The organism is Rufibacter sp. JT20002 (assembly GCF_056491185.1).
The window spans coordinates 57,672-288,357 of the sequence record NZ_JBSZJY010000001.1; the positions used below are offsets into that span (position 1 = coordinate 57,672).

181 protein-coding genes and 2 tRNA genes (2 of these 183 only partly in view) are annotated in these 230,686 nt (G+C 49.5%); 75 read left to right on the plus strand and 108 right to left on the minus strand.

Annotation, left to right across the window (positions count from 1 at the left end; translation table 11 throughout):
* Positions 1-1,745, minus strand: the 5' portion of a protein-coding gene (locus ACW9SV_RS00245; RefSeq protein WP_479554722.1) for a M14 family metallopeptidase. Its footprint begins 802 nt before the window's first position; 1,745 of the gene's 2,547 nt are visible here — the first part of the coding sequence; it begins with the start codon at positions 1,743-1,745; the stop codon falls past the left edge of the window.
* Positions 1,746-2,112: 367 nt separating this feature from the next.
* Here ACW9SV_RS00245 and ACW9SV_RS00250 point away from each other — a divergent pair, with 367 nt between their 5' ends.
* The 10 genes from ACW9SV_RS00250 to ACW9SV_RS00295 all read left to right on the plus strand — a co-directional run bounded on the left by ACW9SV_RS00250 (position 2,113) and on the right by ACW9SV_RS00295 (position 13,488).
* The gene (locus ACW9SV_RS00250) at positions 2,113-2,925 is read left to right on the plus strand and encodes a hypothetical protein (protein WP_479554723.1); all 813 of its coding nucleotides are present in this window, start codon (positions 2,113-2,115) and stop codon (positions 2,923-2,925) included.
* A gap of 179 nt (positions 2,926-3,104) precedes the next feature.
* Positions 3,105-4,262 (plus strand): AraC family transcriptional regulator, encoded by a 1,158-nt coding sequence (locus tag ACW9SV_RS00255; RefSeq protein ID WP_479554724.1) that lies wholly within the window; start codon positions 3,105-3,107, stop codon positions 4,260-4,262.
* Positions 4,263-4,337: 75 nt separating this feature from the next.
* Entirely contained in the window at positions 4,338-5,546 is a 1,209-nt protein-coding gene (locus ACW9SV_RS00260; protein WP_479554725.1) for an acyltransferase family protein, read from the plus strand.
* A gap of 60 nt (positions 5,547-5,606) precedes the next feature.
* The gene (locus tag ACW9SV_RS00265; protein WP_479554726.1) at positions 5,607-7,481 is read left to right on the plus strand and encodes a CocE/NonD family hydrolase; all 1,875 of its coding nucleotides are present in this window, start codon (positions 5,607-5,609) and stop codon (positions 7,479-7,481) included.
* A gap of 221 nt (positions 7,482-7,702) precedes the next feature.
* Positions 7,703-8,431, plus strand: a complete 729-nt coding sequence (locus ACW9SV_RS00270; protein ID WP_479554727.1) for a hypothetical protein — start codon at positions 7,703-7,705, stop codon at positions 8,429-8,431.
* Positions 8,432-8,821: 390 nt separating this feature from the next.
* Entirely contained in the window at positions 8,822-9,361 is a 540-nt protein-coding gene (locus ACW9SV_RS00275) for a hypothetical protein (RefSeq protein WP_479554728.1), read from the plus strand.
* Positions 9,362-9,464: 103 nt separating this feature from the next.
* Positions 9,465-10,406: a hypothetical protein gene (locus ACW9SV_RS00280; protein WP_479554729.1), complete on the plus strand. Its 942-nt coding sequence runs from the start codon at positions 9,465-9,467 to the stop codon at positions 10,404-10,406.
* A gap of 20 nt (positions 10,407-10,426) precedes the next feature.
* On the plus strand, positions 10,427-11,101 hold the full coding sequence (locus ACW9SV_RS00285; protein WP_479554730.1) for a response regulator transcription factor: 675 nt from the start codon (positions 10,427-10,429) through the stop codon (positions 11,099-11,101).
* 95 nt (positions 11,102-11,196) lie between these two features.
* Complete coding sequence (locus ACW9SV_RS00290) at positions 11,197-12,513, plus strand: sensor histidine kinase (RefSeq protein WP_479554731.1); 1,317 nt, start codon at positions 11,197-11,199, stop codon at positions 12,511-12,513.
* 111 nt (positions 12,514-12,624) lie between these two features.
* Positions 12,625-13,488 carry an NAD(P)-dependent oxidoreductase gene (locus tag ACW9SV_RS00295; RefSeq protein WP_479554732.1) on the plus strand — a complete coding sequence of 288 codons (864 nt, stop codon included), beginning with the start codon at positions 12,625-12,627 and terminating at the stop codon, positions 13,486-13,488.
* Between the two features lie 52 nt (positions 13,489-13,540).
* On the opposite strand, the gene ACW9SV_RS00300 is transcribed toward ACW9SV_RS00295, so the two are convergent.
* Positions 13,541-14,734 carry a PDZ domain-containing protein gene (locus tag ACW9SV_RS00300; RefSeq protein WP_479554733.1) on the minus strand — a complete coding sequence of 398 codons (1,194 nt, stop codon included), beginning with the start codon at positions 14,732-14,734 and terminating at the stop codon, positions 13,541-13,543.
* Between the two features lie 464 nt (positions 14,735-15,198).
* Between ACW9SV_RS00300 and ACW9SV_RS00305 the strand changes: the two genes are divergently transcribed.
* The 5 genes from ACW9SV_RS00305 to ACW9SV_RS00325 all read left to right on the plus strand — a co-directional run bounded on the left by ACW9SV_RS00305 (position 15,199) and on the right by ACW9SV_RS00325 (position 19,610).
* Positions 15,199-15,696, plus strand: coding sequence for a hypothetical protein (locus ACW9SV_RS00305; protein WP_479554734.1), 498 nt, complete (start codon positions 15,199-15,201; stop codon positions 15,694-15,696).
* A 36-nt stretch (positions 15,697-15,732) separates the two neighbouring features.
* Positions 15,733-16,146 carry a DUF2721 domain-containing protein gene (locus tag ACW9SV_RS00310; RefSeq protein WP_479554735.1) on the plus strand — a complete coding sequence of 138 codons (414 nt, stop codon included), beginning with the start codon at positions 15,733-15,735 and terminating at the stop codon, positions 16,144-16,146.
* Positions 16,147-16,579: 433 nt separating this feature from the next.
* On the plus strand, positions 16,580-17,812 hold the full coding sequence (locus ACW9SV_RS00315; RefSeq protein ID WP_479554736.1) for an S-adenosylmethionine:tRNA ribosyltransferase-isomerase: 1,233 nt from the start codon (positions 16,580-16,582) through the stop codon (positions 17,810-17,812).
* A 138-nt stretch (positions 17,813-17,950) separates the two neighbouring features.
* Positions 17,951-18,412, plus strand: a complete 462-nt coding sequence (locus tag ACW9SV_RS00320) for a DUF898 family protein (RefSeq protein ID WP_479554737.1) — start codon at positions 17,951-17,953, stop codon at positions 18,410-18,412.
* 112 nt (positions 18,413-18,524) lie between these two features.
* Positions 18,525-19,610, plus strand: coding sequence for a M48 family metallopeptidase (locus ACW9SV_RS00325; RefSeq protein WP_479554738.1), 1,086 nt, complete (start codon positions 18,525-18,527; stop codon positions 19,608-19,610).
* A gap of 210 nt (positions 19,611-19,820) precedes the next feature.
* Here the strand turns inward: ACW9SV_RS00325 and ACW9SV_RS00330 are convergent, their stop codons facing one another.
* The 4 genes from ACW9SV_RS00330 to ACW9SV_RS00345 all read right to left on the minus strand — a co-directional run bounded on the left by ACW9SV_RS00330 (position 19,821) and on the right by ACW9SV_RS00345 (position 29,185).
* Positions 19,821-21,155: a RagB/SusD family nutrient uptake outer membrane protein gene (locus ACW9SV_RS00330; RefSeq protein WP_479554739.1), complete on the minus strand. Its 1,335-nt coding sequence runs from the start codon at positions 21,153-21,155 to the stop codon at positions 19,821-19,823.
* Between the two features lie 32 nt (positions 21,156-21,187).
* Entirely contained in the window at positions 21,188-24,253 is a 3,066-nt protein-coding gene (locus ACW9SV_RS00335; protein ID WP_479554740.1) for a SusC/RagA family TonB-linked outer membrane protein, read from the minus strand.
* A gap of 461 nt (positions 24,254-24,714) precedes the next feature.
* Positions 24,715-26,133: a RagB/SusD family nutrient uptake outer membrane protein gene (locus ACW9SV_RS00340; protein WP_479554741.1), complete on the minus strand. Its 1,419-nt coding sequence runs from the start codon at positions 26,131-26,133 to the stop codon at positions 24,715-24,717.
* Positions 26,134-26,164: 31 nt separating this feature from the next.
* Positions 26,165-29,185, minus strand: coding sequence for a SusC/RagA family TonB-linked outer membrane protein (locus ACW9SV_RS00345; RefSeq protein ID WP_479554742.1), 3,021 nt, complete (start codon positions 29,183-29,185; stop codon positions 26,165-26,167).
* Between the two features lie 383 nt (positions 29,186-29,568).
* Between ACW9SV_RS00345 and ACW9SV_RS00350 the strand changes: the two genes are divergently transcribed.
* Positions 29,569-30,441 (plus strand): DUF2911 domain-containing protein, encoded by an 873-nt coding sequence (locus tag ACW9SV_RS00350; protein ID WP_479554743.1) that lies wholly within the window; start codon positions 29,569-29,571, stop codon positions 30,439-30,441.
* 101 nt (positions 30,442-30,542) lie between these two features.
* On the opposite strand, the gene ACW9SV_RS00355 is transcribed toward ACW9SV_RS00350, so the two are convergent.
* The 4 genes from ACW9SV_RS00355 to ACW9SV_RS00370 form a co-directional block, all read right to left on the minus strand.
* A complete protein-coding gene (locus ACW9SV_RS00355; RefSeq protein ID WP_479554744.1) occupies positions 30,543-31,127 on the minus strand; it encodes a nitroreductase family protein in 585 nt (194 codons plus the stop codon).
* A 36-nt stretch (positions 31,128-31,163) separates the two neighbouring features.
* Positions 31,164-32,852 (minus strand): sodium:solute symporter family protein, encoded by a 1,689-nt coding sequence (locus ACW9SV_RS00360; RefSeq protein WP_479554745.1) that lies wholly within the window; start codon positions 32,850-32,852, stop codon positions 31,164-31,166.
* Complete coding sequence (locus ACW9SV_RS00365; RefSeq protein WP_479554746.1) at positions 32,849-32,974, minus strand: hypothetical protein; 126 nt, start codon at positions 32,972-32,974, stop codon at positions 32,849-32,851. The genes ACW9SV_RS00360 and ACW9SV_RS00365 overlap by 4 nt, the downstream gene beginning before the upstream one ends.
* Positions 32,975-33,140: 166 nt before the next feature.
* Positions 33,141-35,633, minus strand: coding sequence for a PIG-L family deacetylase (locus ACW9SV_RS00370; RefSeq protein ID WP_479554747.1), 2,493 nt, complete (start codon positions 35,631-35,633; stop codon positions 33,141-33,143).
* Positions 35,634-36,007: 374 nt separating this feature from the next.
* Between ACW9SV_RS00370 and ACW9SV_RS00375 the strand changes: the two genes are divergently transcribed.
* Positions 36,008-36,298 carry a hypothetical protein gene (locus tag ACW9SV_RS00375; protein ID WP_479554748.1) on the plus strand — a complete coding sequence of 97 codons (291 nt, stop codon included), beginning with the start codon at positions 36,008-36,010 and terminating at the stop codon, positions 36,296-36,298.
* 111 nt (positions 36,299-36,409) lie between these two features.
* Here the strand turns inward: ACW9SV_RS00375 and ACW9SV_RS00380 are convergent, their stop codons facing one another.
* Positions 36,410-37,084, minus strand: a complete 675-nt coding sequence (locus tag ACW9SV_RS00380) for a hypothetical protein (protein WP_479554749.1) — start codon at positions 37,082-37,084, stop codon at positions 36,410-36,412.
* A gap of 259 nt (positions 37,085-37,343) precedes the next feature.
* On the minus strand, positions 37,344-38,189 hold the full coding sequence (locus ACW9SV_RS00385; RefSeq protein ID WP_479554750.1) for an OmpA/MotB family protein: 846 nt from the start codon (positions 38,187-38,189) through the stop codon (positions 37,344-37,346).
* A gap of 354 nt (positions 38,190-38,543) precedes the next feature.
* Between ACW9SV_RS00385 and ACW9SV_RS00390 the strand changes: the two genes are divergently transcribed.
* The 3 genes from ACW9SV_RS00390 to ACW9SV_RS00400 all read left to right on the plus strand — a co-directional run bounded on the left by ACW9SV_RS00390 (position 38,544) and on the right by ACW9SV_RS00400 (position 41,410).
* Entirely contained in the window at positions 38,544-38,765 is a 222-nt protein-coding gene (locus tag ACW9SV_RS00390) for a CDGSH iron-sulfur domain-containing protein (RefSeq protein WP_479554751.1), read from the plus strand.
* A gap of 109 nt (positions 38,766-38,874) precedes the next feature.
* Entirely contained in the window at positions 38,875-40,353 is a 1,479-nt protein-coding gene (locus tag ACW9SV_RS00395) for an APC family permease (RefSeq protein WP_479554752.1), read from the plus strand.
* Positions 40,354-40,852: 499 nt separating this feature from the next.
* Positions 40,853-41,410 (plus strand): porin family protein, encoded by a 558-nt coding sequence (locus tag ACW9SV_RS00400; RefSeq protein ID WP_479554753.1) that lies wholly within the window; start codon positions 40,853-40,855, stop codon positions 41,408-41,410.
* Positions 41,411-41,432: 22 nt separating this feature from the next.
* Here ACW9SV_RS00400 and ACW9SV_RS00405 read toward each other — a convergent pair whose 3' ends face one another.
* Positions 41,433-41,585 carry a hypothetical protein gene (locus ACW9SV_RS00405; protein ID WP_479554754.1) on the minus strand — a complete coding sequence of 51 codons (153 nt, stop codon included), beginning with the start codon at positions 41,583-41,585 and terminating at the stop codon, positions 41,433-41,435.
* A gap of 193 nt (positions 41,586-41,778) precedes the next feature.
* On the opposite strand from ACW9SV_RS00405, the gene ACW9SV_RS00410 reads away from it, so the two are divergent.
* From ACW9SV_RS00410 to ACW9SV_RS00425, 4 genes are all read left to right on the plus strand, one after another.
* Complete coding sequence (locus tag ACW9SV_RS00410) at positions 41,779-42,303, plus strand: GNAT family N-acetyltransferase (protein WP_479554755.1); 525 nt, start codon at positions 41,779-41,781, stop codon at positions 42,301-42,303.
* A 71-nt stretch (positions 42,304-42,374) separates the two neighbouring features.
* Positions 42,375-43,415 carry a zinc dependent phospholipase C family protein gene (locus ACW9SV_RS00415; protein WP_479554756.1) on the plus strand — a complete coding sequence of 347 codons (1,041 nt, stop codon included), beginning with the start codon at positions 42,375-42,377 and terminating at the stop codon, positions 43,413-43,415.
* Positions 43,416-43,523: 108 nt separating this feature from the next.
* Positions 43,524-44,138: a deoxynucleoside kinase gene (locus ACW9SV_RS00420; protein ID WP_479554757.1), complete on the plus strand. Its 615-nt coding sequence runs from the start codon at positions 43,524-43,526 to the stop codon at positions 44,136-44,138.
* A gap of 237 nt (positions 44,139-44,375) precedes the next feature.
* On the plus strand, positions 44,376-45,065 hold the full coding sequence (locus ACW9SV_RS00425; RefSeq protein ID WP_479554758.1) for a DUF6565 domain-containing protein: 690 nt from the start codon (positions 44,376-44,378) through the stop codon (positions 45,063-45,065).
* Positions 45,066-45,096: 31 nt separating this feature from the next.
* On the opposite strand, the gene ACW9SV_RS00430 is transcribed toward ACW9SV_RS00425, so the two are convergent.
* The 5 genes from ACW9SV_RS00430 to ACW9SV_RS00450 form a co-directional block, all read right to left on the minus strand.
* Positions 45,097-45,513: a hypothetical protein gene (locus ACW9SV_RS00430; protein WP_479554759.1), complete on the minus strand. Its 417-nt coding sequence runs from the start codon at positions 45,511-45,513 to the stop codon at positions 45,097-45,099.
* A 110-nt stretch (positions 45,514-45,623) separates the two neighbouring features.
* On the minus strand, positions 45,624-46,991 hold the full coding sequence (locus ACW9SV_RS00435) for a peptidoglycan DD-metalloendopeptidase family protein (RefSeq protein WP_479554760.1): 1,368 nt from the start codon (positions 46,989-46,991) through the stop codon (positions 45,624-45,626).
* Positions 46,992-47,091: 100 nt separating this feature from the next.
* Complete coding sequence (locus tag ACW9SV_RS00440; RefSeq protein ID WP_479554761.1) at positions 47,092-47,349, minus strand: hypothetical protein; 258 nt, start codon at positions 47,347-47,349, stop codon at positions 47,092-47,094.
* A gap of 36 nt (positions 47,350-47,385) precedes the next feature.
* Complete coding sequence (locus ACW9SV_RS00445) at positions 47,386-47,808, minus strand: hypothetical protein (protein ID WP_479554762.1); 423 nt, start codon at positions 47,806-47,808, stop codon at positions 47,386-47,388.
* A 150-nt stretch (positions 47,809-47,958) separates the two neighbouring features.
* Positions 47,959-48,783, minus strand: coding sequence for an MOSC domain-containing protein (locus ACW9SV_RS00450; protein WP_479554763.1), 825 nt, complete (start codon positions 48,781-48,783; stop codon positions 47,959-47,961).
* Between the two features lie 527 nt (positions 48,784-49,310).
* Between ACW9SV_RS00450 and xseA the strand changes: the two genes are divergently transcribed.
* The 3 genes from xseA (at position 49,311) to ACW9SV_RS00465 (ending at position 52,191) form a co-directional block, all read left to right on the plus strand.
* Entirely contained in the window at positions 49,311-50,891 is a 1,581-nt protein-coding gene (xseA, locus tag ACW9SV_RS00455; RefSeq protein ID WP_479554764.1) for an exodeoxyribonuclease VII large subunit, read from the plus strand.
* Between the two features lie 123 nt (positions 50,892-51,014).
* On the plus strand, positions 51,015-51,227 hold the full coding sequence (xseB, locus tag ACW9SV_RS00460) for an exodeoxyribonuclease VII small subunit (protein ID WP_479554765.1): 213 nt from the start codon (positions 51,015-51,017) through the stop codon (positions 51,225-51,227).
* Between the two features lie 97 nt (positions 51,228-51,324).
* Positions 51,325-52,191 (plus strand): sulfurtransferase, encoded by an 867-nt coding sequence (locus ACW9SV_RS00465; RefSeq protein WP_479554766.1) that lies wholly within the window; start codon positions 51,325-51,327, stop codon positions 52,189-52,191.
* 138 nt (positions 52,192-52,329) lie between these two features.
* On the opposite strand, the gene ACW9SV_RS00470 is transcribed toward ACW9SV_RS00465, so the two are convergent.
* Positions 52,330-53,550: a S8 family peptidase gene (locus ACW9SV_RS00470; RefSeq protein WP_479554767.1), complete on the minus strand. Its 1,221-nt coding sequence runs from the start codon at positions 53,548-53,550 to the stop codon at positions 52,330-52,332.
* A gap of 285 nt (positions 53,551-53,835) precedes the next feature.
* On the opposite strand from ACW9SV_RS00470, the gene ACW9SV_RS00475 reads away from it, so the two are divergent.
* A complete protein-coding gene (locus ACW9SV_RS00475; protein ID WP_479554768.1) occupies positions 53,836-54,597 on the plus strand; it encodes a peptidylprolyl isomerase in 762 nt (253 codons plus the stop codon).
* A gap of 94 nt (positions 54,598-54,691) precedes the next feature.
* On the opposite strand, the gene ACW9SV_RS00480 is transcribed toward ACW9SV_RS00475, so the two are convergent.
* The 4 genes from ACW9SV_RS00480 to ACW9SV_RS00495 form a co-directional block, all read right to left on the minus strand.
* Positions 54,692-56,782 carry a M13 family metallopeptidase gene (locus ACW9SV_RS00480; protein ID WP_479554769.1) on the minus strand — a complete coding sequence of 697 codons (2,091 nt, stop codon included), beginning with the start codon at positions 56,780-56,782 and terminating at the stop codon, positions 54,692-54,694.
* A gap of 247 nt (positions 56,783-57,029) precedes the next feature.
* Positions 57,030-57,956: a YihY/virulence factor BrkB family protein gene (locus ACW9SV_RS00485; protein ID WP_479554770.1), complete on the minus strand. Its 927-nt coding sequence runs from the start codon at positions 57,954-57,956 to the stop codon at positions 57,030-57,032.
* A 71-nt stretch (positions 57,957-58,027) separates the two neighbouring features.
* Positions 58,028-59,071, minus strand: coding sequence for a hypothetical protein (locus tag ACW9SV_RS00490; RefSeq protein WP_479554771.1), 1,044 nt, complete (start codon positions 59,069-59,071; stop codon positions 58,028-58,030).
* A 1-nt stretch (position 59,072) separates the two neighbouring features.
* On the minus strand, positions 59,073-59,429 hold the full coding sequence (locus ACW9SV_RS00495) for an MGMT family protein (RefSeq protein ID WP_479554772.1): 357 nt from the start codon (positions 59,427-59,429) through the stop codon (positions 59,073-59,075).
* Between the two features lie 514 nt (positions 59,430-59,943).
* Here ACW9SV_RS00495 and ACW9SV_RS00500 point away from each other — a divergent pair.
* The 4 genes from ACW9SV_RS00500 to nudC all read left to right on the plus strand — a co-directional run bounded on the left by ACW9SV_RS00500 (position 59,944) and on the right by nudC (position 66,518).
* Positions 59,944-61,050 carry an efflux RND transporter periplasmic adaptor subunit gene (locus tag ACW9SV_RS00500; protein ID WP_479554773.1) on the plus strand — a complete coding sequence of 369 codons (1,107 nt, stop codon included), beginning with the start codon at positions 59,944-59,946 and terminating at the stop codon, positions 61,048-61,050.
* An 18-nt stretch (positions 61,051-61,068) separates the two neighbouring features.
* The gene (locus tag ACW9SV_RS00505; protein ID WP_479554774.1) at positions 61,069-64,170 is read left to right on the plus strand and encodes an efflux RND transporter permease subunit; all 3,102 of its coding nucleotides are present in this window, start codon (positions 61,069-61,071) and stop codon (positions 64,168-64,170) included.
* 24 nt (positions 64,171-64,194) lie between these two features.
* On the plus strand, positions 64,195-65,514 hold the full coding sequence (locus tag ACW9SV_RS00510; protein ID WP_479554775.1) for a TolC family protein: 1,320 nt from the start codon (positions 64,195-64,197) through the stop codon (positions 65,512-65,514).
* An 89-nt stretch (positions 65,515-65,603) separates the two neighbouring features.
* On the plus strand, positions 65,604-66,518 hold the full coding sequence (nudC, locus tag ACW9SV_RS00515) for an NAD(+) diphosphatase (protein ID WP_479554776.1): 915 nt from the start codon (positions 65,604-65,606) through the stop codon (positions 66,516-66,518).
* A gap of 148 nt (positions 66,519-66,666) precedes the next feature.
* Here nudC and ACW9SV_RS00520 read toward each other — a convergent pair whose 3' ends face one another.
* The 8 genes from ACW9SV_RS00520 to ACW9SV_RS00555 form a co-directional block, all read right to left on the minus strand.
* Complete coding sequence (locus ACW9SV_RS00520) at positions 66,667-67,188, minus strand: acyl-CoA thioesterase (RefSeq protein ID WP_479554777.1); 522 nt, start codon at positions 67,186-67,188, stop codon at positions 66,667-66,669.
* Positions 67,189-67,232: 44 nt separating this feature from the next.
* On the minus strand, positions 67,233-67,844 hold the full coding sequence (locus ACW9SV_RS00525; RefSeq protein ID WP_479554778.1) for a TetR/AcrR family transcriptional regulator: 612 nt from the start codon (positions 67,842-67,844) through the stop codon (positions 67,233-67,235).
* Positions 67,845-68,039: 195 nt separating this feature from the next.
* Positions 68,040-68,948, minus strand: a complete 909-nt coding sequence (locus tag ACW9SV_RS00530) for a DUF4249 domain-containing protein (protein ID WP_479554779.1) — start codon at positions 68,946-68,948, stop codon at positions 68,040-68,042.
* A gap of 6 nt (positions 68,949-68,954) precedes the next feature.
* On the minus strand, positions 68,955-71,603 hold the full coding sequence (locus ACW9SV_RS00535; RefSeq protein ID WP_479554780.1) for a carboxypeptidase-like regulatory domain-containing protein: 2,649 nt from the start codon (positions 71,601-71,603) through the stop codon (positions 68,955-68,957).
* A 30-nt stretch (positions 71,604-71,633) separates the two neighbouring features.
* Positions 71,634-72,635: a FecR domain-containing protein gene (locus tag ACW9SV_RS00540; protein ID WP_479554781.1), complete on the minus strand. Its 1,002-nt coding sequence runs from the start codon at positions 72,633-72,635 to the stop codon at positions 71,634-71,636.
* A 43-nt stretch (positions 72,636-72,678) separates the two neighbouring features.
* Entirely contained in the window at positions 72,679-73,194 is a 516-nt protein-coding gene (locus tag ACW9SV_RS00545; RefSeq protein ID WP_479554782.1) for a hypothetical protein, read from the minus strand.
* A 55-nt stretch (positions 73,195-73,249) separates the two neighbouring features.
* Positions 73,250-73,798, minus strand: coding sequence for an RNA polymerase sigma-70 factor (locus tag ACW9SV_RS00550; RefSeq protein ID WP_479554783.1), 549 nt, complete (start codon positions 73,796-73,798; stop codon positions 73,250-73,252).
* 347 nt (positions 73,799-74,145) lie between these two features.
* Positions 74,146-74,919 (minus strand): DUF2490 domain-containing protein, encoded by a 774-nt coding sequence (locus ACW9SV_RS00555; protein ID WP_479554784.1) that lies wholly within the window; start codon positions 74,917-74,919, stop codon positions 74,146-74,148.
* A 26-nt stretch (positions 74,920-74,945) separates the two neighbouring features.
* Here ACW9SV_RS00555 and ACW9SV_RS00560 point away from each other — a divergent pair, with 26 nt between their 5' ends.
* Positions 74,946-75,146, plus strand: a complete 201-nt coding sequence (locus ACW9SV_RS00560; protein WP_479554785.1) for a hypothetical protein — start codon at positions 74,946-74,948, stop codon at positions 75,144-75,146.
* On the opposite strand, the gene ACW9SV_RS00565 is transcribed toward ACW9SV_RS00560, so the two are convergent.
* From ACW9SV_RS00565 to ACW9SV_RS00580, 4 genes are all read right to left on the minus strand, one after another.
* Positions 75,135-78,011: a TonB-dependent receptor gene (locus tag ACW9SV_RS00565; protein WP_479554786.1), complete on the minus strand. Its 2,877-nt coding sequence runs from the start codon at positions 78,009-78,011 to the stop codon at positions 75,135-75,137. The two genes, ACW9SV_RS00560 and ACW9SV_RS00565, sit on opposite strands and share 12 nt — an antisense overlap.
* A 449-nt stretch (positions 78,012-78,460) precedes the next feature.
* Positions 78,461-78,531, minus strand: a tRNA-Cys gene (locus ACW9SV_RS00570).
* A 246-nt stretch (positions 78,532-78,777) separates the two neighbouring features.
* Positions 78,778-80,139: a chromate efflux transporter gene (gene chrA, locus ACW9SV_RS00575; RefSeq protein ID WP_479554787.1), complete on the minus strand. Its 1,362-nt coding sequence runs from the start codon at positions 80,137-80,139 to the stop codon at positions 78,778-78,780.
* Between the two features lie 59 nt (positions 80,140-80,198).
* Positions 80,199-81,065 (minus strand): chromate resistance protein ChrB domain-containing protein, encoded by an 867-nt coding sequence (locus tag ACW9SV_RS00580; RefSeq protein ID WP_479554788.1) that lies wholly within the window; start codon positions 81,063-81,065, stop codon positions 80,199-80,201.
* A 391-nt stretch (positions 81,066-81,456) separates the two neighbouring features.
* Here ACW9SV_RS00580 and ACW9SV_RS00585 point away from each other — a divergent pair, with 391 nt between their 5' ends.
* The 4 genes from ACW9SV_RS00585 (at position 81,457) to ACW9SV_RS00600 (ending at position 88,212) form a co-directional block, all read left to right on the plus strand.
* On the plus strand, positions 81,457-82,881 hold the full coding sequence (locus tag ACW9SV_RS00585) for an FAD/NAD(P)-binding protein (RefSeq protein ID WP_479554789.1): 1,425 nt from the start codon (positions 81,457-81,459) through the stop codon (positions 82,879-82,881).
* Between the two features lie 463 nt (positions 82,882-83,344).
* The gene (locus ACW9SV_RS00590) at positions 83,345-83,743 is read left to right on the plus strand and encodes a BlaI/MecI/CopY family transcriptional regulator (protein WP_479554790.1); all 399 of its coding nucleotides are present in this window, start codon (positions 83,345-83,347) and stop codon (positions 83,741-83,743) included.
* Between the two features lie 17 nt (positions 83,744-83,760).
* Entirely contained in the window at positions 83,761-85,623 is a 1,863-nt protein-coding gene (locus ACW9SV_RS00595; RefSeq protein ID WP_479554791.1) for a M56 family metallopeptidase, read from the plus strand.
* Between the two features lie 129 nt (positions 85,624-85,752).
* A complete protein-coding gene (locus tag ACW9SV_RS00600) occupies positions 85,753-88,212 on the plus strand; it encodes an outer membrane beta-barrel protein (RefSeq protein ID WP_479554792.1) in 2,460 nt (819 codons plus the stop codon).
* A gap of 128 nt (positions 88,213-88,340) precedes the next feature.
* Here the strand turns inward: ACW9SV_RS00600 and ACW9SV_RS00605 are convergent, their stop codons facing one another.
* The 12 genes from ACW9SV_RS00605 to ACW9SV_RS00660 all read right to left on the minus strand — a co-directional run bounded on the left by ACW9SV_RS00605 (position 88,341) and on the right by ACW9SV_RS00660 (position 112,002).
* A complete protein-coding gene (locus ACW9SV_RS00605) occupies positions 88,341-91,316 on the minus strand; it encodes an FAD-binding and (Fe-S)-binding domain-containing protein (protein ID WP_479554793.1) in 2,976 nt (991 codons plus the stop codon).
* A gap of 180 nt (positions 91,317-91,496) precedes the next feature.
* The gene (locus tag ACW9SV_RS00610; protein WP_479554794.1) at positions 91,497-92,654 is read right to left on the minus strand and encodes a class I SAM-dependent methyltransferase; all 1,158 of its coding nucleotides are present in this window, start codon (positions 92,652-92,654) and stop codon (positions 91,497-91,499) included.
* 417 nt (positions 92,655-93,071) lie between these two features.
* Positions 93,072-95,441 (minus strand): TonB-dependent receptor, encoded by a 2,370-nt coding sequence (locus ACW9SV_RS00615; protein WP_479554795.1) that lies wholly within the window; start codon positions 95,439-95,441, stop codon positions 93,072-93,074.
* Positions 95,442-95,675: 234 nt separating this feature from the next.
* On the minus strand, positions 95,676-96,962 hold the full coding sequence (locus ACW9SV_RS00620) for an MFS transporter (RefSeq protein ID WP_479554796.1): 1,287 nt from the start codon (positions 96,960-96,962) through the stop codon (positions 95,676-95,678).
* 177 nt (positions 96,963-97,139) lie between these two features.
* Positions 97,140-98,195, minus strand: coding sequence for a sugar phosphate isomerase/epimerase family protein (locus tag ACW9SV_RS00625; RefSeq protein WP_479554797.1), 1,056 nt, complete (start codon positions 98,193-98,195; stop codon positions 97,140-97,142).
* A 15-nt stretch (positions 98,196-98,210) separates the two neighbouring features.
* Entirely contained in the window at positions 98,211-99,371 is a 1,161-nt protein-coding gene (locus tag ACW9SV_RS00630) for a Gfo/Idh/MocA family protein (protein WP_479554798.1), read from the minus strand.
* A 74-nt stretch (positions 99,372-99,445) separates the two neighbouring features.
* Positions 99,446-102,967 (minus strand): ThuA domain-containing protein, encoded by a 3,522-nt coding sequence (locus ACW9SV_RS00635; protein ID WP_479554799.1) that lies wholly within the window; start codon positions 102,965-102,967, stop codon positions 99,446-99,448.
* A gap of 137 nt (positions 102,968-103,104) precedes the next feature.
* Entirely contained in the window at positions 103,105-103,785 is a 681-nt protein-coding gene (locus ACW9SV_RS00640; protein ID WP_479556500.1) for a 3-keto-disaccharide hydrolase, read from the minus strand.
* A 147-nt stretch (positions 103,786-103,932) separates the two neighbouring features.
* The gene (locus ACW9SV_RS00645; RefSeq protein WP_479554800.1) at positions 103,933-105,915 is read right to left on the minus strand and encodes a c-type cytochrome; all 1,983 of its coding nucleotides are present in this window, start codon (positions 105,913-105,915) and stop codon (positions 103,933-103,935) included.
* A 46-nt stretch (positions 105,916-105,961) separates the two neighbouring features.
* On the minus strand, positions 105,962-107,806 hold the full coding sequence (locus ACW9SV_RS00650; RefSeq protein ID WP_479554801.1) for a 3-keto-alpha-glucoside-1,2-lyase-like domain-containing protein: 1,845 nt from the start codon (positions 107,804-107,806) through the stop codon (positions 105,962-105,964).
* A 320-nt stretch (positions 107,807-108,126) separates the two neighbouring features.
* A complete protein-coding gene (gene galA, locus ACW9SV_RS00655) occupies positions 108,127-111,009 on the minus strand; it encodes a beta-galactosidase GalA (protein WP_479554802.1) in 2,883 nt (960 codons plus the stop codon).
* Between the two features lie 597 nt (positions 111,010-111,606).
* On the minus strand, positions 111,607-112,002 hold the full coding sequence (locus ACW9SV_RS00660; RefSeq protein WP_479554803.1) for a hypothetical protein: 396 nt from the start codon (positions 112,000-112,002) through the stop codon (positions 111,607-111,609).
* Between the two features lie 281 nt (positions 112,003-112,283).
* Between ACW9SV_RS00660 and ACW9SV_RS00665 the strand changes: the two genes are divergently transcribed.
* Complete coding sequence (locus ACW9SV_RS00665) at positions 112,284-113,639, plus strand: serine hydrolase domain-containing protein (RefSeq protein WP_479554804.1); 1,356 nt, start codon at positions 112,284-112,286, stop codon at positions 113,637-113,639.
* Positions 113,640-113,826: 187 nt separating this feature from the next.
* On the opposite strand, the gene ACW9SV_RS00670 is transcribed toward ACW9SV_RS00665, so the two are convergent.
* On the minus strand, positions 113,827-114,069 hold the full coding sequence (locus tag ACW9SV_RS00670) for a hypothetical protein (RefSeq protein WP_479554805.1): 243 nt from the start codon (positions 114,067-114,069) through the stop codon (positions 113,827-113,829).
* 405 nt (positions 114,070-114,474) lie between these two features.
* Here ACW9SV_RS00670 and ACW9SV_RS00675 point away from each other — a divergent pair, with 405 nt between their 5' ends.
* Positions 114,475-114,780 (plus strand): hypothetical protein, encoded by a 306-nt coding sequence (locus ACW9SV_RS00675; protein WP_479554806.1) that lies wholly within the window; start codon positions 114,475-114,477, stop codon positions 114,778-114,780.
* Positions 114,781-114,786: 6 nt separating this feature from the next.
* On the opposite strand, the gene ACW9SV_RS00680 is transcribed toward ACW9SV_RS00675, so the two are convergent.
* The 8 genes from ACW9SV_RS00680 to ACW9SV_RS00715 all read right to left on the minus strand — a co-directional run bounded on the left by ACW9SV_RS00680 (position 114,787) and on the right by ACW9SV_RS00715 (position 124,482).
* A complete protein-coding gene (locus tag ACW9SV_RS00680; RefSeq protein ID WP_479554807.1) occupies positions 114,787-114,981 on the minus strand; it encodes a hypothetical protein in 195 nt (64 codons plus the stop codon).
* Positions 114,982-115,308: 327 nt separating this feature from the next.
* Entirely contained in the window at positions 115,309-116,148 is an 840-nt protein-coding gene (locus ACW9SV_RS00685; RefSeq protein WP_479554808.1) for an alpha/beta fold hydrolase, read from the minus strand.
* A 212-nt stretch (positions 116,149-116,360) separates the two neighbouring features.
* On the minus strand, positions 116,361-118,763 hold the full coding sequence (locus ACW9SV_RS00690; protein ID WP_479556501.1) for a DUF4982 domain-containing protein: 2,403 nt from the start codon (positions 118,761-118,763) through the stop codon (positions 116,361-116,363).
* A 200-nt stretch (positions 118,764-118,963) separates the two neighbouring features.
* Positions 118,964-120,004, minus strand: coding sequence for a glycoside hydrolase family 53 protein (locus tag ACW9SV_RS00695; protein ID WP_479554809.1), 1,041 nt, complete (start codon positions 120,002-120,004; stop codon positions 118,964-118,966).
* Between the two features lie 553 nt (positions 120,005-120,557).
* A complete protein-coding gene (locus ACW9SV_RS00700; protein ID WP_479554810.1) occupies positions 120,558-121,118 on the minus strand; it encodes a sugar O-acetyltransferase in 561 nt (186 codons plus the stop codon).
* 504 nt (positions 121,119-121,622) lie between these two features.
* Complete coding sequence (locus tag ACW9SV_RS00705; RefSeq protein WP_479554811.1) at positions 121,623-122,936, minus strand: hemolysin family protein; 1,314 nt, start codon at positions 122,934-122,936, stop codon at positions 121,623-121,625.
* 140 nt (positions 122,937-123,076) lie between these two features.
* A complete protein-coding gene (locus ACW9SV_RS00710; protein WP_479554812.1) occupies positions 123,077-123,631 on the minus strand; it encodes a GNAT family N-acetyltransferase in 555 nt (184 codons plus the stop codon).
* A 473-nt stretch (positions 123,632-124,104) separates the two neighbouring features.
* Positions 124,105-124,482, minus strand: coding sequence for a winged helix-turn-helix transcriptional regulator (locus ACW9SV_RS00715; RefSeq protein WP_479554813.1), 378 nt, complete (start codon positions 124,480-124,482; stop codon positions 124,105-124,107).
* Between the two features lie 109 nt (positions 124,483-124,591).
* Between ACW9SV_RS00715 and ACW9SV_RS00720 the strand changes: the two genes are divergently transcribed.
* Positions 124,592-124,993: a DoxX family protein gene (locus ACW9SV_RS00720; protein ID WP_479554814.1), complete on the plus strand. Its 402-nt coding sequence runs from the start codon at positions 124,592-124,594 to the stop codon at positions 124,991-124,993.
* Positions 124,994-125,093: 100 nt separating this feature from the next.
* On the plus strand, positions 125,094-125,675 hold the full coding sequence (locus tag ACW9SV_RS00725) for an NADPH-dependent FMN reductase (RefSeq protein WP_479554815.1): 582 nt from the start codon (positions 125,094-125,096) through the stop codon (positions 125,673-125,675).
* Positions 125,676-125,889: 214 nt separating this feature from the next.
* On the opposite strand, the gene ACW9SV_RS00730 is transcribed toward ACW9SV_RS00725, so the two are convergent.
* Both ACW9SV_RS00730 and ACW9SV_RS00735 read right to left on the minus strand, forming a co-directional pair.
* Positions 125,890-126,213 (minus strand): nuclear transport factor 2 family protein, encoded by a 324-nt coding sequence (locus tag ACW9SV_RS00730; RefSeq protein WP_479554816.1) that lies wholly within the window; start codon positions 126,211-126,213, stop codon positions 125,890-125,892.
* A 20-nt stretch (positions 126,214-126,233) separates the two neighbouring features.
* The gene (locus ACW9SV_RS00735) at positions 126,234-127,028 is read right to left on the minus strand and encodes an SDR family oxidoreductase (RefSeq protein WP_479554817.1); all 795 of its coding nucleotides are present in this window, start codon (positions 127,026-127,028) and stop codon (positions 126,234-126,236) included.
* A 124-nt stretch (positions 127,029-127,152) separates the two neighbouring features.
* Between ACW9SV_RS00735 and ACW9SV_RS00740 the strand changes: the two genes are divergently transcribed.
* Complete coding sequence (locus ACW9SV_RS00740; RefSeq protein ID WP_479554818.1) at positions 127,153-127,524, plus strand: winged helix-turn-helix transcriptional regulator; 372 nt, start codon at positions 127,153-127,155, stop codon at positions 127,522-127,524.
* Between the two features lie 207 nt (positions 127,525-127,731).
* Positions 127,732-128,646, plus strand: coding sequence for a hypothetical protein (locus ACW9SV_RS00745; protein ID WP_479554819.1), 915 nt, complete (start codon positions 127,732-127,734; stop codon positions 128,644-128,646).
* A gap of 388 nt (positions 128,647-129,034) precedes the next feature.
* Here ACW9SV_RS00745 and ACW9SV_RS00750 read toward each other — a convergent pair whose 3' ends face one another.
* Entirely contained in the window at positions 129,035-129,979 is a 945-nt protein-coding gene (locus ACW9SV_RS00750; RefSeq protein WP_479554820.1) for a helix-turn-helix domain-containing protein, read from the minus strand.
* Between the two features lie 93 nt (positions 129,980-130,072).
* Positions 130,073-130,531, minus strand: a complete 459-nt coding sequence (locus ACW9SV_RS00755) for a nuclear transport factor 2 family protein (protein ID WP_479554821.1) — start codon at positions 130,529-130,531, stop codon at positions 130,073-130,075.
* A 656-nt stretch (positions 130,532-131,187) separates the two neighbouring features.
* Between ACW9SV_RS00755 and ACW9SV_RS00760 the strand changes: the two genes are divergently transcribed.
* Both ACW9SV_RS00760 and ACW9SV_RS00765 read left to right on the plus strand, forming a co-directional pair.
* Positions 131,188-131,670 carry an RNA polymerase sigma factor gene (locus ACW9SV_RS00760; RefSeq protein WP_479554822.1) on the plus strand — a complete coding sequence of 161 codons (483 nt, stop codon included), beginning with the start codon at positions 131,188-131,190 and terminating at the stop codon, positions 131,668-131,670.
* Position 131,671: 1 nt separating this feature from the next.
* The gene (locus ACW9SV_RS00765) at positions 131,672-132,298 is read left to right on the plus strand and encodes a hypothetical protein (RefSeq protein WP_479554823.1); all 627 of its coding nucleotides are present in this window, start codon (positions 131,672-131,674) and stop codon (positions 132,296-132,298) included.
* A 988-nt stretch (positions 132,299-133,286) separates the two neighbouring features.
* On the opposite strand, the gene ACW9SV_RS00770 is transcribed toward ACW9SV_RS00765, so the two are convergent.
* The 7 genes from ACW9SV_RS00770 to mltG all read right to left on the minus strand — a co-directional run bounded on the left by ACW9SV_RS00770 (position 133,287) and on the right by mltG (position 138,172).
* Complete coding sequence (locus tag ACW9SV_RS00770; RefSeq protein WP_479554824.1) at positions 133,287-133,454, minus strand: hypothetical protein; 168 nt, start codon at positions 133,452-133,454, stop codon at positions 133,287-133,289.
* Positions 133,426-134,229 carry a helix-turn-helix domain-containing protein gene (locus ACW9SV_RS00775; protein WP_479554825.1) on the minus strand — a complete coding sequence of 268 codons (804 nt, stop codon included), beginning with the start codon at positions 134,227-134,229 and terminating at the stop codon, positions 133,426-133,428. Before ACW9SV_RS00775 ends, ACW9SV_RS00770 begins: the two co-directional genes overlap by 29 nt.
* A 373-nt stretch (positions 134,230-134,602) precedes the next feature.
* Positions 134,603-134,687: transfer RNA gene (locus tag ACW9SV_RS00780), tRNA-Ser, on the minus strand.
* 218 nt (positions 134,688-134,905) lie between these two features.
* Positions 134,906-135,829 carry a YihY/virulence factor BrkB family protein gene (locus ACW9SV_RS00785; protein ID WP_479554826.1) on the minus strand — a complete coding sequence of 308 codons (924 nt, stop codon included), beginning with the start codon at positions 135,827-135,829 and terminating at the stop codon, positions 134,906-134,908.
* 2 nt (positions 135,830-135,831) lie between these two features.
* On the minus strand, positions 135,832-136,245 hold the full coding sequence (locus ACW9SV_RS00790) for an acyl-CoA thioesterase (RefSeq protein ID WP_479554827.1): 414 nt from the start codon (positions 136,243-136,245) through the stop codon (positions 135,832-135,834).
* 114 nt (positions 136,246-136,359) lie between these two features.
* Entirely contained in the window at positions 136,360-137,007 is a 648-nt protein-coding gene (locus ACW9SV_RS00795; protein WP_479554828.1) for a DUF6624 domain-containing protein, read from the minus strand.
* Positions 137,008-137,083: 76 nt separating this feature from the next.
* Positions 137,084-138,172, minus strand: coding sequence for an endolytic transglycosylase MltG (gene mltG / locus ACW9SV_RS00800; protein WP_479554829.1), 1,089 nt, complete (start codon positions 138,170-138,172; stop codon positions 137,084-137,086).
* 344 nt (positions 138,173-138,516) lie between these two features.
* Between mltG and ACW9SV_RS00805 the strand changes: the two genes are divergently transcribed.
* From ACW9SV_RS00805 to ACW9SV_RS00815, 3 genes are all read left to right on the plus strand, one after another.
* Positions 138,517-139,146 carry an L-threonylcarbamoyladenylate synthase gene (locus ACW9SV_RS00805; protein ID WP_479554830.1) on the plus strand — a complete coding sequence of 210 codons (630 nt, stop codon included), beginning with the start codon at positions 138,517-138,519 and terminating at the stop codon, positions 139,144-139,146.
* Positions 139,147-139,920: 774 nt separating this feature from the next.
* Positions 139,921-143,136 carry a SusC/RagA family TonB-linked outer membrane protein gene (locus tag ACW9SV_RS00810; protein WP_479554831.1) on the plus strand — a complete coding sequence of 1,072 codons (3,216 nt, stop codon included), beginning with the start codon at positions 139,921-139,923 and terminating at the stop codon, positions 143,134-143,136.
* Between the two features lie 11 nt (positions 143,137-143,147).
* Positions 143,148-144,587, plus strand: a complete 1,440-nt coding sequence (locus tag ACW9SV_RS00815) for a SusD/RagB family nutrient-binding outer membrane lipoprotein (protein WP_479554832.1) — start codon at positions 143,148-143,150, stop codon at positions 144,585-144,587.
* Positions 144,588-144,777: 190 nt separating this feature from the next.
* Here the strand turns inward: ACW9SV_RS00815 and ACW9SV_RS00820 are convergent, their stop codons facing one another.
* Together ACW9SV_RS00820 and ACW9SV_RS00825 are read right to left on the minus strand one after the other, a co-directional pair.
* The gene (locus ACW9SV_RS00820) at positions 144,778-145,713 is read right to left on the minus strand and encodes a lysophospholipid acyltransferase family protein (RefSeq protein ID WP_479554833.1); all 936 of its coding nucleotides are present in this window, start codon (positions 145,711-145,713) and stop codon (positions 144,778-144,780) included.
* Between the two features lie 227 nt (positions 145,714-145,940).
* Positions 145,941-146,954, minus strand: a complete 1,014-nt coding sequence (locus ACW9SV_RS00825) for an LLM class flavin-dependent oxidoreductase (protein WP_479554834.1) — start codon at positions 146,952-146,954, stop codon at positions 145,941-145,943.
* 491 nt (positions 146,955-147,445) lie between these two features.
* On the opposite strand from ACW9SV_RS00825, the gene ACW9SV_RS00830 reads away from it, so the two are divergent.
* The 6 genes from ACW9SV_RS00830 (at position 147,446) to ACW9SV_RS00855 (ending at position 155,469) form a co-directional block, all read left to right on the plus strand.
* Entirely contained in the window at positions 147,446-148,063 is a 618-nt protein-coding gene (locus ACW9SV_RS00830; RefSeq protein ID WP_479554835.1) for a WbqC family protein, read from the plus strand.
* Positions 148,064-148,158: 95 nt separating this feature from the next.
* Positions 148,159-150,756, plus strand: a complete 2,598-nt coding sequence (locus ACW9SV_RS00835; protein WP_479554836.1) for an ATP-dependent Clp protease ATP-binding subunit — start codon at positions 148,159-148,161, stop codon at positions 150,754-150,756.
* 146 nt (positions 150,757-150,902) lie between these two features.
* Positions 150,903-152,516 (plus strand): acyl-CoA carboxylase subunit beta, encoded by a 1,614-nt coding sequence (locus ACW9SV_RS00840; RefSeq protein WP_479554837.1) that lies wholly within the window; start codon positions 150,903-150,905, stop codon positions 152,514-152,516.
* Positions 152,517-152,708: 192 nt separating this feature from the next.
* A complete protein-coding gene (locus tag ACW9SV_RS00845; RefSeq protein ID WP_479554838.1) occupies positions 152,709-153,779 on the plus strand; it encodes a M42 family metallopeptidase in 1,071 nt (356 codons plus the stop codon).
* Between the two features lie 235 nt (positions 153,780-154,014).
* Complete coding sequence (locus tag ACW9SV_RS00850; RefSeq protein ID WP_479554839.1) at positions 154,015-154,560, plus strand: GNAT family N-acetyltransferase; 546 nt, start codon at positions 154,015-154,017, stop codon at positions 154,558-154,560.
* 159 nt (positions 154,561-154,719) lie between these two features.
* The gene (locus tag ACW9SV_RS00855) at positions 154,720-155,469 is read left to right on the plus strand and encodes a helical backbone metal receptor (protein ID WP_479554840.1); all 750 of its coding nucleotides are present in this window, start codon (positions 154,720-154,722) and stop codon (positions 155,467-155,469) included.
* Between the two features lie 100 nt (positions 155,470-155,569).
* Here the strand turns inward: ACW9SV_RS00855 and ACW9SV_RS00860 are convergent, their stop codons facing one another.
* The 4 genes from ACW9SV_RS00860 to ACW9SV_RS00875 form a co-directional block, all read right to left on the minus strand.
* Positions 155,570-156,121, minus strand: coding sequence for a DUF4142 domain-containing protein (locus tag ACW9SV_RS00860; RefSeq protein WP_479554841.1), 552 nt, complete (start codon positions 156,119-156,121; stop codon positions 155,570-155,572).
* Between the two features lie 376 nt (positions 156,122-156,497).
* On the minus strand, positions 156,498-157,739 hold the full coding sequence (locus ACW9SV_RS00865) for a 3-phosphoshikimate 1-carboxyvinyltransferase (protein WP_479554842.1): 1,242 nt from the start codon (positions 157,737-157,739) through the stop codon (positions 156,498-156,500).
* Positions 157,736-158,776, minus strand: a complete 1,041-nt coding sequence (gene aroB / locus ACW9SV_RS00870) for a 3-dehydroquinate synthase (RefSeq protein WP_479554843.1) — start codon at positions 158,774-158,776, stop codon at positions 157,736-157,738. Before aroB ends, ACW9SV_RS00865 begins: the two co-directional genes overlap by 4 nt.
* Positions 158,777-159,029: 253 nt before the next feature.
* Positions 159,030-160,181 carry a chorismate mutase gene (locus ACW9SV_RS00875; protein ID WP_479554844.1) on the minus strand — a complete coding sequence of 384 codons (1,152 nt, stop codon included), beginning with the start codon at positions 160,179-160,181 and terminating at the stop codon, positions 159,030-159,032.
* 69 nt (positions 160,182-160,250) lie between these two features.
* Here ACW9SV_RS00875 and ACW9SV_RS00880 point away from each other — a divergent pair, with 69 nt between their 5' ends.
* Positions 160,251-161,432 carry a proline dehydrogenase family protein gene (locus ACW9SV_RS00880; protein WP_479554845.1) on the plus strand — a complete coding sequence of 394 codons (1,182 nt, stop codon included), beginning with the start codon at positions 160,251-160,253 and terminating at the stop codon, positions 161,430-161,432.
* A gap of 153 nt (positions 161,433-161,585) precedes the next feature.
* Here the strand turns inward: ACW9SV_RS00880 and ACW9SV_RS00885 are convergent, their stop codons facing one another.
* Positions 161,586-161,834 (minus strand): hypothetical protein, encoded by a 249-nt coding sequence (locus ACW9SV_RS00885; protein WP_479554846.1) that lies wholly within the window; start codon positions 161,832-161,834, stop codon positions 161,586-161,588.
* Positions 161,835-161,973: 139 nt separating this feature from the next.
* Here ACW9SV_RS00885 and ACW9SV_RS00890 point away from each other — a divergent pair, with 139 nt between their 5' ends.
* The 3 genes from ACW9SV_RS00890 (at position 161,974) to ACW9SV_RS00900 (ending at position 164,474) form a co-directional block, all read left to right on the plus strand.
* Positions 161,974-162,555 carry an RNA polymerase sigma factor gene (locus ACW9SV_RS00890; RefSeq protein WP_479554847.1) on the plus strand — a complete coding sequence of 194 codons (582 nt, stop codon included), beginning with the start codon at positions 161,974-161,976 and terminating at the stop codon, positions 162,553-162,555.
* 49 nt (positions 162,556-162,604) lie between these two features.
* Positions 162,605-163,720 (plus strand): trypsin-like peptidase domain-containing protein, encoded by a 1,116-nt coding sequence (locus tag ACW9SV_RS00895; protein WP_479554848.1) that lies wholly within the window; start codon positions 162,605-162,607, stop codon positions 163,718-163,720.
* A gap of 211 nt (positions 163,721-163,931) precedes the next feature.
* Positions 163,932-164,474 (plus strand): hypothetical protein, encoded by a 543-nt coding sequence (locus ACW9SV_RS00900; RefSeq protein ID WP_479554849.1) that lies wholly within the window; start codon positions 163,932-163,934, stop codon positions 164,472-164,474.
* Between the two features lie 190 nt (positions 164,475-164,664).
* Here ACW9SV_RS00900 and ACW9SV_RS00905 read toward each other — a convergent pair whose 3' ends face one another.
* Entirely contained in the window at positions 164,665-165,504 is an 840-nt protein-coding gene (locus tag ACW9SV_RS00905) for an energy transducer TonB (protein ID WP_479554850.1), read from the minus strand.
* Positions 165,505-165,848: 344 nt separating this feature from the next.
* Between ACW9SV_RS00905 and ACW9SV_RS00910 the strand changes: the two genes are divergently transcribed.
* Positions 165,849-167,957 carry a carboxy terminal-processing peptidase gene (locus tag ACW9SV_RS00910; protein WP_479554851.1) on the plus strand — a complete coding sequence of 703 codons (2,109 nt, stop codon included), beginning with the start codon at positions 165,849-165,851 and terminating at the stop codon, positions 167,955-167,957.
* Between the two features lie 83 nt (positions 167,958-168,040).
* On the opposite strand, the gene ACW9SV_RS00915 is transcribed toward ACW9SV_RS00910, so the two are convergent.
* From ACW9SV_RS00915 to ACW9SV_RS00930, 4 genes are all read right to left on the minus strand, one after another.
* The gene (locus tag ACW9SV_RS00915; protein ID WP_479554852.1) at positions 168,041-169,204 is read right to left on the minus strand and encodes a trans-sulfuration enzyme family protein; all 1,164 of its coding nucleotides are present in this window, start codon (positions 169,202-169,204) and stop codon (positions 168,041-168,043) included.
* A gap of 134 nt (positions 169,205-169,338) precedes the next feature.
* Positions 169,339-170,244, minus strand: a complete 906-nt coding sequence (locus ACW9SV_RS00920; protein ID WP_479554853.1) for a PorP/SprF family type IX secretion system membrane protein — start codon at positions 170,242-170,244, stop codon at positions 169,339-169,341.
* Between the two features lie 466 nt (positions 170,245-170,710).
* The gene (gene ggt / locus ACW9SV_RS00925; RefSeq protein WP_479554854.1) at positions 170,711-172,426 is read right to left on the minus strand and encodes a gamma-glutamyltransferase; all 1,716 of its coding nucleotides are present in this window, start codon (positions 172,424-172,426) and stop codon (positions 170,711-170,713) included.
* Positions 172,427-172,558: 132 nt separating this feature from the next.
* Entirely contained in the window at positions 172,559-175,276 is a 2,718-nt protein-coding gene (locus ACW9SV_RS00930) for an Ig-like domain-containing protein (RefSeq protein ID WP_479554855.1), read from the minus strand.
* A 1,022-nt stretch (positions 175,277-176,298) separates the two neighbouring features.
* Here ACW9SV_RS00930 and ACW9SV_RS00935 point away from each other — a divergent pair.
* The gene (locus ACW9SV_RS00935) at positions 176,299-177,336 is read left to right on the plus strand and encodes a hypothetical protein (protein ID WP_479554856.1); all 1,038 of its coding nucleotides are present in this window, start codon (positions 176,299-176,301) and stop codon (positions 177,334-177,336) included.
* 145 nt (positions 177,337-177,481) lie between these two features.
* On the opposite strand, the gene ACW9SV_RS00940 is transcribed toward ACW9SV_RS00935, so the two are convergent.
* Positions 177,482-177,949, minus strand: coding sequence for a hypothetical protein (locus ACW9SV_RS00940; protein ID WP_479554857.1), 468 nt, complete (start codon positions 177,947-177,949; stop codon positions 177,482-177,484).
* A gap of 145 nt (positions 177,950-178,094) precedes the next feature.
* Positions 178,095-179,078, minus strand: a complete 984-nt coding sequence (locus ACW9SV_RS00945; RefSeq protein WP_479554858.1) for an SDR family oxidoreductase — start codon at positions 179,076-179,078, stop codon at positions 178,095-178,097.
* Positions 179,079-179,325: 247 nt separating this feature from the next.
* Here ACW9SV_RS00945 and ACW9SV_RS00950 point away from each other — a divergent pair, with 247 nt between their 5' ends.
* Positions 179,326-180,321: an aldo/keto reductase gene (locus tag ACW9SV_RS00950; protein WP_479554859.1), complete on the plus strand. Its 996-nt coding sequence runs from the start codon at positions 179,326-179,328 to the stop codon at positions 180,319-180,321.
* A 226-nt stretch (positions 180,322-180,547) separates the two neighbouring features.
* Positions 180,548-182,074: a lysine--tRNA ligase gene (gene lysS, locus ACW9SV_RS00955; protein WP_479554860.1), complete on the plus strand. Its 1,527-nt coding sequence runs from the start codon at positions 180,548-180,550 to the stop codon at positions 182,072-182,074.
* Between the two features lie 752 nt (positions 182,075-182,826).
* Here the strand turns inward: lysS and ACW9SV_RS00960 are convergent.
* Positions 182,827-183,360 (minus strand): YtxH domain-containing protein, encoded by a 534-nt coding sequence (locus tag ACW9SV_RS00960; protein WP_479554861.1) that lies wholly within the window; start codon positions 183,358-183,360, stop codon positions 182,827-182,829.
* A gap of 119 nt (positions 183,361-183,479) precedes the next feature.
* Entirely contained in the window at positions 183,480-183,767 is a 288-nt protein-coding gene (locus ACW9SV_RS00965; RefSeq protein WP_479554862.1) for a hypothetical protein, read from the minus strand.
* Positions 183,768-184,023: 256 nt separating this feature from the next.
* Between ACW9SV_RS00965 and ACW9SV_RS00970 the strand changes: the two genes are divergently transcribed.
* The 3 genes from ACW9SV_RS00970 to ACW9SV_RS00980 all read left to right on the plus strand — a co-directional run bounded on the left by ACW9SV_RS00970 (position 184,024) and on the right by ACW9SV_RS00980 (position 186,350).
* On the plus strand, positions 184,024-184,272 hold the full coding sequence (locus ACW9SV_RS00970; RefSeq protein ID WP_479554863.1) for a Kazal-type serine protease inhibitor domain-containing protein: 249 nt from the start codon (positions 184,024-184,026) through the stop codon (positions 184,270-184,272).
* A gap of 3 nt (positions 184,273-184,275) precedes the next feature.
* Positions 184,276-184,644, plus strand: coding sequence for a cupin domain-containing protein (locus ACW9SV_RS00975; RefSeq protein ID WP_479554864.1), 369 nt, complete (start codon positions 184,276-184,278; stop codon positions 184,642-184,644).
* Positions 184,645-184,799: 155 nt separating this feature from the next.
* Complete coding sequence (locus ACW9SV_RS00980; RefSeq protein WP_479554865.1) at positions 184,800-186,350, plus strand: M28 family metallopeptidase; 1,551 nt, start codon at positions 184,800-184,802, stop codon at positions 186,348-186,350.
* A 152-nt stretch (positions 186,351-186,502) separates the two neighbouring features.
* On the opposite strand, the gene recN is transcribed toward ACW9SV_RS00980, so the two are convergent.
* Complete coding sequence (gene recN / locus ACW9SV_RS00985; RefSeq protein WP_479554866.1) at positions 186,503-188,161, minus strand: DNA repair protein RecN; 1,659 nt, start codon at positions 188,159-188,161, stop codon at positions 186,503-186,505.
* A 495-nt stretch (positions 188,162-188,656) separates the two neighbouring features.
* Here recN and ACW9SV_RS00990 point away from each other — a divergent pair, with 495 nt between their 5' ends.
* A complete protein-coding gene (locus ACW9SV_RS00990; RefSeq protein ID WP_479554867.1) occupies positions 188,657-191,104 on the plus strand; it encodes a TonB-dependent receptor in 2,448 nt (815 codons plus the stop codon).
* Positions 191,105-191,301: 197 nt separating this feature from the next.
* On the opposite strand, the gene porD is transcribed toward ACW9SV_RS00990, so the two are convergent.
* The 6 genes from porD to ACW9SV_RS01020 all read right to left on the minus strand — a co-directional run bounded on the left by porD (position 191,302) and on the right by ACW9SV_RS01020 (position 196,381).
* Complete coding sequence (porD, locus tag ACW9SV_RS00995) at positions 191,302-192,210, minus strand: type IX secretion system protein PorD (protein ID WP_479554868.1); 909 nt, start codon at positions 192,208-192,210, stop codon at positions 191,302-191,304.
* Positions 192,192-192,833 (minus strand): phosphopantothenoylcysteine decarboxylase domain-containing protein, encoded by a 642-nt coding sequence (locus ACW9SV_RS01000; protein ID WP_479554869.1) that lies wholly within the window; start codon positions 192,831-192,833, stop codon positions 192,192-192,194. Before ACW9SV_RS01000 ends, porD begins: the two co-directional genes overlap by 19 nt.
* Positions 192,834-192,846: 13 nt before the next feature.
* Positions 192,847-193,407 (minus strand): flavoprotein, encoded by a 561-nt coding sequence (locus ACW9SV_RS01005; protein WP_479554870.1) that lies wholly within the window; start codon positions 193,405-193,407, stop codon positions 192,847-192,849.
* Between the two features lie 14 nt (positions 193,408-193,421).
* The gene (locus ACW9SV_RS01010; RefSeq protein ID WP_479554871.1) at positions 193,422-193,751 is read right to left on the minus strand and encodes a DNA-directed RNA polymerase subunit omega; all 330 of its coding nucleotides are present in this window, start codon (positions 193,749-193,751) and stop codon (positions 193,422-193,424) included.
* A gap of 27 nt (positions 193,752-193,778) precedes the next feature.
* Positions 193,779-194,633 (minus strand): outer membrane protein assembly factor BamD, encoded by an 855-nt coding sequence (locus ACW9SV_RS01015; RefSeq protein ID WP_479554872.1) that lies wholly within the window; start codon positions 194,631-194,633, stop codon positions 193,779-193,781.
* Between the two features lie 77 nt (positions 194,634-194,710).
* Entirely contained in the window at positions 194,711-196,381 is a 1,671-nt protein-coding gene (locus ACW9SV_RS01020) for an OstA-like protein (protein ID WP_479554873.1), read from the minus strand.
* A 49-nt stretch (positions 196,382-196,430) separates the two neighbouring features.
* Between ACW9SV_RS01020 and tilS the strand changes: the two genes are divergently transcribed.
* Together tilS and mdh are read left to right on the plus strand one after the other, a co-directional pair.
* Positions 196,431-197,759, plus strand: a complete 1,329-nt coding sequence (gene tilS, locus ACW9SV_RS01025) for a tRNA lysidine(34) synthetase TilS (RefSeq protein ID WP_479554874.1) — start codon at positions 196,431-196,433, stop codon at positions 197,757-197,759.
* A gap of 253 nt (positions 197,760-198,012) precedes the next feature.
* A complete protein-coding gene (gene mdh / locus ACW9SV_RS01030; protein ID WP_123125031.1) occupies positions 198,013-198,951 on the plus strand; it encodes a malate dehydrogenase in 939 nt (312 codons plus the stop codon).
* Positions 198,952-199,047: 96 nt separating this feature from the next.
* Here the strand turns inward: mdh and ACW9SV_RS01035 are convergent, their stop codons facing one another.
* Positions 199,048-200,337 (minus strand): metal-dependent hydrolase family protein, encoded by a 1,290-nt coding sequence (locus ACW9SV_RS01035; protein ID WP_479554875.1) that lies wholly within the window; start codon positions 200,335-200,337, stop codon positions 199,048-199,050.
* A 194-nt stretch (positions 200,338-200,531) separates the two neighbouring features.
* Here ACW9SV_RS01035 and ACW9SV_RS01040 point away from each other — a divergent pair, with 194 nt between their 5' ends.
* Together ACW9SV_RS01040 and ACW9SV_RS01045 are read left to right on the plus strand one after the other, a co-directional pair.
* Positions 200,532-200,963, plus strand: a complete 432-nt coding sequence (locus ACW9SV_RS01040; RefSeq protein ID WP_479554876.1) for an NfeD family protein — start codon at positions 200,532-200,534, stop codon at positions 200,961-200,963.
* 43 nt (positions 200,964-201,006) lie between these two features.
* The gene (locus ACW9SV_RS01045; RefSeq protein WP_479554877.1) at positions 201,007-201,954 is read left to right on the plus strand and encodes an SPFH domain-containing protein; all 948 of its coding nucleotides are present in this window, start codon (positions 201,007-201,009) and stop codon (positions 201,952-201,954) included.
* 58 nt (positions 201,955-202,012) lie between these two features.
* Here ACW9SV_RS01045 and ACW9SV_RS01050 read toward each other — a convergent pair whose 3' ends face one another.
* The 6 genes from ACW9SV_RS01050 to ACW9SV_RS01075 form a co-directional block, all read right to left on the minus strand.
* Positions 202,013-202,930 (minus strand): rhomboid family intramembrane serine protease, encoded by a 918-nt coding sequence (locus tag ACW9SV_RS01050; protein ID WP_479554878.1) that lies wholly within the window; start codon positions 202,928-202,930, stop codon positions 202,013-202,015.
* A 3-nt stretch (positions 202,931-202,933) separates the two neighbouring features.
* Positions 202,934-203,713: a rhomboid family intramembrane serine protease gene (locus ACW9SV_RS01055; RefSeq protein ID WP_479554879.1), complete on the minus strand. Its 780-nt coding sequence runs from the start codon at positions 203,711-203,713 to the stop codon at positions 202,934-202,936.
* Positions 203,714-203,922: 209 nt separating this feature from the next.
* Positions 203,923-205,779: a DNA mismatch repair endonuclease MutL gene (gene mutL / locus ACW9SV_RS01060; RefSeq protein ID WP_479554880.1), complete on the minus strand. Its 1,857-nt coding sequence runs from the start codon at positions 205,777-205,779 to the stop codon at positions 203,923-203,925.
* Between the two features lie 840 nt (positions 205,780-206,619).
* Positions 206,620-207,339, minus strand: a complete 720-nt coding sequence (locus tag ACW9SV_RS01065; RefSeq protein WP_479554881.1) for a hypothetical protein — start codon at positions 207,337-207,339, stop codon at positions 206,620-206,622.
* A 100-nt stretch (positions 207,340-207,439) separates the two neighbouring features.
* The gene (locus ACW9SV_RS01070) at positions 207,440-207,784 is read right to left on the minus strand and encodes a hypothetical protein (RefSeq protein WP_479554882.1); all 345 of its coding nucleotides are present in this window, start codon (positions 207,782-207,784) and stop codon (positions 207,440-207,442) included.
* Between the two features lie 56 nt (positions 207,785-207,840).
* On the minus strand, positions 207,841-208,452 hold the full coding sequence (locus ACW9SV_RS01075) for a hypothetical protein (RefSeq protein ID WP_479554883.1): 612 nt from the start codon (positions 208,450-208,452) through the stop codon (positions 207,841-207,843).
* 303 nt (positions 208,453-208,755) lie between these two features.
* Between ACW9SV_RS01075 and ACW9SV_RS01080 the strand changes: the two genes are divergently transcribed.
* The 3 genes from ACW9SV_RS01080 to ACW9SV_RS01090 all read left to right on the plus strand — a co-directional run bounded on the left by ACW9SV_RS01080 (position 208,756) and on the right by ACW9SV_RS01090 (position 212,049).
* Complete coding sequence (locus ACW9SV_RS01080) at positions 208,756-210,294, plus strand: sigma 54-interacting transcriptional regulator (protein WP_479554884.1); 1,539 nt, start codon at positions 208,756-208,758, stop codon at positions 210,292-210,294.
* Positions 210,295-210,681: 387 nt separating this feature from the next.
* On the plus strand, positions 210,682-211,197 hold the full coding sequence (locus ACW9SV_RS01085) for a hypothetical protein (RefSeq protein ID WP_479554885.1): 516 nt from the start codon (positions 210,682-210,684) through the stop codon (positions 211,195-211,197).
* 81 nt (positions 211,198-211,278) lie between these two features.
* Positions 211,279-212,049 carry an N-formylglutamate amidohydrolase gene (locus tag ACW9SV_RS01090; protein WP_479554886.1) on the plus strand — a complete coding sequence of 257 codons (771 nt, stop codon included), beginning with the start codon at positions 211,279-211,281 and terminating at the stop codon, positions 212,047-212,049.
* A gap of 31 nt (positions 212,050-212,080) precedes the next feature.
* Here ACW9SV_RS01090 and ACW9SV_RS01095 read toward each other — a convergent pair whose 3' ends face one another.
* The 11 genes from ACW9SV_RS01095 to ACW9SV_RS01145 form a co-directional block, all read right to left on the minus strand.
* Positions 212,081-213,757 (minus strand): hypothetical protein, encoded by a 1,677-nt coding sequence (locus ACW9SV_RS01095; protein ID WP_479554887.1) that lies wholly within the window; start codon positions 213,755-213,757, stop codon positions 212,081-212,083.
* Between the two features lie 3 nt (positions 213,758-213,760).
* Positions 213,761-215,716, minus strand: coding sequence for an McrB family protein (locus ACW9SV_RS01100; RefSeq protein ID WP_479554888.1), 1,956 nt, complete (start codon positions 215,714-215,716; stop codon positions 213,761-213,763).
* Positions 215,713-216,999 (minus strand): DNA methyltransferase, encoded by a 1,287-nt coding sequence (locus tag ACW9SV_RS01105; protein ID WP_479554889.1) that lies wholly within the window; start codon positions 216,997-216,999, stop codon positions 215,713-215,715. Before ACW9SV_RS01105 ends, ACW9SV_RS01100 begins: the two co-directional genes overlap by 4 nt.
* Positions 216,990-218,384 (minus strand): hypothetical protein, encoded by a 1,395-nt coding sequence (locus tag ACW9SV_RS01110; RefSeq protein ID WP_479554890.1) that lies wholly within the window; start codon positions 218,382-218,384, stop codon positions 216,990-216,992. The genes ACW9SV_RS01105 and ACW9SV_RS01110 overlap by 10 nt, the downstream gene beginning before the upstream one ends.
* The gene (locus ACW9SV_RS01115; RefSeq protein WP_479554891.1) at positions 218,381-218,683 is read right to left on the minus strand and encodes a helix-turn-helix domain-containing protein; all 303 of its coding nucleotides are present in this window, start codon (positions 218,681-218,683) and stop codon (positions 218,381-218,383) included. Before ACW9SV_RS01115 ends, ACW9SV_RS01110 begins: the two co-directional genes overlap by 4 nt.
* Before the next feature lie 215 nt (positions 218,684-218,898).
* Complete coding sequence (locus ACW9SV_RS01120; protein WP_479554892.1) at positions 218,899-219,711, minus strand: PD-(D/E)XK nuclease family protein; 813 nt, start codon at positions 219,709-219,711, stop codon at positions 218,899-218,901.
* A gap of 144 nt (positions 219,712-219,855) precedes the next feature.
* Positions 219,856-221,685, minus strand: coding sequence for a DUF2779 domain-containing protein (locus ACW9SV_RS01125; protein ID WP_479554893.1), 1,830 nt, complete (start codon positions 221,683-221,685; stop codon positions 219,856-219,858).
* Between the two features lie 81 nt (positions 221,686-221,766).
* Positions 221,767-222,717, minus strand: a complete 951-nt coding sequence (locus tag ACW9SV_RS01130) for an ADP-ribosylglycohydrolase family protein (RefSeq protein ID WP_479554894.1) — start codon at positions 222,715-222,717, stop codon at positions 221,767-221,769.
* 285 nt (positions 222,718-223,002) lie between these two features.
* Entirely contained in the window at positions 223,003-226,347 is a 3,345-nt protein-coding gene (locus tag ACW9SV_RS01135) for an AAA domain-containing protein (RefSeq protein ID WP_479554895.1), read from the minus strand.
* 264 nt (positions 226,348-226,611) lie between these two features.
* Positions 226,612-227,295 carry a hypothetical protein gene (locus tag ACW9SV_RS01140; RefSeq protein ID WP_479554896.1) on the minus strand — a complete coding sequence of 228 codons (684 nt, stop codon included), beginning with the start codon at positions 227,293-227,295 and terminating at the stop codon, positions 226,612-226,614.
* 143 nt (positions 227,296-227,438) lie between these two features.
* Positions 227,439-228,920 carry a sigma 54-interacting transcriptional regulator gene (locus tag ACW9SV_RS01145; protein WP_479554897.1) on the minus strand — a complete coding sequence of 494 codons (1,482 nt, stop codon included), beginning with the start codon at positions 228,918-228,920 and terminating at the stop codon, positions 227,439-227,441.
* Between the two features lie 314 nt (positions 228,921-229,234).
* Between ACW9SV_RS01145 and ACW9SV_RS01150 the strand changes: the two genes are divergently transcribed.
* Together ACW9SV_RS01150 and ACW9SV_RS01155 are read left to right on the plus strand one after the other, a co-directional pair.
* A complete protein-coding gene (locus tag ACW9SV_RS01150; RefSeq protein WP_479554898.1) occupies positions 229,235-229,840 on the plus strand; it encodes a 3'-5' exonuclease in 606 nt (201 codons plus the stop codon).
* 123 nt (positions 229,841-229,963) lie between these two features.
* A protein-coding gene (locus tag ACW9SV_RS01155) for a hypothetical protein (RefSeq protein ID WP_479554899.1) crosses the window boundary here: on the plus strand, positions 229,964-230,686 show its 5' portion. Its footprint extends 174 nt past the window's final position; only the first 723 of its 897 coding nucleotides appear in the window; it begins with the start codon at positions 229,964-229,966; its stop codon lies beyond the right edge, outside the window.

A 230,686-nucleotide genomic window follows, 5' to 3' on the forward strand; every position in this document is an offset into this window, starting at 1 on the left:
CCCAGCGAATCGGCGGCCCGGGTCACGATCTGGTCAAACTTAGGACCTAATCCTTCATTGCCGGTGCGGGTGATGATAAGAGTACCCGGGGCGTATTTCACGTTGTTCTGCTCAAAAGGCACTTCAGAATACCGCACCCTTACTTTCGACTTCAGCAAAGAGGCCAGGAATTTCAGGTCCTGCATGCTATTCCAAGGGGCAAGGTACGCGTACGCCGTTGGGGCGGCGGTATTGGCAACTGCGGCGCTAGCGGCTGGTTTGGCATCGTTCATGGCAATACGACCAGTAAACGCAGCCCCTTTTAAGCCATAGGCGTACGGCAGAGACCAGGCGGTGATGTCATAGGTCACTGAGTCTTCTAAGCGGGCAGACGGCTCAAAAAGGACGTTCAGAAGGGTAGATTTTGGCTGATAGGCACTGATCACCAAGTCACCGCCCTCGTACTTCACTGATTCTGTTTTACCGGTCTGGTAGTTGAATCCTTTGCTGCTGCCAGAACCTTTGGCAAAACCATAGCGGATCTGCTGGCGGTCCAGGTACTCGGTTAATTCTCTGATGCGGCTTTCTTCGCCTTTTACCTTGAACACGTAGCTCCGGTACTGGCCAAATGGTTTTGACTGGGCATCGGTGTAAAATCTCTTGAACTCCTTCACCACCTGGTCCACCTTGTCTGAGATAGCCTCTACGGTGGCCAAACTGGCGGCATGGTGGTGGGCAATCCGTTGACTTAAGGTTAGGCTGTCGCCATCAGATTTCTGAATGACTACACCAGCACGTCCAGATCCGCCTTGCTCATAGGTCATGGCAATAGCGCCCTGGTAAGTAGGCCAGGTATCGCCGTAGCTGGGGTAGAATAAGTCAAAGCTCTCGCGGGTGAAGTACAGCCAGTTGTTTTTGTCAAAGTACTTGCGGTTGTAATCGCCAATGATGCCCTGGAACTCGCGCTGCCACGGAGTGATGGCATCGTGGTACGGTTTGGCGGAGGGGGCAAAGTAATATGGGTTGTCCACGGCCTGCTCATGGAAATCGGCGTGTAGCTGCGGCATCCATTGGTTGTACACCACGGCCCGTTGCTTGGATTCAATCTGCGTCTGCCAGGCCCAGTCGCGGTTCAGGTCAAAGTAATAGTGGTTCGGACGTCCGCCGGGCCACGGCTCCTGGTGCTCCCATGCCCAAGGGGAAGCATTAGGGACCTGGTTACGTGCGCGGTTGTACCATTGGGTGTAACGCTCACGGCCATCTGGGTTCACGCAAGGATCTATCATCACCACGGTGTTCTCCAGCCATTTCTGGGTTTGGGCATTGTTAGGGTCCAATAAGTCATACAGTACCTGCAAAACCGCCTCAGAAGAAACAGACTCATTTCCGTGGATATTGTAGCTGAGCCACACAATGGCAGGTTGCTTTCCGCCGGTAGGTTGGCCGCTCATTAGGCCGGTGCTCTTGAGGTTATTGGTCCTGATTTCTTCTAACCGCTGCATGTTAGCCGGAGAGGAAATGGTAGCCAGCAGCAAAGGGCGCTTCTCATAGGTATGGCCGTACGTCTGCACCTGCATCTTGCTGGGGCTCTGGGCGGCCAGGTAGCGGACATAGTCTACCAAACGGCCATGATAGGTGAATTGCTCGCCCAGTTTGTAGCCAAGAAATTGCTCCGGGGTCTGCAGAGGTGTTTGGGCATGCACAACAGACATCCCACACAAAAGCATGGCCCAGCAGAGCGCATGCCTTAATAAAAGTTTCAACATAATGGTTGGATTGAGTTGTCTTAACCCATAGGTTAAGCATTATCCAAAGGTGAAAAAAAATGCCGAAAAGTTAAGGTACTCCAAAAGCGTTTTAAGCAGCCTTTTTCAGAAAAGAACCTAAAACAGGTTTCGCTTTACCCTCTCATATTAAAGACAGCAAAAAACCTCTCCTATTGGGCAACCTCTTCAAATTCTGATCCTTTAAGTTAGCAGGCAGACAGATGTAGTAACAGATAATATAACTAAAAAAAGTTTTACCAGGATTAGGGGTAAACAGAAACCTCTGTGTCTATACTCTTGAAAATGCATGAAGCGCTTTGCATCTCTAGTTTACATTCCAGAAATTCTTAATCCATTTATCGCTACAATGAAATTCCCCAAATTACTTTCCATCCTGTTTGCCTGCTCTTTGTTTGTTTTAGGCTCTTGTACTGATGACGAGGATTCTAACCCAATTGAGGGCACTAAGACCTGTAAACCGGTTAAAATCACCGATGAAGAAGGAATAACGGCCGTTACCTACAACAATGATAGAATTGCCTCCTTCACAAACGAGGAATTTGGCGACGTGACGGTTCAATACCATACTTCCGGAAACAAATCTGGCAAACCTTCTAAAATGATCTTCGGGGACGGAGAAGAAGGAGAAGGCAGCCTCCAATACCTGTATGATGAGCAAGGTAAATTGGTAGGCAGTGTGCTTACCGGAGCAGAATTGGGTGGTGCCGGCCAATTAGCCGAATTTGAATATTCTAATAATCGGATTTCTAAAATATCCCGCTACTTTATGGTTCCGGCCGAAGAAGAAGGCGGAGAGCCTGAGCTTTACTCTATGGGCTATACTACCTATCAGTATGACTCTAAAGGAAACGTGAACCTGGCCCGTGAGTTTGCAGACATAGAAGACACCACTCCTGAGTATACCATTGAGTACACCCATGACTCAAAACAAACTCCAGTATCGGCTTTTGAAGCGCTGTTTGTAGGATTACCTGACTTGACGCCTCCCGGTGCGAACAACGTGTTAACTGAAATTCGCAAAAAAGGCAGCAACGTAGACAAAGAACTTTCTTACTCTTTCGTGTATGTCTTCAATGAAAACGGGTACCCCACCAAAACAACCCAAACAAACCAGAAAGGTGATGTTTCAGTGACCAACATTGAATACAGCTGCCAATAGAACCGTTTCATCTTGTAACACAAAAGGCCCGGAATTCCGGGCCTTTTTTCGTTTTTAGCTTTAAATCACCAAACTAATCACAGAATAAAGTCTGCTCCTGATAAAATCAGCCTCCAAAAGAGCAAGCGATACCCTATCCAAGTTCTTTTGTTAGCCATCGCCGTTTTGTACCTTTAAGTATGGCAAATGAATTCCTGCGCTTTGATTTGTACACCGCCCTCCTGCTGGCCGGGACCATTCAGGGGGTGTTCTTAGCGGGTTTGTTCTTTTCCAAAACCCCGCACCGGCAACCGTACCTTCATGTCCTGTTGGGCGCCTGGACGCTGGCGGTAACCTGTGCCTTGCTGGAGATTTTCCTGTGCTACTCAGGGTTGATGTTTCACTCCTTGGCCCTCGTTGATTTTTCCGAGCCCACCAATTTTGCATTAGGTCCTTTGACGTATCTGCTTTTGCGCAGTTTCTCGGGGAAGCGGTGGCACGTGCGGCTTTGGTGGCACCTAATACCTTTCGGGTTTTACACGCTGTACCACATTCCTTTTCTGCTTCAACCGCAAGAACTAAAATACCAGGCCTATCTGCATGCCTATTTCCCTGATGCGTACCAACCCAACCAGGTTACGCCCACCTTCAACATAGATCCGCTTTCTCTTATCCAATGGGTGAATGAATTGACCATTCTGCACATTTTGGGGTATGTGGTGCTTTCCTTTTTGTTCATGCGGAAACAGACACAGCAACATTCGGCTCCGTACACCCTTTGGGCCAAACTGCTTCTTTTCTTTTTCGCAGGGCTGACTGGTTTATTCATTTTGGTGAAGTTGGTGTTTCAGGAAGACTTGGGGGACCATTTCATGGCGGTGCTGCTAACGGGACAATTGTTCTTCTTCAGTTACAAAATTCTGGGAAGCTCTTCTTTCTTCCAGCCTGTCACCCAACCCGAGCCTGTTCCCCAGGTAAAATATGAGAAGTCTACCCTGTCCCAGGAGACGAAAGAGGTTTTGTTAACCAAATTGAAAGCCGCTGAGGAACAGAAGTTTTACACCCAGGTGTCGGCTTCGCTTCCTTCGTTGGCTAAGCAACTGCACACCACTCCGCACTACCTATCCCAAGTGTTGAATGAATCACTGGGTAAAAGCTTCTTTGAGTACCTGGCCGAACTGCGGGTGCACGAGGCGAAAAGCATTTTACTGGAACAGCCAAACTTGAAAGTGGAGGAAGTGGCCGAGGTTACCGGATATCTTTCCAAATCTGCGTTTATGGCTGCTTTTAAGAAAAACACCGGTCAAACTCCGGGTCAGTTCCGTAAAAACGGGCTTTCCCTTAGTACTACTTTATAAGGTAGCACTCTGTACCTATAAAAACATTCTCCTTCTGCTGCCTTTCCTGGTCACCTTTACCTCAAAAAAAAGACCATGGAAAATCAACTTACCCTCAGACGCTATGAATTTGACTGGCTGCGCGTACTGGCCTTTAGCCTGCTCATTTTCTATCACACTGGTATGTTCTTCGTGCCTTGGGAGTGGCACCTCAAAAATAACGAGATAAGCGAGGCACTCTTACTGCCCATGCGATTCCTGAGCCAGTGGCGCATGTCTTTAATCTTCCTGGTTTCAGGGGTCGGAGTCTACTTCGCGCTGGGGTACAGACCGGCAAAAACCTTTGTCAAGGACCGGTTCAAAAGAATACTGCTTCCGCTTCTCATCGGGATGCTAGTAGTGGTGCCGCCTCAGGTTTACTTTGAACGGGTGACGCAGGGATATGAGGGCAGTTACTTGCAGTTCTTCCCCTCGGTTTTTGAAGCAGTCCCTTACCCCGAGGGCAACTTCAGCTGGCACCACCTCTGGTACTTGACCTACGTGCTTTGTTATAGCTTGATTCTGCTGCCCCTGTTGCTTTATCTGCGCAGGTCTAGCATGAAGGTAAACTCAATAAAGCCGTGGGCGGTGATGTTCTTGCCGGGCCTTTGGTTTAGCTTGGGAGCAGTGTTGCTGAACCAACGGTTTCCGGCTACCAATGCTTTAGTGGATGATTGGGCCAATCACTTCCTATACGTCTCCATGTTTCTCTTAGGCTTTCTGCTGATGAAGCTTCCGGCGTTGCAAAGCCAGATCAGGCACGTACGGTACTACAGCCTAGTGTTGGCAATGGGGGCTTTCCTGCTGTTGGTACTCCCTTTTCAGGGGAAAGAATATGAGGAATTCACCTTCACTGAGCAGGTCCTTTACCAGGCAGTTAGATCCTTTAACCGTTGGTTTTGGCTATTAGCCATTCTGGGTTTGGCCATGCAGCACCTGAATATCAAAAGCAAATACTTGCAACAAGCCAATGAAATGGTGTACCCCTTCTACATTCTGCATCAGACGGTGATTGTTGCCTTGGGCTTTTATCTGCAGAACGCAGATCTGCCAATTGGCCCCAAATTCTGGCTTATGGCCTTGGGCACTTTCGTGATCTGTTTCTTAACCATCAAATACGTGATTATGCCCCTTAACTGGTTACGCGTTCCTTTTGGATTATCGCCCAAAAAACCAGCCAAGGTCCTCACCACTTCGCCTGAAAAGCACCCAGCCATGGATGAACTCCCTGTTCAAAGAGCTATTCTGGAACAGGGGCCACGTTGAATTTGGCCTCTGCCGGGGAATTCTCTAATTTCCCGTTCCAACCTTACCAAACAAACAAATATGAAAGTAAACCTCTGGCAATGGCTTCTGCTGGTTCTGTGGTGGTCATCGCTTGCCGCCTCTGCCCAAACCCTCTCAGATTCGGCCTACATTCGGGAAAACTATACCAAAACCGAGCACCAGGTTGCCATGCGCGATGGCACCAAGCTGTACACCATTGTGTATGCCCCCAAAGACAAAGGCCAGAAATACCCCATCATGCTGAACCGCACGCCTTACTCCATTGGTCCGTACGGCGAGGGCAAGTACAAAACCAACATCGGACCGTCTTCTGACATGCTGCGCGAGGGCTACATTTTCGCATACCAGGATGTGCGCGGCAAGTACATGAGTGAAGGTGAGTTTGTGAACATGGCGCCTCTGAAAGCCAAAAAAGGTAAAAACGACTGGGACGAAAGCACCGATACCTATGACGCCATTGCCTGGCTGGTGAAGAACGTGCCCAATAACAACGGCCGCGTGGGCCAATGGGGCATCTCCTACCCTGGGTACTACACCTCGGTGGGTCTGGTAGGCAGCCATCCGGCCTTAAAAGCCTCTTCCCCGCAAGCCCCCGTGACCGATTGGTTCTGGGACGATTTCCATCACCATGGGGCATTCTTTTTACCACACGCGTTCAACTTCCTGGCCTCCTTTGGGCAACCCCGTCCGCAGCCCTCTCCTACAGGAGCGCCACGATTCAACCACGGCACGCCTGACGGCTATAACTTCTTTCTACACATGGGTCCGCTGCCCAATGCCAATGCCCAGTACCTGAAAAACAATGTCACCTTCTGGAACGACATCGTGCAGCACCCTAACTATGATGCATTCTGGCAGGCCATGAACATCAGACCACACTTGAAGAACATCAAGCCTGCAGTGATGGTGGTAGGTGGCTGGTTTGACGCCGAAAACCTATTTGGTGCCCTTGAAACCTACAAGACCATTGAGAAAAACAACCCGAACACCTACAACACCATTGTAATGGGTCCCTGGTTTCATGGGGGTTGGGCCCGCTCCACTGGTGAGCACCTGGGAAAAGTCTCTTTCCGCCAGAATACTTCTGAGTTTTACCGCCCGAACATAGAAGCCAAATTCTTCCGCCATTACCTGAAGGAGAACGGCAAAGGAAAGCCGTCTTTGCCTGAAGCCTACATGTTCAACACCGGCGCCAACCAGTGGCGCGAGTTTGCCGCTTGGCCGCCTAAAAACACGCAGGAGCGTCTGCTGTACTTTGGGGCGAACGGGAAGCTAAGCTTTGAGAAACCAGCCGCCAGTGGAACAGGCTTTGACGAGTTCATCAGTGACCCAGACAAACCAGTACCATTCTCTGAGGAAACTACCGTGGGCATGACCCGCGAGTACATGACCGATGACCAACGGTTCGCCGGCCGCCGTCCGGATGTGTTGGTGTACCAAACCGATGTGTTAACCGAGGACATCACCCTGGCGGGCGAAATCCTTTCCGCGCTGAACATCTCCACCACCGGCACCGATGCCGATTGGGTAGTGAAACTGATTGACGTGTACCCTGACACTGCCCGCCAGAATGCGCATAACCCAGAATCGGTGAAAATGGGCGGATACCAGCAAATGGTGCGTAGCGAGGTGTTGCGCGGCCGTTTTAGAAACAGCTACGAAAAGCCCGAGCCGTTTACGCCCAACCAGGTGACTGCCGTGAATGTCCCCCTGCAGGATGTGCTGCACACCTTCAAAAAAGGACACCGCATCATGGTACAGGTACAGAGCACCTGGTTCCCGTTGGTAGACCGTAATCCGCAGAAGTTTGTGCCCAACATCTACGAGGCCAAAGCCGAGGATTTCCAGAAAGCCACCCACCGGGTGTACCACAATGCCCAGCAACCATCTTACTTAAAGGTGAAAGTTCTTTAGTATTTCTTCATCTTTCATGCACAGCAAGGCCGCTCTTCTCCAGGAGCGGCCTTGCTGTTTTTGGCAGTTCTTCTGAAAACAGGCCTAAATGGGCTAGATAAGCCCTTCAGAAAAAAATTGAAAATAATTTTACATGAAGCCCTTTCTTCATCTTCTCTTCATCTTGACAAGATAGTTTTGACCCAGTAATCATTTAAAACCAACCAAAACGACCTACCAACATGAAGAAATTAACCTTCTTAGCCGCCGCTTTCTTACTTGCAGGAACTTCCTTCGCCCAGACCACTTCTACCACCCTTGACCAGCAAACCAAAGCGAAAGCCACCCACGGCTCCGCAGTGAGCACCGCTGCCAAAACCTCGGTATCTGGAGAGATCACCACCGATGCTTCTGGCAAAGGCGAGGCCGTGCGTGAAGTAGCCAAGGCCAAGGCAGACAAAACCAAGGAAAAGAAAGAAGAAACCAGCAAAGCCTTGAAAGAAGAAGTAGCCTCCCAAAAAGAAGCTGCTAAAGCCAGAAAAGAGGAAGCCAAAGCCCAGAAGGAGGAAACCCAGGAGGCATCAGCCCAGGCAAAAGCAGACTTAAAAGCCAGAGCTAAAGCCCGGAAAGAGGAAACTGAGGAAACCGCTTCTCAAACCGATGCTGAAGTAAAGGTGAAAACCAAGGCCGAAGTAGAAGCTTCTAAACAGAACCAGGAAGCCCACGGGGAAGCGGTGAGTACCCTTGCCAAAGAAACCATTGCCACTGGAAAAGAAAAAGGCCAATTGGTGAAAGCAACTGCCTCAGAAAAACACCAGAGAGCAGGCAGGATTGAAACCGAAACTGGGGTAGCCGCCAAGGCCAATGCTTCTGCCGCCCGCCGTACCAAAGTAACCACCGGGCTTTCTACCAAAGGGGTGAAACCAGTAAAGGTAAATGCCGCCGCTGGCCTCAAAGTAGGCAAAAACTAACCCAATCCAATTTCTATCTCAGCTGCCTCTGTGTAGGCAGGGGCAGCTGTTCTTTTCCTCATCTAACACAACTAACACCATGAAACTATTCATTAGTATCTGCTTCGTATTCAACGGCGTGCTGGCTTCCTCAGCCCCTGCTTACGGCTACGCAAAACGTAGCCTTCCCTCTGATACCATTACCAAAACTATACAGTAGCTTTAGATTTTATAGAAGAGGCCTATTCATGCTGATGCTTTTGGCCTCTTTTTTGTAAAATACACAGAAACGATCTCCTGAAAAATCAAGGCTCAATTGAAAAATTAGGTTTAGAGAGCGAAATATTCATCTTCTCTTCATCTTTCAATTGTAGCTTTGAGGTATAATCATCCGGAATGCGCTTAACCCTTATGAAAATACATCAAGTATCCGCCACAGTATTCCTTTTCATTGCTTCCGCATTGGCCCAACCCGCCCTTGCCGAAGACAAGAACTCAGGGACCGGTAACGAGCCCGCCTCAAAAACAACCATGGGCTTAGCTGTGACTCAAAAAGCCGAAACGTTTTCTGAAGTGGTGTCTTCAGAAACGACTGCCACCGGGTCTATCCTGCCAGAAAACAAGGACTTACCAGACCAGGAAAAACCTCGCAAGGCTAAAAAAGGGCAGACTGAAGACGAACCAAAAAAAGGAAAACAGGAGGTAAAAGAGGTGGCTACCGCAAAACGGCAAGAAAAACCCGAGAAAGTTTCTGGTAATGGTGAATCAGGCAACGACCTATTGAATGCCCGCAGTTCAGCCGGTCGGCCGCAGAGCGCAGCCCGGCCTGGGCGTGGGGCAGCTGGCAGTGCCGTGAAAGTGGCGGGCAACGCTGCAAAGGCCGCCAAAGCCGTGAAACCGGTGAAAGTAGGTGGCGTAGGCGTGGGCCGTATCAAAGTTGGCAAAAACTAAGAAGGTCTGCTGCCGCAAAAATTATCCTATTCAAATATGTAGCCCCGGCTTCCGTTTAAGCAAACGGCTGGCCACCATTTGCTAACTTTATCTACCTACTCAGATGAAAAACATCGTTGGATTCTGTTTCCTGCTATGCCTTTGGGCTACCTCTCTTGCCGCGGCGGCGAAGAAAGTTCCCCGTCAATCAGAACCATCCGCCGCACTAGCCCAGGACACGGCTTCTAAAAAAGGTTGGTGGACTGTGGGGTTAGAAACAGCCAATAACGCTTCTTTCTTCGGGCGCAACACGGCCACCCAATACCCATACGTGGCAGCCTCGCTTACCTATACCCACAACTCTGGGTTGTTTATCTCGGCCATGTCTTACCAGTTGTTCAACACCGAGGATTTCATGGACGAAACCGATGTGTCTGCCGGGTACAGCTTCAAAGTGGGCGAACGGTTCGATGGAATGGTGAGCTATTCCCGCTTCTTTTTCGGCCCTAACACCCCACTGGTAAAGTCAGTGACCTCAAACGCGGTGACAGCCTCCGGAACCCTAGACTGGAAATACCTTTTAACGGGTCTTACCGGCAGCTATATCTTTGGAGGGAGCAGTGACCTGTTCACCGTGTTGGACAACTCACGTTATATTCCCTTGCAGAACCTTTGGGGTGGGAAAAACCCGGTGGGCATTGATCCTAAGTTCAGCATCATTGCCGGTACCCAGGAGTTCGCCGAAACTCATACCGTGGAGACCCAAAACAAGAAAAAAGGCTTGGGCACCGTTTTAGACCCCTTAAACCCAATTGGCAATGGGAACGGAAACGGCAATGGCAATGGCAACGGAAATGGAGGAAATGGCACCACCACTACTACCACCACTACCTCTACCACCAAGTTTAGGGTCCTCAACTATTCTATCACGGTGCCGGTGGTGTTCAGCTTATACAACGTTGACATTGAACCCGCTTACCGGTTTGCCTTGCCGGTCAACCGCCTGGAGGGCGATGAGTCCAAAGCACAATCTTTTGTCTCCTTAAACTTAAGCTATACTTTTTAACCGCTACTTAACCCTCACCTATGCACATCCTGATTGTAGAAGACGAAACCAGTCTGGCTACTGAGCTGATGCACTTCCTGGCGCAGGAACACTATATCTGTGATTGGGCCTCTAACGGGCGGGAAGCCTCTGAGAAGATTGCCGTTAACCGGTATGACTTCATCTTGTTGGATCTGGGCCTTCCAGACTACGAAGGGATGGACCTGCTCAAAGAGATCAAGGACGTAGACCATGACCCAGCCGTCATCATTTTAACGGCCCGCGGTGCCTTGGAAGACCGGATCAAAGGACTAGGTTTGGGAGCTGATGACTACCTGCCCAAACCCTTCTCTTTGCTGGAACTGCAGGCTCGTATGCAGGCGGTGCTGCGCCGCAAGTTCAAGTTGAAATCTTCCTCAGTGACGTTTCACGGGTACGAGATTGACAGCAGCGCACGCAAAGTTACGTTCGGGTCGCATGAAATTGTGCTCACCAAAAAGGAGTTTGACATCCTGCATTACCTGCTGCTCCATAAAAACCGCATTTTAACGCGCTTGCAACTCACAGAGCACATCTGGGGCAATATTCTGGAAGATGACTATGACTCCAATTACATTGATGTGCACATCAAAAACCTCCGAAAAAAATTGTCGGCTTTCGCCTCAACAGATTGGTTGGAAACCGTACGAGGCGTGGGGTACCGTTTAACGATCTAATGGGAAGATGTGGGGAGTTGAGGAGGTGAAATTTGGTTCATCTGCAAATTCCCGCATCTTCTACACTTCAAATTTTAAAACCTACAAACGGGTACATGCGGCTTCAGTCTAAACTAGCCCTCTTCAGTGCTGCCTCCAAAATCTTCATCCTGCTGCTGTTAGTGGTAGGACTTCCGCTGTTGGTGAACAAGGTAGCCTTGCTCAACGCCGATGAGCGCCTCATGCAGAAAGAGGAAAGGATGTACCAGATCATTGAAGAACAGGGCATTGAAACCTTTATCACCAGTGAAACCGGGGCTTACGGAAGTTATAACCTCTTCCGGGAAGAATTTATTTCCCTGGAAGAAATCTCCTCGGGCAAAGTGGTGAACAGCATAGAGAACAGCCTCCGCAAGGTAGACAACGAGATTGTCAACTACCGGGTGCTGTCTTCCACGTTTGACTTAGGCGGCAAACGCTACTTGCTGGAGATTGGCCGGTCTTTGGCCACCATTGAACACAACAGCAAAACCCTGCAAACGTACGCGCTGTACTTTCTGGCAGCCGTGGTTTTATTGACTGCTTTCACCGACTTAGCTTTCAGTAAAATCCTCCTGCGTCCGCTCACGCTTATTGTCAAACGCCTGCAACGGGTAGAGCACCCCAGCACGTTCACACCCAAGAAACTGCAGACTTCCACCGATGACTTCCTGTACCTGAACAACACCATCAACGCCATGATGGGCCAGATACAGGAGGCGTTCCAGAAGGAGAAAGAGTTTATCGGGAACGTGTCGCATGAGTTGCTCACACCGGTCTCCATTCTGCAGAACCGCCTGGAAAACTTATTGGCTGACCCGGATACCCCCGAGGGCATGCTGGAGAAGTTGGTAGACAACCTCAGAACCCTGCATCGGCTTAAAAACATCATCCAGGCCTTGTTGCTTATCTCCCGCATTGAGAACGAGCAATACCTGCGCAATGAGAGCGTGGATATCCCGCTTTTAGCCCGTGAGGTAGCCGAGGAAATTGAGGAACGGGCTCAAGCCCGGGAGGTGGATCTGAAGGTGGAGATCAATGGGGATTATACCTTAGCCAAAGCAAACCAATCGCTGCTGTTTACCATGCTCTTCAACGTGGTGAACAACGCCATCAAATACAATAAACCCGAAGGCACGATCCTCATCAAAGGGCAACCGCACCAAAAGGGCTACGAACTCTCCGTCACTGATTCTGGGGTTGGCATCGCCGAGGACCAGTTGCCTCATATTTTCAGTCGGTTCAAACGGCTTCATGCCCCGGACGGTGAAAGCCACGGCCTGGGACTGACCATTGTGAAAACCATCGCTAATTTCCATGGCATTGAGTTGGTGGTGGATTCTGCCGTAGGCCAAGGAACCTCTTTCACCTTCAGATTTCCTAAGGGAGAATAACCTCTTTTGGGCTTCTTTTAGGAAAAAGGCCCTTAAACCCAGATTAGGTAACACCCCTTGCACGGCCCGTGCGTAAATCCTTACTTTCGTGCAAACCTAAAAGAGCAACACATGAACGTAGGATTTATAGGATTGGGCATTATGGGCAGCCGTATGGCCGCTAACCTGCAAAAGGCCGGCCACTCTTTGGTGGTGTACAACCGCACTCCGGAGAAGGCAGAGGAATTGGTAGCCAACGGAGCCATTCTGGCCAGTACCCCCGAAGAAGTAGGAAAACAATGCCGGGTAGTGTTTACCATGCTGGCCACACCAGAATCGGTGGAGGAGGCAGCCTTGGGGCAGCACGGCTTCCTGAAAGAACTGCCCGGCAACTCGCTTTGGATTGATTCCAGCACCGTGAACCCTTCTTTTAGCTTACGCATGGCGCAAGCCGCCCTCAAAATGGGGCACCGCTTCCTGGATGCTCCCGTATCGGGTTCGCTGAAACCCGCCGAGACCGGTCAACTGGTATTTCTGGTGGGCGGCGAGGCGAAAGATGTGGAAGAGGTACACCCCTTGCTGGACACCATGGGAAAATCTGTTTTGCACATCGGGCCGCACGGCCAGGGCGCCAGCATGAAGATGGTGAACAACATGCTCTTTGGGCAGATCATGGCCGCTTTCTCTGAGGCCTTGCGCTTGGGTACCTCTTTGGGCATAACCGAAGAAATGCTGTGCCAGACCCTGATGAACGGCCCGGGCGGCGCCCCTTTCCTTAAACTGAAAGAACAGAAAATCCTCAACAGAGACTTCTCGGCTGAATTCCCGCTGGAGTGGATGCACAAAGACCTGCATCTGGCCGGCGTTACGGCGTATGAGCAAGGCATTGCCCTCCCCACTCTGCATACCGTGAAAGAACTTTTTGGGCTGGCCAAGCAGGCCGGATTGGCGCAGGAAGACTTCTCAGCGTTGTATCAGTTTGTGAATCCTAAGTAAAACTTCCCGTTTCAGGCCTGGTTGCTTGAAAGCAGGCCTGAAGCGGTAAAAGTCAGATTAGATCCTGCAGTTGGAGGGTGGTGTCAAAGGATTTGTGCTGCCGGCTCACTTTCAGCATCAGCCTCCGGCGGGGGTAATTCTGGAACAGCTCCAAGATTTCGCCCAAGGTCTTGTCAATGCATTTTTCCCCGTTAATGCTCAGGATGGCGTCACCGGTTTGCAGCCCGGCCTTCTCTGCCGGAGAGTTGGGCAACACCTGCGCAATGGTGTAGAAATTGAACCCGGGAATGGGACTCAGTAGCTCTAAGCCGCTCAGGTTGTAATAAAAAGGTTTCTTGAATTTCTGGTTGGGCTTCAGCAGCATCCTGGAGTTGTTGTAGTCAAATACTACATTGAAGCGTTGCAGCACATCGGCGCCCAGGTTCCCGTTGCGGTTGTTAAGCCCCAGCGCATACCTAATAGACATGGTGTCTGGGAAACAGGCCGGTGGCCTCTCCAGCACGTATTCGCCTAGTTCCAGCGCTTCCAAACGGGCTATTTCCCCGTGGATGTCTCCGTTCAAGCCTCGGCCCAGGTAAGCCTCAATCCGCTTCTCGGGTATCTTCGCGTCTGGCAAGGTGGGCGGGTACAGCAGCATGGACGTACTCATGCCACTATCCACGATCAGGCGCAAGGGGTGCTTAGAACCGTCTGGGAAACGGGCCTGTACGTTCACATAGGGCTTGGCCGCCTCCATCTCCAGCGGCACCACAGTGTATTTGCTTTCTTTCTTTGCGGGGAAGGTACCAGGCTTATACAGGGTCATCATCTTGTTCTGGTAATCAATCTCCACCACAAAGTTTTTGAACAGTGGGTATCCGATGATGCCGTGCACCTCCATGCCCAGCCTTGACGAGAGATTGAAGATGTTCTCCTCCAGCATGAGCACCTTTTGGTTTGTGGCCTCCACCCCGTAAAAATTGATGTTGTTGCCCGATGAAAGCATGGCCTGAATACCAGCGCCCCTACCCAATCCGCGCAGGTACAGTTTCTCTACATTGTTGAGGGTGATGGTATCAAATTGACCTATTTCCATGAGCAGGGTCCGATCTACCCCCGTATCCACCACAAAATTGAGCGGATTGGAATTGTTGATTTTCACCTGAATGATGACCAGGTTATGGACCAACGTGAAAGGCACCCGCACCCGCTTGCGATTGTACTGAAATTTCAATCCGTCCTCTTCCGTCACTAATTCTTGCCCCAAAAGTAAAAACGGAGACAAAAACAGCGAGCAGAACAGAAAAAGGACTGAAAATCCCTTCATAAATGGCATCTGCAGCAGGGCACCCATACTTTGCTTGTTCAATTTCGATTAAGTTAAGCAAAATAATCAGGAAAGTAAACTTCTTATAAGCCTATGCCTTTCTATAAATTATTATACTTACTCACCTCATAAAAGGTGCTGCTGAAAGACTGATATTTTTACTATTTGCCTCTACATTCTTCGCCATAAAAGCAGGTTGGTGATCTTCTCTGCTTGATCCTGCGTACTAGTTTTTAAGGACAATGGAAAGGCAGGCTGTGCCTGTACAAAGGCTAGACGGTGTTTAGGGGCTCCCTTTTAGAAAATAGCCCTAAACCGCATTGGTTCTTTTCCTAACTTGCCCCGGTTCTGGCATGGGCTTTTACGGTCTTGCCGGTACCCATCTCAACCTTTAGTTTCTTTACATGAGCGATTCTCTTTACCAACAGTTACTGGATCAGGTATTTGGCCCGGAAGCGACCGACCTTAAAACCGAAATCACTCCGTTGTACCGCGAACTGGAAACCGCTTTGAAAGAGGCGCGCCCGGGCCGTAAAAGCCAGGAAGAGGTGAGTTTCCGGTTTGAGCGTCTCCGGTTAGGCCTGGGAATCTCGTTGCTGCAGTTACTTACCGATTTAGGCGGAGACGAAGACAGCGCGCAGGTGCGTGACCTGCTGCAGGTCGCCCTTCAAGCCAGTTCCGTTCAGGGAATTGACAAGGTGATCCAGAACAAGAGCCACTTGTTTGAAGAACTTTACACCGACTTGTTTGTCAACGCCGATGCCGAGGAAGTGCTAGCCTTGTTTGAGGAAACCCTTAATGCCTCTTCAAAGGAAGAAACCGATGACCTGATTGACCGGGCCCTAGAGGTGGCGGATAACCTGGAGTTCCAGTCAGACGAGGATGACTCCCCGGAAGAATAACCTGCGCGGCTTCCGGCCTTTGTTTAACTTTCTGCTATGGAAATCACGCTCACCACCCCGGCCCTCCTGTTCCCGGCTCTATCCTTGCTGCTGCTGGCCTTTACCAACCGGTTCTTGTCGTTGGCAAAGCTGATCAGGGATCTGAAACCCATTTACAAGGCTAGCCACAGCCACCTGGTGTACGGGCAGATCCAGAACTTGAGAACCCGGCTGGTCCTCATCCGGAACATGCAGGCTTTTGGCATTGCCAGTATGTTTTCTTGCGTGCTATGCATGTTCATGATCTATGCTGGTTGGCAAACGGCCGGCAAAATCGTGTTTGGGGTAAGTCTGGTTTTGCTGATGTTGTCTATGGCCCTTTCGCTTTGGGAAATCCAGATATCAGTGAAAGCCTTGGAATTAGAATTGAGTGACCTGGAGCAGGACGAGACCATCGCCCCAATTGACTAGGCGTAAAAGGTTCATTCTTTTTAGCACAAATTCCTACAATTACGCTTAAAACGTAATTTCTTCCTGCTTCGCTTTATCAAACCTGTCCTCTTACTTACATGCCATGAACATTGGCTGATTTCTTGTACTCTACCCCGAAAACCTGGCTACCGGGGCAATACTCTCCTTCAACTGATGCCTTTATCCCGCATCTACCACCCACTAGGAAAAGCATTTTTATAAACACTTGTAGTCAAGGGTAAAAGCATAAACAAACCTACATTAACCTGGTTGTAGGAATCACGGGAGACAGTTGGGAAGGATTTCCTGCTTACACTTCTTTACGTTAGCCCCTACCCTAGTTAAAAGGTCAATTCATCCGCATGAAATTGCGTTATAATTATTGATGCTAAGCTCTGGGTTATACCTTTGTTCTTTATTGTGATTGACGTTCATGCCTATTCATCATCCTAGACAAATCTCTATTTTAGATTATACCTATACCTTACCCGAGGATAGAATTGCCCAGTTCCCGTTGGAGAACCGAGACCAATCTAAGCTTCTCTTGTACAGGAACGGCCGCATCACAGATGCACAATTCAAAGATTTACCCTCGGCGCTGCCGCCTAATTCCCTCCTGGTCTTTAATGACACCAAAGTAGTGCAGGCGCGTCTGCGGTTCCAGAAACCTACGGGCGGAATGATTGAGCTATTCTGCTTGGAGCCTTTGGAACCGGTGCGGGAAGTGCAACTGGCCATGCAGCAATCCTATTCCGTTATCTGGAAATGCTTAGTTGGCAACAACAAACGCTGGCGCGAGGGCCGCCTGGAGATGCCTTTGGGGCCTCTGCCTTCTGACGGGTTTCTCTGGGCCGAGCGCCTGGCCCCCGCTGAGGAAGGCTTTGCCATCCATTTTACCTGGTCGCCGGGCAATAGAACTTTTGCTGAGATTCTGGAGATTGCCGGTCTGTTACCGTTGCCTCCTTACATGAACCGCGATGTGCAAGAAGCGGATCAGGACCGGTACCAAACCGTGTATGCCTCAGAAGCAGGTGCGGTGGCAGCTCCTACGGCTGGTTTGCACTTTACCCCCGAGGTCCTGGAGCAGGTTACCGCCAAGGGCCATCAGCGGGCCTTTGTCACCCTGCACGTGGGAGCCGGCACCTTTAAACCCGTGAAAGCTGAACTCATGGAGTACCACTACATGCACGGCGAGCAACTGTCGGTGAGCAGGGCATTTGTGGAGCAGTTGCTGTACCACGGACCGCATCCGGTGATTGCAGTGGGCACTACCTCTATGCGCACGCTGGAGAGCCTTTACTGGTTGGGCACGGGCCTCTCTTTAGGTATTCTCCCCGGCGAGAGCGATGAACTGTTGGTGCCCCAGTGGTTCCCCTATGAGGTACGCACCACCCTTTCGGTTCAGGAAGCCCTGGAAGCGCTCTTATACCACCTGGACAGCCACAAACTCACCCATCTGCACGCCACTACCCGCATTCTTATAGCACCCGGCTATCAGTTTAAAATCTGCACAGGGCTGGTGACTAACTTCCACCAGCCGCAAAGCACCCTGTTGTTGCTTGTCTCTGCTTTGATTGGGCCCACGTGGCAGAAGGTGTACAAGCATGCTCTGGCCAATGGCTACCGATTTCTGAGTTACGGAGACAGTTCCCTGCTGCTGCCGTAGGACCTCTATTCTATTTCAAGGAGGTTTTTGTAAAATCCTCCTTGAAATAGAATAATTTATACCCTCTCATTTGATTTATGCCCTTAGAGTTGTAGTTTAAGAAGAACATTCTACCCCTATCCAAACTACAAACCCTTTATGGCATCTTATTACTCATCAGACAAGAACCTGGACATCGAGTTTCAGGGCAGAGGCGGTCAGCTTTTTGAAATCCAGTTGGCCAACTGGGTCCTTACGGCTATCACCTTCGGGATCTATTATCCTTTGGCCAAAGCCAATTTGTTGCGCTACACTTACGGCAAGACAAAGCTCTCTGGCACCTCCTTTATCTTTCACGGCACAGGCAAGGAGATGTTCCTTGGGTACATCAAAGCCTTAGCGTTGGTTTTCGCCTTTTACGGCACATTCTTGTACGCTGTCTTTTCAGAGAATTTTGAATTGATTTCTTACGTCTACCTGGCGGGCTTTCTGGCTATTATCTTGCTTCTTCCGGTTGCCATCCATGGCCGCATGCGGTACCGCATGTCCAGAACCTCGTGGCGGGGCATCCACTTTGGGTACCGCGGATACGGTTCATCATCAACAACACCGATTTATTAGGAGATTTTGACCCCGATTCTCTGCTTCAGACCGAAACCGAATACAAAGATGCCGTGTATGAAGACATCTCTGACATGCTGGATGTAGGATGGGTATAATAGCAACACAAACTATGCTTGAATACACCGGAACGTATTACGACGGGCATACCTCCGAAGGCAAATTGGTCAAAGTACTGGTAGAGCCAGAAGGGTTGGCGCTACATCCTCTCTCAGAGGCAGAACCCAACCAACCCCTTTTCTGGCCTGCGCAGCAGATTAGGCCCCACGCCTACCGGGAAAAAGACAAGACGGTTCTGCAGTTTGGGGATTTCCCTTTTCAGTCTTTGGAGGTGATTTCGCCTACTTTTGCCGAAACCATCAAGGAAGCGTACCCCACTGCGGTTTTCCATAGAAATGCCCTTCCGGCACCCAAGGGAGGCATGTCGGTGCTGGTATTATTAGGCCTTGGGTTTCTGGCTTTGGTGGTTGCCCTCTACATCTATGCGCTGCCCGCCGGCGCTGAAATGATTGCCCAGGAAATACCACAATCAACGGAGGTGCGCCTGGGTCAGAAACTGTACAAGCAAATGGTTACGGAGGAAAAGATTGATTCTGCCCGTACGGTTTATGCCAACCAGTTTTTAAAACAGCTTAAAGTTGAAACCACTTACCCCCTGCACTTAACGGTGGTAGAATCAAAAACCGTGAACGCCTTCGCCCTCCCCGGTGGGCATATGGTGGTGTACACCGGTCTTTTAGATAAGTTGGAAAGCCCTGAGGAGTTTGCCGCCCTGCTTGGTCATGAGTCGGCTCATATTCAGGAACGGCACTCGCTTCGGGCCCTGGCGCGAAATCTTTCGCATTACTTGTTTCTCTCTGTCATTTTCAGTGACATTACCGGCATTGCGGCCATCGTTCTTGAAAATGCAGACAAACTGAAGTCCTTGGAATACAGCCGAAGCCTTGAGCAACAAGCCGATGAGGAGGGCTTCCAATTATTGAAGGCCAACAAAATAGACCCCAAGGGGATGCACCGCCTGTTTGAACGACTGCAATCAACTGACTCTAACCTGGGCTCAATGCCAAGCCTTCTCAGCACCCACCCTCTAACCCAGGACAGAATCAATCAGGTACAGAGGTTGATAAAGATGCACCCCTACCCCATTGCACCTGCTCCTGCTTTGGAGAATCTTTGGGAGAAATTAGAGACAAAGTAATCTTTAGAGTATTTTAACAAAAAGGCACCTTGTAAACCAAGGTGCCTTTTTGTTGTGGAATAGTGTTTAGGGTTGATACCTTAGAGTTTGCTGGCCTTTGATGTTTAGATTTGACTCTTTCGCAAACTCTTATTTAGCTATTGCTTGATAACCACTCAAACAAAAAGAGGAGGCCAAAACCTCCTCTTTTTGTTTGAGTGGATGGAACTCTTAGCCTTCAAAGTACCCTGGGTTCTGACTAAGGTTAGGGTTTGCGTCTCTTTCTCTTTGCGGGATAGGAAACACCAGGTTGTTTGCGCTATACGGCTCACCATCAATGGTGCCTTTGGTGCGTTTAATGTCATGCAGAAGCTGGCCCTCAAAGATGAGCTCCAACTTACGTTCCTGCAGGACCTGAGCGATAGTTACCGCAGTTACTGGCTCTAAACCGGCCCGCTCTCTGATGGTGTTGATGTCTTCCACAGCAGAAACTCCGCCTATGTTCGTACCGGTTCTCAGGCTTGCTTCTGCCCGGGTCAGGTACATTTCTGCCAGGCGCAGAATTGGAATCACCGCGAACTGCTCATCAAACTTATTTGTGTATTCATTCTCGTAGATGCTCAGACGCTCATCTCCCGCTTCATATTGGTTTATGAGCTGGTCTTGGATCTCAATATCGCCTCTTTGTAGTGGAGAGTAATAAGTATTCAACTCATTAATCCCATCCTGAGAAGTTACCTGAATAGCGAAGATATCTTCGGAGCTGTTACCCGTATTGTTGAAAGCCTGCGCATAGGTATCGGTGAGTCTGTATCTGCTTGATTTGATGACCCTATCAGCGGCCTGACCAGCTTCCAAAAACTTCTCCTGCTGCAGGTACACGCGTGAAAGCATTCCGGCGGCGGCCCACTTGGTAGCGAAGAAACCATTGGTGGCTGGTAGCAAGGTCTCAGCCTCGGTCAAGTCTTTTACCACTTGGGCATAAACCTCGGCCACCGAGTTTCTGCTTACATAAGACTCCTCGGTGATGACACCGGTAGGCGTTAAAATCAAAGGCACCCCTGGATTAGTAGCCGGATTGCCGTCGACCCAAGCCTTGCCGTAGAGTTTAACCAATTCAAAGTACATAGTGGCTCTCAGGAATTTGGCTTCTCCCTCTACCCTCGCTTTTTTAGCTTGGTCTACCTTGTCCAGGTTTGCTAGTACACTGTTAGTGATGTTGATGACCCGGTAGCTGTCTAGCCAGGTATTGGCAATAAAGCTGTTGTTTTCCAGGATAGCCTTTTCATACACCTCACCCGGCTGCTGGAAAGTACCCACAAACGCGATATCACCGTCAGTAGCCAACAGGTCAGACAAAAACTGAATGTCTCCGCCGTACACGTCTGCATCGCCAGCGGCATCATAAGCGCCTACCAAGGCAGCTTCTACGTCAGAAGACGTAGCCAGGGCCTGACCAGCTTCTACTGACTGCTGAGGAGCTATGTCTAATTTGTCATCACAACTCAGGAGAAATCCAGCAAAGCCTAAGATGACAACGTATGATTTTATATATCTTCTTTTCATGACTTGTTCTTTAATGTGATTGGGTGCCTTTTTTAGAAACCAATGTTAACCCCAAAGGTGAAGGTTTTTGCCTGTGGAGCACCATAGAAATCATTTCCTTGGGAGATGTTACCAGCTAGGTAGTCTGTGTTCACTTCTGGGTCCCAACCTTCATAGTCAGTGAAAGTCAATACGTTCAACCCAATGGCAAACACTCTAACTTTCTCCAATTTGAACTTTTGGGTGAAGGTGGTAGGCAAGGTATACCCCAGGGTCAAGTTTTTCAGACGAACATAAGATCCATCAGACAGGTAGCGGGAAGAAGCATCGGTTCCGTTGGCATATCCTAAGTATGCTCTTGGCACGTCGGTGATATCACCAGGCTTCTGCCATCTATTCAACTGATCTTTGGTTTGGTTGTCATACCAGCTGGCGCTGGCACTCATGTACACCCCAGCACCGTTGTAGATATCGTTTCCAACCACACCTTGGAAAAGCACGCTTAAATCAAATCCCTTGAAAGAGAAATTGTTGGTTAAACCTACTACATAGTCAGGGTTAGGATCCCCAATTACTACTCTTTGGGCGGCACCGTAGTCATTGGTGGTTCCGCGGTTAAGGGTACCGTCTGTGTTAGGGGTGTTCAGGTAATAGAGGGCATCTCCGTTCTCAGGGTCAACACCGGCATACTCCACGCCAAAGAAAACCCCAATAGGTTGTCCTTCCACGGCCCGGTTCAGGTAACCTCCTTCAATGATCTGGCCTTGCAAGTCGGTGATCTTGTTGCGGTTTCTGGAGAAGTTGAAGTTGGTAGACCATTTGAAAGCCCCTACTAAGTTGTCTGAGTTCAGGCTGAACTCAAATCCTTTGTTTTCCAGTTTACCTACGTTCTTTAGCTGGGTTCTATAACCACTAGTGCCCGGCACGTTCACGTTCAGCAACAGGTCATCGGTTTTCTTGATGTAATAGTCAATCTCCCCTGAAAGTCTGCCGTTCCAGAAGCCGTACTCTAATCCTACGTTTAATTGAGCAGTTTCTTCCCATTTCAAGTCTGGGTTTTCAATCTGAGTTGGTCTCTGTCCGGGAGTCCCACCATAACCAGCATCTCCAGAATATAAGCCCAAGGAGGCAGCGTTGGCAATTTCAGCGTTCCCGGTGATACCGTAGCTACCTCTTAGTTTCAGGTAGTTGATCAGGCTAGAGTTAGCCAGGAAAGATTCCTCACTTATGATCCAGCCCAAAGAAGCAGCTGGGAAGAAGCCGTACTTGCTATCATTACCAAAGCGCGATGATCCATCTACCCGGCCACTCAAGCCCAACAGGTAACGATCCATGAATTTATAGTTTACCCGGGTAAAGTAAGACAAGAAGGAATAGTCTGTTCCAGAGGATCTACCTTCGGTGATGTCTGCCGCACTGGCAATGGTTCTGTAGGCATTACTTGGGAACTGCTGTCCCTCCACGTAATTTTCTGTCTGGTTGGCTTCCTGATAGCTCATCCCCACCACGGCGTCCACTGTATGTACCTCAGCAAAGCTGGTGTTATAATTGAAGAAGTTATTGGTGTTGTAGTTGGCAATCTGGGTATTGGCATTCACCCCGATACCATTAGGAGTACCTGTATTTCTAGCAGTTAACTTTCCATAGTAGGCGTTTTCGTTCTGGTTTAACAAATCCAGGCCAAATTCAGACCGGAAAGTTAAGCCATTGAAGATCTTATAGCTGGCGTACACATTGGTGAAATTCCGGAATACGGTTGTCAGGAAGTCAGCGTCAATGGCGTTCAGCAAGGGATTGTAGTACACCGGATAGTTGGTGTTAGGACGACCAGTAGCCGGATCCAAGGCACCACTCACTAAACCTGTTCTTGGGTCAATAGCTGGTGTAATGGGTGGCAAGGCCACAATCTGCATGGGCGTACTGAAGGCGTTGTCATTGCTTAGGCGGAAGTTTCTGGAACGGGTCAAACTGAAGTTCATGCCCACTGCCAGTTTTTCGGTAGCCTGATGGTCCAGGTTGATCCGACCGCTCATCTTCTCAAAACGGTTCCCAACCAGAATCCCCTCCTGGTTGCTATGCGATAAACCAGTGAAGAACCTGGTTTTCTCGGTACCGCCGGCCACACTCACGTCTACCTGATTCACAGAAGCATCTTGGAAAACCTCATCCTGCCAATCTGTGTTGTAGGTTAACGGATCTGTGGCGCCAGCTGCATAGCGCTGTAGACGGGTTTCGTTAAACTCCACCCAATAAGGTTCTCCCTCACGCTCCTCAGAGTTAGCTGCAGCCTCTCTTAAAAGCTCCACATACTCAGCTGAATTCAGAAATTCGCGTTTACGGGTTGGTTTGCTGAAACCAGTGAAGTAACTCACATTGATTTTAGTGCCACCAGTGTTACCTCTTTTGGTAGTGATTAACACTACTCCGTTGGCTGCTCTTGAACCATAGATGGCCGCGGCAGCCGCATCCTTCAACACCTCAATGGAAGCTATGTCATTAGGGTTCAAGTCAGCCAACGGGTTGGTAGGAGCACCGTTAGCGTTAGGAACGCTGGTGGTCAAAGGCACCCCGTCTAATACATACAAAGGCTCGTTACCGGCACTTACAGAAGAAGAACCCCGCACCCTAACCTTGATTCCCTGACCTAATTTACCGTTTTGCTGCTCCACCAACACTCCTGAGGTTCTCCCTTGAAGAGCGTTCTCAAAGCTTGGGGTGGGCGTATTTTGAATAGCTTCTGATTTGATGGAGGCAATGGAACCTGTTACCTCACGTTTCTCCTGGCTACCGTACCCTACCACCACTACTTCTTCAATAGTTTCAGCATCTACGGCCAACCGCACATCTACGGTGCTTCTGGTACCAACAACCTCCTCGCGAGGAGTGAACCCGATAAAGGTGAAGACCAGGGTTGGTGCACCCGTCACGCTAATCTGGTAGCGCCCATCCACATCGGTACTGGCGCCAATGGTTGTTCCCTTCACAACCACACTGACACCCGGTAAGGCCGAACCATCTGCTGCCGAGACTACTCGCCCAGAGATAGTTCTATTTTGCGCCAATGCACTAAAACCCAGCACATTGAGCAAAAACAAGAACAAGAGTACATGTTGTTTCATTTGGTTTGTTTGTTTGAAAGTTTGGGAATATTACCTCAAAGTAGGGCTTTATCAACAATAAACAAACAAACCAAATTGATAAGCTTACACGTCAATAGTTATAAAAATGTTAACAAAATATAAGATCAATAATGAATTAGTATAACTATTTATCATAATTAACATTTCCTTAATGTTAGATTGGGTTTTACTAAAATATCCTCAACTAATTATTTTTTATTCTTCTTGTAAAAATTTAATCTGGAAAATTCTAAACACGCCCAGAAAGGTTTAAAAAGTTCTCTTCCTTTTTAGGTGTAGGTAACATATCTAAATCTTAAGCCCCTTCTGTTTCATCTTCATTGAAAAGGTAAATACCGACCTAAAAGGACCTACCCCAAATAAGCATTTCGGGGCTGCTTTAGGGAAAGCAGCCCCGAAATGGCAATCAATTACAATGCAAGAACAAGGGAAACCAGGTCCTAGATATAGGCATCGTTCTGCTGCAGGTTAGGATTGGCATTCATTTCCCGCAAAGGGATGGGTAGCACCAGTTCTCCGGCGTTGTAGGGCAGATCGCCTACATTTTGACGGAGTCGCTTAATGTCATGAATTAGATGCCCTTCAAATGCCAGTTCCAGGGTCCGCTCTCGCAGAATATCCTCTAGGGAAACGGATGCCAAAGTCGGGATATCTGCCCGGCTGCGGATTGTATTTATGTCTTCCAGAGGAGTAGCACCCAAGGCAGTACCTAAGCGCTGATTGGCCTCTGCCCTAATCAGGTACATCTCTGCCAAACGGATAATGGGCACGTTGGCTGAGTAAACGTCATATTTCCCATTCCGGACTACCTCATCATCATCCAGGTACAGGATTTCGGCACGCTCGTCTCCATCTTCATACTCGGCTACAAAAGAAGTTGCCACTTCAATTTCAGCCCGCTGACTAGCGGAGTAGAAAGTTGCCAACCCCGTATTTGACTGCCCGGCATTGCTTTGCACGGTCTGCTGAATGGCGAAGATGTCTTCTGAGGTGTTCTGTGAGTTATTGAACTCATTGGAGAAATCCTCTACAAGAGAATATCCCCCTTCCTGGATCACCCGATTCGCTTCTTCGGCAGCCTTGGTCAGGTAAGGACCCCCAGCTGGGTTACCCGGCTCTCCGGCTTGCTGCAGGTAAATTCTGGCTAGTACCGCGCTGGCAGAATAGGTATTGGCGGCGGCCTCATCCTCTTTCTGGTCATCAAGACTGGCCCTATCAGGTAATAGATCCCGCGCCCGGGTGAGATCTTCAATGGCTTGGGCATAGACTTCCTCCACGGTATTACGGGGCACGTTGTTGGCATTGCTCAACACAGTGGTAGGTTCCAGCACAATAGGTACCCCAAGCTGGGTATTCTGTTGCCCTGGCTCATACGGCAATCCGTAGAAGCGAACCAGATCAAAATACACCATTCCCCTGATAAAGAGGGCCTCTCCTAATACCTCATCTCTTTGGTCTTCGTCTACAACCCCTACGGCTTTGATGACATTGTTTACTACGTTTATGGCGTCGTATGCCCGAATCCAGGTACCAGACACCACGGTGTTATCAGTGGTGATCGCTTTCTGGAACATCTGGCGGTATTGCAGGAAGGTACCACCCCAGATCAGGTTTCCGGTACTGCCCAGCAATTCACTCATCAGGTTCAAATCACCGGAGTAAAGAGGGGCAGTCTGCAGCCGCTCATAGGCACCTGTCAAAGCGCTCTGTACCCCCTGTGACGTAGAAAGAGCATTTCCTGCATCAATGGATTGCTGGGGGTCTACATCAAGTTCATCGTCACAACTGGTATTTCCCAGCAATAGACACAGGCTAAAGGCTAGGAAGAACTTGGTAAGGATATATCTATAACTTCTCATCTCTGTAGTTAATTAAAACCTAGTAGGTAAGTCAGAATCCGATGTTAACCCCAAACGTGATGGTCCTGGCCTGCGGCGTGGTATAGAAATCTACCCCAATCCCCACATTCTGGCGTTGAGCCGTTGGTCCCGAGCCAGGGGTATCTACTTCTGGGTCCCAGCCAGGGTAATCCGTAATGGTAAAGAAGTTCTGCGCTGAAGCGTATAACCGTACCCGAGTGAGATGGAACTTGCTGATCATGGGTGTGGGAAGGCTATAGCCAAGGGTAATGGTTTTCCCTCTCAGGTAAGAGCCGTCATAGATCCAGCGGGATGAATGCCCGGTTCCATTACCGTCCAGAAAACGAGCCTGCGGCACTCTGGTAATGTCACCAGGCTGTCTCCAGCGGTTTAATTGATCCCTGGTCTGGTTATCCACATAGTCCATGTTGGCAGATTGGAACCTACCAGCATTGTTGTAGATTTCATTGCCGTAAGAGAACTGGAGCAATACCCCCAAATCAAAACCTTTGAATCCAAAGGTATTATTCAGCCCACCTACATACTTTGGATTAGGATTGCCTACTACCTGCTGCTCAGCTGCACTGTAGTCATTGGTGGTTTCATCGCTGCCGGCCCGCAGGTAATAAAGTGCATCTCCGTTGGCTGGGTCTACGCCGGCGTATTTGAAGGTGTAGAATACCCCAATGGGCTGGCCTTCCACTGCTCGGTTTACTTCACCAGAAGTGATGACCTGCCCGTTCAGGTTCGTGATCTTGTTCCGGTTGAAAGCGATGTTGAAGTTAGTAGACCAGGAAAAAGCACCTGTCAGATTTTCGGTATTCAGGGTAACTTCCACCCCCTTGTTCTCCAAGTTCCCAACGTTTCTAGTGACGGTGGGGAACCCTGAGGTGGCCGGCACCTGAACAGCTAAAAGTAAATCCTCGGTTTTCTTTAGGTAGTATTCCACCCCACCGTTGATGCGGTTTTTAAAAATCCCAAAGTTAATGCCCACGTCTAGTTGTTGAGTGGTTTCCCATTTCAAGTCTGGGTTCTCCACGGAAGATGGGATGATGCCCGGGTTACCAGCGTAGGAACCGGAGGTGTAAAGCCCTCGGGCATCAAAGTTGCCGATGTTGTCATTCCCCGTGAATCCGTAACTAGCTCTCAGTTTCAACAGACTCAGGAATTCAACTTCCCGTAAGAAAGGCTCTTCACTTAGAATCCAGCCTACGCCAATGGCCGGAAAGAAACCGTACCGGTTATTAGCCCCAAAACGGGAAGATCCATCCAACCGCCCGCTGACTGAGAGTAGGTATTTATCCAGCAGTTTGTAGTTTACCCGCGCGAAGTAAGAAAGCAGCGAGTACTCCGTGCCCTCGGAAGTACCGAAATCAATTTCCGCGGCGTTGGTGATCCGTTTAAAATCATCGCTAGGGAAGCCAATACCAGACACGTAATTAGACTCCGTCTCAGATTTCTGGAAACTCATACCCAGGGTTGCTTCCACGTTTTGGGTCTCGCCAAATTGCTTGGAATAGTTCAGGAAGTTGTTGGTGGTGTAGTTCAGCACGGATACGGCCCGGCTTTCTGCGGACCCGGCTGGGCTACCGTCTTGGGTTTCCCTACCCTGGTAGGTGTTCTCATTTTGGTTCAACAAATCAAGCCCCAATTCACTCCTGAAGGTAAGGCCCGGCACAATGACGTAGCTGGCATAGATGGTACTTAGGTTTCGGTAACTAACCGTTTTCCTAAAGGCATCTCTCACTTCAATGAGCCCATTGTAATAAGCAGTTGCCGTATTGTATTCTCCGGTTTCTGGGTCTATAATAGGTTGAATAGGTGGTAGCGCTACAATCTGCAACGGAGTAGCAAAGGCATTGTCATCAGCTACCCGGTCGTTGACAGTGCGTGCCAGGCTGAAGTTAAAGCCAATCGTGAGTTTTTCGGTGGCGTTGTGGTCAATGTTAATCCGGGTGCTGGCCCGCTTAAAGTTATTCCCTACCAAAATGCCTTCCTGGTCTGTATAAGAACCACCCACGTAGAACCTTGTTTTATCATTGCCGCCGCTGGCAGTAAGGTCATATTGGTGATAACCCGCGGTACGGAATACTTGATCCTGCCAGTTGGAATTGGCCGGATTACGCCATTCTGGTAAAAAAGCGTCTTTGAACTCGTCCAGGTCCGCCACTATTCCAAGGTCAATGTACAATTGGGCCAATGAGGAATTTGCCACAGATTCATTGAACAACTCCAGGTACTCTGGCCCATTGAGAAATTCTACCTTGTTGGTGGGCTTACTGAACCCTGTGCTATAATCAAGGTTGAAGGCCGTTTTCCCAGCTTTCCCCCGCTTGGTGGTAATGAGCACCACGCCGTTAGAAGCTCTGGAGCCGTAGATGGCAGAAGAGGAGGCGTCCTTTAGAATCTCAATAGACTCAATGTCATTAGGGTTGAGGTCGGCCAAAGGGTTGGTGGGTTCGTTGTTGGTAATGCTTTGGCTTTCTGAGGTGATGGGGATACCGTCTACCACGTAGAGTGGTTGGTTACCCGCCGAGACGGAGGCTGAGCCGCGTACCCGTACTTTAATCCCCTGCCCCACTTTACCACTCCCGGAAGTGATTTGCACCCCGGCTACACGCCCCTGGATGGCTGACTCCACGCTAGGCACCGGGATATCCGCGATCTCATCGCCCTTCACACTAGCAATAGACCCTACCACGTCGCGGGCCTCTTGGGTACCATACCCTACCACTACTACCTCATTGATGGTCTTAGTATCCTCAGCAAGGGCCATGTTAATGGTAGAACTGGCGCCCACCTGAACCTCTCGGTTTATGTATCCCACAAAGGAGAAAACCAGAACAGGGTTGCCAGACACGTTTAATGAATACCGCCCATCAGAGTCGGTACTTGCTCCCGTGGTAGTGCCTTTCACCACCACGCTCACCCCAGGTAAAGGGGTACCATCTGCCGACGAGGTAACCCTACCGGAGATGGCTCTATTTTGCCCAACAGCACTAAATTGAAGTACGGTTAGCAAAATCAAGCACAAGAGTAGATGTCTTTTCATGTGATTTCAAATTTTGTTAACAAACCGACTACTTTATTAGTGTAATCTAATTTTTTATTAGCTTATTTCAAAGAACTTTAACTTTAAACTTACCTATAAATACTTGTCAGTATTACAGTTACTAGTAAAACTTATAATTAAAACCATACCAAATCTTATAGTTTTTTTACATATTTATAAGTAGCCCATTTCTTCAGACTTCTCAACAAGATTTAGATTTGGCTTCTTTTTTGTAGAAATAGTGCTAAAACAAAAATTCAGGTAAGTAGCTTACACTAACCAAATTGCCAATGCTATCGCATTTGCAAGGAAAGAGAGGGTAGGTAGACTTCTTTCTTTTGATTATTATTACTCCTTAAAAACTAAGTAAACCGAGCTGTTCCATGAAAAAGATGTTATCCCTGAACTTGGTATGGGCCTTTGCCGTTGCCATGTTCCTTTTGGGCAATACCGCTACTGCCCAAATCAAGATGCCCGCCGCTAGCCCTTTAACCACCATCAAACAAAACATTGGGTTGGCCGATGTGACGGTTGAGTATTCCCGTCCTAGTATGAAAGGCCGGAAGATCTTCGGAGATTTGGCTCCTTACGGGAAATTGTGGCGCACTGGGGCAAACGCCTCTACCAAACTGACCTTCTCTGAAGAGGTAATGCTGGAAGGCAACAAAGTGCCAGCCGGACAATATGCGCTCTACACTATTCCGGGTGAAAAAGAGTGGACTATCGTGATCCATAAAAACACCAAGCACTGGGGAGATGGCGGAAAAGACTACAAGCAGGAAGAGGACCAGGTTCGTTTCAAGGTAACTCCTAAGAAACAAGCCACTAAAACCGAAACCTTCACCATTGATTTCGCCAACCTGACCAACAACGGCGCTACCATGCAGATCATGTGGGAAAACACGTTGGTACCAGTGAAAATCACGACCGATGTAGACTCCAGAGTGATGGCTCAGATTCAGGAAAAAGTAGTGAATGGCACCAATGTAACTCCGGCTTTGTATGCCTCTGCCGCGGCTTACTACGCAGACAACAACAAAGACCTGAAGCAGGCTTTGACCTGGATGAAACAAGCCAACGAAAAAGACCCTAAATTCTGGACCTTGCACCAGCAAGCCAAAATCCAGGCGCAGTTGAAAGACTACAAAGGAGCCGCCGCTACTGCCCAGAAATCTATTGAACTTGCTAAAAAAGAAAGCAACGCCGATTACGTGGCGCTGAACGAGAAATTGCTGGCCGAGATCAAAAACAAGTAAAACTGATTTCGAGTTATTTTCCCGAAAACACCTAAAAAGCAGAACCCCGCGGAAACTACTTCCGCGGGGTTCTGCTTTTTAGGTGTTCCTTTGTTGGGGTATCACATCCAACGCACCTTCTCTTCCAGAGGAACCGTTCTTTTGCCGTTTCCACCGGGGCTTTCAGAGTAGCCCAAGTATAGAATCCCCAATACGGTATCCTCTTCACGCAATTGCAGAACTTCTTTCATGGCCGGGTGGTAGGCCATTCCGCCAGAGCCCCAATAGGTGGCAATCTCTAGGGCCGTAGCCCCCAGCAGCAAATTCTGAATCGCACAGGAGGTAGCCGCGATTTCTTCCAATGCAGGGATCTTAGGCAAATCGCCCCGTTTCATATAGGCGATCACCACGTGGGACGCCAAATCTCCCATGTGCAATAGTTTCTCATAATTCACCTCCAAAAACTTCTCGGGTGCGGTGCGGTCCCGGTACAGGTCGGCGTGCATTTTGCAGAAGTCCTGCACTTTTTCGCGGGCGTACACCACAAAGCGCCAGGGCTCTGTATGCCCGTGGGTGGGCGCCCAGTCAGCAAGGGCCAGCAGCTCCTGGACTTGCTCGTCAGGAATGAAGCGGCCGTTCATTTTAGGGGGCTTGGTGGTTCTTCGGTTTTGTATAATCTGTTGTAAAGCTAGAAAAGACTGATTCATGTTGAAGAAAATTAAAGAGTACTTAGGCAGAGGGAACTACCTCCGCTCACGCAGCATAGGCTGCAGTAGAAAGCCAACGCCCACCACCAGCACAGCGCCGATGAGGTTGTACCAGAGATACGCAATGGCTGTGTAGGAGTACAGCAGAAAGATGATCATCTGCGTGACGATGGCTGCCCAGAAGACGGCGTTGCCGGCCAAACGCTTGAAATAGAAAGCCGAGATGAAAACGCCCAGAATGGTGCCGTAAAACAAGGAACCCAAGATATTAACGGCCTGGATCAGGTTTTCCAGCTGGGAGGCAAAAAGCGCAAAGAAAATAGAGACGGCGCCCCACCCCACGGTAAACCATTTAGAGGCGCTGACATAATGCCCATCAGAGGCGCCCGGGCGCAGGGTGCGTTTGTACACATCCACCACGGTGGTAGAAGCCAAGGAATTGAAGGCCGAGGCCGTGCTACCCATCGCCGCGCAAAGCACCACCGCCAAAAGCAACCCTATCAAGCCTTGGGGCAGTTGCTGGGTCACAAAGGTGAGGAACACATAATCGGTGTCTTTCAGGTCAGTGCCTTGGTTGTAGGTTTTCACCAAGGCCTGGGCCTCTCCCCGGAGGGCTTTCCTTTTGGCTTCGGCCTCCTGCATTTGGTGGGCAGCCTGCTCTTGTCCTGGTTTGTTTTCGGTTTGGTAGGCTTTGACCAAGGCCAAGGTGGCCTCCTTTTTAGCTTGGAAAGCCTGTTGATTTTCAGCCTCTAACTTCTGCCAGGCCGGTGCTGCCCCTGAGGACATCACATTACTAGCTTGTTGCTGGTTGAAGTACAGGGGTGGCGCGTAGAACTGGTAAAACACAAAGACCAACACCCCTACCAACAAGATCAGAAACTGCATGGGCACTTTCACCAGGCCGTTCATGAGCAAGCCCAACCGGCTCTGGGCAATGGTCTCCCCGCCCAAATACCGCCCCACCTGTGATTGATCGGTCCCGAAGTACGCCAGGGCCAGGAAGAAACCGCCTATCAACCCAGACCACAGATTGTACCGGTCGTTAGGGTCAAACCGAAGGTCCACCAGGTTCAGTTTACCGGAGGCGCCTGCTACCGCCATAGCCTCAGAGAAGCCCACCCCATCGGGCAGTAGCCGAACCACCACAATGGCAGCCGCCAGCATTCCGCCCAGCATAACCGCCATTTGCAAACGCTGCGTCTGGCTAACGGCTTTGGTGCCGCCCACCACGGTGTAAAAGGTCACCACCACACCAATGAACAGAATGGTAGCCGTAAGATTCCAACCCAATATAGCCGACAGGATAATGGCCGGGGCGTAAATGGTAATACCGGTAGAAAGCCCCCGCTGAAGTAAAAACAGGAATGCCGCCAAGGATCGCGTTTTCAGGTCAAAGCGGGTCTCCAGGTACTCATAGGCGGTAAACACCTTAAGGCGGTAGAAAATAGGAATGGCCGTAATAGACAAAACCACCATAGCCAGCGGTAACCCAAAATAGAACTGAATGAACCGCATGCCATCATCAAAGGCCTGCCCCGGGGTGGAGAGAAACGTGATGGCACTGGCCTGGGTAGCCATGATGGAAAGCCCCATCATCCACCAGCGTTCGGTATTATCGGCACGCAGGTACCCCGACATTTGCTGGGCTTTGCGGGTTTTCCAGACGCCGTACAAGACAATGAACGCAATGGTGCCCATCAGCACCCCCCAATCCAATCCGCTCATCTGTAGGCTTCGGTGATGATGTAAAACAACAGGATGAGCACCGCCAAAACGCCCAGCACTAGCCAGTACATAGAAGTCCAGCTTTTGAAGAAGGGCGGCGGGTCAATATCTCCTTTGGTCATATAAGGTAGGGTGATGGCGGTTTACTTTTTTACAACGCCAGGAGGGCTGGTTTGTATTGTCTGAGGAAAAATCTCCTTTGAGGTGACTGCCTTTCAAAGAGGCCTAATCTTCAGCTTGGATTTAAAGCTGATTCGGGGCTGTTTTAAAGAAACAAACCCCGAATCACTATTTACCCAAAGAAAGCAGATTCACGAATAACCGGTAAGCGCCCGGCACTCCGGCAGGTAATTCCCTGAAAAACGAGTACCCGGTGTACACGAAATAGCCTTTGCCATACTTGGCCACGAGCAAACCACTATCCTTAGGAGTTTCACCCGGATCGTTGGACGAGATGATGGTCTCGTACTCAGGGGCCCATTGGCTAGGGAAATACAGGCCTCGCTCCTGCACCCAGCCTCTGAAATCCTGCTCAGTAATTTTGTTCGGAAAGTTCAGGACCGGATGGTTGGGTTTCAGGAATTTCACAGGAGCATCTTCCACGGTTACCCGGTCGTTGGACAACTTAATGGCGTATGGCCCCAGGTTAGGTGTCACCAGGCCGTTGCTCACATTATATTGCACCACCAGGGTACCGCCATTCTGCACATACTGCATGAGCTGCGGCTGCTGGAATTTAAGACGTTCCAAAGTGTTAAATGCCCGAACGCCTACAACTACGGCATCATACTTCTGCAAAGCGGCTGCTGAAAGGTTTTCTACATGCAACTGGTCTACGGCATACCCAATCTGCTGCAAGCTGGCGGGTACTTCATCGCCTGCGCCCATCAAGTAGCCAATGTGCTGACCTTTGCGTTTTAGGTCCAGTTTCACCGCTTTAGCCACAGCTTCCGGGAACAAGGTCTGGGTTGGAATGTGCGGGTACTCAATGGCCCGGAAGCTCTGTGAGTAGGTTCTGCCCCGGGTGGTCACCACGGCACTAATGGTACTCTCAGTTTGGTTAGCTCCCGGGTACACCATGAACGTGAAAGACTGCTCCTCTCCTTTCTGGGCCAGGTTGAAATTGTTGTTAATGGGTTCAGAACGCCAGCCATCGGGCAGACGCAGGGAAACCTGTCCTTCCACCTGGTCTTTCCCGGCCCGCACCCGCAGCGTAACCGGCTTAGGCTGGGCATCAGCAAAGACGTACACCTTCTCGGTCATGTTCACGAAAACCGGCGGCGCAATCTCAAAGGGGCGGTACTGCTCTCCTTCTACGGGATCGGTACGTTTGTACACCACGGGCACTACAAAGGTGAAAGGCTGGTTTTGTATCGTCAACTGCAATCTCACCTGCGCCGCGGCAGGGTTTTCAGGCAACCCGATCAAAGCGGGATCATCTACCCGGAACATGCCCGTGGTCCCCGGCACCTGCAACCAGTAAGGCTGAGAGTAAGGAGTTGAAGCCGGCACCGTTCTGGAGGTACGGATAAACAAAGGTTTATTAGCTTCTAGCTTCTGCTGCACCGTAGAATCTTGATTCGCGAAGAGGTACTCCACTTTGGTAAGGGAAACCAGCACGTTGGAACGGTTCACCGCCTCCATGGACAAAGTCACCGGCTCTCCCGGCGAAACCGAGAACTCCTGCACAGAAGAAGCCTCCAGATACAGACCCAGACAAGCTTTGATGGCGTCCTGCAAGTCTTGTTGCTTAACCGTTTTCCAGTAAGAGGCCGGCAACTTAGCCAGGGCGGCATTCGCCTTTAAAAGGACTGGCACCGAAGCCGCCGGATTAGCGGAGTTATAGTTCTTAAGTGCCTCTTGCAGGAGTTTGTCTACCTCTTTGCTTCCGTTCACCCGGTTCCACGAAGTATTGACGCCTTCCAAAACATCAGTCTTGGCGGCGGCACCTTTCAGAAACTCAAAATACTCCACTGCCTCCCCGCGGGTACCACTGCTACCAAAGCCCTGGCTTTTGTGCATGCTGCGGCTTTGGGCGGCAATCTCGTTGTACGATCTACCTAAAACAGGATTATAGACACCCGCGTCTATCTTCAATTTATCTGATGGGTCAAACTTCTGGCCCTGGCCGTAGAAAAAAGAAGAGGTATTCCACAGCAGGCGTTTGGTTTGCCACGGCTCTACGCTTTTCAGTTGCTCCGGGAACCGCTTAGGGTCAGCGGCGGCATCAAAGGCCTCCATGGCAATCATCGCCGAGGCCGTATGGTGACCGTGCGTGCCCCCGGGTTCTGGGGAGAAACGGGTAATAATTACATCGGGCCTGAATTTGCGGATCACCCACACCGCATCGGCCAGCACCTGCTCTTTGTTCCAGATGGTAAAGGTCTCGGCGGGATTCTTAGAGAAACCGAAGTCATTAGCCCGGCTGAAGAACTGCTCTCCTCCGTCTATGCGGCGGGCCTGCAGTAACTCCTGCGTCCGGATGATGCCCAACTCCTCCCTGATCTCAGGCCCAATCAGGTTTTGACCACCATCGCCTCGGGTAAGCGACAGGTAGCCGGTGCGTAGTTTACGCTCATTGGCTAAATAGGCAATCAGGCGGGTATTTTCATCATCTGGGTGCGCGGCCATGTACAGCACGCTGCCCAGCACATTCAGTTTTTCAAGCGATAGCCTAATATCAGCGGCATCTGGTTTTTTGGGGGCCTGGGCGATGGAGGTGGAAACTCCCAATCCCCAGGTCAGAAGGAAGGAAGCCGCTAAAACACGTACGGAGGTCATGTTCATCAAAAGAAGGTCAAATTATTCAACAGACAGCCCTATTGGTAAGACCCGGGCATCTCACGGTAAAGCTATGGAATTTTATAGGAAGTGAAGAAAAGAAGAAGCCGGTTTTCTGGAACTCGTTCCCTAAATTTTAATGGTTACAAGCTGCCTTTTGGAGTAACGTTAGGACTTGGTTTAATCTTATTCTGCCTAAAGAAGGCTTTAAACGGAAGCTTTCCTCTTTAAAGCATTATGGGTCCAAGCTTCTAAAGGGGAAAGCCCCACAGTACTTAGATTTTACGCCAGCAGGGCGGTTCATAACAACTATAACTTTTTGGTGGGTTTGCCAGTTAAGAGAATCAAGTACAGCGCTTAAAATCTGATAGACTATGAAAAAGCTAATGATGATATTGGCAATGGCTGGCATGACCGGCTTTGTCGCCTGCGACTCTCAAACCGGGCAAAACACTAATTCTGCCGGTACAGATTCAGAACAGAACTCCAGCAACCCCAACAATAACAGTAGTGTTGTTAATCCGAACCCCAATGACACTACCGGGGCTACTGCCACCGAAATTACCCAAAGCCGCGTAGGCAACTCCCAAAACCGGGGCGAGACCAACAACTCCAAGTCCCGGACTACCGAAAACGTGACTTTGCGGGACAGCATAGAACAGTAAAACATACTGCAGAGGTTTTAAAGCCAATTTTAGAAAACCGGCCTTAAAACCTCCGCGCTTGGATTACAATAAAAAAAGGAGAAGCGTGGGCCTCTCCTTTTTTTATTGTCCTTATTGTTTCTTGGCTTTCTGCTGCTCTTTAAATTCCTGCCCAGACCTGAGGGTATAGAACTCCCCTACCAGCGTTCTGATCTTGATTTCATCCAGGGTAGACAATTTCTCCTCTACTGCGGCTTTGCGCTTGCCCAAGTTCTGCAGAATGTAGTCGGCGTAGTCCCAGTCACGGGAGGTCCAGTTTTGGCGCTTGGCCCGCACGTTCTGCATAAACCGGATGTACGCTTCCCGCATGTGGATGGAGCTGATGTTCTGCACGTTCCCGAAGGAGCCCAGCAACTCTTTCTCGCGTAACCGTACTTCTTCGGCCTGCAGCGGCACCTCATCGGCCATGGGCTTGTTTTCCAACTCATGGAAACGGGTTTTCAGCTCCAGGTACTCCCGCTTTGAGTTCTCAGAAAGGTTCTGGAAACTGTTCTCTATTTTGTTTGATTGCCGGGCAAAATCGCTCTTGATGGTAGGCCACTCGGCACGGGTGGTGGTGGCAATTTTGTCTGATTGCATTTTCACCCACTCCTTGAAGTTGCGTAAATCTTGTTCTGCCGGAGACTCCTGCGTCTCCTTGGCACTTGCGGTAACTGGTTTCTCCGTTTCTTGGGTCTGCGCCAAACAAACCGAAGAAAACGAGGCCGTTACCGCCAGAACTAGTCCCAATATCTTTCCTTTATGCATGGCTTGTCTCTTAAAAGTAAATAGGGTTCTCTCTTCAAAGGTAAAAATTTTTCTAAAAGAGCTTCCTTGTGTTTCCTGCAAGAACAACGCCAAAACTTAGATTTTCATTTCACCTGAAAGGCAAAAATTCATTTTCTGCTATGTTTCAATCAACCAGGCGTAAAAACAGGAAGGTCCAGCCGGGCATTAACCTAGCTGAACCTTCCTGTTTTGTCAAAGAATGTGCCTTTTTGGCTTCTCTCTGGTGGTGATACCCTGTTTAGTTCTTTTCCAGGATCTGGAAAAGCTCATCCAGTTTTGGAGTAAGAATGATCTCAGTGCGACGGTTTTTCTGGCGGGCATCGGCGGTGGTGGCAGGGTCAACCGGCACGTATTTAGAACGGCCTGATGGCGTTACCCGCTGGGGAGCCACGCCTGCCTCGGTCAGAATACGGGTGATCTCGGTAGCACGCAACACGCTCAGGTCCCAGTTGTCTTGCATGCCCGCCGTGCCTCTGGCCACCGGCACATCATCGGTGTGGCCTTCTACCACCACGTTCACGTCTTGCTGGTTCTGTAAGGCACCCGCCAGTTTCTTGAGTGCTTCCTGACCTTGGGCATCCACCTTGGTAGAGCCAGACTTGAATAGCAGCTGATTTGATAGAGAGACATACACTTTTCCGTTCCGGACATCAACGGTCAGGTCAGACGCTTTGAAGCCCAGGAGCGCTTTGCTCACTACTTGCCTCAGGTTGTTCACGGCACGGTCTTTCTCGTCTAAAATGCGCTGCATCTCGGCCAGACGGGCCTCACGGGCCTGCAGATCGGCGGAGAGTTTGTCTACCTGCTGGTTTTTGTTGTTCAGGTTGGTACGGAGCGAGGCTTCGGTAGAGGCTTTTTCACTAGCCAGATCGGCTTTCTCCTGGTTCAGGCGTTCTTTGTCTTGCTGCAGGCGAGCCCGCTCGCTTTCCAGTTCGGCTTTTTGGCGAGTGAGTTCATCTTGCAAGACCACCAACGACCGGTTCTCGGCCAAAGCCGCTTCATACTTTTTGGAAGACACACAGGATCCTAACAAACCCAACACCAGCACGGCCGGAAACGCAGGGTTGAAGAAGTTCTTTTTCATAGATTCTTAAATTTTACGCGGTAGTTACTAGTAAAAGCAACAGTGTTTATACGTACGCAAGGCTTGGCGCCCGGGTTAAAACACCGAAATATTTAGCCAGTATGCAAATCTGCAGCTAAGGTTGTTGGGTGCTTTTACCCTATTAGCTCCCCTAGCAGACCCAAAGAAATGGGTTTTACCACCGATAAAACAATGCAAGAAATTGCGCAGAAACAGGCACCCAGATGCAAACCGTAAGGCAAAAATACTATCTTTGGATCGAGGCAAACTTGCTTTGGGGCTAAAAACCCTATCGGCAGCGTTCCCAAGACATTAAATTCATTTACTTTTTTCCTCTATTTTCTTTAAAACAGCATGAAAACCAAATTGACCGTGAACAACAACGGCTCCCTTAAGATTGAAGGCGAGTTTATCATAGTAGATCCGCAAGGAAATGAGTACAACCTGCAAGGACGTGAAGTGGTGTCTATCTGCCGCTGCGGCCTTTCTAAAAACAAGCCTTTCTGCGACGGCTCCCACAAAGGGCACTTTGAGCACAACGCCGTTGCCTTTGAGTTGCCACCGCGCAAGGTGTAACTAAGAGTTCTGAGTCAGAGCCATCATCAAAGAGGCGGAGCTTACCTCTCCGCTTTTTCTCTTTCTTCCTCCTCTACTGTTTCTTCACTCCTATTCGTCATTAGGTTCTATGTCTGTCACCTCTACTACAACCCCTACGGGATTTAAGCGCGAAATCAAACTTTTTGATGCCGTTATGTTGGTGGCCGGTTCCATGATTGGATCCGGTATTTTTATTGTAAGTGCAGATATAGGACGCTCCGTGGGGAGTACAGGCTACCTGCTGCTGGTGTGGGGATTAACCGGATTGATGACCTTGGCCGGTGCTTTGAGTTACGGCGAATTGACCAGCCTGATGCCCCGGGCCGGAGGCCAGTACGTGTACCTGCGGGAGTCTTACGGCCCTTTGGTGGCTTTCCTCTACGGCTGGACCCTTTTCTTGGTAATCCAGAGCGGTACTATTGCCGCTGTGGCGGTGGCCTTTGCCCGATTCACTGGCGTGTTGGTGCCGTGGTTTTCTGAAACCAACGTGCTCCTGGACTTGGGCCTTCTCAAGTTTACCTCGGTGCAGTTACTGGCCATTGTCTCCATCATTGTCCTGACGTTGATCAACCAACAAGGGGTTCGGAACGGGACCATCATTCAAAACATCTTCGGAAGTACCAAGTTGATTGCCTTGTTCGCGCTTTTAGGATTCGGCCTTCTGTTAGGCACCAAACCGGAGGTGATTGACTTGAACTTCTCTAATCTCTGGGATGCGCAGTCTGTGGTGCTGGACAAAGAAACCGGAGCCATCACCCGCACTACCCTGTCGGGCTGGGCGTTGTTGGTAGGCATCAGTACCGCTATGATCGGGTCGCTTTTCTCCTCCGATTCCTGGAACAACATCGGGTTTTCCGGCGATGAGATCGTGAACCCCAAAAGAACCATCGTGCTGAGTATGGCCATCGGCACAGGTATTGTCACGCTGCTGTACATTCTTATTAACGTGGTGTACTTGACCATTCTCCCCCTGCAGGGTGACCCAGCCGGGGTAGACGCCTTGAGCCGTGGGCTCCAGTTTGCCAGCAACGACCGGGTGGGTACGGCCGTGGCCGAAGTAATTGGCGGCGCCCCTGCCACCATTGCCATTGCCATCCTGATCATGATCTCCACCTTTGGCTGCAACAACGGCGTTATCCTCTCGGCTCCCCGGGTGTATTACGCCATGGCCAAAGATGGGTTGTTTTTCCCAAACATGGCCAAACTAAACAAGAACGGGGTACCGGGTGCGGCCTTGGCTATACAAAGCGTGTGGGCAAGTTTGCTTTGCCTTTCGGGCCGTTACTCAGACCTGCTGGACTACGTTATCTTTGCGGTGCTGCTGTTTTACATTCTTACCATTGCAGGCATCTTTATTCTACGCCGCACCATGCCAGATGCACCCCGTCCGTACAAAGCCATCGGGTACCCGGTGTTGCCGGCGCTGTACATTCTGATGGCCTCTTTTATCTGCATTATCCTGCTCATTTATAAGCCTAATTACTCATGGCCGGGTCTTATTCTGGTAGGGATAGGCATACCAGTGTTTTACCTTTTCGGGAAACGGTTCAAGCGGATAGAAGGATAGTAGCAGCTTTACCATTATAGAAGCACCGCTGGTTCGTTTAGAAGACGAGCCAGCGGTGCTTTTGTTTTTAAGCGGATTTAGGGAAAGGGGCCATAAAGGATATGGCTTAAAAGCGGAAAGCCTCCCCTATCGGGAAGGCTTTCCTGTTATTGGTCAAATAAATTCGTCTCTACTCCTGATGTGGCTTTCGCCTTTGTGTTTCTAAACGTACTACTGCCGTATCCCTTAAAAAGCTTAACCAAAGGTCAATTTTATTTAAGTTTTAACGTCAGCTATTCGGTCTAGCTTTTACGACATCTGTTTCGCTACACTATTTAACCAACAATTATAACCTCTTTAACGAACTGCAAGGCAGAAGGTTACAACATCATCGTAATTTCAACATTGCTATTTACCGCAATCTTCCCAAAACCCGGCGGGATCTCGCCTCAAAATGGGCAATATCCTTCCTGCTGATTTGACGTATCTCTCTTACTTTATTCTTTACCCTATTAATTGTATGAAGAAGTTTTTGTTTGCCATGGTTCTGGCTTGGTGCTGTACTTTGGGTGTGAAGGCGCAGACAAGCCTTGGGCTGAAGGGAGGGTTGAACGTGGCTACCATCAGAATCCCTAACACAGACATTGATCCTCGCATAGGCGTACACGTAGGTGGTTTTGCCTCTACCCCTATCTCCAGCAGGTTTGCCTTACAGCCTGAGGTAGTGTACTCGCAACAGGGGGTAGAGACGCCTCAGTACGTGTATACCTACCACTACATCAACGTTCCACTTATCTTCAAAGGCACTATTTCTGGCGGATTGCACGCCCAGGTAGGCCCTCAGTTTGGCATTCTGCTTTCGGCGGACAGAAAAGAAGGGAAAAATTCCCTGGACATCACCGACTCCCGTAACCGGTATGACGGGGCTATTGGCTTAGGCTTGGGGTATGACGTCTCTGCCTGGCAGGTTTCGGCCCGCTACAATCTGGGCTTGTCAGATACCCGGGATGACAGTGACAATGGATTCAACTACACCAATAATGTTTTTCAGTTATCGCTTGGGTATAAGGTAAGGTAATCTACTTTCCTTAGTATATAATTTAAAAGGCAAGGCTCCTTTTTCCGTGACCCGGGAAAGGAGCCTTGCCTTTTATCAGTGCTTTTTCATTACCACACAAAGCCGCTTTATACCTGATTTTCATAAACAGAGGCGAAAACGCTTCAATCAACTTTCTTCTTTCTTCAAGCTCCATCTTTTTAAATTTACCTGTAACTCAAAGCCTTAGGTAAAGCAAAAGTTTTTCATGCATTTAGGGGTTTGGCAAATTACCTTTGTCTTCCATTTAACCCAGGGCAGCATGCTAAGCACTTGCAAATCAATAAACTAATATTTTTAGCTGGTTCCTTTAGCTTGTAGCATCTGCCCTGCCTACTTGCCTTTACTTTATGACTGCGAACACATCCCCCACAGAGTCCATCACCATACAACCCACCACCGACCCCGTCATCATTCATGAATTGGCGCATGCCACGTGGTATCCCACCTATGGCAACATCCTCTCTCAGGAGCAGATAGACTTTATGTTAAAAGAAATCTATTCGCTGGAGTCTTTGAAAGATCAGATGGAGAAGGGTCAAACTTTTCTGCTGCTTCTCTACAACAATACGCCAGCTGCGTTTGCGGCCTACTCCCTTCTGGATGCTTCCCAACAGCACTACAAATTGAATAAGATCTACATTCACCCGGCTTACCAGGGAAAAGGAGCCGGGAAACGGCTTCTGCAAGAAGTTATACAACGGACAAAAGTCTTGGGAGGCAAGCAATTGGAATTAAACGTGCACCGGAAGAACCCTGCCCAACATTTTTATTTCAAATCCGGATTTAAAATCTCTAAAATTATAGACATTCCTTTTGACAGATTCACCTTGAATGACTACATTATGACACTGAATTTAATTGAGACTAACTGATTCTTGATCAATTAGTCATACAGTTAAACCTTATAGGCTTATTCTGAGAAATATTGTAATATTTAATATGTATGCTTAATAACCAGATTAACAAAATCATATTAATAACAGGAATCATTCTAAGTACATCCATTTCTGGATATTGCTGGGGTTTCTTTGGGCATAAGGTTATTCAGCAACTAGCTATTTACGGGCTCCCGAAGGGGATGCAAGGCTTCTACCACCGCAACATGGCCCACTTGGTAGAAACTTCCATCCGCCCGGATGAACGGCGGAACTCAGACCCAAAGGAGGCACCACGCCACTTCATAGACTTAGAGGCATTTGGAGAGCACCCCTTGGAAAACGTGCCTCGCTCCTGGGATGCCGCTGCTGCCAAATACAGCCCAGACACCCTGCAGAAATACGGGATAGTGCCGTGGCAGGTAGTCAGACTGAAAGAACGCCTTACCCAAGCCTTCTACAAGAAAGACAAAGACAGTATCCTCTACTACTCGGCTGACCTGGCCCACTACATCCAGGATGCCCACGTTCCCCTGCACACCAGTTTAAACCACGACGGGCAGCTTACCGGCCAAACAGGGCTCCACAGCCTTTGGGAATCAAAACTACCCGAGCAAAACCTGGCGTCTTACAACCTCAAGCACCACAAGGCCACTTACTTCAAAAACGCCGAGCATGAAATCTGGGAGGTGGTACGTTCCTCGCACGTTTTGGTGCCTCAGTTACTGGCTATTGAAAAACAGGTAAGCCAGAATTTCACAGAAGCCACCAAATACACCACTACTGAGCGCAACGGCCGTACCCGCAAAAGCTACACAGATGCCTTTGCCAGTGCCTACAACCAAGCTTTGGGCACTATGGTGCAGGACCGCATGCGGGCCTCGGCTGAGAAAACGGCTTCTTTCTGGTACACCTGCTGGGTTGATGGCGGCAAACCAGACCTGTCCTTACTCATGGCCACGCCCCGCACCAAAGCCGAGAATAAGCAACTGAAGCAAGAGCAGAAAGCCTGGAAAAAGGGGAACCTACAGGAGAAAGATTTACTCTTGACTAAGATCAGGATTTCGCTCATGGATGTGGTAGACTGGGTCAGCGCCACCTTCGCCTAAGTGCCCTTTGCCGGTTTGTTTTTTAGGTTGATCTTGAACAGCCTACCTAAAATCTGAGGTTAAACCCGTACTTTTGCCGTCCGCGTTTAACAACTGTAGAAAGAGCACATGCATATTGCAATAGTAGGCAACATTGGGGCCGGCAAAACCACTTTGGCCACCAAACTGGCCCAGCATTACAAATGGGAAGTTTTTCTGGAAGCCGTAGACAACAACCCTTACCTGAAAGACTTTTATGAAGACATGCCCCGGTGGGCCTTCCACTTACAGGTTTTCTTCCTGAACAGCCGCTTCAACCAGGTTTTACAGATAAACGAACGCACCAACGGCGTTATCCAGGACCGCACCATCTACGAAGACGCCTTCATCTTCGCCAAGAACCTGCATCACTCCGGCATGATGAGCGACCGCGATTACCAGAACTACTTCAACCTGTTTGAGTCCATGACCAAGATGGTGAAGGCCCCAGACCTGTTGGTGTACCTCAAAGCCGACCTACCTAAACTCATCGGGCAGATCCAGAAACGCGGCCGTGACTACGAAGACAACATCTCGCTGGCTTACCTGAAAAACCTGAATGAGCACTATGACCAATGGATTGCCAATTACAAGCACGGCAAACTACTGGTGATTGATGTAAACCAGATGGACTTCGTGCAGAACCCAGAGGACCTTGGCGTCATCATTGACCGGATCAACATTGAATTGTTCGGGTTGTTTTAGACCAGATTCTTAGTAAAAACCTCCAAAAGGTACGGGGTTGATTCTGGGCCGTTTTACAGAAAGTGGCCCTGAATCAACCCCGCACCTTTTTTTATTGCTCGTTTTTATTGCTCGGCAAGAGTCACAGACAGAAGTATAAAAGTCGAACTAAGGTCTTGGATACCTTAACATCGGAATGCTCTCTTTATCGGATTGATCCCTTGACTTAGATTTGCGTATACATAGGAAAAAAGCAATATGAATCCAATGTATACAAGACGCTTCCTCTTTGGTGCCCTTATGATAGCCTTGCTTACCGGTACTGCCTGTGAGCGAACCTCCCCTTCCAACAACGACCCTAACAACCAGCCTCAAACCCGGGCCGAGCAAGACTTAGCCGAATTACGGGAGTGGATGAAAAACAAAACTGATAGCGCCGGCGGAGAATTAGATGACACTACTTCGTCTGGTAGAGGAGCCCGCCTCAGGGAGGAGTTCAGGCAAAAAACGGCCCAGCTAGACACTCGTTTAGACAGTCTTTCTGAGAAGTCGAAAGAGGAGTATAAAGAGCTAAGGCGAAAATACCAGAATTGGGAAACCCGTAACCAGCAACGCACCCAGATGCCGTTGCAGCAGGAAACTCTGAACCGTTTTGAGGAAGAACTTTTTGGGGCTCCCAATGCCTTAGACGCACATCTTACCGCCACACAGATGCGGGACGTGTACACCCAGTTCCTGCAAAACGTGCGCACACGCCGGAACTCCTGGACCGCCTCGGACTGGGACTACGTGGACGAAATCTACAGTCAGTTAAACCAAAAAAAGGACCAGGTAGAAGACCAGCTATCGGCCCAGGACAAACTTAAAATCAAAGCCTTGCAGGCAGAATACCTTGCCTTGGAGACCAGCAAAGATGCGAAGGATCTGGCTACGGAGATAAAACAGTAAAATCAAAAATTATGGCGGTTAGAGGCCTTTGTTACTTCTTCGTTTCCAAGGCCTCTAACCATTCCATGGCCGAAGATAAATCTCTGAAAATACCCACGTTACAGAGAGCGGACATTCTGCGTTGTAAATCCTGGGCATTGGGCAAGTCATGCATGTCACGGGAGAGCACCAGGGCAAAGTGTTTGAGGCCGGCAGCTACCACCTGCGGCATCCATTCATATTCTAACCAGTCATTGGCTTCTTCCCAATCACCGGTGACGTCACTCTTATCGTTGAGAAGTTTAGAAGAACGCTTCTCTTGCTGCAGGGGCAGGTAGGTCCTGGCGACCGCCACCACGTCATCCTGATCAATATGACCACTCCATTTTACGTAAAACCAGTCTTTCTCCTCTACATATTTAAGAGAGATATACGAATGGTCACTGGTAATTGCCCACAGGTCGGCCATACACGATAAGGTAAGGTTACACGGAGTTCATCTAATAAAAGAGTTTTGTTGTTTGTCTTTAAAGAGTACGTCCTAGCCTAAGTGAATGTTCAACCCTGGTTGCCAAAGGATCAGTGGGCCATTTCGGCCGAAATCCAACCGGTGTCACCCTTGGGATCCTTCACCAGCCAAAACTCGTCCTGCTTGGCCAAAACCCGCACCGTAGAATCAGGGGATAAGTTTTTCTGAGCGGCTGCCTGGGCAGAAGAGGCTTCTAATAAAGGAGCTTCGCGGCGCAACTTCACGGCCTGGATGGGTTTCTCAAGCGTTTCCACCAAAGAAGCGGAAATGTAGCCTTGCTGCCCATCAGGAAGCATCACCCGGTACCAGGACGCCGAACCAGCCAACACCCGCAGCGGTGCATGCTGCGGAAGCGTAAGCAGCGACGTGGCCTTTGCGGCCGGCGCTTCTCTTAATGCTGCGTTTGCTTTTGACACGCGCACCCAATTGCCCAGCTTTTTCTCATCGGCCTGCAAAGAGGCGGGTTTGGTGCGATCCTGGTGCACGTACGGGTATGGATCAACGGCTCCCTCCCCGAAGCGGTAAATGCCAAAGTGCAGGTGTGGGGCCGTGGTGATGGCGTTGCCGGTATTGCCTAAAAGCCCCAACGTGTCCCCGATGGAAACGCGCTGGCCAGGCTGCACCAATTGGCTGTCCAGGTGGGCGTAGTAGAGGCTTTGCTGCCGTTTAAGATCAGAAAGCCAGACCACCTTGCCCCCGATGGGTGTCACATTCACCCGCGAAACCACGCCTTCCACCGAGGCAACCACTGGGGTATTCCGGGGAGCGAAAATGTCAATACCTTCGTGTTTTCTGGCCCCGGCGTCACGCTCAGCACCCCAGAAGCTTTGTACGGCCCGGCTGTCTTTGCCCTGCACCGGAAACGCAAGAATGGGCGCCGTCTCAATAGTGACGGTGTATTGCCCGCTTCTGAGCAACTCTGGCTGTACCCGCAGCAGGTGCGGCAACTCTTCCTCTATCTCATACTCCAGACTCTGGGCAGTGGTATCGGCGTAAGAGACTTGTTTGGGTTGGGCGGTATTGTCTGGGCTTGCTTCAAACAGGTCAATAAACACCTGGGGCACTTCGCGTCCCTGGGTCTGCACTTTCACCGCCACTTTCTGGCCTTGCTTTACCGTGAAGCGGTAACTGGCAGCCATGGGCTTGTCTGCCGGAAAATACCCGGTTTCTTTGAACGGAAGGGTGATGGGCACGGCTTGTTGCAGGGCTCGCTCACCGGCGGCTACCCATTGCTGCCCCAAGGCGGTTTCGTCCAGCTTCGCGGCTTTCAGGCTCGCCTGGTATTTTTCGTAAGGCGTCTGCTTTTTGAACACTCCCCGCAACGTATTCTGCGGACTACAGGCCGTGAACATCAGCAGGGCTAAGGGGACAAGAAAAAAGAAGAATCGTAAGCGAATAGAATATATAGTAAGAAGCATTTTATCAAGTCTTTAAAGCAATAACCCGATTGCCGGGGAGAAGGTTTCTCTCCCAGGCAATCGGGTTATTCTACGTAGGCAATCCTGAAAGTGCTGCGGATTATTCTTCTTCTATGCGGTGGTGCGGGTGGGCGTAGTTGCGCGCGGCGGCTTCTTCAATCACCTCGTATTGGTCCAGCATCAATTGGGGGTTATCAGAGTTCGTGGCTTTCACATACACACCTTCGGGGGTTTGGTAAATAGCATAGTTGTGCAACCCAAAAGGAAACAAATTGTTGCTTCTCAATTCCTTGGCGTAGGTAAGGTCTATTTCTTCTCCGCCCAGGGCGGTAATCAAGTAACGGCTATGTTGTGTCATGTTGGTGTAAAGAAGTAAAGAGGTATAAACGGGGCTTCAAGCTTGACGCCGGCGGACTTGCTGGGTCAGCCAATGCTTCGCCTCGGTGCCGGAGAAAAAGTGGCGGTTCATACAAATCCCTTTCCCGTTAGAAATCTCCTCAATGGTGTTGACCGCTAATTTGGTAAATATTTTCTCAGAAACTAAGAGGGCTATGTATAGGTAGTTTCCTACCGCGTTCTGGGCTAATTGTTCAATGATGGTGTTTCCTACCCATTTCTGGTCTTCAGGAGAAATCACTCCCATGTTCCGGGCGTCCACAAACAACCGATGCGTAGGCGTTCTAACCATGGAAGCCACTACTCTCCTATTTGCCTCCCTGAACTCTTCTGAGGTACCCTGCCGCTTATAAATCAGGTAAGCGGCTTCTAGCACTTCATCATAGCCTGTTGTGGCATAATCATTATCCGTGTGCACCATTTAAGAAAGGAAAGACTTTAGGTCAAAGTTCTGCAAATTACACCTGAAACGCAGTCTCTGCAAGTTTAAAACAGTACCCCATTTTAGGGCCGATTTGGAAAAAACAACACTAAAAAAGGATAAAGGGCGGATTCTAAAGAAAGAGTACGATTATCCTTCCACAGAACCAGTTTCCATCACCGAGATACGGTCCCCTACGGAGACAGTTCCTGTGGAAAGGCCGATCAGGTTCATCCCGAAAATCACTTTGTTGCCCTTCTTCTGGTAAGTGGACAAGGTTTTCAGGGGCTCGGCGCCTGCTTGGGCGGTATCCTGGTTTATGGTGGTCACGTTGCAGCGACCGCAGGGTTTGGCCCCGTAAAAAAGGACATCGCCAATCTTAAAGGTTTTCCATTTCTCCTCGGCGTAGGCTTGCCCGCCGGTAAATACGAAGTTAGGTCGGAAGCGGTTGATCGGCACCTGCTCCTCCAGCCGGCTGTTCAAGTCATTCAACGACTCCTGCCCAATGATGAGGAAGGGGTACCCGTCAGAGAAGCTTACTTTTTCGTTGTGCTTGGCATAGTTAGGGTCAATCAATCGGATAGAATTCTCAGGCATGTACACCAGGCGGCAGTTAATGCCCAGGGCTTCGGTAAACCAGGCATTCGCTTCCGGGCTGACAATGTAGGCAAAGCAGATATCGTCCCACACGGTGACCAGGGTAGAACGGGTACTATTGGTTTCATAAGGCACCAGCAAAGGCGCTAACTCTTTTTGCTTGTGGGTTATCACCAGCCCTTCGGGCGAAAGGGCTACCTGCAGGAGCGCCATCTCGGCTATTTTACGTTGAGTCAGGAAAATGCCACTATCATCAATAAGCATCCAGCGCCGGTCATACTGCAATCCCCTTTCCTGCACCTGGGCAGAAGTCAGGGAAATGCCGCTTAAAGATTTGATAGGGTAAATGTAAATTTCGCTGAGTACTAAACTTGACATAGGGTTCTTCTGGTGTGCGTGACCTTCCCGCACCATTGGTGCGACCAAAGATAGGAATGATTCTTACAACGCGAAGAGCCCTCCCAAGGATTTGTACTTTGGTAATAATTTCGCCTGTTCAGAGATTTTTTCCTGACAACCGGTTTCCGTCTCCTTTTTACTTTCAGAAGTGGCTCGTGTGCAAGAGGTGTTCTGGCTTCTTTCCTGATCTGGTCTCCCCGCAAAGGGCAAAAGAGGGTTTACTATTTTCAGCGGGTTTTTAGGAAATCAATGGTAAAACCAGATCAGGAAAGAAGCCAATGGCCGACGGACCTTTCAGGCTTTCTCTCTGGTGCGCTAAGTCGCCGTTTTGTGTTGCCTTTTATTGCATAAATTTTCTTTACTTAGAGGATGCACTTAACTGGTTGGCTTGAAAGAAATTAAGCTACAGGAGGCGAAAGCAAAATGCTTAAATTTTTAGCAAACAAGTTGGAGGCATTCATAAAAACCGTAATTTTAGCAGACTGAAAACAAGAGGAGCGCACGGCATGGGGACATTTTTTCAGAGTAGAAGCGAAGAGATTTCGTTTACTATCAGCACAAACAGGCCTTTCACGCTCTATGAGTTCAACAAGCGCCTGCGCGAAGAAATAGAGAATGCCCTTCCGCACAGGTACTGGATCATCGCCGAGATTTCGGAGGCCCGGGTGCACCACCAGAGCGGCCATTGCTATCTTACCCTCACCGATAAAGAACCGGGTTCTAAAAGCACCCTCACGGCCCAGGCCCGCGGCACCATCTGGAAACGCCAGTACCAGGAGATTGCCCAGTATTTTGAGGCCCAGACCGGGCATCCGCTTAGGGCAGGGCTTAAGATCCTGTTCAATGCCAGCCCACGCTTTCATGAACTGTACGGCTTCAGTCTGGACATCCATGACATAGACCCCACTTACACCCTTGGAGACCTTGCCCGCCAGCGCCAGGAAACCATTACTCGCCTGGAAACCGAGGGATTATTAAAATTAAACCAAAAACAGGTGCTGCCCGAGGTACCGCAACGGCTGGCGATCATCTCCTCGCCTACCGCCGCCGGTTACCAGGATTTTGTGGCCCAATTGGCCAACAACCCATTTGGCTACGACTTTAAGCTGTCCCTTTTTGAGGCCAGCGTGCAGGGCATTGAGGCGGTTTCGTCCATCAAAGCGGCGTTGTCCAGAGTTTCGTTACAAAGGCAGGCGTTTGACGCGGTGGTGATCATCCGGGGCGGGGGTTCCCAAACCGATTTGCTGTGTTTTGACCACTATGAGCTAGCCTCTATGGTGGCCCAGATGCCTTTGCCGGTTCTGACGGGGATTGGGCACGAGCGCGATGAATCCATCACCGACTTGGTGGCCCACACTCCTCTGAAAACCCCGACGGCCGTTGCGGCTTTCTTGATTGACCGGCTCAATGAGTTTGAGGCGGGCATGGAGGAAGTGTTTCTGCAGATAAAGGATGCTGCCACCACACTAGCCGTAGCCGCGGAACGGCGCGTGGCCTTACTGGCGGCGCAGGTGCAGCAAGGAACCAACCAGTACCTGCACAGACGGCAGTTCCAGTTGGAGTGCCAGACCCGTACCCTGTCTGACAAGCCCCAGAAGTTTCTCACCGAAGAGCAGCGCCACGTCATGTGCGAGGAGTTACGCCTGACCCACGCCGTAGACCAACTGCTCCGGATTAAAGGCACCCGGCAGCAGCAGTACTTGCTGCAACTGGAAACCGGCAGTTTGAAGAAATTGGAAACGGGCCAGCGCAGGGTAACTCACGTGGAGCATTGCATCCAGTTATCGGCGAAGCAGCGGGTACAGAAAGCGCAGATGCATTTCCAGAAAAACCAGCAGCGGCTGCTGTACGGCGCCAAAGACCATCTGCAGATTAAGGGGCACCAGCTCCAATTGATGGAAATGGATTTCAAGTCGCACGACCCCGAAATCATGCTGATGCGAGGCTACACCCTTACCTACGTAAACGGGAAACTGCTTCGGTCCCTGGACCAGGTTACCCCCGGCGATGTTCTGCAAACCCGGCTTTTGGCGGGTTCCGTCATCAGCAAAGTCACCAAAACCAAAGAACCAGACCTTTTTGATTAACCCCAACCTTCATCAGAGATCAAGAATCAGTAAGTAGATACAACTCAGACCAACCAGTTAGCTGCCTACCACCCTCATCTTGATTTTTGATATTAACTTCCTTATTTCTAATTAAAACCTGCTATGAGCAATCTTACCTATAAACAAGCAACCCAAGAATTAGAGGCTATCTTGAAAGCCATTGAGAACGATGACGTGGACGTGGATGAACTGACCCAGAAAGTGCAGCGTTCCTCAGAACTTCTGAAACTCTGCAAGCAAAAACTCAGAAACGCTGAGGATGCCATCAGTCAGGTATTCAAAGACATCAACTGCGAAGACCCCAAAGCTGAATAAGCTATTCTGCTGTTTCAGCCCTATTTTCTTAAACTAAGGATGAAACTCATCTATCGTTTATAACTCAGTTCACTAGCCAAAAACCAACCTTTCACCTATGTCAAACCCCATCCTTGATCCGGCAGATTTACTTTCATTGACGCAAGAAGAAAAGTTGGTTTTAATTGATGCCCGGCAAGGCCCTACCGCTTACCAGGATTACCTAAAGGAGCACCTGGCCAATGCCCAACACGTGGATCTGGAAAAAGACTTAGCGGACGTGCCCGAGGATGCGGCCCACGGAGGCCGTCACCCGCTTCCGCCTCTTGAAACATTTGCCGCCTACCTGGGTAAACTCGGCATTAACCCTTCCTCCCACGTGGTGATCTACGATGACAAAAACGGGGCAAATGCTGCCTCCCGGTTCTGGTGGATGCTCAAGGCTGTGGGGCACCAAAAAGCCCAAGTTTTAAATGGAGGATTGAAAGCTGCCGTAGAGGCAGGTTTTCCTGTTTCTAACGAGGCACCCTCCCTTTCCCCTGCCACCGCTTACCCGGTTTCTTCCTGGCAGCGCCCCATGGCAGATATGGAAGAAGTAAGCCGGGTGGCAAAATATAAAGACTACCTGGTGATTGATGTGCGGGATGCGTACCGCTACAAAGGCGAAAGCGAGCCCATCGATCCCGTGGCGGGTCATATACCCGGGGCGGTGAATGTTCCCTTAACCGGTAACTTACAGCCAGACGGGCGCTTCCTTTCCCCTGATGAGCTGCAAGCCAAGTACAAAGCCATCCTCCAAGACGTGTCCCCTGACCAGGTGATTGTGCACTGCGGCTCTGGGGTCACGGCTTGTCATACCCTCCTAGCCTTGGAAAGCGCAGGAATTACCGATGCCAAACTGTATGTGGGCTCCTGGAGTGAATGGTGCCGCAACGATAAGCCCATTGCCCTTGGCGAGGAGAACCCAACCACAGATTTAAGGTAGTTTCTCTCCAAAAGCCACCGTCTACTTTTAGACCTTCTTCTAAGACAAACCTTTTGATTCACTTTTCATCAAAAAGGGTCAAAAACAGCAAGGCCGCCTCTGAGTTCAGAGGCGGCCTTGCTGTATATAAGTCAAATTCTATAAGTGAATGATAGGGTCTGCTTTGCCGTCTGGATCATTCTTCACTGCGCCACTCGTTCCTACATTTCTTCCTTTTAAAAGCGCCACGCCCGCAGCGTGCGGTGTCGCCATGGAAGTACCACTGATACTGTTGTATCCTCCATCTTTCCAGGTAGATTGGATGCCCACCCCTGGGGCGCAATAATCTACCGGCGGATTCCCGTAGTTGGAGAAAGAAGCCCAGGAATCAGAGCTGTTCATAGCGGAAATGGTAAGAATGTTTGTACCGTTCACTCGGGCCGGAGAATGGTTATTTGCATGATCTGACTCATTACCAGCCGCCAGACAGAAAATCACGCCACTTCTAGAAGAGGCATTTAAAACGGCATTATCCAAGGCGGTAGAAGCACCTCCCCCCAAGCTCATGTTCGCTACTTGACCGGCCTTTCCGTTAGCACCTACGTAATCCACTCCGGCTATCACACCAGATGTTGTACCGCTTCCCTGGGCATTCAGCACCTTAACCGCAATCACAGTAGCGTTATACGCCACACCAATCACCCCTATGGTATTGTTCCTGGCGGCAATGGTTCCCGCTACGTGAGTTCCGTGTCCGTTACCGTCGTCTGCATCATTTGCATCTCTACCGGTGGTGATGAAGGTTCTGCTCTTTGAAACATCAACGTTCAGGTCAGGGTGAGTTAGGTCAATGCCGGTATCAATCACCCAGGCAACTTTTCCTGTGCCATCTGCATAACCTACCCGGGTAATACCCCATGGGATAGTTTGGATGGTAGGCGTTGTGCCACCTCCTCCAGGTTTTCCTAAGCTGATGATTTTGTCTTGCTCTATAGAATCAACCCGAGGGTCACGACGCAATTTTTCCACTTCTGACTCTGAGAGTTCCACGCTGAACCCTTGAAGTGCTTTCCCATAGGCGTGCTCAATGGCTTCAGGGTTGAGGCCGCGTTCCCGTAGGATCTGCTGCCCAAAGCCTTTCACCTGGCGTTGTCTCGCCTCATAAGACTCACTTTCTGCCAAACGTAGGTTGGTTCCGCTTTTCAGAACCACAATGTATTTACCGGCAATGAGGGCCCCGCTGTCAGAAACAGCAGCTAGTTCCTGCGGCTGCACGGCATCTTCTACCTGCTCACAGCCTTGAAACGTACACGAAGAAGCGACCACGGTAGCTCCAATCAGGAATTTAAACCGGGATACGGAAAGGTACTTGTTGCTCATAAGATAGATGGATTTGTTTGGTTTGGAAAGGGGAAAACATTTATCAGAATGTAAACCAATTTAGAAAGAACAAACTATAAGTACAAACCAAATCCCTGAATATTTCTATTTTTAAACACGTATACGCACCTTAAATATAGAAATCTTATATATAAACAGACGAACGCTCCTGCTTCTAAATCAGATAAAAGGCAGAAACTAAGAACCATGACGGTTGCTTTTGCGATTCTGTTCTGCTTCTTCTAGCTTTACTTTTTTCACCAATGCCATTTAACCAAAGAGTAAATGCTACCATTCACTAATAAAGCCTGTGGGGCATCCAAGTATCTGCTCGTATTCGGTTTTGCTTTGCTGGGAGCTTGCCAACAGAAGCAGGAAGCCCCCGCTGTAGCCAAAGAACCCACTCCTCCTCCGGCACCGGCGGTGCTTACCCAGGAGGTGGTCACCGATACCCTTACCGCTTACGGGCTGGCGCATCCCAATGACACCTTGGTACTCATCAGCACCCCCAAAGGGGATATCAAGATCAGGTTGTACAAAGATACTCCGCTGCACCGCGCAAACTTTGTGCGGCTGGCTAATTACGGCTTCTTTGACAAAACGGTGTTTTTCAGAGTGGAGAAGGATTTCATGATCCAGGGTGGCCGGTCCGATTTCCAGACCATGAAAATTGGTTCCTATAAAATTCCGCCGGAGATAAAACCTCATTATTTCCACAAGCGAGGCGCAGTGGGCATGGCGCGCTATGGAGATGAGGAAAACCCAGAGCGAATGTCTTCCAACAAAGATTTTTACATCGTGCAGGGACACAAATTACCTGAGTACGAGCTACAGGCCAATATCAAAGAGTTTAACCTGAAACTCACCCCGGCCCAGAAACAATTCTACCGCACCGTGGGCGGGGCGCCAAACCTGGATCAAACCTTTACGGTCTTTGGCGAGGTGGTGGAAGGCATGGAGGTGGTGGATAGCATTGCCTCGGTGCCGGTAGACCAAACTAAATGGCCAGTGAACGACATTGGCATGCAGGTCAGAGTCATCCGGTAACCTCCTCTAAAATGCATCTAAAAAAACGCACCCCATCTCTGAGGTGCGTTTTTCATATAGATATAGTTTAACTAAAAAGCTGTGGAAACGGAAATTACCAGATATGCACGCGCTCCGCGTCTGGACGGTACATTTTATTCCCAGGAGCGCAACCAAAGGCTTTGTAAAACTGCGGCATGTTTGACAGAGGTCCGTTAATCCGGAAGGAAGCCGGAGAATGCGGATCGGTCAGGACTTGCTGGCGCAGGAAGTTCTCGGTGGCGTTGGTTCTCCAGATCTGGGCCCAAGCCAGGAAGAAACGCTGGTCGGGCGTAAAGCCGTCAATCTTGCCCACATTCTTGTTAGCGATGGCTTTCTGCAGAGCGGTGTAGGCTATGTTCAAGCCCCCGATATCAGCGATGTTTTCGCCCATGGTCAGTTTCCCGTTCACAAACACGCTATCCAACGGCTGCATGGCGCTGTACTGGCGGTCTACCAGGTCAGTGCGCTGCTTGAACTTGGCTTTGTCTTCGGCGGTCCACCAGTCACGCAGGTTGCCCTCTGGGTCGTACTGACTACCCTGGTCATCGAAACCGTGGGTAAGTTCGTGCCCAATCACGGCTCCCATACCCCCGTAGTTCACGGCATCATCGGCTTTAGGGTCAAAGAACGGAGGCTGCAGGATGCCGGCCGGGAATACAATCTCGTTCATGCTTGGGTTATAGTAGGCATTCACGGTTGGCGGCGTCATGCCCCATTCGGCGCGATCCACCGGCTTGCCCAATTTGCTCACGTTGTCTCTGAAGCCCCATTCAGAAGCGTTCAACACGTTTTGCAGGTAAGAAGTACGGCTAACCGTTAACCCTTCGTAGTTCTCCCAAGTCTCGGGGTACCCGATTTTCACCGCGAAGGCATTTAGCTTGGCCAGCGCCTGTTGCTTAGTGGCGGCGCTCATCCAGTCCAGGTTCTTCACGTGCTCCTGGAACGCGGCCCGCAGGTTGTTCACCATCTCCAAGGCCTTGGCCTTAGCCTCAGGCGAGAAGGCTTTGTCTACGTACTCCTGGCCCAGCGCCTCGCCAATGGTGGCATCGGTCATACGCAGCACGCGCTTCCAGCGGGGCTGCATCTCTTTGGCGCCGCTCAAGAATTTACTATTGAAGTTGAAGCTTTCCTGTACAAACGCCTGGGGCAGATACGCCGCCGAGGTACGGGCCAGGTGCCAGCGCAGATAGGTTTTCCAGTCAGAAACCGGCACAGAGGCCAGCATAGCGTTGGCTTCCTTCAGGAAGGCAGGCTGCCCTACAATCACTTCTTTGGCCCCGGTCACGTTCATGTTTTTCAGGAGCGTAGGCCAGTTGAAGTTAGGTGCCAGTTTCTGCAGCTCCGCAATGGTCATTTTGTTGTAGGTCGCATGCGGATCGCGTTGCTGTACCCGGGTCATGGAGGCGTTAGCCAGACGGGTCTCCATCTCTACCACTTTGGCAGCGTTTTTACGCGCAGTGGCCTCATTGTCGCCCAGCAAACGGAACATATTGCCGATGTGCTTCTGATACTCCTCTTTCACGCTCTTAGAGCGGGCATCGGTTTTCAGGTAATAATCACGGTCGGGCAAGCCCAGACCGCTCTGGTTGATGTTGACAATGTACTGGGTGCTGTTCTTGTCGTCCTGGCCTACGTAAAAACCAAACACTCCGCCCCGACCCAGTACCCGCATACGGGCCATGGTCTGCAGCAGGCTGTTTCTGTCTTTCACCGCGTTAATTCTGTCCAGCTCGGGTTTCAAAGGCGTAAGCCCCGCGCGCTCAATAGCGGCAGAATCCATACCAGCGGCGTAGAAATCACCTACCAACTGCGTGGAAGAACCTTTGGTGGCATTCGTTTGCTTCACCGCCGCATCCACCACTGACCGCAACATGGCATTGTTGTTATCGGCGAGCTCATTGAAGCTGCCCCACCGGCTCTCAGAAGCTGGAATGGGGTTGTTTTTGATCCATCCGCCATTGGCGAAAAGGTTGAAATCCTCGCAGGGAGAAACGCTGCGGTCCAGGTTCGCCATGTTCAGTCCTACGCCTTTCACCTCAGGTTCAGACTGGCTTACCGCCGCTGTCTCGGTGGTGGTAGCCTGCTGCACGGCAGGCTTGGAGCATCCGGCCGCCACAACCCCGCTGAAGGCCGAGGCCAGCCAAAATAAATTACTTTTCTTCATAAAGATGTTAGTGATTAACAACAAGTTGACTCAGGAGAGCCTTGAAAGACTAGCAATATAAAACCGCAGAGCCCTTAAAGCAAACAAAATCAAACAAACGCTTGAAAAACTGCCTAGTGATGCATCGGAAACGAACAACAGCCCAGAGTTCTTCTTCTTCTTCTTCTTCTTCTTCTTCTTGAAGGTCTGCCTTTCCGATTTAAGATCTACTTTCAGAAAACCAGGCCAGAAACAAGGTCCTTCTGATTTACAGCAAAGGGGCTTCGTTCACCTCCCGCCACTCATAAAAGGTGGCGAAGGACTTGGGGTGCAGGGGCTGCTTTTTGTAGCGGGCGTAGACCAGGGTGAAACAGGCGCCAAAGAAAAAGATCATAGCTGAGTAGAAGATGAACAACAGCAAAACCACAATGGAACCTGAGGTGGCGTACAAAGAACCCAGGTCACTGTTGATCAGTACTCGGGCCAGCACCATTTTCCCCAACAGGAACAGAAAAGCAGTGACCGCGGCCCCTACCCAAACGGCGCGTACCGGCATGTGCGCAAAAGGAAGATATCGGAAGATAATGGCAAACCAGGCGGTCTCCACCAGAAGCCCGAAGCAGCGGTTCAGGACCTGGATCAGGCGCAGCTGAAAATGCTCATCTACCAGCAGGTAATGGTCGTTGAGAAACGCGAGGGAGGCGTCAATGACCAGAAAAGCCAGAAAAAGAAGTCCGCTGGAGAAAATGATAAGCAACGCACGGAACCGGTTGCGCAAAGCCCTTCTCAAATGCTGGTGCCCCCGTACTTTGATGCTCCAGAGCTGGTTCAGGGAATTCTGGATAACGGTAAACAGCGTGGTGGAAACAAAGGTCAAAAACAAGAAACTGAAAGCCGCCGCCCAACCATTGCCTTGTAAATCCAGGAAATTGGTCAAGATCAACTCAATTTGCCCGGCAATGTCTTCGCCTACCAAACTGGTCAGTTTCTCAAAAAGCTCGCCGGTAATCAGCGCATCGTTGAACAGGACCCCTAACAAAGAGATCACCAGAATTAAAATGGGCGGGAGGGCAAACAAGGTGAAAAACGCTACCGAAGAAGCTAACCGTAGCGGATCATTCTGCCTGAACAGGTCAAAAGCATCTCTGAAAAGACGAAAAGCGGGCTGTACTCTGACAAGAAGTTGGGAGGGCATAAGAGCAATCATCTGGCCCCATTACGTAAAAAGCCGTTTGGTGGCCATTTTTTAGAAAATTATGGGAAAGCTTACAAATGGCGCACCATCAGTTTCAGCTGCAGGCGCACCAGATCACCCATGGAACCACAGTGCCGGAACTCCTCTACCTTGTGGTGCCGGGCCAGTTCCTCGCGCAGTTGTTCCACTTTCTCCGGGGTAGAGATGGTATCGCGGCGCATGCAGTCAATGAGGTCCTTCAAGCGATATCGGGCCGCCCTGATGCGCCGGAAGAGCAAGGTACGTTCCTCGTTCTGGTACTGCTTCATGGTCTCTGGGTGGAGCAACTGGGTACACAGCGCCACAATGGGGTTGTTGTCTTTAAAGAACTGGGGCAGATACATGGTCTTGCGGCCTTCGTAGCTCTGTTGGTCAAAGTCAATGGGCCGCACGCGGTATTGCTCCTCTTCAAAGTCTGGGGTCACTACCACCACGTAGTTATAGGAGCGCATGTCGCCCAGCAACAAGGCGAAACACCGTTCATTGAACTTCACAAATTCCTTGGCCAGGCGTACCCGGTTTAAATTAGGCCGGCTCAGGTAATGCTTGATGAACTCATCCCCGGGAATACCGGCAATGTGCTCTTCAATCAACGAGGCCCCGTGCACCAGGTAGTTGATGCGGTTGGGCGACAAGACGTGCTCCAGCTCCAACCCGTAAATGCGCGAAGAATCTGCTTTCTTGAAGTAGAAGTAGTCGTAGTTGTCATTGAGCAGGTTCACAATCCGGACCCGGAAAGGGTTGGAATTCCCGAAGGTGCAGTAATCTACCCGTTGCACCGAGAGCTGTTCCATGAGGCTCTCGTTCCCACCTGATTTCAGCTGGATATAGGTGCGGGTAAGCCCTTCATAGATCTCGTGCATTTGGCTTTGGTCATACACCACCGTTTGCCAAAGCGTGTCCTGGCCCCAGCGGTCGTATAGCGGGTAAGCCTCGGTGAAATGCAGCAGGTCCTGGTAGGTCATGGGCAGCGGCGCGGCGCGGTCGTATTCCCGCAGGTACCGCTGCAGCCTCTCTGTGACAGGGTAATGCTGCTTTTTCTTGGAGATTTTGTTGTGGTCTACGGTTTGGGCCATGTTACAACAGTTCTTTTGCCGGGTCCCAGAAGAGTTTCTCAAAGTCTTGCACCTGGTCGTCCTTTATCTTGATTCCTTCCCGCTCCAGGTGCTGCTGCATGGCATCAAAAGACTCAAAATGCTGCTTTCCGGTGAGCATGCCGTTGCGGTTCACCACCCGGTAAGCCGGAATCGGGAGGCCTTGGTGCGTATGCGAGGCAATGAGCGCCCAGCCCACCATCCGGGCAGAACCCTTGGCGCCCAAGTAAGAAGCAATAGCCCCGTAAGACGTCACCCGCCCTGGCGGAATCAGTTTCACCACTTCATAGACATCCTGGAAAAAGTTGGTTCTTTTATCTGAGGCATTGGTCTTCGCCATAGGGTTGTCAAATAGTTCGTCCTGCTGATTCTGTACGAAGATCGGGAAATCAGATTTTTTTAGAAAGTCCGTTAAACCTTCGGTCTGTTTTCTGGTCTAAATTCTAAAAATAGCCAAAAAACACGATAAATTTACCCGCTGCCATGACGGTCAGGAGCTTTTGCTTTTTACCGGGCAGCTAAATGCATTTATACCCCCCTACCACCAGAATGAAAAACTTGCCCTTGCCACCTTTCACTACCCGGGAGCCTGGCTTTTTCCTAAAGACGCAGCCCCTCCGCCAACCGGACGTTTCACCTTACGCCCCATTTCTACAAGTTCTTTTCTGCCAGTAGGGCCCACACCTTCCATGGCAGAAGTGCCGCGCCTGGTTTGCGGGCACTTCTTTGCTTTTGAGGAACCTAGTGCCTACGGCCGTAAGTTATGATAGCTGCTACTGTGGCTACCGCTTATTCATTAAACAAAAGTATCCACCAGTTTCAAACAAACAAGAGAGTTTAGTATCACCAATTCTATGAAAATAAAACACATTGTCTATGCGCTGCTTATCCTGGGTTTCGGGGCTTTAGTGTATTACCGTATCAGCAGTAACAAAGAGGCGGCAGGCGCCGGAGGTGGACCAGGCGGCGGAAGAGGCCCGGGTGGACCTGGTGGTCCGGGCGGCGGCGGCGCTCCTGCCATGCGGGTGAGCGGCGTGGTGGCCACCCCTCAGGAGTTTGCCAACTCCCTTTCGGTGACGGGTTCCATTGAAGCCAATGAGCAGATAGAGGTGCGCGGACAGGTATCTGGTTTGGTACGCGGCATCTTCTTTGAGGAAGGAAGCAACGTGCGCAAAGGACAGGTGCTGGTAAAGATTGATGATTCTGAGTTACGAGCCCAACTGGCCCAGGCCCAAACCCGCCAGACGTTGACCGCCGAGAACGAAAGACGTGCCCGCCTGCTGTTAGAGAAAGAAGCCATTAGCCGGGAGGAGTACGATGTGGCTCGCGCTGAGCTGAAAACCGCTCAGGCCCAGATTCAATTGGTACGAGCTCAGTTGGCGAAGACCTCCATCACGGCTCCTTTTGCCGGCAAGGTGGGGCTAAGAGCGGTTTCCATGGGAAGCTACCTTTCGCCAGAAACCGTGGTTACCAATCTGGTGAGCATCAACCCTATCAAAATTACCTTTGCCGTACCAGAAAAATACGCCGGTCAGGTGAAAGTGAATACCGAGCTCACCTTCACGGTGGCAGGTTCTCAGGACAAGTTCACCGCCAGAGTGTACGCCATTGAACCTAGCATTGAAGCAACCACCCGTACATTGCAGTTACGGGCGAGGGCCAATAACCCGAATGGCACTTTATTACCCGGTTCATTCGCGAACATTCAATTACCATTAACGGTTATCCCTGATGCGCTCCTGATCCCAACCCAGGCCGTGGTACCGGTGCAGAACGGGAAGAAGGTGTTTGTAGCCGAGAACGGAAAAGCCAAAGAAGTAATGATTGAGACCAGCACCCGCACCGAGAAAGATTTGTTGGTGACTTCCGGATTAAACCCCGGTGATACCGTTCTTACTACGGGCGTAATGTCTTTGAAAGCAGGAAGCCCGGTGCGCGTAGCCGTGGCGAAGCAATTATAATTTAGATTCTGTTTTAACATGAGTTTATCAACCACAAGTATAAAAAGGCCGGTCTTCACCATCGTGTTGAACCTGCTCTTGATGCTGTTCGGGGTGATTGGGTACACGTTCCTGGGCATTCGGGAATATCCTTCCATTGACCCGGCCATCGTCTCGGTGAGCACCAGCTATTCCGGTGCCAACTCAGACATTATTGAATCCCAGATAACGGAGCCGCTGGAGAAAGCCATTAACTCCATTGACGGTATCCGGAACATTTCTTCGTCCAGTAACCAAGGCCGAAGCAACATCAATATTGAGTTCAACCTGGAAAAAGATCTGGAGGAAGCAGCCAATGACGTGCGCGACAAAGTATCACAAGCGGTAAGAAGCTTGCCAGAGGATATTGACGCGCCTCCGGTGGTTTCTAAAGCCGATGCCGACTCTGAGCCGATCATCACCATGACCGTGCGCAGCGAGAAACGCGATGCCCTCCAGCTTTCTGATTACGCTGAGAACGTGATTTCGCAGCGTCTGCAAACCATTCCGGGGGTAAGTAGCATCCAGATCTGGGGACAGAAACGGTACGCTATGCGTTTATGGCTTGATCCTATGAAACTGGCCTCTTACGGCTTAACCGTGGCCGACGTGCGTACGGCCTTGAACCGCCAGAACGTGGAACTACCCACCGGTAAGGTAAGCGGCCAGAACACAGAATTGACAGTAAGAACCCTCGGAAACCTGTCTAACGAGCAGCAGTTCAATGACCTTATTATTAGCTCTGAGGGCGACAGAATTACCCGTTTCAGTGACATTGGCCGGGCAGAGTTAGGTCCTGAGAACCTGGAAACCAAAATGACGGAGTCTGGCGTGCCCATGGTGGGGATGGCCATCATCCCGCAGCCGGGTACCAACTACCTTGACATTGCCGGCAATTTCTACGAGCAGTTTGACAAGCTTAAAACCGAACTGCCCAATGACCTGATACTGGACATCGCCATGGACAACACGGTATTCATCAAGAAATCAGTAACCGAAGTAGCCGAGACCATCCTTATCTCCCTGGTGCTGGTAATTTTGATTATCTACCTGTTCTTCCGTGACTGGGGTATCGCTTTCCGTCCGTTAATTGACATTCCGGTGTCGTTGATTGCCACCTTCTTCATCATGTACCTGGCTGGTTTTTCCATTAACGTACTGACTTTGCTAGCCATCGTGTTGGCGACGGGTCTGGTGGTGGATGACGGTATTGTGGTAACGGAAAACATCTACAAGAAAGTAGAGGAAGGCATGTCGCCCATTGAAGCGGCCATCAAAGGTTCTAATGAAATCTTTTTGGCGGTAATCTCTATCTCCATTACGCTGGCGGCTGTGTTCCTGCCCCTAATCTTCCTGGAAGGGTTCGTGGGGCGCTTGTTCCGAGAGTTTGGGGTGGTGATTGGCGCGGCCGTGTTGATTTCGGCGTTCGTGTCGCTGACCTTAACGCCTATGCTGAATGCCTACCTGATGAAAGGTGACGTGCACAAGCGCTCTAAATTCTACGAGTGGACCGAGCCGTTCTTCCAGAAAATGAACTCCGGTTACGCCGAGGCTTTGGGCAGCTTCATGAAAAAGAAGTGGCTGAGTTTCCCTATCATTTTAGCCTGTTTCGGTCTTACTGCCTTTTTCTACACCATTCTGCAGAAAGAAACCGCCCCTTACGATGACCGGGGTATGCTCCGCATCATGGCAACTGCGCCCGAAGGTTCTTCTTATGAATACATGGACCGTTTCATGCAGGAACTGACCGCCGTGGTAGAGGATTCGGTGCCCGAGAAACAAGTTAACCTGGTAATTACGTCTCCAGGCTTTGGGGGCTCTGGATCGGTAAACAGCGGGATGATGCGTCTGGCCCTGAAACCGCAGGAAGAACGCGAACGCTCTCAGAAAGAGATCGCTGACCAGCTTTCAAAGGTAGTGCGTCGCTTCCCGGAGGCCCGAACCAACGTGATCCAGCAGCCTACTATTTCTGTGAACCGCCGGGGTGGTCAGCCTATCCAGTATATTATTCAGGCCCCTAACTTTGAGAAACTACGGGAGAAAATCCCGCAGTTTATGGAGGCGGTGAACAGCGACCCAACCTTTATGATGGCCGATGTGAATCTGAAGTTCAACAAACCAGAAATCAACATCTCTATTGACCGCGAGAAAGCCCAAAGCTTGGGCGTTTCGGTGATTGACGTGGCTCAAACGCTACAATTGTCGTTGAGTGGACAGCGTTTCGGATACTTTTTGATGAACGGACGCCAATACCAGGTAATGGGCCAGTTTGACCGCCCTGACCGGGACGATCCTATGGACCTGACTTCGCTATTTGTGCGCAGCTCTACTGGGCAGTTAATTCAGTTGGATAACTTGGTCACCATGCAGGAACTAAGCAGCCCGCCGCAGTTATACCACAATAACCGGTACTTGTCAGCGACTGTTTCGGCTGGTCTGGCGCCTGGCAAAAGTATTGGAGATGGTATTGAAGCTATGGACCGCATCAAAGAACAGGTACTGGATGAGACCTTCTCCACCGACCTGGGCGGTGAATCGCGTGACTTCGTGGAAAGTGGTTCCAACACCATGTTCGCCTTCGGGTTGGCCTTGTTACTGATTTACCTCATTCTGGCAGCCCAGTTTGAAAGCTTCATTGACCCATGTATCATTATTTTGACGGTACCAATGGCAGTAGCCGGGGCTATGTTGTCTTTGTGGCTATTCGGGCAAACCTGGAACATCTTCAGCCAGATTGGAACCATCATGTTGATTGGTCTGGTAACCAAAAACGGTATCCTGATTGTGGAATTTGCGAACCAGCTGCGGGAGGAGGGCAAGTCTAAAATGGATGCCATTATGGAAGCCTCTGAAGCCCGTTTGCGCCCTATCTTAATGACCAGTTTGGCCATTGCTCTGGGTTCTTTGCCTATTGCGTTGGCCTTGGGAGCAGCTGCCCAAAGCCGGGTGGGCATGGGGGTAGTAATTGTGGGAGGTACCATCTTCTCGCTTGTGCTTACCCTGTTCATCATCCCGGCTATCTATTCTATGTGGTCTAAGGAGCGCAAGCACCACCCAGAGTTTGATCACATTGAAGAGTACGAGAAAGCAGTGGCCCATTGATTATTTTTTTGAACCAACCCATTTATGTTAAGATATAGATTTGGTTTCCTGGGTCTTTTCCTGATCTCACTGCTCTTTGGGGCAAGTGGGGTGAAGGCCCAGGAACTTCTGACCCTTGAAGATGCAGTAAGAATAGCGCTGGAACGCAACTATGACATCAAGCTTTCGGCCAACGAAGAACGCATCGCTGAAAACAACGTGACCCGTGGCAACGCCGGCATGTTGCCCAACGTCACCGGAAACCTCACCAACAGCAACTCTATCCAGAATAGTACCCAAACCCGGGCAGACGGACAGGTAAACGAGGTTAGCTGGGGCCAGGGCTCCAACCTGAGCTACGGCGTGGGCCTGAACTGGACGGTATTCAACGGCTTTGCCATGTTTGCTCGCTACGAGCAACTGCAGGAACTGGAAAAATTAGGTGAAACCAACCTGCAAACCACCGTGCTGGCCCGCGTGGGCGATGTCATGAGCACCTTCTACGAACTAGTGCAGCAACAGCACCAGCTCAGAGCCTATGATACTGCCATCTCCCTTTCTCGCCTGCGGGTAACCACCGCGCAGAACCGGTTTCAGATTGGGAAAGCCGCCCGTTTGGAAGTCCTGAACGCCCAGGTAGACTACAACACCGATACCACCAACTTCCTACGCCAGCAGGAGCTGTACCGCAACACCCAGATCAGAATGAATGAGCTGTTGGTGCGGGACGTGAACATCCGGTTTACTGTGCCAGACGATATCCTGATTGATGACCAGCTCACGCTGGAAGGGCTTTCTGCCCAGGCGGCCCAGATGAACCCCTCGTTGAAAGCAGCCGTGTTGAACCGCCGTATTGCCGAACTGGATGCCAAGCAAATCAGGGCCAACCGCTTCCCGGTAGTGGGCGTGAACACGGGCTATAACTTCAACCGGAACCGCTCGGCGCTGGGTTTCTCCACGCTCTCCACGGGGAACGGTCTCACCTACGGGGTCACTGCCTCCGTGCCTATTTTCAGTGGGTTCAACCAGCGCCGAAATGAACAGAATGCCAACATTCTCATCAACAGCGCCCAGTTGCAGTACGAGCAGGTAAACCAGAACATCAACGCCCAGTTGGCTTCCGCTTATCAGACCTACCTGACTAATTTGAGTTTGGTGAGACTAGAGGAGAACAACCAGCGCATTGCCCGCCAGAACCTTGACATTACTATGGAAAAGTTCAGGTTAGGAAGCATCACCACCGTAGAGGTGCGCGATGCCCAACTCAACTACGTGAATGCCACCGTGCGCTACAGCAACGCGCAATATTTGGCCAAGATTGGCGAAGTTGCCCTGAAAGAAATAGCAGGAACGCTGAACCTGTAGTTTCCCACAACTGACAAGAAGCGTTTAGAGGCTGGTTTAGGTAAACCGGCTTCTAAACGCTTCTTCTTTTTTGCACGTTACACCAGATTATGCGAAACAATCTTGCTTTCTCTGCCCTTAACTTCTTTGGAGAATCTAACCTGGACCGGGTTCATCTGCATAGAAGGAATCCCGTGTGGCTGGATGAACAGCAAAGCAAACCCCAAACGGTGCTGCTGCCTTTCAAAGGCCCGAAACCGCTGCTCACCGAAAACCGGCAGTTGGTACCGCTTTCGGTGCGGGAGCTTCCGGTGCAGGAGCTAGGGCTTTCGCCTATTTTGCTGGGCGAGAAGAATGGCCGGATTTATTTTGCGGTGGATCTACAGGAAGAGTATTCTGTGCCGTTGGAGGTGGGCAGCTTTCAGGAGTTGCGCGAAGCCACCCTGCAGTTGGCCCGCCCCGAAAGTTCTTTGCTGGCCTATGCCAAAGCCATGATCTACTGGAACCGGCAAACCCAGCACTGCAGCGTGTGCGGGGCCCCTACCCTTTTCAAAGAAGCGGGACACCTGCGCAAATGCACCAATCCAGAGTGCCAGACCTCGCATTTCCCGCGCACAGACACGGCCGTGATCACCATGATCACCCATCAGGGCAAAGGCCTTTTGGCCCGACAAGCCTCCTGGCCCGCTCGGATGTACGCCTCAATTGCAGGATTTCTGGAACCAGGTGAAACCCTGGAAAGTGCCGTTGCCCGCGAGGTACTGGAAGAAGTTGGTCTAAAGGTCAACCACGTGGCATACCACTCCTCGCAGCCCTGGCCCTTTCCGGCTTCCATCATGGTGGGTTTCATGGCCGAGGCAGAAACAAATGAGATCAAGATTGACCCTGCCGAGATTGAAGATGCTCACTGGTTCACGCGTCCGGAGTTGAAACAACAGGTCGCAAACGGGGAAATCATCCTGCCACCGGCGCTCTCCATTTCCTACCGGTTGATTACTGACTGGCTGAATGAGGTGCATCCGTAGGCTTTGAAGCTCAGATAACCAGGTGCCGTTTCAAAGCTTCTTTCACTAAACCTGCTTAAACCGGCAGGGAAGGTAGAAAGCATAAAACCCGTTTCGGCGCTGGTTTTCTCAAAGCAGCGCCGAAACGGTTATTTTTTAAGGAGATAGCTTACCCAACTTTAGGTTGGGAGGGTTTCATCTGATCGCGTAGCTGCTTCACCCGTTCCTCAAACAAAGCGGGCGTTTCTTCTTTCACCACCACTTCGCCAAACAACTCCATCAGTTCCGGTTCATGCTGGGCGCGCTCGTTCTTCCGGACATCGATGTACACGAATTTGGTCCAGAGCATGGCTTTGATTCTGGTTTTCTCGGCGTCGTACATGATGTGCTCCACCAGCATGCTGGTTTCGTTGAAGTGCCGGATGCTCGTCTCAATGGTAACCAATTCGCGCACTAGGGCCGGGCTCAGGTAGACAATCTGGTTCTGCCCCACCACCCAGGCGCGGCCGGTTTTCCGGAAGAAAGCATGGATGTCTAGTCCATAGGCCGCTTCCACTTGGTCTTCACGCTCGTTCTGGAAGTAGTTCAGGAAAGCGCTGTTGTTCAGGTGCCCGAAGGGATCGCAATGATCAAACCGAATGCGGGTCTGGCTTTCTAAGATGGAGGATTTAGGGGAGGTGTGTTCTTTCATAGCTTCAGAATAGACCAATTGGTATATGGTAGGTTAAAAAAATTTTAGAATTCTCCCAGTTCGTGCTGCAGCCAGCGCTCTAGTTGGTCTAACACGGTTTGGAGTGGCTTTTCCTCATTGTAGGCTTTGGCCAGCAGAATGCCGCCTTCCACGCTGGAAATGAAAAAAGTGGTAATGGCTGTGGTATCTGCCGAGGCATGAAACACTCCCTGCTCTTTCCCCAGGTCAATCAGATTTCGCACGCCTTTGTGCAGACGGTTCAGGACGTGTACCACTCGCTCGTGCAGGGCTGGCTGGTTATCATCGGCTTCCACGGCGGTGTTGAGCAAGGGGCAGCCTCCGGCAATAATGGGATTGGTGAGGTAGTTCCGGTAAAAGGTCAACAGTGCCCGCAGCCTCTCGCCAGCTTTCTCATAAGGCGCCATGGCCTCCCCTACCCGATCAATTAAGGTTTGAGCCGCAAATTCAAAAGCCGCCACGGCCAATTCTTCCTTGCTCCCGAAATGCCCGTACAGACAGCCTTTGGTCACCCCCGTAGCTTGGATCAAATCCTGGTAAGAGGTTCCGGCGAAGCCTTTCTGATTGAAAAGCACCGCTGCCCGCTCTATAATAAGGCTCCTGGTTTGTTCTGCTTTAAGTGTCTGGGGAAGTTTCATGTCGGCAAATAAACCATTTGGTTTATTTTATCCAAGAACTTTAACGTTTGATTGCCCAAACAAGCCCCTAAAACCAAGTAGCTACTAAAAAACAGTAAAGCTCCTTTGGAGAAAACCAGAGGAGCTTTACTGTTTTTTTTAGACTTACCCATTTCAGGCTGTTTCCAGAAAAGAAGCCCTTAACCAGGCATCCAGCTACGGGATGTTCACCTTTACCTCTGATACCGCGGCGGCGCCAAAGAAGCCGAGCGCACCGTTGCTGATGTTGCTGGGTGCCGAAGCGGGAGCCGGTTGGTAGGTACCGCCATCGTTCAAAAACTGCCTGATTAAACTGTCAAAGTGCTGGTAGCCTTCCCGAGTGAGGGAATACATTTGAAGGGTGTTAACGCCGCTGAACGGATAGAAATCCATGCCGCTCACGGAGTGCCCGTCATCAATGCTCAAGCCGTCTACATAAGCGGGCAGCAAATCATCATTCAGGATGGATACATTCCAGTTCCGCCCCCCGGTAGAGCCCCCGTTGATAGGACCGCAATAGTCCAGGTAGCAGTACTTAAACAGGTAATAGTTCTTTACATCAGCGGGCTCCTGGAAATAAACCAACGGCACGTAGGCGTCATCCTTCCCCACTATCTCAGTTGGGCGCAGGAAATAAGACACTTTATCAATCTTCGGGACAGGGGGCATGTAGGCAGTAGCGGTGTACTCCTGGCCTTGGTGCACAATTTTCAGGTAGTAGGTGCGGCCCGGCTTGGTTACGAGCTTATCGGTCACATACCCGAACGTGTTATTGGGCTCTTTTTTCAAAACCTCCTGAAAACCGGTATTGTCGCTGATGGTGACCTGCGCATCGGGCACTCCAATGAGGTTCATTCCTTCTTCGTAGGTGTAATTTACGTCTGAAGAAATGGCTTTGAACGGTAGGCTCTTGATCAACTTTATCTGGTATGGCCCCGGCTTATCGGTGATCCAGGCGTCTATCACCAGTTTGCTGGTGGAGGAAATCTCGGGCATGGGCACTTCTTCTGTACAGCCAGAAAGGAAGAGTACCAGCGCCAGCAGGGACAGATAGGTAGCCCCAATGTGTCTCTTTAAATTCTTCATCTGAGTTTAGATAAATCTGAAGTTGTAGGTAACGGACGGCAAGGCCCCGAACAAATGGGTCTTGTAAGCCTTGACAGAACTGTAGGTATAGTCTTCCTGCTTGAAAAACATATTGAAGTAGTTCTCTCTGTTGTAAAGGTTATAAACCGAGAACACCCATTCCCCTTTCCAACGGCGCTGTTCGTTTCTCTTTTGTTGCAGCGTGTAAGACACATCCAAGCGGTGGTAGGCAGGTAATCGGTAACCGTTCCGCTCAGAATACTGCACAAAGGGTTTATCGCCGAGGAAGTAAACGCTTTCCGGAATGGTGGTGGCCCGGCCGGTGGTGTACACAAAATTGGCGCTCAAAGCTTTCCGGGGACTCAGCTGGTGCGTCATGGTCAGGGATAGATTATGGCGCTTGTCAAAGCCGGATGAATAGGTGCGGTCATTATTCACGCCTTCAATCTTGCGTTCCGATTTAGACCAGGTATAGGCTAGCCAACCCGTAGTTTTGCCTTGTTCTTTCCGAAGCAGGAATTCAGCGCCGTAGGCCCAACCGCGGCCGCTCCGCATCTGGGTTTCAATCTGGCGGTTCATGAACAAGTCAGCGTTGTCTTTGTAATCTACCACGTGCTGCATTTCTTTATAGAAAACCTCCACGGCCGCTTGCCAGATCTTTTCTTTGAACTGATGCGTGTACCCAGCAGCTACCTGGTCCGCAATCTGGGGTTTGATGTTTCGGTCAGAAGGCAACCACACATCGGTAGGCAGCCCAACGGACGAATTGGTGATCAGGTGCAGGTATTGGTTGGTGCGGTTGTAAGACAAAGAAAAGGTGCCTTTCTCGGTGAGGTTGTACTGAGCCGAAAACCTGGGCTCCAGCCGCTGGTAGAACTTGATGATCTCCCCGGACTTGTGGTAGATTGTATCCAATGGAGCCTCACTTTCTGAAGAGGCATACACATAGCTTTGGCCGGGCCCCAAGGCGAAGAAAGGCACGTAGCGAAACCCATATTCCAGCCGCAAACGTGGGGTAAGCTGGTGAATAGCCGAGGCGTACAACGCGGGTTCCATAGCTTGCTTCTCGGGCAACAGCACTTCCTTAGTAACTGATTGGTCGTTGCGCGGTGCTACTTTGCCAGGGAAGAACCGGTGGTAATTCAGGGCGCCGCCAAACTGCAGGTGCAACGTAGGGCTGACAAAGTAATCATAGTCAATCTTGGCGTCTATCTCCTGCAGGTTAGAAGTCCACCTAAAATACCGAACCTCGTCTTTCAGGATATAGGCATAGTTGTAATGGCTGAAAAGCAGCGTGGCGTTGGAGAAAAGCTTCTCGTTGTAGAGGTGGTTCCAGCGCAAAGTGGCGGTGGTATTGCCCCAATCCATGCTGCTGCGGCCATTTACATCGCCGTAGAAAAAGTGGTCGTGCCCGGTGTACGCCGAGAAATACAACTGATCTTCGCCAGAGAGTTTATAGTTGGTTTTCAGGTTGAGGTCATAGAAATTGATTTCGTTACCCCCCGTAAAGTTGTTGAACGAATACACACCGGCCTCCTGCCCCAAGGCGCCAATACCGTTCACCAATACCCCGGGATTGCTGTACCGGCCCGCCACCATCATGGAGCCTTTGCCTTTGAACGCAGGTCCTTCCAAGGTCAGGCGCGAAGCCAGCAAACCTACCCCTCCGCTGGCCATGTACTCATTTCGGTTCCCCTCCTTCATCCGGATGTCTACCACCGAAGACAAGCGCCCGCCGTACATGGCCGGAATGCCGCCCTTGTACAGCTCCACGCTTTGGATGGCATCTGGGTTAAACACCGAGAAAAAGCCTAAAGAGTGCGCCGGATTATACACCGGAGCCTCGTCCAGCAAAATCAGGTTCTGGTCAAAGGAACCGCCCCGCACCGAAAGGTTGGTCGTTCCTTCGTTGGCCGTTTGTACTCCAGGCAACATCTGTAGTGCTTTCACCGCATCTGACTCCCCTCCGATAGATGGTATCTTTTTAATAGTCTGCATGGGCAGCAGGTGCCGTCCGCCCCGGGTATCCATTACCTGTTGCTCGTCTTTATCGGTTTCCACTACCACTTCCTGCAGGGCAGCCTCTGCAGAGGACAGCTCTATATTCAGTGGCTGGTTATTCTCCAATGTCAAGGGCAGATCGGCAGTTAAGTAGCCAAGATACATTGCTCGTAAGGTATAAGAGCCGGCAGGCAAGGTGAGCGAGTAGAAGCCGTAGGCATTGGCAGCCGTGCCCACTCCCTCTTTGCCCATGACCAGCACCGTGGCTCCGGCCAGCACCTCGCCGGTGGCTTTGTCCCGGATGGTGCCGCTTACCGTTGCCTGGCTGGCTCCTTTTTTCCTGGGGGCAGGCTCAATTACAATCTGACTCCCGACAATGCTGTACCGCAACCCGGATTCTTTCAGCAGTTGCTCCAAGACTTCTTTCAAAGGCTGTTCCTGGGCTTGTACCGTTACTTTCCTGGCTCCGCTGATCACTTCATTGCTGTAGGAGAAATCAACTTGGTAGCGGTCTGATAAAATTTTGAGGGCCTGCTCCAAGGTGCTGTTGCGCACCGAGAGGCTTACCTTTTTTTGCAGCATAGGTGCTTGGGCTTGTGCGCTGAAGACACAGCAAAGCCAGCCCAGGCACATGCAAAGGAGATATTTATACATGGTTTATGATGAAATGCTTTAAAGAATTTGCTATTGGCAGCCGCTTCCGCTCAGACGATATACCTTAGGCTGCACTTGTTCATAAGAAAGCTGGAGGGTTTTGGTAAGCACCAACAGTACTTCATCCAGAGCCGGGGCATTCCGGAACGAGCCCGTAAAATGACACTGCCCCAAAGTCGGCTTGTCAAACGTAACCGATACCCCGTAATACTCCTCCAGTGTCTCGGCTACCTGGGCTAAAGGCGTATTCACAAATTGGAACCGTTCCTCTTTCCAGGCGAGCACGTTCTGGTCCTGGTTAGCCGAGATAGTAATGGTTCCTGTTTTGGAGCTGAAAACGGCTTTTTGCCCCGGAAACAACGTCACTTCCTGTGGCTGACCTTTGCTTGCCCTAAAGGCTACTTTCCCCGTGAACAAAACAACTTCTACCTGGTCAGCTGCTTGGGTAGAAACCTGAAAAGTGGTTCCCAACACCTGGGTTTCGGTAGCGGCGGCGGTAACGGTGAATGGTTTCCGCGCATTGTGCTGCACTTCAAAGTAGCCTTCGCCTTGCAAGTTCACCTGCCGGTCTTCCTCCCCAAAATCAGAAAGGTAAGTGAGTTGGCTGCCTTTGTTTAGCCACACATGGCTGCTGTCAGGCAACGTGAACCGCTGTTTGGCGTTGGTGGCCGCAAGTACCGTTTGAGAGGGCGAAAACAGAAAATACCGGATCAGGAACGCCGACACCAAAAGCAAGGCCAACCCAGCCGCAACCCGCATCCAGGGAAAGGAACGGTGAGTTGTAAACGCGGCTTCTTTCTGCTTCTCGGCTGCCACGCGCTGCAGGAACTCCTGCCAACCAGCTTCCGGGGCGAACCTGATTTTGGGGTGTTTTTCGGAAAGTTCCCATAAATGGCGTTGCTCTTCAAACTGCTCTCTGTGCTCTGGATTTTCCTGGAGCCACGCCGCCAACACGCTTTCCTCCTCTGGCGTGGTGGTGCCGGAAAGGTGCTTGGCGGTTAGGTCCCAGAAAAAAGTAGCGTCTTTGTCCATTCTGTTTACGTCTCGTTGCTCCTGCTTATCCGCAGAGCGTTATCTATGGCTCCAGCACGTAACTGGAGGTAATGGTGTAGCCTGATCCTTCTTTCTTCACGCTCAGGGCGGTGAAGGTGGTGGCATTTACCTGGGTCACTGTCAAATCTGTGCGGTGCGCGTATTTGCTGCCTTCCTGCTCGTACAGCTCTACCTCGCCGGTTTTGGTGTTGTAGGTCCAGGCGCCGGGCGTGGTTTGGTTTGCTCCGGCGCAGCGGGTCGCGCCTTCATCCCAGGTCATGGTGCCGTCCAGGTTAAACCTGATGCGGTTGTCCAGGTCGCAGGCTTGCTTGCCTTCCAGCCAGTTGTTCGTGCTTCCGTTTGGTCCGGGGTAGGCTGGGGACACCATTGCCTGCTCCAGGCGCCACCATTTACCTACCAGCAACTCGGTTTCATGGGTGGTGGTCACGGCTCTGGGGAGAGCGGTTGGCGTAATGGTTTCTTCTTCGGGCTGGGTGCCGTGGCATCCCCAGAAACTGAGGGCACAAAAACTCAGCAGAAGTACTTTTAACTTTTTCATTTGACGAAAGGGTTTAGTGGATTTTCCCTCTAGACAAACCCTATTACCGCAACCGCTACGCCCCATTCAAAAAAAGTTTAAAAATTATCAGCAGTCCGCTCACCAGGTACTTTCGCAGGATGCCCAAGGCTTTCTTAATGTGGTTGTCCACGGTGTTGGTAGAGATCTGCAGTTCCTCGGCTATCTCTTTGTGGCTCAGCCCCTCGTAGCGGCTCAGCAAGAACACTTTTCGGCAACCTAGCGGTAACCGGTTAATGGCCTGCTGCACCTTTTCTTGCAGCTCCTCTAGGCCCAAGTTTTCTTCAATGTTATTAGAGGACGCAGCAGAAACCGCCTGAAATTCGGTCTGGAAAGTAAGCTGGCGTTTCTCCCGGTCCAGGTAGTTGAGCGCCTGGTTCCGAACGGCACGGTGCAGATAGGCCTCAGGTTGCTCTATAGACATGTACCCTTCCTCCATCTGCCTCCACAACCGGATGAACACCTCCTGCACCACGTCTTTGGCCGCGTCTTCATCACCCACCAGACCATAGGCTCTGTGACACAGCGCCGTGTAGTGGGCCATGAACAGGCTTTGGATGTCAGTAAGTGACGGATTAGAGGACATGCGGTAGCGGTAGAAACAGAGCGCCGGGATTTACCAAAGCAAAGCGGATGGCTTGACAGATTTTCGGCTATTAAAACTACAAAGATGCTGAGAAATCAAAAGGAAATTTTCTGCGCCTATGATGGTTGGTTTTAGCTCCATTTGCTGAAAACAAGTTGAAAACGGAACACCCTCCTTCAGCAGATGCAAAACAAAAAGTGGCAGACATTTGCCATGCCTGCCACAGTAAGAAACTCTCTAACTATAAAAAAATGAAAGGTGCTTTCGAGGGATTTCGATGTGTGTACGGGGCTTAGCTTTCCAGAAGGAACTACTCTAAACCTCAGCCTGAAACGAAGAAGATAAGTCTAACTGCCAGCCGGTACTGGTTTTGGTTTCCGGAAATCTAAGTTCTGGAAAAGGAAAAGGCGCAGGGCGTGCGTTTGGAAGAACCTGTTGCCTGCTGCCTGCTGCTGAAACACCTGCATGTACCCTAGTTGGGCATTCAGGCCCTTGGTGAACTGGTAACCCAACCCACCGAAAAGCCGGTTCTGGTCAAAGTAGTTGTACACGATTTCTTTCCCGAAGTTCAGGTGCACCTCATCATTCAGCACTAGGAACGGAACCCCCGGGGCAATGGCATCGGCGGTGAGCGGCACCATGAGCGCGATCATGTAGCGGGCCCTGAAGTTGAAATGGTAGCCTTCCTGCAGTTGGTCATTGGCAATGTTCCGGTTAAAGCGTTCCTCCAGGCGCACCCACTGGTTTGTCTGCAACCGTTTGCTTTTCCCCGACCAATTGATTTGCTGCCAAAGCCGATGCTCGGGTCGTACGGTCTCTTGCTCAGCGGAGGAGGGCCAATGGGCGGCATAGGCGTACCCCACCGTGAAACGGGTATGGTCTGAAATGTGGTAGGTGATGCCCGGCCGTACAATGGCAGTGGCCCAGCGGTCCAGGAAATCAGTGCGGCGGGCGTGCAGGTCCAACCATAACGAGAACTTATCAGAGAGGCGGGTTTGGTTAAAGTACCCCAGCCATACCTGCTCCCGCTCGGTCACTTGTTTTTCCGGCGTCTGCGCTTTTCCGGTAAACGGGGAAAAAGCACCGGCCATCATCATCAGAAGAAGTAGTCGTTTCATCATGCAAAAAGAGTTAGGGGTGAAACTGAATGGAAAAGCCTAAAGAAACCTTGAGCTACTTCCTAGACGTGTTAAAGAGAGAACTTTTAATAGGAAAAGCTTCTAACTGTTTAAAGCTTGTTTTCGGAAAAAGGGCCTTGAAGCAGTTCTCAGGAGAAGGGAAATTTGTAAAGGCAGGAGAAAAAGTAAGGGTGGATCGCCCACCCTTACTGATGATCTTACTTGGCTAGCAGCCCGTCTAAGGTAACAGCCACGTAGTACAGTCCGCCAATGGTGGGTCCGGCAGCGTACTGGATAAAGCGTTGGTTGAAGATGTTGGTGCCGCCTGTTTTGATGGTGATTTTGCTTTCCGGCACCCGAAGCGTCACTTGGGCATCTACGGTGCTGTAGGCCGGAACAATTCCGTTTGCCAGTGGGCTTTCCCACAGGAAAGAGTCCTGCCAGCGCCACACCACATTAAAGCCCAGATTCTTCAGCACCTCCCGGTTCCCGATGGAGACGTTGGTGATCCAATTAGGTGTGTTGAAGGCGGTCACGAAGATATCACGCTCCTCGTTCGTTTTGATGGCGTTGTAGTTCACGTTCCCCGAGAGGGTGAATTTCTCATAGAAGTTGTACGTCAGACCCAGCGAGGAACCGTAGTTATTGTACTTGTTCTTGGCGTTGGTGTACACGCGGTAACGGGTCTGTTGTCCGTTGCGGTTGGCGGCCAACATGGCAATCACCGCTTCGTCGGTGCCCACCTGCACTGTATTGCTCTTCGGTACCGAAACTTCTACTTGGCCTAAAAACCCGTCGTAAACGTTGGTATAGGCGTCAATGTCTAGCACCAGTTTATTGTCAAACAACACGCTTTTGTACCCTACCTCAAACGAGTTTATCTGCTCAGGACGGGTGGCCGAAAGGCTGGTAATTTGCAGCACTTCGCGGTTCTTTAGGGCGGCTTCGTTGGCCGTCAGACCAGCGGTCACGTCTCGGTTCACAGCGGCGTTGAAATCATTCACCGAAGCCAGGGTGTACGAGTTGTCTAGGTAACCCAAACCTTCGTTGATGTACGGCAAGCCTCCCACACGGCGCACGTTTCCGTTATTCACGTAAGAAACTGCCTCAAACAAGGCCGGAAACCGGAACCCGTTCTGGTACGACACTCTAAAGTTGTGCGATTCAGACAACGTATATACGGCCGCTACTCTAGGGTTCAGCTTGGGGTCAAACTCAGGGTTATAGTCTACCCGCAGCGAGCCGAATACTTTCAACCGATCGGCCAGGAAGGTCTTCGTCACCTGCGCGAAGGCGCCGTATTTTTTGTAGTACACGTTGTTGCCACCAGGCTGGGTGCGTTGCTCAATAGGCCGGGTGAAATCCACGAAGTTGTTTCCGTCCGGAATGACTTCATACACGCGGGCATCGGCTCCTACCAGCACATTGGCGAATTTGATGCGGTCCGCAAAATCCCACTGGGCATCGGTGTGGTAAAGGCGGCTTTTCTGGAGAAGCAAGGCCCCACCGGTAGCCGGTGCGCCTGGTACTACTTTGCCGTGGTCCCAGTTGTTGATGCCCCGGATGGTGTTCTTGAGCGCCTCAAACTCCGGCGTACCAGGCTGTACTCTTCCGGCATCAGCGGCCTGACGGGCCAGTTGCATGGCAGTGGCCAGATCGGTTCCGGCGTTCAGCTGGGTTTGCAGCGCTGTCTTGAATTTAGCGCCCCACTCGCTGTTGGAGCCGCCGCTGGTGATATCTAGGTTATCCACCATGGGCTTCACGTTGTACGAATCACCAGTATTCTCCAAAGAAACGTAGGAACGCAGGAAGTAATTGGCACCTTTGAGTTCCAGGCGGTGGTTCTGCACCACCACGTTATCCAACTGGATCTTGTTTCCGCGCTGGAAAACGCCGTCCATTTTGCCAATGCGGTACCCGTACGAAAGCTCGGCATTGTCGCTGAGGCGGTAGTGCAGGGAGGCATCAAACTTCAGGTTGTCAACGCGAGGGCTTACAATGTCTTTCTCCCAATAACCTGTCCGGCGCACCAGAAACGTCTGGTTCTTGCCTCCGTACTGCACGCCACTGATGGTCACGGCATTGTTGTTCTCGTCGCCGTACTTGTTCCAGGCATCATAAGCAGGGTTGTTGGCACCGGCTAATTCTGGAAAAGAAGGGTTGGCGGTGTTCAGGTTATTCGGGTTCTGATCGGTGGTGGTGTTGGAGCGCCAGTCGGTGCCGTTCATGTAGCTGGCGTTGATCTTAAACGCGAAGTTGTCGCTCAGGGCCTTGGCGTACCGCACCGCAAACTCAGACAAAATGCTGGGCTCGGCGTCAATACCGTCTACGTGGTTTACGCCGGTTTTCTGGTACACGCTCAGTCCCTGATACAGAAAAGGGCTTTTGGTGATGAGGTTGGCCATGCCGTTGATGGCGTTCATGCCGTACAGCGCCGAGGCCGCACCCGGGGTAATTTCCACACTTTCAATGTCCAGCTCAGTAGGCCCGATGGCATTGCCTAGCGGAACGCCTAAAGTGGCCGCCTGCATGTCCACGCCATCTACCAGCTGCATAAACCGGAAGTTGTTCGGGATGTTGAAGCCACGGGTATTGGGCACTTTGAAGGTAAGGCTGGAGGTGGTCATCTGCACGCCTTTGACATTCTCCAACGCATCATAGAAGCTTGGCGCCGGGGTCTCCTTGATAGCCCGGATGTCCAGTTTCTCAATGGCCACCGGCGATTTCAAAATGCTTTCCTCAACGCGGGAAGCGGTCACCACCACTTCTTTCCCAAGCAAGGTTTGCGTTACCAGGGCAATGTCTAACCGCGAACCGGGTTCGGTGATCTCAAACTCCTGGGGCTGGAAACCTACCAGAGAAACAACCAGGGTGAACGGGAATTTAAGACGGGTCTTCAGGGTGAAATCGCCGTTCAGGTTGGTGGCGGTTCCGGTCACGGTGCCGCGTACGTACACACTCACGCCGGGCAAGGGCTCTTTGTTGGACTGGTCGGTTACCCGGCCACTGATTTCCACCAGATTGGTTTCCTGCGCGTGCAGGGCCACCAAGGGTAGAAAAAGAAAATGAAGGAAGAGTAAAAATTTTGGTTTCATGGAATGATGTCTGTTTAAGAAATAAGGAGGGAAAACGGGTTGAAAGCGGTTAGCGGCAACAACAACCAAAGCCGGAGAACTGGCCCTGCATTCGTTTCTGGGTTCTTTTCAAGAAGACATCGGGTTTCATAGTGGTAAAGGTTAAGGGTACTATTTATGGTCAAAGGCTTTTCACGGGTAAAGCCCTACGGGTTCAATTGGGTTGGGGAGTTAGGTGTTAGGCACTAGCGGGTCACTTGTCCGGGGGTACTTTTCTTACCAAAGCTGCGGGTTCAGCTTTGGTAAGGTGGGGGAAACGGCTCGTCCAAACCCGCATATGGCTGGCCGTTTCCTACCCACCGTACCTTTCCTCCTTACCGTTTTAGTGTTCGCTTCCTAAAAGCAGCCCTAAAACGCTCCGCGGCTTTTTGCTTAGTTTGCCGCAGAGCACTTTAGGTGGAGGAGGTTAGCGGTCACGGGCGGAATCGAACCGCCGTATAAGACTTTGCTGGTCTTTGCTTCGCCACTCAGCCACACGACCTTTGTTCCATATCCCACAGCAGCATAAGAGTGAATTCAGACTTTTCATTTATTCCCTGGAGCTTAAAACATCTGAATCTACTTAGATACTCTTAATCCCTATAGAATTGGTAGACAAATAGAGTAGTTTCCTACGAGACATCCAAGCAACAGATTAGAAAATTTTGATTTTAATTTTACAAGTTATTGATGGTCAATGCTATAATTTCCACCAACCCGTCAATTGTTTGGGATACTTTCCTGAAAATCAAGCGGAAATCAGCAGATAATGGAGGAGTCCGGCCAAGGCGCTGATGCCAATCCAGAGCATCATGCCTACTTTGAAGCGGTACATGGCCAGAAAGGAAATGATGATCCAGAGAAGGGCGAAATAGTCTAACCCGCGCAGGGAAATGCCCTCGGGGAAGAGAACGGCGGTACCAAAGTAGACGGTCAGGTTCAGCACCACTCCTACCACGGCAGCGGTCACCACGCCCAGGATGGACTTCACAGCGACGTTGCCGCGAGTGCGTTCAATGATGGGGGCGCCTGCCAAAATGAAGAAGAAGCAAGGCAGGAATGTGTAAAAAGTAGTGGTGAACAAGCCCAGCGCGCCCATAGCCAGCGAGCCATCGTAGTGGTTGAAGCCTGCCATGAACCCCACAAACGCCAACACCATGATGAGCGGACCCGGCGTGGTCTCACCCAGGGCCAACCCGTCAATCATCTCGAAGCGCGAGAGCCAGTTAAACTTCTCCACTGCCACCTGTGCCACGTACGGAAGCACCGCATAAGCCCCGCCAAATGTCACCAGCGCGGCTTTGGTGAAGAACGTGATGAGGTGGTTCCAGAAAGCAAACTCCTTGGTGAGATAATAAAACAGCCCTAGTGGAATGGCCCAAAGGGCCAGGGTGATTCCCAGCCGCAACAGGCTCTTGGCCCAACTAAAGCCAGTGCCCACCACTTCGCTACCCGCGTGCAAGTAATAGCTTTCCTCGTCTTGGGCTTGCTTTTGGGTCGTTTCTTTTTCCTGGAATAGGCTAGGCACCAATTTGCGCGCAATGACCGCGATTACAATCGCACTTAAAATGATTAACGGAAAAGGCACTTTCAAAAAGAAAATGGCCAGGAAACTGAGCAGCGCCAGCACATAGTGAAACCAACTTTTGAGAGACTTGCCCGCAATCTTGAACAAGGCCAGCCCCACAATAGCCACCACTGCTGGTTTCAAACCATAGAACAGCGCCGATACCCATGGAATGGTCCCGTAACTCACGTACACGGTGCTCAGCCCTAGCAGAATGAACACCGAAGGTAGCACAAAGAAGATACCCGCCACCAGTCCACCGCGCACCCCGTGCATAAGCCAGCCCAGGTACGTGGCCAATTGTTGGGCCTCGGGCCCGGGCAACAGCATGCAGTAGTTGAGCGCGTGCAGAAACCTGGAGTCTGAGACCCATCGTTTCTGCTCTACCAGGTACGAGTGCATGATGCCAATCTGCCCGGCCGGTCCGCCAAAACTGATAAAGCCCAATTTCAGCCAAAACAGGAACGCTTCTTTGAACGAAGGTTTCTCCGGCGCGGTACGTCTGGTTTGGGGAGGTGCGGTGTCTAGCATTGTGGTTTCCATGGCAATCCTGAATTTCTACACAAGATTACACCCCCAAGTATACGCAAGCTAGAACAGAGTTAACCTTTGGAATCTGGTTTACTTTTCCGCAAACTTTTTTGGTACTCAGACGGACTCTGCCCCATATGCTGCCTGAAAATACGGGTAAAATGGCTTTGATCAGAAAAACCAGTAAGGTAGGCGATCTCGGCCAGCGAGTACCCCGAAGTGTGGAGCAGGTTCAGCGCCTTCTCTATGCGCAGTTTCCGGATGTACTCCCCAAACGACAGATTGTCAAAGTATTTGGAAAACGCCCGGGAAACGTAGGCTGGGTGCACGTCCAAGGCCTCGGAGATTTCCTTCAGGTTTAGGCTGAGGTTGGTGTCAATCTGGTCCTGGATGATCTCTTTGAGGTGTTGCGCCCAGGCCGGCATTTTCTGCGCCATGTCTTTCTTTTCCTGCAGGTAGTTGTGGTACACCTGTAGGAAAATCTGCTCAGTGGGGTGCGTGGTATGCTTTTGCTTCTGCAGGTGTTTGGCCCAACTGTACAGCCCGTCATACAGCACCATGACTTTGTCTAACAGCTCGTGGTCATCTGAGATGTTGAACGCCATGCCATGGGAAATAGCCCACAGACCCGCCGATTGCGCTGCCAGCGTGTGGTCATCGGTATCCGCCCCGCGCACAATCACCGCCATGGTTTGCAGCGCCGGATCTTGCAGCAAATCGAATTTTTTCAGGAAGTAATCAAAGGTGCAGTGGTCCTGGTAATGCGAGTACTCCACCCCCGGAATATCAAACGGCACGGCATTCAGCTCTTTGGCCTTGTCTAGCACTTGGTTCTCGGGCACGTAGATGATTTCCGCTGTGGCATCAATAAACCGTAGTATGAGCCAAGGACAGGCCAAGCGGTCAATCTTAGGACGTTCGCGGGTGATCCATTTCATGGGTGTACTCGAAAAACAGGGTACAATCTCAGGTTGCAATAACCTTATAAAGGTACGGGTTCATCCTTACGTTTTGGGCTTGGTTTCAGAAAATAGATACTAAAACCTTTTCCTCTTTCTCGTTTATAAATCCCTTTCAGAAAAGCATCGGAAAAGATACTAGACCAATTACAAAAGCGGACCAATGTCATCATGAAAGGTCTCCTCCTTTATCTTTTCGAAGGATGCCCTTGTAAATTTCCTACAAGAACCCGAAATTGATTAACTGTCCAAACAAGCGTCCGTATAGGTACAAACTCGCTGATTAACTGTTATTTCCCGCAACGGACCTTCGGCCGAGACCTTTCGTTGATGACGTTCTCTCTTTCTATCATACCCAAACCAGATGACCATGGAGCCTACACGCATCGCTATAATTGGAGGAGGTTTAAGCGGAACCCTGACGGCGATCAATCTTTTGAAAGCGGCCCGGGAGGCTACCACCATCTACCTTCTGGAGAAAGACGCCCGGAAAATGCACCGGGGGGTGGCCTACAGCAGCAGTTTGCCTTTTCAGCCCCTGAACGTACCGGCCTCCCGCATGAGCCTCTTCTGCGACCAACCCACTGACTTCATTGATTGGCTGCAGGCGCACCAGCATCTGTACAGTGACACCTTCCCCCAAGAAGTCACTCCAGATGATTTTATCCCAAGGCATATTTTTGGGGATTACGTTTCTTATTGCCTCTCGCTGGCAGGAGCCTGCGCCCACCGGAACGTACGTCTGGTGCGCATCCCCAAAGAGGCGGTAGCCCTGAAGCAGCAAGGGGAAAACAATGAATTTACGCTGTGGCTTAACGATGGAAGCCAACTGGAGGCGCAGAAGGTGGTTCTGGCTTTTGGAAATCTCCCTCCCGCCGAGTTGCCCATTCAAAACAAATCTTTTTACCATAGTCCCCGGTACCAAGCTTCACCATGGTCGGCCGAAGTGCTGGGAAGGCTCCCCACAGAAGCTTCCATTCTCTTAATGGGCTCCAGTCTCACCATGGTGGATTTGGTGGGTAGCTTAACCGCAAGAGGACACCAGGGCAGGATTTACGTGGTCTCGCGCCATGGCATGATTCCTAAAGCGTACCACATTAGCGCCAAGCCGTACCCATTGAACCCCTTGCCGCTTCAAGGTCACCTTACCCCACTGGAGGTTTTGCGTGCCGTCAGAAGGGAGATCAAAAAAGCGGCTTTGGAAGGTTATACCTGGCACAGCGTACTGGATGCCCTGCGGGATTCCATTCCGGTTATCTGGCAGAATTTCACTTTTGCCGAGAAAAAGCAGTTCCTGCGCCATGTCCGTCCGCACTGGGAAGTGCACCGCCACCGCATGCCTCTGGCCTCGGCTTTACTGATCCGGGACCTGCAAGAGAAAGGGCAATTGGTAATCAAAGCCGCCTCGCTGCTGGATCTGCAATCTTCTGGGGACCGTGCCCAGGCCATCCTGAAAGAAAGAGGTACCCAAACCATCCAAACCCTGGAGGTGGGCTTCGTGATCAATTGCACAGGTCCTTTGTGTGACTATACTAAAAGCCAGGAGCCTTTGGTGCAACAACTGCTGGCCGATGGACTTCTCTGCCCCGATGACCTGAGGCTAGGCCTTGCCGCTGCCCCAAACGGAAATGTCCTCAATGAAGACCACCTTCCCGTCGAGAACCTCTACACTCTGGGCCCACCTCTCAAGGGAGAACTCTATGAATCCACCGCGCTTCGGGAAATAAGGCAACAAGCCGCCGCCTTGGCTGGGCTGCTTTTATTTGGGGAAACCATGCTTGCCGCCGCGTTGTAGGCCTTTTAGGTATACATTCAGAACTAAAGCAGGAGGTCAATTTTAGTTTCATTTTTAGAAATTAGGCCTAAACAAGCACGCCTCCTACCCTGTTCACCCCAAAGAAACTAGAGAGGAAAGCTATCCTGCTGCCTTTTCCTGCACGTACCCTCGCTCCCGCTTTGGACCCGTTTTTCAGAAAACGGGTCCAAAGCGGGAGTACTCATTTTAAACTCCCCTCCCATTCATTTGAGGTTTATTGATGGCTACTGAAAACCCCTTAAAAGTTACGGCACGAATAGGGTTCCAGGGTTTTTGGTTTGTCTTCTATCAAGGTAAATGGGCCTAACCTTAGATGAGTATATAGCCTGCGTTTTAGTAATCTTATTCAAAAACCATCAGAAAAGCTACCCTATAAGCCACTTATCTAAAATTTCAATAGGTAAACCTTTGTTCGTACGAAATTTTTCCTACCTTTAGCCGCATGAATGCGAAAGAACCGAACAAAGACAAGTTGCCGGAGCCTACGAAGGCGGAGTTGGAGATATTGCAGGTCCTATGGCAAGACGGCCCTTCCACGGTACGGGCCGTGAACGATGCGCTTAACAAGCAACGTGCCGTGAACTATACCTCCACCCTGAAGCTAATGCAGATCATGGTAGACAAAGGCTTGCTCACTCGTGATGAAAGCAGCATGAAACACGTGTACCGGGCCGCTGAGGCGGAGGAAAAAACCAAAGACCACCTGCTCACCCGCTTTATTGACACCATGTACAACGGATCTGCCGGCAAACTGGTGATGCAACTGTTGGGAAATCAGAAAACCTCCAGCGAGGAACTGGAAGCCATCAAAGAAATGATCAAAAAAATGCCCAAAGAATAACGCTCACCAAAACGGTTATGTCTCTACTCTCTGCCCCCGTTTTTTCCCTAGAAGTGGCACAGGCCCTGTGCTGGACTCTGGTACATTCCCTCTGGCAGGGGCTAGTGCTCTCGCTGGCGGCGGCTCTGGTGATCCAACTCACAAGGCGGTCGTCTCCGGGGGGGCGGTATAACCTACTGATCGGTTTGTTTGTAGTCTTTCTGGGGGTAAGTGGCTTCACCTTGGGGCTAGAGTTGAGAGAAAGGCAATCCGTAGCAGCGGCGGAACTAGTGTATTCTGAAACAACTTTGCTTTCGGTGACCAGCCTGGATATCACCCATCTGGCGGTTAAAACCCAGGTAACTTCCTGGGCCCAACGTTTCAGTAGTTTCTTCAATACCCACGCGGCCTCTATTGTAGTAGTGTGGCTGGTGGTGCTTTTGTTCAAATGCGTGCAATTGCTGGGCGGGCTACACTATATTTTCAGGATACGACGGGAGAAAACAAGTGCCCCTTCTTCTTTTTGGCTTAAACGGATAACGGAACTGGCCCATTCACTGCACCTTTCCCGACCAGTGGCGCTGCTGGAATCTGGGGTGGTGAAGGTGCCAATAGTGGTGGGATTTCTGAAACCGCTAGTGTTGGTACCTGCCGGTATGCTGGCCCAGTTACCGGTAGACCAGATAGAGGCCATCCTGCTGCACGAACTGGCCCACATCCGCCGTAGTGATTACCTGGTGAACCTTTTGCAAACCTTTGCCGAAGTACTGTTTTTCTTCAATCCGGCGGTTATGTGGCTTTCCAGCCGCATCCGGCAGGAGCGCGAGAATTGCTGCGATGACCTGGCTATTCAGGTATTGCAAAGCAAAACCAATTTCCTGCACGCCTTGGTTACCTTTCAGGAGTTTAGCATCTCCCGCAGCAAATTATCCCTCGGCTTCGCCGATGCGCACAATTCCTTAACCCACCGCGTGAAACGGATTATTTACCAGGACAACGCGCCGTTGCACCGCACGGAGAAATACTTTGTGGGCACTTGCCTGGTGGTCGCCTCCCTGCTGGTAGTCGCTCTTACCCGTCCCGCTTCCCTGGCGGTACCGCAAGAGGTAGTTAGTCAGGTGTTAGAAATACGGCTTCCATCAATGGCGAAACCTATTTCTACCAGTAAAGGAGCCCTCGTCCCTCCGAAAACTTCAGTAAAACCGGTACAAAAAGCAGCGGTACTCGCAAGAAAAAACACAAAAGCCCTCCCTCTCATGCAGGAGCCTTACATTGCTGAGGGGGCAGCGCATAAGACGTTTGACGGAAAAACCTTTTTCTATAAATTCAGGAAAAGCGGCATCCTGTACGAGGTGGAGAAAGACAGCACCTCCATCCTGTCGCTCAAGATAAACGGCGAGCAAGCTCCCCAAGAACAGGTACAACTGTACAAACTGCTCCTGCAGGATTTGTTGGACCAGTACGAACAGGGTGCCATCAGCATCGTGGTAGACGGGAGAGTACCTGATATCACCGTTGTTCCTGAGAATCCGGTAATAGTCGGTTTCCTCAAAAACGGAACCATCACCACCGGGCACCACGAGAATGCCTACGAGATCAAGGTGCGCGATCACAAAACGGTACAGTTCACCGTGAACGGAAAAGTCATTCCAGAGGCTGACATCCAACTCCACAAAACCCTCATCCTGGACCTGGTGAAAGAAGCCGAAATGGACCGAGTCTACGCCGAACTCTCGGCCAGAGCCGCTGAAAAACTGCGTCACCAATCACTTAAACCAGAAGACATTCCCTTCCCGCTAAACCGGCCCGAGCACCAGGAGTACCAGTACACCTACTTAGGCAAAAGCACCCAACTTCCGGCCTCCTATATTTCAGACTACCCTAGCTACCCAATTATGTAGGTCGGCTTAACCCAAAATCCTTGCTTTGAACCCCATTTCCCTCACCTGAAAAGGTGTGCCTGCCCTTGCTGTGCCTTTACTTTCCTGAATCCTGACTTTCTCAACTGATCTAGATACTAACCCATCCCTATGAAAACCCTTTCTTTCCTTCTTTTTGCCCTGTTAGCGGCACATCTCTCCTGGGCTCAGATGCCAGGTAAAATTACCGGGCTAATCAAAGTCCCAGGTGAAAAACCGTTGGAAGCAGCTACTGTTTCCTTGTTGCAGGCGCAGGACAGTGCCTTGGTGAAAATCAGCATAACTGATGCCGCTGGTGCCTTTGAACTGGAGAACCTTAAGGAAAATCGCTACCTCATCGTAGTAAATGGGCTAGGGTATAAAAGTTACCGAACCGGGGTTCTCACTCTAAACGCGGCAAACCCTCACTTAAATCTACCTCCGGTAGTGCTGGAGCCCGACGGCGGGCAGGTACTGCAAGAAGTGACCATAGCCAGCCAGAAGCTGTTTGTGGAACAGAAAATCGACCGTACGGTGGTGAACGTAGACGCCCTGCTGTCCAACGCCGGAACCAGTGCTTTGGAAGTCCTGGAAAAATCACCCGGGGTCATGGTGGGCGACAACGGGACCATCAGTTTGAAAGGGAAAGCGGGCGTGGTGGTATTCATTGACGACAAACCCACTTACCTGGCCGGAACCGATCTGGAAAACTACCTGCGCTCTCTGCCTTCTGAAACCTTGGAGACCATTGAGATCATGACCAACCCGCCCGCCAAATACGAAGCGGCCGGTAATGCCGGGGTCATTAACATCAAAACCAAAAAGTCTGGCACCAAATCGTTCAACGGAAGCCTGAACCTGAGTTACGGCCGCGGCAAGCTGGGCAAAACCAGCAACAGCCTAAACCTGAATTACCGCAATGACAAAGTCAGCTTATTCGGTACTTTCTCCCAAACTGCCCAAAACAACTTCACTGATTTGAACATTGAACGTCGGTACAAAAACGAGGCCCAGCAGTTGCAGTCCATGTTCAGCCAAAACTCCTACCTGCAGCGGGGCTCTCAGTCCTACTCGGCTAAACTGGGCATGGATTTCTACGCCACACCTTCCACCACTTTTGGTATCGTGTTCAACGGCCTCACCCGCCCCTCTGACCTGCAGACCGACAACGTGAGCCGCCTCCTGAAAGCCAATGGTCAGCTAGACTCCACTATTGTGGCCGACAACTGGAACGAGAACACTTTCAAAAACGGAGGCGTGAACCTAAACTTCCGGCATGAACTGGGCAAATCCGGTCGCTCCCTCACTGCCGATGTTGATTTCCTGACCTACCGCACTGATGCGGAGCAACTCTATAAGAATTACATCTACGCCCCGGAAGGAACGTTGAAGAGCCAGGACCAGATTTCAGGCACTGTGCCCTCTAAAATTGACATCTACACCGCCAAAACCGATTATAGCCACCCCTTCCAGAACGGGGTTACCCTGGAAGCCGGCGCCAAAGCCAGCTACATCAAAACAGACAACGTGGCCAATTACTTTTCCATTGAAGAAGGGGTGGTGGCGCCTGACTATGACTTGAGCAACCACTTCAAATACCGCGAGAACATCAATGCGGTGTACGCCAACCTGCGCAAGGAATTTGAAAGGTGGTCGGTGCAAGCAGGAGCCCGCCTGGAGAATACGGTTTCCAAAGGACACCAATTAGGGAACCTGGAGAAAAAAGACTCGGCCTTCAGCAGAAGCTATACCAATCTTTTCCCCACGGTATACTTGCAATACAAACTAGACTCCGCAGGGATGAAGTCTTTCAGTTTGTCTTACGGCAAGCGCATTGATCGTCCGTTCTTCCAAGACCTGAACCCGTTTTTGTCGCCGCTGGACAAAGTAACGTACTACTCTGGAAACCCGTTTCTACAGCCTACCTTTTCGCACAACCTGGAGTTTTCCTACACGCACAACATGATCACCGCCTCGGCCAGGTACAGCCGGTCCCTGGATCTTATCAACGAAACCATTGAGATCAGGGATGACCCGGAGGTAGGTAAACGCTACTACAGCCGTCCGGGTAATTTGGGGGTAAGCGAATCAAAGGTGATTTCGGTAAATGCCACCTTAAACCCCTTTCGATGGCTGCGCACCAACCTGTACACCGAGTTCAGTCACAACCAATTCAGAAGCCAGTTGTACAACCAACGCCTGGATGCCGGAGGCAACTTCTTCTTGGCCACCGTAAGCAACCAACTCACGTTTAGCAAAGGCTGGAGCGCCGAGGTAGGCGGCCTGTATCGCACCAAGTTATATTACGCCCAGTTTGAAATAGGTGGTTTCTGGCAGGCAAACGCCGGCGTACAGAAAAAGATGTTTCAAGAGAAAGCATCCCTACGCCTTAACGTAGCCGATATCTTCTACACCAGAATCACGAACGGCGTGATCAACAACCTCACCAACGCAGATGCCTGGTGGCGAAACGCGGGAGACAGCCGGGTGGCTACCCTCTCCTTCTCCTACAGATTCGGCAAAACCACGGGAAGCCAGCAACGCCGAGAGACCGGCGGCTCAGAAAGTGAGCGCAACCGGGTGCGGGATTAAGTAAATTTAAAACTGATAGATATTCACTAAAATAGCTTTAGGCCCCTTTTCTCAGAAACAGATTTAAAACAGAACGCCCACTCTAAAGAGTGGGCGTTCTGTTTTAAGCTTATCGTATCCAGTTGAAATTAGTTTCCTATTATCTCTAATGCCTGCCACAGAATCTCTGCCGGATGCAGGGCTTTCTTAGCAGTCCCGTCTTTGATCTGGTGGCGGCAGCTGGTACCGGCCGCGGCGATGATGGTATCGGGTGCGGCGTTGCGTACGGCCGGAAACAGCACCAGTTCGCCAATCTGCATGGATACATCATAGTGTTCTTCCTCATACCCAAACGAACCGGCCATTCCACAGCAGCCTGAAGGGATCATCTCTACCTCATAGTTCTGGGGCAGAGAGAGGATCTTCTGGGTGGGCGTTAGCACCTGCAGGGCTTTCTGGTAGCAGTGCCCGTGCAGTTTGATGTGTTTCTTTTCCTGCGTGAAAGCGGCGGCAGTAATGTTTCCGTTTTCGGCTTCTTTCAGTAAAAATTCCTCTAAAAGGTAGGAGTTGGAAGCAACCTGTTGTGCCGCGGGTACCAAGTCATTCGGTACTAAATCCAGGTACTCATCCCGAAGCGTCAGGATGGCGGAGGGCTCAATCCCAATGATGGCCGTGCCACTAGCCATGGCTTTGCTCAGGAGCTGCACATTTTTAATGGCAATCTCTTTTGCGTCGCGCACCAGGCCTTTGGAGAGATAGGTACGGCCGCTTTCCAGGTGCTCCGGGATTTGCACGGAGTAGCCCAAAGCCGAGAGCAGCTTCACCGTGGTCTGGCCTATTTCCACGTCATTGTAGTTGGTGAACTCGTCGCAGAACAGGTAAATGGGCTTGCCGGCTTTTGCCGCCGCGTTCTCCTTCTGCCATTTCTTGAACCAGCTTCTCAGGGTGGTTTTGCCTACTTCAGGCAAGGAACGCTCCGGCGCGAAGCCTACGGTTTTCTTGATCAGCTTGCTGGTGACTGGGTTGCTGATCATGAAGTTGTAGACGCCTGGCACCACGGAGGCCAACTGCTGCATTTTGGTGAAGTTCCCTATCATGCGCGTGCGCAGCGGCACTCCGTTGGCATCATGGTAGTGCTGCAGGAACTCGGCTTTCATCTTGGCTACGTCTACGCTGGACGGGCACTCAGACTTACAGGCTTTGCAGCTCAGGCACAGGTCCATCACCTCTTTAATTTCCTTATGGTCAAACTTGTTGACTTTATCTGAATCGGTGAGGAACTGGCGCAGGATGTTGGCGCGGGCGCGGGTGGTGTCTTTCTCCTGGCGGGTGGCCATATAGCTGGGGCACATGGTGCCGCCGCTCACGTGCGTTTTGCGGCAATCGCCGGAACCGGAGCATTTCTCGGCCAGCCGCAGAATCCCTTCTTGCCGGGTGAAGTCAAACAACGTCTCTACCAGAATAATCTGCTGGGCTGGTCGCTCCTCATACCGCAGGAATTCGTTCATAGGCGGCGTGTCCACAATCTTTCCTGCGTTGAAAATATGCATCGGGTCGAAGATCTGTTTTACCTCTTTCAGCAGTTCATAGACCTCCTGCCCCAGGGCCTGCGGGATGAACTCGCCGCGCAACCGGCCGTCGCCGTGCTCGCCGCTAAGAGAGCCGTTATATTTCTTGACCAACTCAGTCGTCTCAGCCAAGACCTGCCGGAAAACCCGTTTGCCCTCATTAGTCTTGAGGTTGATCATGGGTTCTATGTGCAGCTCCCCGGCTCCGGCATGGGCGTAGTAAGAGGCCTGCAGTTGGTGCTTTTCCAGTACTTTTTGCAAATCTGCCACATAAGCGGGCAAATCCTCGGGGGACACGGCGCAGTCTTCAATCAGGTTCACGGGCTGGGTATCGCCGGGCAGGTTCCGGATCAAGCCGAGGCCGGCCTTGCGCACATCCCACACGGGTTTGGTCAACGCGCCCCGTACCACTGGATAGGCATAGCCCAGACCAGCCGCTTTCAGATCAGCAATAAGAGCTTCGGCTTTGTCGGTAATCTCATTTTGGGTGTCGGCCATGAACTCTACCATGAGCAGGGCCGCAGGGTCGCCCTCGATGAAGAAGCGGTTGGCGTCATAGGTGCGGTGGCCTTTGGTAAAGTCCATGATGTATTTGTCCACCAACTCAGAGGACATGGGGTGGTGCTTCAGGATGATGATGTTGGCCTCCAAGGCTTCCATTAAAGAATTGAAGTGCACGCACACCAGGCCTTCCTCTTTAGGAGGCAGCGGAATCAGGTTCAACTTGGCTTCGGTCACAAAGGCCAAGGTACCTTCCGAGCCCGCCAGTACTTTGCAGAGGTCCAGGGTAGTCTGCCCTTCAGGTCCGGCGCCCTCGTCTACCAAGAAGTCCAGCGCATAACCGGTGTTGCGGCGGGTCAGGGTCTTTTTGGGGTAATTCTTTTGGATGAGGCTGCGGTTCTGCTGGTCACTGATCAGGCCATACATTTTCCGGTATATCTCGCCTTCCAGGTTCTGAAGCGCTAGTTTCTGCTGCAGTTCCTGATGCGTCAAGGGCTTGAACTCGGCCTCGAAACCATCGCTCAGCAGCACTTTGGCCGAGAGCAGGTGGGTGCGGGTGTCTCCCCAGACAATGGAGTGCAAGCCGCAGGAGTTGTTCCCGATCATGCCCCCGATCATGGCCCGGCTAGCGGTAGAAGTCTCCGGCCCGAACAACAAGCCGTGCGGACGCAGGACCGCATTCAGGTCATCCCTGATGACGCCCGGCTGCACGCGCACCCATTGTTTCTCCGGGTTCACTTCCAGCACTTGGGTGAAGTACTTGGAGATGTCCACCACCAGTCCGTTGCCTACCACCTGCCCAGCCAGGGAAGTCCCTGCGGCCCTAGGGATGAGCGTGATCTGGTGCTGGTTCGCGAAACGGATTAACGCTTTCAGGTCTTCCTTTGTTCTGGGAATAGCCACGGCGGTGGGCATTTCCTGGTACACCGAGGCATCGGTGGCGTACACCCGCCGTTGGGCTTGGTGCAGGGAAGATTCTGCGTTGTAAAACAACTCGCCGGTAAGGGAAGCTTCAAGTTCAGCGAAGGTAGAAATGGAGGGGGCGGAAATCATCATTCAGAATAGATTGGACAGCAAAGATAGGGAGGTCTGGAAAGGAAGTCTAACGTAGCCGTAAGGTTTCCCTTAGAAGAAACAGTATTTACGAAGAGGTGGGTTCCCCCAACGTTTTCTTGTACCGGAACAGCTTGTTTTTGATGCTCCTTTTCTAAATCAGGATCAAAATGAAGAGGTAAGTTAAGCTTTGAATTTGATGCGGCAGGCATAGGTGAGTTTATAGACGACCTGTCCGGTTTTAGGATTAAGTAGGGTGATCTTACCTTGCTCCTTCAGCTTTTCAAAAGCAGTTAGGTAATTCTCTTTCCGGTAAGGTGTGCCCACGTTATGCTTTTCGTAGATCTTCTCCAGCACCATGCTGTTGTACACAGATGCATTCTGAAGGAGGTCTTCCACCAGATTCACCAATGAGAACTCCAGATATTTGGAGTATTCCGGCACCAATAACCGAACCTGTTTCAGGTTTGCCCCAAACAGGGGCACTCCGTCTTCCTGCATATCGGTATAAGGTAGCAATAGCTCCTTAAAACGAGTATGGGCCACATCACTGTCAGAGGCCAACAACAGGTAATAGCTGCTCTGGTCTTTGCCGGGTACGTTGATTCTGAACCTGGATGTTTTCAGCCCATTTTCGTGTAAAGCCTCTTCAAACACCTTCAGGGCAAATGCTTCTTTCTTGGCGGCATTGTTGGTGCGGGCAAAAAACGCTTTCACCTGAGCCAAGCGCTCTCCAAAGAAAACCTGCAGGCTGCTCAGTTTATCAGAAGTTTTCAGCACGGCGGCCAGCTTTTTATACTCAAACACCATAAGGAAATCTGATTTGGCTTGGGGCAGAGCTTTGAGCCATAGTTCTTGGGAGAACTTCGTAGAGAAGGGGTCCACAAAGAAAAAGCTCCGTGAGGTTTGGGCGAGTTGCTCCTCCAGATGCGGAACATTTTCAAGGAGGTGCAGGAAAACGGGTTTGTGTTGCAGGTCCTCGAAAAAAGGCAGTTCTTGGGTTAGTTGCGGGAGCGCGGCGGCAAGGTTTTTTTCTTTTTCATAAAAGAAAGGATGCACCACGCTGTTCAGGTCATAGCGCCCACCGGTACTGGCAAAAAGGGTTTTCAAGACCTTGAAGCAGGTAGGGCTTTTGGTTTCCTCCTGCGGGGCTAATCCCGCTAAAGCATCAACGTAAAGCACGTGCGTCACCGGGTTCTGCACCGCCAAAAGGGTTTCAGCCCAGATAGGGAAAAACTTCAGAAGAATTTCCTCCTTTATTTCTTCCGCACTTCTCTTTTGTTTGAAGAAGTCCTTGGGTTCGGTTTGGGCCACTGCGTCTTCTATCCTACTCACTAACATGTTTTAAGGTCTTGCAGAACCAAGACGGGGAATTTCATTTACTACGGCTTTAGTGCGTTTTACGTAGCAAAGGCTACACAAACCAGCTTTTGCTTTGGTCTCTTTTAAGCAAAACAGACCAAAAATAGCTAAATTTAATAGCAAAATACATAGGCCAATTCTCTTTTAGTTAGCTAAGACACTAGCAAAAAACACTTAATCTTTTAATTACCATGCTTTTACCTACCTTCATTTTTTTGGCAAAAAAGAAGGTAGGTAAAAGCAAGTTTCCCAGGATAAATTGTCTGATGCCTCCTTTTTCTTCATACTTAATTTGGTCCATCATAGATTAAAAAGGCCCGGAACAAACAATAGATGCTTGCTCCGGGCCTTTTCTAAAATTCAATTCAGGAACTACTTATCAGAAGGCTTTCTCTTCTAGAAATTTGCCCGTAAGGAGACGCCGTACGTAGCAGGGTTTCCTAAGCGGGCGGCACCGAAGTTGTAGGCGTAGTCAATGTATTTTTCGTCTGTCAGGTTTCTTCCCCAAAAGAATACTTCATACCGTTTGGCCTGCACCCCTACCCTCGCATTGAGCGTACTGAATCCTTCCTGAGCTAATTGATTGGCGACATCAAAATACTGTTTGCCTAAGTAGCGCCACTCGCCTCTGAGCACCAGTCTCAGGTTCTGGGCTTGGCCTAAACCGTAGCCGTACTGCAACGCCAACATGGAAGTCACGTCTGGGGTGAAGACCTGTTTCTTGCCGCTCCAGTTCACCTCTTCGCCGTCCTGGTTTCCGGTTAAGCGGGTGTATTCGGCATTAGTGTAACCAAAACTGTAGTTTGCCTCAAAGCCTTTGAACGGAGTCGCATTCAGTTCCAGTTCAACGCCTTTGCTTTCCAACTCGCCCACGTTGCGGGTGATGATGATGGCTTCAGGCAACACCAAGGTAGGTACCTGGGCATCGGTTACCTGGGTGTAGAAAGCAGCAATGTTCGCAACTACCCGGTTCTGAAAGAAGGACGTTTTCAGCCCAATTTCATAATTGTTGCTGTATTCTGGGTCATAGGCAAACAACGGCGGCTGCGACGGGTCTGAGGAAAGCTGCGTGATACCACCCGTTCTGAAGCCTCGGCTGTACGAACCGTACAGGTGGTAATCCTCGGAAAGGTGATAGGCCAAACTAGCTTTGGGTGAGAAAGCCTTGAAGCTTGCCTTTGATGAAGTATCAGGGAGTACTACGGTAGATTCCTCGCCATCCGGCTGAAACTCGCCTCTGACAGACTGTTTCCGGTGTTCGTAGTCATAGCGCAAGCCAGCGGTCAACTCCAGGTTGGATAGCAGGCGGTAAGTTCCCTGGCCGTAGAAAGCGGTTCCGTAGTTCTCGCCTTCGTTGATGTTGATGCTGGTAAAGAAAGGAAAAGGAGCCCCTACCATCTCGGCATCTTCCCCAAAATGGGTGCCTTGCTTCACCGGATTATCGTGGTAAAACCCATAAGCCCCGGCTACCCACTGCAGGGCAGACGATGAGGAAGCTGGCGATGAAAACTTGAACTCCTGGGTAACCACCTTTACTTTGTTCCAATCTTTGCCATAATCATTCACCACCTCTACACCATCAATAGGTGAGAAATCCCCGTCCAAGGGCCGGTCATACACCCGGTAATTTGACTGGTAGGCGGTCTGAGACGAGAAGTTGAAAGCTGAACCCGTGTGATTCACAATGAAAGACCCATTGAAGGTGTTGTCGATCATTTTGCCCGTGGCATTCTGGTTTACCTCAAACGGGTTGGCCAAGGCCTCCTCAATGCTGGAGGCCAATGGGAAAGCGCCCCGGTTCCGGTTGGCACTGTGCTTGGCATTTAAAGTAATGTTCCAGGCAGGGTTAATCAGGTACTTGAGGTAATAATTGCCCACGAACACGTTCTGTTCGTCAAAATCGGTGTTGTTGAAAGTGTTGGTGTAAAACCCATCCTGCTTTCTGAACAAGCCAGCGGCGCCTAAAAACAGCTTGTCTTTGATTAAAGGGGTTCTTACTCCCAAGCTGTAGCGCTGTTGGCCATGGTTTCCAAATTCAAGGGAGGCAAACCCGCTGGTGGTGTTGCCCGGTTGCCTGGTGATGATATTGATCACGCCGCCCATGGCGTTGCGGCCATACAAGGTTCCCTGCGGCCCACGCAAAACCTCAATGCGCTCCACGTCCAGAAGTTCTGGCAAGTAGGTGTCTAAAGTGAATTGGTTTACACCGTCAATGTAGGTGGCGACCGCCGGGTCGTAAGAAGTGGTGGCGATACCCCTGATGGAAGTCACGTTCCGGTTGTCGCCGGGATCAGAAGAATACATGTTGGGGATGATGGCGGTAATGTCGCGGGTGGTCCATAGGCGGTACTCCTGCACCTGCCGGCTGGTCAGAGCCGTCACGCTGGAAGGAACCCGCTGCAAATCCTCCTCCACTTTCTGGGCGCTCACCACTACCTCATCCAGCCGGGCGGCCGACTCGGTCAGTTGAAACACAATCTCGGTCTCGGCCCCTTGCACCCGGGCGGATTGCGTGGAGGTGGCAAACCCCAAGGCGCTTACCTGCACGGTGTATTGGCCTGCCGGAACCTCACTTAGCCGGAATTCGCCCTGGTTATCAGAAACTGCACTTAAATTGGTATTCAACAGCCTGATAGTAGCCCCGGCAATAGTGGCGGCGTTCCTGTCCTGAACTTTGCCCCGCAACGAACCAAAGCCCTGACTGTAACCGAAAGAAATACTAAGGAAAAAGGTAATGATACTAACTAAAGCGACTTTACTTCTCATAAAATTTTGTTAGGGTACTAGCAAGATACAGGTCAGCCAAAAGAAGAAGCAGCTTGATTAAGTTTTCCCTAATCAAGCTGCCTGCCGTATGTCTTCTTTCATCTGTTTCGGGGCCGTTTTGTGTAAACCAGCCCCGAAAAGACTCCTGATTGCAAATTTATTTTTCTTCTTAAATGCCCATCGCCTAAATAGACAAGGGTCATTCTAACAAAAAGGTACTAGGATGGAAATGGTCTAAGCAGCGGCGTATTTAGAATCCTGCACGCCTTTGTTTCTTCTGGACCGCATGTACAGGAAAAGCCCGCCAAACGCGAAAGCCAGGAAAATAGGAATTACCATTGTGGCTTGCAGTACCTCAGGCCCCGCTAGGTTCTTGGCGTTGTTCAGCACGGTAGCCATTTCAGTGCCCGGGGCAGCGGCTACGTAATCGGCCATGTTGGCCCCTGACGGTAGACGCTCGGTTACAATTCTGTCGTAGAAACTGCCCATGAAAACGGTGTAAATAGATACCGCGAACATGCCGGCTCCCCCCATCAGGTTCAAACCCAAGGCTCCGGATTTTGGGATGTTCTCCGCCACAAAACCAATCATGGTTGGCCAGAAGTAGGTTACGCCCAATCCGAAGACAATGGCCGCCAAAAAGATAGAGTTACCGGTAAGGGTGCTTAAAAGGTAGATACCCACACCTGCCAGAATAGCAGAGATAAACAATACCCCGGAAGGGCTTAGTTTATGCACCACTGGTTTTGCCAAACCACGGCCAATCACCATCACCCCAGTGGTAAGGGTAAGAATCAGCAAGGCGTTGTCGGTTACGTTCCGCAGGAGTACGTCAATCCACTGACCAGTGAACAGCTCTGTGATAGCGGTCCCGAACATGCAGATGAACATGAAGATGAACAACGGAGACAAAACCGCCTTGTACATGTCGGCGGTAGAGTAGCCCGAAGCTACGCGCTCGGTTACCGGGAAATCAAGTTTAGAGAACAGGAATCCGTAGATCAGGGTTGGGATCAACATCATCCCCACTTGTATCTGCCAGCCTAAGCCTATCTTTGTAAAGAAGAACACCAATAAGGTACCGATCACAATACCCCCTGGGAACCATAGGTGGAAGTAGTTAAGGCGAGTGGTTTTGTTTTCAGGGTACAAGGTTGCTACCAAGGGGTTACAGGCGGCTTCGACCGTACCATTAGCAATACCCACGAACAAGGTGGAGAGAAACAAAGTCCAATAGCCCTGCGCGAAAATGGTGAGCAAAATCCCCGCCAGGTGAAACACGAAGGCCGCCACTAACAAGCGCTTCATCCCAATCACATCCACTACAAAGCCTCCTATCACAATAGCCAGCGGGAAGCCCCAGAACGCCGTAGCGGTGATGGTACTCAACTCAGAGGCATTCAGCTGGAACTCTACGCCCAGTTGATTCAGAATTCCGGCCCTGATCCCGAAGGACAGCGACGTCACCAATAAGGCCAGACAGCTGGCCCAAAAGAGCTTAGATCGTTGGATATTTTGCATAGACTATGGTTTGTTAGAGGGTTTGGATGTTGTTAAAAGGTTGGCAAGCAGGAAAAGGTACTTGCGGCAGCCACTCTACGGAGGCTGTACTAGGGAAGTATTCCTGGAAAGCACTTCTCGGTTTTGCCTCTATTTTCAGAAAAGGCGCTGAAAAATGCTTCCCATGGTTTAGGTTGACTAAGATAAGCCCAGAATCTGGTTGTTCAAGGACTCATTCACGCCAGTGGCGGCAAAGTCGTCAAAGGCTTTCTCGGTTACCCTGATGATGTGGTCTTTGATGAAGGTTGCTCCCTCGCGGGCTCCGTCTTCAGGGTGTTTGATGGCGCACTCCCACTCCAGCACGGCCCAGCCTTTGTAGTCGTAAGCGGCTAGTTTGCTGAAAATGGCCTTGAAATCCACCTGGCCATCGCCCAGGGAACGGAAGCGGCCCGCACGGTTGATCCAGCTCTGGTAGCCGCCGTACACGCCCTGCTTTCCGGTAGGGTTAAACTCGGCATCCTTCACATGGAACATCTTGATGCGCTCATGGTAGTGGTCAATGTACGCTAAATAGTCCAGGCACTGCAATACAAAGTGCGATGGATCATACAGCAGGCAGGCCCGTGGGTGGTTGTTCACCTTCTCCAGGAACATCTCGTAGGAAATGCCGTCGTGCAGGTCTTCACCGGGGTGAATCTCATAGCATAGGTCTACGCCGTTTTCGTCATAGATATCCAAAATAGGCTTCCAGCGCTTGGCTAACTCCGTGAAACCTGCTTCTACCAAACCAGCCGGACGCTGCGGCCAAGGATATACCGTGTGCCACAGCAAGGCCCCGCTGAAAGAGGCACTGGCGTTTAACCCCAGATTCTTAGAAGCTTGGGCGGCATAGGTCAACTGCTGCACAGCCCACTCGGTTCGGGCTTTAGGGTTGTTGCGGTATTGCTCCGGCGCGAAGCCATCAAACAGCTGGTCATAGGCGGGGTTCACGGCTACCAACTGTCCTTGCAGGTGGGTAGAAAGCTCGGTGATCTGCAAGCCGTGGCTTTCCACTAAGCCTTTGATTTCATCGGCGTAGGTTTTGCTTTCGGCGGCTTTCTGCAAATCAAAGTACCCGGTGGCCCAGGTAGGGATTTGTACTCCTTTGTATCCTAAGCCTTTAGCCCACTCGCAGATGGACGCTAAGTCATTGAACGGGGGCTGGTCTCCTAAAAACTGGGCTAAAAATATAGCTGGTCCTTGTATTGTGGTCATTGTCTATGCTAGCTTCTAAATTGAGAATTCTACCCATTTATTTTCTGATTGCCCGGAGGAAATCACGTTTTCAATGAAGGCCATGCCGCGCACCCCTTCTTCAATGCCCGGGAAATCCAGCCATTCCGCTTGCGCTTCTTCGCCGTTGATTCTGGCTTTTACACACAAGGCGAAATTACGGTACAGGTTGGCAAAGGCTTCCAGGTATCCTTCGGGGTGCCCACCGGGCGTACGGCTGTTGTGCTGCGCGTAAGACCCTACATGGCCGGTACCGGTGCGGTAGATTTCAGCAGGTCTGTCCAGCCATTTCACCAGCAAAGTATTGGCAATGTCCTGCTGCCAGTCCAGCCCGCCTTTCTCTCCGTACACGCGAATTCTAATATTGTTTTCTTCGCCGGCCGCAATTTGAGTGGCAAAGAGAACGCCGCTAGCGCCGTTGTTGAATTTAAGCAGGGCTGCACCGTCATCATCCAACTGGCGGCCTTCCACCACCACGTTAATATCGGCGCAAATTTGGGTTACCTCCAGGCCAGACACGTACTCGGCCAGGTTAAAAGCGTGGGTTCCGATGTCGCCCATGGCACCAGCAATGCCGCTTTGCTTGGGATCGGTTCTCCAGGAGGCTTGCTTGTTATCGCCGCCTTCCTCAAAGGTGCTTAACCATCCTTGAGGATACTCTACATACACTTTTCTGATTTTGCCCAGTTTACCCGAAGCCACTAGTTGCCGGGCCTCTTTCACCATGGGGTAGCCGGAGTAGGTGTGCGTGAGACAGAAGAGGTTGCCGGTTCTTTCCACCACTTCCCGCAGCTCCAGCGCCTCGGCCAGGGAGAAGGTCATGGGTTTGTCCAGGATCACGTGAAAGCCGCTTTCCAAGCCCATTTTAGTTGGTTCAAAGTGCACGTGGTTAGGAGTCACAATGCTGATGACCTGCACCCGCTGGTCCTCGGGCAGGGCTGCTTCTTTTTCGTACAACTCCTGGTAAGAGCCGTACACTCTTTCGGGGGAAATGCCCAGCAACTCGCCGCTGGCTTTAGATTTCTCTGGGTTGCTGCTGAAAGCACCACAGACTAATTCGTACTCTCCGTCTATGCGGGCGGCAATGCGGTGAACGGCTCCGATAAAGGCTCCCTGCCCTCCACCTATCATCCCCAGCCTGAGTTTCTGGTTTGTCATTTTTTCCTGGTTTGTGTTTACTTATTGAAATAGGAATAATGGGTATCTTTTGGTTTGTTGAAGACCGGTTAAGACTAAATGTTTCTGCCCTGTGGGGTAAAAATGACCGTCTTCAAAAGCGGCCTGTTGTTTCCGCCGGCCTTTACTTCTTTACAGATGATGTACACATCGGTGGTGCGCAAATTAAGCGGAACCTGAACAGGAATAGAAGTGCTCACGATCTGCCCTTTTATCCCGAAGGCCATACGTCCGCTTCCGATCTTCTGCCCGTTCACCTGCCCAATTCTCACTTCCACGTCATAAGTGCCCAAGTAACCACTGTTCACCGCTACCAGATCAATAGAAGCAATGTCTGTTAAATCCAGCGTTTCTTTAATCCAACCTTCACTAGTAGGGAACACCAGGTATTTGCTGCCAGAGGAGTCTCTGCTGGTAAAACCCTTTACCTGCTTGAAGTCAGAAACATCTACCCGGTTGCTTCTTAGTTGAACAGCGTTGGAGCCCATTAAAGGCTTGAGCCCCGTACCGCCCTCATGGGTATAAGTGGCGGTAAGTTTCAGGACGGTGTTCTCTTTCTTCTGCTCGGCTACCTTGGGTACAATCTCGCCTTTGGCAGGGAGCGAAGGCTTGGTACTGGTTGGGCTGGCTAAGGAAAGAATCCAGGAGACAATCTGCCGGGCATCTGCCTCTGACATGTCTGGGTGGGCTGGCATGGCATTCTCGCCCCACACGCCGCCGCCGCCTTTGATGATCTTGTTGGTAAGGTGCGACGTGGCCTTAGGATCTTTGAGGTACCGTTTAGACACGTCTACATAAGCCGGCCCTATCGATTTCTCGTCTATTTTATGGCAGCCCTTGCAATCTGAGTTTTCCATGAGCGTTCTGCCCACCAAGGTGGCGGAGGCTACCTGGTGCCCCATAGAGGCTCCTGCCAAGTCTTTTCCTTCTACATATTCAGCAGACACGAAAAGGTTTTGTGGCTTCACCTGACCGCCCGGCGTGACTACGTGCACCTGGTATCTGATAGGGGTTCCCTCAAAATAGAAGCTTCGGTTGCCCGGCAAAGCCACCACCACATCGGGCTGCTCATTGCCCGCGTACACGGTTACGGCCCTGCTTCCGGAGGTTGCCTTGTCTGCATCGGTCACTTCTACCTGTATGTCATAGTCTCCTGCCTTGGTAAAGGTATGCTCCAGGTGCGGCGTATCAGTCAGCTTTCTAAGCCCGTTGATGGTCCAGAGGTATCTTAAATTATCCTTCTCCGGATCTGCCACTTCTACGGTAGCGGTCACGGTGAACGGAAGCAACCCGCTTTGGCGGTCTACCGATAGGTTCGTGATTTTAGGAGGCCGGTTCCCAGATAAATAATCTACTCTGGAGAGCGCTGCATCTGGGTTTCCGGTGAACCATCCTTTTCCATATTCCAGAATATAGAGCTTCCCGTCAGGCCCTACTTCCATGTCCATGATGGCGGCGAACTTCTCATTTTCCATAAATGGCTCCATTTTATCAAAGTCGCCATTTTCTTTCATGGTCACTACTTTAATCCAGTCCCTAATCCAATCATAGATAAAGAGCTTGCCGTTGTAGTAATCGGCAAAACGGGTGCTTTCTGGGAACATATCGGTGTAATAGACCGGACCGGCCATGGCGTTACGCCCACCCGTACCTACCTGCGGGAAATCCGGCGAGGCATCGTACGGGTACCAGATAAAAGCCGGCTGAGCCGCTGGCAAATTTACCAGACCGGTGTTGTTACGGGAATCATTAACCGGCTTGGCCGGATTGAAGATACCACTGGAAGTACCCGTTCCGTAGTCATATTTGTGGTAAGGATAATTGTTCGCCACGAAAAGCGGCCAACCAAAATTACCAGCTTTACGGGCCTGGTTTACTTCATCATATCCTTTGGGTCCTCTGGTGGCCAAGCTATCCGTTTTGGCATCTGGCCCTACTTCGCCCCAGTACAGGAACCCTGTTTTTTGATCCACCGAAATCCGGTACGGGTTACGGTGCCCCATCGTATAGATCTCGGGTCTGGTTTTCGTTTGGTTTTTAGGAAAAAGGTTGCCCTTCGGGATGTCATAAGACCCGTCCTCGTTCACTTTAATTCTAATCACCTTTCCGCGCAGGTCATTGGTATTCCCAGATGTTCTTCGGGCGTCATATTGCAAGTGGCCCGGACGATCATCTAAAGGGGCGTACCCTTGGTTGGTATAGGTTTGCCCTTTCTCGTCAAATGGCGTGCTGTTGTCACCGGTAGACAGATACAGAAGTTTGTCGGGTCCAAAGGCAATGGAGCCACCCGTATGGCAGCAAATCTGGCGTTGGGAATACAGTTGGAGGATGATCTTCTCAGAGGCCATGTCCAGTTTGCCGTTCTGGAAGACAAAGCGAGAAAGCCGGTTCACCGAGGTATCGGCGGGGCTGTAGTACAAATAGATGAAGTTGTTCTTCTCAAAATCAGGATCCTTGGCCAAGCCCATCAGACCTTCCTCGGCATTGGCATCAGAACTGGAGGTATGGTACACATCCAGGAAGCCTGCCTGCTGTAAAGCACCACTCGTTTGGTTGTACAGCATCAGTTCGCCCCGGCGTTGGGCCACCAGAACATCCAGATTAGGAAGGATGGTCATCTCGGTAGGCTCGGTAAACTTGCCTTGCGTCAGCACTGTTTTCACAAAGCGGTTTTCTTCCGGCACGCGCAAGGAAGTTGCTTTTTCGTAATCCAATTCTTTGTTACCACCTATGGCATACTCAATGCCTTTTAGCAGATGCTGCAGGAAAAGATCGTCTTTGTAAGACTCTTCTGTATGCCCTAAAGCGGTATAGAACGCGCGTCCGCCTTCAAACTCATGGTACCAGGCTGCAGGGTGATTGGCTCCATTGGTACCGCCTTTGTATGTTTTCTCATCTAAAGTAAGCAGCACCTTTACATCCTTGCTCAGGTTTTTGAAGTTATACCACTCGTCTTTTCTGGTCCAGTCTTTAGGTAAATGGGCAGTGGCATCATGCTTTTCATCGGTCACGTGCAGCGTGGCTTGCTGTTGGTCTGGGTGGCTACTAAAGTAAGCGCCCACCAATCTACCGTACCAGCCCCAGCCATACTCAGTGTCGGTGGCAGAATGGACGCCCACAAAGCCGCCGCCCGCTTGGATGTAGCGCTCAAAGTCAGCCTCCTGGTAATGGTTCAGGACATCTCCGGTGGTGCTCATGAAAACAACGGCGGCGTATTTCTTGAGAGAGTCCTCCTGGAAATACTCCGCATTGGTGGTGGTGTCTACGGCAAAGCCATTCTTTTTGCCCAGTTCCACAATGGCCCGGTTACCATCTGCGATGGAAGCATGGTGATACCCGCTGGTTTTACTGAAAACCAAGATTCTTGGGTCACCGTCTCGTTTACCGCAGGAGGAGAGGACGAACAGGACCAAACAAGAGAGCAGAAAAGCGAGTTTAAGCCCAACCTGCTGTTTTCGATCTGTTTTCCCAAAAACAGCCAAAAACAGCATTGATGCCACAAGTGCTTGCCCCTCGGCTAAAAGAGCCGGCCAGGAAGGTGATTTGCCCGAAGTCATGATTGACTTGATGTACGCCATTTTGTAAGTAAGAAGGGTAATGAAAAGTAATCGAATGTCCTGAAAAAGAAAAGGCTTAAAGAGCCGGGACCTGAACCACGAACTTCTGTTTCAAGCCTATTTTGCTGAATAGTAGCTTAAAACAGAAGTTCATTTTTTTACAATTCCCTGATCCAGATATTGCGGAAACTTACCGGATTGCCGTGGTCTTGCAAACTGATGGAGGCCTTTCCGTGGGCTTTGTATTCCGGGATACCAATGTACTCGGTAGGGCCTTTCAGTTCCACGTTGTTTTGCACCAGCACACCATTGTGAATCACGGTTACCCGGGCCGGGGTGAAGAGAGAGCCGTCTTCCTTGAACCGGGGAGCGGTGTAGATGATGTCGTACACGTTCCACTCCGTAGGCTTGTTCATGGCGTTCACCAACGGGCGGTATTGCTTGTAGATACTGGCGGCTTGTCCGTTTGAATATGTGCGGTTGTTGTAGGAATCCAGCACCTGCACCTCATAGCGGTCTTGCAGGAAGATTCCGCTGTTCCCGCGCCCTTGGCTCGTTCCTTTTACTTCATCCGGCGCGCTCCACTCAATGTGAAGTTGGCAGTCCCCAAATTCTTTTTTGGTGGAGATATCCCCTTTGCCAACGGTGAACGCCCCGTTTTTCACTTCCCATTTAGCATCTCCTCCCCCACCTTTCGCTTTCCACTCAGACAGGTCTTTTCCGTTGAACAGCACCAGTGCATCAGAGGGTGCAGAATTGTTGGTGCCAGGGGTTACCTTTTTAGGCTCCGGCTCCCAGAACTCCGTCATTTCGGGTACCATTTTGGGAGGCTTGGGCATTTCCTGTGCCTGAGTGTTTGTGAAAGCGAGTAATCCGAGGGCTCCGGCGGTGAGGGCCACCTTTTGAGAAAACGACAAATGCATATTCAAGTGAGTCTTTTATGAAGAATAAACCTTTTAGGGTTAAAACGGCTAAGTGATTTAACTTTATTTTAAAGAGTTAATCCAGGCGGCAATCTTAAGGGCTTCTGCCCTTGGCACCTGCGGCATAGGAGGCATTGGGGTAGCGTACGTAGGCCAGTTCTCCGGTTTCGGATTATGGATCAGCTCCACAATGCGTTGGTTTGTGTACTTGCGTTTGGCAATCTCCCTGAAGCCGGGGCCTACTTGTTTCTTGTCGGTGGTATGGCAGGCAAGACAGGTGTTTTTAGCCAACAGCGGTTTCACGTCGTTGAAGGTCAAAACCACATTGGCAGGTTTGGCTTTAGGGGCCGCAGCGGCTTTGGCATCTCGGGCCTTGGCGGCAGTACCAGCCGCCAGCTTACTAGAGGAAGCCTTTGCCTTGGAAGCGGTGGTTTTAGCCGAGGAGGTTGCCTTGGCTGGGGTTGCTGCTGCAGAGTTGCGGGTACTTACCTCTTTCAACGCCAATCTAGGTCCTTCCGGAATGCTGTTCAGGGTGTAATAGGCCGTTGGGTGCACCAGGGTGTAATAGTTTTCCTTGGCTCTGACGCCATCTAACTTTAACACGTGAATGTAGCCTTGGCGCAGATTGTCTACCAGTACCCGGGCTTTCATGCCGTCTTCTGAGACCTTCACCCCTTTCACGGCCAATTTCTTGGAGTTCACGGGCGGGCTGCCGTAAACCGCGTGGTATTTGTAGATGTAGCTATCCACGGAGTAAGAGGCCAGATCTTCGGCGGATTTCCGGTCTACGGGTGTAGTAAATTCCACCTCGAAACCATCGGGCATGGCTTTTACCGTTCTCATTTCAAACGGAACCTTGTTGTTCCAGATGAGGCGCTGCAGACCTTCGCTAGCCTCGCCGGCGGCTCCCCACCCACGGGCGGTTTCCCCCACGAAAAGAGACTTGTCATCCGCCCAGACCATCCGCAGAACACCAGACTGGAAGCCGCTCCTGAAATCAAAGGCCACGCCTTGGTACTCGCCTTTTACTTTTTCCAGCACTACCCGCATGATCTTGCTTTGGCCCTGGTCGCCTACCAACAGCTGCCCTTCAAAAGGCCCGAAGTGTCCTTCAGGTATTTTCAGGATCTCGGTATTGGAAATGCCCAGAATGCCGTGCGGAAGCCAGACGGCCGGCAACTGCATCTCTGGGAACTGCTTTTTCATGTCAAACATGGTCACGTTGGGCTCGTTCACCTTGTTCTCAGGCTTTACGTGCCCGCCGCTTGCGTCTTTCTCAAAACGTGGGTTGATTTGGGCATACACCTGCTCCCGCGTCGTCTTCACTGGGGAGTTTGGCATGTTGGTCCAACGTAAGCCGGCAGGATGTACGGTAAAGGCACCTTTTTTCACGTGCCACACGCCCCCTGAACCTACCCAATCGCCCTGGTTTTCGGTGTAAAACATTTCGCCGTCAATCATGCCCAGACCGGCTGGGGAACGGAGACCGGTGGCCCAAGGCACCATTTTTCCATCCGGGGAAATGTGCAGCATCCACCCGCGCCAAGGCACCAGGCTGGTGGCATGCCACCATGGGTCAGGGAAGCCCAGGTTGGTGCTCACAAAAAAGGAACCGTCAGGCGCAATTTTGGGCCCGAAACTGTATTCATGGTAGTTCCCCGACAAGGGCCAGGCATATACGGTCTCAAACACGTCGGCTTTCCCGTCATTGTTGGTATCTACCAGTTTGGTCAGTTCGCCCCGTTGGGCGCAGTACAGGGCACCGTCTTTGTAGGCCAAGCCCAGTACCTCATGCAAACCCGCGGCAAATTTTCTGAAATGCGGTTTAGGACTGGTAGGGTTCTCCACGATAAAGATATCTCCCCGGCGGGTGGAAATCCCTAGATCTCCGTTGGGAAGCATCACCAGCCCTCCTACTTCCAGCAGCGTGCCTTCTGGAGAGGGAACCCGCATGATCTTGAAGAAGTCCTCCTCCATGGGAGACTCCTGGGCTTTTGCTTCTTTAAGTGAACCCGCAAACAGGGCTCCGGCTGCCAATACAGGCATTAAAAACCGTTTAGCTATAGTCTTCATTGATAGAATTCTTAAGAAATCAGAAAAGGATGGAATAGGCTAGCTTGCCTTGCACGGGAACCACCAACTCCTGGCGGCCGCCTACGGTCCGCACCAGGGGTTTTGCTCCGGCGGTATCGTCTAGGCGCACATAATAGGCCTTGTCATCCACCATGTACATTCCCTTTCCGGTCTCCTCAATTTTGTTTCCTTCCACCAAACGGGCAAACAATACCCCTTGCGGATTCTGGATACTTAGTTCGCGGCGCAGGCCTTTGCCGTTTTCAATAACCCGGATGGCGTCCTGCACTGAGGCTCCGTACATCTGGTACAGGAAGGTAGGTTCTGAATTCTGATCTAAGCGGTAGCCTTTTGACCGGAAAGCAGTTCCGGTGGTATCTGTGGCCCAAGCGGCCTGGTCTGAAGACAGTTTGGCCAAGGTAGTGGTAGGTTTGCCGAAATACTGAATAGAACCGATGGCTTGCGAAGAGCCATCGCCGCGCTCATGCCACATAGGGGTTGCATCTAGGAAGCCTCCCCGCCACAACTGCACAATAGCCCCGTTGTCTAGGTCATAGGTGTAGTGTAATTGGGTAGGGCTGCCCACAGAAACCGCATGCGTCACCCGGTGATTTCCCGGCAGATCAATAAAGCTTCTCAGCACGGGTCTTTCCTTAACATCTACCAGAATGGGGTCAGCCTCCTCAGACAAGAGCATCTCACTCATGAGGAACTCCCGAATGCCTGGGCCAGCCACCTGTAAGCTCAAGGCAGGTTGCCCCCAGTCCATGAATTTGGAATACACCAGCTCAAAGGGCACTTCCCCGGCCGGAAGGGTGACGGTTCCCCGACCATTCCAGGTTTTCATAGGGATAATCTCCTGCTTGTTTACCCTGATCAAGCCAGCCCCACTGGGCGAATTCATACTGAAGGTGTACTCTCCTGGCTCTTTGGCCACGAAGGTTCCGGTGTACTGCACCAGAAACTGGTTTGCTTTAAAGTCCAGGTTAGAGGTAAGCAGCTCAGAAGGTCCTTGCGGGCCGGTTGCCTCTGGGGGCAAGCTGCCATAAGCAGGCTCCTGCTGGTATTTGCCTTTATAGATTTTATAGGAAAGGTTCTTCAGTTCGGGACGCGGTTTGCTGTACTGGCTTACCTTGATATTGCGGAAGGCAACCGCCCCGTGGTCTCCCTGGAAACGCAAAGGACCGGTGGCTTTTTCATCATTGCCCAAGGCTCCTCGGGTAGGCCCAAACAACACCACATTCTCATGAATAGTCACGCCGTTCAACTCTACGCGCAGCAATTTAGCGTTTTCTGTTTTCTTGCCGTTGGCATCAAAGCGAGGGGCTTGGAACGCAATTTTCAGGTGTTGCCACAAACCGGGCGCACGGCCTGCATTTTGGCGGGGAGCGTAGCCTTCATACCCTTTCTGCCCCTCCGGCCGGCTTTCGTCCCAGCGCTCATAGATGCCCCCGTTACTGCCCGCAGAGAAATCGGTGCTGCCCCAATTGTCGGTTAACTGGAGTTCGTACCGGCCTTGCAGGTAGATCCCGGAATTTGATCCTTTGGCCATCATGTAATCCAGCTCCAGGTCCATGTCTCCGTGCTCAAAGGTGGTCAGCAGATCGGTTCCCTTGGCTTTTTTGCCGGGCAGGTTCAACAGAATCCCCGCGCCATTGCTGGGCTGCAGTTTGTTATTTTCCTGAAGATCGGCCAGCACGTTTCCGGCTATTTGCCAGCTTTTCCCCGGGTTCTGGAAAGAAGATAGATCTTGGAGGGGAAGTTGGCTGCTTTGGGAGAAAGCGGGACGGGAGACGGCGAAACAGGCCATGACAGAACAGGCCAGAGTTCCCCATCTAGAAAGTAGCAATCGTGGTATGGGCATTTCCTTCTTTGGTTTTGCGGCGTAGGGTTATGTAATCGTTGGCACCAAGTGAATCAAAGCGACTCTTCTTTCCTTGGCAACCGGGCACTCCTCTCAAATTTTATCAATTTTAAGCAAAATACCCGAAGAATTAATCTTATCTGTAAAGGAAAAACAGTTTCTCCTTCGCTTTTTTATAAATCTTCAAGTACAAACCTTGTATAAAGGCAGCAAAGCCCTACTCTCCACAAAAAGGTGTTTGTGCTTATGGAGAGTAGGGCCTTACTGCTTGGGTTAATCATTGAGGGCAAACCTCTTTTGGTCAAAGTTTTTAGCCTGTTTTAGTCAACAGAGGGCCTTTTCGTGGTTTTGTTTGTTTTCACTTTCAACACCGCCGGCTTCAACCCCTTAGATGTGGCGGTCAAGGTAATCTCCCCTGCCCCTTGGGTGGACTGAACAATGATCTGGGCCAGTCCGCTGAAAAGCTTTCTTTTCCAAGCGGGGGAAGGCGTCAGGATTTGGATGGTCCCGGGGTTGGTGTTCACGTAATCCCAATCGTTCTTTTTAGGAATAGGTGTGGCCACGATATCCACCTGATTTTTACCCGGCCTGAGCAAGGCATGGTCCAGTTTGAAGACGTTTCCTTCAGGGCTGCCCTGTAGGTTCTTTGCCACCTCTTTCCCGTTCACAAACACTGATTGGGTTTTCCCGATGCTTTTGTAAAAGTAGGTGATTTCTGAACCGGCAAAGTTCTGGGGCAACTCAAAAGTGCCCCGGTGATGGTAAGCGGCGCCCAGTTGTTTGTAGTTTCTGGAAGTAAACGCATCTATCCAGGAAGCGTCTTCCGCCTGGGCAACAAGGGCAGCGGCATTCTCCAAACCGGGCACCTCTTTTTCCTTTAAACCTGTAATACTCACGGCCTGGATATCCTCAATGAACCGTTCTTTCTCCAGGGAGGTAGGGTCTCCGTTGCCCACACCAATGATGCGGCCCGGCCCGGTCAAGGAAAAGGTTACTTCATTGTTGGCGGTGGGTACCCCCAGCTTATTTTTGTCATTCACAGACACGGTAATGATAGAGATGTCTTCCCCGATGGCATCCAGCGTTTTCTTGTGCGGGGTTAACTGCAGGCTGGCGGCTTCACTGGTGGTTTTCACCACTTCGTTCAATACCTTTTTGCCGTTTTTGTAGCCAATAGCTTCCAAAGTGCCCGGAGCGTATTTCACTTTCCACTCCAGGTGACCGTTCACCTTCATGGTTTGTATGCCCAGACTCTTTTTGTTCAGGAACAGCTCCACTTCATCGCAGTTGCTGTATGCCCACACGTCTATCTCTTTGCCTTCCTGCCCTTGCCAGTTCCAGTGCGGCAGCAGGTGCAGGGTAGGTTCATTTGACCACCAGGAACGCAGGTAATAGACATTGTCTTTCGGGAAGCCGCACAAATCCATCATCCCGAAATAGGAGGTCACCGAAGGCCAGGCATGGGGCGTAGGCTCTCCGCGGTAATCAAAACCGGTCCAGATGAACATGCCCGCCAACCAGGGACGGTCTGCGTAGAAGTTCCAGCCTTCTTCTATGGAGTAGAAAGTGGGGCGCGGCTTTTTGTCATAGGCGGCAATGTAGTTTTTCTGGGGATCGGTGACGTAGATGCCGCGGGTAGCAAACGTAGACCCTTCCTCGGTACCCATGGCTGGTTGGTTAGGAAAGCGGTTGTGATGCGCCTCTATGTTGCCGTTGCCCATGTAATTGTAGCCCATTACCTCAATCACGTCTGAGATGCCGCTCCCGAACCCGCCGCTGATGCCCGCCGAGATGGCCCGGGTAGAATCCAGGCTCTTGGCATAGGTTTGCATGGTGGTGGCTATCCTTGCCCCAATGTTGCTGTTCTCAATGGCCCACTCCTCGTTGCCCACCGACCAACTGATGATGCTGGGGTGGTTCCGGTCCCGAAGGATCATCCCTTTCAAATCTTTCTCCATCTGGAAATTGGTACCCATCAGGCGGTTCTCGTCTATCACCAGCATTCCCAGGCGGTCACAGGCATCTAACAGCTCCGGGGTAGGCGGATTGTGGGAGGCGCGGTAGGCATTGGAACCCATCGCTTTTAGGGTTTTAATGCGCCAGTATTGGAGTTCATCGGGCATGGCGGCCCCTACTCCGGCGTGGTCCTGGTGGTTGTTGGTGCCTTTCAGTTTCACATGTTTTCCGTTCAGGAAAAAGCCTTCTTTGGCATCGAACCGTATGGTCCTGATCCCGAAGGTGGTTTCGTACCGGTCGGCCTCCTGGTTTCCGCCGGGCAGCACCGTGGTCACCAGTTTGTAAAGGTAAGGTGACTCCAGACCCCACAGTTTGGCATTGGCAACCGGCAGCTCCATTTGCACCTCCTGCGTCTGGAACGGAGCCAATTTCAGGTTATCCTGGCGTTTGGTGGCTACTGAGTTCCCCTGCGCATCTACAATGGTCTGAACCAGGGTGAACGTTCTGGTGGTTTTGTCTTCATTGACGATATCCGCTTTGGCGGTGACGCGGGCTGAAGTGCCGTTTACCGCCGAGGTGACAAAGGTACCGTTGGGGGCTACGTGCAAGGGGTTGGTTTTGGAAAGCCATACGTGCCGATAAATGCCCGCCCCTTCATAGAACCAGCCTTCTTCCATGGTGGCGTCTACCCGCACGGCAATCACATTGTTACCGCCGTAGTTGAGCAGATCGGTGATGTCGTAGCGGAAACTGTTATAGCCGCTGGGCTCGGTACCTAGGTAATGGCCGTTCACCCAGACAATAGAATTGCGGAACACCCCGTCAAACTCAATGGAAATGCGGCGGCCCAGGTCTGCCTCAGGGACGGTGAAATTTTTGCGGTACCAGCCCACGCTCTTATCCGGGAAGTTCCGGCCGATGGCCTTGAACCCGTGGCTGAAACTAGCCTGAGGGCTGAAGTCCTGCTCCACGGCCCAATCATGAGGCAAGTCTAGCTTGCGCCAGGCCCGGTCATCAAACTTGGGGTCGGCGGCGCCGTCACCGTAGCCAGCCTTTGCATGATAGGAAAAGTAGCTGGTCCCGTTGTTGAAATCCTTTTTGGTATCATACGGATGACCGAAGGCAAAACGCCAGCCAGCGTCCATCAAAAGCCGTTGCCGGGCAGGGTTGACCTTTTCCTGCGCCTGGGCCAAAAAGGTCATCAGCAACCACAACCCGATGACTACGCTTTTCTTAAAAGTGGGCATAAAACTTAAAATTGGTTAGTTGACATAGTAGCAGAAGTGTTTAGCACTTGTTTCAAGGAAACAGGCGCTAAACACTTCTGGGATGTTTTTGACTACATTTCCTAAATCTGGGACTTAAACTCAAATGACTTTTGTCAGGTCCTGAGCTCCTGCCCTCCAAACCAGGTGACTTTCTCATTTACCCTTCATAGAAGAAGTATTGGATAAAGATAAGCGGCCTCCGAGCTTTAGTTAGCCCCCATATCTAGGCATTGGCAAAGTAGTGCATCCAGGAGGTTGATGCATAGTACTTGCTTATCAAATATGCAGACAAAAGTGACACTCCACCCCATAAGGGTACAAAAACAGAAAGGAACAGGAAGCTTTAAAGCTGTTTTCCTGAAAAGAAGCTAAAAGCAGAAAAGAAGAGATTTTCTTTTGAAGGACCAAAAAAAACAAGGAGGAGGAAATTGTAAAAAGGTGGAAACGGGATCTGGTTGGTAGCGCGCACCTGCTGCCCCCTACTAAAGGATTATTTGGTTAAAATGGGCTAATGGTTACGAGGGCTTCCCAAAATCTGTTTTCTGGATAAGCAACCACTATAGCAATGAAAAGCTTCTATTCTTTCAGCCATTCAATTGCAAGGTCAATCTCAGTGAAACTCTGAAACTGGATTGGAATCTCATTTTCTTTAAACACCCTTCTTACCACATGCTCCCTAAAGATGCTGGAAGATACCACCCGGGCAATTTTCTGAACCCGCGTGGAAGCCAAGCTTTTCACAAAATGGGCGATTACGGGAGCAAATACTTCCTCAGGCGTATCTACCTGGGTTTCCCGGGCATCAAATAAGAGCCTTTTGATATCGTAGTTTCGTACATGCTCCACAATGATGGCATAGGAGCTGTTGATCTCAGGCACAAGAATATCCCTGACGGGCGGAAAGCTGACAGCCATAATATCGGTGCTAGGGTCGTACTCTAGTGACAGAAAACCACTATGATAAATATTCATGGGATGGTTAGATGAACTAAACAGGCTAACGCCAATAGGACCGTATTCGTTACCTTACAACAAAGCCTGGTCAGACTTCAACCACCTTCTTCCTATCACTAAGAGGCCTGCTGCGGAGATCAGGAGCTAATTAACAGATTGTATTTCTGGTTCTTATTCCCTACTTTTCTTTTATACCTTGGACCTGTTGAAAGAGCAACAGGTCAGTCCCTCGTCCGCCACTCCCCTCTGGCGCCCTACTGACATTCTAAGAGCTTAGCACCCGTTTTCAAAGAATATTGATGAAACAAGTCCTGGTCTTCCTTCTGTGCTTTCTGTTTATTCAGCCGGTATTCTCCCAACAGAACAAGGGGTTATCTACCCGGATAGATAGCCTGATTCACCCGCTCGTCCAGACCAATAATTACAGCGGTACGGTTCTGATCTCCAGGAACGGGAAAACGCTTTTCTCCAAAGCCTACGGAAAGATGAGCCGGGAATACAACTTGAATAACACCATTGATACGAAGTTCCTGCTTGCCTCGGCCTCTATGATTTTTACTTCTGCGGCCATCATGAAACTACAGGAACAAGGAAAGCTTTCTTTGCAGGACTCCCTGTCAAAATTCCTCCCAACCTACAAACACGCAAGCAAAATCACCCTCAGCGACCTGCTTGCGCAACGGTCGGGCATTCCGGCCATTGGCACCGGAGGCAACGTGAACTATGACAGCATCACTAAGTTCACCCATACGCCAGAAGCCCTTATTTCTTATTTTAAAGAATACGACCTGCTATTCCCCCCTGGCACAAAGTACAACCATGGCCGATCAGAGTATATTCTGCTGGCCTACATCATTGAGAAAATTAGCGGCAAAAGCTTCGGGCAATACCTGAAAGAAGAGATTTTCACGCCTCTGGGCATGGCCAATACCGGGCATTTCACTGGTGAAAAAGAGATCATTCTGAACCTTGCCCAGGGATATGCCCCTAAAGACCTGTACGCGGTAGAAGCAGCCTACCAGATTGACTGGTCTTCCAAAACAGGACATGCATCCATTTACTCCACCACCTCTGATCTACAGAAATTCACACAGGCAAGTTTAGACGGGAAGCTCCTGACAAAAGTGTCCTGGAAGAAAATGCTGACCGATTATGGCGACAACGTGGGCTATGGCTGGTTTGTCTCCAAACACCTGAACCGGGATCGGTACCAGATGAACGGAAGAGCGCCCGGCTTCTCATCGTACGTGGGGGTTTACCCAAAAGAAGCATTGACCGTGATTGTGCTGTCTAACAACTATGTGTCTTTACCGGCTGATCTAGGCAAATCAATAGCGGCGCTTATTTTGAAAGAACCGTTTGAACCTTTGGCCCTTACCAACAAAACCGTACCTCCCGATATCGCCAAGAACCTGACCGGTACTTACCGTTTTGACCAAAACTTTTACAGACCTAACTACGAGTTAGTGGTGCGGTATGAAAACGGCAATATCGTGTCTAATTGGGGCGGCCTGATCCCCATTGACAAAGGAGAAAAAAACTTCAAAGAATTTATCTTAAGGGCTTACTGGTCCTCTATCAGGTTTATTGCAGATGAGCAAGGCAGAATCACCCAGATGCAGTTTGACAACCATCAGGGAGTTAAGGTGAACTAGCTGGGGCTCTAAAAAGATTGCACCTTGGGAGAAACGGCTTCTCATTTTGAAACAAGTCGTTCCTAAAACGAGAACCGCTATTCTTGGTCTTTGGGCACAGGTATTCCTGAGAGCGCTAAAACAGGCGCTCTAAATTCCTTTTCCCTCAAAATGCTTTTTTGTAGAGATCCGTCAGCTAGAACACTAGTTATACCCTGATTGGGACCAAATCATAGCGGAAAGCGGCTTTGTACGCTTCCGCTCCTTCTTCTATGGGTTCACTGGGGAAGTAAAGCCTTTTCAGCAGGAAGTCACGCCCGGGAGGTAGGTACAGACTCCCCTCCCCTGCCATTGTGGATGTTGCTCTCGTCGCGATTATCTCAAACCAATACTCTGGTTTGGGCAGGTACACCACCCGGTCACCTACCTTAAATTCCTTAGCCTTATCCATGTCGTTGTGCTGTCTCAGTCCCTATACAGCACCCGTAGGTTTAAGTTACACCCTTATGTAAACTTCTGGGAGTTAGACAATAACGGCCGTTTTCTGGCAGTAAAAAATAGTATCAATACCAATGCCTACTTATGGCTCAAGAAAGATAAGGAGCAGGAAATAGAGCAATATGCAGGCATCATTTCTAAGGTAAGCACCCTTGAAATTTGTTGAAATTATTACATTCTTCATCACCAATAATGAAGCGGTAAAAAAGGACTATTCTGTTCCTAAAGGTGTAACCTTTTGAGAACTAATTCTATGTAGAATCTTAAGTTATTAGAAGAGAACTTGGGAAAAGGAACTGACTTGAAGTTTGAACTCTGAAATCGTGATTAGGGTTTTCCCTCCATCAAGAAACTGGGAATGCGTAGGAACGATAATCATTTTTTACTTTTAGGCCTGCTGCTGCAGGAGGTACGAGAACACGAAACCAATGGATCATGCTGGGAAACAGCGGTTTCACTACTAGAGCAAATTCAGAAGATTATCTCCCTTATTGATTACGGTAGTGTAGGAGGGCAAGCCGCCTTGTCTATGACGGGGGTATTAGAAAGGCTAACCATAGCCCAAGCGTTGGCACGGCAAGGCTATACCCGGCAAGCGTTCACCGTCGCGAAACTCGCCCTTATCGAGTTCACCCGAAAAGAGAGCCTTTTTGCCAAGAGATAAGGTTCTTTACCATCCTTCTCTTTTCACTAGGAAATCCTCTGTGCAGAATCTGTTCAAGGCATACATGTAGGCTTCATAGAAAGAGCCAAAACCGCCCACGGTAACATTTCCCCTGGTGATGAAATATTTCCCTTGTTGGCTTAATCCCTTTACCTTGTCCTCTTCTGAGGGACCTTTATCGGAATGCTTCAAAACACGCATGAACTGGATCGTTTTTGCTTAACCTGAGCAAATATAAAGCCGATAAAACCTCTAGGACCTTTGAGGAACAACGAACAGGTACTTACTCCTAAGTTTCAGTATTCGCCACTGTTAACTACCCGTAAAAAATCTTTTAAACCTAGAATTTTTACGTAGAGTTGTTGCCTTGCCCAGAACCTGAATTACGAAACAGCCTTAAACAAAAAGGGCTACAGGAGGAATCCCGTAGCCCTTTTTGCTATTGTATAAACGTCGAAATTTTTACTTTGGAGCAGGAATACCAAGGCCCTGATTTCCCTAAATAAATAAAACCTAGTCTTAAGAGTCTTAAGCCGAGGCGATGAACTGCAGAAGGTCGCGGTTTAGCCGGTCTTTATGGGTGTAAAACAACCCATGCGGAGCATCTTCATAAACCAGGTATTGGCTTCCCGGAATCATGGCCGCGGTTCGGTCACTGCTGGCTTTGATGGGTACCGTTTCGTCTGCATCTCCGTGGATGATCAAGGTTGGCACCCGTACCGCCTGAACATCCGCACGGAAATCAGTCTGGGCGAACCCGATGGCGCACTGCTGGGTAGCCCTAGGAGAGGCCACTGACGCCAGCATCCGGTAATAATCTAGCAGAGGCGCGCTCACCGGATGGTTCATGAGGCTAACCCCGAAGAACTTCTTGCCAAAGTCATCCAGGAAACCAATGCGGTCTTCCTTCAGGTTGGTCATAATTTCCTCAAACACGCTCTGGTCAACTCCCTCAGGGTTGTCAGCGGTTTTAGCTAAGTAAGGGGGCACTGCACTGACCAACACCAGTTTGGAGACCCGTTCGTTTCCGTACCGACTCAGGTACCGGACGGCCTCTCCTCCCCCCATGGAAAAGCCCACCAGCACGGCATCGCGCAAATCCAGTTGCTCTAGTATATCCCTCAAATCCTCTGTCAAAGAATCATAGTCATATCCGTTCCAGGGCTTACCAGAGTGGCCAAAGCCTCTACGGTCATACTTTACTACTCTGAAGCCGGCGTTCACCAAGTCGTCTACCTGGTACTCCCACATCTCTTTGCTTAACGGCCAACCGTGGATTAATACAACGGGTCTTCCCTGACCGTAATCAGCGTATGCGAGTTGGATATCCTCGCCCGTGGCGGCATCTTGTTTAACGATGAATTTCATACATCTATGATTGTATATATTTGAAAGATATATACTTAAACAGGAAATGCCGGGCTTTTGTTTACCCCTGTTTTCTGGGATTTGGCTCTAAAGCTCCGTGGGAGGTGATGGGTTCCTCACCGGTTTCTCCTCGGCTACCCTATGAAATCATAGGGGAAAAGCAGAGCAGGTTGGGCTTTTACAGGAACTACCCAACCTGCTCTAACCTATCTTTAGCGGGCAGACTTCAGGTTTACTTGCCCGGTCTGCAGGCCTTTTCCTTTCACCGTCAGCTCCATGTTTCCTGCTTCCTCTGTGGATTGCACCAGCACCACCAATTTGCCGCTGAACAGCTTCATGGTAGGCAAGTGAAACTGCTCCAGCGAGGTAGGGTCCCCGTTGGCGGCGGCCCGGTACTTTCCGTTGCCTTTGACGCTGAAGGAGAGCTGGTTTGTGGCCGTGGGGCAAAGATTACCGTCTTTGTCCACCACCGACACAGTCACAAAGGAGATGTCTTTTCCGTCGGCGGAGATCTGCGTCCGGTCTGGCTGCAGTACAATCTTGTGCGGTTTGCCGGCGGTCTTTACTTCCCTTTCGGCCACGGGCTTGCCGTCTTTCCCGAAGGCGACCACCTTCACCGTGCCTGGTTCATATTTCACATCCATCCACATGAGGCGGTAGCGGTTTTGCGGGGTGCCGGCGTGCTTTTTCTGGATGCCCATACTCTTGCCATTCACGAACAGTTCGGCGCTGTCATAGTTGGTGTAAACGAACACCGGCGTGGTCTGGTCTTCACGGCCTTCCCAGTTCCAGTGCGGCAGGATGTGCAGGGTCTCTGCCTCCTTGTTCCAGCGGCTGCGGTACAGGTAAAAACGGTCCTTCGGCAAGCCGGCCAAATCGTTGATCCCGAAGTACGAGCTGCGCGATGGCCACTTATCATCATACGGGGTGGGCTCGCCCAGATAGTCAAAGCCCGTCCAGACGAACTCGCCGATGACCCAAGGCTTGTCGTCTTGTAGCACGAAATCATCATCGGGCAGGTTAGACCATGAGCAGTACTCCAGGTCGTAGGAAGAGCTCTGGAAATCGGGGTACTGCTTCTCAATAGCCTTCTCCACGGGGAATTTGTAGATGCCGCGGGAGCTCACGGTGGAGGCTGTCTCAGAACCCAGGATAAAGCCTTGCGGGAAGGTTTTGTAGGCTTCCTCGTAGAGATGCACCCGGTAGTTCAGGCCCGGAATGTCTAAAAGAGCCCCAAAACCGGAGGCCATGGTGGCTTTCACCTGGTCCATGCCCACGGTCACCGGACGGGTAGGGTCCTCGCGGTGGAAGATGTCCTGCAGCAGTTTTGCCCGCTTCACCCCTTCGGCGCCCCATTGGTCGGGCACCTCGTTTCCGGAGCTCCACATCACAATGGACGGGTGGTTGCGGGTGGCGTGCACCAGGTTCACGATGTCTTTCTCGGCATATTCCTCAAAGAAGCGGTTGTAGCCGTTCTTCACTTTGGGTTTGGCCCACTCGTCAAAGCTCTCAGCCAGGAACATGAAGCCCATCTCGTCGGCCAGTTCCAATTGCTCTATGGACGGCATGTTGTGCGAACTCCGGATGGCGTCGCAGCCCATGTCTTTCAGGATCTGCAGTTGCCGGCGCAACGCAGCTTTGTTCACCGCGGCGCCCAGCGGCCCAAGGTCATGGTGTAGGCAGACGCCCTTGAACTTACGCACCTTTCCGTTCAGGCTGAAACCCACGGTAGGCTTGTAGCTAATTTCGCGAATGCCGAAGCGGGTGGACACCTCATCTTTGAGCACGTTACCCGCGTACAGCCGGGTCACTGCCGTGTAGAGGTAAGGCGTCTCGGGGCTCCATAGCTGCGGACTGGCCACGGCCAGGTTCTGCTCAAACTGGTTCCCGAAGAGTTTTCCGGTGGTGTCGGTGGCTATGGTGTTGCCCTTGGCGTCCAGCACCTGAGTCACCATCCGCACATTTTTCCCGGTCACCTTGGTTTTGATGTTCACCTTGGCCAACTCGTTAGAGATGAATGGGGTGGTGACGAATGTGCCCCACTGGTCAATGCTCTCGGGGTTCTTCACAATGACCTGCACCTTGCGGTACAGACCCGCTCCTGGGTACCAGCGTGACGACTGCCCTTGATTGCTCAGCTGCACGGCCAGCGTGTTTTTCTTTCCCTCCTGCACCTTGTCAGTGATGTCGAAATAGAAGTAGCTGTAGCCGTACGCCCACTCCCCTACTTTCTGCCCGTTCAGGAACACCTTCGGCTCGCTCATGGCGCCTTCAAAGACAATCAATACTTTTTGCCCCTTTTTAAAATTTGGCAGCGTAAACTCGTTGCGGTACCACGCCTCCCCGATGTAAGGCAATGCGCCCGTCCGGCCGGTTTTCTCAGAGGGTACCTTCTCGCCGTTCTGCTCAATAGCAACTACTTGCTTATCAATTTCCTTGTCAAAAGGGCCATAGATGGCCCAGTCATGCGGAACGGTTACTTTTTGCCAGCCCTTGTCGTTGAAGTTGACCTGATTCGCCTGCTCATTCTTTCCTTTTTTGAACTTCCAGTTATCCGTTAGTTCCGTGACCACCCGCACCTGCGCCAGGGAGATTTGGGAAACCAACAATAACACTGAAAACAACCACCTGTTTACCATCCGTTTTTATAAAATAAGCCTAAAAATAAAGATTCTATTTGACGAGGCATCCCCTTATCTCTCAAGGAATGTTCTGCCCGTGCAAACACCTTTTCGCCGCAAAGATAAGCTGAAACTATCTGCCGCTACGATTGTAAACCGCCCCTTTTGCGGAAGCCGTGACTTCCGTTTTAAAGCTATTTTACCAGAAAGGCATCCATTGCTTTGGTGGGCCTGCCATCGTCTCCCCAGGCACTAAGCGGGTACTTACTCCAACTTCTGGCTCCTTGGGGCTCCCAGTAAATAACGCCAAGTCCTTTTCCGTTAGGTACTGCTTTTACTTTCTGCTGAACGGCCACCAGCATGTCATACGTATTCTGGGGCTTGGTATCCTCGCCACCAACCTCTACCACCATCACTTCTTTGCCGTACCGGGCAGCCATGTCGTTCAGGTTATTCCCGAGATCATCTATGGAAAGGGTATAGTCTGGGTTTCCCTCCAGCCAGTAAGGGTAGTAGGAAAGCCCGATCACGTCATATTTGGCCCCGTGCTGCTTCGCGTTATCGAACCAGGTCCTGAACCGCTGGTTGTTGTTGCCTTGGTCCACGTGGAGGATGACCTTGGAACTGGGGCTAACGGCTTTAATGGCGTCATACCCTTGGTTGATGAGTTGGGCCAGTTGCGGCCAGTTGGAGACGCTCCCCTCGGGGTAGATCATCCCTCCCGGCGTTTCGTTACCCACCTGCACCCATTCGGGCGTGACCCCGGCTTTCTTGAGGTCGCTCATGACGTCAAAGGTATAGTCATAGACGTCTTTCAAGAGTTGCGGGAAATCATGGCCTTCCCAGGCGGCGGGCTTCTTCTGCTTCCCAGGATCGGCCCAGCTGTCGCTGTAGTGGAAGTTGATCATGACCCGCATGCCCCATTTCTGCGCCCGTACCGCCATGGCCACAGTTTCTGCTTTGCTGTTATGGCCGCTGGCCCGGTCATCAGAGGGGTTCACCCAGGTCCGTAGGCGGATGGTGTTGATGCCGTGGTCCTTCAGGATTCTGAAACAGTCCTGCTCCTTGCCGTTGTCACCATAGAACTTGTACCCTGTGGCTTCCATCTGCTGGAGCCACCCAATATCCGCTCCTTTGGTAAACCCTCCTTCTTTCTTCATGGTCGGCTCTATTGCGCTGCATCCGCAGGATAGGATGATCAGGATAAGCCACAGAAACGATGATGTTTTTGTCATGTATGATTTATTCATTGGGAAAGCAAAGTTTTCTGTTTTTTGAAAAGCCTTTCTCCAGTTGTTACAAACTCCGACCTTGGCCTTGAAGGGATTGATTCAAACCGCTCTCTACTCCCGTCCAACCTTGTTTTTCAGGATTTTAAGACCAGCGTTGACTTCCTGAAAGGAGAGCTTCTTGAACTAGGTTTTTTCCTTGACCTAGCAGCAGAGAATTTGAAAGTTTAAAATTTGGCTAAAAATAAAGGTAAGCAATTTCAGGTCAGGTTAAACGTCAAGCTAACACTTTCAATGAAGAGTTCATACAGGTGAACAGATCTTGGAGATGGTCAGAAGTTTTTAGAAGAAAGCCTGCTCTTCAAGCCCGATGTAAAACTGAAAGCGGGCGAAAAGATCTCTTAGGCCTAGACTCAGGTAATCTAACTCCCCTCTTTGATCATCCTGTTTGTGCAACAGGTCCGTCCTGTCTTTTAGCTGGGAAAGTCACCTGCAGCGAATAGAAGATAAAAGACACACATAGTATCAGATCTTACCTTAATCAATGCTCCCGTAGTGCTCACGCCAGGTTCCGGATGACCCGACAGGGGTTTCCGGCAGCGAACACATTGTCTGGAATGTCTTTCGTCACCACGCTTCCGGCGCCGATGGTGCTGTTGCTCCCGATAGTGACGCCCGGGCAAATGATGGCCCCTCCCCCAATCCAGACGTTGTCCCCGATGGTGATGGGAGAGGCCAGTTCGGGGCCTTTGATTCTTTCGGAGGCAATCACGGGATGATAGGCGGTGTAGATCTGCACATAAGGGCCGCACATCACGTTGTCCCCGATGGTAACTTGAGCGCAGTCCAGGATTACGCAGTTAAAGTTCATGAAGAAGTTCTCTCCCACGGAGATATGCGCCCCGTAATCACAGAAAAACGGTGGTTGTATATCTATGGTAGAACATCTACCCAGCAAATCCTGAAGCACCTTGTTCCGCTCTTCCAGGAGAGCTCCCATCAGCGCATTGTACTTAGAGAGGAGCAGCCTGGCTTTGTCCCGCATTTGCACCAACTCCTGATCCCCTGCCTGGTACAACTCTCCATCCAGCATTTTCTGTAATTCACTTTTCGTTTCCATCTTGTTTTTATTGAATGGTTTCCAAATCTCGGCCGTGGTATTCCTTGAGCAGGGGATTGCAGTTGGGTAAGTCGGTGATCAAGACTCAATCCTTTCTAAGCCGCACATTCTGAATTGGTCTGTGCTTCCCAACTTCTCCTAGCCAACTAAGGCAACGGTTTTCCGGAAGACTTCCCTCCTAATTTGCTTTACTTCTCCGTTTTCTCTTACCGCGGTGGTGACACCATTTTTTTGTTAATGGCACAAGTTACCATGAAATACAGGTCCGCTAGGAAGCTTTTAACCTCCCTGCAGGTTAGGGTTCTCATAGTTGTTCCAATATTCCGGTTAAGGATACCTCCCAACATGGGTCAACTATGCTTTTATTCAGTGCACAGGCCTACAAAGAAAATTTCCGGATTGTAGTTCAGCCACTTTTCCTATGGCTGGGTTGAAGAAAGCAGTGGTAGTTGCATGAGGATTATTACCGCAAATTGATTTTTATTCCAGGCAACATCACCGCTTTCACGCATTTTCCACGGGTGACTCCTGCTCCTCGGCGGGGAGGCGCTTGAGCAGCACCTTGTCAATCCTGACGCCGTCCATATCCACCACTTCAAACTCATGGCCAGCGTGTGTGAACCGCTCCCCTGTGGCCGGAAACCGACCTAAAGCGGCAGAGATGAAGCCGGCAAGGGTGGAATAGTTCTCTTCGTCAACTGGCACCACTTTCCGTCTCAACACCTTGTTTAACTCCTGCACCCCAATAGAGCCGTTGACCAGCAGAGACCCATCCTTTCTTTTCACAACGTCGGGCTCATTCACCTCGTGGGCATCGGGGATGTCTCCCACAATCGCCTCTAGAATGTCGTGGAGCGTAAGGATCCCTTCTACGGTGCCGTACTCATCAATGACGACTCCCAAGTACTGCTTGCTGCGTTTGAAAAGATTCAGGGCCGTGCTGGCGGGCATGGACTCAGGAAGGAAGATGGGCTTTTGCACTACTTCCCTTAGATCCCCGTCCTTTCCCTTGGCTAGAAACTCATAGAAGTCTTTTGCCGTCAGCACCCCCACCACATTGTCCAGGGTGCCTTCGGTAACGGGGAACTTGGAGTGGGCGCTGGCCTGTATGGTTTCCCCTATCTTCTCCAACGGTTGGGTAATATCAAGGAACTCCACCTCTCTGCGGTGGGTGCGCAGGTTCTTGGCCTTTTGGCCCGCGAAGGAGAATACATTCTGGTGGAGCCGCGTCTCTTCCTTGGCCAACACGCCCTGTCTTCCGGCTGTCCTGATGATCTGGCGCAGTTCCTCACCCGAAAGCCTTTCCTCTGTCTGCTCCTTGAAACCCAAAGCTTTGGTCACCAGGCTAGTAGAACCAGAGAGCAGTTTAACCAAAGGCATGGTCAGAGCGGTGAAGCCTTTGATAACTGGTGCAACGGCTAAGGCAATGGCATCGGCGTTGCCCAGAGCAATGGATTTTGGGATCAATTCCCCAATAACAATGGAGAAATAGGTGATTAACCCGATGACGAGCACCACCGAAAGCGTTGGGGCGTAGGGCTCCAAAAAGCTGATGCCCGAAAGCCAGTGTCGCATATCGTCTGAGAGGGCCGCCCCTCCGTAAGCCCCTGACACGATCCCGATAAGGGTGATGCCCACTTGAATGGCCGACAAAAAATCCTCGGGGGCGTCCAGCAGAGCCACAACGGCCTTGGCTCGTCCACTTCCCTCTTTTGCCTTTTGAGCCATGCGGGATTTGTTCGCGGAGATGATGGACAACTCAGACAAGGCAAAGAAGCCGTTGAGCAGGGTCAAAAGCAAAATAATGAGGATTTCCATGAAGTATTATTCGTGTGCCGCGGCCTCTAAGTTAGAACAAAACAAGCCGGAATCGCCCAGATCTTTGAAGTGCCCTGTGGTTGATAGACTTACTACTTCTGAAACAGTTCGTTATCATTTCGCAAAAAACGCTGGAAAAACTAAGTAGAAGATTTGCTGTCGGCACTTTTCTCCAGCAGAATGGAGTCATAGTAATCCAGCACAAAGCCCTCGGGTAAAATGGGCTGTTCGCTAAACCCGGCCTTCTTGTAGGCCCTGATAGCTTTTGCGTTTCGACTAGATGGCTGAAGATATAATTTTTGAAGGCCAAAAGACATCGCTAGGTAATGGCATAAGATTCTTATAGCTTCGGTACCCAAGCCTTTTCCGGTGAATCGTTTTTGGGCTAACCAGATATCCAACTCTGTTTCCTTTTTTTCAGTATCAATAGGGTTGTAGTTTATCTGGCCAATCTCTTGCCCTTGGTAGACGATGATAAAACACCGCCCTTCCAGAAGTTGATTTCCCGTAAAATAATGCTCCTGATAGTCATTGCAAAACTCCTCCCAGGTAGGGACAGGATTGTCAGGAAAAGTAGGTGGCCCCAGCATCTCTGCCGTCAGATCAGAATGCGCTAACCAACCAAATATTCTTTCTCTGTCATTTAACGTTGCAGGCTTAAGGTATAGCTTTTCTGTCCCCAGTGGATTTTCCATAGTTTTTCACATTTCCCACTTCCCTTAAGGATACTTCCCTGATAATCTGTTTTAGACCAAGAAACCGGAATTTAGGCGGAGAACAGAATGCAACATCCTCTTTCCTCTGCAGCTCACTTCTTCACCAAAGTCCTACCAAGTATACTATCTACCCCGATAGCACCAACGCACAACTTCACTTTGTCACCCTTAGCAGATTTGTTTTAAGCTTGTTTTACCAGAATGCCTCCTGAGTTGTTTTTATACTCAGGGATCACACCTCCACCCCCTCAATTACAAGCCACAGATATTTACTACCTTGATTTCGATTTTCGAATTATTGGATCTTTGGTTAACAAATTAACCATTATGGAGAGGCAAATCTTCCTCAAGCTGGCATAACAGCTTTACAAAGGCGTTTGATCTTCCAAGATAGTACTCTTCAGAGGGACTGGGTAATGCCATTGCTACCTGCCTGTTTGGAGCACAAGTAATTATGCCGGCAGTGGAATCTCTTTTATCTTCTGTCGGTGCATGCTTCCCCATTCCACCAGCGCCCCCAACACTTTTTTAAGGGTCAGGCTGTATTCGGTCGCCTCGTATTCCACCACCACGGGAGTTGCCTCTGAATAGACGTTCCTTTTCACGAAGCCATTAAGCTCAAGTTCCTTCAGCTCGTGCGAAAGCACCCTGGGGGAAATGTTCTTCAGCGTCCGCTGGAGTTCATTGAAGCGTTTGCTTCCTCCCTCTATCAGCACCAAGGTGATTCTCAGTTTCCACTTCCCTCCTATCACATACAAAGCATCCTCAATGGCGGGGAGACTTTCACAACACTCGCCGCCTTTTAATTGATCTCCTTCTTCGGTTTTCATTTTGGTTTCTGCTTATAAACTAACCAAAAGGTTACTACTATCCTTTTAAATAGTCCTAACTTTTGTATAGTGAAGGTAGGTATTTTTGACCTGTTAAAACAAATGAAATATGAAAAACAAGATCCTGGTAGCACTCACCCTTCTGTTCGGCCTAATGATGGTCAACTTCGGTTTGAACAAATTCTTCCACTACATCCCCATGCCGGAAGCTTCTCCGGAAGTGATGCCCGTTATAATGGCCCTTGTCACCACCGGGTGGATTCTTCCCCTCGTGGCGGTTGCAGAGATAATAGGCGGTATCCTTATTGCCATCCCCAGGTACAGGGCTTTGGGTGCCCTTATCATATTCCCGGTAATGGTGGGCATTGTCGTGCATCACTTTGCCCATGATAGAGCGGGTATTGGCATGAGCCTGGTTTTTTTCGCCATAAACGTTTGGGTGATTTATGAGGACAGGGAGAAATACTTGCCCATGGTAAGCAACACGGCCCTTCAAAACCAGGGAGCCTAGTTTAGGCCTAATTCGGCAATTTAAGAGCTAAAACGTTGATCACAGGTGCAGAGGAGCGCAATGGAATTCAACAGACTTTTGAACTAAACAAAAAAAGAATATGGTAAAAATCGCAATTATAACCGGTAGCACCCGCCCCGGCCGGGTGAATGAACAAGTTGCCAAATGGGTAGTGGAAAAGGCGAAAGAACGGCTAGATGCAGACTATGAACTAGTGGATATAGCAGACTATAACCTTCCGCTCTACAATGAACCGCTATCCCCCCTCTGGAAGAAGTATGCCCATGAGCATACCAAAAAATGGTCAGAAAAGATAGATTCTTTTGACGGGTATGTGTTCGTTACGCCGGAGTATAACCACAGCACGTCCGGTGCGCTCAAGAATGCCATTGACTATCTGTACCATGAGTGGGGGAACAAGGCCGCCGGTTTTGTGAGCTATGGCGGATCAGCCAACGGCACAAGGGCTGTCGAACACCTGAGGTTGATTATGGGGGAACTTTTGGTGGCCGATGTTCGAGCCCAAGTAGCCCTGTCTCTGTTTACTGATTTTGAGGGATATACCGTCTTCAACCCCACCACTGAACATCAAAAGCAGCTTAACCTTATGCTTGACCAAGTTACCGCTTGGTCTGCCGCCTTACAGCCAGTGCGAGCAGCCCTGGTTTCTGAAGTTGTTTAGCGTTATTTACTTCCCCTGGCACATGGGCTGAAATTTCCTGAATGGGGCTGTTTTCGGGAAAGTAGCCCCTATTCAGGAATTCAGACTGCCCTAGCGAGTAGTATTAAATATGCGGCACAACTTCAATAAAACAAATTCTAATTTATAGTAAGGACCGACGCTGAATCAGCCGCGTCAGCCCTTACTTACTTAAAAAGCCGTTGAAGTACCTTCTTCAACCTGTTATTTTCAGCGATTGAATCAGTCCCTCTTCTAATTCAAGATGGTAACTCAACACAGCCGGGCTGCCGGGAAATGAACCCGAGATCTCAGCTTCCAAGACACTTTGTGCTGTGGATTCTTTGAAATCAATCGGCTTCATCTCCGTTCTGTAGTTCTCGTTTGCGGCTTCTATCCACTGCTTGATTTCGGCTTTTCCATGGTAGGTTTTTCCTTCATCTACTACCATGGCTTTTTCGGAGAAACAGTTGGCGTAGGCAGCACTGTCATGTGAATTCTGCGCCTTTACTAATTCTGATACTACGTTTGGTAAGTTCATATATTTCTGTTTTAGGGTTGTTAAATGGTTGGTATTGTTCCTCCGTCGATGACGTATTCCGTTCCGGTGAGGTAGTTGGCTCTTGGGGAAACCAGAAAGCCAACCAATTCGGCCACGTCCTCGGGTTTTGCCGGTCTTCCCATTGGGATTCTACCCAGCGCCTTCATGACACTCTGGGTGGCCTGCGCTACTGTGCTGTTGGAGCTTTCAGCAATGCGTTCCATCATGCTGGTGGAAGCGGTAGTCATGATCCAACCAGGCGAGACGGACAGGACCCGCACCCCTTTGGGCGCCACTTCGTTTGACAAGCCTTTGCTGTAATTGGTTAGGCCGGCTTTGGCGGCGGCATAGGGCAAGGTGGAGTCATACAAGGGAAGCCTGGCCTGAATAGAGGTGATGTGGATGATGACGCCCTGTTTTCTGGCAATCATCTGGGGCAAGAACCCTCTGTCCAACCGGACAGGGGCCAGCAGATTGGTCTGGATGGCCTTCTCCCAGGCTTCATCCGTCAGCACGGCAAACCCACCGCCCGGTGTCTCAGAGCCGCCCAGGTTGTTTACTAGGATATCTAAACCGCCGTAGGTAGAAAGAACCTCCTGGACTACTTTTTGGGTTCCTTCCGGCGTGCCCAGGTCAGCCGATATAAAATGAAGGTACTCGTTAGGTGCTTCGGGTTTGTTCCTAGCGGTTATGATGACCGTTGCCCCGGCCTGGAGCAAACGCTCGGCGATGGCTTTCCCGGTTCCCTTGGTACCACCGGTCACCAAGGCGATCTTGCCCGATAACTCGTTATTGAAATCAGATTGCTGTTCCATACCTCTTATTTTTGATGCAATAATGGGAAGTATGTAAAGCTGCGTCAAGTACGGAAAAACGAATTGCATAGGGATAAATTCTTCCCCTATTGCCCTTCTCCAGATATTGGGATAATATTACAGGATGTACCAAAGGAAAATACCGCCAAGCCTGAATTGCGGCCTTGACCTGATCGGCGAGGTGCTCTACGGTAAATGGAAAATCCGTTTGCTGTGGTTTATCCACGAGGGGCACAAACGCCCCAGCGAATTGAAACGAAAGATACCGGATGCTTCCCGCCGGGTCTTGAACATGCAGTTGAAAGAGCTGGAAGAGCACGAATTTGTCTCAAAGGTCATTTACCCGGTCGTTCCGCCCAAAGTGGAGTACAGCCTGACCGAACTTGGAAAATCCTTGATACCCGTTTTGTCCGCTTTGGGGAATTGGGGCGATAAACACCAGGAACAGTTGCGCTCTGTTATTCTGAAGCGGTCAGAAGACACTTACATCTTGTAATTGCCTTCCATGCATCCCCAAGAGTTGCTATTTTGATCCAATTAGGGAAGCACTTGGTGGATTATAAAAAAAACGTTTTCCGAACCAGCTGAAAGCTGTCTCCGGAATAGTAAAAGACGCCTCCATGGGATTGCCATAATGGAAGTCATCCGCCTAATGCTTGTGATAAAGAGAATTTTATACCAGTATACATTTACATTGAAAGCTATGCTCAGGATATGTTTCGTTGGCGCCCTTTACTTCATCTTGTCTTTCAGCCTTTGCGCGCAGGCACCCACGCAGCAGTCCCATCCCAACCCACGAGATCGGGTTTCAGCGGCACCGGAAAGTGTTTTCAAGATGTTCAGGGAAGCCGGCATGGACCCAGCGGATCACAGATTGACGGCAATCGAGAAAGCCAAGGTTGAGAAAGCTTTTACTGCTTTGCCTCCCCTGCATCAGAGGATTCTCAAAGCGCATCTGCATAGCATCAGCTTCATGGACAACATGCCCAATACGGCGCTCACCTCGCCTGTAAAGACCCCCGATTCAACTAAAATGTACAACATTACTTTTCGGGCGGGAATACTCCACGAGACCATTTCGGAGTGGGCCACCCAGAAAGAAAACACTTGTTTTGACCCATCAGAAAACCAGGGGTACGACATCAAAGTGGAGGCAGGCGGATTGGATGCTTTTCTGTTTGTCTTACTCCACGAGGCCACGCACGTGGTGGACGCCGTTCTGGACCTCACCCCGCATCCTGACTGGAAAGAAGCCCTGGTGAAACCCACCCCCTTCACAAAAGACGTTTGGCACAAAATGAACGTGCCAACCCCTACTTACACCGATTCATTACTGGAGAAAACCCGCTTCCGGAGCGGCAAAAAGGTAGCATCAAGCTTGGCTCCCGATGTTTACCAAAAGCTCAGCAAAACACCCTTCGCCTCTTTGTACGGAATGGCCAGCTGGTTTGAAGATATCGCGGAGCTTGAAACCATCTATCACCTTACCAAAAAGATGGATCAGCCTTTCTACATCACCGTTGGAAAGAACAAAAAGGAGGTATTCAGGTTTGAGCCAATGAAGAATAAACTGGTGAAAAAACGATTCCGTTACCTGAGAATATTCTATTCGGCTTGACCATACTACGGCTAACGTTGAGGGAGAAGCTGATACATCAAATCTGGTTTTGGCTACGGAAGCCTTACCCTTAGCGTCGAAGGGGAATGACTAAACTTCTCGGAGAGAAAAGTTTTCGGACATGGACCGACGTTTCTGGCCTGCATCCGCTTGGGTTGGTATAAATTATTGACTACCAAAGTATCCTTTAAAAATGAACTGGATTTTCGGTGGTGCCAGGAACAGGAACTATAATGTTGAAAATGGATCGATTCCCTATAGGGGCACGCCAGCGCCAATAACTCCAGAAGAAGGTTGCCGCTATGCCCAGCACAGATCTCATCACAGGGGAGTACCTATCTGTTGGAAGTGGCCCAGAATCCGGGTGGTAACACCGAAGGGTTAAGTGTCAAATCCCCCTGAACTGCGAAGGGGTAAGCTTTGAGTGCTTCTTGAAGAAAGTATTGAAGTGGGTAGGGCTCTCGAATCCAAGGGTATAAGCTATCTGAGAAATATTCCAGGCACTGTGTTTTAGTAGGATCTTAGCCTCTTGGAGAAGGCGCTGCATGATCAGCTCAGAGGTGGTTTTCTGCATCACCTCCTTGACCGATTTGTTTAGGTGATTGACGTGAACGGCCAACTGATCGGCAAAGTCGGAAGCAGACCGGAGCCGGACCCGGTCGTCATTCCCCTCTATGGGGAACTGCTTTTCCAGCAGTTCAATGAAAAGAGAGGCAATTCGGGAAGAGGCATTTTGCTTTTCCTGGATAATAGACTCGCTCGGCCGCATTTTGAGGGTACTGTGGATAAGCTGGAAGACAAGGTTCCTGAGCACATCGTCCTTGAATTCAAAGTCGGAATCCAGTTCCTCGATCATTTGCCGGAAAATGGAGGAAATGGTGCCGACCTCGGTCGGGTTCAGGTCATAGACTGGGAAACCCCCTGGTTTGAAAACAGGATACTCCTTCAGCCGGCCATAATTGGTAAAAAAACCCTCTGAGAAAATACAGCTGAAACCCTTTAGATCCGGCTCGAGCGGCTCCCAGTTATAGGGAATAAGGGGATTGGCGAAAAGCAAGGCATATTCCTTTATCTCAAAGCTTCTATCAGCGTAATGGATCCTACTTTTCCCTTTTGTCAGGCATATCTTGAAATAATCTTTCCGGTTGAATGCAACCGGCAGGTAGTTGCCGGCATTCTTTTCCTCAATCCTGAAAACATTCAGATGGCCTATTCCCCGATCTAGGTCAGCCGGTTTTGGCAAGGACCTTTCGGCATAAAATTCCTCCAGTGTTTGCAGCTTCGTCACCATGAGATTGAAGTGGTACCTCAGATAGTTTAAAGTAGAAGCCATAAAGTTAAATGAAAAAGTGAAACGTCCCCACAGGCTAAAAGGATTGTAAGAAGCCAGCAGCTGACACCAGTGCTGGCTTCTTCTGCTTAAGAGTTATTCGGCTGTCGCCGCAAGGAATTTATCCAAGGGTGCATTCAGGGCTTCAAAGGCGGTAAGCGGGTTCCAGAAATCCACGTATTTGGCGATTTTCCCCTCCGGGGTGGTGGTCACCACGGAGATGTATTTCTGCAGGTAGGGCTTGCCCGTGGAGATAGCCTGGCCGTTGCTTGTGAACTCCGCGATCACAAGGGTCGGCTCGGCGGTGGCGTGAAAATGGAGGTTCTCGAATTCCACCTTGAAGTGTTCCGGGAAGTTTTTCATGTAATCGAATAGGGCCTTTTTACCGCTCACGCTCGAAGGGAAGCCTGTCCCTTCGGGAGCATACGGGAACTCCAGAACCCCATCCTCTGTGAAAAGATCCACCCATTCCTCTATACGCCCAGAGGAAAGGAATTTCAGGTGGTTTTTGAATGCTTGCTGTCCCAGCGCTTGGATGTTTTCTGACGTGTTCATAGTTTTTCTTTTTTGATTTTTGGTTATCTGTTTCCTTGTTTAACACCTGATGATTAGTGGTGTTGTTTGATGGAACAAAGGTATAGCACCAAGGCAGGGCGGGGTTACCAAAAATCAAACGGAAGCTTATCGAAATCAAATACAATGCGGGGATCACCTGTATATTTTCTGCCAGGCCGGAAAGTCTCGCTGTTTGTTTGCAGAGGTAAAGAACTGTACCTATAATATTAATATGTCACTCGGAAACTTATCGGGAAGCATAACTATCTAGAACTGGATAACCACAGACAAAACCCAAAGCACGCCAAAGCGTGCCTGCGCATGGTAGGTTGATCATTTAAGTGGGAAAATCTTCGAAATGAGCGCAACTGTCTGTGTCTCCAACCTACCATGGCCAGTGACGGTGCATGGCATCACACCACGGTGAGAAGGGTAATCTTCCATGCCTATAAAAGCAGAACTCGCCGTCTCATTGAACGCTGAATTATGAGACCTAAGGGACAGCGTTTTAGTAGACTTATCTCTCCTTGTTAAAAGATTGAATTCCAGCTGTAACACAAGGCTGCTTTTCGGGTTATTTCTTCCCCAGAAAAAAAATTTCGGGTTTTCTTAAGGATTTGCCCTTTTCCCCGACTAACCGGGAAACACCGAGCATCTTGAAAGAGCAGTTTCTCCTACTCATCGAAAACCACCAGGGCATTATCCATAAGGTCTGCAACATGTACTGCAACTCCAGGGAAGACAGGGAGGACCTCTTCCAGGACATCGTGCTGCAGCTCTGGCGTTCCTACCCTTCCTTCCGGGGAGGTTCCAAGGTCACCACCTGGATGTACCGGGTCGCCCTCAACAACGCCATCACCAGGGTAAGGAAAGAGTCCAAGGCGGAGCGGTTCGCCGAGCTGGGCCCCGAGGCGCTCCTGGTGCCGGCCGCGGAGGGAGACGCCGACGGGGAGGTGGCGGCCATGTACCGGGCGATCAGGAAACTCTCCCAGGTGGACCAGGCCCTTACCCTGCTCTACCTGGAGGACTGCAGCTACCGGGAGATGGCCGAGGTGCTGGGGATCTCGGAGTCGAACGTAGGAGTAAAACTGAATAGGATCAAAGCGCAACTAAGGACACTGGTAAGCATAGAAGAATAGCATGGAACTGGACGAATTCAAAGAGCGTTGGGGGGCTTCCCGGAAAGAAGCACCCGACCAGCAGGGGCATACCCGGGAGGCCATTGATAGAATCATCAGAAGCAACACCGGTTCCTTGGGGGAGCTGAAGGGGAAGAGCGCCTTCTGGAACAGGATCGGGGGATGGAACTCCGCCCTGATGATCGCCTTGGCGGTCGGTTACCTGGTCTGGCAATACTATAGGGGCGTTGGCGGCTATACTTTATTAGCGAAGCTTCCCCTGGTCGCGGTCCTGGTTGGTTTCGCCCTGTTCTCAAGGTGGACCTACAGCCGGCAGGAGGAGATCTTCACAGTGAACACCGATGCCAGCTCGAAAGAGGCGCTCAGGAAGATTCTTTCTGATTTCAGGGGCTATTACCGGTCCGCCAACCTGGTCTTCCTCTTTATCTCTCCGGTGGCTTTCTACGCAGTGTTCGCGGTTTTCCTTCCCGGCTCCGGCCTGCCCGTAACTGCCGTCATCCTGTTATCCGCTGCCCTGACCGGCATCTCTTTCCTGTTTAGGTATTGGTACTACAGGGCCGTCTTTTTCAAAAGGATAAAGGTAATGGAATCAAACTTGCGCGAACTGGAGGATACCCATGGATTCTGATCGAATTTAGGCGATAGAGGTTGGTAGCCCGCTCCTAAACCGCCTCAACGAACGGAGGCGAGCGGGAACCAGCCAGCTATTATGCGCTTACCGGGAAAGCCTCGGATCACAATAACTGCTTATCTGCCACCTTAGCCATCCCGGCTAGGTACAACAAAACTGACCAGCCAACTAACCATCATGAAAAAACTGATTTGCCTCCTATCCCTTACTTTGAATCTTTGCGTTTCCTCCCAAGCCCAAACACCCATCGCCAAGGAAAGCGTCCAGTATTGTGAGCTTACCGCCGGTACCAAAGTGTTCAGGGGCAAGATTAAGGTCTTTGTTGATTATGGCAAGGGGAATGAGAAGCTGGTCGATGACACCAGGGCAGAGAGGTTCCGTTCGATTCTTCCGTCGGGGCCCTGAATTACATGCACACCAAAGGATGGGAGGTAATGGAGATCTACCGGGAGAACGGACATACCTATTACTTCATGAGACGTAAGCACTGAGAAGATAATTCACAAGGTGCCGGTGTAGACCCAGCACTTTAATTTACTTCAACATAATCCTTACTTCAGATATCCTATTTGTTGTTTGTTAGCCCAGGTTCTGTCGCTTACTTTGGCTTCAAATCCAGCAAATATTAGAGTTGATGCACTTTATAAAATTGCTATAATTTGCATTTGATGAGTCGGTAAACTTGAACCTAATCAAAGAGGGTGGCTGCTAATGGTTTCCAGGCAATGCACCTGCAAAAAACACTTTTACGGAGCTGCACTATTTAACTCACCCAAAGAAGCTGTCAAACGAAAATCCTACCTACCCGGTCAGACCCAAACCGTTCCAGCCTGGGGACTACACCTCCGCCCCTCGAATACAAGCTCCTTGTTCCAAGGCTCAACAGCCTTCCTCTGCTACGGTGCCGAGTAGGAGGAGTTCCTACCGGGAAAGCGTGCCCATCTTCCCGGTAGGAACTCCCAGCTTAGTGATATGAGGGTATGGCTTACAGGGGCTTAACCGGGATGCACATGTCAAAGATGTGCAGCTTCTGGGGGTGCTTCCCCGGCTCATTTAGGTGGCTGATGTAGAAGTTCCGGTTGTCAGGTTGGTAGCCATTGACGGGGAGCCACTCCCGGAAGACGTTATCCCAGGCCGAGAAGCACTCGGCCATGGTGGCCTCCTTGTGGACCACCGCGTATTTGCCGCCCGTCAGGACCGTACTGCCAATAATTCCCTCGCCTAACCGTCAGGCACACATCCGCCTGAATGAACCCGCTGGGGTTGGGGTTGCTCCGGTACACCGTCAGGGCCTTGGTCTCGGGGAGGTTGACCAGTTCCCTGGGGGCGGCCCACCGCATCAGCGCCTCGAACATGCTCCCGAACCCCTCGCTGTCGTGCAGGTGGATGTTCAGGTTCCTAAGGTACACCACGTGCAGCTCGGGCAGGTCCCTTACCTCTACTTCAATTGAAATCCCTTTTTCCATACTTGTCTCTTTTAGGTTATAGATTCTGGAGGCAAGGTAGGATTCCATCTTTTCGCGCAGGTCGCGCTTGTTGCCTTCTTCCTTACAGATCTTGCTATCCTCTCCTTGGAGGCTTTCACGGTACTCGGTCGGGGTCATGCGGCGGGCATCCTTGAACGTCCGGAAGAAGGAAGTCTCGTTGGCAAAGCCGCTGAGGAAGGCGATCTCGCTAATCGGGGCAGAAGAAGAATGGGTCAGGTAGAAGGCGGCCCTTTCCACCCGCGCGTCCCTGATGAAGCGGCTGAGGGTTTTGCCGGTAGTGGCCTTGAATACCCGGTGGAAGTGGAACTTGGAGAAATGGGACCGCTCGGCCACGGCGTCCAAGGATAGGTCCTCCCGCAGATGCAGCCGGATGTAGTCGATGGCTTTGTTCACCCTTGCAAAGTACTCGCTTAAGGATTGCTCCTGCACCGGTTTGCCCATGAAGGTACTTGTTTCTCTATTACATTTATTCTAACCGCCCCTATCACATCTGTGGTTTGAAGTAGTACCAGGATCACGGGATCTTCTGACAGGAAAGACTAATATCGCACAGCGTTTACTTCTTGGGCTTTCCCCTAAGTGGCTGGACGCAAAAATAACAGCCGTGCTGGAAATCCGACCTATCTCCTTTGATTTAAAGCGTTATCCTTTCAAGAGATTGCACTCACCTTCTCTACATAACCTAAAGATGGATGTACACTTGTTTTATGTATGGCCCAGCAAGTTTCTAAATGTTAAAACAGTCCGATATCTGTCCGAACTAAAACAAAAAGCCCTGTAAGCTTTCACCTACAGGGCTTTTTCTAGTTACTCGCAGAGAGAGAGGGATTCGAACCCCCGGACCCGCAAAGGTCAACGGTTTTCAAGACCGCCGCAATCGACCACTCTGCCATCTCTCTAAATGTGACACAAAAGTAATGGGTGGAAGTGTACCTGTCAAGTACTAGGGCCGCTTTTTTCTAAAATTTAAATCAAAATTTAGCCCCTTCCCTCTTTAAACCTTGAAAGTCAAATAGCTACAAACCAAAAAAATTCTACACAATAACCTTGAAGTTGATCCTAAGTCACCCTTCACCTACGTTTCGGGGCCTTTTTCAGGAAACAGAGCTTAAAACCGCTATACTTTTCCACGTACCAGGCGTTTGGTTAACGCGTCTATGCTGATGTTCACCTCAAACCCTACAATAAGACTCATGCAAACAAAATCCAGCCAAACCATTAGACCGATCAAAGCCCCTATGGAGCCATAGAATTTATTGTAAGAGTCAAACTTGCCGATGTACAGCGAAAAAAGCCAGGAAACCAGAAAAATCAGCACGGTGGCTACTACCGATCCGGCCGAGACAAACGGCCATTTATCATGGACCGCCGGTACGTAATAGTAGATCATAGACGTAGCCAGGAAAAACAGCAACACTACCGCCAAGTATTTTACAGACACAATCAGGCCGTAGGTGAAGGATTCGGTCACGATTTCGTAAAACACCAGCGCATCCAGGATATACGTCCCAAAGAAAATGGCCCCGATGGCCAGAAACAAAATCAGAGCCAAGGCCACAGTGAGCAAAGTGGCAATTAGTCGCTTGCGCAGGTAGGTACGCTTCCGGAACGTCTTGTATTTTTTGTCAAAGGCATCCATCAGGCTCATGATGCCATTGGTAGACAGCACCAGCGCAAAAAGAAAACCGAAGGAAAGCAAGCCTCCGCGGGGTTTGTTCACGATGTCCTCAATAGTATCAGCGGCCACCACGTAGATCTCGGCGGGCATTAAATCGCCTAGCAAAGTAAGGATGTCGCGGTCCAGGTGCCCTACCGGAATGTACGGGATGAGCGTAAACAAAAAGATGATGGTGGGAAAAATAGCCAGCGTGAAGTTGAAGGCCATGTAAGAAGACCGCTTGGTGAGCGAATCCATCTTCAGTTCGTTCATCATCACCTTGAGCACATGGTACACAGACACCTGCTCCTCGCCAAAACGCATCCGTTTCAGGAGAACGATCAACTTCCGGTACCACCGGTATTGGTGCAGGCGCTCGTACATGCTTAAAAAATAAAATGCGGGTCTATTTTCTCATGAATGTACTGCGGAATGGCCGTGGGACGGCTAGTTTTCATATCCACAAAGACCATCACGGTTTCCCCCACATTCAATAATTCCTGGGCCTCATTGTACACCTCGTACTCAAACTTGATGCGGGCACCCTGGGGTTTGGTTTTCAGGAAAAGCTTCACGGTGAGCAGGTCATCATACCGGGCCGGCCTAATGTATTTGCAACGCAACTCCAGCACGGGCATCATCACGCCCTCGGCTTCCATCTCTTTGTAGTTGATGCCTAACTGCCGAAACGTCTCGGTACGGGCCACCTCATAATAAGCGCCATAGTTCCCGTAATAGACATAGCCCATTTGGTCGGTTTCGGCGTAGCGCACGCGTATCTGTACTTCTGATGTAAACAAAGTCTTTATCCTATAAAATGAAATCAGCTTTGGGGCTAATTAAACAAAACTGGACCCAAAACATACATGACCCTGACCAGAGATTTTGCCTCCTTCAGGTTCGGCGAAGAAACGTTACTGAATCTTGCGACCTGCATGAAGCAATTCTTCGGCCGGATTATAAGTGGCATTCAGAAGCGCAGCATACTCCTCAATGGTTTGTCTGAAGCCAATTGCTTTTCTTCGGGCGTTCACGTTTTTACTGTCAGCCACGGGCCAGATTCCGTTAGAACCATCCTCCCGGTTCATGGAGGTTGCCTGTGTCCCGTAAATTTGCTTTTTGCCTTGATACATGAGCAAACGGTCTTCCATCATGGCTGCTGACACTTTGCTTGCTTCTCCTTTCTGCGCCATCTTCTGCAATTCTGGTAGGTATTTTTCTATCACGGCAGAGGGTGCGTGCTGAACCACCAAAAACAATCCGTCAGAGGCCTTCTCCCCTAGCTTACTTTTGGGCAACCAGCCGTACTGCTCTAAAATCTTCTGTACCTGAACTTGATTTACCGAGTCTACCCGCCGCATTTTCAGGAAAAAAGCATTCCTATCCTCCTCCTTCACTTCATTGAACCCTTCGCGGATCGCTTGGTCCACATCGTGGATTTTCTCCAGTTCCGCTCGTATGGCGTCATACGGAACGGGTACAAGTGCTTTCCGGTCCGCTTGCCCGCACGCGCTTAGGATGGAACACCAGGAAAGAAGAAGGAACGTGACTGCTTTTCTCATACAAAGAAGTTTTACAAAGCGTGAAGGAAATCCGTTTACAACCTGATTTTAAGAAAAGAGCCCAAGAAAGTGCCCGTTATCGCATGATGTTGCGCTGGTTCATGGCGGCATGGAACCGTTGGGCGTTCCGCCGGTGCTCTGCCTCGGTCACGGCAAATGCGTGGTACCCAGAGAAGTCCTCCTTCGCGCAGAAATACAAGTACTCGTGCTCTTCAGGATTCAGGACGGCGTTAATGGACGTAATGGATGGCAAATTGATGGGCCCCGGAGGCAGCCCTTTGTTCAGGTACGTGTTGTAAGGCGAATTCACCCGAAGGTGCTGGTTAAGTACGCGCCGGATGGTGAAGTCCCCGGTGGCAAACACCACAGTAGGGTCGGCTTGAAGGGGCATGTTGCGCTCCAGGCGGTTCAGGTACACGCCCGCAATACGAGGCCGCTCATCGGCGTGCACCGACTGCTCTGCCTGCACAATAGAGGCCAGAATGGACACCTCTTTCTGGGAAAGACCTACATCTTGGGCTTTGGCTTTGCGCTCCTCGGTCCAGAAGTTGTCGTACTCCTTTTTCATCCGCTTCATCATGTCTGGAGCCGAGGTGGTCCAGTACATCTCATAAGTATTGGGGATGAACATGGTGAGGATGGTGGTGGTATCAAAGCCCAGTTGCTTGGTGAACGAAGGGCTGCTCAGCAAAGAATCGATCTCGGCGGGCGTTGAGTTGATGAAGGTGCTTAGTTTCTGGGCCAGGTCTTTTTTCAAGCGTACGTTGGTGTAGGTCAGCTTCACCGGATCCTGGTCGCCAGACCGCAGCTTGGCCACCAGTTTGTAGTTGGTCATGCCGTCTTTTAACTCATAACGGCCAGGCTTCACCAGTTCGGGATAATCCATCAGCTTGGCCATGAACCGGAAAGACAGTCGGTCTATGATGACCTTCTTGGAGTCAATAGAATCCATGGCTTGCTCATACGTGGCCCCGTTGGGGATAAGCACATACACCGGCTCTCCTTTGTTTTCAACGTTGGCGGTATACACAATCTGGTAGGCGTAGTACGAGAAGCAAACGAATAGGAACATTAGTACCACCAGGACATAGGTCCACTTGCTTGTCTTGCGGGGCTTACGCGGCCCTCTGGGACCACGGGTGACAGGTATGTTTTGTTCTGACATAGTAGGCAAAGGTACAAAATATTGAGTGATTGGATAAACGTGCGTTTGGCGGAAAATGCCACTGTAAAAATCCATAGAAGACCCCCAACGGCTGGCCCGCCAAATGAAAGCTGGCTAAAATAAACCCATTACTTCTCCCGCAAACCTCTAGCTTTGGCTTTAAATGGCTCTTGGTTGTTTCACCGTCAGAAAACCCCAAAACAATTGGATTTCGCTTTGCGGGCGCTTTCCTGAATCTAACCTGAAAACGGAAAATTTGGTTTGAGCGTATCCTATTACAATTACCCTCGTGGCACCGTACCGCATTGGCACATTCACGTATCAGCAAATTAGCATAATAACCCATGGCACAGGCTACTTTATTGAAGATTCACCCAGACAACCCTCAGGCGAAAAGCATTGCAACCGCAGTGGAAATTTTACGAAAAGGAGGGCTTGTGATCTACCCCACAGACACCATTTACGGCTTAGGCTGCGACCTGCATAATGCCCGGGCGGTGGAACGGCTTTGCCAACTGCGGGGCTTGAATCCGGCTAAGGCACACCTTTCGTTTATCTGCCATGACCTTACCCACATCTCAGACTACGCCAAAATCTCTACCCAAACCTACAAGATCATGAAGAAGGCCTTGCCTGGCCCATTCACGTTTGTGCTGGAGGCCAGCAGCAAAGTGCCCAAATTGGGCGGCAAACGGAAAGACACCGTTGGGATCAGGATTCCGGACAATAAAATTCCCTTAACCCTAGTGCAGGAGTTGGGCAACCCTATTGTGACCACTTCCATTCACGACGAAGACGAGGTAATTGAGTACACCACCGATCCCGAGTTGATTTATGAGAAGTACCGTAACCTGGTAGACCTGGTTATTGACGGAGGGTTTGGCAATAACGTGGCTTCTACGGTGGTCAACTGCGAGAACGATGAATACGAGGTGCTCCGCCAAGGTGCCGGAGAGATAGAAGCATTTTTATAACTCCTTTTATGGATATTTAGAGCTGAGCCAGGGGCTTGTCGCTTCAGGTTTGAAGCTTTTTTTAAGAAACTAAGCAAAAAAAGCCTGCGGAATATTATTCGCAGGCTTTTTCTATTTAAGCCAAAACTTCTGATTAGTGGTAGTTTCCTTTATGCCGTTGATGTGAATGCTTTGTTTTAAGCTACTGACTAATTACTTGAGGTTTCCGGCTACATTTTAGTTGTTTTTTCTAGTTGATTCAGGTCACTGTTGGTTTTACTCCTCCGCTAGAGTCAATACCTTTTTCTAAGCCTCATTAGGCGACAGGATCAACTGCGGCTGATTAAGGGAAGAGGTTGCCTGATGATAGGTTTGTTCCGGAGTAAAGTGGTTTTCTAAAGGCCCAGCTTCACCTACAACAATAAGTTTAGCGGCAAAATCAATTAGAAGAGAAACGAAATCAGTGACATTCTTAGGTCATAAAAACAGATCATCTAAAGCCTTTTAGAGACAACATCCTCGTTAACAAACACCTATCTCACATCCCTATTCTCTTAATATTAAAACAATTCTTTTAATTTTTTCAATTTTTCTCTGCAATTGTGCAACTGTTGACTAGTTAAAGTACTCTTTAGGTTTATAGAGAAATCCCTAGATTTAATCAGAGGCATAAGGATTTTAGGAAAGTCCTTATGCTTCCATTTGCCCACTCCCCACCAGCTAGGCCCCTCTAGCTGAAAACAGTTTCCATTCACATCAATCCAAAAACAATGCTTACAAAATCTTCTAAACCCAATGAAAAAAAGTTTACTTCTCACCTTGCTGGTCCTTTCCTGCTTTATGAGTCAGGCGTGGGCACAGACTGCTACTGTTACGGGTACGGTAACCTCCGCCGATGACGGTAGCCCTCTCCCCGGCGTTTCTGTTGTTGTAAAAGGAACCCAGGTTGGAACCTCTACCAGTGTTTCGGGTACCTACTCCCTTACCGTACCTGACCAGAACGCCTCCCTTGTCTTCAGCTTTATCGGCTACAAACCGCTAGAACGGGCCATAAACGGGGCCACCACCATCAACGTGGCCCTGGTGTCAGACGCCACCCAACTAACTGAGGTGGTGGTCACTGCCCTAGGCGTAGAAAGAAGCCGCAACTCCCTCCCCTTTGCCGCTACGCAGTTGGAAGGCGAAACGGTAACAGCTGCCCGTAACCCCAACATGATCAATTCCCTCTCCGGGAAAGTAGCGGGCCTCACCGTCACCCAATCCAACACCCTTGGCGGATCCTCCAACGTGGTCATCAGGGGCACCAAATCCCTGACCGGTAACAACCAGGCCCTGTTTGTGGTAGACGGTGTCCCTATCAGCAATGATGTTGCCAACACCCTTGACCAGGCAACCGGCCGGGGTGGTTTTGACTACGGGAACCCTGCGGCCGACATTAACCCAGATGATATTGAATCTATGAGCATCTTGAAAGGCGCCGCCGCCACCGCGCTGTATGGTTCACGGGCTGCCAACGGGGTTATCCTGATCACTACCAAAAAAGGCAGACGCGGTCTTGGGGTTACCCTCAATAACGGTCTTACCCTAGGCTTCATAGACAAAAAGACCTTTCCGGAATACCAAAAGGAATACGGGGCAGGCTACGTGGCCAGTTGGACCAGATTTGACGTGGACGGAGACGGAGCACTGGATAATGTGGTTCGCATGGGAGATGACGCTTCCTATGGATACCCTTTTGATCCCAACCTCCTGGTTTACCAATGGGATGCCTTTGATCCTGCATCGCCTAACTACAGGAGGCCTCGCCCCTGGGTAGCCGCCGAAAATGGCCCAGAGTATTTCCTTGAAACCGCGGTTTCATATAACAACAGTATCACTATTGACGGTGGTAACGAAAAAGCGAATTTTAAGCTAGGGTATTTCCGCAACGAAGACAAAGGGATTCTGCCCAACAGCAAGATCACCAAGAACATGATCAACTTTGCGGGCTCTCTGAACCTGACAAACAAACTATCCGCCAGCGCGGGCGTGAACTTCAGTCAGCAAGGGGGTTTGGGGCGATACGGCTCGGGGTACAACTCCATCAACCCCATGCTGGGTTTCCGGCAATGGTTCCAGACAAACGTTGACCTGAAAGAGCAGGAAGCGGCCTATTTCCGCAATCGGCAGAACATTACCTGGAACTGGAGAAGCCCTTCTAACCTTACGGCCGCGTACCATGACAACGTGTACTGGACCCGCTATGAAAACTTTGAGAGCGATGAACGGTACCGCACATTTGGCAACGTTGCCGCCAATTACAAGTTCACCGATTGGCTTGATCTCACTGGCCGCCTCTCTCTGGACACTTATGATGAGCTACAGGAAGAACGTTATGCCATAGGTAGCACCACCAATGACCAAGACCCCAATTACACCCGTTTTAACAGAACGTTCAGGGAATTCAACTTTGACTTGTTCGCCAACTTTGACCGCAACATCACCGAGGATTTCAATATCAGGGGCTTGGTGGGGTTGAACGTGAGAAGATCTCAACTGAACTCCATTAGGGCATCTACCAGTGGTGGGTTAGTGGTTCCTAGGCTGTATGCTTTATCCAACTCCCTGAACCTGCTTTCCCCGCCCCTTGAAAGTGAGCAACGCCGCGCTGTGGATGGCATCTTCGCCAACGCCACGTTAGGTTACCGGGAAACGGTGTTCTTAGATTTATCTGCCAGAAGAGACCAATCCTCTACCCTTCCAAGAGGCAACAACTCCTACTTCTATCCATCTGTGGCCTTGAGCTTTGTCTTTTCAGAACTACTTAAGCAAGACTGGCTGTCATACGCCAAATTGAGGGGTAACTACGCCGAGGTAGGTAATGATGCGCCCTTTGCGGCCACAGACAGGTATTATAACAAACAAGACGAGGAAATAGACGAACCTATTGGTAGTTTCGGGGGAATCCCGCTGTATTCTGTTCCGGGCACCCGCTATAACCCAGACCTGAAACCGGAAAGAACCAAAAGCTCAGAAATTGGCTTGGAAACGGCTTTCCTGGATAACCGCTTAGGTTTTGAGGTAACGGTGTACAAGTCAAACACCATCAACCAGATCTTGCCGGTGTCTGTCTCTGCGGCTACGGGGTATTCTTTCAAATATGTGAATGCCGGGGAAGTGGAAAACCGCGGAATTGAGGCAGCCCTCCGGTTCCAGCCTATCAAGAACGATGCCTTCACCTGGAACCTGAACCTAAACTGGACCCACAATAGAAACGAAGTGATAGCCTTGGCAGAAGGCGAGAACATGATCTTGGCCAACTACCAAAGCGGTATTACTTCTAATGCCGCCGTGGGCCGACCCTTTGGGATTCTCAGGGGACAGGGCTTTGTCTTGCACGAAAACGGTGGCAGAATGGTAGATGAAGACGGTTACTACCTTCTTTCAGATCCTACCAAAGAAATCGCCAACCCTAACCCCGACTGGCAAGGAGGTATCTCTAACACTTTCTCTTTCAAAGGACTCTCGCTATACTTCCTGATTGACATCCGCAAGGGAGGTGAGTTGTTCAACCTGGATACTTACTATGGGTTCGGGACTGGGCTTTATCCAGAAACTGCCGGCCTGAATGACCTGGGCAATCCTTCCCGGCTTCCTATCGCTGAGGGGGGTGGCATCATCTTACCGGGGGTGAAGGAAGACGGTACGCCCAATGACATCCGGGTAGAAAATACCGAAGGGGTACTGGGGTACTATACTCCCAATGAATTCCATGTGTACGGAGCCGGGTTTGTGAAATTGCGGGAAGCATCTCTGACTTACACCCTACCCCAGCGGCTCATCTCCAAACTGAAAGTCTTCAAAGGCATTGATGTGTCTGTGGTAGGCCGTAACCTTTGGATCATTGACAAAGATGTTCCTTACTCAGATCCCGAAGCGGGCTTTGGGGCTGGCAACTTAGGCCAGGGTTACCTGAGTGGAGCCTATCCAACTGCCCGCAACGTGGGTTTCAACTTAAGATTCCAATTTTAATGAAGAAGACGATGAAAAAGATATTTCTATACAGCTTAGCGTCTTTGCTCCTGGCCACCTCCTGCGTAAACGACCTGGACGACGATTACAATTTGGACCCCAAACGGGCTACAGACGTACCGCCCACTACTTTGGTGAGCAATGCCCAGTTTAACTTAACCAACGTCATCACCACCCCAGACTATAACACCAATGTGTTCCGGTACTATGTACAGCATTGGGCCGCGGCGCAATACCCAGATGAGAGTCAATACAACATCAACACCCGCGAGATCAACCGGTTCTTCTGGACCATCCTGTACCGCGATGTATTGGCCGATCTGCGGGAAGCCAGAACTCTTATTACCGCCAACAACCTAATGGCAGCTAATTTGAAAGCAGGTCAATTAGCCTGTATTGAGGTACTGGAAGTATACGCGTGGTCAATACTGGTGAATACCTACGGAGACATCCCGTACTTTGAAGCCCTGGACATTAACAACGTGCAGCCTTCCTATGACGATGATGTGGCTATCTACAATGATCTGTTCACCCGGTTAGATGCCGCCATCAATACCCTGTCCCAAAACTCAACCAATGCCGGTTTGGGCAACAGCGATCTGTTCTACGGCGGAGACATGGAGCAGTGGTTCAGATTCGCGAACTCGCTTAAATTGAGAATGGGCATCACCATTGCTGATGTGAACGAAACCAAAGCCAGAACCATAGTGGAAGCGGCGGCACCCAACGTATTCACTTCCAGCGACGATGATGCCCGGTTGATTTACACGCCCAACGTACCCACCGCCAACCCGGTTTATGATGAGTTACGCCAACGGGATGACAATGTGGCCGCCAACACCTTCATTGATGTGCTCCTGGATTTGGAAGACCCCCGGTTGAATGAGTTCTTCAGACCAGCCCCAGAAGGGGAAAACGAAGGTGAGTTCGTGGGTGGTGTCTACGGGGACCTGAATAATTACCCGGATGTGGCCCAGCCAAGTGACCTTGTCAGGGAACCAGATGCACCGGGCATCCTGCTCTCCTACACGGAGGTAGAGTTTCTGCTGGCCGAGGCTGCCTTGAGAGGTTTCAATGTACCCGGCTCCGCGCAGGAACATTATACGGCTGCCATCACCTCCTCCATTGTGAATGACTGGGGCGGCACCCCGAATGAGGCCACCGCTTACCTGCAGCAACCCGAGGTGATGCTCAACACCGGTAACTGGAGACAAAGCCTAGGCGTGCAGAAATGGATTGCGCTATATAACCAACCCGTGGAGGGCTGGAAAGAGTGGAGGAGACTGGATTATCCGCAATTGGTGGCTCCGCCGCTGGCCCAATCAGAGATTCCGCTCCGTTTCCCTTACCCCGCTACCGAGCAGAACCTAAACAACGCCAACTACTCGGCGGCCGCTGCTGCCATTGGTGGCGATGTTGTGACCACCAGAGTTTTCTGGGACGTGGATTGATCTTTTGCGCTACTTCAGACCAAAATTAAAAGCCCCGGCTGCTTTTGGCAGCCGGGGCTTTTTTCCAGGGGAAGTACACCCTTCCGGCGGACGTGTAATTAGCCTGTTTTCAGAAAATAAGCATAAAAAGGCGTTAGTGGCCTCAGACAAAATCAAAAGAGGCATCAACCCCATAAGATTGATGCCTCTTCTAAGCCTCTGAGCTTGGCTCTGGCTTCTTATGTTTCCAACGCTTATGTGACCAGAGGTAATCTGCCGGATACTGCTCTATCCAAGCCTCCAAGGTTCGGGCGAAAGCCTCCGTGAGCGGGTGACCTACTTCTTTGACATCGGCTTGTGGGGCAGGAAGGAGCTCTTGGAAAACTACTTCATAGTATCCACGCTTCACGTGGCGCATGCCTACAAAAAAGGTGGGGAAGTTAAACGAGGTTCTCAGCTTGTCTGCCCCTACATAAAAGGCGGTATCTTGGTGCAGGAAATTAGTCCAGTATTGAATTTCACCGTAGGGTGGCACTTGGTCTGAGAGTAGAGTAAGGATTCTTGACTGGCCCCGATGGCGCAGTAAGTGGCGCAAGGTCTCCTTCATTTTCACCAAAGTGATCCCAAAACGGCTCCGCAGAAACCACAGGAATGATTCAAAGAAAGAACTGGCCAAAGGCTTATACACGCCATCCACGGGGAAACCAAAATGCCTGTTCCCAGCCGCTGACATAAATTCCCAGTTCCCCAGGTGAGCCCCCAATATCATAACCGGAACACCTTGACGGAGATATGCTTCTACCTTCTCGCTTTTGCGCAAGTGAACCCGCTTCTCTAATTCTTCAGCCGATAAGGAAACCAATTTCAGGGTCTCCACCATGATATCGGTTAGGTTCTGGAAAAACTGTTTTTCAATTGTCCGCAGTTCAGCAATGGTTTTCTGGGGAAAGGATTTTTCCAGATTTTGCCGCACTACTTTTTTCCGGTAACCCACCAGGCGATAAAGGACAAAGTACAAAAAAGAAGAAAAGGCATAGAGCACCGGGAAAGGCAGCAGGGAAATGCCTTTAAGAAACCACCAGAGCGGAAGTTGGCTGGGTTTCAGGTCTGGGCGGGTAATAGATGATATGGCTGGTTCTGGGTGCATTTTCTGGAAAACAGGCCAAAAACAGTGGAGCTGCTTTCAACGCTGGCAAAGGTAAGCAGCAATTAGGGATATACCTCATGTTCAGTTCTGAGGCAAAGCGCTTTGATTATTAGGCTTAGGCAAACACTCCTCTAAATAGGAACTGCGCCGCTGTTCGTCACCAGCCTTGCAAGGCAAAGCGTTTGGTTGAACAGCGGCGCAGTAACTAAAAAAGAATTACCTGTTGGTTACACAGACTTTTTGAAAAACTGAGACACAATCTCGTAAGAATGAACCCTGGCGCTGTGGTCATAGATATTGGAACCTACCATGATCTCATCTACGCCGGTCTCATCCAGAAACGCTTGCAGTTCTTCCTCAATGGTCTTTGGCCCACCAATGAAGGAATACCGGAGCATCTGCTGTACGGCGTAGCGCTCAGAGGCATCCCAAAGGCCATCCATGCTTTTCACGGGTGGCTGCATAGGTTTGCCGGTGCCCCGCACCACGTTCAGGAAAGACTGGTACAGCGAAGTAGATTGGTAAATGGCCTCTTCATCAGTATCGGCGGCAATCACGTTCACGCAGGCCATGGCATACGGCTCCTTCATATCGCCAATGGGCTGAAAGCTTTCCTTGTACACCTTCAAGGCGGCGTGCAGATGAGAAGGAGCAAAATGGCTGGCGAAAGCGTACGGCATTCCCAAGATACCGGCCAGTTGCGCACCGAAGGTGCTGGAGCCCAAAACCCAGATAGGCACATGAGACCCCTCGCCAGGCACTGCCCGCACCCGAGCCGTGGGATCAATTGGCCCCAGATAGCTTTTCAACTCCACTACGTTCTGCGGAAAATCATCTACCGAGCCGCGCAAATCCCGCCGTAGGGCTTGAGCCGTCGATTGGTCGGTTCCAGGGGCGCGTCCCAGCCCCAGGTCAATGCGGCCTGGGTACAAAGTGGCCAAAGTCCCGAATTGCTCGGCTACCACCAGTGGGGCGTGATTAGGTAGCATGATTCCGCCAGAGCCTACGCGGATGCGGGAGGTAGCTCCGGCCACGTGCCCAATCAACACCACGGTGGCGGAACTGGCAATGCCGGCCATGTTGTGGTGCTCGGCCATCCAATAGCGTCTATACCCCAACTTTTCGACCTGCTGCGCTAAGTCAACGGTGTTTTTGAAAGATTCGGCGGCGGTTTTTTCGTGCAGGATGGGCACCAGATCCAGCACCGACACTGATATATCTGAAAGTTTTTTACTTGGCATGTTCTATCAACTATAACTCAACCCTTCTTTTACGGCTGATCTTCTAAAAGGCAAAAGTACGGGCAGAAAGTTCTGGCCGCGGTGCCATTTACCGTTACCTCCATGATACCACCTTCCCTCTTTTGCCACACTTTGAGGAAAGAGGCTCCAGAACACCCCTACCTTGACATTCTTTGAGAAATAACATTTCGGGAACTACCAGCCTCCTCCCTTTTGTTTTACCTAGAGCAAGCGAAAGGCCAGCACCTACCTTACTATAAGCCGAAAAAACAAGGAGTAAACCGGTTTGACACATCTAATAGGGTAGTCGGGGTTACTAAAGGCTAAAATCCTATTTCAAAAGTGACACTAAGTCAGGTTCTTCTTCTTTCTCAGAAGATTAAACTTGCCTTCTGTAAGCATAATTTAACGAGTTTCTTACAGGCTACTATCGATCACGGTGCAAGTCTCCAAAATTTCCTTTACTTGCACTTATTCAACTTTACCCTTGCATGCATTTATTAACCGAGGCCCAATACAACCCTAGTATCCTTTATTTTCAGAAAGCTTTTGAAGCTGATGAATTACTTTTTGAGGCTCATGAGCACTACCAGAAACAAAGTTACCGTAACCGGTGCCACATTCTCACGGCGCAGGGCGTGGTACCGCTGTCGGTGCCCGTGGTGAAAGGCAACAGCAAAACCATTATCTCTGAGTTGGAGATTGACTACGGCCAGCGCTGGATGGACATTCACTGGCGCACGATCAGGAGCGCATACGGCAATGCCCCCTTCTTCGAATTCTACGCAGATTACATCAAAGACATCTATGATCGTAGGCCGGCTCTTCTGTTCCAGCTCAACATGGATTTAATGAAACTTTTTGCTAAATTCCTAAAGCTAAAGCAACCAATAGGCCTTACTAAAACGTATGTGAAGACATACGAGGCACCGGTGTTGGATTGGCGCGGGGAACTTCATCCCAAGAAGGAGCCTGACAATTTGCGCTTAATGCCATACCGGCAGGTGTTTGGCAAACAATTTGCAATAAACCTGAGTATACTGGATCTGTTGTTTAACCTTGGCCCAGAGGCATCTACTTATTTACAGAATCCTGCGGCTTTCTGTTGAACATTTGCCCCACTCATTTTGTTATTTTTAATGCGTAGCCTTGGCAGCACAGCTGCAGTACACGCACAACAACAATTTACTAGACAAGAACTTACATGGAAGCCAAATTCTCAAATAGAGTGAAAGAGGTGATCTCTCTCAGTCGCGAGGAAGCGATCCGTTTGGGGCATGATTACATCGGCACCGAGCACCTGCTTCTGGGTATGATCCGCGAAGGAGAAGGCACCGCAATTGCTTTGCTTAAAAAACTGGGAGTACCTATGGAGGAGCTTAAGTACGCGCTTGAGCAGGCCACCAAGAATACGGCCAGTCCTAATACCAATATTACCGGTAGCATACCGCTTACCAAACAGACGGAGAAGGTCCTGAAAATAACGTATTTGGAGGCTAAAATCTTCAAGTCAGACATCATAGGTACAGAACACCTGTTGCTGTCTATTTTGCGGGATGAGGACAATATTTCATCGCAAACCTTAGCCAAATTCAACGTGAACTATGAAGCTATTCGGGATTCGTTAGACTATCATGCTAACAACCCTCTTGCCTCCTCAGATACCGATGACAACGATGATAACGACAAACTCTTTGGCTCTTCCTCTAAAGGAGGCGCTGGCTCTGCAGCCAAGAAGGGTGCCGAAAAATCCCGCACCCCGGTGTTGGACAACTTCGGTCGTGATCTGACTAAATTGGCCGAGGAAGGCAAATTAGATCCTATTGTGGGTCGTGAAAAAGAAATTGAGCGCGTGGCCCAAGTATTGAGCCGCCGTAAGAAAAACAACCCAATCTTGATTGGGGAGCCTGGCGTGGGTAAAACCGCCATCGCTGAAGGTCTTGCGCTGCGCATTATTCAGAAAAAGGTTTCTCGTGTACTTTTCGGAAAACGAGTGGTAACCTTAGACCTAGCCTCTTTGGTGGCAGGTACTAAATACCGCGGTCAGTTTGAAGAGCGCATGAAGGCCGTGATGAACGAACTGGAGAAATCTCCGGACGTGATTCTCTTCATTGATGAGCTGCACACCATTGTAGGTGCTGGTGGAGCCTCCGGATCTCTGGATGCCTCTAACATGTTCAAACCTGCTCTGGCCCGTGGCGAAATCCAATGCATTGGCGCTACTACGCTAGACGAGTACCGTCAGTACATTGAGAAAGATGGTGCTTTGGCTCGTCGTTTCCAGATTGTGATGGTAGATCCTACCACCCCAGAGGAAACCATTGAGATCCTGCACAACATCAAAGACAAATATCAGGATCACCACCACGTAACCTATTCAGACAAGGCCATTGAGGCCTGTGTGAAGTTGAGCGACCGCTACATGAGCGACCGTTTCTTACCAGACAAGGCGATTGACATTCTGGATGAGGCCGGTGCCCGCGTGCACATCAACAACATTGTGGTGCCAGAAGATATTCTTAACCTGGAGCAACAGATTGAGAATATTAAAGATGAGAAAAACCGCGTGGTGAAAAGCCAGAAATACGAAGAGGCTGCTCAGCTGCGCGACAAAGAGAAAAAACTTCTTGACCAACTGGACGCCGCTAAGAAAAGCTGGGAAGAGGAAACCAAGAAGAAGCGTTACGCTGTGAAAGAAGAAAACGTGGCTGAGGTAATCGCCATGATGACGGGTATTCCGGTGAAACGTATCGCGCAGAAAGAAAGCCTCAAGCTTTTGAATATGGGCGAAGAATTGAAAGGCAAAGTGATTGGCCAGGACAAAGCGATTCAACAGTTGGTAAAAGCCATCCAGAGAACCCGCGTTGGTCTGAAAGACCCAAAACGCCCTATCGGTTCCTTCGTGTTCTTAGGCCCAACAGGGGTTGGTAAAACCGAGCTTGCCAAAGTGCTGGCTACCTACCTGTTTGACAAAGAAGACGCCCTGGTACGTATTGACATGAGTGAGTACATGGAGAAATTCAGCGTATCTCGCTTGGTGGGAGCGCCTCCAGGCTACGTGGGCTACGAAGAAGGCGGTCAGTTAACGGAGAAAATCCGTCGTAAGCCTTACTCTGTAGTATTGCTCGATGAGATTGAGAAAGCGCACCCAGACGTGTACAACCTGCTGCTGCAAGTATTAGATGACGGTGTGTTGACCGATGGTTTAGGCCGCAAGGTGGACTTCAGAAACACCATCATCATCATGACCTCTAACATCGGAGCTCGTGACTTGCAAGACTTCGGAGCTGGAGTTGGTTTCGCGACCAAAACCCGCCAGGAGAACATGGACGATATCATGAAAGGCACCATTGCTTCTGCCTTGAAAAAAACGTTCTCCCCTGAGTTCCTGAACCGTCTGGATGATGTGATCGTGTTTAACTCTCTGGCTAAAGAAGATATCCATAAAATCATTGATATCTCACTTGCCAAGCTGTTGACTCGTATCAAAACGTTGGGTTACACTATTGAGATCACTGACAAGGCCAAAGACTTTGTGGCCGAGAAAGGATATGACTCTAAGTATGGTGCCCGTCCGTTGAACCGTGCCATCACCAAGTATATGGAAGATCCAATTGCGGAGGAGATCCTGAAAGCTGAACTTGCTCAGGGAGACATCATCCTGATTGACTACGAAGAAGGCAAAGAAGAGCTTACTTTCTCTAACCGTAAGAACGAGGACGCAACTCCTGACACTTCTGATGATCTTCCGGCCTCTTCAGAAGAAGAGACCACGCCAACCGATGGTAAGAAGAAAGACTAATCGTTAATTCATATTTAGAAAGGCTGACAGACAAACTGTCAGCCTTTTTTGTTTTTAAGCAAGATTTGAGAAAATATTAACATTTATTTCACACTGCCCTATTCTTTCCTAAATTTGGTTTCTTGTACCAACATCAAAGTGCTTCAATGTCAGACCAAAATAACCTGAATAGCAAATTTGAGACTTTAGACCGCAAAAATGCCGAGGCCCTCTTGGGAGGCGGCCAAGCGCGCATTGATGCTCAACATAAAAAAGGTAAACTCACTGCCCGCGAACGCATTGACCTTCTCTTAGACGAAGGCTCTTTTGAAGAGATCGGCAAGTTTGTGATGCACCGCTCCAAAGATTTCGGGCTAGACAAAGAATACTACCTGGGCGATGGCGTGGTAACCGGCTACGGCACCGTGAATGGCCGACTGGTATATGTCTTTTCGCAAGACTTCACGGTGTTTGGAGGCTCCCTTTCTGAAACACACGCCGAAAAGATTGTAAAAATTATGGATCTGGCCATGAAGAACGGCGCGCCCGTTATTGGCCTGAATGACTCCGGCGGAGCCCGTATCCAGGAGGGTGTGGTGTCTCTGGGTGGTTACGCCGACATCTTCTACAAAAACACCTTGGCTTCTGGCGTTGTGCCGCAACTATCCGGCATTATGGGTCCGTGTGCGGGTGGGGCCGTTTACTCCCCAGCCATCACTGACTTCATCCTGATGGTGGAAGACACGTCTTACATGTTTGTGACCGGCCCTAACGTGGTGAAAACAGTGACGCATGAGACCGTGACCTCAGAGGAATTGGGCGGCGCCAGCACCCATAGCACCAAAAGCGGTGTAACGCATTTCTCCTGCGCCAATGAGGTGGTTTGTATCCAAAATATTAAGCAGTTGCTGAGCTACATGCCGCAGAACTGCGAAGAGCTTCCTCCTTCCCTGCCGTATGAATCAACCGGTGATGAAACCCGTGAAGTACTGAATACCATTGTTCCGGAGAACCCCAACCAGCCGTATGATATCCGGGAAGTGGTGGAAGGCATCATTGACAGCGGTTCCTTTTTGGAGGTGCACAAGAACTTCGGGGAGAACATTGTGGTAGGCTTTGCCAGATTGGCAGGTCGCAGCATAGGCATTGTTGGTAACCAACCGGCGGTACTGGCCGGAGTTCTGGACATCAACGCCAGCACCAAAGCGGCCCGTTTCGTGCGCTTCTGTGATTCTTTCAACATTCCGTTACTGGTACTGGAAGACGTACCGGGCTTCTTACCTGGCACTGATCAGGAGTGGCGGGGCATTATCACCAACGGAGCCAAACTGTTGTATGCTTTCTGCGAGGCTACGGTGCCCCGTGTAACGGTTATCACCCGCAAGGCTTACGGCGGCGCCTATGACGTGATGAACTCCAAGCACATCGGCGCTGACCTGAACTATGCCTGGCCTACGGCTGAGATTGCCGTGATGGGGGCTAAAGGAGCCGCTGAGATCATCTTCAAACGGGAGATTGCCGTGATGGGGGCTAAAGGAGCCGCTGAGATCATCTTCAAACGGGAGATTGCCGCCGCCGAAGACCCGGAAGCGAAACTAGCCGAGAAAGTAGCCGAGTACCAAGCCAAATTCGCGACGCCGTACAGAGCGGCCCACCGCGGTTTTGTGGATGAGGTGATTTACCCATCTGAGACCCGTGCCAAGCTCATCAAGGCCTTCAAAATGCTGGAGAACAAGGTGGACCAATTACCGAAGAAAAAGCACGGCAACATTCCGTTGTAAGAAATCAACCTGTAAAACGGTTACCAAAAAACCGTTTTACATCTACTTTTTGGTAACTGACGTACTTTCAACAGACTACATTCAATATTCAATTGCGCCCATGGCTGATGATGACAAAGCACCGCAGCCATCTACTACTTCAACTGACAAACAACTATTGGAGAGTGCTTTGCTCCATTTAAACAGAAAGCTATGAGAGAAGAAAGCTTTGAGTTCCTGCAAACCTACCTCAACAACTCCGCGCCCACCGGCTTTGAATCCTCGGGTCAGAAACTGTGGTTAGACTACATCAAACCATATGTAGACGAGTACTTCGTGGATACCTATGGCACGGTGGTAGGGGTTATTAACCCCGAGGCTGAGTACAAGGTGGTCATTGAGGCGCACGCCGATGAGATTTCCTGGTTTGTGAACTACATCACCCCAGAAGGGTTCATCTATGTGCGACGGAACGGGGGTTCTGATGCCGTGATTGCCCCATCTAAACGGGTGAACATTCATACCAGAAAAGGGATGGTGAAGGCGGTATTCGGGTACCCGGCCATTCATGTGCGCAAGCCAGACCAGGACAAAGCTCCTACCGTAGAAACCATCTTTCTGGACTGTGGCGCCGCCAACAAGCAGGAGGTTGAGGACATGGGCATTCATGTAGGCTGCGTGGTCACCTTTGATGACGAGTTCTGGGTGATGAACGACAAGTTCTACGTGGGCCGTGCTTTGGATAACAGAATCGGGGGATTCATGATTGCCGAAGTGGCTCGTATGCTGAAGGAGAACGGAACAAAGCTTCCTTTTGGATTATACATCGTAAACGCCGTACAGGAAGAGATTGGCCTGCGTGGCGCCGAGATGATTGCGCACCGCATCAAACCAAACGTAGCCGTCATCACAGACGTAACCCATGACACGCAATCACAGGGCTATGAGAAGAAAACCAACGGCGATCTGCATTGTGGCAAAGGTCCGGTTCTCACCTATGGTCCGGCCGTACAGAACAACCTGCTGGACATGCTCATTGAGGTAGCCCAGAAAAGTGAGATCCCGTTCCAACGTGCCGCTGCCACTCGTGCCACTGGCACTGACACTGATGCCTTTGCGTATTCTTCTGAAGGGGTAGCCTCCGCACTGATCTCTCTGCCTTTGAGATACATGCACACTACCGTGGAAACCGTACACAAGGATGACGTGCAAAGCATCATTCAACTGTACTACAACTTCCTGACCCAACTGCAAAGTGGTCATGATTTTCGGTACCTGAAATAGAAACACCTACTGCTATTTGATAGCAGATAGGACCGATTAATGAAAATGCCAGTACAGGTTGTTCCTGCACTGGCATTTTCATTTTGAAGGCAATTTAGGAAAACAGAGCATTAAACAGGTTTTTGGAAGCTAACGGGACCAGCAGCAAGGTGCTTACGCCAGCAAAATTTAAGTGAGCTATCCGTATAAATCCCATTAATGCCTATCTTCACCTTCAGCACCGTTTTGCAAGGCCATGGAATTACATACTTCCCGTTTGTTTCTGCGCGAATTCAAAGAGGATGACTGGCATTTCACTAATCTGTACGAGTCTAACGAGGAGGTGATGCGGTACCAAACCAGTCCGGTAAGGACCAGCAAAGAAAGCCGTGAGTACATTTTGCATTGCCTGGAGGAAGCCAAGGAAGAGCCCAGAACCTTATTTGACCTAGCCATTGTGCTAAAGACCACCCAGATGCTCATTGGGCGCGTAGGAATGAAGGTAGACTATGATGCGGAGGAAGCGGTGTTATGGTATATCCTAAACCAAACTTATTGGAACAAAGGCTATACTACCGAAGCCGCCAGCGCCATGATGCAGTACGGTTTCGAGGAATTGCACCTGCACCGCATGTGGGCAGATTGTGACCCCAGAAACACTGGTTCTTTTCGAATTATGGAGAAATTAGGCATGCGGCGCGAAGCTCATTTCAGGGAGAATATCTTCATCAAAGGCCATTGGTGCGACTCCTACGTCTATGCCCTTCTAGATCATGAATGGAGGAAGCTATACCGGAGTTAACAAGGAAAGTACCGTTCGCTTTTTGTTTGTTTTCAGGAAAACAAACAAAAAGCCCCTACCCTTGTCAGCTATGCTCACCCAGATTTACTACCTACAAGATTCACCAAACATCTACCCCTAAAAGTGCACTTCCTTGATCAAATGAACCGCAGGCTTTTTATGCCCCAGCTACCGCAGCGGATTGTGTCTTTGGTACCCTCCCAAACGGAGTTGCTGTTTCACCTAGGGCTCGGCGACAGGATAGTTGGCGTAACCAAGTTTTGCATCCACCCAAAGGAACAGGTACGGCAGAAACAGAAGGTAGGCGGCACCAAGAACTTCAACTTTGAAGCTATTGACCAACTCCGGCCTGACCTGATTATTGGAAACAAAGAAGAGAACTACCAAGAAGGGATTGAACATTTAGAAAAGAAGTACCCTGTTTGGATGAGCGACATCTTCACACTAGAGGATGCACTACAGATGATGGAGTCCATCGGCCAACTGACAGGCACCGAAAAACAAGCTCTGGAAGTAATATCAAATCTACAGGAGCAATTTGCTAGAATCCAACCAGCGGCCCCTCCTATTCCAACTGCTTATTTCATCTGGCGAAAACCTTACATGGGAGTAGGTAATCAGAACTTTATAGACCACATGCTTTTGCGTTGTGGATTTCAGAACGTTTTGGGCCATTTGGCCAGGTACCCCGAAGTTTCTTCCGAGCAACTGCAACAAGCCAACCCCAAGTTGATTCTACTTTCCTCAGAACCCTACCCGTTCAAGGAAAAGCACATCGCGGAGTTTCAATCTATCTGCCCCAGTGCCCAGGTGAGAGTGGTGGATGGGGAGTTGTTTAGTTGGTACGGTAGCCGGCTTCTCCATTCCGCTTCTTATTTTCAGAGACTAATAAGTGAGGTACTTGGATAGAATAATCAGCTACATTCACCTTTGAACTTAGTACTACTATAAACAAGAGGCCCTTTGCAGTTGCTGCAAAGGGCCTCTTGTTTATAGCTTTTTATATCGCTTATCTAGGTTTTTCTACCTGGGCAACTGCATCTTTCAATTCTTGGGCTTCGGCTAGGTGCTCTTTTAAAACCGGCAAGATCTGATCAATGAAAGACTGAACATCTGGGTCGGTTACTTCTTTGTCTGCTTTCTCATAGAAGGCAATAGCCTCTTCATGGGCCGCTACTTCTACTTCGGCGAAGGTTTGGTCAAACTCCGCCCCTTTCTTTGTCTCCAGACTATCTACTAACGCTTTTTTCTCTGTACCCATCTCTGCGGGCAAGGCTACGTCTTTTTTCTTCGCAATCTCGGCCAAGGCAGGAGTTGTTCTGGAATGCACGTGGTAAATCTTCTGCCCCAGTGCTCCTACGTCTCCGCTTTTGCTTTGGTCACCAGCCATCATACCAGCCATCAACTGAAAGTTATCGTTGGTAGCGGCTTGCTTGAGGAACTGCTCTACTTTTACCTTTTCGGCGGCTGAGGCTTCTTTATCAACTTTATTACAAGAAACCAATGTCATACTACCCATCATCACCGATGAGGCCAGCATCAAAACATTGAATTTTTTCATAGTCGTATGGTTTAGTACTTTCTTGAGTTATATGCATTATAACGCTCCAACGGGTCAAATGTTGGGAAAGTTCATAACCAACTTGTAAATACCTTATAATTTACAATATATTATCAAAAATAATTATATTTCAAGCCAAACATTTACAAGTTCTTTCAGTTAAAACATCTCTTAAACAACAAGCAAACGCCAAGGAAATACCTCCTAAATCAACCTTTAAACCCCAACACAGAAACCCAACTAAAACAGTAATTTTCAACCATTTAAACTTTCCTTAACTCGTATATTCTTGGGAATAACACGAACTTCATATCAATATAAGAAAGAAGGAGCCTTTTGCGTACGCAAAAGGCTCCTTCTTTCACTTTTCTAAGTATCAGGCCAGTTCCTCTATGGTAAAACCAGCGTTTTGCAGCTCTTCCCAATACCTAGGGTAAGACTTACGCACTACCCGGGGCTCCTCAATGACCACTTGCTGCTTTAAGGCTAATGGAGCAAAGGCCATAGCCATCCGGTGGTCTTCATAGGTATGAATGCTTGCTTCATTTTGAGGCGAGTTTACCAAAAACACTTTAAAAATATCTGGCTCCGTTTCCCGGAGTTCTGCTCCTAGTTTTACCAACTCAGCTTGTAAAGCGGCGATGCGGTCAGTCTCTTTGATGCGGAGACTTTCCAGGCCGGTCATTTCCACTTCCACGCCTAACCCGGCCGCCAAGGCAGCTATCGTTTGCGCCAGGTCAGGGCAGGCAAAGAAGTCAATGCGCGCTAGTGGCTCCTGCACCGGTTGCTTGGTTAACTGCACGCCCTCGGGGGTAAACTCCGTTCGTACACCAAAGGGAGCCATCAAACTAGGCAATACGCTGTCTCCCTGCAGAGAATCGGAACGCAGCGCGGGGAGAAACAAATCGGCCTCCTTGGCCAAGGCTGTGATGCTGTACCAGTAACTCGCTGCAGACCAGTCGGACTCTACGGTGTACTCTTTGGCTTGGTATTCCTGTGGGGCTACCGTAATCTTTTGCCCCTCAAAAGTAGCCTGTACCCCAAAATGCGCCATCTGCGCCAAGGTCATTCTGATGTACGGCTCTGAGCTGATTTTTCCTTCCAAGGTTAACTCCAGACCTTCCGGCAACAAGGGTGCAATCATCAGCAAGGCCGAGATATACTGACTGCTGATGTCAGAGCGCACGGTTAATTGGTTTGTGCCCGAGAATTCAAATCCTTTCATTTTCAAGGGTGGATATCCTTCCTGGCCCACATATTCAATCTGCGCACCCAGCTTCTGAAGCGCCTCCACCAATACGCCAATAGGGCGCTGGCACATGCGGGGCGTTCCGGTCAGGGTGAGCTGTTGGCCGGTGGCGGCGTAGTAAGCGGTTAAGAAACGCATTACGGTACCGGCATCCTCGGCGCTTACCTCCTCGCCAGCGGGCGAAGAAAGCAAACGGTTCAGGAGCTGGGTGTCGTTAGCGTCTGACAGGTTATGGATGGGGAAATCTTTCCCAGACAAGGCCCGGATGATGAGGGCGCGGTTGGCTTCACTTTTGGAGGCCGGCAAAGTCACGCGTCCGCGCAACACGCCCGTGGGGTGCGATACGCGCACGGCAGCAGCTGAAATCATAGTAGTTGGTAATAGCGCAAGGCACTCTGTACCTCTTGCAGGGTGATTGGTTGATCATAGACGGCTTCGCCAATCTTCTGCAATAGGGTGCAGTTGATGGTGGCCCCGTCGTTCTTTTTATCATGGAGGCAGAGATGGCTGATCGCCTGCACATCGGCCTCTGGTATGGTTACTTTCTCGTAAATAGACAGCATGAAGGTTTCTATCTGGTCCAGTTCTTCCTGCGGCAGCAAGCCTTTCTTCACCGATAGCCACGCCTCACAAATCATCCCTACCGCAATAGCTTCCCCATGCAACAGCATCTGACCCGGTTTTTCCAGGTAAAAGCTTTCTACCGCGTGCCCTATGGTGTGTCCGAAGTTGAGGATCTTGCGCAGCCCGTTTTCCAGCGGATCGGCGGTGACTACCCGTGATTTGATGTCTATGGAATGTTGAATCAGGTCGGTCCAGTCCTCAGTGAACAGGCCAATGTAGCGCTGCTCCCGGAACTTATCGGCGTCCATGATCAGCCAGTGCTTGATGATCTCGGCATACCCCGATTTCACCTGCCGCATATCAAGCGTCTGCAAAAACGCAGGGTTCACCAACACAGCCAAGGGTTCCTGAAACACGCCAATGTGGTTTTTGAAGCCCATGAAGTCGATACCGGTCTTGCCGCCCACGCTGGCGTCTACCTGCGAAAGCAAGGTGGTAGGCACGTTCACAAACCTGATGCCGCGCTTGTACAGGCTGGCACAAAAGCCACCCAGGTCGGTTAAAACACCTCCGCCCAGGTTCACTACCAGGCTCCAACGGTCAAGCCCTTGCTCGGTCATCTCGCGCCACACGTGCTCGCAGGTAGCCAGGTTTTTGTGCTCCTCGCCGCTCTGGATTTGCACCACATGGTGGGTTTCCGGTAAAAAGGGTTTCAGAAGCGGGTAACAGTGCCGGTGCGTGTTCTCGTCCACCAGTACCACCGTCTTCTTGAAGGCCCTGTTCTGTAGCAGCTGCTGTAGTTGCCTTACGGCTTCCTGGCCTATGAAAATCTCTTCGGTCACTATATTTCTGTTAAAGCGTTTAGAAGCTGTTTTCTTACAAAAGCCTCCTAAACGGGAATGTTCTCTAAAAAAGCGAATGTCTGGGGAGCATCAAAATAAAAGGCCAGAAAAATACCCCAAACTTCTCCCCCATTCATCACGACCGGTTGCAAGGTACCGCCAACAAAACAAAAATCAGTCTTTGGCAGGGAAATTATTGAACTACTGATTTAAAGCCTGTTTTCAGAAAACAACCCTTTAAACAAAGCAGATGTTACAGGAGGTGAGTGTGCCCACTGTCTTTCTCCACAATCTCGGTTTGCAGCCTGATGGATTCCAGGTGGATTAACTCGTACAACTCAGCGGCAAAGCTTGGGTTTACCTGCATCTGGCGCGCCCATTCTTTCCTAGTTTCAAAGATGCTTTGCCAGCGGTCTGGTTGTAGCACGGCAATGTTGTTTTCCTTTTTGTCCTGGCCAATCTGTTCCACCAACCGCATCCGGCGGGCCAAAGCTTCAATGATCTCACGGTCGGCGCGGTCAATTTTCTGCCTGAGTTCCTCGGTACGGCTGAGGAAAGCGGCATCGGGCACCCCGCGCACTTGCAATTTGGCCAAAATGTCGCCTAGGGCTGAAGGGGTAATTTGCTGCTCGGCATCAGACCAGGCTTGAGGCGGATTGGGGTGCGTTTCAATCATCACCCCATCAAAATTCAGATCGAGGCCGGTCTGGGATATAGGAAGAATCAGATCGGGTTTGCCGCCAATGTGGCTGGGGTCAACCACCACCGGCAGAAACGGGTACATCCCTTTGAGTTGAATGGGAATCTGCCAGAGCGGTAAGTTACGGTACTGCGTGGTTTCATAAGACGAAAAACCCCGGTGGATGGCCGCCACATCCTCTATGCCCGCGGCCCACAGCCTTTCTACCGCCCCGGCCCAAAGGGTAAGGTCTGGGTTCACGGGGTTCTTAACCATAACGGGTACCTTGGTTCCTTTTAAAGCCTGGGCCAGTTCCTGCACGGCAAAGGGGTTTACCGTGGTACGGGCCCCAATCCAGAGCACGTCAATGTTGTGCCTCAGGGCGGCTTCAATATGTTCGGGCTTGGCCACTTCCGTCGCCACCGGAATCCCAAACTCCTGCCGTACCTCCTGCAGCCATTTCATTCCCTCGGGGCCTACGCCTTCAAACGTGCCCGGTTTGGAGCGCGGCTTCCAGACTCCGGCCCTGAAAATATCCACGTGCTGGGCTCGTAATTGATGGGCGGTATCCAGAACCTGTTCCCGGGTTTCGGCGCTGCAGGGGCCGGCAATTACCAATGGTCTGCGGTGCAGCTTGCTTAGCTGATGAAAATAATTGTTTTCTTTTTTCCGTTCCATGGCCAATTGATCTCGTAGCAGGTAGCGTTTGGGAAGTGCTTCTCGCAAACCACCTAAAAAACAACTAACAACCGTTTTTACGTTATCTTTGTACAGCTTAAATGTAGCACTTAATCTATGACTCCTGCACTAAAAGTTTCTTTTGAAGATACCGCCATTGCATTCGCTGATAAATCTGATGCAGAACTCTATAAAACCTATCTCCTGTTTGCGGCCATGAACAACAACTCCATGGTGAAAATGGGCGGTGGACTTATGAAAAAGGCCCTGAGTTGGAACTTGCCCGTCAAGTTCCTGATCAAGAAAAGCATTTTTGAACAGTTCTGCGGCGGGGAGACCATCCAGGAATGCAAACCCACCATTGAGAAACTAGGCAGATCCGGCATCGGCACCATCCTGGACTACTCTGTAGAGGGCGAAAGCAATGAGGCCAGCTTTGACCACACGGTGCAGGAAATCATCTCTACCATAGAAATGGCGGCTATCTCCAACCACATCCCGTTCAGCGTGTTCAAAGTGACGGGCGTTGCCGATTCTGATTTATTGACCAAGGCGCAGACCACGCAGGAACTGACCCAAACCGAAAAAGCTGCCTTTGGTCGGGTACGCGCACGAGTGAAAGCCATTTGCCAGCGGGCGTTTGAGCGCGGCGTGCGGGTTTTCATTGACGCTGAGGAAAGCTGGATGCAGGAAACCATTGACCAACTCTGCCTGGAGATGATGGAACTCTACAACCAAGAGCGCCCCATTGTCTACAACACCTACCAGTTGTACCGCCACGACCGCCTGGATGTGATCAAGCGCGACTACGAGCGGGCCAAGAAACTGGGTTTTTACCTGGGCGGTAAACTGGTGCGCGGTGCCTACATGGAGAAAGAAGGCCGTATTGCCCAGCAACGCGGTATCAACAATCCCATTAACCCTACCAAGCAAGCCACCGATGCGTTGTACGATGAGTCGCTGCGGTATTGCGTGGAGCATATTGACCGCATCGCTATCTGTGCGGGTACCCACAACGAGCAAAGCTGCTACTACCTCATGGAACTGATGGACGAGTTCAACATTCAGCCGTCAGATGAGCGCATTTACTTTGCGCAGTTGCTGGGCATGAGTGACAACCTGTCTTACAACCTGGCACATGCTGGCTACAATGTGGCTAAATATGTACCATACGGCCCGGTAGAGGCTGTTATGCCATACCTTCTGCGCCGTGCCGACGAGAACACCGCTATTGCCGGCCAAAGCAGCCGTGAGTTCTCTTTGGTGAAGAAAGAACTAGAGCGCCGTAAGCGCAGCTAATACGCAAAAGGGCGTTTGTGGCCAATTTCAATGAAACTAGCCCCAAACGCCCTTTTCTATGATCCTCTTAAAAAGAAAAGCGTCTCTTACGCAAACCGCAAGAGACGCTTTTAACTTTTCTTAATCAGGAAGTGTGCAGGCGCACACCACTAATTACTGAGCAGTTGTAGTACCAGTAGTGGTAGTAGTAGTGTCTGTAGTAGTACCAGTAGTTGTACCAGCAGCAGTTGTGTCAGTGGTAGTACCAGTAGTAGTTGCGTCAGTAGCAGCACCTTCAGTGGCAGCAGCGTCAGTAGAAGTAGCTTCAGTAGAAGTTCCTTCAGTTCCTTCAGCAGATTTAGACTCGCAAGATGCGAAAACGAACATACCAGCAACTAGGGCAAGAGAAAATACCTTTTTCATGGTGATTTTTTTTAAGGGTTTTAGCGTTAATTTGAACCTTTATACCACTACCCCCCGGGAGGTAACCCATCTTTTTCAGAAATTTTTTATTTTTTTTCTGTGGGTTACTAAATGATTGAAACTGTATTAATTGACAAGCATGATTAGTAAGGCGCTAGTGACCGATGCGGCCATAATTGAGGGGATTCTTCAAGACGATGATGCGGCACTGAGTAGGTTATACAAACTTCACTTTCCTATGGTGTTGTTCTTTGTCAAGAGCAACAGCGGAACGGAGGATGATGCCAGGGATATTTTCCAGGAAGCGGTTATTGTCTTCTACGAGAAGATAAAAGCTGGCCAGCTGGAACTGAACTGCCAGATCAAAACCTACCTGTACTCTATTTGTCGTCGGCTATGGCTAAAGAGGCTGTCCAGAAGCAGCCGTTTCAGTCATGGCATGATTGAAGATACTGAGTCTGAGTTAGCGCCCCATGTAGACGCCGACGCCGAACAGGCCGAGCAGAACGAGCTTAAGTTTGAAGCCATGGGCAATGCCCTGGCCCAACTGGGCGAACCCTGCAAAACCCTGCTGGAAGACTTCTACATTAGAAGCATGGGCATGCCCGAAATCACCGACAAGTTTGGGTACACCAACGTGGACTCGGCCAAGAACCAGAAATACAAATGCCTGATGCGTCTAAAGAAGCTGTTCTTCTTAGACTATCAGGTTCCTTCCTAAGCAAGAGGAAACGTACAAACAGACATCCGGCAAGGATGCATTTCTATATATGAGTGAAAGGGAATTACTTGAATTAATTGAACGCTACCACCAGCACCAGGTGACTTCTGCAGAGCGCCGCGAGCTGCAGGAACGCATGGCCTCTGACCCGGTCTTTGCCCAGCGCGTACGGGAGGTGGAGCTGTTTACGGGGGCTCTCCAAAACCATGGGCGCCAGAAATCCCTGCGTGACCGCCTGAACCAGCACCACCAAGCCTGGAAAGCCGAAACCCAGCAGGAGACTCCTATTGCTGCCCCAGTTTTGCGCCGCCGCACGCCTATGCAAATCTTTATGCGTCGCTATGCCGCCACGATGGGCGTAGCTGCTACGGTGGCTATTGTCACGGTATTTAGCAGCTTGCTGGGCATGGAGATGTGGCGCTCTGCTACCAAACAGCAGACGGCCCGCTACGTAGAACTGCGCCGCGAGGTAGAAGATCTGAAACGTAAGCAGAATGCCATTTTGAACACCAATACGGTTACCCCAAAGGCCAGCTCCTTAAACCCGGGGCAGTTCTCAGGCACAGGGTTTGTGCTCACGTCTGATGGCTATTTTGTCACCAGCTACCACGTGATTGAAGGCGCCGATTCCCTGATGATTGAGAACAAGAACGGCACCAAGTACAAAGTGGAGGAAATCTACTCAGACCAGGTGCGTGACCTGGCGTTGCTTCGGGTAACCGATACAGCCTTCACCGGCTTCGGGAAACTGCCTTACTCCTTCAAGCAAAAGGAAAGTGAATTAGGTGAGCGGGTATTTACCCTGGGCTTCCCAAGAGAAGACGTAGTGTTTGGCGAAGGTACCCTGAGTTCTAGATCCGGTGTGTACGGAGATACGGCCTCTTACCAGGTTTCCATCCCGTTGAACCCTGGTAACAGCGGCGGACCGCTTCTGGATGACCGTGGCAACATGATTGGCGTGATCAGCGGAAAGATGCTGGGTGTAGATGGCGCTGCCTTTGCCGTGAAATCTGCCTACCTGCTGACTTTGCTGGATCAATTACCTGAGCACCGACTTCCAAAGCCTATTTCTTTACCTAAAGTGAACAACCTGGCCGGAAACCCACGTCCACAACAGCTGAAAAAACTTCAGGATTTTGTGTACATGGTAAAGGTGTACAATTAACTATTGCCGCCTTTTATTTAAAGGCTTATTTCTTGAAATTAAAGCAAAAACGCCAGCGCCAAACGCTGGCGTTTTTGCTTTAAGCTTTACAGGCAGATGTAACTTATACGTATTGTTTGCGTTTACCATAATCTAATTGCCAGTTGCCGGTTTAGCGACTGGCCTAGCAATTACCACTATGTTACATCTACTTAATATTAAACAACGAACTATGGAAAATCGCACTGGTAACACTCATTCTTCCGGCATGATGACGGGTATGTTCAGAGACAGAGACAGCGCAGAGCGCGCTTATAATTCACTGCACAGCCGTGGCTATAGCAAAGATGATATCAACGTAATCATGAGCGATGACGCCCGCAAGCGCCACTTCTCCGATAGCGACAACAACGACACTGAACTGGGCAGCAAAGCCTTAGAAGGCGCTGGCGCCGGTTCTGCCATTGGTGGTACTTTAGGGGCCATTGTAGGCGCTATTGCTGCAATTGGTACTTCTATCGCGCTTCCAGGCCTTGGATTGGTAATTGCAGGTCCATTGGCAGCAGGTTTGGCCGGAGCCGGAGCCGGTGGTTTGACAGGTGGTTTACTGGGAGCCTTGGTAGGTTCTGGTATTCCTGAAGAGCGGGCCAAGGTTTACGAGTCTGGCATCAAAGAAGGAAACATTGTGATGGGCGTTACTCCACGCTCGCATGAAGATGCGGAGTACTTTGAGAACGAGTGGCGCACCAATCGTGGTGAGCACATCTACCGTTAATCTGTAGAAGTACTTATAAAAGAAATGCCCCGGCTCTTTGGTGAGTCGGGGCATTTTTATTTGCGGTAAATTCATCTAGGGAAAAGCCTTCCGTTTTGTTTTATTTAGGCCCTCTTTTTACTAAATAGCCTCTAAAATAGAAGCTCTTTTTAAACAAAAAGATCCTCTCAAAATGGGAAATTATAAGAAGCTATTTCAACTCCAAGCGGATAGGCAGTGTCATGCGCACGGGAACCGTTCTTCCGTTCTGGCTTCCAGGCTTCCAGCGGGGCACTTTTTTCATGACCCTGATGGCTTCCTCCTCGGTGCCGTAGCCCAAGCCTTTCAACACCTGAATGTCGGTGATGTCTCCTGTGGCGGCTACGACAAAACTAACCACCACGGTTCCTTCAATGCCACTGGCCTGTGCTGCTCTGGGGTAACGGATGTTTTTGCCTACAAACTCCATGAGTTTGGCCAACCCGCCCTCAAACTCAGGCATGTTTTCTACGCTTAGGAAAGGTTGGGAAGACGTAGCGGAAGCCTCTGTCCCCGTTCCGGTTCCTTCCCCTGTACCGCCTGAGGGCTCCGGGTTGTTCAGGTTTCCGTCTCCGGCTCTTTCTGTAGTCTCGTAGCCTGAGTTAGCGTTCTTGAGTTGGTCTTGATTGGGCACCTCCTCGGTCACCTTCTGATTATCATCTACCACTTTGGGCGAAACGTTTTTCACGGTGGGGCTAGACGCCTTAGGGGCGGCGGGTTCCACCGGTTTTACTTCTTTGATTTCCTTTACATCCGGTAAATCTACTGAAATCCAGTCCCCTTTTTTCTCATTGTTTTTAGACGACTCCGGTGGAATGGCGGCCTTCTTAAAGAACTTGTCGGCTAAGCCAGGAAGGGAAAACCCGATCAGGAAAAGGGCAATGGCAAACAGGGCGGCCTGGGAGATGTGCTGGTGGTACAGTTTTCGTAAGACATAGGCACCGTAAGCTTTGTTGCGGCCCTCAAAAATCATGTCATCCAAGGTGGCGGCGTACGTAGTGTTGGTTTCCATGGGGTTGTTAGTTTAGGTGGTAGGTTAGAGATCATTTCTCCCATGATGCGCCTAGCCTCCCAATTCCACACTGGTGCTCCAGAAAACAGGTATATAGAAAACTGCCTATTCTTTTCTGATTTGATAATCAAGTAGAAACAAAACTGAAGGCAGCTTTGTTAAAAAAAACAGGGCCAAAAGGAACAACTACTGCCACGTTCTGCTTACTTGCAATTCTTTAGCAAATAAACTCTACTGGTGCACACCTTTCTGGCGCTGGCCTACGTTTAACGTAAGTGTATTGCACCCGCAAAACAGGCACTACTTTTGTTTATACATTAACAGACATTACTTAGAGATACAATATGTTTTCATTTAAGAAAAAGCTGGTCGCGTACGGTACTGCCGCCTCTGTGGTGTTTGGTATCGCCTCCTACAAACTGCTGGAGACAGATGGCGCGGCACGGGACCAGAAAAACGAAGTGCTTACCAAGGTGCTCATGCAGGGGCTTAGCTCGGCCCACTACTCGCCTGAGCGTTTAGACGATAATTTTTCCAAAAAGGCCTTTAACCTTTACCTGGAGCGCCTTGACTATAACAAAAAGTTTTTGTTGCAGTCAGACGTAGACCAACTGGCAGCCTACCAGACCCAACTGGATGATGAATTCAAGAACGGTTCTTTCAAGTTCTTTGACCTTTCCATGAGCCTTTACCAGAAGCGCTTGAAAGAAGCCGAGGGCTACTATAAAGAAATTCTGGAAAAACCATTTGAGTTTGACAAGGAGGAAACCATTGAGGTAAAACCAGAGAAACTCAAGTTTGCCACCTCTCCTGCCGCCTTGAAAGAAGAGTGGCGCAAATACCTCAAGTACCAGGCTTTGATTAGGGTAGCCGATGCTATTGACAGCCAGCAGAAAGCCGACTCAGCAGGTTCTAAAGAAACCAAGAAGAGCATGCCGGAGATTGAGGCCGATGCCCGCAAAAAGCTCAAAGAAAACTATGATGACCTGTTCAAGCGGATGGGCCAGTTGGAGAACGAAGATTACCGTTCTTCTTACCTGAACTCGTTTGCCAACATTTATGACCCGCACACTGAGTATTATGCCCCTAAAGAGAAAGAGGACTTTGATTATGAGTTCTCCGGACGTTTAGAAGGTATCGGTGCCTTGCTGCAGGAAAAAGACGGTGTGATCAAAGTATCTGAAATCACTCCTGGTAGCCCTTCTTACCTGCAAGGTGAGCTGAAACCCGGTGATGTGATCTTGAAAGTAGCCCAAGGTACCCAGCAACCGGTAGATATCTCTGGCATGCGCATTGACAAAGCCGTTTCCCTTATCAGAGGGAAGAAAGGCACCGAAGTTCGTCTGCACGTGAAAAAGGTAGACGGTACCATGAAAGTCATCCCTATCATCAGAGACGTGGTGGTACGTGAGGAAGGCTATGCCAAATCACTCTTGATCAAAGGACAGAAACCAATAGGGTACATTCATTTGCCAGCCTTCTATGCCGACTTTAAAAACGCCGGTGGCCGTAACAGCGGAAAAGACGTAGCGGCTGAGATCCAGAAACTGAAGCAGGAAAACGCCCAAGGCATTATCCTTGACTTAAGAAACAACGGAGGTGGTTCTTTGCAGGATGTGGTGGACATGGTAGGCTTGTTCATCAAGTCTGGTCCAGTGGTACAAGTAAAATCAGCCAATGGCCCGGCCGCAGTGTTAGAAGACCGTGATCCGCAGGTGCAGTTTGGCGGTCCGTTGGTGGTACTGGTAAATGAGAACAGCGCCTCGGCTTCTGAGATCATGGCCGCTGCCATCCAGGACTACAAACGTGGTGTGATTGTAGGAAGCTCCACTTACGGAAAAGGTACCGTGCAGCAGTTCTTTGACCTGGACCAGGTGTTACCAGCCTCTTTTGACGCGGTGAAACCATTAGGCCACCTGAAACTGACAACCCAGAAATACTATCGTATCAGCGGTAAAACCGTGCAGCTGCGTGGTGTTACCCCAGACATCGTATTACCAGATACCTACACGTATTTGAAATACGGTGAGAAAGAGCAGGAATACGCGCTTCCGTTTGATGAGATTCAGTCGGCTAAGTTCAACACCTGGAACAGCCCTAACTTTTCTATCGAGAAACTGAAGGCCTCCGCAAAAACTAGAATTGCTGCCAGCCCAACGTTCTCTTTGATTAACCAGAGCGCCATGCGCCTGAAAGACAGAACCGAGGTTTCTACCCGCTCATTGAAGTTAAGCACTTACTTAGCCGAAGAGCGCCGTACTCAGGAAGAGTCTAAGAAACTGGAGAACCTGCGCAAAAACATCCCTCAACTGGATGTATCTGGTTTGAAAGCTGATCTAAGCAAACTGAACGGAGACACAGCCGCTTCGGCCCGTTTCCAGGCGTTCACCCGTAATGCCAAGAAAGACCTATACATTCAGGAAGCTGTTTCTATCCTGAAAGACGGTTTATAATCCGTTCTTACTTTCTAGAAGAGGCCGTTGCTAAAGTGACGGCCTTTTTTATGCCCTTTTCTTAAAACAACCTTAAAAACGGTTTATCCTTTCATCTTGGCAAAGGCTTGTTCCAGGTCCCTGATCAGATACTCCGCGTCCTCTAACCCTATGTAAAACCGGATGAGCGTGTAGGGCAAGGAAGATCTGTAGTTCCCCTCCTTGTAGGCCGCCGCCGCAGGGTAAATCAACGACTCGTGCCCACCCCAGGAGGCCGCCATGAGAAAGTGCTGCAGGCTGTCACAGAACCGGTCCACTTCTTTGATGTTATCGGTGTTCAGCCGCAAGGTGAATTGCCCCGTGTTGTTGCGCATCTGTTTTTTGGCTAGTTTGTATTGCGGATGCTCAGGCAGAAAAGGCCAGATAATCTCAGCTACTTCATCGCGCTGCTGCAGGTACGCCACCACCTGCCGGGTAGTCTTCGCGACCCGCTCCATGCGGAGCGGCAAGGTTCGCAAACCACGCAGCAGCAACCAGGCATCGTGCGGCGATAAAACGGCTCCCAGCGTCATATACTCCACCCCGAAAATCTTGTTGATGCGCTCGCGGGTTCCACACACCACCCCTCCCATGACATCGCTATGTCCGCTAATGTATTTGGTAGCCGAGTGCACCACCAGGTCTACTCCTAAAGCCGCCGGGTTCTGGTACAGAGGAGACGCAAAGCTGTTATCAATGACGGTGCAGATGTTGCGCTCCTTGGCATACGCTGCTACCTGGGCAATATCCTGAAGTTCAAAGGTGAAGGAGTTGGGGCTTTCCAGGTAATACAGTACGGTGTTCTCTTTGCTCGCTTGGGCGAAGTTACGGGCATCAGTGCCGTCTACCATAGTTACCTCCACGCCAAAGCGGGGCAGAAAATGGCGCATGAGTTTATTGGTCCAGGTATACGGCTTTTTGATGCAGACCACGTGGTCGCCCGCCTTTACCTGGGAAAGCACGGCAGCGGAAACGGCCGCACTCCCACTGCCAAAGGCAATGGCGTGTTCGGTTCCTTCTAGGGCGGCTATCTTTTTCTCCAGCATGTCTACGGTAGGGTTATTCCCGCGGGTATAGAAATCGACTTCGGTCTCATGCTGCAGCATATACCGCATCTGGTCAATGGTGCGGCACGCGAAGTTGCTGGTCTGGATAATGGGTGGGGCTACGGCGTTGAAGTAAGCGGCCCGGTCTTCGCCAAGTTCATTCAGGATATAGGAGAGGTCCATACAAGTGCCATTAGTTTCTCCTTCTACTCCTGCTCTTTTGAAAGAGTTGTTCCGGCCAAAACCGGTACGTTACCGTAAAAAAGAAGAGGGCTTGCCGTAAAGCAAGCCCTCTTCCTGGATAGTTTTGGTTCTAATTAGAACCGGATACGCAAGTTAGCCTCTACCTGCGGATCTGATTTGCCAACTCCGGTTACTTCTTTGGTAAGGTCAAAAGAGGTGATGAATTGCACGTTGTCTTTGATGTTCACCCCCGCGCTCACGTTCCAGGGAGCTGATTTGTCAAACTGACCGCGGTAGTTTACCCCAGCCGTCAGGAACTTGATATTGGCCATCGTCCCGAACTGGTATTCCTGTTTTCCGTCTTTCAAGGGTTGGCTCATCAGGAAAGAAGGTGTGATGCTGAACTCTGGGGCAAACGCCAGTTTGTAACCGGCAGTCACCAACAACTCTCTGATGCCTTCGTGCTCAGCGTCACCCACTAAGTTGAAGTTAGGCTGCAGAATGCTGGCGAAGGTGGCCCCTGCATAGAAATTACGCACGTTTAGCCAAACCCCGGCGTCCACATCAGGCCGAAGATCATTGTCATGGCCTACCATTTTCTTTTCCTCGCCCCTGGTTTTCTCGGCTAAGTCCACATTCAGGTACTCGGCGGCTACTTGCGCGCCAAATGCTAAACTGCTTTGCTCTCCCAACCGGAAACGTTTGGCATAGGTGAACCCTAGTTTCCCTAACCAGTAAGGCCCAAATTGGTCATATACGGCTAACACCCCAATGCCATTAGGATTTGAGTCATTGATGTAGCCTTGGTAGTGGGCGATCACAGATAAAGGAGCCGATGACCCGTTTCTGGAAAGAGAATTGACGTGTCCGTTCACTCCAAACTCTTTTCTTCTCTCAGAACCTGCGTACGCCGGATTCAGGTAAAAATAGTTCTGCTGATAAAGGCGCGGGATCACCATGCGTTGCGGAGTAATCTGTGCCTTAGAAACACTTGCAGCCAACAATAGCAGGCCGAAAGCAACTATCTGCTTTAAATTCATTGTCTAAGGTTAAAAAGGAAAATTCAAATGGATTAATGCTTTTGTAGAGGCCGGACTATACAATTTGTGATATATGTATTTACAATCAATGTAGAGACAACTACCTTCTAAAAATTTAAGTTCATCAAATTGTAACCCTCTATATTTGATTTAAGGAATATAGTCTACAAAAATAGACATCTCAGTTTTATAAACCCCTATGAATGAACTTGTTTTCAGAAAAAATATTTTATAAACATCAACTTCATCATTTAAAAAAATTTTATCTCCGTTAAATAAAATTTTCAAGGAGGCTGAAATCACTTACTTCCTGAAATAGGATTATTCTCCAAGAAGAAGGCCTAAAACAGATCGCCCTTCCTACCTGGTAGAAAGGGCGATCTGTTTTAGGCCTATTTTAAAAGATGAATGCAAAAGGCAGGGCAATGATTTCCAACCCCACCAAACCAGTGGTAATCGCAAAAAGCTAGTACCCCATAGCGGTATCATCTCCCCTGGGGTCTGCCCCGCCTTCCCAACGACCGTCCTTCAACTTTAAAATACCATCCACCGCACCGTAGGGGTTACGGTTCTGCAAGGCATGCCCTTTCTTCGTAAGCGCTTCCCTAGCTTCAGAGGTGATAGCGGTAGGCTCCGCTTCAATCCTGTCGGGGAGCCATTGGTGATGGAAGCGCGGCGAGGCAACCGCCTGTTGCATGCCCATTCGGTGATCTACCACGTTCAGGATGGCCTGGAACACGGAGGTGATGATGGTGGATCCACCCGGGGTGCCCACCACCATGAACAGTTCCCCGTCTTTCTCCAGGATGGTAGGAGTCATGGAACTCAGCATGCGCTTTCCCGGGGCAATGGCGTTCGCCTCCCCGCCTATTAACCCGAACATATTGGGCACGCCCGGCTTGGCGCTGAAGTCATCCATTTCATTGTTAAGGATAAAGCCAGCCCCTTCCACTACTACCCTAGAGCCGTAGCCTCCGTTCAGGGTGGTGGTGATGGAAGCCGCGTTCCCCCATTTGTCAACAATTGAATAATGTGTGGTCTGATCGCTTTCTTTGGCTAACAATTGACCCGCTCCCAGCTGAGAGGAAGGCGTGGCTCTCTCCATCTCCAGAGTTGCCATCCGCCTTTTCAAATACTCAGAATCTAACAGGCTGGAGACAGGTACTTTCACAAAGTCGGGGTCGCCCAGGTAGGTAGCTCGGTCAGCGTAAACCCTGCGCTGTGCCTCGGTCATGACGTGCACCGTATTTGCTTGTTGCCATCCCCATTGGTGCAGATCATAGGGTTCTACCATTTTCAACAACTGCAGCAGCGCAATCCCGCCGCTGGAGGGCGGAGGCATGGAGATTACCTTATAGCCCCTGTAGTTGCCTGTTACGGGTTGGCGCCACACCGATCTGTATTCCTTTAGGTCTTGGTGCGAAATGATTCCTCCCCCCCGGCGCATCTCCTTCACTAGCAGATCGGCGGTTTCTCCTTCGTAGAAGCCGGCTCTTCCCTTGTCCCGAATACGCTCCAGGGTACTGGCTAATTCGGGCAAAGGCAAGACATCTCCTTTTTGCCAGGGAGTGCTTCTCACGACCGAGGGCGTGAATTTATTGGCTTGTACAAAGCTCTGTTTGGCGGCGTTGAGCATGCTGGCTTCCCGTTCAGTTAAGATTACTCCTTTGCGGGCCAGGTCAATGGCGGGCTGTACCACCTGAGCCCACGGCAGGCTGCCAAGCTTTTGGTGAATGGCCACCATGCCGTCTACTGCGCCCGGCACGCCCACAGCCAAATGCCCCAGCGTACTGGCATCTGCGATTACATTGCCCTGGGCATCAAGATACATATTGCGGGTAGCGGCTTTAGGGGCTTTTTCCCGGTAATCTAAGGCGCCTACCTCCCCGTCCTGCTTGCGGTAGACCAGAAAGCCGCCTCCGCCAATATTTCCAGCCACGGGATATGCCACCGCCAAGGCAAACCCAGTAGCTACGGCAGCGTCATAGGCATTGCCGCCTTTTTGCAGAATCTCCACTCCAATGCGGGAAGCCTCTGGATGGGCGCTCACCACCATGCCGTTTTTGCCAGTGGGCCCTACCTCCGGTTTGATGGAAGAAACGGGTTTGTCTGAGGGTTTACAGGCGGTGAATTGCCAGATAAGCAACAGAAGCAGGTGCAGGTAGGTGGCGCGTCTTTTCATCTTGTTTTTAAGGGAGTTTTGCGAAATCAGCCGGTAAACGGATTGTTCTCAATTCCTAAGTAAGGAAATATCTGGGCATAAAAAAAGCCTGCCAGAATGGACCTGACAGGCTCTCTGTAGAAGGGTTATCCCTTATTTTTTGATCAAACGAGTTTGATAAGCCTGGGCACCCGTCTGCACCTTCACCAGGTACATTCCGGATGGAGCCGTTAACATGGCTTTAGAAAGCTGCTGGTTCAAGGTTTGCTCAAGGCCAGACACCTGCAGCACCACCTCGCCTCGTAAGCTATATACCGTCAAGGTCAAGTTGTTTTTAGGCGCTTTTACAGGTAACTGCAAGATCACCTCACCGGTAGTTGGGTTTGGCGACACTCTGAATTTACCTTTCTCATCCTCTTTCGTGCCCAACGGATCATTGGCGGTGAAGGCGAAGCGCGCATATACCGGCAAGTGGTCTGAAGTAGTATTAGAGTAGTTGGTCACATAGCTTCTTGGGTCCTCAATGGTAGTGGAGTTCTCCAAGTAGTCATCGGTTAGCTCATTGGAGATGATGATGTGATCCAGGAAGCTGCTAGAGCTTGGGAAAGAGAACCCTCCGTTTTCGGCCAAGGTTTTAGTAAGCGTCATGTAATCGGCTACGTCGGTCACAAAGGAATTGTAAGAAGAAACCCCTCCAGAGTTGATAGAACCTACTACGTTGTCATTGAAGTCGCCTAGCAAAATCACGTTGTGGTCTGCATAGTACGTGTCAAGCGAATCCTTCAACACATTCAGGTCAGCCACCCGGCGGTTGAAATCGGTATTGGAAGAACCAGATTTGGCATGGATGTCAATTACTCTGATGCGCTTGGTGATTCCTCCTACGGTTACGTCAAACGTACCCATGTACGGCAATCTGCCGGATGACCAGAAATCATCGTCAATCAACGTGGTGGTACCTGCAACTGCTTTTCTGTACAGGTCTTCAAACATTACTCTGAATCCAACCGGAGTTACGGTAGCGGTGTTGTACACAAAACCGATTTTTTGGGCCGGGAAAGGATCTGTAGAAGAATTAGGTTTGATGGAATACGAGTAAACCGGTGAAATCTGCTTCGCATACTGGCCCGGAAGGTTAGCGATTACCTCCTGCAAAGCTGTTTCGTTGCTGATTTCCTCTACCCCAATGATGTCCAGGTTCATGCGGCTCAACACCGTGGTGGCGTTGGTCTTTTGCAGCTCGGCATCAGCTGGCCCGAAGCCGGCAATCTGGGTTCCGTTTCCGAAGAACTCCAGGTTATAGGTAGCCACATCAAACGTTTCTGATTTAAGGTAAGAGGAGCCGGTAAGCGTAACCGTTCTCACATCTAACCCGGTGCCGGTGAAAGACACGGTTCCGTTTACCTTCAATTGCTTAGAAGCAGGCGCAAAACGCACCTGAACGGTTTTACCGGCGGCGAGAGCAGTTTCTGTTTCAGGAATGGTTACGGTAGAAGCAAAGGTGGTTCCGTTATCGGCAGAAAGCTCAAAACCGGCAGAAGCTGTTAACGTAATAGCGCCGTATCCTACAGCTCTGAAGTTGAACGTCTGCGCAGCAGACTTGCTTCCGGCAGCAGTTTCAGGGAAGCTGAACGCTAAAGTAGGGATAGTGTGGTAGCTGCTCAGGTCCTGGATTTTGAAATCATCCACTGTCCAGCGCGAAGCACCTGTAGAGGTAGTGTACACAAAGGCAACATACTTGGCAGTTTTTGGCAGTTCAATTCCTTGGGAAAGGGTCCACAAGTTGCTGTTAGCAGCCGGGAATACGCCGGGGATTTCGGTCCAGGTAGCGGCATTCGGATCCCCTGCCCCGGTGTAGTTTGCTGAGTAAACCAGTTTCAATTGGTTTCCGGCGAAAGCTGAGATAGACCAGAATTCCAGTACCGGGATGTTGGCAAAGGAAGTCAGATCTAATTGCGGGGAGATCAACCAGTCTTCGTTGGGTACGCTGGTTCCGCCGGCAAAACCATTGATCTGGGCGGCTTTGTTTGGTGTAGAAGCGTTACAACCGGTAAGGCAATCACGCCCGAAGTTGGTGCTGGCCCAAACCTGCGGACCAGTTACGCTTACCTGCATCCAGCCGCTGTTGGTTAAGAAAGCAGGGTCATTGAAGTTCTGGGTATACGGGTCAATACCTAAGCCAGACAGGGTAACCGTTACAGTTTCGGCACCGATAGCTGTGTGGCTGATGGTTCCGGTGGCACTGCCCAAGGCGGCAGGCGTAAACCGCACGTACACCTTCTGAGCAGTGGCTAATTCTGCCTGGGTGTACACCAAAGGGGTTGCTGCATACGCACCATCCGTTTTGGAGATCTCAAAAGGTCCCGTTACAGTAACCGTAACGTCACTGGTTAAATCAGAAGCAGACAGATCATATGATCTTACAACACTCTTACTCAATGCTGAGGCCGGGAAGGCCAGAGTAGAAACTGTTGACGTTAACACTGGAGTAGCGGCTGCTGCTGTAGTGAAGGTCCAGGTAGAGCCTGACAAGCCTGCGTAGAAATTACCGGCTGCGTCTTTGAAGGCGGTGTTCTCAATGAAGGCCGTGTAAGTGGTATTTGGCTGAAGAGGTGTATTCCGGATAGTTACCGTTGAACCTGAGTATACCACATCGGCGTCACTTGCAGATTTAGAGATAGGGCTTCCATTTGAAGTAAGTCCTATTCTTCCTGTTCCAGCCATTACCGGCTCGCTGAAAGTTAACACGAAATCAGTGATGGTAGAAACATTGGTGGCAGCGTTTGCCGGGGTAAAAGAAACCAAGGTTGGAGGGGTAGCATCCACCACCAATTGCTCGTTTGCTATTAACGAAAACTCATCAATGGCCAATCCGTCATCAGCTCCAGATGCATTGGAATCAAGCCATCTAATCCAGAATTCTTGATTTGGGTTAATATTAAGTCCTTCTATTGTATACGAAATGGTTTCTCTATTTGCATTAGCATTTCCATCTTTGGCTCCCGTTACCGAAAAAGAGGCATTGGGTGTAGAAAAGTCTAACTCGTTTACATCAATAAACGTCCCAGTTAAAATAGTAGAAGCCGATGTGCTATATTGAAAGTCTAAACGATCAACTCGGTTCGCACTTCCTACTCTCCAGACCTCTCCTGTATACCTAATTGTTAATCTAGTAATAACTTCATTAGAAGTATTCTTAAAGTTTGCTCCAATTGTAGAAATAAGTGCTCCAGATTGAACAGAACCCAACGCTCGGTCAGTGTTGGAAGCAGGTCCAAAACTATAAGTATCTCCACTGGTAGATGACCCGGTTCCTACAGCATATAAGCTGTTTGCTCCAGTTCCAGTTCCTGCATTTACCTCTTGAAAGGTCCATCCAACAGGTAGTAGGTCAGAAGTTGTTGTATTGCTTAAGGTGTTGAAATCCTGATTGTAAGGAGTACCTAAAACAGGGATTAAAACTTGTCCTAAAACTTCCCCACTACTTCCAAGAGAAAAGAGTGCAACTAGTAGGAAGGTTAGTTTTTGTAAAGATTTTACCATGAAAATGTAATTAAGTAAGAAATCGTTAACATTGAGTTTAAAACGCAACTAGCTAGTTTCCTGCATGTAGCGTCTAAAAACCTCAAAAACAAAAGTAGCCAATACCAGTGGACTGAATGTTATGATTGGATTATTTTTTCCCAGACCCTCGCAATTTTTACCCTTTCTTCAGCCTGCTATCTAGTAAAATACCGTACTTACTAATATAACTAGCATACTTGCAGAGATAAGTTTTCAAAAATTTTTGCAAAACTAAATATTAGATACAAAAGCTTAATAATCAACCAATTAAATACCTAAAAATATTAGCAAATATGCAACTCAAGCACCTTCAAATGTGTTTATAAAACATGAAGAAGGTACTAGATGAAAACGTGATTCCGCTCTTTCAGGAAGAGCAAAAACCACAGGATTCAGCCTGGCGGAAATCTATTCCGGCTCAGGTTTTCCTGAACTACTTTTTTGCGATCAACTATCATATCAACCACAGTTCAGAAGAAGCTGGCCTGCGGCATAACGCCTTTTTCAGACAGCATTCTGCTGACCTTTCTGAGCAGGACTTGCAGGCAGTGGCCAAAGCGTTGCATAATAGTTGGAGCACAGAATATGCGTTGCGGGCAACAGCAGAATTAGGAGATGAAACCTATTTGCGCAATGCCCTGCATTGGACATTCCCGCAGGCCTACTACTCTATCTTTGCCGGGTTACAGGCGTTCCTGTACACGCTAGGTACAAAGACGAACAATGAGGCAGCCATCAAACGGGAAGCCGGCAGATTGGTAGTGAAGAATGCGTACCCACGGGCTATCGGTTTCTATGCTGCCGGAGCGTACAATGACTTCAGCATTCATCGGTTGCCATTGGCAGGCTACAAAGCCGGACTGCAGATTGCGGGTAAAGAGATTGAAGCACAGGCCCAGATTGGCCAGTTCCTGCGCACCACCAGAAAGATGACGGCAAACGCCATTCGGCAGCAGGTGCAGAAAAACCCGGCTACTGCTATCAGAAGCAGCAAAACCGGTAAGATACTAGACAAGTGGGCCTCTCAGCACTGGCAGCAGATTACCTGGCGCATGGGTTATACCACCTTGTTTGATCTGCTTAGCCGCTTGCGCATCTCATCTACCCAGAAAGAGATTGACCGTTTTGTGGAGGCGGAGATAGACTTTAAACTCTTCCATGAGTGCCTGTTGTCTATTGTAAGCTACCTCAATGGATTGCACGAGTGCTATGTGGCCCAAGCCATGGGGCTGGAGAAGTACCGCAAAGTGGTAGCCGAGTTGCCAGAGCATTTGAGAAGCAGCTTTGTGAAAGACAGGCTACACCAAATGGTAGAGCCGCTCTTCACAGAAGGAAACTCAACCATGCAACTGTCTGCCGCTGCTTAATCCAGAAAATGAATGTGGGAAGGTGTGAATGAGTGAATAATTTATACGAATCTATTCGGCCTGTTTTAAAGAAAACAGGCCGAAATCGTCTCAGGGCAGACTTGTCTTATTCGCCCTTGAAACTTCAAACCCACAAATCAAAAGCTTACTCGTGGCTGAACCGTTCTATCTGCACTCCTTTAGCACCGGCAATTTTCAAGGCTTCAATGGCACAGTGGTTTATTTGCTTCAACTTCAGTTCATGGCCCTCAAACAACGCCAACACCTCGGGATCTACTGATCCGGGATCAGCGGCCTCCTGCATATGACCGGCCTGTTCAATGGTAAAGCAGATAGACTTGATCTTCTCCCCTTTCACCCGCACCTGCGAGGCATTGAACTTAATTAGGTTCTGTTTCAGGTAATCGCGCACAAAATCCCCCTCGTCTATATCGGTTTCGGCTAGCCTGATTACTTCCTGGTAGCTCCGCTTGTGCAGGAACTCTTTGAGGGTAGGTTGCAACATCTTGCGTACCTGCGGCTCGCTGATTTGGTGGGCGTATATCAGAATATTGAAAATCCAGCGGAGGGTACCATCATTTTCCTCAAACACGAGGCTTAATTCACATTTCATAGTCAGACGGGGGATTGTTTTTCACTTTAACGGCGAATCCAAACGAAGGATTAAGATTTTACCTTCTCCTTTCGGGATATAGAAAACCCGTTTTTGAATTCCCATTGGCAAAAGGGCTTGAAACCAGTCCATACAAATACTCCTATTACCTTCTCTTAGTTAAGTAAAACAAGGCCGAGGCAATACCCGCTACGAGCAAAGCGCCCACAGCTGCCTCGGCTTTCCCCGAAGTAGGTTTGCGCCAGCCGCCCGAAATGTCTGTTCCTATGCGGGAAGGCTGAAACAAGCTTCCATCTGTAATAGGCACCGATTCGGCTTGCTCAAAGTATTGTTCTATGATACGGGCGGCACCTTTTCTGGTGTAGCTGGGGAACAAGGCGTTAGACAGTTTAGCAAGGTAGCCAAAGTTGCCCACCATGACCCCGGGTTTGGGTTTGTGTACCAAAGACACCATGGTTTCTGCCACCAGTTGAGGCTCGTAAACCGGCGGCGCAGGTTTGATCTTCTTGCCCACGTAATTGCCCGCGTGCTGAAACCCGGGCGTATCAATAAAAGCCGGAAACACATCACTGATGTAGATATCTGAGAATTGGGTCAACTCAGAACGCAAGGCCTCAGAAAAACCCCTCAACCCATACTTACTAGCTGAGTACGCTACAGCATACGGCATAGGCGCAAAGGCTCCCAAAGAAACGGTGTTGATTAAATGCCCATAGCCTTGCAGCTTGAAAATAGGCAACACGGCATGCGCTCCCCGCATATGGCCTAACAGATTGATCTGGATGATCTGCTCATGCGCCGCCATTGGGGTTTCGTCATACGCTCCCAAGGCACCGGCCCCGGCATTGTTGATCCAGACGTCAATCTTCCTCCCGAAAGCCAAGGCTGCCTCGGCCAAGGCTTCCATGCTCTGCCCTTGGGTCACATCGGTGGGTACGGCAACCGCCTTGCCTCCTAATTGATTACAATCCGCCGCTACTTGCTCCAAAATCTCGGTTCTGCGGGCAGCTAGCACCAGCATGGCTCCTTGTTTGGCTAAGGCCAGGGCGGTTGCTTTTCCAATGCCGCTGGATGCACCAGTAATCGCCACTACTTTATCAGCTAAGGGTTTGATCTGTTCTTTTTCCATGAAAGTAGAGTTAAAGGTCAAGGCCATTCTATACTTTCACTTCTACGGATGAATTTCTGAGTGGATAGCAGATTCCCTTTTGGTTCTCCATCCTTAAAACACGCGTTCCCAGCTTGGTATACCGTACACTACCACGTTCAAAGTGCAGAAAGAAGTACGATGTATTTTCTTTGGCCTCGTAATAGATACCAAGTTCCTCCTCCAGGGGGAAGTTTTGGAAAGCGTTTATCCTTTAATTTATTGACAAATGGAGTTTAGAAAACTAGGAACCTCAGACCTGGAAATATCAGTATTAACGTTTGGCGCCTGGGCAGCGGGTGGCTGGATGTGGGGCGGCACCGAGCGCCAAGAGGCCGTTGACGCCATCAAAGCCGCCTATGATCACGGCATGACCTCTATTGACACCGCACCTATCTACGGACAAGGCTTGAGCGAAGAGATTGTGGGCGAAGCCATCAAAGGTATTCCGCGCGACAAAGTGCAGATTCTGACCAAATACGGCATGCGCTGGGACTTAGCCAAAGGTGATTTCGCTATGAAGAGCGAGGACAACCAAGGCAACAAGATTGACATCTACAAGTACGCCGGCCGTGAAAGCATCATCAAGGAATGCGAAGACAGCCTCCGCCGTTTAGGCACTGATTATATAGATCTATACCAAATCCACTGGCCAGACTCCACCACGCCTATCCAGGAAACCATGGAAACGGTGGCCCAGCTCATCAAAGAAGGAAAAATCCGCCAGGCAGGGGTCAGCAATTACAGCGTGGCTCAGATGCAGGAAGCCGAAAAGTACATCACGCTAGCCTCTAACCAGGTGCCATACAGCATGGTGACCCGCGGCATTGAGGCCGATGTGGTACCACATAGCCTGGAGCAGAACATCTCCATTCTGGCTTACAGCCCACTGGAACGCGGCTTGCTCACCGGTAAAATCAAGCCCGGCCATCATTTCAACGAAGGAGATCACCGCGCCGGACTGCCCGTGTATCAGCCAGAGAACCTGGAAAAGGTGAATGCCTTCCTGAACAAAATCAAGCCGCTGGCTGATGACAAGAATGCCACACTAGGCCAGCTGGTGCTCCGTTGGACCATCGCGCAGCCCGGCATCACCATTGCCTTGGTGGGCGCCCGTAACGCCGAGCAGACCATTCAGAACGCCAAAGCTATGGATGTACAGCTAAGCCAAGATGAACTTACCTTCATCACTCAGGAGCTGAACAAATTGGAATTGCCTAAATAAGCGACTGCGTTTCTAATTACATAAAAGTGAATCGGGGCTGTTTTCAACAAAACAGCCCCGATTCACTTTATTCGGTTCTATTTACTCCGTTCACCAACCTGAGCTTTCTTTTATTTCAGGCCACAGATAGCAATTGTTTCTAATTCAGATGGCATTTTCTCTTTGTATGGGAATAATTTCCGAAATTCGCCCTTTGATATAAAGTACATACTGAAAGACCGTTTCCATGCATTTAAGCGAACAGGAACTACGCCGGCGCCATGAGCGCGAAGAGCTCCAGAAGATGGGCATCAACCCCTACCCTTCCGAACTTTTTGACGTGACCGCCACGGCCAAGGATATAAAGGATCTTTACGATCCAGAGCAGAACAATTTTCAGGAAGTAAGCCTGGCCGGCCGTTTAATGAGCCGCCGCGTGATGGGCAAGGCGTCCTTCGCCGAACTCATGGACAGCTCGGGCCGCATCCAGATCTACGTTTCCCGTGATGACATCGCCCCGGGCGAAAACAAAGACCTGTACAACACCGTGTTCAAGAAGATGCTGGACATCGGCGATTTCATTGGGGTGAAAGGCTACGTGTTCAAAACCCAAGTAGGTGAAACCTCGGTGCACGTCACTGAATTGACCTTATTGGCTAAGTCTTTGAAGCCGCTGCCAATTGTGAAGCGCGAGGTAGACGAGAACGGTGTGGAGCACGTGTACGATGCCTTCACCGATCCAGAACTGCGTTACCGCCAACGGTACGTGGATATGGTGGTGAACCCGGATGTACGGGACACCTTCATTAAGCGGACCAAACTGGTGAACACCATGCGTGAGTACCTGAATGAGCGTGGCTACCTGGAGGTGGAAACCCCTATCCTGCAGCCCTTGTACGGTGGTGCCGCTGCCCGTCCGTTCAAGACGCACCACAACACCCTGGACATGACCTTGTACCTGCGCATCGCCAATGAGCTGTACCTGAAGCGTCTGATCGTGGGTGGCTTTGACGGCGTGTACGAGTTCTCTAAAGACTTTAGAAACGAAGGCATGAGCCGTTTCCACAACCCAGAGTTCACCCAAGTAGAGCTGTACGTGGCGTACAAAGACTACTACTGGATGATGGACCTGGTAGAAGAAATGGTAGAGAAAGTGGCCCTGGCGCTACACGGAACCACTGAAGTACAAGTAGGTGAAAACGTCATCAACTTCGCTCGTCCTTGGAAGCGCTTCACCATGTTTGAAGCCATTCAACACTTCACCGGCATTGACATTTCGGAGATGGACGAAGCGCAACTACGTGAGACTGCTACTGGCCTAGGCATTAAACTAGATCCGAATATCGGGAAAGGTAAGATCATTGATGAGATCTTCGGGGAGAAATGCGAAGGTCAATTAATCCAGCCCACCTTCATCACCGACTATCCGGTGGAGATGAGCCCACTGGCCAAAAAGCACCGCAGCAAAGAAGGTTTGGTAGAGCGTTTCGAGGCGATCTGCAACGGAAAAGAGATCTGTAACTCCTTCTCCGAACTTAACGACCCAATTGACCAACGAGCCCGCTTTGAAGAGCAGTTGGAGTTAGGCAAACGCGGAGACACCGAAGCCATGGTCTTAGACGAGGACTTCCTGCGTGCGCTAGAGTACGGCATGCCACCAACCGCTGGTCTGGGCATCGGAATCGACCGCCTGAGCATGATCATGACCAACTCACAATCCATCCAGGACGTGCTGTTCTTCCCTCAAATGAAGCCTGAGCGCCAAGACAATTAAGGTGCTACTAAGATAAGGTGCTAATGTGGTGATTTACTTCAGCATAGAAACAGAAAGGCCGCTCTTATTGAAGCGGCCTTTCTGTTTCTAGCCCTTTTTTGAATTTCAAGGCTTAAAACGCTAATCAGAAATATGTCTCTTCTTACTTCGCTGGCGCGAGCGTCCCGCTCGTGTCCGCACGCATTCCCGGAGGGCTTTTACTACATGCTTTAACGGTTCAGGTGTTTTGATTACTTTCTAAGGAATTTCTTCCTTTTGTTATGCTGAAAGGATCTTGTTTCAAATGGTAGTGGCGCTTGAGTAAACGGTGTTCCAGTTTGCCCACAAGATCTTTCCAAGATGACAAATAGGAGTATGTTTCCATTAGCAATGCGTCCGGACACGAGCCGGAGGCTCGCGCCAGCAGGGATAAAAGACACCAGAGGGTTTACGGTCTCTTTTCAAGAAAACGGCCAAAAAACAAGAATGCCTTAAATGCAGAAAGCCTTCCCCGTCTGGGAAGGCTTTCTTGATATTGGTTAAATAACTTCTACTCGCTACTCCTTGATGTGACTTTCGTCTGTGTTACTAAGCTGCTCTAGTATCCCTCAAAAAGCTTAACCTATTGGTCAATTTTATTTAAGTTTCAACGTAATCAAACAACTAAGCGTTACTTCATCTGTTTCGCAATTTCTTATTTAACCAACATTTATACCTTCTTTAACGACTAGCAAACCAGAAGGTTACAGTAGCTGAGAAAAAAAGTAGAAAAATTAAGAAGCGGTAGATGCCCCACCGCCTTTTGAGGTTCCTTTGGCTCTGCTAGCTCTTTTTGGCTTGGTAGTGGCAGATGCAGCGCTTCCGGCGTCAGCGCCAGAGGCATTCACATCAGTGTCATTGCCAAGGGTACCGGCATCGGCACCGTAAGCACCACCGCCAATTCCAGCGCCTACGTCTGAAGTGGCAGTACCGGTGGTATTGTCACGAGGATCGTTAGCACCCATCAGGTCTACATTGCCGCCGGTTGGGTTATTGTCCAGGTGCGATGTTGCCGTAGTGTTGGAGCCAGTGTTCACCACATCGGCATCACCACTGCCCCCGCCAGATTTCTTACCCAGCAGCGCGCCTGCGCTAGATCCTAGGCCTGACAGTTTAGATCCTAGGCCAGAACCCAGCTTAGAGGCAGAATTCTTAAGGTTACTCCGGGTAGCTTGTCCGGCTTCGGGAGCCATAAGGATACCAGCCACTAAACCAGCACTAGCGCCGGCTAACATGGCCAGGATTACTTTTCCATTATCGTCTTTCATGAGCTTTACTTTTAAGGGAACAATAGGTTCAATTACAAAACGTCCGTTCCTTCTTAACGATAGTCAAAACTTTTGGTTATGCCTCCGTTTTGGCTATCAGGGTGGTGCTCAAGCAAGTGCTAAGACTGTGCGCCAGTGTTGTTATCGCCGGCGGTGGCATCTGATCCGGTAGATTTTGCTGCGCTGTTTGCGCCTTCAGTTCCGCCCAACAGGCTAGACAATCCACTCAGTTTTTCCAGGATAGGAGAGATCTGGCCGTTCACGCTCTCTGCCAATTGGCTGGCGGCTTTCACCAAACCTTCACGAGAATCTCTTCCGTTTCCTGGGGCCATTAAAATACCTGCAACTACACCAGCAGCGGCTCCAGCGGCGGCGGCGATCAAAATTTTTGAATTGTCATTTCTCATAGTGGTAAACAAATAAGGGTTAAAAGAATAAGATCCGTTGCACGGATACCTGTATAACGCAGATCCATGCTCCGGCAATATATACTACAGCTAATATATATCGTAATATATATTGGAGCGGTTTACGCATTTATACGGAGACAGGTTAACCGTTTTTTGTTTGTTTTGTGAAATACAAGCAAAAAACGGCGGGTCAGAAATACCCAAAAGCGGTCCATTGGCTTATTTCCGTATATTTCACCTGACATTAACTCCTATGAAAAAACACCTTCTTTTTTATGCTTTGGTGCTGGGCAGCGCAACGTTTGCCTGCAAGACCCACCCACCCATGGCTACCGCCTGCATTGACCCTTCAAAGATTGACAAAGAGCGCGCTTGCACCATGCAATATGACCCGGTTTGTGGCTGCGATGGCAAGACTTACGGAAACGCCTGCGTGGCCGAAAGCGCCGGCGTTACTTCCTTCACCAAAGGCGAGTGCGCCGCCAAGAGCACTAACAACTAGACTATGAGCGAAAAAAAATATTTTCTGCAGACAGCTCCTTTCAGAGTACCCACTACCGACGGGAAACTCATTGAAGAGCATTTTGGCCTAGCCAGCACCAAAACAGAGGCTTTCAGTGTAGCGCACATGGTGGCCCCTCCGCAATGGGGCGAGCCGCACCAAACGCCTGAGTTTGATGAGGTCACCATTGTCTTACGGGGCCGGAAGCAAATAGAGATTGACGGCGAGACCGTGGTACTTTCTGCGGGGCAAACGCTCCTTATCAAGGCGGGAGCCCGTATCCGGTACGCCAATCCCTTTGACGAGGAATGTGAGTACTGGTCTATCTGTGTACCGGCCTTTGACATTAACACCGTCAATCGGGAGGACTAACCCACGCTACCACTACCATACTTCAAAGCCGCTGCAGCCCTGTGGCGGCTTTGTGTTTTTTGGTTCATTTTCCTAGAATCAGGTTTAAAACACACCGTTCGCCTTCCATTTGTACCTTCTTTTTGGTTCATTGGAGTACCACAAACAAACCTTTCATGAAACAATTTTACCCAACTACCAGACATCTAAAGCACCTAGCCCCGGCCTGCCTTGTTGCAGCGCTCTCCCTAACTGGCTGCACCCGTCCTGCCTCCACGTCCAGCACCCCGGCAGCCGCCACCAACCCGCCTGCTTTTTCCATGATCAAGGAAGAGGACCTGCGGCGGGATTTGTTTTCCATGGCCAGTGATAGCCTCCGCGGCCGAAGAGCCGGTGAAACCGAAGAGCTCCGTGCCGCTGCCTGGACCGCTGAACGCGCCCGTCAGGCCGGATTGGAGCCCGCCGGAGACGACGGTACCTACTTCCAGTTCTTTCCGCTTCGCCGGACGCAAGTTTCTCCTTTAAGTCAAATCACGCTTGGAGGCCAGAAGTTGCAGTTAGGGAAAGATGTTTGGGTAACCTCTCCGGTGGAAGGTCAGGCCGATGGGACCCCGGTTTGGCTTAATGCCTTAGCAGATACTACCAAGCAATCGTTACGAGGCAAGATTGTAGCCATGAGAATGCTTCCGCCTACTACGCTGCCAGCACCCGGTATGAGCCTGTGGGGCTACCGATACATTCTATCGGCGGTTCGGCAGCAAGGGACCCTTTTGACAAGGGCGGGAGCCTCGGCCATCGTCCTGGTTGCTGATTCCACTACCCAGGCCAGTCTGGCTTTTGCAGGCCATGGTTTTGAGGAAGGCACCTACCAGTTGGAAGGTTCGGCCACGCCACCCAACAACCGGGCCGTTCCTATTCTCATTGTGCAACCCACCGTAGCCGCCGGCCAGTCTCTGCCAGACCAGTTACGCAAACCCTCCGGTGCGGCCAGAATCCAAATCAAAGTAGACAGCTATATTTATCCATCGGCCAACGTAGTGGCGCGGGCTCCCGGGGCCGACCCAACACTGAAGAATGAATACGTACTCTTCAGCGGGCACCATGACCATGACGGAGTAGGCACGGCCATTGACGGAGACTCTATCTGGAACGGCGCGGATGACAACGGAACGGTTAACGTGGCCATGTTAGCCATTGCCCGTGCTTGGAAGCACAACCCCGGACAGCGCTCAGCTTTATTTGTTTGGCACGGGGCCGAGGAACGGGGCCTTTTAGGTTCCCGCTGGTACGCCGAAAACCCCACCGTGAAAAAAGAATCCATTGTAGCCGTGCTTAACGGAGACATGATTGGCCGGAACGCTCCTGATTCCGCGGCCTTGCTGGGCTCCATTAAACCGCACCGCAACTCCGCCGCTTTGGTAGACATGGCCCTTCAGGCCAATCAGAACTTCACCAAGTTCAAACTAGATACCTCTTGGGATGAGCAGAAACACCCTGAGGGTTGGTACTTCCGGAGCGACCACCTCCCCTACGCCCGCGCTGGTATCCCGGCTATTTTCTTTACCACCCTGTTGCACCCTGATTACCACACCCCCAAAGACGAAGCAGACCGGATAGACTATAAAAAGCTTGCTAGAATGACCCGCTGGATGTACGCCACCGGTTGGGCCATCTCCAACACCCCTCAGCGTCCAACCGTTGACCCAGATTTCAAACTGGAGCGGTAAGGCTTTGCGAGAAACCCTTTCTAGGCCCTTTTTCTTAAACAGCCCCTAAACAGAAAGCCCGCTGCTAATTGCAGCGGGTTTTCTGTTTAGGGGCTGTTTAAGTGAAAATTAGCTTCAACTATAATTAAGATGGAAGAGAAGGCTTTCCTCCATCATGCGCTCAACGCCAGCAATTCTTTCGCGCTTTGGAAGGCGTTTTCAGAAGGATTAGCTCCGGCAATCATTTGCGCGATCTCCACCACGCGTTCTTGGTGACTCAACTGGCGGATACGGCTGATGGTACGGTCGGCGCGGTCTTCTTTGTAGACGAAGTAATGCGTATCACCCTGGGCGGCCATCTGCGGTAAGTGCGAGATACAGATCAACTGGTGCTTCTGCGACATCTGCTGCATCATTTTACCCACTTTCACGGCAATCTCGCCAGAAATACCCGTGTCAATCTCGTCAAAGATGATGGTAGGCAAAGCGGTCTTGTCAGCGAGCAGGTACTTCACACAAAGCATCAAGCGAGAGAACTCACCACCTGAGGCGGCTTTGCTCAACGTTTGAGGGGCAGCGCCTTTGTTCGCACTGAACAGGATGTTCACCACGTCTATACCGGTGGTGGCCGGCGCCGATATTTTATGCTCCAGTACTACCCGGGCATTCGGCATCCCCAGTTCAGAGAGCAGGTTATGCAATTCATCCTGGAAAATGGTGAACACGCTGGTACGGCTCTCAGATAGTTCCTGGGCCCGGGCTTCCACTTCCTGCAGGGCGGCAGAAAGAGCCTTCTTGGTTTTCTCAATGGCGGCATCCAGGTTGTGAACGCTGCTCACCTTAACCTCTAATTCGGCTTGCAGGGCTAGTAATTCTTCCACCGTACGCACCTGGTGCTTGCGTTGCAGTGTATAGATTAAATCTAGGCGTTCCTGCAGTTGTTCGGCGCGTTGCGGATCAGCTTCGGTTTTGCGCTCAGCGTCTTCCAGTTCTCCGGCAATGTCGTTTAATTCTATCAGGCAGCTATCCAGACGCTCTTTCAGGTTTTGGAAGCTTTCCCCGTACTCGGTAACCTGGCCCACCAGATGACTGGCGTCTTTCAAGGCTCCGGCGGCATTGTACTCGCTCTCCGAGATGTACTGCAAGGCCTGGCTCAGCTTCAGTTTGATCTCCTCGGCGTGCTCCAGTTGCTTCAGTTCTATCTCGTGGCTTTCCTGTTCTTCGGCCTGCAGGTTGGCTTCTGAAAGTTCGTTAAGCAAATAGGTGTTATAATCCAGTTCCTTTTGGGATTGGGCCAGCTGTCCTTCCAGGTCTTTGTACTCGCGCTCCAGTTTCCGGTAGGTGCGGTAGGCGGTGCCGTATTGGGTACGCAGGGCTTCGTTCTGGGCATACAAATCCACGATATTCAACTGGTACCCCTGGTCGCCCAGCAGCAAAGTATCATGTTGTGAATGGATGTCCATGAGCTGATCCCCTATGCGGCGCAGCTGCTCCAGGGTCACAGGCGTGTCATTCACGAAGGCCCGCGATTTGCCCGAGGGGCTTATCTCGCGGCGCAGCAAGCTGACAGGTTCAAAGTCCAGGTCTTCCTCTTCAAAGAAGGCCTCCAGTTGGTATTCAGAAATATTAAAGGAGCCCTCAATCACGCACTTTTCATTCTGGTTGAAAAGCAGTTTGGAATCGGCCCGGTTTCCTAGCAGCAACCCAATCGCCCCCAGCATGATAGACTTACCGGCTCCGGTTTCCCCGGTGATAATGTTCAGCAACGGCGATGGCTGCAGCTCCAGCTGCTCAATAAGGGCGTAATTTTTTATCTTAAGATCTACGAGCATAAGGTAGGAATGCCTCTTTCAGTTTGTGTTGTGATGGTGTACTCCAATAGACAAAGATGCTAATTTATTTAGTTTCAAAACTAATCTATATAGCTAATTTTCTTTAAAGGGGAGTACCTTTTCAGAAGTCTTTGGTAACTGTATCCGTGATCCGTCACTCCTTCCTGTACGTGCCGTTCAGGCAAAAGTGCCGGTGTATTTTCCTTCTCCTTTGAACAGTTTCTTTTACCAGACCGTTCTCCGTCATCCCTTTTTCACCTGTTTTTTGAAAACAAGTTTCAAACTAGAAACTGTTGTACGAAACCGAATAGCTACTGCCTGAAAACGTACAGCCCCTTCTCCGGGAATTGGCTTTCTGCAGCACAAACGCCCTTTTCTTGGTTTGGCACGACCATTGGCTATAGGAACCGGCTAGCATTACACTTTCCTAATATATGGAAAGATTTCGGAAAGAAACTTGCCCTAGCCTAGTCACCCGGTCTACTCTAAAACTGCATGAAGAAAAATTTACTCGTCATATTTCTTACAATAATAGATGTTTTGCCCGTTCTTGCCCAAGGTCGTGTGCAAAGCCCTACCACCTCTTCTGTAATAACATCTCCGGGACAAGCCGGAAACTCAAAGATCTCCGGGCAGGTGCTAGACGCCGACACTAAGAAACCGGTGGAGTTTGCGACCATTGCTCTCCTTCAAGCAGGTACCGGCCAATCTGTAGACGGCACGGTGGCCGATGAGAAAGGAAAATTCACCCTGAGCAAAGTAGCGGAAGGCACCTTTACCCTGAACATCTCTTTCATTGGGTACCAAGCCCAGCGTCTGGAAAACATTTCCGTCACAGGCGGAAAAGACCATGTGCAAACCGGCACCATCTTCTTAAAAGCCGAGGCCAAGAAATTGAATGAGGTAGTGGTCACCGGTGAGAAACCACTGATTGAGGAAAAGGTAGACCGCCTGGTGTACAACGCCGAGAAGGACCTCTCTACCATGGGTGGTAACGCCGCCGATGTGCTCCGCAACGTGCCCATGCTCACCGTAGATGGCGACGGCAACGTGCAGTTGCGGGGCTCCTCTAACATAAGGGTGCTCATCAATAACCGGCCTTCCTCCATCATGGCCAGCAGCGTGGCCGATGCGCTCCGGCAGATACCGGCGGATATCATAAAGTCTGTGGAGGTGTTCACCAGCCCGTCGGCTAAGTATGACGCCGAGGGAACGGCAGGCATTATAAACATCATCACGAAGAAAAACACGCTTCAGGGGCTAACCGGCGGAGGTTCCATCACCCCTGGCAACGTCTCTACCATTGGCAGCGTTAACCTCAACTTCCGCCAAGGCGATTTTGGCATTAACTCCAGTTTCAGCACCAATCAGTTTTACAACCGCGGGAAATCTTTTCTGGAACGAACTACCTTAGACGGCACCAGCCGTTTGGTGCAGGAAGGAAACGTGAAAACCCGCAATGGCTTTATAAGCGGGCAAGTGGGGTTTGATCTCAACCTCTCGGAAAGAAGCAGCTTGGGCGGTGGGGTGCGTATGAACCCAGACCATGACTTTATTGACAATTACCGCACCGCTACGACTTACGCACATGACCAACCAGCGAGAACTTCCTTTTTTGACTCAGACACCCGTAACCGAGGCCTAGGGTATGACCTGAACCTGGATTACCTCTACACCTTTAAAAAGCCCCAGCAGGAGTTCAGCATCTTAACCCTTTACTCCAACTACAACTCAGAAGACAATACCTATCAGAACGAGTACAGTTTGGGACAGGAACTGATTTCTAGGCAAAACAGCCAGAACATTTACGAGAACGGGGAATTCACCTTCCAAACGGATTACATCCACCCGGTGGGAAAAAACAGCATCATGGAACTAGGCGCGAAAACCATTCAGCGGCAAGCCACCAGCGATGGAACCTTCTATGACCAAAACCTGCTCCAGAACCGGGAAGAAACCACCCGCAGCAACTTCTCCTACCACCAAGACATCTATGCCTATTACCTGACGTATGGCTTCAAACTATGGCAGAAGCTGAACGTGAAAGTAGGCGGCCGGTACGAGACAACCATGATTTCAGCCAATTTCAAAACTGAGGAACAGGCTTTCAGCACCGATTACGACAACTTCATCCCCAGCGTGGCCCTCTCTTACACGCACAAAGAAAAGCATACGTTTAAGGCAAACTTCACCCAGCGCATCCAGCGGCCCCAATTGTATTACCTTAACCCCTTTGAGCAAATTGTGTCGCCGCAAGTCATCAGGGTAGGAAACCCGGAGTTGGATGCAGAACTCTCCAATCTCTACGAACTCAGCTATGGCACTTACACCAAGGCGGCTTCCCTCAACATCAGCTTCTACGGCCGCACCACCGATAATGCCATCATGAACATCCCCCTCCTTCGGAACGACACAACCTACTACACTTTCGCTAACATCGCGAGTGCCCGTACCTTTGGGGTAAACGTCTATGGCTCGGTTAAGCCCGTCAAGATTTGGACTGTCAACCTCAATTTGAATGTGTACCACGCTTTCTTGGAGGGCACCAACTCGTCTAACGAGGGTTGGATGTACAACCTAAGCGCCTTCACGGCCCTTGAACTGGGGAAAGGCTGGATTTACCGCTTTAACAGCTCCTTCAACTCCAGACGCGTCGTTTTGCAGGGAAGGATGGGTGCCTTTTATTACCACAACACCACCTTGCGCAAAGACATCTTCAACAAGCGAGGTGGCATTGGCATCAACCTGGCCAACCCTTTCATGAAGGGTACCCGCATGCGAAATGACCTTAGAACCGATCAGTTTGTGCTGCACGAAGACAACATCAACTATACCCGAGGGGTGCGCCTCACCTTTGAGTACCGTTTCGGCAAACTGGAGCAGACCAAAAAGCCTCGTAAGCCCAAGAAAAACATTTCCAATGATGATGCCTTGCGGAGCTGACAGCCAAGGTTTCTTCCTCTGCCCTCATGAGGCCTGAAAACAGAAACCCCTTCCTTACTGGAGTAAGGAAGGGGTTCTGTTTTTAATGTAGTTTTAGAAAAGAAGGCAGGAAACTGAATACTCTTGTACCTCTTTCTTTTCAAACTAAAGATCTCTTTTAGGGTTATGATCAGAAAACAGCAGCAAAACCATAGGTCTTAGCGTTGCACCAGCGTTTCGTAGCGGGCCCGGTTGGTAGGGTCTACCTGAGTGAGCAGATCGTAAGCCTGTTGTTTCTGGGCAGGCGTTGCCGAAGCAAAGGCGTTACTCAATTCAGTCGCTTTGGCCTCAAAGAACGAACGCAGGGCAGCTCCTCCGGGCCTGATACGGGCCACTTGTTGGATATTGCGCAGAGCTTCCAATATATTCTGGCGGGCTTTCTCCGGATCCTGTACCATCAGGTCTAACCCTTGGCGGTGGTATAGATAGAGTGCTGACCGCAGGGGCTCAAACTGCGGGTCTTGCAGGTTATTGATAAGCCAGTACCGGTTACGGGTATCGGCGGTGGCGCTCCAGCCCCCACCGGCGGCTCCGGCAGAAGTTACCAAATTCACAATGTTGCTAGCCTCGGCCAACGCGTTGGCACCTCCCAACCTGGAAAAACTGTCATTGTCCATGCCAATAATGGTATAGGCATAGAAAGACAGGATGGCGGTCAGGTTAGACGTATAGGTGTTGGGCGCATATTGTAAGGGCTGCGCGGGGTTATATTCAAACTCAAACTTGGTGTCTACAAAGGAAAGGACCGTGGTTTCGTAGCCCGTGCCATACGTAGGTCGGCTGGAAATTACTTGAGTATTGGCCTCATACACGCCAATCTGCGGCATTGCCCGAAGCGTGATGAATAACTTGCACCGGATACGCTCCTCGTTCTGGTACACATCGCTGGTCCAACGGGTGTTGTTCATGATCTCGGAGATGGCGTTCTGCATCTGTTGAAACACCTGCCGGTCGGTGGCCTGTACCTGCTCGCTGTTCACAGTTACTTCGCAACGCAATTCCTGCGCCTGCGTGCACAGCGGGAACAGCAGCCCCAGCAAAATCCACCCTATCTTTTTTGCAAACATGCCCATTCAGCTTTGATTGATTCCAGAATATCTTGTGCTACCTCGTCTTTGTTTTTAAGCGGATACTCCTCTACGGAGGCAGGCTTTACAATCGTGATCTTATTTGTATCGTGCTTAAAGCCAGCACCCGGATCACGAAGCGAATTAAGAACCACCATGTCCAGGTTCTTCTTCAGGAGCTTGCCGCGAGCGTTCTCCAGTTCCTGATCAGTTTCCAGGGCGAACCCTACCGCAAATTGATCCAAGCGCTTTTGCCCGCCCAAAGTAGCTGCTATATCAACGTTCTTTACCAGTTCAATGGTAAAGGAGGCATCACTTTTTTTTATTTTAGAAGTAGCGGTGTCTTTAGGCTTGTAGTCAGCCACGGCAGCGGCAAAAATCCAGAGGTCTGCTTCCGGGGCTTTGGACTGGCAGGCGTCAAACATTTCATCGGCAGTCATCACCGAGGTAACCTGCACGTTGGGGTGCTCCAAGGTAAGTGAAGTGGGACCAGATACCAAATAAACCTCTGCCCCCTGCTCTGCTAAACTCCGGGCCAAGGCATAGCCCATTTTACCAGTGGAATGGTTCCCAATAAACCGAACTGGGTCCAGGGGCTCATAAGTGGGCCCAGCCGTAATCAAGACTTTCTTGCCGCTAAACAATGTTTAAAGAAGTAAAATGCTGTTGTAAAACCTGGATAATCTCTTCCGGTTCAGCCAGACGCCCCTGCCCTACCAGCCCACTGGCCAATTCGCCGTGCCCGGCCTCAATCACGTGGTTTCCGTAGGAGCGCAACAGCCTGAAGTTTTCCTGCACGGCCGGGTGCTGGTACATGTCCAAATCCATGGCCGGGGCCACAAACACCGGGCAACGGGCCGAAAGGTAGGTAGCCGAAAGCAAGTTATCACATAAGCCCCGGGCAAACTTACCAACCGTATTGGCGCTGGCGGGTGCCACGACCATGGCATCGGCCCAGAGGCCCAGTTCCACGTGGTTATGCCATAAACCGGAGCTATCATCACGGACAAACTCGGTTAAGACTGGCCGCTTTGACAAGGTGGCTAAAGTGACAGGGGTTATAAAAGCAGAAGCAGAAGTGGTCAGGATTACCTGCACTTCTGCTTCTGCTTTTATGAGGAGCCGCACCAGCAAAGCCGCTTTATAGGCTGCTATGCTACCACAAACCCCCAGGAGTATTTTCTTATGCCGAAGCATTCAGAAACGTGAAATTATAACGCTGAAGAGGTTTGCTCTTCGTCATCGGCGTTACGGAAATACACTTTTCCTTCAATGAACTCTTCAATGGCCATGTTGGTAGGCTTAGGAAGACGCTCATAGTATTTAGAGATCTCAATCTGCTCGCGGTTTTCAAATACCTCTTCCAGGTTGTCCACGGTAGTGGCAAACTCGGCCAGTTTAGAGTTCAATTCTTCTTTCACCTTTACGGCAATCTGGTTTGCACGCTTAGAGATGATAGAGATAGACTCATACACGTTACCGGTCTCAACCGCCAGGTCAGAAATGTTACGCGTTACGATAGATGCTGGTACTTGGGCCATATGTCTCGTGAATTGGGTTTTACAAAATTAGTTTTTGGTGGCAGTAGCGGCTGCCGCCGGAGCCTTGCTCAGTCTTTCCAGGGCCTGACGGCTGGAGTCATAGATTTCCTCGGCGTTACGCTGATACTTGCTTTTTGGATAGGAATCCACAAAGGCCTGATACATGGTGATCACCTCGGCATAGCGCTCACGCTGTTTACTTTCAATACTTTCTCTGGCGTAGTTGTACTGGGCATCTATGCGCAGGAAAGCCGCCTCCTCATTATAAATAGACGATGGATAGTTTTTCCGGAAGTTTTCCAGCGTCACTACCGCCGCCTTGTAGTACTGAGGGTCGTAGTTGGTAAGCTTGTAGTATTGCTTTGCGTTGTCAAACGCTTTTACCTCAATCTTGCGGGAAAGCTCATCATAGATGGTGTTGGCCTCCGGCATGTACTTGCTTTGCGGGTACCGACGCATGAACTCCTGCAAGGCAGCCATCGCCTGAACGGTGCTCTGCTGGTCTAGGTTCATGGAAGGTGACTCGTTGGTCAGCGACTTGGCGTTCATGAACGCAGCCTCTTCGGCGTACTGGCTCCGGGGAAACGTCTGCCCGAAAGAGATGAAATGGAAAGAACTTTCCAGGTAAAGCTGCTGGTGGTATTTGGTATAGGCGTACAGGAAGTTTGCTTTCTCGTACTCGCTACGCCCTTTCAACAACGGCATAAGGTCTTCCAGCAACGCTCCGGCTTTTTCGTACTCTTCCTTTTCATAGTAAGAGAGCGCCGCAGCGTACTTCTTATCTACGTCGTCGCTTTTCAGGATTTTATTGTATTGCCCACAGGCGCTCACTAGAAGAACTAAGAGCAGGATAGGCAAATAGAAAAGATTGCGTTTGGTCATAAGCGCGCAAAAATAACATTTTTTTTTATATCTAACAGAACGAATGGCCTTTCCATTCAGTATTGGTCGCTAATTTATCACCCCTTGCTCATGCTAGCCAAAGGCTTTTTAGTTGATTTGGCAGGTTTAGGAGCAGCTTTCGCCTTTTTAGGGGCCGTATCTTTCGCCTTGGTAGCCGTTGTTGCTGGTTTAGGAGATGGGGCCTTCTTCTTTGGAGTCCTTTTCGCCAGCACAGTAGCACGGCTAGGTATCTCGTCGCTTCTCCAAACAAAACCTTTCAGGCGCTTATCCGGGTCTTTCAGCTCATGCGGCGGAATAAGCTTGGCGTCTGGTTGCTCCAGAAAGGTGATGTATTGTACCTGCCCCTCTTTGAACATCATGCGCATGTCACTGCTCACCGCCCGGTTCATGCCCATGGTAGTGGTATCGCCCTGCAAGGCAAAATACAGGCTCTCTGCATTTCCATTCACGTCAATGCGCCTTATCTTTCCATCAGCGAAGCGGGCCGTCATGTTGCGTCCTTTCACCTGATTGTAGTTCTCCAGGGTGTCTATGGAAATGGCAAACGAGTTCCCGAACATGCGCATCTGGTCAATGGTGTTGTTGCGCATTTTCATGATGACCGTATCGGCAGTCATCTGGTTTTTGTTTGCCCACAACCGCGGGTTCCGGCTCATGTAAATAATAGAGTCCTGCTGGTCGTAAGTCAAAGAATCGCACAATCCCTGCAAATCAGACTTGTAGATGCGCACATCATGGTAGGCGAAGAGTTTGCCTTTTTTGGTTTTGTCTTTCACGTTCTCCACCGAGACTAAGGTATCGGCCGAGAGATACATGGTGTCCCGCTTGGAAACGGTGCGCATCACCGGCGATCCGTAAACTTTGGCCCGCCCCCTTGCCCGCCAATACAACGCAGTTTGTCCCGTAATAATGGTCGTATCCTTGATTGCGGTCATGGACACGTTACGGGAGGCCGTGTAATATTCTTTTGTCTTATCATAGGTGAGCACCTCCCCTTTGATCAAATAATCCGGGGTTCTGATGCTGGCGTTGCCTCTAAAATTAGATTCACGAGTGACCGTGTTGTAAGTGCCTCGGTTAGCAAAAAGGGTTCCGTCCGGTGATTTAATGGTGGTTGGTCCGAAGAACTCCACCACCTTGGTCACCGTGTTGTAAGACATGGTATCGCTCAGCACTTCGGCGTTCTGCCCCACATATTTGATGTTCTTCTTGAACGTAAGGACTTTGTCTTCTGAGGTATAAGTACCCAACTGGCTGTTGATGGTGTAATCAGGCCCCACAATGTTGCCGGCCATGGTATAGAAGGCGCGCTTGGCATTGAGGTCATAGTCCAGCGAAGGCGTAGTCAGGGTCATCTGCTCGTCACGCAGCGTAACCCCGCCCCGCATGTTGGCAATGCGGCGGGTACCGTCATAACTGGCGGTGGCACTTGTGGCGTCCATACCGGGCTGAGTGATGTGCACATTCCCGAAAACCTCTAACCGGTTCCGGTCGCTGGCGTATTGGTAGGCAGAGTCTGAGGTAAGAGTGGTTTGCCCCTGGCGCATGACCACATTCCCCAGCAACCGGCGCACCTCTTCCCCGTTGTACGTCCCAGACTGGAGCGTATTCGCCGACACTTCTACCGGCTGACCGTTCCCCTGCGGAGCCGGCGTACCCTGCCCAAAGGCTAAAATAACCGAGAACAGGGAGAAAAGAGATACTAAACCTATCTTTGTGAACTTCATCAATAAATGCAATAGCTGCGAAATTACTAAAAATACCCTTCCTTTACCGATGCTCGAGAAAGTTTTACACTATATAACTGCCCATCAACTAGCCACCTCAGACACCAAAATTCTGGCCGCCGTAAGCGGAGGCCTGGATTCTGTGGTCCTGGCCGATGTACTGCACCGCCTCAAGCTGCCCTTTGCCGTGCTGCACTGCAATTTTGGGCTCCGCGGCGAGGAGTCTGATACCGACGAGCTCTTCGTGCGCAAGCTGGCCAAGCAGTACGATGCCCCCTTTTACAGCGAGCAGTTCCAGACCCAGGCTTTCGCCGAGCAGGAAGGCATCTCCATCCAGATGGCGGCCCGCACCCTGCGCTACCAATGGTTTGAGCAGATGCGGGAGCAGCTAGGCTATGACGTCATTGCCACCGCCCACCACCAGTCCGATGCTTTGGAAACCGTGCTCCTGAACCTGGTGCGCGGCACCGGTTTAGCCGGCCTTCACGGAATCCTGCCCCAAAACGGAAACCTGATCCGCCCCTTGCTGGGTCTCACCAAAGACGATCTGTATGACTGGCTGGTAGCTAAACGCTTGGCGTGGCGCGAAGATTCCAGCAACGAGAGCACCAAATACAACCGGAACCTGGTGCGCCATGAGGTCATTCCCGTGCTCAAGAAACTAAATCCCAACCTGGAAGAAACCTTCACCACCACCCTGGAGCGCCTGCAAGGCGCCGAGGCCGTGTTCCTGGCTTCTTTTCAAGAAATGAAGGCCAAAACGCAACGACAGGAAAACGGAGCTATTTACCTTTCTATTGCCCCGTTGCAGGCCAGCCCGGCCCCAACCGTTTTCCTGCACGAACTGCTAAAATCGTTCCATTTCTCCTATCATCAGGCGCAGGAAATCGCCGCCGCTTGGGAAGGGACCTCCGGCAAGACGTTCTCCTCTCCAACCCACGTGCTAGTGAAAGACAGAGAAGACCTGGTAATCACCCCCAAACCGCTTGAAAAGTTTGGCAGCGTTTCCGTTCCCGAAGGAACCACCGAATTGCGTTTTGGGCCTTATTTGGCCAAATTCACCCGTAAACCCGCCGAGGGCTATAAAGTACCCCGCACCAAAGACGTAGCCGCTTTAGACGCTGACCTGGTGAAGTTTCCGTTAAAGCTTCGTCCCTGGAAAGAAGGTGACTGGTTTATCCCGCTGGGCATGAACGGCAAAAAGAAAGTGAGCGACCTTTTGATAGACAAGAAAGTACCCGCCAACCTTAAACCCGATGTTTGGGTATTAGTCTCTGACGCGTCTCTGACCTGGGTACTGGGCCAGCAACTAGACAACCGTTTCAAAGTCACTGAGAACACCCAACAAGTGCTGGAAATTACCGTCACTCGGGTTTAGTTGTTCATTGTTAATTGTTGATTGCTGATTGTTAGTTGGGCCTGAATTGTAAATCACTTAGACCAAATTGCGCGCAAAGTGAGAGGGACGTGACTTGCGTTTAGAGGCAATTTTCAGAGAAACAGACCTAAAACAACAATCAACAATTAACAATCAGCAATTAAAAAGGGAGCAGAATTTTCAAGTGTTGGCCTTTTTCCTAAATTCACCGCGTAGTCTAGTAAGTACATCAACCTAACCAAAATAAAACCGAATGAAAGTAACCGTAGTTGGAGCCGGAAACGTAGGGGCCACCTGTGCCGACGTTTTGGCGTACCGCGAGATTGCCAATGAAGTAGTGTTAGTGGATATCAAAGAAGGCTTCGCCGAAGGCAAAGCATTGGATATCTGGCAGAAATCGCCAATTAACCTGTATGACACCCGCACCGTGGGTGTTACCAATGATTATACCCGCACCGCCAACTCAGACGTGGTGGTGATTACTTCCGGTTTGCCCCGCAAGCCCGGCATGACCCGCGACGACCTGATCAGCACCAACGCCGGTATCGTTCGTTCTGTGACCGAAAACGTGATTAAGCACTCGCCGGAGGCCATCATCATTGTGGTGTCTAACCCACTTGACGTGATGACTTACGCAGCGCATATCACCTCTAAACTGCCTCGTACTAAAGTAATGGGCATGGCCGGTATCCTGGACACCGCCCGCTACCGTGCTTTCTTAGCCGAAGAACTGAACGTGTCCCCTAAAGACATTCAAGCAGTTTTGATGGGTGGCCACGGTGATACCATGGTTCCGCTTCCGCGTTACACCACGGTAGGTGGTATTCCGGTAACCGAGCTAATTGATTCTGCCAAACTGGACGCCATTGTAGATCGCACTAAAAACGGAGGTGGCGAGCTGGTGAAACTGATGGGCACCTCGGCTTGGTATGCTCCAGGTTCAGCGGCTGCGCAGATGGTAGAAGCCATTGTGCGCGATCAGAAACGCGTGTTCCCTGTTTGTATCAAACTGGAAGGCGAATACGGTATCAACGGCACCTACCTGGGCGTACCAGTAGTTCTAGGTAAAAACGGCATTGAGAAAGTAATTGAGCTGCAACTGAACGAGGACGAAATGGCCTTACTGAGAGCCTCTGAAAAAGCGGTGCGTGAGGTAATGGACGTGTTAGACAACATGCCTGCCAACGCATAAGCTCATTCCCACAAACAACCAAAACAGGAAAGCCCGGCTCATGAGCCAGGCTTTCCTGTTTTTACCCTGTCCTTTAGAAAACGGCCGCAAAAGGGCCTACTGCTTGTACACCACCCCATCTTTCATCACGAAGCTCACCTGCTGCAAAAGCTTAATATCCTGCAGCGGATCCCCGCTCACGGCCACGAAATCAGCGAACTTGCCTTTCTCTATGGTACCCAGTTTGGCAGACATCCCCAGCAAGTCGGCGGCGTAGACGGTGGCGGCTTTGATGGCTTCCATGGCGGGCATGCCGGCCTCCACCATGTATTCAAATTCCTTCGCGTTTTTGCCGTGCATGAACACCCCGGCATCTGTACCGAAGGCAATCTTCACGCCTTTCTTGTACGCTTTGGCAAAAGTGCCTTGTAACTGCGGCCCAATAGCCAGAGCTTTGGGGGTTACCAGCGCAGGGTAATAGCCTTTAATCTTGGCAGAATCGGCTACAGATTTACCGGCGGTGAGGGTGGGTACGTACCAAGTGCCGTTCTTTTTCATAAGGTTCATCGTTTCCTCATCCATCAAAGTGCCGTGCTCCACCGAGGTCACCCCCGCCCGCACCGCCCGTTTCATGCCTTCGGCGCCGTGGGCGTGCACGGCAACTTTCAGGCCCAGGTCATTCGCGGTCTGCACAATGGCTCTGATTTCTTCCTCGGTGAATTGCGGCGCAGAACCGTCCTTGGCCACGCTCAACACCCCACCGGTAGACGCGATCTTGATCAGGTCGGCTCCGTTTTTATATTGGTGGCGCACAGCTTTCCGGCATTCATCAGGTCCGTTAGCCACTCCTTGGGCAGGTCCCGGGTCACCTTGCAGGTCGGCGCGGTAGCCGTTGGTAGGGTCCATGTGGCCGCCCGTGGCCGAGATAGCTTTGCCTACTACAAACATGCGGGGCCCTTTTACCAAGCCTTGGTTGATGGCATTGCGCAGTTGCACGTTGACCCCGCTCCCGCCAAGGTCACGCACCGTAGTAAAGCCCGCCATCAAGGTTTTCTCCGCGTAGTTGATGGACCGGAAAGCAATGGTGCCTTGGTTTAAGGAAAGCGCCTCAGCGTAGGCAGTGGGGCTGGTCTCGCTTTCAAAATGCACGTGCATGTCCATGAAGCCCGGCATCACGGTTTTGTTTTTAAGATCAATGATCTTGGCTCCGGCAGTTGGGTTGGTGTAGCCTTTCTCCACACTCACGACCTGGTTACCTTCAATCACCACGGTCATCTCGGTTTGTGGCTGGTTCTTAAGGCCGTCTATCAGGTTGCCGCAGTGCAGGTAGGTTCTTTGCGACATCGCCTCCAAGCCTGTGAAAGCCACCAATGCTAAGGCTGCCATTGAGTAGAAATATTTCTTCATAAAGGGTGCTGTACAAGTAGGTTGAACAACCTAAAGTAAGAAAATTCAGGTAAAGTACAGGAGACTGCCCCTGCCCCATCCAAGCCTTTTAGACCTGTTTCCCCGAAAATGCCTTAAAAGCCACCTTACCCGCAGCCAACGCCTTGCGAATCCCCTGAAAATTATTACCTTAACTAACCTAAACCCACATGCTCATGGACCTTGACTTTTGGTGGTTTTGGCTAATCGCGGGAATCCTGCTGCTGGTGGCCGAGATGGTCACCGGTACATTTTACCTGCTGTGGCTGGGCATCTCGGCCATGGTGGCGGCGGTGCTGGCCTACCTTTTCCCCGACAACCTGTGGCTGCCGCCCCTAGGAGCCAGTTTAACCGGTTTGCTGCTGACTTTCTTAACTAAACCGCTCACCGCTAAAGCTAATCAGGTCAGGGGGTTTCATGACCCGGCCCACCAGCTAGTGAACCAACATGGCGAAGTAGTAGAGCCCATCTTACACGGCCGCCTGGGGATTGTGCGGGTAGGAAATGAGGTCTGGTCGGCGAAGGCGCAGGAAGAACTCACCCCCGGTCAGCGGGTGCTGGTGGTAAGCCAGAGCAGCACGGTATTGCAGGTGGTGCCTATCAAATAACCGTCTTACAGGAATTGTTTAGTTATTCATAACCCTCACTCTAATGACTACCTCTCTTATTATTTTAGCCGCTGTCATCGTGCTCGTGGCGCTTTCGGTCCGCATTATTCCGCAGCAGCGGGTAGGCGTGGTAGAGCGGCTGGGCAAGTTCCAGCGCCTCATGCACCCCGGGTTGAACTTGTTTATCCCCATCGTGGACCGGGTACGGGTGTACCATGATTTGCGCATCCAGCAGACCAACGTTCCGCCCCAATCCGTGATCACCCGTGACAACGTGCAAGTGCTCATTGACACTATTGTGTTTTACCAGGTGGTAGGTCCCGAGCAAGCGACGTACGGCATCTTTGACTACGTGCTGGGGGTACGCAACATCACCACCGCCACCATGCGGCAGATAATCGGGAACCTGGAACTGGACGAAACGCTCTCGGGCCGGGAGCGCATCTCCGCTGAGATTAGAACCGCCCTAGACGAGGCCACTGAGAAATGGGGCGTGCGCATTGAACGCGTGGAGGTCATCGACATCAAGCCACCCATGGATATTCAGGAAGCCATGGACAAACAAATGAAAGCCGAGCGGAACCGGCGGGCCACCATCTTGGAAGCCGAAGCCGCAAAGCAAGACATGATCCTTCGCGCCGAAGGGGACCGGGCAAGTAAAATTCTTCGGGCCGAGGGGGAACGCGCGGCCATGGAATTGGATGCCCTGGGCCAGGCCAAAGCCATATCTGACATTGCCGAGGCAGAAAAATCCCGTATTCGGTTACTGATTGAGGCTGGGCTGGATGAACGCGTTCTCACCTATCGGTCCTTTGAGGCGCTGGAGAAGCTGGCCATGGGTCCCGCAAACAAGATTTTCCTGCCTACCGCTGCTATTGAAACTCTGGGCAACATAGGCGCCATTGGCGATATGCTGAAAAGCTCCAGAGACCACGTGCCTTCTGAGCTGATTTCAAGAAAACCCGCCCAAAACGGAGACAAAGTAGCTTAAAAAGAGAACGCCTCGCAGATGTTATCTGCGAGGCGTTCTCTTTTTAAGTAAATGCGAATTATTTCTGACTAGCCTTGAAAAGTTTCTGCTTTTCTTCCTTGGTCAGGCTTTCGTATCCAGAGACTGAGATTTTATCCAGAATCTGGTCAATCTCCAATTGAGAAGGGTTGCCCGGGATACCAGAACCAGCCGATACTGTTGATCCGGTTGAGGTAGCGTACGGGCGATTAGGGTTCTTATAGGTCACTTTCAACGGAGAACGACGGGTGAACAGCCCTCCAAAAAAGCCCAGAACTGCTTGCAAAGGCCGGCCCCAGTCTGAGCCGCGCTGCAGTTGCCGCACATAAAAGAAGCCCAGAATAGCCCCGCCCAAGTGCGCAATGTTACCCCCCGCATTTCCGCCGGTAGCCCCGGAGATTGACAGCAGCACCATCACCAAAGCGATGTATTTGATCCGGATAGGGCCAATCAAAATCAGGTTGAAGGTATAGTTGGGCAACAAAGTAGCGGCGGCCACCATGATGGCGATCACGCTGCCCGAGGCTCCCATCATAAACGACCCTTCGGCCCTTAGTTGCAGGTAAGGGATGGTATTGTAGCTGATCAGGTATATCAACCCTCCGGCCAAACCACCCAACACGTACAGGTTCACCAAGCGTTTATCGCCCAGGTATTCGCGGATCAGCATCCCAAACCAGTACAGGTTGAGCATGTTGAAGAGAATATGGAAGAACTCCAGGTGGGTGAAGAAATACGTGATGATGGTCCAGAAACGGAAAGCGAAGAGCTGCAGGTTAGACGGCATGCTCAGGAACGTCATCAGGTAGGTGAACGTACCGCCCGAGCCGCTCAGGGTCATGACGGTGCGCAGGATGATCAACGCCGCAAACACCACCACATTGATGAAAATGAGTTGGTGCAGAGAATTATTTCCCCTGGTGAATGCTGAACGGATATCGTCAAAAATACTGGTCATAGTTTAATAAAAATTGTTGCGTTTACGCTCCCAAAGTTTAAGTAAGATATACGCAAAAAGCATCCCGCCCAAATGGGCAAAATGCGCCACATTATCTCCCGGGGTCCTGTTCAACCCAGAATACACTTCAAAGGCGCCATACATGAGCACAAAATATTTGGCCTTGATGGGGATGGGGAAAAACAGCAGCATGAGCTCCGTGTTAGGGAACAGCATCCCAAAGGCCATCAGGATCCCGAAAACGGCTCCCGAGGCTCCCAACATAGGGCTATTTAAGATTACGTCAGACAGGCGGGTTACGTATGCCTTGGCTTGCATAATCATGGTCGCGTCAGAAGGATTCCGATTGAAATCGATCAGGAAAGACTCCATGGCCCGCACGTCTACCCCGGCTTTCTCCAGCAGGTTTCTGAAATCAATTGGGTCTGGGTTTTGCATGAAGACAGACGCCGCGTCCATGACCGTGCTGATCTCATAATACCGCACCGCCGAGTACAGCAGACTGGCCCCTAGCCCGGTAATCAGGTAAAAAGTCAGGAAACGCATCTCGCCCCAGTACCGCTCCAGAAGCGGCCCGAAGATAAACAAACTGAACATGTTGCTGAACAAGTGCATGAGGCTCCCGTGCATGAACATGTGAGTGACAAACTGATGCGGCCGGAAAGCCTCTGAGCGGATATCGTGCAGGGCAAACAGCTCCGTCGGGAAAAGCCTATCGCTTAAAAAGAACATGAGCACGTTCAGAATAAGCAGGTTACGCACCATGGGCGTGATGGGTGGCATAGCAGGACGTTAAATGAATGTACGGTGTAAAGGAAACGAAAAAGCGCGCCAAAACGTGGCGACTTCCTTTTCTACCTCTGGTAACAGGCTACGAAAGTAATGGTTTGTTCCAAACAGTACGCAGGAAAGCCCCCTATTGGTACCCTCACCCTCTTAAATTATCCGTCACTTCCCTTTTTTACACCTAAAATCCGCAAAACGGCCGCAAACTAGCTTCTCAGGAACAGGTCCTGCAGTTGCTCGGTTTGCAGAATCACCAGGGTTTTCTGCCCGCTAGGTGTGTAATTAGGCACCTGGCACCCAAACAAACGGTCTACCAGGGCATTCATTTCCTGGTCAGACAAACGGCCGGTAAGCCGTGAGGCCACGCGTTTGGCCATGGCCCGGGCCAGATTCTCCTGCCGGTCTACTTTCAATGAACTCAAGTTGTTTTTGTATTGCTCCAGCAGGCCTTCAATTAGTTCTTTCTCGTCACGCAGCGGAATCTCCGCCGGAATGCCGTTTACTACCAGCGTGTTGTTCCCGAAATCATTAAAGACAAAGCCCAGTGCGCTGAATTCCTCGGCCAACTCCATTACCAACGAGAAATCGGCAGGAGAAAGCTGCAGGGTCTGCGGGAAGAGCAGTTGTTGCGAGGCACCGGTACGCTTGCCTAGAGCTTGGCTGTATTTCTCGTACAGAATCCGTTCCTGGGCCGCCTGCTGGTCAACAACCATTAACCCAGACTTCACCTGTACCATGAGGTACTTCTGGTGCACCTGCAACGTCTTGGAACCGCTCGTCATGTTGGTTTTAGCCGGGGCAAACGCGTCCTCCTCCTCGGGGAACAAGGTGCTGTCCTCTTGGCCCGAAGTGGCACGGGAAACTTCCCGGGTGTGCGCAAAATCAGTATACGTTTCCTCTCCCCTGCTGCCTCCGGCCGAAGCCCGGGAAGGAAACGTGGTAGGTTGGTTTACCTTGGACGAAGCCCTGGGGGCCTGCGCGGGCGCGGTTTCAAAGTCCATAGAAGCCGGAAATTTCATAGGCTGCAGCGGCATGTAGTTCACATCGGCGCCAAAGTCCAGTGACGGGGCAATGTTATGGAGGCCCAGGCTCTGCTTCACGGCTGCGCGCACAATGGCGTACACGGTTTTCTCGTCTTCAAACTTGATCTCCGTTTTGGTAGGGTGCACGTTGATGTCAATCGTTTCAGGGGCTATTTCCAGAAACAAGACATAAAATGGAAAGCTGTCTTTGGGCAACAACCCCTCAAAAGCCGTGAGAACCGCGTGGTTCAGGTACTGGCTTTTGATGTAGCGGTTGTTCACAAAGAAAAACTGCTCGCCGCGGCTCTTCTTGGCAAACTCCGGCTTGCCTATATACCCTTTTACGGTTAGGAAAGGCGTGGTTTCTTCACAGGAAGCCATTTGCTCTTTGTAGTCTTTCCCGAACATGCTCACAATGCGCTGGCTCAGTTTGCCGGCAGGCAGGTTCATGACCTCCACTTCGTTCTGGTACAGGGCAAACGTAATCTCGGGGTTGGCCAAAGCCACGCGCTGGAACTCGTCCAGAATATGGCGCATTTCAACGGGGTTGCTCTTCAGGAAATTCCGGCGGGCGGGTACGTTGAAGAAAAGGTTCTTCACACTGACTACCGTTCCCTCGGCCATGGCCACTGGCTCCTGCTTGATCACCTCGTTTCCTTCAATGGCAAGGCAGGTGCCCAGCTCTGCCCCGCGGGCACGGGTTTTCATCTCCACCTGGGCCACGGCCGCAATGGAGGCCATCGCCTCACCCCTGAACCCCATGGTCTTAATGCGGAACAGGTCTTCAGTGGTTTTTATTTTGGACGTGGCATGGCGCTCAAAGCACATGCGGGCGTCAGTTTCGGTCATGCCTACGCCATCGTCTACCACCTGAATGAGCTGTTTGCCCGCGTCTTTTATGATCAATGTAACGCTAGTGCTACGCGCGTCTACGCTATTCTCCAACAACTCCTTTACCACCGAGGCCGGGCGCTGCACCACCTCGCCCGCGGCGATTTGGTTGGCCAGGTACTCGGGCAGTAAACGGATGATATCTCCCATACAAAAATGTCTCCTTTGCGTTCCTTTTGATGCTTACAACAGTTACACACCCATCAACAGGCTATTATCTTCTTGCCAATTTTTCCCTTAAAACGGCAAGAAAGGATGTTTCAACATGCTTACACAGAAACTTTTTGGGTACTGCAGACCATGTTGAAAAAGCCTTAAGTAACATCCTCAAGAAAGGCATGATTGCAATCTACAAAGGGTAGCTGCTAAAGGGCGAAGTTCGACAATGGCCTTATCAAAGACAAATCTGGCAAGAACAATAAGGCAAACAGGCGCAGCACAGATTACCTAAAGTAGTAGAACAATTTGGGCAAAAAGTAAGCAGCAATAAAATTAGCTTCCACTCAGCACAAATTCTTCAAAGAAAGCTGAACCGGTGGCTATTGTTTGGCAAGCCTTAAAAAGCCGCCACTCACCCTATATCCAGCAGGAATCTGTTGGATATAGGGTGAGTGGCTTGAATTACCTGTGGCACCAGATCAAAGGAACTCAATCAATTTGAGTTTCTTCGTTCATCCTATTTTCTTCTCAGGATAATTTACTCAATAATTGGGAAGGCAGCCTAAGAGATTTTCTAATCCTAATTTACAAAGGTTAATACAGGAAGATAATCTTGCGTAATATCAGACACTTTCAACAATGGGGTTATCTGCTCCAACTCTAATAGATCCCGGAGGTGAATCAAGTTTACACCAGCCTCTCCATCCGGATCTTCAAATTCATATCGGTCGTCCGGAATATGCAGGCCGGGCTCTACTTCCATTACATAGTTATTAGCATAGAGCCATGCCAGGTAGATGAGGCTTTTTATGTATTCTTCTGCACATTCACTTACCACGTAATACTTGTCCAGGTGCTTCTTACAAGCCTCAAGGATGGGTTGCGGGATAGAATCATACATGAATTCCCTGTACACCGGCAGTCCTGCACTGGAATCCGGAGCCTCCAATTCTGCTCCCTTACTACTTCCTCCACATATTTATTAAACTGATTTTGGATCCTTGCCTGCACAAAAGGTTGGCTTTCAGTATACAGTTGCACATCTTCGTCAGAGAAAAAGGGCAGGTCTTTATCCCAGTAGGCCATTATCTCTCCGTTCGCCATCTCAATGAAACATAGGTTACATAGCTTATCCATTAGAAAGTCGTATCCATCTCCAAATGCCAGCGTCTCCAAGTACCCATCTTCATGAACAAGCACAACGTCAAACATGTTGTCAAGGGCCGGAATTACTTTCTCTGCCTTCAGCATGTCATACACCCATTCTATGAATATCCGTTCTTTTGAGTGAACGCCGAACTCAGATCTGTACCGTGGCTTATCTCTACTCCCATCATGCTGTTTGTATAACAGGAAGCCTGCCATAAGTACAGGTTCAAGAATAACCTTACCAAGGGGAACTGAAAAGAACCCATAGTATTCATCTTCCCTGAAGCCAAACAAAAAATCGGAATGCTTCCATACTGCATCGTACACGCAGGGCAGTACTTCTTCTGAACCTCTTTTCAAGCCAAATTTTTGGTCGTTCTCAACTAAAGTATAACCGTTCATTATAAATGGGTATTAGGCAATTCCGTGAGAGATTTAAATTACTCTTATAGGTATAAACCGAACTTCATTTGTAGCAAAGAATCAGGGGCAGGGACATAGCCTAATATTCTTCCTCTTCGTCGTTTTCCACCTGAACCATGTACATCGTATTCCAAACTTGTCCATAAGCACTAAACTTATCACGTTGCAAAGGGGTGTCTGCAATCATGTTTTTGAAGTTGTCATAGTCGATAGACTCCGCAAGCTTTTGGAAAATTGAAGGAATGCTCTTTGCACTCACAATCACCCTATACCGGTAATCTGCAGTAGGCCATACCTGGATAGGCTCCACTAGTTCAGCCGCAGTTAAGAGCTGCTCCAAATCATGTTTTACCCTTGCCCTTACATGAAAACCCTCTTCCTTCACCACAATTGAAAAGAATCCGTATTTTGACGCTATCCACATATTTTTATAGTTTGTTTGGTTTTAAATTAATTGACCTATTCTCGCTGAAGTACTTTTCACAAGCTTGCAACTATAACATCTTGCTTCCCATCAGACATCATGTAACGCCATTTCACCTGCTGTTCCTCTACTTTCGGGAATAAAACTAAGTACTCTTCATTGGTATTTACTGCCACTTTGGACAGCTTTTGCACCAGAATCTTTTTGTATTGCTCTTGTTCAAACTCCTCCAAAACAGGAAGTATTAAAACCTTCAGCACACCCTCCGAATTTATTAGCTTCGGCAATACGCGCTTCAATTCGGCTGTGTCATGCACACGGGCAATTTGCAGTACCTCTACGTCATCCAGCGCCTGCCGTACAATACCTGCCTCTTCATCATGGTACTCCTGCTCGGGCTCCAATACGTAACCGGTTAAATCAAAATTTGAAAAATAATCGGTGGCAGCAATGTCCAACTTTTCACGAAGACAATGCACCAACAACGTCTGCCCTATCACTTGGTAGTTGTTGGAGTACAGAAGGTAATTCAACCAACTACTATTTTCTTTTTCATACTTCTGAAGTGCTGTTTTAACAATGCCACTCTCCTGGGCTAGTTTGTTAAAGCTCTTCCACATATCTAAAAATTGGTTTGCGTCTATCAAGGCTGTAATGCTTTTATTCATATTTATTTAAGTTGCGAGTACTCGTTTAATCAGAAAGCACTATCGCTTTGGTATCTTTATTTTGATTCTGATCTTAGCCATGTTGAGATAAGGTATATGTGACAAAAGATTTGCAAAGGCCATGCCAGTGGGGAAAAGGTACAAAAACCACCGATCCGAATAACTTTGTCTATCAATCATTTTGCAACCCATATCAATATTTGATATAATTACACTATCCATTACTACTATAAGCACATACCTGCACAGCCGGTCAAATTCCACCAACCTTAACTACTAACTGCTATAGTTCTTCCTTCTCTTATGAGTCAACCTATACTATTCTCCTGGATTGCCTGGAACAATGATTATGAATATAAAACCAACAATGTAGACCCCAAAGGGCCAAACAATACCATACATCAGTACTTCTACCCGAAGCAAAAGTACCAGAAGCATTACCTGCTTACCTCAGCTGCTTCAAGAGAGGCAGATGGTGGCAGAAGTGAGAAGTTGGCCAAGTACCTGAACCACCAGTATGCAGATGAGAAGCATAAGGTTGAACTCCTATACCTGGACATTGAAAATGTGATTGACCCTGAGGAGATCATCTCAAAAGTCCAGCCTTTGCTGTTTGAACAAAGAGCGCATGAAGTGCATGCTTTCATCTCCACGGGCACGCCCATGATGCAGGTGGCATGGGTGTCATTGTACATGGCGAAGGCAATACCCCACCTAAGGCTAATCCAAGGAGTAGAGGCCTCTAAAACAAAAAGTAAATTCCCTGAATTTAATTTCAGGGAATTTACCCAATCGCAGGGAGTACGGGCTCTTTTTGTAAAGTCAACAGAGTCTATCCATCTACCGGAGTCTGACGAAGGCTTTTTTGAAGCAGAGATTCTGAAGCCTATTTACAAGAAAGCAGCCATGGCTGCCGCTGTACCTAAGCGGGAGATCTCTGTTCTTATACAAGGAGAAAGCGGCACCGGGAAAGAACACCTGGCCCAGTTCATGCACCAGGCATCTGCCAGAAAAAACAAAAAATTTATAGCGGTCAACTGCGCCTCTATGGGAGACCACTTATTGGAATCCAGGTTGTTTGGGTATGTCAAAGGAGCCTTCACAGATGCCCGGGAAGACTGCAAAGGCTACTTTGAAGACTGTGACGGTGGTACCCTCTTTTTGGATGAGATTGGAGATACCAGCCCACAATTTCAACAGAGTCTGTTACGAGTGTTACAAGAGGGAGTAATTACCAGGGTTGGCAGCACTACACCCATCAAAGTAGATGTAAAAACCATTGCGGCTACGCATAAACACTTGAAAAGCCTTTGCGAGGAAGGCAAATTCAGATGGGACCTCTACTACAGGTTAACCACCGTAGAATTAAAATTGCCTCCACTTAGGCAATACGCGAAGAATGATCGGGAAGGAATTTTAAACCACCTGATCAGAAGCCGTGCTGAGTTTTTTGAAAAAAAGCCTTTAGAACTTTCCAAGGAGGTGAAAGACGCTTTTATGAAATACACCTTCCCCGGCAACATTCGGGAACTACAGCACATGATAGACAGGTGTTACATATTTTGCGAGGACGAAGTTGCCTTAAAGGAGATTCCAGAGGAAATCACCCGCAACCCCCAAGAGTTCTCCTGGAAGATGGATGATTTAAAAAAGACACATATAATCAAAGCCTTGGCTTTTTTTGACTATAATCTTTCACGTACGGCCGACGAACTAGACATTGCTTATAACACTCTGGTTAATCATATAGATACGATGGAAATAGATACTTCTAAAAGCAAAAATCCCCTTGTAAAGGTGGGTAAACGTAAAAAAGAAAAAGTTAAGTTAGAACAACCGTAATTCTTATATACTTCATTTCAGAAAACTGGTAGTTGTCGCACCGCTCTGCGCAACTAGTAGTTTTTACATTTATCTATCAATAATTGACTGTGTTTTACAATGCGCCAATCTATATCTTAACTGCATATCTTAAAAAATTATTAAGTTTAATTATTGTAAATCAGCTATTTACTTCTGTTCAATAAATTCATTTTGCTAACAAGAGATTATCTTCAATTCAGTGGCATTTTTTATGATATTCTTCCTATAGCATTTTACTCATATAATAAAGCAACTATGACTTAACCTACTCTGCTCTAAGATTTAAACCTATTCCATTACCCGTTAAATAAAGCACTACTGAATGCCAGTAACCGGGAGTGGTATGTTAAATCTTAAGAACTTTTTATGAGCAGAGAAGACTATCTCCACAAGCCAACCATCCGCACAAACCGCTACCTATATCATGTCACCCCTTTTGACACCAGAGATGCCATAGATCGGTTGGGGATTTTATCCCGCAATGACATTGGATATGGCCCTAGATTTGGCTACCCGCCCGCCGTGTTCGCAAACAACACCTCAGTAAGTGAATACTTTATTTGGTGGCCAATTGTAGACTACTACTTTGGCTACCTGTTTTCAGGCAAAGACCCAGACCAGTTACTGTGGGAGTATGACATCTGGGAAATAGACACCAGAATAGCCAATACCAAATGGTACGAAGACCCAGGAACTGGCTCCCAAAATAGTTCTGTCTTCGCATTGGATGACATTCCCCGGGAGGCTATCCGGTTAGTTCGGTTGGAAGGGGCAGAAAGAAGAATCCGCTACAGTGATGGCGTAGCCTCAACTTACATCTGGAGCGGCATCACAACCGTGTTGCCCCGCCGGCCCAGGTACTTACTCCCATGTGTAAGGTAGACAACATACTTCCGGCAAGTATCTAATGCTTGCCGGAAGGATTCCAAAAGAAAAATACTCAATTCTATATAATCTGCATATATGAAACAGCTTATTCTACATATACCCCATTCGTCTACGAATATTCCTTTGAAGGACGGATATCTTGTCGATGACGAGTTCCTGGAAACGGAGATGCTGAAACTAACTGATTGGTACACCGATGACCTGTTTCAATCTCAGGAGGACATTTCCATTATTGCCGATTTCTCCAGAGTCTTCTGCGACCCAGAAAGGTTCTCTGACGATGAACAAGAAGTAATGGCAAAGGAGGGTATGGGCGTACTGTATGAAAAAAGTGATGATGGCCAGCTCATCAGGAAAATTACTCCAGAACTGAGAGAAAAGATACTGAACCAATACTATTGGAAACACCACCAACGGTTGAACGAGGCAGTCAAGAGTCAACTTGAAAGGTATGGCCAAGCCTTAATCATGGATTGTCATTCTTTCCCGGACACTCCACTGTTGAGAGATTTACACCAGGAGACTAGCAGGCCGGACTTCAATATAGGCACAGACCCCTATCATACACCACAATCCTTAATTGACATTTCAACAGAGTATTTTGAAAGCAAGGGCTATTCGCTTGGAGTTGACTGGCCCTATAAAGGCTCCATTGTACCTATGGATTATTTTCAGAAGAATGATAGGGTTCAGACAATTATGCTGGAGGTAAACAGAAAGCTTTATCTAAAGGCCCACACTCATGAAAGGTCTGATATTTATTTTGAAGTAAAAGAATTGATAATGAATTATATCCAAAAACAAAAAGAGTTTTTTTTTATAAAATGGTACATAAATAATTTATAGTACTTACAATCTTTTAAATTATTGTCACCTCTTACTGCAATTCTTTGATAGAGAATTCTTGAAGAAGCGAATCCATAGAAGAATCCTTAAAATATTTAGCAACAACTAGTTTAGTGGCATCAATACTAATACACTTACCATTTAATAATTTAAAATTCTGATCAACATATTCTTCTAAATCTTTAGTCGTAAAGCTTCTTTCATACAAAGTGAATCCACATTCTTTTTCAGAATTGAAGTACTCTATAAAGTTAGCTCTAAACTGCTTCTTAGTGACTTCTCTGAAATTTTCAAGTACAGAGAAATTGTTTGCAGAATAAGATTTTAGCACAAATAAGAAGTTAATGCGATATTGATGTACAAAGAGGGTATCCCTATCAAATAAACGGTCTTTAAAGTGGTAAGATTCTTTAGGCTCTTTATAAGATTTCAATAAAGGATTGTCGAAGTCATTCAAACCTTCTATATAACCATATATAAAAAAGTTGGGAGAAATATTATATCCTTCAGTTAGTTCGTCTCTATATCTAATTCGGGAAGTATAGTATTGCTTAGTATTATTAAATAGGTCAATATTAAATTGTATTACGTTTTTGGCATAGGTAAACTGTTTAAAGGTAGACATTTTGCCAGCTTCAGATTCTGACCTATAGTATTTCGAATCACCTATATAAAAAATATTACTATTATCAAGTAAAGATTTATATTCATATATATGATCTATTATTTTTCCATCATTGTTGTATTTTAAATCTTTCAATGAAGTTTCATCTACTTTCTTGTCTTCATTTATCTTATCTGAGAAAAGCTTATCTACCATATCTTCAAACACGATATTGTAGTTTCTTACTGAAATAAACTCTTCTTTTTTCTTCTTAATACTGCTTGTGTCAGTCTGGCTAAAGTATAATTCGCACAGCTGATACATTCTTTTTAGAGAATCTGAAAAATATCTATACTTAATAGATCTAATTTTAGACAACCCTACCTTTTGTAGTTTATTAAAAGCGCTTCCTTTGATAATTTTATAGCTTTTGTCAATAGCTAAATTCAAATGATGCTCTTCATTAAAATAGTTTAGAATGGAGAAGAAATAGCAAATCAACTCCTCTTCTACATTGTTAATTTTCTTCTTACTTCTGATATTAGCGTAAATCAAAGTATTATTAGAGCTAATAATTGGAAGAGAAGTCCTGATAGTTTTTTCCCATTTAGGCTTTTTCATTTGACTTGAAATAACCTCAATATGATGAAATAATATGGTAGCCTTATACTTTTTATAGTAATTGACAAAACTCAGCACTAAGTCAAGATATGTATATTCGTTTTCTCCAACATTAGAATTCAGTTCAAAAGTTTGACTCACTTCTGTAATAATATTTTCTGAGTATCTCCTTTTGAATTCAATTAAGCTTTTATAAAAGTAAATAAGAAGTTGTCTGACCCAATTGTACTCTCCTTTGTGTTTAAAAGATTCAACGATGTTTTTGCCAAAGAGATCTGAAGGATTAAATATGCCAAATACTTTATCTTCTTGAATAAAAACCTTTGGAAGCAGGTAAACTAACTCATTTCTTAAAAAGGAATGATAATAACCAACATATCTAATTATCCCATGGCTTCCTTGCTGAGAGTAAAATTTTGGATCATCAAATACTTTTTCTAACTCTGTTATCTCGTACTTTTCTCCTTCTACCAGTATTTTCATTTCTTACTCAACAATAGCAGGCTCTTTCTTAAGTTTCATTTCCACACCTAAACTTTCTAGAATTTTGATTAAACTTTCTACACCATTTTCCTTTATAGGAAAGAAGTCTTCATAAGAAAACTTATCAGGAAAAATACTTTCTTCTTCTTCCTTAAAAACATCATTCCACAAATAAAACATCGTTTTATTAATAAATTCTTCCAATCCAATTTGGGAGCTTTCAGATTTAATAAAGTAATTGCCAACGCATTTATCCATCCCGAGATTGGGGTTACTTTTGATTATTGCATTTACTGCTTCAATAAAGCTAATCCATTTAAAACTTGTACTATCATCAATATTTACCACATAGTTAAATGATTCATTTAAAGATTTATCTTCATTTAACTCTTTGTAATTGATTGGAATATACTCCCAATCCCATCTGCGCTTGAAAGCACTGTCCATAGGAAATAAGGATTGATCTGAGGTATTCATGGTGGCCAGCAAAATTAAATTATCCGGCAACCTCATTTTCCCATCCTTAATTCCAACATGGTTTGGGCCCAATTCTTTTTGAAGATATTCTGTCAACTCTCTTGAGGGAGTAATTTTGTAATTTGCGTTTCTGTCTAATAATTGGAATAACTCACCGAAAATTTCGGCACAATTTCCTCTGTTTATTTCCTCTATAACTAAATAGTATTTTTCGCCTAGGTCTTTCCAGGCACTTATGTAAATATTTGCAAATGTCTGTGGAACAAATTTATATTTTATTTCTTCTACTCCACTTCCAGAGTTCAGTTCAGTAATTGGCTTGTATCCTCCCACAAAAGAGGCATAGTCATATTCAGGATGAAATGTAATTCGTTCTTTTCTAACCTCTGGAACGTCCTTCAATACACTTTCAACTTTGTGAGATTTACCAGTACCGGGTGCCCCATAAAAGATAATGTTCTTATTAACGTTTTTAGATTGTTTTTTAAAATAATGACCTTGTGCCTCTTCTACAATAGTTTGGATTTGTAAGTCTTCCCATCCTAGAATTCTAATGGCTTCTAGGCAGCCTTCTTTTAATGATTTCATTAGATCAAAATAATTGTTACTTTTATCATGGACAGACAAAATATCCTTTAATAATATAATTATATTTATTTCTGGAGCTTTATGAAACAAAGACATGAAATTATTCCTCTTAGGATCGGAAATTTCAATTTCATAACAATCTCTCAAAAAAGAGTTAAATTGTCTAGATGCACGATAGAATAGACCTCTTGGAATTTGTTTGTTATGATTACCAATAAAAAAAGTAGATCCTTTTTGATATTCTATTTTGGTCAATGAAATTCTGCTGTCAACAGCTTGCTTTATATCTTTTGAAGAATTAAATTTTACACGTATTCTTTTAGTTTTTTCGTCAATTATACGAAGTTCGGGAGTAGAACCTTTTAAGATCGAAATAAATAAACTTTCTCTACTCTCTTCACTCAATTTTAACTCACAAAACATAGCCGCAGATAAATACCGCAAATATGCTTTCTCATCACAATCTGGCGGCAAAGGAAACTTATCAATTAGATAATTTAAAATACTATTTAAAGATAATGTTATACTTTTATATTGTTCGAATTGCTGAACAAGGGATATAGCGCAAATTGCTTCAAAAGCATTTGTTAATCGGTCATTATCTTCTTGTATTGACTTTGCCTTACTAATCAAATAACAAATATAACCAAAGTCTGACTGTATGGAATTATTCAATCTTAAATTATCAAATGCTATTGACGACCTTGCTCCCGTTAAGGGATACATAACACATCCAATATTATCTAACTCAACAGCTCTAGACGGATTATCTGAACCTGAAGTACCTAAAATTAAATTCAAATCATTTGTTTCATCATTTAATCTTTTTGAAAGAAAACCATCACACCATTCAACCCATTTTTTTAATAAAGTATCAGGATAACTATAAATCATTTCTTTAATATTATTACAAACTCATGTTTTATTTTGCCTCCATTATCATTTCTTGGAATGGAGGTCCGATGATCTTTGATAGCATACTTATAATAACCAATCCAGTTAAAACCTATCGCTTGAGCAATTTGAGCAATTAGTTTATGAGTAGGCACTTCAATATTTAAAATTATATTGTCTCCAATTATTATATGATACTCTCCCCCTTTTTTCAAAGCAGCTTTCACACAAGTCAAATTGCTATGCATATCATTAAAATATGACAAACAAGTTTTTGCTATATTCTCAAGCTCCTTTTTTGACTTTTTAGATTCTGCAGTTATGAGTTGGTCATAATAAGGCTGAAAAATTTCCATTACTTTTGAATTGATAGTATTATCTCTTCTTTTCTCGTGGCCAACCTGCTTTTTTCTTAAAATATCTATATCTGAGTTAACAAGAGTTCCTAACCAAGCACTTTCTATCTTTATTATCTGAGTGTAATCAAAAGCATTCAAATACGGTGGTGAAGTAATAGCTACATCAATTACTTCTTTTACTGTATTAAAATTCGTAGCGTCAGTTCCTAACCAATTAATATTTGTATTGGTGTTTTGTATTTGGTACTGTTTCACTGCCTTTAAATGTGCTTTAAAGCTATATTCAAAGGAATCTTGGACTGGTTTTATTTCTTTTTTGAACTTTGAAGAAATATATGGCTTAGTGGATTGCCTCTCCATCTTTGAAGAAGGTTTAATGCAATCAGCAAAGGCAACTTTAAAGAATTTAAGATATCTTTCACCTTCAATACTATGGTACAAGTATGACTTTAACCTAAGTAAATCTTGGAAAATATATTCATCAAACCAATACTCAATATTTTTTAAGTTTGGGTATAAACTATTATCTATGGGGTAGTTTCTCCAACCAGCTATCACATCATTGAAAATTATTTCTAATTCTTCTTGCTCTCTTTCATCAAATACCATGATGCTCACTTCTGCAATCAATCTTGCAAAAGGATCCATCTCTGTGCCATAAATATTACAGTTTTGAGCAATAGCCTCTACGGCTGTTGTTCCGGACCCCATAAAAGGATCTAGCACATTCAAAATTTGATTTTCTTGTTTTTTAGCGAATATGGTTGCTCTCGGAACTAAAAATATACTACGGGCTGGATATCTATTGTAAACTCTATTCCCTAATTCAACCAATTTTCTTGTGCTCGGAAAAGTTATAGTAGCATCCCATTCTAAAAGAGTAGGGTTATAACCTCCAAACGTATTATAATCTTCTATTTCCATTTCAAAATTATCAAACTCTCTCGTAAATACTTTTTATCCTTCTCTCTTATCTTCTTCATCTGTTGGGAGGAAGGCGTTAATGTTCTGTAAGATTCAATTCCAATAAGTTCATAACCAAGTTCCATTGCTTTCTGCGCCAACAAAACATCGGTGGCAATTGGTACCCCTCCATAAACAGAATTTCCAACTACTATACCTATAGTAGAACCCGAACCTAAATTAGGAATCATTTCAAATAAAACTTTCCCCATATCTGAAAAATATCCAATTAACATATTGGGTATTTTTTTATCCCATAGATCTAAGGTATCTAAGAATGGAGCAATCTCATCGTTAATCAATTTATGACTAAAATCTATATGTCTCCTTTCCCATTTATAGTGGACGTGGCTAGTAATAGAAGACTGTCTAAATTGTTTTTGATCAATTATTTCTTTGAAGAAACCGCCAAACCACAATTCAACTAAGTACACCTTACTATAATCGAAACAGTTTGCATAAGGAGGTGAAGTAATGACAATATCCGCTTTTTGTTCTAACGTATATGCGTCAAAAGAACTTTGATGCTTGATATGAGGTTTTACTTTAATTTCTGTGCTCTCTATATCAACAACAAATAAATTTAATTGCTTACCGATAAGATCAATTACTTGCTCAATTGTAAAATCATGATTCGGGTTCTTTCTCTTTTTTACACCATTACCATCTTTTCGATGTGTGGATATACTTTCCAAAATTGTCAGTAAAGCAACAGATAAAATATTTCTTATTTTATCTGCCTCAATGGTTACAATCCAATATTGGAATTTCAGTATCGCATCAAGAGTTCCTGTTGTAAAATAACTTATAACTGTTTCATTTTTAGGAGGTGTTGCCCTTTCCTCTAATTTACTTTGCAGTAGGGTTTCAAAAACAGAATTTAGTTCAGCTATATCCGCCTTTGTATATGTATCTGTTTTTACTCTTGCAACAAAATTGCTTAATGGGTTAATATCATTAGAGTAGGAAGGATAATTTAGCATTGAACTTTGGAGTACAGTGGTGCCTATACCTCCAAAGGGGTCGAAAATAACTTCATTTTCTGTTTTAGCAAATCGCTTTATAAACCCTTCTACAAATTGAGGTGAAAATCCTTCCTTATAAGTATACCACCTATGTCTAGGAGACTGCTTTGCTTTTTTAAAGTTTACAGGAGTATCAAATTGTTTACTATTAACTATTTTAACAGGATATATCTTCTCAAATGCTTCATAATTAGAAACAATGTTTTCAATTACTTCTTCATTCCTTTGACTTCCTCCTATTTGATCCTCCAAAGAAAACTCTGATGGTGATTCTTGAAATATGGGTTGCAAAACATCTTCCCGCGGATATACTTCTTTCATGATTTATTTTGCTGTAAGTACTTTAATTTTTCCTTAGCTATTTTTAAAGCCTTTTGCGCGTAATCCTCATCTTTCATCTCAAATGCTACTTTATCACTAAGCCAAGCCACTAAAAGTTTTTCTGTGTCTAAACCATAAAAGTTTGAGAATTTTAGAACCTGTTGTTTTGAGGGGTTTCTTATGCCATGCTCAAATTTACTCAATATGGCTTGGTCGATTTTCATTTCTACAGCAACTTGTCTCAGGTAGAGCCCTTTATCCTCTCTTGCCCTCCGTATAAGTTCGCTAAATGAGTCCATGAAACAGCCTATGATTTGACAATATTGGTCAAATATAAGGGTTTCTTTCTTCTTTCTTAAACTTCAACATCCAGCAGTATTCTACTGAGTTTGTCAAGGCGAACGTCTTTGGCTTTGGCATATTGAAGCTGCTAGATCAAAGAATCAAGCACAACGATGGTATTGGCACCTAGGCAGGACTAGCACCAAAACTCCCTCGAATACAAATATTCTTACTAGTTTATGTATTGCCTCTTTACAAATCCACACCATTTACAACCATCCTCACCGCATCCTAGTGAGAACTCAAAATTTTTGATGCTAGTGTGAACCTGCTGGATCAGATCCTTGACCACCTCCTCTCCCTCTGGAGTTACAACTACCTTCTCCTTTACAAATTTACCATCCTTGTCTGACTGCACAAAGTCAAAGAAGATGGAGCTAACTTGGTAAGAACTTCGCTTATCACAATCCAGCAGCACTTTGTAGAATACAGCCTGTCTCCAGTACTCCCCTCCATATAGCTCTTCCAACTTAGGAGCATCTGCATTTTTTGGAGTTCTAGGCGCAGTCAGCCTTGCTTTAGCTTTGGCGGGATCTCCAGTCTTATAATCCACTACATTGCACTGGCTCCCTATTGGCTCCAACATATCTATTTTTCCGTTCAGCGAGATGTCTCCAAACATCACATTGCGCAGGTTCTTTTCTGGCAGCATAGTAGCCTGCCATGAGCTGTGGTAATGGTCAAAATAAGCTTTCAGACATTCCTTGCCAAAGTCTAGTCGGCGCTCATACTGTTCTAAAGTGAAGTGCGCCCTTTGGCGTTTCATGCTGCGCTCGAAATCAGACAGCAGCAGAGCTTTGTCTGGCTGCGCTCCCTCTTCCTTTAGCCGTTCAAATTGGCGTTGCAAGGCATAGTGCACCGCAGTACCACAGCAGGCATGCTCGTTCTTGGTCGTAGGTACACGCAGCACGTTCTCATGATAGAAACTAACAGGGCAACGGAGATAATTATTGAGGTGCGCAGCATTGAGGCGGTAGATTTGCAATATATCATTTTTATAACCTTATCCAACAATGACACCTTCGGCCTTTCCTATTTTTAAGATCAATTTAATTTTTTATTAATTATATTATTTATAAAAGAATATTAGTATGTGTTATCTGAGCACTAACCATAAGTTCGGACTAACTTATCCAACGTTTTTTGCTAATTCACACCAATACTTCCAAATCAGCACCATTGCTAAAGTATCTAAGTGGCAATAGCGCAGCAAAGCATTCACAAGCTCTTCCTTTTCTTTAATTCTATTCTTATAATTTCCGTATAGCATATGCTGATAAGCGCGCATAGCTTCTGTACCTTCCTTAACAGTAACAACTTCACCATTGATTACTATAGCAGGTAGTAAGTCATAAGGGTTCACCACATCACCATTTTCATCTATCAAGAAAAGTGCGTGTTCTACCAACAATTCCTTTGTCCCATGCGCTCCCATAGATTGTAAAACAGCCGGAAGTGTCACTTTGATTGAAGTGCGGCCGCCCATAAGCGGGTGGAAATAATGAAGTTTAGCAATATCATGTAAATCTAGGATACGGCTGGTTCCAAAAAGGAAATTGTCAAGCCAAGCCTTTAGATCATTTGAAGCCCCAGCACGTTTGTCCATATAAGTTCTAATTGCTTTTAGCGTAGAGGCCTCAAAAGCTGACCAAACCAGTACTGTACCTTCATCCCCTATGCAAGCACGCAATGCTTCTACGAATTCAAAATTAGGACAGATGGTGTCTGTATTAATCCATTCTGTATGTGTAGGATTAGCACCCTGATACGCTATCGTATGGCAACTCCACTGAAAGCATACCTTCTCATACGTATGCATTCCTGCATGATAGGGTATAGCCATCTGTGAAGTCTCGAAATCTATAAAATGCAGTGGGTAAGCTATACCAGTTGTAGCATTTATAAAACCATCTTTATCAAAGACTTCTTCTTTCTGATATACCTGGTAATATGGCCGGTTATTATACTTTCCCTCAATAAGCTCTACAGGTATATCCGTTTGTAACACCTGCCCTTCTTTAATTAAAGCATCCATAGGTTTAGACTTGGCCCTATTGAAGTTACCTAATTGTGCCAACTCCAGAATATGTGGTTGTTTATTAGCAAATTCACCCCAGCACTGCTCATAACCGCTCTGCGGAAACTTTGCATTTTTAACCGTATAGTCACACTTACTACAGGCTACTGTAAGTGGTTCGATGATTCTTCTCCTTTCAAACAAAGACTTTTTAAACAAAACTGCCTTATTGAAAACGTCCTTTGTCATTTCCGGTGTTAAGTAATCATCTATACATACTTCAGTAAGGATGTGTCCTCTATGCAACCGGTCAATCTCTCCTGTAAAATTTACTGTAAGCTTTCTGAAGCCATCCTGCTCTACTGTCTCCTGCAACTCAAACCAAGAAGCCAAGCCCTCTATGTCTGTGGTTTTGCTTTTATCGGGCATCATTAACCAGGCTTCAATTTCAGCTACCGGGTAAAGCTCAGCTAGAACCAGCTTCTGAAAAGCTACATCATTGAAAACAGGCTCCCACTTGTCTTTCCAACCAGCTCTAAAATAGTTATCACCTTCGGCTTTTTTGGATGCATGTGTGGTACTGTCATAGGATTTAGACTTTACTTCTACTATTCTAAATCTATTCCCTTTCTTCTCCAGAATATCTATCCTAGCTAGTTTAGCACCAGCCTTAATTGTTGCTTCAAACAAAATGATGTTCTCATTTTCCAGTAAAGCCTTTGTAGCTTCAATAGCAGCCTCATGCCCACAGTCTGTATTTATAAGAATTCCATCAGGATATAAAAGTTGTGCCATCTTACCAACCATAAAACCACCATCAGCCAGCAGTCGAAGGTAATCGTTTTGACCATCAGATGTAGGCATCCCTAACTTCTTGTAATATAACTTTGAGGAGCATTCCTGAGCTACCAAAAAATCAGATTTAGTAAGTGTGCTTTGCATAAACAATTATTCACAGTTAGATCAATTAATAATTTTATAAAAAATAGGCTTCTTTTCACTGGTCGAGACTTGCTGGATGTGTTACAGCTTGAGAACATCTTTAATTTCAGTTGCTTTATCCAGGAGCATGGAGGCCAGTTGGCTAATATCCTCTCTGTCGGTCAGCAAACTCAACCAATGCTTGGGAATGGCCTCCATCCCATAATAGGCACCGGCCATTTGCCCGTATACCGCACCAGTGGTATCTGCATCATCACCTAAGTTGACAGCCATCAAACATCCTTCTTCAAACGTGTTGCTGTTATAAAAAGCCCACAAGGCAGCTTCTAGTGACTTCACTACATACCCGCTTCCCTGTATAAAAGGAGGGTTGCGGTGCTTGAACGAGCCTTTGGCCACCTCCTCTATTTCGGGAGAAAGTTCGTACTGTTGCCAGAACCCAGAGACGGGAGTATATAAAGGCTGCAACAGTTCCTCTTTACTGTGTCCCTGAAGTGCCCCAATCATTAAACCAGCCAGGTAGACACAGGCATCAACCGCTGTTTTTGCCCCGTGGGTGGTTCTGGAGCTGTCAGCGGCATATAGCAGCGCCTGTTCCGGAACCTGGTAATAGAAAAGAGGCACGGGAGCCAGGCGCATGATGGAGCCATTACCGGCTGTGTTGGCGTTGGTGGAACCACTGTATGGGTTCTGCGTCTGATCAAAGCGGCTAAGCGCCTGGTAGGTAGCATTGCCGATATCAAAACAGGTACCGGTGCTGCTCCTGTATCCTTCTCGGTACCAGCGCACATAGCGTTCCATTTGGTCTTTGGCATCAAACCCATTGCAGTGGAGGAGACTGTCGGCCAGGCACAGAGCCATGGAGGTATCATCTGTCCATTGCCCCGGCTCCAAATGAAATGGACCACCTCCCACCATATCCGTTAATGGTTCAAAATCGCCGGGCTGCGTAAACTCAAGAGTGGTACCCAGCGCATCACCTGCGGCAAGCCCCAACAAACTTCCTCTGAATCTTTCTAAGGGTGAAATCATGCTATTACTATAGTGGCATCTTATTGCTGATGGCAGTACTCCGAGCACTGCCTCCTTTAAAGATTATAGATAGTGGATATAGCATTTTTGCTGATGTCACCCACACTATCTTTAGGTCAATATTTGAAAAGACAACACAATACAAAATCCAGTCAACCTTTATCAAAGCATAAAGGATGACTGGATTTCTGTTTGAAGACCATAATTGTAAAAACAGGCTTAAAACAAACCGAAATCTTTCCCTCAAACACCTGTTGCTGGATTAGTGATAATCAAGAATCTACTTCATACTGCTTCAATATTCACATAGCCATTGTGCGCTATGATGTGATCAAGCAGTTTGCTGTAGCTGGAACTGGCCCTGAGCACATTTTCACACCCCACGATCACCACCTGTTTTTTGGCACGGGTCAAGGCAACATTCAATTTACGGTCCACCAGACCATCATCGGTCAGGGATTCCAGGAACTGCATCTGCTTGCCGTGGTTTACCGCCAAAGAGATAATGATCACATCCCGCTCACTTCCCTGGAAACGCTCCACCGTATCTATCTCCACCTGCTCCATGATTTTATCCTCCACATGCCCACTTCTTTTGATGGTAGCGATCTGGGACCGGTAAGGGGTCACCACGCCAACGCATTCCGGGCAGAAGTCAGGACCGTACACCTTATGGACCGCTTTGATGAAGCCACCCACCAACCCGGCTTCCACGGCACTCACCTTAGCCACTGACTCACGGGGAGCCGGTACAAAGATGATCCTGGCCTTCGCCATGGCTCGCTCATATTTATTCTCGGATTGAGGATTGAACGTAGAATGTTGGGCAAACTGATCTTCCCGGATAGGCTGCAATCTTCCCTGGTAATACTCATGGCTCACAAAGTCACAGATATCATGGTGCATGCGGCCTTGCTTGGTCAACATACCATACGCATCATTCCAGCCATTTTTCTGGCAAATGGCCAATAAACGGGAGAACAGGGAATTCTTGAGAGAGACCAGTTGTATCTCAGCCAGTTCAGGAGATTGCACTTTCGTGTATTTATCTGCTTGGGTAACTACAGCCGGTAGTTGTTTCTCATCACCGATCAAAATAAAGCGCTCAAACAATGGTAGTATGCCTACCAGGTGGGGCTCCAGCAACTGTGATGCTTCATCTACGATAACGGTAGTGAATTTCTTGATATTGGTGAGCTGGCCAAACCCCCCGAAGGATGCCTGGGTACAAACAAAGATTCGGGTTTTCTGCACTAGCTCATGCAATTCACCCACGGTCTTGTGCATGGCCAATTGGTGGAAGCAGTTAGGGGCTGACCCACTTCGGGACAAGCGCAGATGGGGTATTCCTGCCGCTGCCAGGTGCCGGCAGATCTCCTCCACGGCACTGTTGGTGAAGGCCATCACCATGATATTTTCCTCTGTGCTCTGGTACAGGTTATGCACCATGTTGCGCAACATCCGGGAGGTCTTGCCAGTACCGGGGGGGCCCTGCAACAGAAAATAGTCTTTGGCACTTAAGGCCTGTCCCACCAGGGTTCGCTGCTCCTCAGACAGGTCTCCGGTGACGGTAAAAGGCAATGGAGAAAAAGTAGGTGTCTTTTTCCCGAACAGAAGGTCTTTTTTGAGTTGTGGGGCCTGCAGGAAACAAGCCATGGACCTGGTCATGTCATCAAACCCTTTCTCCATAAGATCCCTCTCCAAAGCCCAGTAGGGATATTTCTTGAAATACCCCGTGTCCATGGTTTTGGAACGAAGCGCCACGACCACCCCTCGGTCCGTTATTTTCCTGATGTTACACTTAAGGATTTGGGTCTTGATCGCCGCCTGCTCATCGTCCTCGATCAGGGGATAAAGGATGGTGATGTCGCCTTCACGCAGGTTGCTCATCTTGTCAGAGAGCATCCCCCTGCTCAAATGCACTTCGCTGTTCTCCGTTAATTTGGAAAACTCCAGGTAGTCCAGGATGGAGAAGTTATTGCGTTTGTCGTTACGGGCAGCGCGCCAAAGGGCGGCAAAACCTGCCACTCCCTCCACCTCGTCACTCCCGATCTTAGCGGTCCTTTGCTCCCGCGCAATAAAGCCAATGAATTCCCGGAAGTACTTCAGCTCAAAGGTAGAGGCGTTCCTGAAGCCCTGCCAAAGGTTAGCCAGCGCTTCTTCATCAAACCTGGGTAGCGGGCCAAACGTGGCTGGATTTAATTTAGGCAAAACTTTCTCCGGATTCTCTGCCAGCATGAAATCATACAGTACCACGTGATTACGCACGGTCATGAGTTCCTGCTTCAACTGCACAGACTCTGAATGATTACGAAGGGGCTTGCCTTCATTGCTGCTGTTGGAATACAGAATCGCACTGTCCCCGGAACGGCCCGGGAAGGTGGATTCCAGCAGCATGTTATAACACTGTACCTGCGCCTTGTTATTACCCCACAGCCCTCCGTTATAATGGGTACCCGGTGCACTCCCGCTTTTTAATTCGACGATGTTCTTCCGGTTGGAGTCTTCCGGGTCCTGCGCCATCATATCCAGACGCCCATGCAACCCATATTTAGTGGAGAAGTAAGTAGGCTCTATCAATAAGCTGTGTTTTTTATAACCTTCCAGTACACTTTGTATCACCGTTACGTGGGGGGCTGCATCCAGGTGCATGCGCTCCAGTAACTCAGGTTTATGAACACCCACCTGCTGGGTCACGCACAACAACCCGAAAGCTTGATCATTCATAGGGTCATGCCGCACATCCAGCTGGTTCGCGCCAGGAGACAAAGCCAGTTTGTCCAGGATGCTATTGACCACGTTCCCCAACATCATCTTGTAGTTCGACTCCGACTGCTTGAACTTACCTAATAAGTAGATGCTCGGGTTCAACCCTTTCATGTCAAAGCATTCCGCCAGTTTGGAGGCTTCAATGAGGTAATCCGGCTCCACCACCATGATGGTCTGGGGCGTGGTACTGTATACGTTCTCGGACCCCTCATTCAGCTGGATATTATAGAATGCGACGTGAGCGTACTTCCACAGCTGCTTTCCCACCGAGGCAAACCCATTCCGCATCAGATCCTGTTCATCTTTGGGGTTGTACAGGTTCACAAGAATATTCTCCTCGTTCTCAGCATCCCCAAACAAGGTGGTACGATAAGGGGTGGCAGGGTCATGCTCAACCCGAAGAACCGTGAGTTGAAGCTCCTGAACGTGGGTATGATTCCGCTTCTTTGTCCGCTTGAAGGTAAGCTCAGGCCTGCCCCCGTAGACTGTTGCCAGTTCTGCCGGTTCGGGGGTGTTCCCGAAATGACTTACCGCCAACGCCAGGGCACGCATTCCGGCCAACACATCGTCCTCTGACGCATTTGAACCGGCATTATGCACAAGGTCATTGGCCCTGATGCGCAAGCCATGCACCTCTTCCCGCAGGTCAGGGGCCACATTGTATTTATCAAAAATGAAGTTTGACCGGCTGAATGTGTTTTGAAAGAATTGCTGTTCCTTACTGGTAAGCTCCTTGAATAAGGAGTCCAGCACCCCCCGTAGCTCTATCAGTTTCCCTTTAGCCGGTTGCTCGGACACCCCATGGATTGAGGCTAGCTTCTCATAATAAAATTGGGCTGAATCAGTAGAAAGTATGCTCATATACAAGAAATCACGGATTTAATATTTCATTAATTAGTTTATTAAGATATTGTAATATTGCATTTTTTCAATCCATAGACAAACCTGGTCTAAGCTATTTATATTTTCTTGATGTAAATCCTTGATTATAAGAGATAAAAGCAGGTGTGCTCTTTCTTTAAAAGGGCAGGTTTTCAAAGAAAAATGCTTCTTGTACTTAAGGGTCCGGTTTCTGCTTTTATTTCAGGCAACTACTCAGAAATAAAGACAGAAACCGGGTACACACTATTCACCATCCCCTTCCATCCTGGAAGCAAACCTAACCTGGTTCCAGAATAACCTGCTGAAGATGGCCTGAAACAAAGGGGTGGACACCTGCTCTTCCTCAAGCTTTAAACCCGCTATCAGAAGCATTGTCTCCTTAAACATCTTGGCCACCCTCTGATCCCTGATGGTTGTCAATTCTTCCCTGGCGCCTGAAAACACTTCAGCAAAATGCATTCCGGTGCTCTCTATGTAGAACATTACTTCCAACAGCCTTTCCGGCAACTCCCCGGAAGTTGTGTCTTGCACAATGAAATTGAACTTAAGCTGGTCAGGCACTACTGGTCCGGTTACCTGGTGGCCCCTTTCAATATCTGATAATCTTTTGTACAGCAGCAATGACAGGGCCAGCGTCTGGCTAAGGTTCATTTGCTTCAAAGCCAAAATCACTTTCCCCATCACTGAGAATACGTATTCAATGATCACTTTCTCGGCTCTGCTCCAAGGACTCAGGTAGACAAAGGATTCAAACACTGAGAAATGGGCCGGGTTCGCCAGCGCCTCTGCTTTGATTTTCGTTACCAGATCTTCTCCGTCCTCTGTTGACACCATTTTATTGGCACGCAGAAAATACGCCAGCTGCGAGGCAGTCATGGGGCACTGACGGTGATGTAAGGCTATCTTGATAGCTTCTGATAATTGCATAAGGAAAGTATTGGTTCGCTTTCCTTATGCCAATAAAAATACCAACTTTAAAAACAGGCATTCTACGCCTGTTTCTCCACTTTTCACTGCCTGTATGTGTCAGATTTATTTTCAAATATATCAATACCTGCCACAAAAATGGCTTACATCGTCACCTCTTCTGCTTCCTGGGTTTGGGCAATACCATAACTCCTTAATTTGGCTTTCAAAGTATTAAGAGCGATGCCAAGACTAAGGGCGGTTTGCCTTTGGTTCCCGCGGTGTAGTTCCAGTACTTTCAAAATATGCTCCCGTTCCACATCCTTTAGGAGAAGCGAATGCTCAGGGGCAACCTGGCGCATGCGTTTGGGCAGGTCCTGCACGGCGACCTCACCTGGGCAAAACACATACAGTGATTCAATAAGATTCTCCAGCTCCCGGATGTTGCCCGGGAACGGATATTGCAGAATCAACCTTCGGGCTTCTTTGCCTAAGTTCAGCACCTTGCCCTTGTGCAGTTCGGTTTTCTTTTTGTGCAGGAAATGCTCCAGCAAGATGGTCAGCTCATGCTGCCCCCGCTCAATCAGGCAGGGAAGTTCCAGCTCTGCCACGCACAAGCGGTAATATAAGTCCCAGCGGAAAGCGGCCTCCCGGCAAAGCTTTTCCAGCGGGGCGTTGGTAGCCGCGATCACCCGTACGTCCACTACTTCCGCCTTGCCGCCGATTGGCTGGATTTCCCGCTCCTGCAGCACCCGCAACAACGCCTGCTGCATGCCCGGCGTGATGTCGCCAATCTCGTCCAGGAAAATAGTACCCCCGTTTGCCAGGGAAAAGAAACCGGGAGTATCCTCAATGGCCCCGGTGAAAGCTCCCTTCTTGAACCCGAACAAGCGGGACTCCAGTAGATCCTGCGCCAGGGCAGCGCAATTCACGGCAATGAACGGCTTGTTCTTTCTTATCGAGTTATCATGGATGTAGCGGGCAAGGTGCTCTTTGCCGGTACCACTCTCCCCTCTGATCAAAGCCGTCACCTTATCTGTCTGGGCAACCAGGTAGGCGCGGTGGTACACCCCTGCAATTGAGTCCGTTACCTTATAGTCCTCTTCTGTTGCCTTCCCTCCGCTTAGGCGGGATTCTTTCAGGATAGCGGTCACCGGCGTTTCGGACTGCTGCACCTTTATTTCCATCAACTCCGGCAAACCTGTAGTGGTAAACTTTGCGGGCTTGGTTTGAACGAGTTTAGTGTTCAAACCTAAGGTCTGATGGCAGATGTACCAGCTCAACTGCATGGCAGAAGTACCCGGCGAAAAGAATATTTCCAGCTGGTCCTGCGAGTGCTTCAGCAAAAAGCCCTCTGATTTGGTTTTCACCTCTTCCAGGTTGATGACATCCTGCACGTTTAATAGCTCATGCTCCACCGCCTGACCTTTGAAATCACCCCTTAATCTGATGGCGAGTCTTTCTGCAAAGCCCTCCTGTTTGTCATTGGCATACAATAAAATGTGTTTATCAAACCCACCCTCTTTATAGAAATGTTTGTGAAACTGGTAATGAGGCCCATTGGTATCAATGTCAATATATTTCCCTTCCGGGGTTTTTAAAAAGTCATTGTTTAGGGCAATCCAGGAGATAAGCAATTTGGCCATTCAATCTGTTTTTATTGATTATATAGAATACTTCTATTTTTAGATGATTTCACCCTTTTATATCCTTGTTTTATATTAAAAAAAAGTAAAACATAAAGAATATCATCATCTTTTCAGCGCACCAATATGAAGTCACTATATCAGAAATTTAAACTAATTTTCAATAACTGACACTCACTGATTTCATGATTTCCCCAAACAAAACCTTATAACTAATTAAAATTCAAGTACTTAAATTAACCACCTTAATCAGGCCATAAAACGGCACTATTATCTCTCCTCTATCATAAACCCATCATCTTATTAATTAATCTATGATTCTATTCTTCGACACAGAAACTGCCGGATTGCCTAAAAACTGGAAAGCACCGGTATCAGACACAGCTAACTGGCCGCGGATGGTACAGCTGGCCTGGCTTGTGTTCAGCCCACAGGGGCAGCAGGTATCAGGCGGAAACTTCGTTATTCGCCCTAACGGGTTCACTATCCCAAGCGAGGCCAGCAAGATCCACCGCATTACTACTGAACGCGCCCTGACCGAGGGAGTGGCTTTGCATGAGGTATTATCACAGTTTGCCATAGAACTGAGCACCTGCACTCATGTGGTAGCCCACAACATCAATTTTGACAAGAACATAGTAGGCGCTGAGTTTCTGAGGGAAGGCATTGTCCATCCGCTTTTCCAGCGGCAGCACATTTGCACGATGCAAACCACTACAGACTACTGTGCTATCAAGAACAACTGGGGCTACAAATGGCCCACTCTCTCCGAGTTATACCATAAGTTATTCTCCGAGTATTTTGAAGAGGCGCATGACGGGTTTGCGGATGTAAGCGCTACCGCCAGGTGCTTCTGGGAACTACAGCGGAAAGGCTTCTTTAGCAACCTGCTTACTTCCTCGGCAATGCCCGTCCATTAAAATGCCTTCCGTTTAGTTCAGTAAACCTCTTAAGACTACTTCACAAAAGGACAGGTTATTTTCTATTATCTTCAAAAAAACCTGTCCTTTTCTCCTTCCACCCTTCCTTTCATCTATTTTCATATGAACCGCTACCAGGAGCCCGAATCTGCCGCTGAGCAGCTCCACCAACTCTACTATTCCCTGGCCCATATCATACTACCGGAACTATTGCAACTGTCAGACAGGGATGCAGACCATTCTGATGGTACCGGCACTCATCCGGTGAGGGCTTCCAGGATCTCAGGTCCTGAACAGGATGAAATAGACTGGACCAACTCCTTCAAAGAAGAAGACGGTCAGAAATTCTTCACAATGCCCGGGATCATTTACACCCCCTTTGAGGAAACTGGTAAAGAAACAGAGAATCCTGAACCTCCAGGTGCAGCTGACAGACCTGATAACACTGATCCGCCGCAGGATCCGGATGCAACCTCCCTCCCATCGTCTGAAGAGACTGATTGGATGTTCACGGAAGAGGAGGAGGAAACAGACCCGGAACTAGCCCTCCTGATAGCTGAATTGGAGGAAGAACTAGACAACATAGATCTCTATGAGTCTGCAGAACACCCCATTGGCCCTTTAGCATTGGACAGCTTGTCTGATGAAGAGCTCCTGGAGATAAGCTGGAATAGAGCATTACTTGCTTCAGATATAAAAGAAGCACCTCCGCGCGACCACTTTCAACTGGAGCGGCTCATAAGAAAAGGACTTGAGATCCTACTGTTCCGTTTTCCTGACCCGATCCGGATGCCGGGGGCGTGGAGGGCAGCCGCGGTACGCCAGCAGGGCGAACCCTACCGGTAT

Coding starts and splice junctions, on each gene's coding strand:
- ACW9SV_RS00385 (WP_479554750.1), bottom strand. CDS start 38,189: ATGAAAAAGAACTTCTTCAACCCTGCGTTTCCGGCCGTGCTGGTGTTG.
- ACW9SV_RS01145 (WP_479554897.1), bottom strand. CDS start 228,920: ATGGCCAAATTGCTTATCTCCTGGATTGCCCTAAACAATGACTTTTTA.
- ACW9SV_RS00680 (WP_479554807.1), bottom strand. CDS start 114,981: ATGCGTGTTTTGAAGCATTCCGATAAAGGTCCCTCAGAAGAGGACAAG.
- ACW9SV_RS00635 (WP_479554799.1), bottom strand. CDS start 102,967: ATGGCGTACATCAAGTCAATCATGACTTCGGGCAAATCACCTTCCTGG.
- ACW9SV_RS00595 (WP_479554791.1), top strand. CDS start 83,761: ATGTCTCTACTCTCTGCCCCCGTTTTTTCCCTAGAAGTGGCACAGGCC.
- ACW9SV_RS01015 (WP_479554872.1), bottom strand. CDS start 194,633: ATGACCAAACGCAATCTTTTCTATTTGCCTATCCTGCTCTTAGTTCTT.
- ACW9SV_RS00835 (WP_479554836.1), top strand. CDS start 148,159: ATGGAAGCCAAATTCTCAAATAGAGTGAAAGAGGTGATCTCTCTCAGT.
- ACW9SV_RS00900 (WP_479554849.1), top strand. CDS start 163,932: ATGGAAAATCGCACTGGTAACACTCATTCTTCCGGCATGATGACGGGT.
- ACW9SV_RS00715 (WP_479554813.1), bottom strand. CDS start 124,482: ATGAAAACCGAAGAAGGAGATCAATTAAAAGGCGGCGAGTGTTGTGAA.
- ACW9SV_RS01075 (WP_479554883.1), bottom strand. CDS start 208,452: ATGAATAAAAGCATTACAGCCTTGATAGACGCAAACCAATTTTTAGAT.
- ACW9SV_RS00770 (WP_479554824.1), bottom strand. CDS start 133,454: ATGGCCGAGTGCTTCTCGGCCTGGGATAACGTCTTCCGGGAGTGGCTC.
- ACW9SV_RS00610 (WP_479554794.1), bottom strand. CDS start 92,654: ATGTTAGTGAGTAGGATAGAAGACGCAGTGGCCCAAACCGAACCCAAG.
- ACW9SV_RS00810 (WP_479554831.1), top strand. CDS start 139,921: ATGAAAAAAAGTTTACTTCTCACCTTGCTGGTCCTTTCCTGCTTTATG.
- ACW9SV_RS00660 (WP_479554803.1), bottom strand. CDS start 112,002: ATGAATATTTATCATAGTGGTTTTCTGTCACTAGAGTACGACCCTAGC.
- ACW9SV_RS01065 (WP_479554881.1), bottom strand. CDS start 207,339: ATGAACGGTTATACTTTAGTTGAGAACGACCAAAAATTTGGCTTGAAA.
- ACW9SV_RS00325 (WP_479554738.1), top strand. CDS start 18,525: ATGCTTGAATACACCGGAACGTATTACGACGGGCATACCTCCGAAGGC.
- ACW9SV_RS01020 (WP_479554873.1), bottom strand. CDS start 196,381: ATGAAGTTCACAAAGATAGGTTTAGTATCTCTTTTCTCCCTGTTCTCG.
- ACW9SV_RS01050 (WP_479554878.1), bottom strand. CDS start 202,930: ATGACCAGTATTTTTGACGATATCCGTTCAGCATTCACCAGGGGAAAT.
- recN (WP_479554866.1), bottom strand. CDS start 188,161: ATGCTCGTAGATCTTAAGATAAAAAATTACGCCCTTATTGAGCAGCTG.
- ACW9SV_RS00475 (WP_479554768.1), top strand. CDS start 53,836: ATGCTACCATTCACTAATAAAGCCTGTGGGGCATCCAAGTATCTGCTC.
- ACW9SV_RS01085 (WP_479554885.1), top strand. CDS start 210,682: ATGAGCAGAGAAGACTATCTCCACAAGCCAACCATCCGCACAAACCGC.
- ACW9SV_RS00250 (WP_479554723.1), top strand. CDS start 2,113: ATGAAATTCCCCAAATTACTTTCCATCCTGTTTGCCTGCTCTTTGTTT.
- ggt (WP_479554854.1), bottom strand. CDS start 172,426: ATGAAAAGACGCGCCACCTACCTGCACCTGCTTCTGTTGCTTATCTGG.
- ACW9SV_RS00675 (WP_479554806.1), top strand. CDS start 114,475: ATGCGTAGGAACGATAATCATTTTTTACTTTTAGGCCTGCTGCTGCAG.
- ACW9SV_RS00490 (WP_479554771.1), bottom strand. CDS start 59,071: ATGGCCCAAACCGTAGACCACAACAAAATCTCCAAGAAAAAGCAGCAT.
- ACW9SV_RS00700 (WP_479554810.1), bottom strand. CDS start 121,118: ATGGAAACGAAAAGTGAATTACAGAAAATGCTGGATGGAGAGTTGTAC.
- ACW9SV_RS00830 (WP_479554835.1), top strand. CDS start 147,446: ATGCATTTATTAACCGAGGCCCAATACAACCCTAGTATCCTTTATTTT.
- ACW9SV_RS00880 (WP_479554845.1), top strand. CDS start 160,251: ATGACTCCTGCACTAAAAGTTTCTTTTGAAGATACCGCCATTGCATTC.
- ACW9SV_RS00600 (WP_479554792.1), top strand. CDS start 85,753: ATGAAAACCCTTTCTTTCCTTCTTTTTGCCCTGTTAGCGGCACATCTC.
- mltG (WP_479554829.1), bottom strand. CDS start 138,172: ATGTCAGAACAAAACATACCTGTCACCCGTGGTCCCAGAGGGCCGCGT.
- ACW9SV_RS00590 (WP_479554790.1), top strand. CDS start 83,345: ATGAATGCGAAAGAACCGAACAAAGACAAGTTGCCGGAGCCTACGAAG.
- ACW9SV_RS00510 (WP_479554775.1), top strand. CDS start 64,195: ATGTTAAGATATAGATTTGGTTTCCTGGGTCTTTTCCTGATCTCACTG.
- ACW9SV_RS00290 (WP_479554731.1), top strand. CDS start 11,197: ATGCGGCTTCAGTCTAAACTAGCCCTCTTCAGTGCTGCCTCCAAAATC.
- ACW9SV_RS00640 (WP_479556500.1), bottom strand. CDS start 103,785: ATGCCCAAGCCTCCCAAAATGGTACCCGAAATGACGGAGTTCTGGGAG.
- ACW9SV_RS00710 (WP_479554812.1), bottom strand. CDS start 123,631: ATGGAAAATCCACTGGGGACAGAAAAGCTATACCTTAAGCCTGCAACG.
- ACW9SV_RS00400 (WP_479554753.1), top strand. CDS start 40,853: ATGAAGAAGTTTTTGTTTGCCATGGTTCTGGCTTGGTGCTGTACTTTG.
- ACW9SV_RS00620 (WP_479554796.1), bottom strand. CDS start 96,962: ATGCAAAATATCCAACGATCTAAGCTCTTTTGGGCCAGCTGTCTGGCC.
- ACW9SV_RS00525 (WP_479554778.1), bottom strand. CDS start 67,844: ATGAAACTTCCCCAGACACTTAAAGCAGAACAAACCAGGAGCCTTATT.
- ACW9SV_RS00990 (WP_479554867.1), top strand. CDS start 188,657: ATGAAGAAAAATTTACTCGTCATATTTCTTACAATAATAGATGTTTTG.
- xseA (WP_479554764.1), top strand. CDS start 49,311: ATGGGGACATTTTTTCAGAGTAGAAGCGAAGAGATTTCGTTTACTATC.
- ACW9SV_RS00285 (WP_479554730.1), top strand. CDS start 10,427: ATGCACATCCTGATTGTAGAAGACGAAACCAGTCTGGCTACTGAGCTG.
- ACW9SV_RS01010 (WP_479554871.1), bottom strand. CDS start 193,751: ATGGCCCAAGTACCAGCATCTATCGTAACGCGTAACATTTCTGACCTG.
- ACW9SV_RS00440 (WP_479554761.1), bottom strand. CDS start 47,349: ATGACACAACATAGCCGTTACTTGATTACCGCCCTGGGCGGAGAAGAA.
- ACW9SV_RS00735 (WP_479554817.1), bottom strand. CDS start 127,028: ATGGAACAGCAATCTGATTTCAATAACGAGTTATCGGGCAAGATCGCC.
- ACW9SV_RS00980 (WP_479554865.1), top strand. CDS start 184,800: ATGAAACAATTTTACCCAACTACCAGACATCTAAAGCACCTAGCCCCG.
- ACW9SV_RS00275 (WP_479554728.1), top strand. CDS start 8,822: ATGAAAATACATCAAGTATCCGCCACAGTATTCCTTTTCATTGCTTCC.
- ACW9SV_RS00360 (WP_479554745.1), bottom strand. CDS start 32,852: ATGAGCGGATTGGATTGGGGGGTGCTGATGGGCACCATTGCGTTCATT.
- ACW9SV_RS00375 (WP_479554748.1), top strand. CDS start 36,008: ATGAAAAAGCTAATGATGATATTGGCAATGGCTGGCATGACCGGCTTT.
- ACW9SV_RS00390 (WP_479554751.1), top strand. CDS start 38,544: ATGAAAACCAAATTGACCGTGAACAACAACGGCTCCCTTAAGATTGAA.
- ACW9SV_RS00530 (WP_479554779.1), bottom strand. CDS start 68,948: ATGAAGAATTTAAAGAGACACATTGGGGCTACCTATCTGTCCCTGCTG.
- ACW9SV_RS00805 (WP_479554830.1), top strand. CDS start 138,517: ATGGCACAGGCTACTTTATTGAAGATTCACCCAGACAACCCTCAGGCG.
- ACW9SV_RS00550 (WP_479554783.1), bottom strand. CDS start 73,798: ATGTCCTCTAATCCGTCACTTACTGACATCCAAAGCCTGTTCATGGCC.
- ACW9SV_RS00740 (WP_479554818.1), top strand. CDS start 127,153: ATGTACCAAAGGAAAATACCGCCAAGCCTGAATTGCGGCCTTGACCTG.
- ACW9SV_RS00410 (WP_479554755.1), top strand. CDS start 41,779: ATGACTGCGAACACATCCCCCACAGAGTCCATCACCATACAACCCACC.
- ACW9SV_RS01070 (WP_479554882.1), bottom strand. CDS start 207,784: ATGTGGATAGCGTCAAAATACGGATTCTTTTCAATTGTGGTGAAGGAA.
- ACW9SV_RS00350 (WP_479554743.1), top strand. CDS start 29,569: ATGAAAAAGATGTTATCCCTGAACTTGGTATGGGCCTTTGCCGTTGCC.
- ACW9SV_RS00950 (WP_479554859.1), top strand. CDS start 179,326: ATGGAGTTTAGAAAACTAGGAACCTCAGACCTGGAAATATCAGTATTA.
- ACW9SV_RS00355 (WP_479554744.1), bottom strand. CDS start 31,127: ATGAATCAGTCTTTTCTAGCTTTACAACAGATTATACAAAACCGAAGA.
- tilS (WP_479554874.1), top strand. CDS start 196,431: ATGCTCGAGAAAGTTTTACACTATATAACTGCCCATCAACTAGCCACC.
- ACW9SV_RS00905 (WP_479554850.1), bottom strand. CDS start 165,504: ATGGAAACCAACACTACGTACGCCGCCACCTTGGATGACATGATTTTT.
- ACW9SV_RS00270 (WP_479554727.1), top strand. CDS start 7,703: ATGAAGAAATTAACCTTCTTAGCCGCCGCTTTCTTACTTGCAGGAACT.
- chrA (WP_479554787.1), bottom strand. CDS start 80,139: ATGGAAACCACAATGCTAGACACCGCACCTCCCCAAACCAGACGTACC.
- ACW9SV_RS00320 (WP_479554737.1), top strand. CDS start 17,951: ATGGCATCTTATTACTCATCAGACAAGAACCTGGACATCGAGTTTCAG.
- ACW9SV_RS01035 (WP_479554875.1), bottom strand. CDS start 200,337: ATGAAGAAATATTTCTACTCAATGGCAGCCTTAGCATTGGTGGCTTTC.
- ACW9SV_RS01005 (WP_479554870.1), bottom strand. CDS start 193,407: ATGCTTCGGCATAAGAAAATACTCCTGGGGGTTTGTGGTAGCATAGCA.
- ACW9SV_RS00890 (WP_479554847.1), top strand. CDS start 161,974: ATGATTAGTAAGGCGCTAGTGACCGATGCGGCCATAATTGAGGGGATT.
- ACW9SV_RS01080 (WP_479554884.1), top strand. CDS start 208,756: ATGAGTCAACCTATACTATTCTCCTGGATTGCCTGGAACAATGATTAT.
- mutL (WP_479554880.1), bottom strand. CDS start 205,779: ATGGGAGATATCATCCGTTTACTGCCCGAGTACCTGGCCAACCAAATC.
- ACW9SV_RS00330 (WP_479554739.1), bottom strand. CDS start 21,155: ATGAAAAGAAGATATATAAAATCATACGTTGTCATCTTAGGCTTTGCT.
- ACW9SV_RS00470 (WP_479554767.1), bottom strand. CDS start 53,550: ATGAGCAACAAGTACCTTTCCGTATCCCGGTTTAAATTCCTGATTGGA.
- ACW9SV_RS00280 (WP_479554729.1), top strand. CDS start 9,465: ATGAAAAACATCGTTGGATTCTGTTTCCTGCTATGCCTTTGGGCTACC.
- ACW9SV_RS00425 (WP_479554758.1), top strand. CDS start 44,376: ATGAATCCAATGTATACAAGACGCTTCCTCTTTGGTGCCCTTATGATA.
- mdh (WP_123125031.1), top strand. CDS start 198,013: ATGAAAGTAACCGTAGTTGGAGCCGGAAACGTAGGGGCCACCTGTGCC.
- ACW9SV_RS00585 (WP_479554789.1), top strand. CDS start 81,457: ATGGAGCCTACACGCATCGCTATAATTGGAGGAGGTTTAAGCGGAACC.
- ACW9SV_RS00960 (WP_479554861.1), bottom strand. CDS start 183,360: ATGAAAGACGATAATGGAAAAGTAATCCTGGCCATGTTAGCCGGCGCT.
- ACW9SV_RS00650 (WP_479554801.1), bottom strand. CDS start 107,806: ATGCCCATACCACGATTGCTACTTTCTAGATGGGGAACTCTGGCCTGT.
- ACW9SV_RS01105 (WP_479554889.1), bottom strand. CDS start 216,999: ATGGAAATAGAAGATTATAATACGTTTGGAGGTTATAACCCTACTCTT.
- ACW9SV_RS00580 (WP_479554788.1), bottom strand. CDS start 81,065: ATGAAATGGATCACCCGCGAACGTCCTAAGATTGACCGCTTGGCCTGT.
- ACW9SV_RS01040 (WP_479554876.1), top strand. CDS start 200,532: ATGGACCTTGACTTTTGGTGGTTTTGGCTAATCGCGGGAATCCTGCTG.
- ACW9SV_RS01090 (WP_479554886.1), top strand. CDS start 211,279: ATGAAACAGCTTATTCTACATATACCCCATTCGTCTACGAATATTCCT.
- ACW9SV_RS00485 (WP_479554770.1), bottom strand. CDS start 57,956: ATGCCCTCCCAACTTCTTGTCAGAGTACAGCCCGCTTTTCGTCTTTTC.
- ACW9SV_RS01130 (WP_479554894.1), bottom strand. CDS start 222,717: ATGATTTCACCCTTAGAAAGATTCAGAGGAAGTTTGTTGGGGCTTGCC.
- ACW9SV_RS00705 (WP_479554811.1), bottom strand. CDS start 122,936: ATGGAAATCCTCATTATTTTGCTTTTGACCCTGCTCAACGGCTTCTTT.
- ACW9SV_RS00465 (WP_479554766.1), top strand. CDS start 51,325: ATGTCAAACCCCATCCTTGATCCGGCAGATTTACTTTCATTGACGCAA.
- ACW9SV_RS00885 (WP_479554846.1), bottom strand. CDS start 161,834: ATGAAAAAGGTATTTTCTCTTGCCCTAGTTGCTGGTATGTTCGTTTTC.
- ACW9SV_RS00295 (WP_479554732.1), top strand. CDS start 12,625: ATGAACGTAGGATTTATAGGATTGGGCATTATGGGCAGCCGTATGGCC.
- ACW9SV_RS00520 (WP_479554777.1), bottom strand. CDS start 67,188: ATGAAAGAACACACCTCCCCTAAATCCTCCATCTTAGAAAGCCAGACC.
- ACW9SV_RS00405 (WP_479554754.1), bottom strand. CDS start 41,585: ATGGAGCTTGAAGAAAGAAGAAAGTTGATTGAAGCGTTTTCGCCTCTG.
- ACW9SV_RS01045 (WP_479554877.1), top strand. CDS start 201,007: ATGACTACCTCTCTTATTATTTTAGCCGCTGTCATCGTGCTCGTGGCG.
- ACW9SV_RS01110 (WP_479554890.1), bottom strand. CDS start 218,384: ATGAAAGAAGTATATCCGCGGGAAGATGTTTTGCAACCCATATTTCAA.
- ACW9SV_RS00310 (WP_479554735.1), top strand. CDS start 15,733: ATGGAAATCACGCTCACCACCCCGGCCCTCCTGTTCCCGGCTCTATCC.
- ACW9SV_RS00420 (WP_479554757.1), top strand. CDS start 43,524: ATGCATATTGCAATAGTAGGCAACATTGGGGCCGGCAAAACCACTTTG.
- ACW9SV_RS00940 (WP_479554857.1), bottom strand. CDS start 177,949: ATGAAATGTGAATTAAGCCTCGTGTTTGAGGAAAATGATGGTACCCTC.
- ACW9SV_RS00415 (WP_479554756.1), top strand. CDS start 42,375: ATGCTTAATAACCAGATTAACAAAATCATATTAATAACAGGAATCATT.
- ACW9SV_RS00895 (WP_479554848.1), top strand. CDS start 162,605: ATGAGTGAAAGGGAATTACTTGAATTAATTGAACGCTACCACCAGCAC.
- ACW9SV_RS00775 (WP_479554825.1), bottom strand. CDS start 134,229: ATGGGCAAACCGGTGCAGGAGCAATCCTTAAGCGAGTACTTTGCAAGG.
- ACW9SV_RS00920 (WP_479554853.1), bottom strand. CDS start 170,244: ATGAATTTAAAGCAGATAGTTGCTTTCGGCCTGCTATTGTTGGCTGCA.
- nudC (WP_479554776.1), top strand. CDS start 65,604: ATGCGAAACAATCTTGCTTTCTCTGCCCTTAACTTCTTTGGAGAATCT.
- ACW9SV_RS00665 (WP_479554804.1), top strand. CDS start 112,284: ATGAAACAAGTCCTGGTCTTCCTTCTGTGCTTTCTGTTTATTCAGCCG.
- ACW9SV_RS00965 (WP_479554862.1), bottom strand. CDS start 183,767: ATGAGAAATGACAATTCAAAAATTTTGATCGCCGCCGCCGCTGGAGCC.
- ACW9SV_RS00335 (WP_479554740.1), bottom strand. CDS start 24,253: ATGAAACAACATGTACTCTTGTTCTTGTTTTTGCTCAATGTGCTGGGT.
- ACW9SV_RS00720 (WP_479554814.1), top strand. CDS start 124,592: ATGAAAAACAAGATCCTGGTAGCACTCACCCTTCTGTTCGGCCTAATG.
- ACW9SV_RS00975 (WP_479554864.1), top strand. CDS start 184,276: ATGAGCGAAAAAAAATATTTTCTGCAGACAGCTCCTTTCAGAGTACCC.
- ACW9SV_RS00785 (WP_479554826.1), bottom strand. CDS start 135,829: ATGTACGAGCGCCTGCACCAATACCGGTGGTACCGGAAGTTGATCGTT.
- ACW9SV_RS00970 (WP_479554863.1), top strand. CDS start 184,024: ATGAAAAAACACCTTCTTTTTTATGCTTTGGTGCTGGGCAGCGCAACG.
- ACW9SV_RS00850 (WP_479554839.1), top strand. CDS start 154,015: ATGGAATTACATACTTCCCGTTTGTTTCTGCGCGAATTCAAAGAGGAT.
- ACW9SV_RS00750 (WP_479554820.1), bottom strand. CDS start 129,979: ATGGCTTCTACTTTAAACTATCTGAGGTACCACTTCAATCTCATGGTG.
- ACW9SV_RS00500 (WP_479554773.1), top strand. CDS start 59,944: ATGAAAATAAAACACATTGTCTATGCGCTGCTTATCCTGGGTTTCGGG.
- ACW9SV_RS00560 (WP_479554785.1), top strand. CDS start 74,946: ATGGAAAAGCCTAAAGAAACCTTGAGCTACTTCCTAGACGTGTTAAAG.
- ACW9SV_RS00745 (WP_479554819.1), top strand. CDS start 127,732: ATGCTCAGGATATGTTTCGTTGGCGCCCTTTACTTCATCTTGTCTTTC.
- ACW9SV_RS00685 (WP_479554808.1), bottom strand. CDS start 116,148: ATGAAATTCATCGTTAAACAAGATGCCGCCACGGGCGAGGATATCCAA.
- ACW9SV_RS01100 (WP_479554888.1), bottom strand. CDS start 215,716: ATGATTTATAGTTATCCTGATACTTTATTAAAAAAATGGGTTGAATGG.
- ACW9SV_RS00260 (WP_479554725.1), top strand. CDS start 4,338: ATGGAAAATCAACTTACCCTCAGACGCTATGAATTTGACTGGCTGCGC.
- ACW9SV_RS00725 (WP_479554815.1), top strand. CDS start 125,094: ATGGTAAAAATCGCAATTATAACCGGTAGCACCCGCCCCGGCCGGGTG.
- ACW9SV_RS00480 (WP_479554769.1), bottom strand. CDS start 56,782: ATGAAGAAAAGTAATTTATTTTGGCTGGCCTCGGCCTTCAGCGGGGTT.
- ACW9SV_RS00315 (WP_479554736.1), top strand. CDS start 16,580: ATGCCTATTCATCATCCTAGACAAATCTCTATTTTAGATTATACCTAT.
- ACW9SV_RS00670 (WP_479554805.1), bottom strand. CDS start 114,069: ATGGATAAGGCTAAGGAATTTAAGGTAGGTGACCGGGTGGTGTACCTG.
- ACW9SV_RS01095 (WP_479554887.1), bottom strand. CDS start 213,757: ATGAAAATACTGGTAGAAGGAGAAAAGTACGAGATAACAGAGTTAGAA.
- ACW9SV_RS00845 (WP_479554838.1), top strand. CDS start 152,709: ATGAGAGAAGAAAGCTTTGAGTTCCTGCAAACCTACCTCAACAACTCC.
- ACW9SV_RS00380 (WP_479554749.1), bottom strand. CDS start 37,084: ATGCATAAAGGAAAGATATTGGGACTAGTTCTGGCGGTAACGGCCTCG.
- ACW9SV_RS00450 (WP_479554763.1), bottom strand. CDS start 48,783: ATGTCAAGTTTAGTACTCAGCGAAATTTACATTTACCCTATCAAATCT.
- ACW9SV_RS00305 (WP_479554734.1), top strand. CDS start 15,199: ATGAGCGATTCTCTTTACCAACAGTTACTGGATCAGGTATTTGGCCCG.
- ACW9SV_RS00915 (WP_479554852.1), bottom strand. CDS start 169,204: ATGGACCTCTCCTATATCCTGAATGAACTTGGCGAAGACCGGGCCGCT.
- ACW9SV_RS01115 (WP_479554891.1), bottom strand. CDS start 218,683: ATGGACTCATTTAGCGAACTTATACGGAGGGCAAGAGAGGATAAAGGG.
- ACW9SV_RS00820 (WP_479554833.1), bottom strand. CDS start 145,713: ATGCACCCAGAACCAGCCATATCATCTATTACCCGCCCAGACCTGAAA.
- ACW9SV_RS00815 (WP_479554832.1), top strand. CDS start 143,148: ATGAAAAAGATATTTCTATACAGCTTAGCGTCTTTGCTCCTGGCCACC.
- ACW9SV_RS00865 (WP_479554842.1), bottom strand. CDS start 157,739: ATGATTTCAGCTGCTGCCGTGCGCGTATCGCACCCCACGGGCGTGTTG.
- ACW9SV_RS01140 (WP_479554896.1), bottom strand. CDS start 227,295: ATGCAATTATCAGAAGCTATCAAGATAGCCTTACATCACCGTCAGTGC.
- ACW9SV_RS00755 (WP_479554821.1), bottom strand. CDS start 130,531: ATGAACACGTCAGAAAACATCCAAGCGCTGGGACAGCAAGCATTCAAA.
- ACW9SV_RS00535 (WP_479554780.1), bottom strand. CDS start 71,603: ATGTATAAATATCTCCTTTGCATGTGCCTGGGCTGGCTTTGCTGTGTC.
- ACW9SV_RS00540 (WP_479554781.1), bottom strand. CDS start 72,635: ATGGACAAAGACGCTACTTTTTTCTGGGACCTAACCGCCAAGCACCTT.
- ACW9SV_RS00565 (WP_479554786.1), bottom strand. CDS start 78,011: ATGAAACCAAAATTTTTACTCTTCCTTCATTTTCTTTTTCTACCCTTG.
- ACW9SV_RS00495 (WP_479554772.1), bottom strand. CDS start 59,429: ATGGCGAAGACCAATGCCTCAGATAAAAGAACCAACTTTTTCCAGGAT.
- ACW9SV_RS01135 (WP_479554895.1), bottom strand. CDS start 226,347: ATGAGCATACTTTCTACTGATTCAGCCCAATTTTATTATGAGAAGCTA.
- ACW9SV_RS00645 (WP_479554800.1), bottom strand. CDS start 105,915: ATGCCTGTATTGGCAGCCGGAGCCCTGTTTGCGGGTTCACTTAAAGAA.
- ACW9SV_RS01150 (WP_479554898.1), top strand. CDS start 229,235: ATGATTCTATTCTTCGACACAGAAACTGCCGGATTGCCTAAAAACTGG.
- lysS (WP_479554860.1), top strand. CDS start 180,548: ATGCATTTAAGCGAACAGGAACTACGCCGGCGCCATGAGCGCGAAGAG.
- ACW9SV_RS00505 (WP_479554774.1), top strand. CDS start 61,069: ATGAGTTTATCAACCACAAGTATAAAAAGGCCGGTCTTCACCATCGTG.
- ACW9SV_RS01055 (WP_479554879.1), bottom strand. CDS start 203,713: ATGCCACCCATCACGCCCATGGTGCGTAACCTGCTTATTCTGAACGTG.
- galA (WP_479554802.1), bottom strand. CDS start 111,009: ATGCCCACTTTTAAGAAAAGCGTAGTCATCGGGTTGTGGTTGCTGATG.
- ACW9SV_RS00910 (WP_479554851.1), top strand. CDS start 165,849: ATGTTTTCATTTAAGAAAAAGCTGGTCGCGTACGGTACTGCCGCCTCT.
- ACW9SV_RS00935 (WP_479554856.1), top strand. CDS start 176,299: ATGAAGAAGGTACTAGATGAAAACGTGATTCCGCTCTTTCAGGAAGAG.
- ACW9SV_RS00730 (WP_479554816.1), bottom strand. CDS start 126,213: ATGAACTTACCAAACGTAGTATCAGAATTAGTAAAGGCGCAGAATTCA.
- ACW9SV_RS00395 (WP_479554752.1), top strand. CDS start 38,875: ATGTCTGTCACCTCTACTACAACCCCTACGGGATTTAAGCGCGAAATC.
- ACW9SV_RS00365 (WP_479554746.1), bottom strand. CDS start 32,974: ATGACCAAAGGAGATATTGACCCGCCGCCCTTCTTCAAAAGCTGGACT.
- xseB (WP_479554765.1), top strand. CDS start 51,015: ATGAGCAATCTTACCTATAAACAAGCAACCCAAGAATTAGAGGCTATC.
- ACW9SV_RS00445 (WP_479554762.1), bottom strand. CDS start 47,808: ATGGTGCACACGGATAATGATTATGCCACAACAGGCTATGATGAAGTG.
- ACW9SV_RS00765 (WP_479554823.1), top strand. CDS start 131,672: ATGGAACTGGACGAATTCAAAGAGCGTTGGGGGGCTTCCCGGAAAGAA.
- ACW9SV_RS01125 (WP_479554893.1), bottom strand. CDS start 221,685: ATGCAAAGCACACTTACTAAATCTGATTTTTTGGTAGCTCAGGAATGC.
- ACW9SV_RS00545 (WP_479554782.1), bottom strand. CDS start 73,194: ATGAAAAAGTTAAAAGTACTTCTGCTGAGTTTTTGTGCCCTCAGTTTC.
- ACW9SV_RS00855 (WP_479554840.1), top strand. CDS start 154,720: ATGCCCCAGCTACCGCAGCGGATTGTGTCTTTGGTACCCTCCCAAACG.
- ACW9SV_RS00255 (WP_479554724.1), top strand. CDS start 3,105: ATGGCAAATGAATTCCTGCGCTTTGATTTGTACACCGCCCTCCTGCTG.
- ACW9SV_RS00945 (WP_479554858.1), bottom strand. CDS start 179,078: ATGGAAAAAGAACAGATCAAACCCTTAGCTGATAAAGTAGTGGCGATT.
- ACW9SV_RS00435 (WP_479554760.1), bottom strand. CDS start 46,991: ATGCTTCTTACTATATATTCTATTCGCTTACGATTCTTCTTTTTTCTT.
- porD (WP_479554868.1), bottom strand. CDS start 192,210: ATGTTTGCAAAAAAGATAGGGTGGATTTTGCTGGGGCTGCTGTTCCCG.
- ACW9SV_RS00430 (WP_479554759.1), bottom strand. CDS start 45,513: ATGGCCGACCTGTGGGCAATTACCAGTGACCATTCGTATATCTCTCTT.
- ACW9SV_RS00630 (WP_479554798.1), bottom strand. CDS start 99,371: ATGACAAACCAGAAACTCAGGCTGGGGATGATAGGTGGAGGGCAGGGA.
- ACW9SV_RS00795 (WP_479554828.1), bottom strand. CDS start 137,007: ATGAGAAAAGCAGTCACGTTCCTTCTTCTTTCCTGGTGTTCCATCCTA.
- ACW9SV_RS00555 (WP_479554784.1), bottom strand. CDS start 74,919: ATGATGAAACGACTACTTCTTCTGATGATGATGGCCGGTGCTTTTTCC.
- ACW9SV_RS00265 (WP_479554726.1), top strand. CDS start 5,607: ATGAAAGTAAACCTCTGGCAATGGCTTCTGCTGGTTCTGTGGTGGTCA.
- ACW9SV_RS00625 (WP_479554797.1), bottom strand. CDS start 98,195: ATGACCACAATACAAGGACCAGCTATATTTTTAGCCCAGTTTTTAGGA.
- ACW9SV_RS00860 (WP_479554841.1), bottom strand. CDS start 156,121: ATGAAAAAATTCAATGTTTTGATGCTGGCCTCATCGGTGATGATGGGT.
- ACW9SV_RS00345 (WP_479554742.1), bottom strand. CDS start 29,185: ATGAAAAGACATCTACTCTTGTGCTTGATTTTGCTAACCGTACTTCAA.
- ACW9SV_RS00370 (WP_479554747.1), bottom strand. CDS start 35,633: ATGACCTCCGTACGTGTTTTAGCGGCTTCCTTCCTTCTGACCTGGGGA.
- ACW9SV_RS00340 (WP_479554741.1), bottom strand. CDS start 26,133: ATGAGAAGTTATAGATATATCCTTACCAAGTTCTTCCTAGCCTTTAGC.
- ACW9SV_RS00605 (WP_479554793.1), bottom strand. CDS start 91,316: ATGATGATTTCCGCCCCCTCCATTTCTACCTTCGCTGAACTTGAAGCT.
- ACW9SV_RS00695 (WP_479554809.1), bottom strand. CDS start 120,004: ATGACAAAAACATCATCGTTTCTGTGGCTTATCCTGATCATCCTATCC.
- ACW9SV_RS00840 (WP_479554837.1), top strand. CDS start 150,903: ATGTCAGACCAAAATAACCTGAATAGCAAATTTGAGACTTTAGACCGC.
- ACW9SV_RS00825 (WP_479554834.1), bottom strand. CDS start 146,954: ATGCCAAGTAAAAAACTTTCAGATATATCAGTGTCGGTGCTGGATCTG.
- ACW9SV_RS00615 (WP_479554795.1), bottom strand. CDS start 95,441: ATGAGAAGTAAAGTCGCTTTAGTTAGTATCATTACCTTTTTCCTTAGT.